This is a genomic window from Streptomyces sp. NPDC088252 (genome assembly GCF_044740965.1).
Taxonomy (GTDB): Bacteria; Actinomycetota; Actinomycetes; order Streptomycetales; family Streptomycetaceae; genus Streptomyces.
In genome coordinates, this window is record NZ_JBIURS010000008.1 from 115037 (window position 1) to 343518 (window position 228482).

The 228482-nt window shown below is 71.1% G+C and carries 193 protein-coding genes and 4 pseudogenes (2 of these 197 running past the window's edge); 86 read left to right on the forward strand and 111 right to left on the reverse strand.

Annotation, left to right across the window (positions count from 1 at the left end):
• Window positions 1–366, forward strand: partial view of a hypothetical protein gene (locus ACIOHC_RS18395; protein ID WP_351074027.1) — the end only. The gene continues 399 nt to the left of window position 1, outside the view; only the last 366 of its 765 coding nucleotides appear in the window; the start codon falls outside the window, past its left edge; it ends in the stop codon at window positions 364–366.
• A gap of 306 nt (window positions 367–672) precedes the next feature.
• Here ACIOHC_RS18395 and ACIOHC_RS18400 read toward each other — a convergent pair whose 3' ends face one another.
• Genes ACIOHC_RS18400 through ACIOHC_RS18415 form a run of 4 tightly spaced genes read right to left on the reverse strand, consistent with a single transcriptional unit; the run spans window position 673 to window position 5561 of the window.
• Window positions 673–1821, reverse strand: a complete 1149-nt coding sequence (locus ACIOHC_RS18400; RefSeq protein WP_365689013.1) for an XdhC/CoxI family protein — start codon at window positions 1819–1821, stop codon at window positions 673–675.
• Entirely contained in the window at window positions 1814–4024 is a 2211-nt protein-coding gene (locus ACIOHC_RS18405) for a xanthine dehydrogenase family protein molybdopterin-binding subunit (protein ID WP_351074029.1), read from the reverse strand. The genes ACIOHC_RS18400 and ACIOHC_RS18405 overlap by 8 nt, the downstream gene beginning before the upstream one ends.
• Window positions 4021–5013 (reverse strand): xanthine dehydrogenase family protein subunit M, encoded by a 993-nt coding sequence (locus ACIOHC_RS18410; protein WP_351074030.1) that lies wholly within the window; start codon window positions 5011–5013, stop codon window positions 4021–4023. The genes ACIOHC_RS18405 and ACIOHC_RS18410 overlap by 4 nt, the downstream gene beginning before the upstream one ends.
• Window positions 5010–5561 (reverse strand): 2Fe-2S iron-sulfur cluster-binding protein, encoded by a 552-nt coding sequence (locus tag ACIOHC_RS18415; protein ID WP_351074069.1) that lies wholly within the window; start codon window positions 5559–5561, stop codon window positions 5010–5012. Before ACIOHC_RS18415 ends, ACIOHC_RS18410 begins: the two co-directional genes overlap by 4 nt.
• 241 nt (window positions 5562–5802) lie before the next feature.
• Between ACIOHC_RS18415 and ACIOHC_RS18420 the strand changes: the two genes are divergently transcribed.
• Window positions 5803–6450, forward strand: coding sequence for a TetR/AcrR family transcriptional regulator (locus tag ACIOHC_RS18420; protein ID WP_351074031.1), 648 nt, complete (start codon window positions 5803–5805; stop codon window positions 6448–6450).
• A 170-nt stretch (window positions 6451–6620) separates the two neighbouring features.
• Here the strand turns inward: ACIOHC_RS18420 and ACIOHC_RS18425 are convergent, their stop codons facing one another.
• From ACIOHC_RS18425 to ACIOHC_RS18445, 5 genes are all read right to left on the reverse strand, one after another.
• On the reverse strand, window positions 6621–7652 hold the full coding sequence (locus ACIOHC_RS18425) for a hypothetical protein (protein ID WP_351074032.1): 1032 nt from the start codon (window positions 7650–7652) through the stop codon (window positions 6621–6623).
• Window positions 7649–8947: an MFS transporter gene (locus ACIOHC_RS18430; RefSeq protein ID WP_351074033.1), complete on the reverse strand. Its 1299-nt coding sequence runs from the start codon at window positions 8945–8947 to the stop codon at window positions 7649–7651. Before ACIOHC_RS18430 ends, ACIOHC_RS18425 begins: the two co-directional genes overlap by 4 nt.
• The gene (locus ACIOHC_RS18435) at window positions 8947–10293 is read right to left on the reverse strand and encodes a discoidin domain-containing protein (RefSeq protein WP_351074034.1); all 1347 of its coding nucleotides are present in this window, start codon (window positions 10291–10293) and stop codon (window positions 8947–8949) included. Before ACIOHC_RS18435 ends, ACIOHC_RS18430 begins: the two co-directional genes overlap by 1 nt.
• 434 nt (window positions 10294–10727) lie before the next feature.
• Window positions 10728–11660, reverse strand: a complete 933-nt coding sequence (locus ACIOHC_RS18440) for a UTP--glucose-1-phosphate uridylyltransferase (RefSeq protein WP_351074035.1) — start codon at window positions 11658–11660, stop codon at window positions 10728–10730.
• Between the two features lie 300 nt (window positions 11661–11960).
• The gene (locus ACIOHC_RS18445; protein WP_401843211.1) at window positions 11961–12743 is read right to left on the reverse strand and encodes an isoprenyl transferase; all 783 of its coding nucleotides are present in this window, start codon (window positions 12741–12743) and stop codon (window positions 11961–11963) included.
• A gap of 438 nt (window positions 12744–13181) precedes the next feature.
• Between ACIOHC_RS18445 and ACIOHC_RS18450 the strand changes: the two genes are divergently transcribed.
• The gene (locus ACIOHC_RS18450; RefSeq protein ID WP_351074070.1) at window positions 13182–13448 is read left to right on the forward strand and encodes a GlsB/YeaQ/YmgE family stress response membrane protein; all 267 of its coding nucleotides are present in this window, start codon (window positions 13182–13184) and stop codon (window positions 13446–13448) included.
• 244 nt (window positions 13449–13692) lie between these two features.
• Here ACIOHC_RS18450 and ACIOHC_RS18455 read toward each other — a convergent pair whose 3' ends face one another.
• Window positions 13693–14403: an alpha/beta fold hydrolase gene (locus tag ACIOHC_RS18455; RefSeq protein ID WP_351074037.1), complete on the reverse strand. Its 711-nt coding sequence runs from the start codon at window positions 14401–14403 to the stop codon at window positions 13693–13695.
• Between the two features lie 325 nt (window positions 14404–14728).
• Complete coding sequence (locus ACIOHC_RS18460; RefSeq protein ID WP_351074038.1) at window positions 14729–15628, reverse strand: helix-turn-helix domain-containing GNAT family N-acetyltransferase; 900 nt, start codon at window positions 15626–15628, stop codon at window positions 14729–14731.
• A 376-nt stretch (window positions 15629–16004) separates the two neighbouring features.
• Between ACIOHC_RS18460 and ACIOHC_RS18465 the strand changes: the two genes are divergently transcribed.
• The 4 genes from ACIOHC_RS18465 to ACIOHC_RS18480 all read left to right on the forward strand — a co-directional run bounded on the left by ACIOHC_RS18465 (window position 16005) and on the right by ACIOHC_RS18480 (window position 18641).
• Window positions 16005–16286, forward strand: coding sequence for a hypothetical protein (locus tag ACIOHC_RS18465; protein ID WP_351074039.1), 282 nt, complete (start codon window positions 16005–16007; stop codon window positions 16284–16286).
• Window positions 16287–16606: 320 nt separating this feature from the next.
• Complete coding sequence (gene dhaK / locus ACIOHC_RS18470; RefSeq protein ID WP_351074040.1) at window positions 16607–17599, forward strand: dihydroxyacetone kinase subunit DhaK; 993 nt, start codon at window positions 16607–16609, stop codon at window positions 17597–17599.
• A gap of 20 nt (window positions 17600–17619) precedes the next feature.
• On the forward strand, window positions 17620–18234 hold the full coding sequence (gene dhaL / locus ACIOHC_RS18475; RefSeq protein ID WP_351074041.1) for a dihydroxyacetone kinase subunit DhaL: 615 nt from the start codon (window positions 17620–17622) through the stop codon (window positions 18232–18234).
• A complete protein-coding gene (locus tag ACIOHC_RS18480) occupies window positions 18231–18641 on the forward strand; it encodes a PTS fructose transporter subunit IIA (protein WP_365689005.1) in 411 nt (136 codons plus the stop codon). Before dhaL ends, ACIOHC_RS18480 begins: the two co-directional genes overlap by 4 nt.
• Before the next feature lie 83 nt (window positions 18642–18724).
• Here ACIOHC_RS18480 and ACIOHC_RS18485 read toward each other — a convergent pair whose 3' ends face one another.
• Window positions 18725–22174 carry a phosphodiester glycosidase family protein gene (locus ACIOHC_RS18485; protein ID WP_401843315.1) on the reverse strand — a complete coding sequence of 1150 codons (3450 nt, stop codon included), beginning with the start codon at window positions 22172–22174 and terminating at the stop codon, window positions 18725–18727.
• 294 nt (window positions 22175–22468) lie between these two features.
• Between ACIOHC_RS18485 and ACIOHC_RS18490 the strand changes: the two genes are divergently transcribed.
• A complete protein-coding gene (locus tag ACIOHC_RS18490; protein ID WP_351074043.1) occupies window positions 22469–22990 on the forward strand; it encodes an NUDIX domain-containing protein in 522 nt (173 codons plus the stop codon).
• 82 nt (window positions 22991–23072) lie between these two features.
• Here the strand turns inward: ACIOHC_RS18490 and abc-f are convergent, their stop codons facing one another.
• The 3 genes from abc-f to ACIOHC_RS18505 form a co-directional block, all read right to left on the reverse strand.
• Window positions 23073–24713, reverse strand: coding sequence for a ribosomal protection-like ABC-F family protein (gene abc-f, locus ACIOHC_RS18495; RefSeq protein WP_365689003.1), 1641 nt, complete (start codon window positions 24711–24713; stop codon window positions 23073–23075).
• Window positions 24714–25102: 389 nt separating this feature from the next.
• On the reverse strand, window positions 25103–26041 hold the full coding sequence (locus tag ACIOHC_RS18500; protein ID WP_389636746.1) for a M56 family metallopeptidase: 939 nt from the start codon (window positions 26039–26041) through the stop codon (window positions 25103–25105).
• Window positions 26038–26370: a BlaI/MecI/CopY family transcriptional regulator gene (locus tag ACIOHC_RS18505; RefSeq protein WP_351074072.1), complete on the reverse strand. Its 333-nt coding sequence runs from the start codon at window positions 26368–26370 to the stop codon at window positions 26038–26040. Before ACIOHC_RS18505 ends, ACIOHC_RS18500 begins: the two co-directional genes overlap by 4 nt.
• Before the next feature lie 255 nt (window positions 26371–26625).
• Here ACIOHC_RS18505 and ACIOHC_RS18510 point away from each other — a divergent pair, with 255 nt between their 5' ends.
• From ACIOHC_RS18510 to ACIOHC_RS18525, 4 genes are read left to right on the forward strand one after another with little or no spacing between them, the layout of a single operon-like run.
• Complete coding sequence (locus tag ACIOHC_RS18510) at window positions 26626–27294, forward strand: DedA family protein (RefSeq protein ID WP_365688999.1); 669 nt, start codon at window positions 26626–26628, stop codon at window positions 27292–27294.
• Complete coding sequence (locus tag ACIOHC_RS18515; RefSeq protein WP_401843214.1) at window positions 27294–27896, forward strand: phosphatase PAP2 family protein; 603 nt, start codon at window positions 27294–27296, stop codon at window positions 27894–27896. The genes ACIOHC_RS18510 and ACIOHC_RS18515 overlap by 1 nt, the downstream gene beginning before the upstream one ends.
• Complete coding sequence (locus tag ACIOHC_RS18520; RefSeq protein ID WP_401843216.1) at window positions 27893–28600, forward strand: phosphatase PAP2 family protein; 708 nt, start codon at window positions 27893–27895, stop codon at window positions 28598–28600. The genes ACIOHC_RS18515 and ACIOHC_RS18520 overlap by 4 nt, the downstream gene beginning before the upstream one ends.
• 40 nt (window positions 28601–28640) lie before the next feature.
• Window positions 28641–29768: a bile acid:sodium symporter family protein gene (locus tag ACIOHC_RS18525; RefSeq protein ID WP_401843217.1), complete on the forward strand. Its 1128-nt coding sequence runs from the start codon at window positions 28641–28643 to the stop codon at window positions 29766–29768.
• Between the two features lie 18 nt (window positions 29769–29786).
• On the opposite strand, the gene ACIOHC_RS18530 is transcribed toward ACIOHC_RS18525, so the two are convergent.
• From ACIOHC_RS18530 to ACIOHC_RS18565, 8 genes are all read right to left on the reverse strand, one after another.
• Window positions 29787–30104, reverse strand: coding sequence for a DUF6191 domain-containing protein (locus ACIOHC_RS18530; protein ID WP_351074050.1), 318 nt, complete (start codon window positions 30102–30104; stop codon window positions 29787–29789).
• A 112-nt stretch (window positions 30105–30216) separates the two neighbouring features.
• The gene (locus ACIOHC_RS18535) at window positions 30217–31257 is read right to left on the reverse strand and encodes an NAD(P)-dependent alcohol dehydrogenase (protein ID WP_401843219.1); all 1041 of its coding nucleotides are present in this window, start codon (window positions 31255–31257) and stop codon (window positions 30217–30219) included.
• Window positions 31258–31314: 57 nt separating this feature from the next.
• Window positions 31315–32088 carry an SDR family NAD(P)-dependent oxidoreductase gene (locus ACIOHC_RS18540; protein WP_365688989.1) on the reverse strand — a complete coding sequence of 258 codons (774 nt, stop codon included), beginning with the start codon at window positions 32086–32088 and terminating at the stop codon, window positions 31315–31317.
• Window positions 32085–32756 carry a TetR family transcriptional regulator gene (locus ACIOHC_RS18545; protein ID WP_401843221.1) on the reverse strand — a complete coding sequence of 224 codons (672 nt, stop codon included), beginning with the start codon at window positions 32754–32756 and terminating at the stop codon, window positions 32085–32087. The genes ACIOHC_RS18540 and ACIOHC_RS18545 overlap by 4 nt, the downstream gene beginning before the upstream one ends.
• A gap of 43 nt (window positions 32757–32799) precedes the next feature.
• A complete protein-coding gene (locus ACIOHC_RS18550) occupies window positions 32800–34047 on the reverse strand; it encodes a PP2C family protein-serine/threonine phosphatase (protein WP_401843223.1) in 1248 nt (415 codons plus the stop codon).
• 270 nt (window positions 34048–34317) lie between these two features.
• Window positions 34318–35076 (reverse strand): GNAT family N-acetyltransferase, encoded by a 759-nt coding sequence (locus ACIOHC_RS18555; protein ID WP_365688986.1) that lies wholly within the window; start codon window positions 35074–35076, stop codon window positions 34318–34320.
• Complete coding sequence (locus tag ACIOHC_RS18560; RefSeq protein ID WP_351074054.1) at window positions 35073–35993, reverse strand: NADP-dependent oxidoreductase; 921 nt, start codon at window positions 35991–35993, stop codon at window positions 35073–35075. Before ACIOHC_RS18560 ends, ACIOHC_RS18555 begins: the two co-directional genes overlap by 4 nt.
• 165 nt (window positions 35994–36158) lie before the next feature.
• Window positions 36159–37070, reverse strand: coding sequence for a TIGR03619 family F420-dependent LLM class oxidoreductase (locus ACIOHC_RS18565; RefSeq protein ID WP_401843224.1), 912 nt, complete (start codon window positions 37068–37070; stop codon window positions 36159–36161).
• Between the two features lie 330 nt (window positions 37071–37400).
• Here ACIOHC_RS18565 and ACIOHC_RS18570 point away from each other — a divergent pair, with 330 nt between their 5' ends.
• From ACIOHC_RS18570 to ACIOHC_RS18600, 7 genes are all read left to right on the forward strand, one after another.
• Window positions 37401–39053, forward strand: coding sequence for an ABC transporter substrate-binding protein (locus ACIOHC_RS18570; protein ID WP_351074056.1), 1653 nt, complete (start codon window positions 37401–37403; stop codon window positions 39051–39053).
• 60 nt (window positions 39054–39113) lie between these two features.
• Entirely contained in the window at window positions 39114–41261 is a 2148-nt protein-coding gene (locus ACIOHC_RS18575; RefSeq protein WP_351074057.1) for an alpha/beta fold hydrolase, read from the forward strand.
• On the forward strand, window positions 41258–42316 hold the full coding sequence (locus ACIOHC_RS18580; RefSeq protein WP_351074058.1) for an ABC transporter permease: 1059 nt from the start codon (window positions 41258–41260) through the stop codon (window positions 42314–42316). The genes ACIOHC_RS18575 and ACIOHC_RS18580 overlap by 4 nt, the downstream gene beginning before the upstream one ends.
• The gene (locus ACIOHC_RS18585; protein ID WP_351074059.1) at window positions 42313–43140 is read left to right on the forward strand and encodes an ABC transporter permease; all 828 of its coding nucleotides are present in this window, start codon (window positions 42313–42315) and stop codon (window positions 43138–43140) included. Before ACIOHC_RS18580 ends, ACIOHC_RS18585 begins: the two co-directional genes overlap by 4 nt.
• Window positions 43140–45107 carry a dipeptide ABC transporter ATP-binding protein gene (locus ACIOHC_RS18590; RefSeq protein ID WP_401843226.1) on the forward strand — a complete coding sequence of 656 codons (1968 nt, stop codon included), beginning with the start codon at window positions 43140–43142 and terminating at the stop codon, window positions 45105–45107. Before ACIOHC_RS18585 ends, ACIOHC_RS18590 begins: the two co-directional genes overlap by 1 nt.
• A gap of 45 nt (window positions 45108–45152) precedes the next feature.
• The gene (locus ACIOHC_RS18595) at window positions 45153–45761 is read left to right on the forward strand and encodes an XRE family transcriptional regulator (protein WP_351074061.1); all 609 of its coding nucleotides are present in this window, start codon (window positions 45153–45155) and stop codon (window positions 45759–45761) included.
• Window positions 45762–46061: 300 nt separating this feature from the next.
• Window positions 46062–47027 (forward strand): RNA polymerase sigma factor SigF, encoded by a 966-nt coding sequence (locus ACIOHC_RS18600; RefSeq protein WP_351074062.1) that lies wholly within the window; start codon window positions 46062–46064, stop codon window positions 47025–47027.
• 195 nt (window positions 47028–47222) lie between these two features.
• Here ACIOHC_RS18600 and ACIOHC_RS18605 read toward each other — a convergent pair whose 3' ends face one another.
• The 8 genes and pseudogenes from ACIOHC_RS18605 to ACIOHC_RS18640 all read right to left on the reverse strand — a co-directional run bounded on the left by ACIOHC_RS18605 (window position 47223) and on the right by ACIOHC_RS18640 (window position 54667).
• Window positions 47223–48131 carry an NAD(P)-dependent oxidoreductase gene (locus ACIOHC_RS18605; RefSeq protein ID WP_365688972.1) on the reverse strand — a complete coding sequence of 303 codons (909 nt, stop codon included), beginning with the start codon at window positions 48129–48131 and terminating at the stop codon, window positions 47223–47225.
• A gap of 52 nt (window positions 48132–48183) precedes the next feature.
• Window positions 48184–48906 carry an adenosylcobinamide amidohydrolase gene (locus ACIOHC_RS18610; RefSeq protein WP_351074064.1) on the reverse strand — a complete coding sequence of 241 codons (723 nt, stop codon included), beginning with the start codon at window positions 48904–48906 and terminating at the stop codon, window positions 48184–48186.
• Window positions 48907–49010: 104 nt separating this feature from the next.
• A complete protein-coding gene (locus ACIOHC_RS18615) occupies window positions 49011–50246 on the reverse strand; it encodes a cytochrome P450 (protein WP_351074074.1) in 1236 nt (411 codons plus the stop codon).
• Window positions 50247–50428: 182 nt separating this feature from the next.
• Window positions 50429–50896, reverse strand: a complete 468-nt coding sequence (locus tag ACIOHC_RS18620; protein ID WP_389636740.1) for an SAM-dependent methyltransferase — start codon at window positions 50894–50896, stop codon at window positions 50429–50431.
• A gap of 21 nt (window positions 50897–50917) precedes the next feature.
• Window positions 50918–51076, reverse strand: coding sequence for a hypothetical protein (locus ACIOHC_RS18625; protein ID WP_389636739.1), 159 nt, complete (start codon window positions 51074–51076; stop codon window positions 50918–50920).
• 69 nt (window positions 51077–51145) lie between these two features.
• On the reverse strand, window positions 51146–52909 hold the full coding sequence (locus tag ACIOHC_RS18630; protein ID WP_401843228.1) for a reverse transcriptase domain-containing protein: 1764 nt from the start codon (window positions 52907–52909) through the stop codon (window positions 51146–51148).
• 552 nt (window positions 52910–53461) lie between these two features.
• Window positions 53462–53689, reverse strand: a pseudogene (locus tag ACIOHC_RS18635) (transposase); the annotation flags it as partial.
• Between the two features lie 138 nt (window positions 53690–53827).
• Entirely contained in the window at window positions 53828–54667 is an 840-nt protein-coding gene (locus tag ACIOHC_RS18640; RefSeq protein WP_365688968.1) for an arylamine N-acetyltransferase, read from the reverse strand.
• A gap of 582 nt (window positions 54668–55249) precedes the next feature.
• Between ACIOHC_RS18640 and ACIOHC_RS18645 the strand changes: the two genes are divergently transcribed.
• Window positions 55250–56266: a PRC and DUF2382 domain-containing protein gene (locus tag ACIOHC_RS18645; protein WP_365688967.1), complete on the forward strand. Its 1017-nt coding sequence runs from the start codon at window positions 55250–55252 to the stop codon at window positions 56264–56266.
• 296 nt (window positions 56267–56562) lie between these two features.
• Here the strand turns inward: ACIOHC_RS18645 and ACIOHC_RS18650 are convergent, their stop codons facing one another.
• The 4 genes from ACIOHC_RS18650 to ACIOHC_RS18665 all read right to left on the reverse strand — a co-directional run bounded on the left by ACIOHC_RS18650 (window position 56563) and on the right by ACIOHC_RS18665 (window position 61481).
• Window positions 56563–57786, reverse strand: coding sequence for a beta-ketoacyl-[acyl-carrier-protein] synthase family protein (locus ACIOHC_RS18650; protein WP_351086994.1), 1224 nt, complete (start codon window positions 57784–57786; stop codon window positions 56563–56565).
• Window positions 57783–58058, reverse strand: coding sequence for an acyl carrier protein (locus ACIOHC_RS18655; protein ID WP_351086996.1), 276 nt, complete (start codon window positions 58056–58058; stop codon window positions 57783–57785). Before ACIOHC_RS18655 ends, ACIOHC_RS18650 begins: the two co-directional genes overlap by 4 nt.
• Before the next feature lie 260 nt (window positions 58059–58318).
• Complete coding sequence (locus ACIOHC_RS18660) at window positions 58319–60190, reverse strand: acyl-CoA dehydrogenase (protein WP_365688965.1); 1872 nt, start codon at window positions 60188–60190, stop codon at window positions 58319–58321.
• A 13-nt stretch (window positions 60191–60203) separates the two neighbouring features.
• Window positions 60204–61481: a beta-ketoacyl-[acyl-carrier-protein] synthase family protein gene (locus tag ACIOHC_RS18665; protein ID WP_351087000.1), complete on the reverse strand. Its 1278-nt coding sequence runs from the start codon at window positions 61479–61481 to the stop codon at window positions 60204–60206.
• A gap of 197 nt (window positions 61482–61678) precedes the next feature.
• Between ACIOHC_RS18665 and ACIOHC_RS18670 the strand changes: the two genes are divergently transcribed.
• Window positions 61679–62995 carry a hypothetical protein gene (locus ACIOHC_RS18670; RefSeq protein ID WP_389636735.1) on the forward strand — a complete coding sequence of 439 codons (1317 nt, stop codon included), beginning with the start codon at window positions 61679–61681 and terminating at the stop codon, window positions 62993–62995.
• A gap of 178 nt (window positions 62996–63173) precedes the next feature.
• Here the strand turns inward: ACIOHC_RS18670 and ACIOHC_RS18675 are convergent, their stop codons facing one another.
• The 6 genes from ACIOHC_RS18675 to ACIOHC_RS18700 form a co-directional block, all read right to left on the reverse strand.
• The gene (locus ACIOHC_RS18675; protein WP_401843230.1) at window positions 63174–64106 is read right to left on the reverse strand and encodes a carbohydrate kinase; all 933 of its coding nucleotides are present in this window, start codon (window positions 64104–64106) and stop codon (window positions 63174–63176) included.
• 83 nt (window positions 64107–64189) lie between these two features.
• On the reverse strand, window positions 64190–64333 hold the full coding sequence (locus ACIOHC_RS18680) for a hypothetical protein (RefSeq protein ID WP_351080274.1): 144 nt from the start codon (window positions 64331–64333) through the stop codon (window positions 64190–64192).
• Window positions 64334–64696: 363 nt separating this feature from the next.
• The gene (locus tag ACIOHC_RS18685; protein ID WP_351080272.1) at window positions 64697–64960 is read right to left on the reverse strand and encodes a type B 50S ribosomal protein L31; all 264 of its coding nucleotides are present in this window, start codon (window positions 64958–64960) and stop codon (window positions 64697–64699) included.
• A gap of 156 nt (window positions 64961–65116) precedes the next feature.
• Window positions 65117–66001, reverse strand: coding sequence for an ABC transporter substrate-binding protein (locus tag ACIOHC_RS18690; protein ID WP_365688957.1), 885 nt, complete (start codon window positions 65999–66001; stop codon window positions 65117–65119).
• A gap of 216 nt (window positions 66002–66217) precedes the next feature.
• Window positions 66218–66844: a GNAT family N-acetyltransferase gene (locus ACIOHC_RS18695; protein WP_365688955.1), complete on the reverse strand. Its 627-nt coding sequence runs from the start codon at window positions 66842–66844 to the stop codon at window positions 66218–66220.
• A gap of 286 nt (window positions 66845–67130) precedes the next feature.
• Window positions 67131–68006 (reverse strand): LysR family transcriptional regulator, encoded by an 876-nt coding sequence (locus tag ACIOHC_RS18700; protein WP_351080266.1) that lies wholly within the window; start codon window positions 68004–68006, stop codon window positions 67131–67133.
• 80 nt (window positions 68007–68086) lie between these two features.
• On the opposite strand from ACIOHC_RS18700, the gene ACIOHC_RS18705 reads away from it, so the two are divergent.
• On the forward strand, window positions 68087–69352 hold the full coding sequence (locus tag ACIOHC_RS18705; protein ID WP_351080264.1) for an MFS transporter: 1266 nt from the start codon (window positions 68087–68089) through the stop codon (window positions 69350–69352).
• Here ACIOHC_RS18705 and ACIOHC_RS18710 read toward each other — a convergent pair.
• Both ACIOHC_RS18710 and ACIOHC_RS18715 read right to left on the reverse strand, forming a co-directional pair.
• Complete coding sequence (locus ACIOHC_RS18710) at window positions 69342–69659, reverse strand: cupin (RefSeq protein WP_351080262.1); 318 nt, start codon at window positions 69657–69659, stop codon at window positions 69342–69344. The genes ACIOHC_RS18705 and ACIOHC_RS18710 overlap by 11 nt on opposite strands.
• Before the next feature lie 365 nt (window positions 69660–70024).
• A complete protein-coding gene (locus ACIOHC_RS18715) occupies window positions 70025–70507 on the reverse strand; it encodes a GNAT family N-acetyltransferase (protein ID WP_365688952.1) in 483 nt (160 codons plus the stop codon).
• 228 nt (window positions 70508–70735) lie between these two features.
• Between ACIOHC_RS18715 and pgm the strand changes: the two genes are divergently transcribed.
• Entirely contained in the window at window positions 70736–72376 is a 1641-nt protein-coding gene (gene pgm / locus ACIOHC_RS18720; protein ID WP_365689093.1) for a phosphoglucomutase (alpha-D-glucose-1,6-bisphosphate-dependent), read from the forward strand.
• Window positions 72377–72425: 49 nt separating this feature from the next.
• On the opposite strand, the gene ACIOHC_RS18725 is transcribed toward pgm, so the two are convergent.
• Window positions 72426–74111 (reverse strand): PHP domain-containing protein, encoded by a 1686-nt coding sequence (locus ACIOHC_RS18725; protein WP_365688951.1) that lies wholly within the window; start codon window positions 74109–74111, stop codon window positions 72426–72428.
• Window positions 74112–74482: 371 nt separating this feature from the next.
• Here ACIOHC_RS18725 and ACIOHC_RS18730 point away from each other — a divergent pair, with 371 nt between their 5' ends.
• From ACIOHC_RS18730 to ACIOHC_RS18740, 3 genes are all read left to right on the forward strand, one after another.
• Window positions 74483–76567: a SpoIIE family protein phosphatase gene (locus tag ACIOHC_RS18730; RefSeq protein ID WP_389636733.1), complete on the forward strand. Its 2085-nt coding sequence runs from the start codon at window positions 74483–74485 to the stop codon at window positions 76565–76567.
• Between the two features lie 138 nt (window positions 76568–76705).
• The gene (locus ACIOHC_RS18735; RefSeq protein WP_401843232.1) at window positions 76706–77317 is read left to right on the forward strand and encodes a TetR/AcrR family transcriptional regulator; all 612 of its coding nucleotides are present in this window, start codon (window positions 76706–76708) and stop codon (window positions 77315–77317) included.
• A gap of 66 nt (window positions 77318–77383) precedes the next feature.
• Entirely contained in the window at window positions 77384–79087 is a 1704-nt protein-coding gene (locus ACIOHC_RS18740; protein WP_401843234.1) for an acyl-CoA dehydrogenase family protein, read from the forward strand.
• Between the two features lie 103 nt (window positions 79088–79190).
• On the opposite strand, the gene ACIOHC_RS18745 is transcribed toward ACIOHC_RS18740, so the two are convergent.
• Together ACIOHC_RS18745 and ACIOHC_RS18750 are read right to left on the reverse strand one after the other, a co-directional pair.
• A complete protein-coding gene (locus ACIOHC_RS18745; protein ID WP_351080252.1) occupies window positions 79191–80312 on the reverse strand; it encodes an XdhC/CoxI family protein in 1122 nt (373 codons plus the stop codon).
• Between the two features lie 138 nt (window positions 80313–80450).
• Window positions 80451–80750 carry a DUF1876 domain-containing protein gene (locus ACIOHC_RS18750; RefSeq protein WP_351080250.1) on the reverse strand — a complete coding sequence of 100 codons (300 nt, stop codon included), beginning with the start codon at window positions 80748–80750 and terminating at the stop codon, window positions 80451–80453.
• A gap of 166 nt (window positions 80751–80916) precedes the next feature.
• Here ACIOHC_RS18750 and ACIOHC_RS18755 point away from each other — a divergent pair, with 166 nt between their 5' ends.
• The 3 genes from ACIOHC_RS18755 to ACIOHC_RS18765 all read left to right on the forward strand — a co-directional run bounded on the left by ACIOHC_RS18755 (window position 80917) and on the right by ACIOHC_RS18765 (window position 84706).
• Window positions 80917–81747, forward strand: a complete 831-nt coding sequence (locus tag ACIOHC_RS18755) for a PP2C family protein-serine/threonine phosphatase (protein ID WP_401843236.1) — start codon at window positions 80917–80919, stop codon at window positions 81745–81747.
• Window positions 81748–81813: 66 nt separating this feature from the next.
• On the forward strand, window positions 81814–82815 hold the full coding sequence (locus tag ACIOHC_RS18760; RefSeq protein ID WP_365688946.1) for an MASE1 domain-containing protein: 1002 nt from the start codon (window positions 81814–81816) through the stop codon (window positions 82813–82815).
• Window positions 82816–83158: 343 nt separating this feature from the next.
• Window positions 83159–84706 (forward strand): exopolysaccharide biosynthesis polyprenyl glycosylphosphotransferase, encoded by a 1548-nt coding sequence (locus tag ACIOHC_RS18765; RefSeq protein WP_389636732.1) that lies wholly within the window; start codon window positions 83159–83161, stop codon window positions 84704–84706.
• A 114-nt stretch (window positions 84707–84820) separates the two neighbouring features.
• Here ACIOHC_RS18765 and ACIOHC_RS18770 read toward each other — a convergent pair whose 3' ends face one another.
• Entirely contained in the window at window positions 84821–85804 is a 984-nt protein-coding gene (locus ACIOHC_RS18770) for a GDP-L-fucose synthase (RefSeq protein ID WP_351080242.1), read from the reverse strand.
• A gap of 115 nt (window positions 85805–85919) precedes the next feature.
• On the opposite strand from ACIOHC_RS18770, the gene gmd reads away from it, so the two are divergent.
• From gmd to ACIOHC_RS18795, 5 genes are read left to right on the forward strand one after another with little or no spacing between them, the layout of a single operon-like run.
• Window positions 85920–86933: a GDP-mannose 4,6-dehydratase gene (gene gmd / locus ACIOHC_RS18775; protein ID WP_351080240.1), complete on the forward strand. Its 1014-nt coding sequence runs from the start codon at window positions 85920–85922 to the stop codon at window positions 86931–86933.
• Window positions 86930–87241, forward strand: a complete 312-nt coding sequence (locus tag ACIOHC_RS18780; protein ID WP_401843239.1) for a hypothetical protein — start codon at window positions 86930–86932, stop codon at window positions 87239–87241. Before gmd ends, ACIOHC_RS18780 begins: the two co-directional genes overlap by 4 nt.
• Window positions 87238–89499, forward strand: coding sequence for a LamG-like jellyroll fold domain-containing protein (locus ACIOHC_RS18785; RefSeq protein ID WP_351080236.1), 2262 nt, complete (start codon window positions 87238–87240; stop codon window positions 89497–89499). The genes ACIOHC_RS18780 and ACIOHC_RS18785 overlap by 4 nt, the downstream gene beginning before the upstream one ends.
• Window positions 89496–90191: a hypothetical protein gene (locus ACIOHC_RS18790; protein WP_351080235.1), complete on the forward strand. Its 696-nt coding sequence runs from the start codon at window positions 89496–89498 to the stop codon at window positions 90189–90191. Before ACIOHC_RS18785 ends, ACIOHC_RS18790 begins: the two co-directional genes overlap by 4 nt.
• Window positions 90188–91015: a glycosyltransferase family 2 protein gene (locus tag ACIOHC_RS18795; RefSeq protein WP_351080233.1), complete on the forward strand. Its 828-nt coding sequence runs from the start codon at window positions 90188–90190 to the stop codon at window positions 91013–91015. Before ACIOHC_RS18790 ends, ACIOHC_RS18795 begins: the two co-directional genes overlap by 4 nt.
• A 1-nt stretch (window position 91016) precedes the next feature.
• Here ACIOHC_RS18795 and ACIOHC_RS18800 read toward each other — a convergent pair whose 3' ends face one another.
• On the reverse strand, window positions 91017–92177 hold the full coding sequence (locus ACIOHC_RS18800) for a glycosyltransferase (RefSeq protein ID WP_351080231.1): 1161 nt from the start codon (window positions 92175–92177) through the stop codon (window positions 91017–91019).
• Window positions 92178–92283: 106 nt separating this feature from the next.
• On the opposite strand from ACIOHC_RS18800, the gene ACIOHC_RS18805 reads away from it, so the two are divergent.
• On the forward strand, window positions 92284–93798 hold the full coding sequence (locus ACIOHC_RS18805) for a hypothetical protein (protein ID WP_351080229.1): 1515 nt from the start codon (window positions 92284–92286) through the stop codon (window positions 93796–93798).
• On the opposite strand, the gene ACIOHC_RS18810 is transcribed toward ACIOHC_RS18805, so the two are convergent.
• The 3 genes from ACIOHC_RS18810 to ACIOHC_RS18820 are packed head-to-tail and all read right to left on the reverse strand — an operon-like array spanning window position 93767 to window position 97961.
• Window positions 93767–95011 (reverse strand): hypothetical protein, encoded by a 1245-nt coding sequence (locus ACIOHC_RS18810; protein WP_351080227.1) that lies wholly within the window; start codon window positions 95009–95011, stop codon window positions 93767–93769. The genes ACIOHC_RS18805 and ACIOHC_RS18810 overlap by 32 nt on opposite strands.
• Window positions 95008–96699 (reverse strand): lipopolysaccharide biosynthesis protein, encoded by a 1692-nt coding sequence (locus ACIOHC_RS18815; protein WP_351080225.1) that lies wholly within the window; start codon window positions 96697–96699, stop codon window positions 95008–95010. Before ACIOHC_RS18815 ends, ACIOHC_RS18810 begins: the two co-directional genes overlap by 4 nt.
• Window positions 96696–97961: a glycosyltransferase gene (locus ACIOHC_RS18820; protein WP_351080223.1), complete on the reverse strand. Its 1266-nt coding sequence runs from the start codon at window positions 97959–97961 to the stop codon at window positions 96696–96698. Before ACIOHC_RS18820 ends, ACIOHC_RS18815 begins: the two co-directional genes overlap by 4 nt.
• Before the next feature lie 210 nt (window positions 97962–98171).
• On the opposite strand from ACIOHC_RS18820, the gene ACIOHC_RS18825 reads away from it, so the two are divergent.
• Complete coding sequence (locus tag ACIOHC_RS18825; RefSeq protein WP_351080222.1) at window positions 98172–98621, forward strand: adenylyltransferase/cytidyltransferase family protein; 450 nt, start codon at window positions 98172–98174, stop codon at window positions 98619–98621.
• On the opposite strand, the gene ACIOHC_RS18830 is transcribed toward ACIOHC_RS18825, so the two are convergent.
• Window positions 98587–99318 (reverse strand): CDP-alcohol phosphatidyltransferase family protein, encoded by a 732-nt coding sequence (locus tag ACIOHC_RS18830; RefSeq protein ID WP_351080220.1) that lies wholly within the window; start codon window positions 99316–99318, stop codon window positions 98587–98589. The genes ACIOHC_RS18825 and ACIOHC_RS18830 overlap by 35 nt on opposite strands.
• Window positions 99319–99540: 222 nt before the next feature.
• Window positions 99541–100236, reverse strand: coding sequence for a ribonuclease H (locus ACIOHC_RS18835; RefSeq protein ID WP_389636727.1), 696 nt, complete (start codon window positions 100234–100236; stop codon window positions 99541–99543).
• A gap of 132 nt (window positions 100237–100368) precedes the next feature.
• Here ACIOHC_RS18835 and ACIOHC_RS18840 point away from each other — a divergent pair, with 132 nt between their 5' ends.
• Entirely contained in the window at window positions 100369–100560 is a 192-nt protein-coding gene (locus tag ACIOHC_RS18840; protein WP_351080216.1) for a DUF6381 family protein, read from the forward strand.
• 161 nt (window positions 100561–100721) lie between these two features.
• Here ACIOHC_RS18840 and ACIOHC_RS18845 read toward each other — a convergent pair whose 3' ends face one another.
• Complete coding sequence (locus tag ACIOHC_RS18845) at window positions 100722–101288, reverse strand: nucleoside deaminase (RefSeq protein WP_351080215.1); 567 nt, start codon at window positions 101286–101288, stop codon at window positions 100722–100724.
• A 78-nt stretch (window positions 101289–101366) separates the two neighbouring features.
• Between ACIOHC_RS18845 and ACIOHC_RS18850 the strand changes: the two genes are divergently transcribed.
• From ACIOHC_RS18850 to ACIOHC_RS18895, 10 genes are all read left to right on the forward strand, one after another.
• Complete coding sequence (locus ACIOHC_RS18850; RefSeq protein WP_351080213.1) at window positions 101367–102332, forward strand: antibiotic biosynthesis monooxygenase; 966 nt, start codon at window positions 101367–101369, stop codon at window positions 102330–102332.
• Between the two features lie 58 nt (window positions 102333–102390).
• Entirely contained in the window at window positions 102391–103770 is a 1380-nt protein-coding gene (locus tag ACIOHC_RS18855; protein ID WP_351080211.1) for an FAD-binding oxidoreductase, read from the forward strand.
• Between the two features lie 201 nt (window positions 103771–103971).
• On the forward strand, window positions 103972–104928 hold the full coding sequence (locus ACIOHC_RS18860) for a PmoA family protein (protein ID WP_401843242.1): 957 nt from the start codon (window positions 103972–103974) through the stop codon (window positions 104926–104928).
• A 330-nt stretch (window positions 104929–105258) separates the two neighbouring features.
• A complete protein-coding gene (locus ACIOHC_RS18865; RefSeq protein ID WP_401843244.1) occupies window positions 105259–106329 on the forward strand; it encodes a LacI family DNA-binding transcriptional regulator in 1071 nt (356 codons plus the stop codon).
• A 185-nt stretch (window positions 106330–106514) separates the two neighbouring features.
• Window positions 106515–107687 (forward strand): GntR family transcriptional regulator, encoded by a 1173-nt coding sequence (locus ACIOHC_RS18870; protein WP_351080207.1) that lies wholly within the window; start codon window positions 106515–106517, stop codon window positions 107685–107687.
• Between the two features lie 14 nt (window positions 107688–107701).
• Window positions 107702–109336, forward strand: coding sequence for an FAD-dependent oxidoreductase (locus ACIOHC_RS18875; RefSeq protein WP_401843246.1), 1635 nt, complete (start codon window positions 107702–107704; stop codon window positions 109334–109336).
• 116 nt (window positions 109337–109452) lie between these two features.
• Window positions 109453–110556, forward strand: a complete 1104-nt coding sequence (locus ACIOHC_RS18880; protein ID WP_365693273.1) for a Gfo/Idh/MocA family oxidoreductase — start codon at window positions 109453–109455, stop codon at window positions 110554–110556.
• Entirely contained in the window at window positions 110553–111278 is a 726-nt protein-coding gene (locus tag ACIOHC_RS18885; RefSeq protein ID WP_365693271.1) for a polysaccharide deacetylase family protein, read from the forward strand. Before ACIOHC_RS18880 ends, ACIOHC_RS18885 begins: the two co-directional genes overlap by 4 nt.
• A 46-nt stretch (window positions 111279–111324) precedes the next feature.
• Window positions 111325–114336, forward strand: a complete 3012-nt coding sequence (locus ACIOHC_RS18890; protein ID WP_401843247.1) for an alpha-mannosidase — start codon at window positions 111325–111327, stop codon at window positions 114334–114336.
• A 53-nt stretch (window positions 114337–114389) separates the two neighbouring features.
• A complete protein-coding gene (locus tag ACIOHC_RS18895) occupies window positions 114390–116105 on the forward strand; it encodes a protein kinase domain-containing protein (RefSeq protein ID WP_365693267.1) in 1716 nt (571 codons plus the stop codon).
• A gap of 49 nt (window positions 116106–116154) precedes the next feature.
• Here ACIOHC_RS18895 and ACIOHC_RS18900 read toward each other — a convergent pair whose 3' ends face one another.
• From ACIOHC_RS18900 to ACIOHC_RS18930, 7 genes are all read right to left on the reverse strand, one after another.
• Window positions 116155–116796 (reverse strand): hypothetical protein, encoded by a 642-nt coding sequence (locus ACIOHC_RS18900; protein WP_365693266.1) that lies wholly within the window; start codon window positions 116794–116796, stop codon window positions 116155–116157.
• The gene (locus tag ACIOHC_RS18905; RefSeq protein ID WP_365693265.1) at window positions 116793–117503 is read right to left on the reverse strand and encodes a hypothetical protein; all 711 of its coding nucleotides are present in this window, start codon (window positions 117501–117503) and stop codon (window positions 116793–116795) included. Before ACIOHC_RS18905 ends, ACIOHC_RS18900 begins: the two co-directional genes overlap by 4 nt.
• A 112-nt stretch (window positions 117504–117615) precedes the next feature.
• The gene (locus ACIOHC_RS18910) at window positions 117616–118590 is read right to left on the reverse strand and encodes an acetylxylan esterase (protein WP_365693263.1); all 975 of its coding nucleotides are present in this window, start codon (window positions 118588–118590) and stop codon (window positions 117616–117618) included.
• 99 nt (window positions 118591–118689) lie between these two features.
• A complete protein-coding gene (locus ACIOHC_RS18915; RefSeq protein ID WP_365693261.1) occupies window positions 118690–121485 on the reverse strand; it encodes a hypothetical protein in 2796 nt (931 codons plus the stop codon).
• A 168-nt stretch (window positions 121486–121653) separates the two neighbouring features.
• On the reverse strand, window positions 121654–122580 hold the full coding sequence (locus tag ACIOHC_RS18920; protein ID WP_365693259.1) for a carbohydrate ABC transporter permease: 927 nt from the start codon (window positions 122578–122580) through the stop codon (window positions 121654–121656).
• A complete protein-coding gene (locus ACIOHC_RS18925; RefSeq protein WP_351080187.1) occupies window positions 122580–123611 on the reverse strand; it encodes a sugar ABC transporter permease in 1032 nt (343 codons plus the stop codon). The genes ACIOHC_RS18920 and ACIOHC_RS18925 overlap by 1 nt, the downstream gene beginning before the upstream one ends.
• 132 nt (window positions 123612–123743) lie before the next feature.
• Complete coding sequence (locus tag ACIOHC_RS18930; RefSeq protein WP_351080185.1) at window positions 123744–125126, reverse strand: extracellular solute-binding protein; 1383 nt, start codon at window positions 125124–125126, stop codon at window positions 123744–123746.
• A gap of 247 nt (window positions 125127–125373) precedes the next feature.
• Here ACIOHC_RS18930 and ACIOHC_RS18935 point away from each other — a divergent pair, with 247 nt between their 5' ends.
• Window positions 125374–127185: a hypothetical protein gene (locus tag ACIOHC_RS18935; protein ID WP_365693257.1), complete on the forward strand. Its 1812-nt coding sequence runs from the start codon at window positions 125374–125376 to the stop codon at window positions 127183–127185.
• A gap of 308 nt (window positions 127186–127493) precedes the next feature.
• On the opposite strand, the gene ACIOHC_RS18940 is transcribed toward ACIOHC_RS18935, so the two are convergent.
• The 4 genes from ACIOHC_RS18940 to ACIOHC_RS18955 form a co-directional block, all read right to left on the reverse strand.
• Window positions 127494–128498 (reverse strand): alpha/beta fold hydrolase, encoded by a 1005-nt coding sequence (locus tag ACIOHC_RS18940; protein WP_401843249.1) that lies wholly within the window; start codon window positions 128496–128498, stop codon window positions 127494–127496.
• Window positions 128499–128938: 440 nt separating this feature from the next.
• A complete protein-coding gene (locus tag ACIOHC_RS18945) occupies window positions 128939–130144 on the reverse strand; it encodes an aromatic acid exporter family protein (RefSeq protein ID WP_401843250.1) in 1206 nt (401 codons plus the stop codon).
• A gap of 132 nt (window positions 130145–130276) precedes the next feature.
• A complete protein-coding gene (locus tag ACIOHC_RS18950; protein ID WP_351080178.1) occupies window positions 130277–131428 on the reverse strand; it encodes a glycosyltransferase in 1152 nt (383 codons plus the stop codon).
• A 254-nt stretch (window positions 131429–131682) separates the two neighbouring features.
• Window positions 131683–133152 carry an APC family permease gene (locus tag ACIOHC_RS18955; protein ID WP_401843251.1) on the reverse strand — a complete coding sequence of 490 codons (1470 nt, stop codon included), beginning with the start codon at window positions 133150–133152 and terminating at the stop codon, window positions 131683–131685.
• Between the two features lie 245 nt (window positions 133153–133397).
• Between ACIOHC_RS18955 and ACIOHC_RS18960 the strand changes: the two genes are divergently transcribed.
• The 3 genes from ACIOHC_RS18960 to ACIOHC_RS18970 all read left to right on the forward strand — a co-directional run bounded on the left by ACIOHC_RS18960 (window position 133398) and on the right by ACIOHC_RS18970 (window position 136976).
• Complete coding sequence (locus ACIOHC_RS18960) at window positions 133398–134846, forward strand: aldehyde dehydrogenase family protein (protein ID WP_365693249.1); 1449 nt, start codon at window positions 133398–133400, stop codon at window positions 134844–134846.
• Window positions 134847–134946: 100 nt separating this feature from the next.
• The gene (locus ACIOHC_RS18965; protein ID WP_351080172.1) at window positions 134947–136362 is read left to right on the forward strand and encodes an FAD-dependent oxidoreductase; all 1416 of its coding nucleotides are present in this window, start codon (window positions 134947–134949) and stop codon (window positions 136360–136362) included.
• An 80-nt stretch (window positions 136363–136442) separates the two neighbouring features.
• Entirely contained in the window at window positions 136443–136976 is a 534-nt protein-coding gene (locus ACIOHC_RS18970; RefSeq protein WP_351080170.1) for an Lrp/AsnC family transcriptional regulator, read from the forward strand.
• A gap of 15 nt (window positions 136977–136991) precedes the next feature.
• Here ACIOHC_RS18970 and ACIOHC_RS18975 read toward each other — a convergent pair whose 3' ends face one another.
• The 3 genes from ACIOHC_RS18975 to ACIOHC_RS18985 form a co-directional block, all read right to left on the reverse strand.
• A complete protein-coding gene (locus ACIOHC_RS18975; RefSeq protein WP_365693246.1) occupies window positions 136992–137945 on the reverse strand; it encodes a hypothetical protein in 954 nt (317 codons plus the stop codon).
• A 181-nt stretch (window positions 137946–138126) separates the two neighbouring features.
• Complete coding sequence (locus ACIOHC_RS18980; protein ID WP_351080164.1) at window positions 138127–138915, reverse strand: oxidoreductase; 789 nt, start codon at window positions 138913–138915, stop codon at window positions 138127–138129.
• Window positions 138916–139138: 223 nt separating this feature from the next.
• Window positions 139139–140392 carry an ROK family protein gene (locus ACIOHC_RS18985; protein ID WP_351080162.1) on the reverse strand — a complete coding sequence of 418 codons (1254 nt, stop codon included), beginning with the start codon at window positions 140390–140392 and terminating at the stop codon, window positions 139139–139141.
• A 303-nt stretch (window positions 140393–140695) separates the two neighbouring features.
• Here ACIOHC_RS18985 and ACIOHC_RS18990 point away from each other — a divergent pair, with 303 nt between their 5' ends.
• Both ACIOHC_RS18990 and ACIOHC_RS18995 read left to right on the forward strand, forming a co-directional pair.
• Window positions 140696–143035, forward strand: a complete 2340-nt coding sequence (locus ACIOHC_RS18990) for an alpha-N-acetylglucosaminidase (RefSeq protein ID WP_365692865.1) — start codon at window positions 140696–140698, stop codon at window positions 143033–143035.
• Between the two features lie 47 nt (window positions 143036–143082).
• Entirely contained in the window at window positions 143083–143322 is a 240-nt protein-coding gene (locus ACIOHC_RS18995; protein WP_351082184.1) for a hypothetical protein, read from the forward strand.
• 165 nt (window positions 143323–143487) lie between these two features.
• Here ACIOHC_RS18995 and ACIOHC_RS19000 read toward each other — a convergent pair whose 3' ends face one another.
• The 3 genes from ACIOHC_RS19000 to ACIOHC_RS19010 are packed head-to-tail and all read right to left on the reverse strand — an operon-like array spanning window position 143488 to window position 146973.
• Entirely contained in the window at window positions 143488–146145 is a 2658-nt protein-coding gene (locus ACIOHC_RS19000; RefSeq protein ID WP_401843254.1) for a CHAT domain-containing protein, read from the reverse strand.
• Entirely contained in the window at window positions 146135–146446 is a 312-nt protein-coding gene (locus ACIOHC_RS19005) for a hypothetical protein (protein WP_351082188.1), read from the reverse strand. Before ACIOHC_RS19005 ends, ACIOHC_RS19000 begins: the two co-directional genes overlap by 11 nt.
• Window positions 146443–146973 (reverse strand): hypothetical protein, encoded by a 531-nt coding sequence (locus ACIOHC_RS19010; RefSeq protein ID WP_351082190.1) that lies wholly within the window; start codon window positions 146971–146973, stop codon window positions 146443–146445. The genes ACIOHC_RS19005 and ACIOHC_RS19010 overlap by 4 nt, the downstream gene beginning before the upstream one ends.
• A gap of 42 nt (window positions 146974–147015) precedes the next feature.
• Between ACIOHC_RS19010 and ACIOHC_RS19015 the strand changes: the two genes are divergently transcribed.
• Together ACIOHC_RS19015 and ACIOHC_RS19020 are read left to right on the forward strand one after the other, a co-directional pair.
• Window positions 147016–147369, forward strand: a complete 354-nt coding sequence (locus tag ACIOHC_RS19015) for a hypothetical protein (RefSeq protein ID WP_401843255.1) — start codon at window positions 147016–147018, stop codon at window positions 147367–147369.
• The gene (locus ACIOHC_RS19020; protein ID WP_351082194.1) at window positions 147366–148241 is read left to right on the forward strand and encodes a hypothetical protein; all 876 of its coding nucleotides are present in this window, start codon (window positions 147366–147368) and stop codon (window positions 148239–148241) included. The genes ACIOHC_RS19015 and ACIOHC_RS19020 overlap by 4 nt, the downstream gene beginning before the upstream one ends.
• 177 nt (window positions 148242–148418) lie before the next feature.
• Here ACIOHC_RS19020 and ACIOHC_RS19025 read toward each other — a convergent pair whose 3' ends face one another.
• On the reverse strand, window positions 148419–149945 hold the full coding sequence (locus ACIOHC_RS19025) for a glutamate synthase subunit beta (RefSeq protein WP_401843257.1): 1527 nt from the start codon (window positions 149943–149945) through the stop codon (window positions 148419–148421).
• Window positions 149946–150231: 286 nt separating this feature from the next.
• On the opposite strand from ACIOHC_RS19025, the gene ACIOHC_RS19030 reads away from it, so the two are divergent.
• Window positions 150232–150408 (forward strand): CsbD family protein, encoded by a 177-nt coding sequence (locus tag ACIOHC_RS19030; protein WP_351082198.1) that lies wholly within the window; start codon window positions 150232–150234, stop codon window positions 150406–150408.
• Between the two features lie 127 nt (window positions 150409–150535).
• Here ACIOHC_RS19030 and ACIOHC_RS19035 read toward each other — a convergent pair whose 3' ends face one another.
• Window positions 150536–151684 carry a PP2C family protein-serine/threonine phosphatase gene (locus ACIOHC_RS19035; RefSeq protein ID WP_351082200.1) on the reverse strand — a complete coding sequence of 383 codons (1149 nt, stop codon included), beginning with the start codon at window positions 151682–151684 and terminating at the stop codon, window positions 150536–150538.
• 326 nt (window positions 151685–152010) lie between these two features.
• On the opposite strand from ACIOHC_RS19035, the gene ACIOHC_RS19040 reads away from it, so the two are divergent.
• The 6 genes and pseudogenes from ACIOHC_RS19040 (at window position 152011) to ACIOHC_RS19065 (ending at window position 157602) form a co-directional block, all read left to right on the forward strand.
• Window positions 152011–152166 (forward strand): hypothetical protein, encoded by a 156-nt coding sequence (locus tag ACIOHC_RS19040; protein WP_351082202.1) that lies wholly within the window; start codon window positions 152011–152013, stop codon window positions 152164–152166.
• Window positions 152167–152338: 172 nt separating this feature from the next.
• On the forward strand, window positions 152339–152773 hold the full coding sequence (locus ACIOHC_RS19045) for a hypothetical protein (protein ID WP_401843258.1): 435 nt from the start codon (window positions 152339–152341) through the stop codon (window positions 152771–152773).
• A 180-nt stretch (window positions 152774–152953) separates the two neighbouring features.
• Entirely contained in the window at window positions 152954–154543 is a 1590-nt protein-coding gene (locus ACIOHC_RS19050) for a N,N-dimethylformamidase beta subunit family domain-containing protein (RefSeq protein WP_401843259.1), read from the forward strand.
• Between the two features lie 208 nt (window positions 154544–154751).
• Window positions 154752–155195 (forward strand): cupin domain-containing protein, encoded by a 444-nt coding sequence (locus tag ACIOHC_RS19055; protein WP_351082208.1) that lies wholly within the window; start codon window positions 154752–154754, stop codon window positions 155193–155195.
• A 158-nt stretch (window positions 155196–155353) separates the two neighbouring features.
• Window positions 155354–156180, forward strand: a pseudogene (locus ACIOHC_RS19060) (MOSC domain-containing protein).
• Window positions 156181–156777: 597 nt separating this feature from the next.
• Window positions 156778–157602: a serine hydrolase gene (locus tag ACIOHC_RS19065; RefSeq protein WP_351082267.1), complete on the forward strand. Its 825-nt coding sequence runs from the start codon at window positions 156778–156780 to the stop codon at window positions 157600–157602.
• A gap of 255 nt (window positions 157603–157857) precedes the next feature.
• On the opposite strand, the gene ACIOHC_RS19070 is transcribed toward ACIOHC_RS19065, so the two are convergent.
• Together ACIOHC_RS19070 and ACIOHC_RS19075 are read right to left on the reverse strand one after the other, a co-directional pair.
• Window positions 157858–159501: an amidohydrolase gene (locus ACIOHC_RS19070; RefSeq protein ID WP_365692877.1), complete on the reverse strand. Its 1644-nt coding sequence runs from the start codon at window positions 159499–159501 to the stop codon at window positions 157858–157860.
• 80 nt (window positions 159502–159581) lie between these two features.
• Window positions 159582–161000 carry a cytosine permease gene (locus ACIOHC_RS19075; RefSeq protein WP_365692879.1) on the reverse strand — a complete coding sequence of 473 codons (1419 nt, stop codon included), beginning with the start codon at window positions 160998–161000 and terminating at the stop codon, window positions 159582–159584.
• A gap of 183 nt (window positions 161001–161183) precedes the next feature.
• On the opposite strand from ACIOHC_RS19075, the gene ACIOHC_RS19080 reads away from it, so the two are divergent.
• Window positions 161184–161789 (forward strand): TetR/AcrR family transcriptional regulator, encoded by a 606-nt coding sequence (locus tag ACIOHC_RS19080; protein WP_351082218.1) that lies wholly within the window; start codon window positions 161184–161186, stop codon window positions 161787–161789.
• A gap of 34 nt (window positions 161790–161823) precedes the next feature.
• Here the strand turns inward: ACIOHC_RS19080 and ACIOHC_RS19085 are convergent.
• The 4 genes and pseudogenes from ACIOHC_RS19085 to ACIOHC_RS19100 all read right to left on the reverse strand — a co-directional run.
• Window positions 161824–161994: pseudogene (locus ACIOHC_RS19085) on the reverse strand (SDR family oxidoreductase); the annotation flags it as partial.
• A 151-nt stretch (window positions 161995–162145) separates the two neighbouring features.
• Complete coding sequence (gene cynR / locus ACIOHC_RS19090) at window positions 162146–163054, reverse strand: transcriptional regulator CynR (RefSeq protein WP_365692881.1); 909 nt, start codon at window positions 163052–163054, stop codon at window positions 162146–162148.
• A 244-nt stretch (window positions 163055–163298) separates the two neighbouring features.
• Window positions 163299–164804, reverse strand: coding sequence for an APC family permease (locus tag ACIOHC_RS19095; RefSeq protein ID WP_365692883.1), 1506 nt, complete (start codon window positions 164802–164804; stop codon window positions 163299–163301).
• The gene (locus ACIOHC_RS19100; RefSeq protein ID WP_401843260.1) at window positions 164801–166078 is read right to left on the reverse strand and encodes an amidohydrolase family protein; all 1278 of its coding nucleotides are present in this window, start codon (window positions 166076–166078) and stop codon (window positions 164801–164803) included. Before ACIOHC_RS19100 ends, ACIOHC_RS19095 begins: the two co-directional genes overlap by 4 nt.
• Before the next feature lie 206 nt (window positions 166079–166284).
• On the opposite strand from ACIOHC_RS19100, the gene ACIOHC_RS19105 reads away from it, so the two are divergent.
• From ACIOHC_RS19105 to ACIOHC_RS19125, 5 genes are all read left to right on the forward strand, one after another.
• Window positions 166285–166998 carry a GntR family transcriptional regulator gene (locus tag ACIOHC_RS19105; protein ID WP_365692887.1) on the forward strand — a complete coding sequence of 238 codons (714 nt, stop codon included), beginning with the start codon at window positions 166285–166287 and terminating at the stop codon, window positions 166996–166998.
• 312 nt (window positions 166999–167310) lie between these two features.
• Window positions 167311–167925 (forward strand): carbonic anhydrase, encoded by a 615-nt coding sequence (locus ACIOHC_RS19110; RefSeq protein WP_401843261.1) that lies wholly within the window; start codon window positions 167311–167313, stop codon window positions 167923–167925.
• A gap of 49 nt (window positions 167926–167974) precedes the next feature.
• Window positions 167975–168445 (forward strand): cyanase, encoded by a 471-nt coding sequence (cynS, locus tag ACIOHC_RS19115; RefSeq protein ID WP_401843263.1) that lies wholly within the window; start codon window positions 167975–167977, stop codon window positions 168443–168445.
• Between the two features lie 113 nt (window positions 168446–168558).
• Window positions 168559–169059, forward strand: a complete 501-nt coding sequence (locus ACIOHC_RS19120; protein WP_351082229.1) for a nucleoside deaminase — start codon at window positions 168559–168561, stop codon at window positions 169057–169059.
• Between the two features lie 505 nt (window positions 169060–169564).
• Window positions 169565–169861 carry a hypothetical protein gene (locus tag ACIOHC_RS19125; protein ID WP_365692890.1) on the forward strand — a complete coding sequence of 99 codons (297 nt, stop codon included), beginning with the start codon at window positions 169565–169567 and terminating at the stop codon, window positions 169859–169861.
• A gap of 123 nt (window positions 169862–169984) precedes the next feature.
• On the opposite strand, the gene ACIOHC_RS19130 is transcribed toward ACIOHC_RS19125, so the two are convergent.
• The 4 genes from ACIOHC_RS19130 to ACIOHC_RS19145 all read right to left on the reverse strand — a co-directional run bounded on the left by ACIOHC_RS19130 (window position 169985) and on the right by ACIOHC_RS19145 (window position 174482).
• Window positions 169985–170695, reverse strand: coding sequence for a GntR family transcriptional regulator (locus ACIOHC_RS19130; protein WP_351082233.1), 711 nt, complete (start codon window positions 170693–170695; stop codon window positions 169985–169987).
• Between the two features lie 150 nt (window positions 170696–170845).
• Window positions 170846–172150, reverse strand: coding sequence for an amidohydrolase family protein (locus ACIOHC_RS19135; protein ID WP_389638648.1), 1305 nt, complete (start codon window positions 172148–172150; stop codon window positions 170846–170848).
• Window positions 172151–172234: 84 nt separating this feature from the next.
• Window positions 172235–172855: an amidohydrolase family protein gene (locus ACIOHC_RS19140; RefSeq protein ID WP_389638647.1), complete on the reverse strand. Its 621-nt coding sequence runs from the start codon at window positions 172853–172855 to the stop codon at window positions 172235–172237.
• Between the two features lie 697 nt (window positions 172856–173552).
• Window positions 173553–174482, reverse strand: coding sequence for a TIGR03619 family F420-dependent LLM class oxidoreductase (locus ACIOHC_RS19145; RefSeq protein ID WP_401843264.1), 930 nt, complete (start codon window positions 174480–174482; stop codon window positions 173553–173555).
• A gap of 270 nt (window positions 174483–174752) precedes the next feature.
• Here ACIOHC_RS19145 and ACIOHC_RS19150 point away from each other — a divergent pair, with 270 nt between their 5' ends.
• The gene (locus ACIOHC_RS19150; RefSeq protein ID WP_365692896.1) at window positions 174753–175145 is read left to right on the forward strand and encodes a hypothetical protein; all 393 of its coding nucleotides are present in this window, start codon (window positions 174753–174755) and stop codon (window positions 175143–175145) included.
• A 49-nt stretch (window positions 175146–175194) separates the two neighbouring features.
• On the opposite strand, the gene ACIOHC_RS19155 is transcribed toward ACIOHC_RS19150, so the two are convergent.
• Window positions 175195–175857: a response regulator transcription factor gene (locus ACIOHC_RS19155; RefSeq protein ID WP_351082242.1), complete on the reverse strand. Its 663-nt coding sequence runs from the start codon at window positions 175855–175857 to the stop codon at window positions 175195–175197.
• Window positions 175854–177032 carry a sensor histidine kinase gene (locus ACIOHC_RS19160; protein ID WP_401843266.1) on the reverse strand — a complete coding sequence of 393 codons (1179 nt, stop codon included), beginning with the start codon at window positions 177030–177032 and terminating at the stop codon, window positions 175854–175856. Before ACIOHC_RS19160 ends, ACIOHC_RS19155 begins: the two co-directional genes overlap by 4 nt.
• Before the next feature lie 209 nt (window positions 177033–177241).
• Between ACIOHC_RS19160 and ACIOHC_RS19165 the strand changes: the two genes are divergently transcribed.
• The 3 genes from ACIOHC_RS19165 to ACIOHC_RS19175 all read left to right on the forward strand — a co-directional run bounded on the left by ACIOHC_RS19165 (window position 177242) and on the right by ACIOHC_RS19175 (window position 179662).
• A complete protein-coding gene (locus tag ACIOHC_RS19165) occupies window positions 177242–178162 on the forward strand; it encodes an ATP-binding cassette domain-containing protein (RefSeq protein WP_365692900.1) in 921 nt (306 codons plus the stop codon).
• Window positions 178159–179013: an ABC transporter permease gene (locus ACIOHC_RS19170; RefSeq protein ID WP_351082248.1), complete on the forward strand. Its 855-nt coding sequence runs from the start codon at window positions 178159–178161 to the stop codon at window positions 179011–179013. Before ACIOHC_RS19165 ends, ACIOHC_RS19170 begins: the two co-directional genes overlap by 4 nt.
• A 103-nt stretch (window positions 179014–179116) precedes the next feature.
• Complete coding sequence (locus tag ACIOHC_RS19175) at window positions 179117–179662, forward strand: YciI family protein (RefSeq protein ID WP_351082249.1); 546 nt, start codon at window positions 179117–179119, stop codon at window positions 179660–179662.
• Between the two features lie 241 nt (window positions 179663–179903).
• Here ACIOHC_RS19175 and ACIOHC_RS19180 read toward each other — a convergent pair whose 3' ends face one another.
• Window positions 179904–181358, reverse strand: a complete 1455-nt coding sequence (locus tag ACIOHC_RS19180) for a glyceraldehyde-3-phosphate dehydrogenase (protein WP_351082251.1) — start codon at window positions 181356–181358, stop codon at window positions 179904–179906.
• A 364-nt stretch (window positions 181359–181722) separates the two neighbouring features.
• Here ACIOHC_RS19180 and ACIOHC_RS19185 point away from each other — a divergent pair, with 364 nt between their 5' ends.
• On the forward strand, window positions 181723–182163 hold the full coding sequence (locus tag ACIOHC_RS19185) for a hypothetical protein (RefSeq protein ID WP_365692903.1): 441 nt from the start codon (window positions 181723–181725) through the stop codon (window positions 182161–182163).
• 710 nt (window positions 182164–182873) lie between these two features.
• On the opposite strand, the gene ACIOHC_RS19190 is transcribed toward ACIOHC_RS19185, so the two are convergent.
• From ACIOHC_RS19190 to ACIOHC_RS19200, 3 genes are all read right to left on the reverse strand, one after another.
• Window positions 182874–183707 (reverse strand): transposase family protein, encoded by an 834-nt coding sequence (locus ACIOHC_RS19190; protein ID WP_401843269.1) that lies wholly within the window; start codon window positions 183705–183707, stop codon window positions 182874–182876.
• Between the two features lie 31 nt (window positions 183708–183738).
• The gene (locus tag ACIOHC_RS19195) at window positions 183739–184083 is read right to left on the reverse strand and encodes a hypothetical protein (protein WP_365692907.1); all 345 of its coding nucleotides are present in this window, start codon (window positions 184081–184083) and stop codon (window positions 183739–183741) included.
• 222 nt (window positions 184084–184305) lie between these two features.
• Window positions 184306–185184 carry a helix-turn-helix transcriptional regulator gene (locus tag ACIOHC_RS19200; protein ID WP_351082259.1) on the reverse strand — a complete coding sequence of 293 codons (879 nt, stop codon included), beginning with the start codon at window positions 185182–185184 and terminating at the stop codon, window positions 184306–184308.
• Window positions 185185–185289: 105 nt separating this feature from the next.
• Here ACIOHC_RS19200 and ACIOHC_RS19205 point away from each other — a divergent pair, with 105 nt between their 5' ends.
• Window positions 185290–185988 (forward strand): SDR family NAD(P)-dependent oxidoreductase, encoded by a 699-nt coding sequence (locus tag ACIOHC_RS19205; RefSeq protein ID WP_351082261.1) that lies wholly within the window; start codon window positions 185290–185292, stop codon window positions 185986–185988.
• A 244-nt stretch (window positions 185989–186232) separates the two neighbouring features.
• Complete coding sequence (locus ACIOHC_RS19210; RefSeq protein ID WP_365692909.1) at window positions 186233–186928, forward strand: MFS transporter; 696 nt, start codon at window positions 186233–186235, stop codon at window positions 186926–186928.
• A 564-nt stretch (window positions 186929–187492) separates the two neighbouring features.
• Here the strand turns inward: ACIOHC_RS19210 and ACIOHC_RS19215 are convergent.
• On the reverse strand, window positions 187493–189568 hold the full coding sequence (locus ACIOHC_RS19215; protein WP_401843271.1) for a SpoIIE family protein phosphatase: 2076 nt from the start codon (window positions 189566–189568) through the stop codon (window positions 187493–187495).
• Window positions 189569–189960: 392 nt separating this feature from the next.
• A complete protein-coding gene (locus tag ACIOHC_RS19220; protein ID WP_401843273.1) occupies window positions 189961–190479 on the reverse strand; it encodes a transglycosylase SLT domain-containing protein in 519 nt (172 codons plus the stop codon).
• A gap of 615 nt (window positions 190480–191094) precedes the next feature.
• Here ACIOHC_RS19220 and ACIOHC_RS19225 point away from each other — a divergent pair.
• On the forward strand, window positions 191095–191595 hold the full coding sequence (locus ACIOHC_RS19225) for a nucleoside deaminase (RefSeq protein ID WP_351087303.1): 501 nt from the start codon (window positions 191095–191097) through the stop codon (window positions 191593–191595).
• Window positions 191596–191852: 257 nt separating this feature from the next.
• Here the strand turns inward: ACIOHC_RS19225 and ACIOHC_RS19230 are convergent, their stop codons facing one another.
• Window positions 191853–192482 carry a ScbR family autoregulator-binding transcription factor gene (locus ACIOHC_RS19230; protein ID WP_365689889.1) on the reverse strand — a complete coding sequence of 210 codons (630 nt, stop codon included), beginning with the start codon at window positions 192480–192482 and terminating at the stop codon, window positions 191853–191855.
• A gap of 574 nt (window positions 192483–193056) precedes the next feature.
• Between ACIOHC_RS19230 and ACIOHC_RS19235 the strand changes: the two genes are divergently transcribed.
• A complete protein-coding gene (locus ACIOHC_RS19235) occupies window positions 193057–193752 on the forward strand; it encodes an HAD family phosphatase (protein WP_351087299.1) in 696 nt (231 codons plus the stop codon).
• 139 nt (window positions 193753–193891) lie between these two features.
• Here the strand turns inward: ACIOHC_RS19235 and ACIOHC_RS19240 are convergent, their stop codons facing one another.
• The 5 genes from ACIOHC_RS19240 to ACIOHC_RS19260 form a co-directional block, all read right to left on the reverse strand.
• Complete coding sequence (locus ACIOHC_RS19240; protein ID WP_401843276.1) at window positions 193892–195313, reverse strand: hypothetical protein; 1422 nt, start codon at window positions 195311–195313, stop codon at window positions 193892–193894.
• Between the two features lie 349 nt (window positions 195314–195662).
• Window positions 195663–196907, reverse strand: coding sequence for a cytochrome P450 (locus ACIOHC_RS19245; RefSeq protein ID WP_401843278.1), 1245 nt, complete (start codon window positions 196905–196907; stop codon window positions 195663–195665).
• Window positions 196904–197857, reverse strand: coding sequence for an amidohydrolase family protein (locus ACIOHC_RS19250; RefSeq protein WP_351084113.1), 954 nt, complete (start codon window positions 197855–197857; stop codon window positions 196904–196906). The genes ACIOHC_RS19245 and ACIOHC_RS19250 overlap by 4 nt, the downstream gene beginning before the upstream one ends.
• A complete protein-coding gene (locus ACIOHC_RS19255; protein WP_401843279.1) occupies window positions 197854–198741 on the reverse strand; it encodes an NAD(P)-dependent oxidoreductase in 888 nt (295 codons plus the stop codon). Before ACIOHC_RS19255 ends, ACIOHC_RS19250 begins: the two co-directional genes overlap by 4 nt.
• Window positions 198738–199076 carry an antibiotic biosynthesis monooxygenase family protein gene (locus tag ACIOHC_RS19260; protein ID WP_351084109.1) on the reverse strand — a complete coding sequence of 113 codons (339 nt, stop codon included), beginning with the start codon at window positions 199074–199076 and terminating at the stop codon, window positions 198738–198740. Before ACIOHC_RS19260 ends, ACIOHC_RS19255 begins: the two co-directional genes overlap by 4 nt.
• A gap of 493 nt (window positions 199077–199569) precedes the next feature.
• Between ACIOHC_RS19260 and ACIOHC_RS19265 the strand changes: the two genes are divergently transcribed.
• Window positions 199570–200397 (forward strand): APH(3'') family aminoglycoside O-phosphotransferase, encoded by an 828-nt coding sequence (locus ACIOHC_RS19265; protein ID WP_365689895.1) that lies wholly within the window; start codon window positions 199570–199572, stop codon window positions 200395–200397.
• Window positions 200398–200482: 85 nt separating this feature from the next.
• Here ACIOHC_RS19265 and ACIOHC_RS19270 read toward each other — a convergent pair whose 3' ends face one another.
• Together ACIOHC_RS19270 and ACIOHC_RS19275 are read right to left on the reverse strand one after the other, a co-directional pair.
• The gene (locus tag ACIOHC_RS19270) at window positions 200483–201814 is read right to left on the reverse strand and encodes an MFS transporter (protein WP_401843281.1); all 1332 of its coding nucleotides are present in this window, start codon (window positions 201812–201814) and stop codon (window positions 200483–200485) included.
• A gap of 143 nt (window positions 201815–201957) precedes the next feature.
• Window positions 201958–204156 (reverse strand): thiamine pyrophosphate-dependent enzyme, encoded by a 2199-nt coding sequence (locus ACIOHC_RS19275; protein WP_365689899.1) that lies wholly within the window; start codon window positions 204154–204156, stop codon window positions 201958–201960.
• 138 nt (window positions 204157–204294) lie between these two features.
• On the opposite strand from ACIOHC_RS19275, the gene ACIOHC_RS19280 reads away from it, so the two are divergent.
• From ACIOHC_RS19280 to ACIOHC_RS19295, 4 genes are read left to right on the forward strand one after another with little or no spacing between them, the layout of a single operon-like run.
• Window positions 204295–204849 carry a VOC family protein gene (locus ACIOHC_RS19280; protein ID WP_401843283.1) on the forward strand — a complete coding sequence of 185 codons (555 nt, stop codon included), beginning with the start codon at window positions 204295–204297 and terminating at the stop codon, window positions 204847–204849.
• A 34-nt stretch (window positions 204850–204883) separates the two neighbouring features.
• A complete protein-coding gene (locus ACIOHC_RS19285; RefSeq protein WP_351084098.1) occupies window positions 204884–205648 on the forward strand; it encodes a GntR family transcriptional regulator in 765 nt (254 codons plus the stop codon).
• Window positions 205605–206387, forward strand: a complete 783-nt coding sequence (locus tag ACIOHC_RS19290) for an SDR family NAD(P)-dependent oxidoreductase (protein ID WP_351084095.1) — start codon at window positions 205605–205607, stop codon at window positions 206385–206387. The genes ACIOHC_RS19285 and ACIOHC_RS19290 overlap by 44 nt, the downstream gene beginning before the upstream one ends.
• A 51-nt stretch (window positions 206388–206438) precedes the next feature.
• Window positions 206439–207242 (forward strand): SDR family NAD(P)-dependent oxidoreductase, encoded by an 804-nt coding sequence (locus ACIOHC_RS19295; RefSeq protein ID WP_365689901.1) that lies wholly within the window; start codon window positions 206439–206441, stop codon window positions 207240–207242.
• Window positions 207243–207384: 142 nt separating this feature from the next.
• Here ACIOHC_RS19295 and ACIOHC_RS19300 read toward each other — a convergent pair whose 3' ends face one another.
• From ACIOHC_RS19300 to ACIOHC_RS19310, 3 genes are all read right to left on the reverse strand, one after another.
• The gene (locus ACIOHC_RS19300; protein ID WP_351084092.1) at window positions 207385–207735 is read right to left on the reverse strand and encodes a zf-HC2 domain-containing protein; all 351 of its coding nucleotides are present in this window, start codon (window positions 207733–207735) and stop codon (window positions 207385–207387) included.
• 614 nt (window positions 207736–208349) lie between these two features.
• Complete coding sequence (locus ACIOHC_RS19305; RefSeq protein ID WP_365689902.1) at window positions 208350–209045, reverse strand: response regulator transcription factor; 696 nt, start codon at window positions 209043–209045, stop codon at window positions 208350–208352.
• Window positions 209017–210189: a sensor histidine kinase gene (locus ACIOHC_RS19310; RefSeq protein ID WP_351084088.1), complete on the reverse strand. Its 1173-nt coding sequence runs from the start codon at window positions 210187–210189 to the stop codon at window positions 209017–209019. Before ACIOHC_RS19310 ends, ACIOHC_RS19305 begins: the two co-directional genes overlap by 29 nt.
• An 847-nt stretch (window positions 210190–211036) precedes the next feature.
• Between ACIOHC_RS19310 and ACIOHC_RS19315 the strand changes: the two genes are divergently transcribed.
• A complete protein-coding gene (locus tag ACIOHC_RS19315; protein WP_351084086.1) occupies window positions 211037–212593 on the forward strand; it encodes a hypothetical protein in 1557 nt (518 codons plus the stop codon).
• A 168-nt stretch (window positions 212594–212761) separates the two neighbouring features.
• Here ACIOHC_RS19315 and ACIOHC_RS19320 read toward each other — a convergent pair whose 3' ends face one another.
• The 3 genes from ACIOHC_RS19320 to ACIOHC_RS19330 all read right to left on the reverse strand — a co-directional run bounded on the left by ACIOHC_RS19320 (window position 212762) and on the right by ACIOHC_RS19330 (window position 216471).
• Complete coding sequence (locus ACIOHC_RS19320; protein ID WP_351084084.1) at window positions 212762–213535, reverse strand: LuxR C-terminal-related transcriptional regulator; 774 nt, start codon at window positions 213533–213535, stop codon at window positions 212762–212764.
• Between the two features lie 31 nt (window positions 213536–213566).
• Window positions 213567–215270, reverse strand: a complete 1704-nt coding sequence (locus ACIOHC_RS19325; protein WP_365689906.1) for an amidohydrolase — start codon at window positions 215268–215270, stop codon at window positions 213567–213569.
• A 634-nt stretch (window positions 215271–215904) separates the two neighbouring features.
• Window positions 215905–216471 carry a GNAT family protein gene (locus ACIOHC_RS19330; RefSeq protein WP_351084080.1) on the reverse strand — a complete coding sequence of 189 codons (567 nt, stop codon included), beginning with the start codon at window positions 216469–216471 and terminating at the stop codon, window positions 215905–215907.
• 57 nt (window positions 216472–216528) lie between these two features.
• On the opposite strand from ACIOHC_RS19330, the gene ACIOHC_RS19335 reads away from it, so the two are divergent.
• The gene (locus ACIOHC_RS19335) at window positions 216529–217131 is read left to right on the forward strand and encodes a TetR/AcrR family transcriptional regulator (protein ID WP_351084078.1); all 603 of its coding nucleotides are present in this window, start codon (window positions 216529–216531) and stop codon (window positions 217129–217131) included.
• Window positions 217132–217321: 190 nt separating this feature from the next.
• Here ACIOHC_RS19335 and ACIOHC_RS19340 read toward each other — a convergent pair whose 3' ends face one another.
• Window positions 217322–218071: a TioE family transcriptional regulator gene (locus ACIOHC_RS19340; protein WP_351084076.1), complete on the reverse strand. Its 750-nt coding sequence runs from the start codon at window positions 218069–218071 to the stop codon at window positions 217322–217324.
• A gap of 259 nt (window positions 218072–218330) precedes the next feature.
• On the opposite strand from ACIOHC_RS19340, the pseudogene ACIOHC_RS19345 reads away from it, so the two are divergent.
• Together ACIOHC_RS19345 and ACIOHC_RS19350 are read left to right on the forward strand one after the other, a co-directional pair.
• Window positions 218331–219048, forward strand: a pseudogene (locus ACIOHC_RS19345) (erythromycin esterase family protein).
• 307 nt (window positions 219049–219355) lie between these two features.
• Complete coding sequence (locus ACIOHC_RS19350; RefSeq protein WP_389637067.1) at window positions 219356–220675, forward strand: FAD-dependent oxidoreductase; 1320 nt, start codon at window positions 219356–219358, stop codon at window positions 220673–220675.
• 90 nt (window positions 220676–220765) lie between these two features.
• Here the strand turns inward: ACIOHC_RS19350 and ACIOHC_RS19355 are convergent, their stop codons facing one another.
• The 5 genes from ACIOHC_RS19355 to ACIOHC_RS19375 form a co-directional block, all read right to left on the reverse strand.
• A complete protein-coding gene (locus tag ACIOHC_RS19355; protein WP_351084071.1) occupies window positions 220766–222034 on the reverse strand; it encodes a ricin-type beta-trefoil lectin domain protein in 1269 nt (422 codons plus the stop codon).
• Between the two features lie 535 nt (window positions 222035–222569).
• Window positions 222570–223238 (reverse strand): hypothetical protein, encoded by a 669-nt coding sequence (locus ACIOHC_RS19360; RefSeq protein WP_351084069.1) that lies wholly within the window; start codon window positions 223236–223238, stop codon window positions 222570–222572.
• Between the two features lie 217 nt (window positions 223239–223455).
• Entirely contained in the window at window positions 223456–225606 is a 2151-nt protein-coding gene (locus tag ACIOHC_RS19365) for an AAA family ATPase (RefSeq protein ID WP_365689909.1), read from the reverse strand.
• The gene (locus ACIOHC_RS19370) at window positions 225603–226307 is read right to left on the reverse strand and encodes a DUF4255 domain-containing protein (RefSeq protein ID WP_351084065.1); all 705 of its coding nucleotides are present in this window, start codon (window positions 226305–226307) and stop codon (window positions 225603–225605) included. Before ACIOHC_RS19370 ends, ACIOHC_RS19365 begins: the two co-directional genes overlap by 4 nt.
• On the reverse strand, window positions 226304–228482 hold the 3' portion of the coding sequence (locus ACIOHC_RS19375; RefSeq protein ID WP_401843288.1) for a hypothetical protein. 977 nt of this gene lie beyond the right edge of the window; the window shows 2179 of its 3156 coding nt (coding positions 978–3156); the start codon falls outside the window, past its right edge; its stop codon occupies window positions 226304–226306. Before ACIOHC_RS19375 ends, ACIOHC_RS19370 begins: the two co-directional genes overlap by 4 nt.

The window sequence follows — 228482 nt, forward strand, 5'->3', positions numbered from 1 at the left end:
GACGTCATGCTCATCGCCGGTCTGGCAGCAGCAGGCGTGGCGGTGGCGACGGTACTCGCCGGTCTCGTCTGGCTCCTGGTGGTCGCGACGCGAAACCGCTCGACGGCCGACGGCACGGACCCCGAGCTGACCCACGCGCGCGACGCGTGGCAGGAGGCACTGCTCGAACGCGGGATTCTTCCCTTTCTGTCCGAGTCGCTCCAGCCCATGTCCCCCGGGGGCGCGGGTCATACGAACCAAACGGCCACATCACGTGCGACGGACGGCGCGAAATTGGTGCCGGAGCCGCGAAGGGGGCCGGGCTTCAGCGCTCCCGACTTTTCGAGCCCCGACTTCTCCGGGCCCGAACTACCCGGTACGGACTGATCAGCGCCGAGCCTCGCACAGCGATCAGCACGGAGGGCGGCGATCGCTGCGGGGCGGACGAGGGACGGCTCGGCGGCTCGGGAGAGGCAGGTCGGACGGGGGTACGGGCAACAAAATCGCAGCGCAGGCGTCGGACGAGGGGGCGGGCCGCGCCGGGGCTCCAGCTGCACGACGCGGCACACGGGATTTGCCGGCGGACCCGCCCCGGTCGTTTCGACGGCCACGGGTTCACCGGCGGGGCCCTGTACCTGCGCACGTCAGCGGCACGGTTCGGCGCCGCCTGCCGGCGCGGGGAACCGAGCCGGTTCATGCCGCCGCACGAGAGCGGTCGTCACGCTCCTTCCTCCCGTCCGCGTCAGGGTGAATGGGCGTTCCCGAACCGGTCAGCGGAAGCCCTGTCCCGGCCCGGCGCGCCGCCACGATCTCCGCCGCGATGGACAGGGCCGTCTCCTCGGGGGTGCGGGCGCCGAGATCGAGGCCGATCGGGGAGCGCAGGCGGCCCAACTCCCCTCTGGTGAGCCCTGCTTCGCGCAGACGACGCTCGCGGTCCTCGTGGGTGCGCCGTGAGCCCATCGCACCGACGTACGCGACCGGCAGCCGCAACGCCGCCTCCAGCAGAGGAACATCGAACTTGGCGTCATGGGTGAGCACGCACAGGACGGTTCGCTCGTCGGTCACGGTGCGCCGGAGGTAGCGATGCGGCCAGTCGACCACGAGGTCGTCGGCCTCCGGGAAGCGGAGGCGGGTGGTGAAGACCGGCCGGGCGTCGCACACGGTGACGTGGTAGCCGAGGAACTTGCCCACTCGTACGAGCGCCGTCGCGAAGTCCACGGCGCCGAAGACGATCATCCGGGGCGGCGGCACCTTCGACTCCACGAACACCGTCACACCGTCCGGGCAACGTGATCCGTCCTCCGCGAGTTCGACGGAGCCGGTACGGCCGGTGTCCAGCATCGCGCGGGCCTCCGCCGCCGCGGTCCGGTCCAGTTCCGGATCTCCGTCGAGACTGCCCTCGTACGATCCGTCGGGGTGGACGAGCAGCGCCCCACCGAGCAGTTCGTCCGGTCCCCGGGCCACCCGGGCGAGCGCCGACGTCTCCCCTCGGGCGGCGGCCGAAACCCCTGCCCGAAGCACCCGAGCGTCCCCTCGCACCGGCGTGACCAGGACGTCGAGGACGCCCCCGCAGGTGAGCCCCACCGCGAAGGCGTCCTCGTCGCCGTATCCGAACCGTTCGCGTACCGTCCGGCCGTCCTGGAGCGCCTGGACGCACAGGTCGTACACCGCCCCTTCCACGCAGCCGCCGGAGACCGATCCGATGGCGGCGCCGTGACCGTCCACGGCCAGGGCCGCACCGGGACCGCGCGGCGCGCTGCCGTCGACGGCCACGACGGTGGCGACGGCGAAGTCCCGGCCCTCCTCGAACCAGCGGTTCAGCTCCTCGGCGATATCAAGCACTCCGGGTTCCGCCCTCCGCCCGGCTCCGGGCTTCGTCCGCCGTGCGACCCGTGACGTCATCCGCCGCCCGCTTCCGGGCTTCGTCCGCCGCGCGCAGGACGCGGTCCGGACGGATCGGCAGGCTCCGGTGGCGTACGCCGGTCGCATGCCACACCGCGTTGGCGACAGCGGCGGCGACGCCCACGATGCCGATCTCGCCGATGCCCTTGATCCCGACCGGGTCGCCCGGAACGGGGTCGTCCACCCAATCCGCCTCGATGAGCGGCACGTCGGCGTGCGAGGCGAGGTGGTAACCGGCGAGGTCGGCGCCGACGAGACCGCCGGAGGCCTCGTCCCTGATCGCCTCCTCGTGGAGGGCCATGGACAGTCCCCAGGTCATCCCGCCGATGAACTGGCTGCGGGCGGTGAGGGGGTTGACGATGGTGCCCGCGGCGAAGATGCCGAGCAGTCGGCGCACGCGTATCTCACCGGTGGTGACGTCGACCGCGACTTCGGCGAACTGTGCTCCGAAGGAGTGCCGTTCCTGCTTCGCGAGGGCGCCGATGGCCTCGGCCGTGTTCGACCGGGCAGTGATCCCCTCGGGCGGAATGCCGCCTCCGAGGGCCAGCCGCTCGCGCAGGTCACCCGCGGCCAGCGTCACCGCCCACGCCCAGGAGCGCGTGCCCATCGAACCCCCGGCGAACATCGCCGGGCCGAGGTCGCTGTCCGCGAGGCGCACACGGACCCGGTCCGGATCCACCTCCAGCGCATCCGCGGCGACCAGGGTGATCGCGGTCCGTGCCCCGGTCCCGATGTCCGCCGCGTTGATCCGTACGGTGAAGGTTCCGTCCGCCTCCGCGGTCACCGCGGCCGTGGACGGTCCGGCTCCGGAGGGATAGGAGGCCGCTGCCGTCCCGGTCCCGAGCAGCCAACGCCCCTCACGGCGAAGGCCGGGACGCGGGTCACGATCCGCCCAGCCGAACCTGCGGGCACCCTCCTCGAAGCAGGCGAGCACATTGCGGCTGCTGAACGGCAACCCCGACACGGGGCCCGTCCCGGGTTCATTGCGTGCGCGCAGTGCGATCGGATCCACGCCGCACTTCTCGGCCAGTTCGTCGAGGGCCGATTCGAGGGCGAAGGAACCCGGCGCCTCGCCCGGAGCGCGCATCCAGGACGGGACCGGCACGTCGAGCCGCACCAGCCGGTGAAGCGTGTGATGCGCGTCGGCGTCGTACATCACGCGTCCCAGCACGGCGCTCGACTCGACGAATTCGTGCACGGTCGACGTGAGACTCTGCGCCTGGTGATCGAACGCGCGCAGCCCTCCGTCCACGTCGGCGCCGAGCCGGATCCGCTGCGCCGTGGGACTGCGGTAGCCGACGAGAGAGGGCATCTGGCGACGAGTCAGAACCACACGAACCGGTCGCCCGAGCACGGTGGCGGCCATCACGGCAGCCACTTGATGGGGGCTCAGCCCCTTCGATCCGAACCCGCCGCCGACATGCTCGGACCGCACCCGTATGGAGGCCGGGTCGAGGGAGAACAGCTGCGCGAGTTCGCTCGCCACCCAGGTGCTGCCCTGGTTGGAGTCGACGACGTCGAGCCGGCCGCCGTCCCAGCGAGCCGTCGCCGCGTGCGGCTCCATCGGGTGGTGGTGCTCCTCCGGAGTGGTGTACTCCTCGTCCACGACGAAGTCGGAGGCGTCGAGCTGGGCTTCGAGGTCACCCTTCTCCGTCTCCGCCTGGACCATCGGGGTGTCCTGCGGTGTGTACGTACCCGAGCGTCCGGCGAAGAACGCGACATCGTGCGGTTCCTCGTCGTATCGGACCACCAGCGCCTCGGCCGCCTCCCTGGCCTGCTCGGACGTCTCGGCCACGACCAACGCCACCGGCCAGCCCACGAAGGGCACACGATCGTGCTGGAAGATCCCGAGGACCGGGCTCGGCCGGCCCACCATCCCCACGTAGTCGGTTTCGACGCGCGGGGCGTTCCCGTGGTGCAGCACGGTGAGGACACCGGGCATGGCCAGGACGGGTGCGTCCTCCACCGATCGGATACGGCCGCGGGCCACGGTCGACAGCACCAGCCACCCGTGGGCGAGATCGGCGAAGGGAATCTCTCCGGCGTACCGGGCCGCCCCGGTGACCTTGTCGCGGCCCTCCACGCGGGCATGGGCGGAGCCCACGGCTCCCGTCACGCCGACGCTTCCGGTCGTCGTGGTCATCGGGCGGCCTCCTCGGCGAGTTCGGTCAGTACGGCCACGACGAGATTGCGCATCAAGATCACCTTGTATCCGTTCTCGGGAAGCGCCTCGGCGGCCGCCAGTTCGGCATCCGCGGCGGCTGCGAACGCCTCCGCGCCCACCGGACCGCCCAGCAGCGCCCGCTCGGCCGCACGGGCCCGCCAGGGCCGGGACGCGACCGCCCCGAAGGCGAGGCGCACATCACGTACGGCATCGTCCCGGACGTCCAGCGCGGCGGCGATCGAGCCGATCGCGAACGCGTACGAGGCGCGCTCGCGCACCTTCCGGTACCGCGAGCGGGCGGCGGCCGGGGACGGCGGCAGCGTGACGCCGGTGATCAGCGCGCCAGGCGGAAGAGCGGTCTCGATGTGCGGGGTGTCGCCCACGGGCGGATAGAGCTCGGTGATCGGCAGCTCGCCGGTACCGTCCGCCGTTTCGTACGAGACGACGGCGTCGAACGCGGCCAGCGCGACCGCCATGTCCGAGGGGTGGGTGGCGACACAGTGCTCGGAGGCACCGAGGATCGCGTGATTGTGGTGCTCGCCCGCAATGGCAGGACAACCGCTGCCGGGAACACGTCTGTTGCACGGCTTGCCGAGGTCGGTGAAGTAGCCGCAGCGGGTCCGCTGGAGCAGATTTCCACCGACCGTGGCCACGTTGCGCAGCTGCCCCGAGGCTCCTGCCAGGACCGCCTGCGCCAACGCCGGGTAGTGACGCCGCACTTCGGGATGCGCGGCCAGATCCGCGTTGGTGACGGTCGCACCGATGCGCAGCGCACCGCCCCGAACGAACTCGATGCCATCCAGTGGGAGTTCGCGTACGTCGATGAGCAGCGCCGGCCTCTCCACGCCGGCCTTCATCAGGTCGATGAGATTGGTACCGCCGCCGAGGAACCGGGCGTCGGGGTCGGCACCGATCAGGGCGACCGCTCCGGCGATGTCGTGGACGCGTTCGTATCCGAACTCCCTCATGCCGCCTCCTCCTTGCCGTCGGCCGCCTCCGCCGCCCGTGCCACCGCCTGCACGATCGCCACATAGGCGCCGCAACGGCACAGGTTTCCGCTCATCCGCTCACGGATCTCTTCGGCGGTGAGCGCGGGAACCCCCGCTTCGGGCCGGACGTCGGCGGTCACGGCGCTCGGCCAGCCCGCCGCGTGTTCCTCGATCACCGCGAGGGCCGAACAGATCTGCCCCGGTGTGCAGTATCCGCACTGATAGCCGTCGAGGTCGAGAAAGGCCTGCTGCACCGGATGCAGTCGTTCGCCATCGGCCACACCTTCGATGGTGGTGATCGCGCGCCCCTCGGCCGCGACCGCGAGCTGAAGGCACGAGACGGCCCGCCGCCCGTCGAGCAGCACCGTGCAGGCACCGCATTGGCCCTGGTCGCAGCCCTTCTTGGTACCCGTCAGATCGAGATGCTCGCGCAGCGCGTCGAGCAGGGTGGTGCGATGGTCGACGGACAGCGTGCACTTCTCGCCATTGATGTTCAAAGTAATGGTGCTGGACGTCGATGGGACCATGATCAGCCTTCTTTCGCGTTGCTGATGCGCGTCGAACGGGATGATCCCGGCGGGCGGTCCGGGAGGAAGGAGGTGATGTGGGCTGATGAATCGGCGACGATGATGGGCGCCGATCGGCCACATGGCCGGATCTGCCACTATGGTGGACCCAAGCGGACAACTGTCCGCTTACTCCTGAACTTAGCGGACGGTTGTCCGGTCAGCAAGGCCGGACCTGACCGTGATTCCGGAAGGAGGGCGAGTGCCGGAGGAGAAGAGCGTCACTCTGCGCTCGGACGCGCAACGGAATCGCGAGCGCATCCTGGAAGTCGCACTGGCCGAACTGACGGAGGCCGCGGACGCCCCGCTGAGCACGATCGCGAGGAAGGCGGGCGTCGGGCAGGGGACGTTCTACCGCAACTTCCCCAACCGTGAGGCGCTCGTGCTGGAGGTCTATCGCTACGAGATGCAGCAAGTCTCCGACAACGCAGCCCAGTTGCTCCGCACCCGCACCCCCGACCAGGCCCTCAGGGAGTGGATGGACCGCCTGGCTCAGTACGCCATGGCCAAGGCCGGCCTGGCCGACGCGCTGCGCAGGACCACCAGCCGGTACGGCAGCCTGGCCCAAGTGGGACACGGCCCGGTGACCCGTGCTGTCACGCTCCTGCTGAACGCGAACGAGGAGGCCGGCACCATCCGCCCGGGACTGACCCCCGACGACTTCCTGCTCGCCATCGCCGGGCTCTGGCAGATCGACCCGCACGGCGACTGGCAGCCACGCGCGACGCGCCTGCTGGACCTCGTGATGGACGGACTGCGGGCAGGAGCGCCAGGAACGCCCCGGACTGCGACGGCCGAGTCCGAGGCACCCCGGTCCGAGGCACCCGAGCCGGAGAACGGCCGGACCTGAGGCGGGCCGACCTTGGCCGAAGGCGCGGGCCCGAGCCGGGTGGAACCCGGGCGGGCCCGCGCGGCCCAGGAAGCACCGAGGGCCCGGCCCGCCTGCCGGGACAGGTCCCGGCTCCGGACCGGCCGTCCTCGTCCCGCTGGGTGGGCCGCTTCCGCCCAGGGCCTCCTCGCTCAACCCACCGCCACCGGCGACGACCCGCCCGCCACTGCCACGCGGGGCGTCCCCGTACCGTCCGCGGGGACGGTCCAGACGTCGCTCGCCCGGCCGGCCCCGCCCGGCAGTGCGTAGGCGACCGTGCCGTCGTCCAGCCAGGCTGCCTGGTCGTCGACGCTGCGTCTCTCGGCGAGCGGTGTCTCCCGCATGGTCCGCAGGTCGAGGACGTACAGCCGCCAGGGCGCGGCCGGATCGTCGGAAACCTTCTTCTTGAAGGCGATCCGGGTGTTGTCGGGCGACAGGGAGGGACACTCGACGTTCTGCCGCAGAGCTTTCGCCGACCAGTCACTCATGTTCCCCTCGACGAGGTAGGTACGCCCCTTGGTGGAGACGGTCGCGTAGAAGCGGCTGTCGTCACGAGCGAAGGTCACCCCCCAGTAGTTGACGTCCGGGGCGTGGTAGCGCGCACCGTCGATGGTGAGGGGGATGTCCTCCATGGACTTGATGAGGTAGCCGGTGCGCAGGTCCAGAACGGCGGTCCGGGTGGAGAAGGCGGTGGTGGCGTACGAGTCACCGGTGGCGAACACCGTCCAGGACAGCATCCGTCCGGAGGCGGAGACGCGGGCGCGAGTGGGCACGCCCGGCATGGTGACCCGTCGCTTCTCGCGCAGTCTGCCGTCGAGAACGATCGCATATGTCTTCGGCAGCACCCCGGGCTCGGCACGCAGGCAGAGTCCGGTGTCACCGGCGGCGTAGAACCTGTCGCAGACGGGTCCGCCAGTGGTGCGGGTGTCCGGGCCGCGGGCTCCGGGAGCGTCGGCGAGCGGCTGATGCGCGACACGTCCCGTGGCCGTGTCACGGAAGTACAGCGCGGGTCCGCCGAGTGTGAACGACGCGTCGGCGACGCCGCGTCGCCCGTCCGACCGGTGCTTCGCGTGCAGGGTGTACCCGACGGAGCCGCCGGCGAGGAGCAGCACCGCGGCCACCACCACAGCGATACGGGTCCGGCGGCGCAGCGGGGTCGCGGGGCTCGGGAATCCGGCACTCATGTGGTCCGCCTCTCGGGGATCCGGGCTCCCGGCTCCTTGGTGGCCGGGGTGCCGGAGGGGGTGCGGGGCAGCAGCGCCCAGCCGCCCGCGAGCGCGGCGAGCAGGGCCGATATCGCCGCCCACAGTGCGGGACGCGGCCCCCACACCGTCCACGCGGCTCCGAAACCCGCTGCGGCGAGCATCCGGGCCAGCGCCTGGCCGGTCTGGAGCAGGGCGAGTCCGCCTGCCCTTCCGTCCACGGGCAGCGCAGGTCCGGCGAGGGCCATCAGCACCCCGTCGGTGGCGGCGTAGAAGACGCCGAGCAGCACGAGGACGGGAACGAGGAGAAGCGGGGTCGTGCCGCCGCTCGTGGTGACGAGCGCGGCGTACACGCCGAGCAGCGCGACGTGTCCGTACAGGAACGGCAATCGGCGGCCGACCCGGTCCGCGATCCGGCCCGCCGGGACCGCGAGCAGCAGGTAGCACGCCGCCGCACCGAGCGGCAGCAGCGGGAACCAGCCGATGGGGAGGTCGAGACGGCGCTGGAGCAGGAGGTAGACGAAGGCGTCACCGACGGTGGCGGCGCCGAGCAGGGCGGCGGCTCCGAGGATCCGCCGGAAGGCGGAGTCGCGCAGCGCTCCGAATGCCTTGCTCTTCCGGGGAGTCGGCGTCGGCGGCGGTGCCGGGCAGTGCCCGGGGACGTACAGGACGAGGAGCAGTACGCCGAGCAGGCCGATGCAGAAGCTGACGACGAACACCGCGTCGTAGGCGTCGGCGGTCACCCAGAGCAGGGCGAACGCGGCGAGCGGGCCGAGCAGGGCACCTGTGGTGTCCATCGCGCGGTGCACGCCGAAGGATCGACCGAGCGCCTCGGGTCGGCTGCTCAGGGTGATCAGCGCGTCCCGGGGGGCCGTACGAATGCCCTTGCCGATGCGGTCGGCGGCGAGGGCAGCCGCGATCCCCGCGGTGGCGCCGCCCGCGAGCAGCAGGCCGAGCCGGGAGCAGGCGGAGAGCGCGTAGCCGGCCCCGGCGACCCCTTTGTGGCGTCGGCCGCGGTCGGCGGCGTGCCCGCCGAGCAGTCGCACGACGGCGGCGGCGCCGTTGAACAAGCCGTCCAGGACGCCGAATTGGAGAGGTGAGAGACCGAGTCCGAGGACGAGGTAGAGCGGCAGCACCGCCGTGACCATCTCGGAGGAGATGTCGGTGACGAGGCTGACCGTGCCGAGTGCCAGGACGGTGCCGGGGACGCGTCGGCCCGCTCCGCCGGTGCGGGGCGGGGCCGGCGCGTCCCGGCGGCCTGTGGTCGCCAGATACATCAGTGGCAGGTGTACTTCGGGCTGGTGTCCTTGGCCTTGCCGTCGGTGCCGACGTAGCTCCAGCCGTAGCCGGAGTCCGTGAAGTCCAGCTTCAGGACGCCGTATTCACCGCTGATCCGCTTCTGGCTGTTGGGCTGGACGTTCTCGATGGGGTACGGCTCGGCGCCGCCCATGCCGCCGACGATCTCGGTGATTCCGTCGGCGGTGGCCTTCCCGTCGGGGTTCTGTGGCGCGAACCGCTCGTAGTGGTGGTCGTGCCCGTTGAGCACGAGGTCGGCCCTGGCTCCGTACAGGATCTTCCAGACCGGCCTGCTGACCGGGTCGTTGCCGTGCCCGCCCGAGGAGTACAGCGGGTGGTGCCAGTAGGCGGCGATGCACGCCTTGTCGTTCTTGGCGAGGTCGGCCTTGAGCCAGTCGATCTGGGCACTCTGGTCGAATGAGTTGGAGTCGAGGGCGATGAAGTGCCAGTTGCCCTCGTCGAAGCTGTAGTAGCTCTTGCCCTGGGGATACGCGATGGCCCCGTAGTAGGCCTTGTAACCGGCCAGTGACCCGGCCGGATCGTATGTCTCGTGGTTGCCCGGTACCGGATGCGTCTTGTTCTTGAACGCGCCCCACGTCTTGTCGTAGTAGGCCCGGTAGTCGGCGATCCGTGCGTCGTCGTACTGGTTGTCGCCCATCGTCAGATAGAACTTCGGATCGAGCTTCTGGGCCAATGCGGCGGTCTTGGGGTGGGCGCAGGCGCTGTCGGAGGCGGTGCACTGGGCAGCGATGTCACCGGCGGCGACCACGGTGAAGGCGCCGGTCTGCGGAGGTGTGCCACCGAGCGTGCCGTACACCTCGACCTCATGCAGCGAGTAGCCGTAGGCGGTTCCGCGCGCGGTGCCGTACACGCGCAGGTATCGGCCCTTGCCGGAGAGGGACGACCAGTCGTCGGTGCCGCCGTCCCCGGCCGTCTCGTCGGCGAGCCGGGTCCAGGTGGTGCCGTCGGCGGAGATCTCGATCCGGTACGCCTTGGCGTACGCGGCCTCCCAGCTCAGCGCCACCCGCGTGACGTCGGCGGTGGTACCGAGATCGACACGTATCCACTGCGGGTCCTTGCCCTCGGCGCTCGCCCAGCGGGTGGCCGGGTCACCGTCGAAGGCGTTCTGCGGGCCGAGACCGGAATCTTCGCTGGAGGACGCGGTGGCGGGCTTGCCACGCGAGATGAGTGGGTCGGCGGCGGCACCGGCCCGGTCGGGGTCGACGAGCAACAGGGTGCCGACGAGGAGGAGTACGGCGGCCGCGATCGTGCCCACCGTACGGCGCCGTTTGAGCATGAGGAGCGGAGCTGAGCCGATCAGTTGCATCCCTGGACTCCTGGCCTTGGGGGGTGGCGAGAGCTGGGCTTCAGTACGTGACCTCGCGTCCTTGCCCGCGTTCGGGCAGGGCGCGGCATCGTGACGGCCGGGCCAGAGCTCTCACTGAGCGCGTCATGCCCACGGGGGGGGCGGGCACCGCGCCAGGCCGCCATCCGGGATGCTAGCGAACAGTAAACTTTCCTACCAGTCCCCCAACTCCCTTTGCTGCAACTGTCGTTCGGCGTTCCGCCGCGGCGTCGTTTCGGTACTCGCGGCACGGCCGGAACGCGGCAGAGGCAGCGAACGCGGTCGGCGGCCGGGCCCGGCGCGCAGCGGTCCGCGCCGGCACCACGACTCACGAACTCGCAGACGGGTTGGGGGCCATGCTCGGTCCCCCGGGCCGACCGTTCGACGTGGGCGGGCGCCCCGAAGGGAGCGGCTGATCAGGCCGGGGTGGTGTCCGTACCGGATGCGGGGTGCTCGCCATCGCCGAGTTCGCGGGCGAGGCGGCGCAGGACGGGCCCGTACTCGGAATGGGCCAGAGCGAAGGCCATCTGGGCGACGAGGTAGTCCGCCGGGTTGCCGGTGTCGTACCAGCGGCCGGAGATGACCTGCCCGTACACCGCGCGGCCGGCGGCGTAGGCGTTGATGGCGTCGGTCAGGTAGACCTCGCCGTCGCGGTGCTCGTGCCAGCGCCTGGTCTGCTCGCGCAGTTCCTCGATGATGCCGGGGGTGATGACATAGCCGCCGATGGCCGCGTACGCCGAGGGGGCGTCGGCGGGCTCGGGCTTTTCGACCAGGCCGATGATGCGCAGCAGGCCGTCGCCCAGGTTCTCCTTGACCACCGGCACCCCGTAACGCTGGGAGTCGCCCGGGTCCATCGGCATGAGCGCCAGCACCGGGCAGTGGGTCGCCTCGTACGCGCGGATCAGCTGCTGGGCGCGGGGCACCTCGGCCACGAACACGTCGTCCGGCCAGAGCACCAGCATCGGCTCGTCGCCGAGGTTCCTGGCAGCGTTGAGCACCGGTGTGCCGTTGCCGTACGGGCCGTGCTGGTCGAGGTAGGTGATGTGGCCCTGACGGGCCAGTTCGGCGACCTCCTCCACGGCGTCCGCGTACGCGGTCTTTCCGTCGGCACGCAGCTGCTCGACCAGGGCGGGGTTGGGCCGGAAGTGGTCCTGGATCAGGGACTTGCCACCGGAGACGACGATGGTGATGTCCGTGATGCCGGACGCCACCAGTTCGCGCACGGTGTGCTCGACCACCGGCTTGTCGCCGACCGGCAGCATTTCCTTGGGGGTGGCCTTGGTCAAGGGCAGCAGGCGGGAGCCGAGTCCGGCGGCGGGGATGACCGCCCTGCGGATCGTCGGGGGCATCAGGTCTCTCTCGGTCGAACGGCACTCCGCGCCGGACGGCGCGGCATCCCCCGACGCTACCAACGCCCCGGCCCACGACCGGGCGTCACTCACTCATCCGGACCGATCCGGCGGTCAACGGCACAGCGAGAGGCCGGTGTGCTTCGTCACCGCGAAGCACCCGCTCGTGTGACCGCCTCGGTGACTCGGGGGCGCACCCGCTCGCGCGGCTCCGCGAAGAAGCCCTCGGCAGACCGGCCAGTGCGCAGCCGGTCGCCAGGGACGAGGATGCGGAGCGGGACGTGTCCGCGCCGAGGACGGTCATCTGCCGAATCGCCGTTCGCGATTCGCGTACGAGCGCAGTGCGCGCAGAAAATCGAGGCGCCGGAATGCCGGCCAGTAGCAGTCCACCCAGTGCATCTCGGCGTACGCGGACTGCCAGAGCAGGAAGCCGGACAGCCGCTGCTCGCCGGAGGTCCGGATGATGAAGTCGGTGTGGTCGGCGGTTGGCGAGTACAGGTGGCGGGAGATGTCCTCGATCTCGAACCGCTCGACCAGTTCGGCCGGGTCGCCACCGGCTGCCATGTGTTCCTCGAAGGCGCTCTTCACTGCGTCGACGATCTCGCGTCGGCCGCCGTAGCCGACCGCGACGTCCACCTTGAGCCCGCCGCACCCGGCCGTTGCGGCGGCGGCCTCCTTGAGCACTCGGGAGCTGGCGCCGGGCAACATGTCCAGCGAGCCGATCACCTGGACCTCCCAGCGACGGCCTTCGGCCGTGATGTCCCGGACGGTCTCTTCGATGATCTCGATCAGCGGGCCGAGCTCCTCGGCGGGGCGGCCGAGATTGTCGTCGGAGAGCATGAAGAGGGTCACGTGCTCGATTCCGGCGGCGGTGCACCAGCCAAGGAACTCGGTCACCTTGGCACCGCCCGCCCGGTACCCCTCCGAAACGTCCGTGTGCCCCGCTTGCCGTGCCCAGCGGCGGTTGCCGTCGACCATGATCCCGACGTGCCGCGGGCGTGGCAGCCCCTCCAGAGTGACAGCCAGTCGACGCTCGTACACCGTTTCGATCGGCCGTCGGAGGAACAGCGGGAGCAGCTTCATGAACCATCTCCATCGTGCCCGGCTACGTCCGGCGACCCTACCAGGCACCCTCGCCACCTCCGGCGAGCGATCCAATGACGTTGCCGCACGGGCCACTTGGCCAGGAGGACGCGCGTTGGCCGGGTCGTTCGCCGGGCCGGTCGACGGGCTGTTCGGCCGGGGCGTCCGCCCAGCCGGGCGGCTCGGTCGTCGATCGTGTTCAGCCGGCCTCGGGCGGGTGGGACGATCGCGGCGTACCGGGCGTCGCCCGCCAGCAGGGTCTTCGTTCAGGGGCCGGTGACACACCGGCAGTGTCGCACCGCGCTTCAGGAGGGGCCGACAACCCGCTGATGGTGCTGTCCCACGGTGGTGGCCAGCGAGTTTGCAGAAATCGGGATGGGACACGAGGGATGGTGGTACTCCGCCAACAAGGGCGTTCTGATGAAAGGTGCGTGCGCCATGGGCATTATTGCGTGGTCTGTGATCGGGTTGCTGGCCGGTGCGATCGCCAAGGCGTTGATGCCCGGCAAGGATCCCGGCGGCTGCCTGATCACGATGCTGATCGGCATCGTGGGAGGTCTTCTGGGCGGCTGGCTCGGGAAGGTCATCTTCGGCGTGCACTCGATCAACGGGTTCTTCCATCTCTCCACCTGGATCGCCGCCGTCGTCGGATCCGTCATCGTGCTGGCCGTCTACCGGCTCGTCCGGGGGCGCCGCACCCACTGATCCGCGCTTTCCGCCTCACGGACTCGGAAGTGTGCCGCCCTGCCGGACGGCAGGGCGGCACCAAGGGTCGGCGTCCATCGGCAGCACGCGCGGTTGCCCTCGGCGGTGCGCCGGAGCACGGGCCGGATGCCTGAACCGCTTTCAGGTCGGCTGCGTGGAGCAGGAGCCGATAGCTGGTGAGCCGGTCGTGCTCGACGATCAGCCGGAGGAGTCGGCTCGGCTTCTCACAGGCGGGGCCGACCGGTCAGCGGTCAGGACGGATGTCCTGCGCCACCAGCAGGAACTCCGAAACCGCCTTCATGAACGCCTCCGGCGCCGCGCGGTGGATCAGGTGTCCGACCGGGATCGTGACCACCCGCCCGCCCGGGATGCGACGAGCCAGTTCGGCGATGCCGTCCTGGGGCACATGACTGCGTGGTCCCCCGGCCACCACGAGAGTCTCGGCCGTGATCCCGCTGAGCCGATGCAGCCACCCGGGGTCGGGCACGTCGATCTGCTTCCTGACGGCCGAGACCATCTCCCAGTCGAAGGACAGATCGCCGTCCGGCCTGATCGGGGTGGTCCGCTCCCGGGGGCGCGGGGCCGGAACGTCCTCCAGGACGAGCCTGCTCACCCGCTGCGGATGATCCGCCGCGAGCAGATAGGCCACGACGCCGCCCATGGAGTGCCCGATCAGGTCCACCGTGTCCAGTCCCAGCACGTCCAGGAACCCGAGCACATCGGCCTGCATCAGTTCGAGCGAGTAGTCCCCCGGCCAGTCGCTCCGGCCGTGACCGCGAAGGTCGAGGGCATACACCCGTCGACTACGGGCGAGGCCGGGTATCACCGCCGCCTCCCAGTCGGTGGCATCCTCTCCCAACGCGTGCAGCAGAAGGAGCGACGGAGCATCCGACCGGCCCGATACCTCGTAGGCCAGTCGGATTCCTCCCACGTCGACCGAGCGGCGATCAACCATGCCCGGAGGCTATACGGGACAGTTCTGCCAGAGGATCGGCGTTCACCAGCGGCCGAATCGCGGAGACTCGGCCGCAGCGCGCCCGGGTGCGAGGTCAGGTGGCGCCATCGAGCCGACGACCGACGACCGGTGACCGGCGACCGGTGGGATCGCCGAACGGCGCACACTCACGTCGTCGATCGCCCCGGAACGCATGAGCCTGCTGCGCCGCGGCGACCCGGTACCGGCCGACTGCGCCGCGGCGTCGCTCAGCGATCGGCGCTCGGGCGCAGGTCTGGCATGGCGGACCGGGCTGCAGGTAGGGCTCACACGCGGCTGCCCACCGTCATCCCGCCGGCGGTGCGACGATCCGCTTCTCGAACCAATGGTGGGCGTACGGCTCGGCGTTGAAGGCGGGGACCTCCTGGAAGCCGCAGGAGTGATACAGGCCGATCGCGGCGTCGAGCGCCTTGTTGGTGTCCAGACGCAGTACGACCCGGCCGTCCTCGGCGGCCCGCGCTTCCAGTTCGGCCAGGAACCGGCGGCCGAGGCCCAGCCTCCGAGCGTGCGGGGCGACCCACATTCGTTTGATCTCGGCCGGGGCGCCGGGCGGCAGCTTCAGACCGGCACAGCCGACTGGCTCGCCGTGCAGCCGGGCGATCAGGAACAGGCCGTGCGGCGGGCGGAGTTCACCGGCGTCGGGCAGCAGGCTCCGCGCGGGGTCGAAGCCAGCCTCGAAGCGCTCCCGCAGTTCGGTGAAGTAGGAACGCATGCAATGCTCGGCCTCGGGATGGTCCGGGTCGACGACATCCAGCGTGACCGTCGCGGCAGTCAGCAGCCGGTCGACCTCGGCCATGGCAGCGACCAGCCGGGCGCGTTGGGCGGCGTTGAGCGGTTCGAGAAGAGAGACTGCCAGCTCGTCGCTGCGGCCGTCGAGCACGGCGCACTCTGCGCGACCCGCGTCGGTGAGCCGAACGGTACGCACCCGTCTGTCCCGAAGCTGCGGCTCCACCGTCACCAGGCCATCGGCCTCCAGGGACCGAAGCAGGCGGCTGACGTATCCGGAGTCGAGCCCGAGGCGTTCGCGCAGCCGCCGTACATCCTGGCCCTGTTCGCCGATCTCCCAGAGAAGCCGGGCCTCGCCGATGGGCCGGTCGCGGCCCAAGTAGTGGTCGTGGAGCACACCCACGCGTTCGGTGACGGTGCGGTTGAACCGCCGTACCCGATCGATCTGCACCGAGTCCATTCTCTGACTCTAGTCAGAGAATGCCGGTCCGGCCCAGGAAGTTGCCGGGCGATCCGCACTCCGTGGCGCTCCTGCGCCCGGTGGGGTCGGTGGTTTCGGTCTGCCGGCCGAGGCCGTTGGAGCCCAGGCAACTCCCACGCGTGGTCCCGTGAGGTATTCCAGTGACCCCTGCCCGACCGTGGCCTTGAAGCGAGCCGCCGGAGCGGATCAGGACACCACGACAGCGCGAGCCGATTCGGCCTCGGTCCAAGCGCGTGCCGGCTGGTTGTGCAGGGAGGCCGGCGCCGTGGCGACCACGGGATCTCCGAGGCCGGCCGGCCATACCGACACCCCATGCGGCTCGCCCGCGAGGTGCGGACGCACCACATGGACCGGCATGACGACGGCGAGATGCTCCGCCACCGGGGTGAAGGCCATCTGTCGGCGCATCGGCTCCTGGTCGATCGCGGACGCGGTCCTGGACCACCCCGCAGTCGGCGCCCAGCAGCTCACCGGGGACGACGGCAAGCCCTACCTCACTCCCCTGGCCCTGGCTCTGCAGAGTGACATCGGTGCCCCGCCCCGCCGACCGTGCCGGTCACGGCAGACGGGCGGCGGCAGGTCACGCACCCCTCGCGGACGAAGAGGCATCTGCAGGGTGGCCGACAATCATCGATGATCCGACACAGGGGCCTTCCAGCAACGATCCTGCTCCACGATCGTCGGATGACGCACCGTCAGCACGCACCGGGCGACGACCACGTGACCTTCGCTGCCACAAGGTCGATACTGCCGACAGCGGCGTTCTTGCCGACACGCATCCGATCCGCCACAGATAGCTGACAAAACGTCACCGAAGTCAGTATCAAGTCAGCATCACTACCGCCGGAAGCCGCTTCCAACCGCCATCGACCGCGAGATCAACAACTGCATGCACCGGCTCTGGCCAGCGAAAACACAGATCATAGGCCCACCTGCCAAGCTCCCCAGGAGGTACCCATGAGGATGCTCATCAACGTCCCCGAAACCGTTGTCGCGGACGCGCTGCGCGGTATGGCCGCCGCTCATCCCGAGCTCACCGTGGATGTCGAGAATCGTGTCGTCGTACGGCGAGACGCGCCCGTGGCGGGGAAGGTGGCACTCGTCTCCGGGGGCGGATCCGGGCACGAGCCGTTGCACGCCGGGTTCGTCGGGCCGGGAATGCTGTCGGCGGCCTGTCCGGGAGAGGTGTTCACCTCGCCCGTACCGGATCAGATGGTTCGGGCCGCCGCCGCGGTCGACGGCGGGGCGGGGGTGCTCTTCGTGGTCAAGAACTACACCGGTGACGTGCTGAACTTCGAGATGGCCGCCGAGCTCGCCGAGGACGAGGGGGTGCGGGTCGCCCAGGTGCTCGTCGACGACGACGTGGCGGTGACCGACAGCCTGTTCACGGCCGGGCGGCGTGGCACGGGCGCGACGCTGTTCGTCGAGAAGATCGCCGGGGCGGCGGCCGACGAGGGTGCGCCACTGGAACGGGTGGAGGCCATTGCCCGGCGGGTGAACAAGGCGTCGCGAAGTTTCGGGGTGGCGCTCAGCGCCGTCACCACGCCCGCCAAGGGGTCCCCCACGTTCGATCTGCCGCCGGGCGAGCTGGAGCTCGGGATCGGCATTCACGGCGAGCCGGGGCGGGAGCGGCGTCCGATGATGACGTCGCGGGAGATCGCGGACTTCGTGGTGGACGCGGTACTGGAAGACCTGCAGCCGAACGCACCGGTGATCGTGCTGGTCAACGGGATGGGTGCGACGCCATTGCTGGAGCTGTACGGGTTCAATGCCGAGGTGCAGCGGGTGCTGTCCGAGCGGGGTGTGGTGGCGGCTCGTACGCTCGTGGGGAACTATGTGACCTCGCTCGACATGGCGGGCTGTTCGGTGACGCTCTGCCAGGTCGACGAGGAGCTGCTGCGCCTCTGGGACGCGCCGGTGGAGACTCCGGCGCTGCGCTGGGGCCGTTGACCCGCCGACAAGGAGATCATGTGCTCGACGCCGACTTCTTCCACCGTTGGATGACCGCGGCCGCGACCGCAGTGGACCGCGAGGCGGACCACCTCACCGAGCTCGACTCGGCGATCGGGGACGCCGACCACGGCAGCAACATGCAGCGCGGATTCGCCGCGGTGACCACGCTCCTGAAAAAGGAACAGCCGCCTACCCCGGGTGCTGTGCTGATGCTCGCCGGGCGTCAGTTGATCTCGACGGTCGGTGGGGCCTCGGGGCCGTTGTACGGGACGCTGCTGCGACGTACCGGAAAGGCGCTGGGCGACGCGCCCACCGTGACTCCGCAGCAATTGGCGGAGGCGCTCGGGGTGGGCGTCGCGGCCGTGGCGCAGCTGGGCGGGGCGCAGGCCGGGGACAAGACGATGCTCGACGCGCTGCTGCCGGCCGCCGAGGCACTCGACACCTCGTTCGGGGCAGCCCGGGAGGCGGCCGAGGCGGGAGCACTGGCGACGGTGCCGCTGCAGGCCCGCAAGGGCAGGGCGAGCTATCTGGGTGAGCGCAGCATCGGGCATCAGGATCCGGGGGCGACGTCCTCCGCGCTGCTGATCGCCGCATTGGCCGAGACCGGCGCTACCGACGGGGGTGACGCATGAGCGGCGGGAAGCAGGTCGGGATCGTGCTGGTCTCGCACAGCGGCCCGGTGGCCGAGTCCGTCGCCGAGCTGGCCAGGGGCCTTGCCGCCGGCGGTGCGACGGCGCCGGTCGCCGCCGCGGGCGGCACGCCCGCGGGTGGTCTCGGGACCAGTGAGGAACTGATCGCCGAGGCCGCCAGGTCGGTGGACGGCGGTGCGGGGGTCGCGTTACTGGTGGATCTGGGCAGCGCGGTACTCACGGTCAAGACGATGCTGGCCGACGGCGACGAACTGCCGGCCGGTTCGCGACTGGTGGACGCGCCGTTCCTGGAGGGCGCCGTGGCCGCCGTGGTCACCGCGTCGGCGGGCGGCGACATCGCGGAGGTGGAGGCCGCGGCGTCCGAGGCATACGGATATCGCAAGGAGTAGCAGCCGGAAATCCCCGGTCCGTGAGACCGCCCCGCACCCGGTTTTCAGGGGTGCGGGGCGGCTCCGGGCAGGTTCGCGGGCCGTCAGGCCGCCGGTGCGGACCCGGCCGCCCCGATCCTGACCTGCACCTTCTGCGTCGCGCCGTTGACCGTGACGGCGAGCGTGATGGTGCCCGGCCGGAGCCCGGTGAGGGTGCCGGTGGACGGGTCGAGGACCGCTGTGTGGCGTTGGCGGGCACCGTCGCGGTCACCGATGTGGACGTTCGGGGATCCGGTCCAGTCGGCGGCCAGCGGGAAGCCGACCGGGACACGGCGGCCGCCCTGGATGACGGTCGCCGTGACCTCTGTCCGGCTTCCGGTGCCGAGCACCGGCGGCGCCCCGATCTCCAGCGCGTCGACATGCGCGCGGGTCTGCACGGAGACCCAGTCGGGACCTCCCTCCCACGGCCGCTGCCGGGCGGTGGCCTGTTCACCGGAGCCGATGCGGTCGGCGCCGACCAGCGACCAGCCGGTGAAGCCGCCCTCGCCTGCCGGCCCGGCCGGTGCCTTCCCCGAATTGCCGTTGATCAGGTACGGCACTCCGTCGACGTGCGAGGCGTGGAAGACCCCGACGTGGCCGCCGATGAAGGCGGCCCCCTTGCCCGTCGCACGGCGGAAGTCGGCGAGCCACTGTTCGACCAGGGCCGCTTCCTTCCGGTCCCCGAGCTGGCTGCCCTTCTGCACGGTCGGGTCTCGCGGCGGCACGTGCTCGATGAGCATGACCGAGTCGACGGTCCGGTCCTTCGCCGCCGCGTCCAGCTGGGCTCGCAGCTGCTTGATCTGGGCGAAGCCCCCGGCACGCAGGCCGAGGCCTGATGTGTCGAGAGTGACGAATCTGGTGCCCTTGTGGTCGAACGTCCGCTGGGCAGGTCCGAATTCGGTGACGAAATCGCCGATGCTGCCGCCCATCACCTCATGGTTGCCCGGTACGTAGTACCAGGGAAGCGAGTCGCCGAGTTCCTCGGTGAGGATCCGGTGCGCGAAGGCCAGGTCCGCGGGCGATCCCTCGTCGACGAGGTCACCGTTGATCACCAGGAAGTCCGGTCGGGCGGCCTTGATCTCGCGCAGGGTGCGCCGTGCCTGGATGACGATCGCACTGTCCGGGTCGCGGGCGACGAACTGGGCGTCGGACATCACGGCGAACCGCCAGTCCCGGCGCTCGGTCACGGCGGCCGGATCGATCAACGGGTCCGCCGGTGCCGCCTGTTCGGGAAGGTCGACGGTCGGCGGCACCTGGGCGGTGAGCTCGTCGATGACGATTTCGCCGGTGTACTGCTGGGCTGCCGCGGTCTCCGCGAGGTAGAAACGGGACACGGAGAGCGGCATGGCGGCTCCGGGAGGGACCGCGAAGGTGATCTGTCGCCAGCCGGTCCACGTGACGTACGGTCCGCGCAGCAACTGGTCGGAATCCGCGGCGTCCTTGAGGTGGAGGGTCGGCCAGGCGCCCTTCCCATCGCCCTTGATCCACAGCTTGAACGACTGGGGCCGGCCGGGCACGGGGACGGGCTGGGGCGGGGCCGCGTAGGCGGCGCGGGTGGCGGTGGACCGGGTGAAGTCGTAGGTGAGTCTCAGGCCGGTGCCGGTGTGTCCGTCGGGCGTGCCGGAAAGGGATCCGCTCGCCCGTGCCTGGCTGAACTTCCAGGAGTCCGCGTCGTCGAAGGAGGAGACGGCCTGCTCGGTGAGGCCGACGCTGACGGCGAGGACGGTCGTGGTGCCGGCGACGGTCGCCCTGATCTGTCCGGCGCCGGCGCCGGCGCGTGAGGTGACGCTGAAGGAGCCCCGGCCGTCGTCGCGGATGTCGAAGAGCGCGTGGTCGTAGTCGAGGGCGATGTCGCGCGGCTCGACGGGGGCGCTGGTGCCGTGGGCGTCGAGGCCGACGATGCCGAAGGTGCCGGTCGCGTCGGCGTCGGCGAGACCCACCCGTCGGGTGGTCGGCTCGATCCGGGCGAGCCGGTCGAGGACCGTCAAGGTGGTGGTGCCGCTCGCCGCTCCCTTTTCGGCTCGTATGTCGGTGGTGCCGCCGCGGCGCGCGGTGAAGAGCCCGTTGCCGTCGACCGCGCCGACGGCGCTGCGCACCGTACGCCAGCGCGGGGTGCCCTGGGCGGGGCCGTACGTCTCGTCGTATCCGGTCGCGGTGAGGCGCCGGGTGAGCCCGGGGAAGACACGGTCGGGGTGGCCGCCCTTGACGGGATCGACGCCCGGCGCGGAGCCGGCCGGCGTGCGTGGCTGGACCCAGAACCCCTTGAGCAGGCCGCTGCCGTCGGGAGCGGTGAGGGCGAGACCGTTGGGGACGGTGCGTTCGCTCCCGTCGGACGGGCTGTTCTCCACGCGGAGCGCGTCGCTGCCGGGCTCGCGCGCGACGAGGGTCGACGATCCGCCGCCGTCCAGGTTGAGTGCGCTGTACGCCCCGGCGCGCCGCATCATCAGGCCGAGCTCGGTGAGGGTGACGCCACCGCTGTCGGCCTGCCTCCCGTCGACGGTGAGGATCTGCATGTTCCGGCCGTCCTTGGAGAAACCGACGGCGGTGCGGGGTGCGGCGGTGTTGTTGCCCTCGCCGTCGTGATTCTGCGCGACTCCGTCGACGACGAGGAGTTCGCGGCCGCCGACCGCGGTGCGGGGCACGGCTCCGCCGTCGGGGCGTGCCCGGTAGGTCAGGGACACCGGATCGCCGGGCTTCAGGGCGTCGAGGGCGGCGGCTGCGGCCTCACGGCCGACGAGGACGGTGGTGCCGTCGGGGACTGCTCCCGATCCGGGGCCGTGCGCGACGGAGACGACCTTGCCCTCCCGTACGACCGCCTCGGCGACGGGGGTCGCGCCGTCCACGGTGAGGGCACGGTCGGCGCTGCCCCAGGCGGAGGTGTAGGCGCCGATTCCCCCGGCCGGCACATTGGCGGCGTTGTACGCGGCGAGCGGCCGCTGCCCGGAGGGGAGAGTGAGGGTCCCCTCGAAGTAGAGGTTCAGAATGCGGCCCGCGCTGCCGGGGCCGATACCGACGGCCCGGTCGACTCCGGGGGCCGGGGACTGGACGGTGACCCCGTCCTTGATGCCGATCCCCTCCGGCGCGCCGGTCTGGTTGATGTCGAAGAAGTCGCCGTTGATCGCGGCGACGGTGCGGCGGCCGTGGCCCGCGTCGTGTCCCGCGGCGAGTTCGGAGACCGTGTGCCGTTCGGAGACCTTGCCGGAGGAGAGGTAGTCGGCGTGCACCCCGCTGCCGGCGAGGTCCACGGAGAGGGAGTCGACCCGTAGCCATTTGTCGGATTCCAGCCGGTCGTACGAGCTGAGACGGACACCGGGGGCGATGGGGCGCGACGTGCGAGCGGTCTCGATCCCGTCGCCGTCCACGACCGCTCCGGGGTCCCCTGCCGGGTTGCTCGCGGGTGGTGGGGCGACCGGTCTGAGGACCTCGGCGGCGGTACGGGGACGGGGGTCGGGGTTCGAATCGGCGAGGGCGGGCGAGATCGCGCCGCCCGTCAGGGCGCAGACCGTAGCGAGCAGTACGAGAGGTCGCGCGACCGGCCTGTGGCCTCCCCCGGCCCCGGAGCGCCATCGGGTCGTTCTGTCGACTGTGCCTCGGACCACAGATCCTCCTGGAATCGCGATGGGTGCGCGGCCCGGTGCACGGGCAGAAAGCGCTGTCGGCGGACAGCATGTCCGCGCGCACGGCGGCGCACCAGAGGGCATCGGGGACCTCGGGGGAAACAGGACGCGTCGACTCGATGACAGAGATGATCAACGGGACAGGGGTGTCGTCGTCGGCGACATTGGGTACCGGCACGCAGACTTGAGGACATGTCATCCCCGAAGCGCTCCACGCGCAGTGCGGGTCTTCTCCTGTTCCGCCGGCCGTCGGGGGCCGACCGGGCCGGGTTCGAGGTGCTCATCGCCCATATGGGTGGACCGTTCTGGGCAGGCCGGGAGAGCGCGGCCTGGTCGATCCCGAAAGGTGAGTACGGCCCCGACGAGGAGCCCGCGGAAGCGGCCCGTCGTGAGTTCGAGGAGGAGTTCGGCCGTCCGGCGCCGGAAGGTGAGTGGGTGGCGCTCGGTGAGGCCCGTCAGTCCGGCGGCAAGACCGTGACGGTGTGGGCGCTGGAGGCGGATCTCGATGCCGCCACGGCCGTTCCCGGAACATTCACCATGGAGTGGCCGCGGGGGTCCGGTGCGTTGCGGGAGTTCCCCGAGGTCGACCGGTTCGCCTGGTACGCGCCCCAGGAGGCGGCCGAGCGCCTGGTCACGGGGCAGCGGGTCTTCCTCGACCGGCTGCGGGAGCACGTGGAGGACGGGCGGGTGACGCCCGCTCAGGACGACTCCTGAGCGGGCTGTTCGCCGTCGCGCGGCCGGTCTCGCCCGTACGGGTCCTGCAGGCCGACGCTCTTCCGGCCGCGGCCGACGGGCGTCACGGCACGACCGGGCGGCCCTCGCGCAGTTCCAGCCGGTCACCGGTGAAGCGGCTGCGGAAGCTGCGGTCGTGCGAGACGACGACGACGGCCCCCCGGTACTCGGCGAGCGCCGTCTCGACCTCCTCCACGAGGCTGAGCGCGAGGTGATTCGTCGGCTCGTCGAGCACCAGCAGGTCGGCGGGGCGGGTGACCAGGCGGGCCAGTGCGAGGCGTCGTTGCTGGCCGATGGAGAGGGCGGCCACCGGCACCGTCAGGTCCTCGGGACGGAACAGGCCCAGGCCGAGGAGGCTCCCGGCGTGTTCGTCCGGGTGGCCCGGCCGCCCGGCGGCGAAGGTCGCCAGCAATGAGCGGCGCGTCGGCCGTACGGGGAGCTCCTGGGGGAGATAACCGACCCTGGCCCGACGGAGCACCGTTCCCGCGTCGGGGGTGAGATCTCCGGCCACGACCCGCAACAGGGTGGACTTTCCGGCGCCGTTGGGGCCGGTCACCAGGAGGCGCTGCCCGGGGTCCACGCGCAATTCCGGCAGCCGCAGCCGGTCTCCGACGGCGACGGAGCGGAGCGCGACGAGTGGTCCGGGTTCCGCCTCGCCGTCGGTGGCGACGGCGATGTCGGCGCGGAAACGCAGGGGCCGGGGCGGGGCGGGCACAGGCGCCCGGCGCAGCCCCTCCAGGCGGGTTCTGGCTGCCCTGACCCGCCCGGACAGCTTGGCCTCGTGCGAACGACGGTGCTTGCCCCAGCCCTCCCCCGGGTCCTTCCCCGTTCCGGCGAGGCTTCGTCCGGTCGCGCTCACGAGCTCTTCGGCACGCGCCACCTCGTCCAGCCATTCCTGGTGGTCCTGTGCCCAGCGGCGGCGGGCGGCGGCCTTCGCTGTCCGGTAGTCGGCCCAGCCGTCCCCGTACCGGACGACGCCGCGCAGGTCACGGTCGACCTCCAGGATGACGTCGGTGGTCCGCTCCAGGAAGGTCCGGTCGTGGGTGATGACGACGACGGTGCCGCGGTGGGCGTGCAGCCGTTCCTCCAGCCAGGTGGTGGCGCGGAGGTCGAGATGGTTGGTCGGCTCGTCGAGCAGCAGGAGTTCGGGGTCGGCCGCCAGCACGCAGGCGAGCGCGAGTCTGGACCGTTCGCCTCCCGACAGCGTGCCGAGGACCCGGGCACGGGTGAGATGGCCGAGTCCGAGGCCGTGGAGCGCCGCGTCGACGCGGGCGTCGGCCCGGTATCCATCGCGTTCCTCGTACGCCGTCAGCAGATCACCGTACGCGGCGAGTCGGTGGTCGTCCGGGGCCGCGGCTCCGGAGAACGTCTCCTCGGCAGCGCGGATCTCCCGTTCGAGCGTGCGCAGTTCGGCGAGGGCCGTGTCGACGGCGTCCTGGACGGTGTGGCCGGGGGCGAGAGCCGGGGTCTGGGAGAGGTGACCTGTGCCGCCGGGGAAGCGGACAGCGATCTCACCGCTGTCCGGTCTCTCCGCTCCGGCCATCAGCCGGAGAAGCGTGGACTTTCCGGAGCCGTTCTCGCCGATCACTCCGACTCTGTCTTTGGGGCGGACGGTGAGCGACACCTGGTCGAGGACGGTTCGGTCCCCGTAACTCCTGGAGACGTCCTTCATGGTCAGCTGGGCGCGGGCGTGCTGAGAAGTCATGGGTGCTTTCCCTGAGGCGACATGCCTCGGCGGCGCACGACGGTGCGCCGCCGGGCGGGGTTGTCGGACGGGCGGAAGGGACCGCGGCACGGGGGACCCTCGCGGTCACCCGGCGATGCTCGACATCGCGCGGCGGCGTCCCTGCCCGGAATCAGCGAAAGAAGTAGTACGAACCCATGGGCGTCAGTGTAGCCACGACCGCGGGGCGGTCCGGGAGAATTTCGGACCACCTCGACCGGTTCGGACGAGGCGTACCGGGTGGGCGCAGGCGTTCCTCGTCGGCTCGGGAGGTGTCGAATCCGTCCGCGTCCGCACCGTGTCGTCCGGGGTCACGGCCGGCCATGGCGTAGGGCGCGAGGAGCCGACTCGAAGGAGTCGGAAAGGGCGTGCTACGGATTCTCGCCCTGAGCCGCTTCGATGCTGCTGTGCAGGTCGTTCGTCGCGTCGAGCGTGGCGGCCCCGGAGACGACCAGGCAGGCCAGCAGCGCCGCAGCGGCCATCCGCCCCACGCGAGGGCGTGGGGCGCTCCGGCCGAGCAGCGCTGCGACGCGACGGGGCACGGGTCCGGCGGCCGCGGCGAGCGCCACTCGTGGGCGGGGCCGGGCGGCTCCCTCGGCGGCTCGGGCGGCAAGCGCGGCGCGGCCGATGGCTCGGGCGGCGACCCGTCGGTCGCCGACCGCCGAAGCGGCGGCCTCGTCGGCGCAGCGCTCCAGGGCGTAGCGCATGGGGGCGCGCAGCGAACGCAGCGCGGGGTGGCAGAGGGCGGCCATTTCGGCGGCGGCGATGAAGAGGTGGTGGCGCCCCGTGAGGTGGGCGCGTTCGTGTGCCAGCAGGGCGTCGCGTTCGGCGGGGTCCAGGGCGCGCAGCATACCCGTGGTGACGACGATCCGGCCGGGAGTGCCGGGACGCCCGGGCAGGGCGTAGGCGTCGGGGCGGCTGTCGCGCAGGACGGCCAGTTCGCCCTCTGTGCACCCGGGCGACCGCGCGGCCCGGTGCAGCTCCGCCCAGTGGCGGTGGGCGGCACGGGCGACCGCGGCGGCGCAGCCCGCGAGCAGCGCCAGTGCCGCAGCCGCGAGGGGGACGGCGACGACGGGAGCGGCGTCGGAGAGCGGTCTGACGAGTTCGCCGAGGGCGGAGACGGCGGAGAAGCGCGTGGCTCCGGGCACCACCAGCAGGGCCAGGGCGAGCAGGCTGCACAGGGCGAGACCGACGCCCGTCGAGGCGAGCAGCCGTACGGCGCGTACGGGCGACAGGGCGTCCGCCAGCCGACGGGCGGCGGGTACCGCGACGAAGGGCATCACCAGCGGAACCCACACGGCATAGATCATCGGGCTTCTCCGTCGAGCAGATCCCGGAGCAACTGCTCGTCCTCGTCGGTGAGCTGTGACACGAATCGCGCCAGCACGGTGCTGCGGTCCTCCTCCTTCCGCAGCTCGCTGTGCATCCGGCGGGCGGTCAGCCCGGGGGCGTCCTCGGTCGGGGTGTAGGCGAATCCGCGGCCGGCCCGGGTGCGGGTGACCGTACCCTTTTCGTAGAGGCGCGACAGAATCGTCGTGACCGTGGTGCGGGCGAGTGCCGCCCCGATCGCGCCCTGCACCTGGCTGGGGGTGAGCGGCGTCTCGGCCGCCCACAGGGCCGCCAGGATCGTGGATTCCAGCTCGCCGGACGGGCGCCGCTCCGATGTGGTGCGATGGGGCGTCGCGTTCCCGGGCGCCGTATCCGGTGACGGCCCCGGGGCGGCTTCGCCGTGCGGGCGGGAGGCGGGTTCTCCGCTCGATATCCCCTTCACCTGGGACATGGGAACTCTCCTCCCCCTTCGGGCGTCTACAGTGACGTAGACCGTCTACATCACTGTAGTCAGTCCGGGCGTTCCGTCGGGCCGCCCGCTCACCATTATGGGAGACCCTCCACCGTGTCCGTATTCTCACTGGCGGCCGCGCCACAAGCGGTGAACGTGCTGGACGCAGGTTCACTGCTCGGAGCGTTCGGTGCGCTCGGCATCGCCGTCGTGCTCTTCGCCGAGACGGGACTGCTCGTCGGCTTCTTCCTGCCCGGCGATTCGCTGCTGTTCACGGCGGGCCTTCTCTGCGTGTCGGGCGCCCACGGTCCGGTCCATCTGTCGCTGCCGCAGGTGCTGATCGCCGCCGTCGCCGGTGCGCTGCTCGGTGCGCAGGCGGGTTACTGGATCGGCCGCCGCGGTGGCCGGGCCCTTCTCGCCCGCAGCCGCGCCAAGCGGCTGCACGAGGGCGCCGCCCGCGCCGAGGAACTGCTCGGCAGATACGGCCACGCGCGGGCGATCGTGCTGGCCCGCTTCGTGCCCGTCGTACGCACGGTGCTCAATCCGCTCGCCGGGGCGCTCAACGTCCCCGCTGGACTGTTCACGCTGTGGCAGGTGGTCGGCGGGGCGGTGTGGACCGTGGGGCTGGTCCTCGCAGGGTACGCACTGGGCTCCTCGGTGCCCAACGTCGATCGTTATCTGCTGCCGATCGTCGCTGTCGTGGTCGTGGTCTCCCTCATCCCGCTCGCCGCCGAACTGCTGCGGTCCCGCGGCCGGCGCTCCGCAGAAGGAGAGAACAGCTGATGCCACTCGCCTCCACCGCCACCTCGATCGACGGCGGTCTGTACACCTGGATCACCGAGCTGGCCCAGCGCTCCCCCGCCACTCTGGACTCGGTCGTCCGCCTCTGGTCGGACTACGGGCTCGCTCTGTTCGCCCTGCTGATGCTCGCGTCCTGGTGGCGCTCGCGCTCGGCGGGGCCCGCCCGCACCGCCATGGCGCTCTGTGCACCGCTCGTCGTGGTGGCCGCGTATCTCGTCAACGACGTGGTGAAGTCGCTCTTCCATGAGCAGCGGCCCTGCCAGACCCTCCATGTCGTGACGGTGGAGGCGTGCCCCGCACTCGGCGACTGGTCCTTCCCCAGCAACCATGCCGCCATCGCGGCGGCCGCGGCGGTGGCGATCTGGCTGACCGACCGCCGTCTCGGGGCGATCGCGGTGCCCGCCGCGCTGCTGATGGCGGCGTCCCGGGTCTGGATCGGTGTGCACTACCCGCACGATGTGCTGATCGGGCTGGTCACCGGCGCGCTGGTCGCCTGGCCGTTGACGGTCGCGGCACGACGCTGCGCCCCGGCCGTGGTGCGGCTGCGCGAGAGCCCGCTGCGCCCCCTGGTGGCCAACCGGTGAACGGAGACGCTTCGACGCTCGCGGGCGGCCGGTCGTCCACGCCCGCCGCGTTATCGCTCCGCGCTCCGCTGGGGGCCGCGCTGGTGGGGCTGCTCGGACTCATCGGGCTGACTGCTCTCGTCCTGGCCGCCCGGCACGGCTCCCCGCCGGCCCTGGACCGGACCGCCCACGACTGGTCGTTGCGGCACCGGCCGTCAAGCCTCGTGGCGACCGCTCGGGCCGTCACGGCCACCGGCACCGGGGTGTTCCCGTACGCCGCGGCGGTGACGGCCGGGCTGATCGCGGGCGGTGACACGCGTCGACGGTTGGGACACGTGGTGGGGGCACTGGCCTTCCTGCTGCTCGGGCAGGGCGTCCGTTACGGCCTCATGAGGCTGATCGCCCGGCCCCGCCCCCCGCTGGGCGACTGGGCCACGCACGCCTCGGGCTTCGCCTTCCCCTCCGGCCACGCGACGACGTCCGCGCTGATGGCCGGTCTGCTGCTCACCGCCATCGGTGTCCGGGCGCACGGCCGGAGGGTGCCTCGTCCGCTTCGCGCCGCCGTCGCCGTCCTGGTCGTCTGCTGGGCCGCGGCCGTCGGCCTGAGCCGGGTCCTGCTCGGCGTGCACTGGGCGACGGACGTGCTCGCCGGATGGTTGTTCGCCGCGGTCTGGGTGGGACTCGGGACGGCGCTGATACGGAAGGTGCTGCCGCTTTCGCGGTGACCGGTCCCGTTCAGGTCCCACCCACATCGAGGTCCGTGCGATGCCCCTCGTGTCTCCCGTGCGTCCCACCCGTGCCGTCCGTCCGCCGATGGTGCCGCGTGTGCTCTCGCTCCTCCAGCGTCGGCTGACCTGGGTGACGGTCGCCGCCTACGCGGCGGCCGCGCTGCTGCCGGGAGCCGGACTGGCCCTGCGGCGGCTTCAGGTCGCCGCCGTGCCCCTCCCCGGCGGCACGCGCACGCAGCTCACCCTGCCATCGCTCCTGCTGGGTTATCTGCTGTTCACCGCGGCGTTACGGGTGCCGGCCGGGGGGCTGCCCCGGCTCGCCCGCCGACCACTGTCGCTCCTGGTGGGAACGGCCGCCAATACGCTCATTCCACTGGTCCTGCTGCCCTGTCTGGCCGTGGTCCTGGGGCGACTGCCCGATGCGGACGGCTGCAGCGGGCTGATCACCGGGCTCGCGCTCGTGGGAGCCATGCCGGTCGCGGCCGGTGCCACGGTCTGGGGCGGTCGGGCGGGCGGCAACCATTCACTGGTCGTGGGGATCGTGCTCGCTTCCACGATGCTCAGTCCGCTGACCATCCCCCTGATGCTCTCGGTGGCCTCGACCGTGACACGCGGCCACTACGCCCACGATCTGTCACGGATGGCCGCGACGGACAGCGGGGCGTTCGCCGTGATCAGTGTGATCGTGCCGTGCGTCGCCGGTCTGGCCGTCCAGCGGCTGACGCCCCGCCCCGTGCTCGAACGGCATCTGCCCTGGTCGGGACTGCTCGGAGTCGTCGCCGCGGTGCTGCTCACGTACAGCAACGCCTGCGGGGCTCTCGGCGGCTTCCTGTTCCACCCGCGGCCCGCGCTGTTGGTCGCGGCCGTCGTCGTGGCGGGGGCACTGTGCGCGGCTTCCTTCGCGATCGGCTGGTGTCTGGCCCGTGGGGTACGGGCGGATCGGGCGGACACCGTGGCGATCACGCTGAGCTGCGGAATGAACAACAGCAGCGCCGGTGCGGTGCTGGCGGCGACCCATCTGCCCAGCAGTCCCCAGGTGCTTCTGCCGGTTCTCGCGTACAGCCTGCTGCAGAAGTGCGGGGCGGGCCTGGCGGACTCGATGCTGCGCCGCAGGGCACGCAGTGGCGGCGCACGAGTCCGGCACGGTCCAAACAGGAGAGCCTAAGGGCTGTCCCGTAGCCCCTCAGGAGTGGCCGGTCAGGCGGATGACGGCGCGGCCGCCGTCGAGGTCGACGGTCGAGCGGTGGGGCGGGGCGCCGTCCTCCTCGTCGTCGCGCAGCAGCAGGGCGCTCCGGCGTTCCTTGAGCTCGCTCTGCTTGCCGGGTGAGAAGCTCGCGTGCAACTGCTCGAACCCGGTCGCCGACACCTGGCCCCGGCGGGCACTGTTGCGCCACGGCAGCAGCCCGGCCCGCCCCGCTCGGAGCATCAGCTGGTCGAGAAAGGCGACGACGGTCAGGCCGATCACCAGCCCGGGCAGTGTCATCAGCGCGACGAATTCCATCGGCCCAGTGTTGCCGACGCGCGGTGCGGTGCGCATCGGTCGCGGGTATGACGGTGCGGGCCGTCGCACCGCGCGACGGCCCGCACCGTGCCGAGGGCCGGGGCCCGACCGGTCAGCCGTTGGGGAGGATGACCGCGCGGCCGTTGATCCTGCCGTCGTGCAGCAGCTCGTAGGCCAGCGGCGCCTCGTCCAGCGTGTAGGTCTCGACGTGGACCTCGACCGCTCCGGCGCGGGCGAGGTCGAGCACCTCGGCGAGCTCGGCGCGCGATCCCCAGTAGGGGGAGGACACCGTCGTGTTGTGGGGCAGCGAGCCGAAGCCGACCGGCAGCGCACCGCCGCCGAGGCCGACGATCGTGACATCGGAGTCGATGGCGACCGCGGCCCCGGCCGTGGCGACGGTCGGCGGGGCTCCGACGAAATCGAGAACGACCTGCGCTCCGACACCACCGGTCAGTCCACGGACCTTCGCCGCGGCGTTCGCGTCGGAGAGCACCGTCTCGTGGGCGCCGACGGCACGGGCCAGGGCCAGCTTCTCGTCCGTGACGTCGAGGGCGATGACCCGGACGGCCGTCATGGCACGCAGCAGCTGGATCGCGACATGGCCGAGACCGCCGGTGCCGATGACGACGGCGGTGGCACCGGGCACCAGCTTGGGCAGGGACCGCTTGATCGCGTGGTAGGGAGTCAGGCCCGCGTCGGTGAGCGGCACGGCCTGGACCGGGTCGAGGTCGCCCAGCGGCACCAGATGACGGGCGTCGTCCACGATCATGTACTCGGCCATGGCGCCGGGGGAACCGAGTCCGGGCGGGGTGATGCCGAATTCCTTGGCGCGCAGACAGTAGTTCTCCCTGCCCTCGGCGCATTTGACACACGCACCGCAGCCCCAGGGGCCGTAGACAGCGACGGACTCGCCGATCGAGAGGCCCTTCACCCCGTCGCCGAGTGCGGCTATGGTGCCGACGCCCTCGTGGCCGAGGGTGAGCGGCAGCGGGAAGGGGAGCTGCTCCGCGGGCCGGCTCATCACGGCGATGTCGGAGTGGCAGACGCCGGCGGCGGTGACCTTGAGCATCACCTGGCCGGGGCCGGGATCCGGATCGGGCACGGTGACGACCTCGGGTGCCGAGCCGACGGCGCGGTACTGGACGGCCTTCATGGGGTTCTCCTCACTCTTCGCTTTCTGTTGCTCGCCCCCCGTTCCCCCGTAAGCCGTTCAGGAGGCGGAGTATCCGCCGTCCACCAAGTGGTAGCTGCCGTGGATGAAGGAGGCGCGGTCGGAGAGCAGGAACGCGGCGAGTTCGGCGACCTCCTCCGCCCGGCCGAGACGCCCGGCCGGGTGCAGCGAGATCAGGTGGTCGCGGGCGGGGCCGTCCGTGTTGCGCAGCAGCGGTGTGTCGATGAAGCCGGGGCCGACGGCGTTGACCCGGACGTTCCGTGCCGCGTATTCGAGGGCGGCCGTCTTGGTGAGGCCGACGACGCCGTGCTTGGCGGCCACGTAGGCGGGAGACCCGGCGAAACCGTTGGTGCCGAGGATCGAGGACATGTTGACGACGGCACCGCCGCCCGCCGCGACGATGGCGGGGAGTTCGTAACGCATCGAGTAGAAGACACCGCTGAGGTTGGTGGCGACGACCCGGTCCCAGTCCTCGATCGCGTACTCCCCGGTGGGGTTGCTCGGCCCGCCGATGCCCGCGTTGTTGACGGCGAGGTGCAGGGCGCCGAAGGTGTCGACGGCGAATCGCACACCCGCTTCGACGGAGGCGGGGTCGGTCACGTCCATGGCGACCGCGGCGGCCTTCGCCCCGGCGCTCTCCAGTTCGGCGACGGCCTTGCGGGCGTTGGCCTCGTCGTAGTCGGCGACGACGACGGACGCGCCGCCCGCGGCCAGCCGGTGCGCGAGGGCCAGCCCGATGCCGGAGGCGCCGCCGGTGACGAGGGCGGTCCTGCCTGCGAACTCCTGGTCGACGGGGGTGAGGGAGATGCTCATGAGGTGGTGTTTCCTTCCGTGGTGCTGTGTGACGCCGGCCCGGCGAGAAGTTGCGCGAGCAGTTCTCCGGAGAGGGCGTCGAAGGCCTGCCCGACCAGTTGGGGCAGGTCGTCCGGGTGTCCGCCCCGCACCCAGGCGGCCTGGGCCGCCAGGAGCGCCCCGGCGCCCGCGGCGACCGTGACAGCGGGGCGGATGTCCAGTCGGGGGTCGACCCCGAGCCGGTCCGCGACGATGGCGACCGAGTCCTCCTGGGCGTCCACCCGGATGTGGTGGAACGCCGCGTAGAGGGTCGGCTCCTGCTCGGCGAGGACCAGCAGGTCGAAGATCCGGGCGCGGCGGTGCCGGGCCGGCGCACCGGGGTCGTCGAGCCAGTCGAGGACGGCGTGGCGGTACGCGGTGAGCGGGGGCTCGTCGGCGGGACGTGCGCGCAGGGCGTCGTTGATCCGGTCGCCGTCGCCCCGGATCGAGTCCAGAACGGCGGCCTCCTTGCTGGTGAAGTACCGGCTGAAGGTACGCCGGTCGACGTCCGCGCGTTCCGCGATCTCCTCGACCGTCACTTCCTTCAGACCCCGGTCGAGTACGAGCTCGAACGCGGCCTGCGCCAGTGCGTCCCGGGTCCTGCGGGCCTTGCGGCTCCGTCGCTCCGGGGCCTTCCGTTCCGGATTCATACATGCACGGTACACTGAAAAATGTCCCACCGCGACAGAAGTCTCATCGGGACATGGGATCGCATACGGCCGCCCTCCCGTGCCCCTCCCGGCGGCCGAACGTCTCGGCTGCGCGGCGGGCATCATGACCTGCCGCCGGGCGTCGTCGATGACCGCCTGCCGGCGCCCGGCGCAGGGCGAGCGCCGCGATGTCGTCGCGTCGCACGCCCTCGGAGAACACCTCCAGGTCGGTGTGGAGCGCGTCGAGCACCTCGCGCGGCCCCCGCCGTGCCCAGTGGCCCAGCCGGGTGTCCAGGGGGTAGAACGCGCCCGACGCGTCCCGGGCCTCGGTGACCCCGTCCGTGAACAGCAGGAGCGTGGCATCGGGCGGGAAGTCCAACTGCTCCGCGACCCGCGCCTGCGCGCTGAGCTCCGCCATGCCCAGCGGAACGGATGTGTGGCGCAGCACAGCCGCGCGGGCCACGCCGTCGTGCAGCAGTCGGGGCGGCAGATGACCGCAGTTGACGGCCTGCACCCGGTCGTCCCCGTCGACGCCGAGCACCAGGGCGGTGACGAAGCGTTCGGTCTCCCCGGTCTGGGCGGAGAAGGCGTTGTGCCGTGCGACCGCGTCCTCCAGCGCGTCGACCACGCCGGTCAGGCCGGGCTCACGGATGGCGGCCTCCCGGAACGCGCCGAGGACGGCGAAGCCCGCCCCGATCGCGGCGAGCCCCTTGCCCTGGACGTCGCCGATGATCGCCCGCGTTCCGTAGGGGGACTGGACGACCTCGTAGATGTCGCCTCCGACCAGCCGGTCCTCCTCGATCGGCGTATAGATGCCGTGGGCGACAATCTGGTCGGTCAGGATGGGCAGCGGGCGCAGGATCTGCCGTTGGAGTGCGACGGCGGCGGAGCGGAGCCTGGCGATCTCGGCGGCATGGCGGATCCGCAGCGCGCAGGCGCCGACGCCCAGGAAGCAGGCCAGCGCGGTGAATACGACACTGCTGGTGATGGACCAGAACGTTCCGCCGGTGACCAGCCGTGAGCAGACGGCGACGATCATGATCCAGGTGGCCACGCCCACGGTCTGCCGGATCGTTCCGAAGACCGAGACGAGTGCCGGCACCACCACCAGCAGCGGCACGAGGTGCATTTCGTCGCCGGTACGGATGTCGAGGGCGCCGACCAGGACGGTCAGCAGCGCCAGCCCGCCGAAGAGTGCTCCGTTGCCGACCCGGGAGGCGAAGACGGCCGCCTCCCCCGCGTCCGTGTGCGGGAGCGTCGCTCCACGCCCAGGGCGTTTCGTCCGGATCATGCCGGGCTCGCGTGGCCCGGTGCCGCGTCTGGCCGATCCCGCCTGATCCAAACGAAAGACCCTCGCCGCCTGGCGCCGGAGCCCGATCGTCACGGCCCGTTCCTCCCGGGATCTGCCGGCCCCGCGCCGGCGTTCGTTCCCAGTCCAACCGGATCAGTGGGGGCGGCACACGGGGCTTACGGCCCCTCGGCCGGCGCCGAAGGTCCCGGAGGCGGAGGCGACGTGACCTTCGGCCCGAGCTCCCCGGGCCGAAGGTCACCGCGCCGCGCGTCAGCGCACGGCCGCCGCACGGACACCGCCGGACCCCGGCAGACGCGTCGGCGGGCGCCCCGGTACGAGCGCCGACAGGAAGGACGTCCGGCGACGGAGCACGAATCCCAGCGATTCGTAGAGCCGGATGGCATTGGTGTTGGTGGCGGAGGCGTGCAGGAACGGTGTTTCACCACGTTCCCCGATCTCGTGGGCGACGGCGAGGACGAGCCCGCCGCCGAGCCCCTGACCGCGCACGGACTCGTCCGTGCAGACACCGCTGATCTCGCTCCAGCCGGTTGGGTGCAACCGTTCACCGGCCATCGCGACGAGCGCCCCCTCACGCCGGACCCCGAGGTAGGTGCCGAGCTCGACCGTTCGGGGCAGGAACGGCCCCGGGCGGGTGCGGGCGACCAGATCGAGCATCTCGGGCACGTCGGCGGGTCCCAGCCGTACGGCCTCGGGAAACGGGGCCGCGGCGATCCCGCCGTCGACGAGCTGGACCCCCTCGGCGTGGAAGGTGATCTCCCAGTCGTCCGGCGGCGGCTCGCGGAAGGCGGTGATCGTGACGGCGCCGCCCGGTCCGGCGAGCGCGGCGGCGTCGGCCCAGTCCTCGGCCTGCGGCAAGTCCGGGACCGATACCCACGGGGCCACGTCCGCCGGGTAGCGCAGCACACGCCCACGGCGCTCGGCGAAATGGGCGTGCGGGCCGGTCAGCGCGGCGCGGACCGGGTTGTCGAGCGGGTGCGGGTCACCGGCAGCGGCATGGGGCACGCTCATGCGGCCACCTCGATGACGATCTTGCCTCGCGTGTGTCCGCCCTCCACGGCGCGCAATGCCGCTCCGGCCTCGTCGAGCGGGAAGGTCCCGGTCACATACGTCCGCAGGACGCCGGTGACGACGAGGTTCGCCACCTCGTCGAGGACTGCGGCGGTGCGGGCCCGCGCGACGGCCGCGCCTCCGAGCTCCACCGCCAGTGGCTTGCCCCCGGCGCTCACGAGCGTGGCCGGGTCCGCGAGCAACGGGGCCACGGCACGCAAGGTGTCCCCGCCGACCAGGTCGAAGATCGCGTCGATGCCGTCGGGGGCCGCCGCCCGCACCCGGTCGGCGAGTGCGTCGCCGGACTCGACGTGCACCGCGCCCAGCGACTCGACGAAAGCCTTCTTGTCCGCGCTCGCCACGCCGACGACCCGGGCGCCGGCGTGACGCGCCAGCTGCACTGCGGCCGTTCCCACGCCTCCCCCGGCCCCGGTGACCAACAGGGTCGAACCGGGCGTGGGTGCGAGCTGGCGCACGCCGTCGTACGCGGTGGCCGCCGCGACCGGCAGCACGGCCGCGTCGGTGAACGACAGAGCGGTCGGCTTGTGCGCGGTCACCGCGGCGGGCAGCAGCGCGTACTCGGCGTACCCACCGGTCAGCGGGTTGCCGAAGACCTCGTCCCCGACCGCGAATCCTTCGACGTCCGGGCCCACGCCCTCGACGACTCCGGCGGCCTCGCTGCCGAAGACGGTGGGAAACGGCTGCGGCTCGCTGCCGGGCCGGGTGTACCCCGTGCGCAGCTTCCAGTCGACCGGGTTGACCCCGGCCGCCCGGACGGCGACGAGCAGTTCGCCGGGACCCGGCACCGGCACTTCCTGCTCGGCGAGGGCCTCCACCTCCGGCCCGCCGTTGCGGGTGAACACGTACGCCTTGGGCATGGGCTCCCTCTCTCCTGTCTCATGGCGCCGACGGTCCGCGGCGCCGACGACCGGGCCGCTCCCCGCTGGGGCACCGGCCCTGCCACCACCTCGTACAGGAGCGGGAAGGTCGAATTCGGAGCGCGTATTCCCGGGCCGGTGCGGTGTCCACCGGGCCGCAATGATTCAGCGGACGCCGCCCGTGACCGGGTCGACGACCTTGTTCACGAGGAGTTCGAGCAGCTTCCGGTCGTCGTCCGCGGTCCCCCGTTCGGCGGGTGTGTCCGGGTTGACGTCGAGCAGTACATGGGTGGCGCCCAGCTCGCCGAGTTCCGCCAGGTCGGCCCGGATCCGGTCGATCGTGCCGTGCCCGGCGGGGCGGTCGCTCCCCAGGAGTGCGTCGGTGAAGCGGATCTGCAGCCGCGGCACGAGCGCGGGAACGGGACGCCCGGCCCGCTCGGCCTCCCCGGCGATCACCGGAAGCCCGGACCGGATCGCGTCGAGCGGCAGCCGGTACGGATGCCAGCCCTCGCCGAGCCGGGCCGCGCGGCGCTGGGCGGCGGCCGAGTTGCCACCGACCCAGACGGGCAGACAGGGAGCGGACGCGGGTGCCGGCGCGGTCCGGACCTCCCGGTAGGAGACGTGCTCGCCCCGGAACGTCGTAGGATCCTCGGCCCAGGCCGCACGGATGGCGGCGAGGTATTCGTCGGTGATCCGTCCCCGCTCCGCGAAGGGCACGCCCAGCGCCTCGTATTCGGCCCTGGACCAGCCGATCCCCGCGCCGAGGATGAATCCGTCGTCGTTCAGGTTGTCGATGTCGGCGGCGAGCCGGGCCGTCTGCAGCGGGTGCCGGTACGGGATCACCGTGACGGTCGTGCCGAGCACCAGCCCCGGCACCCGTCCGGCGATGTGCGCGGCGAGCACGAACTGGTCGTAGAACGGGGCCGGATACGTCTCGTGCACATCGGGGGTGACCGCGATGTGGTCGGAGATCATCGCGAAGGAGTACCCCAAGTCCCTTGCATCTACGGCCTGTTGGCGGAGACCTTCCGGGGTCGTTCCGGCACCGAAGTTGAGTATGTTCACACCGAATTCCACCCGTGGAGCCTAACAACCGGACAGCGCAAGGCTGTTCCGGCCGGAAGGAGCGGACGTCCGCCGCCTCGCGGCGCGCGGCGCCTCGGCCACGGCCCCGGTGAACACGAAGGCGACGGGCCGCCCCCTCCCCGCACGGCACGCGGGCGGGCCGGGGGCGGGCACGCCGAGTGGCCCCCGAGCACGTCCGGTCGTTCGTCCGCGGTGCGCGACCGCCACATGTCCACGCCCTGGACATTCATAAGCCGACCTTTGACGCCCTCAAAGGTCTCGACTACTGTCCACGCCCAGTTGGGCAGTTCCAGTGGACAGATGCGAGATAGGTGGTTCCCGATGACATCGGAACCGGGTGGCGACCTCAGCCGGCGGCGACTGCTGCGCCTCACCGGCGCCGGCATGGGCGTGCTCGCCGCGTCCGGTGTGCTCGCCGCCTGTGCGCCCCCGCCGGCGAAGGGGTCCGGCGACGGCCGTGCGGCCACGGGCGACCGGGCCCGGGGCGCGGACGTGCCGATCGGCAGCCTGGCCCTCGCCCTGCCCTCGTCCATCTCCAGCCTCGATGTGGGCCGTGAGGCGGGCGTGCTCAATTACATGGTCGCGGTGCTGACTCAGGAGTCCCTGCTCTCGGTCGACCCGTCCGGGAAGCTGGGCCCCGGGCTCGCCACGTCCTGGAAACAGCCCGATGCCAGGACGTACGTGTACACCCTGCGCCGAGGCGTCACCTTCACCGACGGCACCCCGTTCACCGCGGACGACGTGGTGGCGTCCGTCGAGGCCGTCCGGGATCCGAGGAACGGCTCCGCGCTCGGCTACGCCTACGCGGGTGTCCGGTCGGTGAAGGCCACCGGCGACCACGAGGTGACGATCCGGCTCAAGTCGCCCGACGCGATGTTCGCATGGACGACGACCGCGGGCGGACTCCTCGTCAGCAGCCGCGCGTTCCTGACCCGCAACCGCGGCCGGATCGGCACGGCGAAGACGCTGCTGCTCGGCACCGGCCCGTACCGGATCACCGAGTTCGCCGCCGACGACCATGTACTGCTGGAGCGCAACGACGCCTGGTGGGGCGAGCGGCCCGCCGTGCAGAAGCTCAGGCTGTCCTTCGTCCCGGACGCCGGGACGCGGCTGGTCGCGATGAAGTCCGGTGCGGTGGACGGCGGTCTGAACCTGGCGTCGGACGAGGCCCGCGGCTGGGAGTCGAGCGCGGACGTCACGTACACGGGCGACCGCTCGGTGGTGTCGCTGGCGTTCGACACGGCGAAGGCACCGCTCGACGACATCCACGTCCGGCGCGCCATCGCCCACGCCACCGACCGCGAGGGCATGGTGAAGGGCATCCTGCACGGCAGGGCCGAGGTCGCCGGCGCGCTGCCGTCGCCCGACATGTGGGGTGATCTGATGCCGGCGGACGAAGTCCGCTCCGGTTACGACTCGATCCCCGCCGTCCCGTACGACCTGGACGCCGCCCGTGCGGAGCTGGCCAGGTCCTCGGTGAAGGACGGCTTCACGGCTGAGCTGCACTACCCCAACAGCGGTCCGCAGCTGGGCAAGGCGGCGCTTGCGCTCGCCGCCTCGCTCAAGAAGATCGGCATCACGCTGAACGTCAAGGAGATCACCCTGGAGCAGTGGGTGGCGGAGCTCGGCTCCGGCGAGCAACCCCTGCAGTTCCTGTGGTACTTCCCCGTCACCGGCGACCCGGCCGAACTCGCCGACCCGTATCTCAACGCCGCGGCCACCGCCACGGACATCGCGCACTACGACGACGAGAGCGTCAACTCGGCGCTCGACACCGCCAAGTCCGCCACCGACAAGGACATCCGCGCCCGGGAGCTGATGAAGGCCGTACGGACGGCCGGCGTCGATCTGCCCTACCTCCCGCTGTGGTGGGCGCAGACCGCCACAGCGCTCTCCAAGGAGATCGTGCTGCTGGACCAGGGGCCGTTCTCGTTCATCGGGCCGTGGGCGACCCGGATCCGCAAGGCCGTCTGACCCCACCGCGCTCCCCCGCTCGCGGAGCGAGCCCCTCACCCGCACCAGGAACGGACCATCATGCCCACTACCGCCGCGCCCACGCCGCCGCAGCGGAGCACCGCGATCGTCGTACGGCGTGTCCGTGAGGCGATGCTGCGGCTGACGCATCCGGTCGAGGCCCGGATCAGCCCCGACGGGCGCGCCATCGCCGTCGCGGCAGCCGGTCCCGGGAGCGTCGGGCTGGTCCTGGCCCCGGTCCCGGCCGGAGTGCGGGGCCCGGACGCCGCCGTACCGCCTCCCGAGCTCTTCGCACCGCAGGCGTCGTCCGCGCCCACGGACCGTCACAGCCCGCGCTGGCTGCCGGACTCCCGGACGCTGCTCCACATCGCCGAGGTCCGAGGGTCCAGGGGGACCGACGTGTGTCTCGCGGCGTTGGACACGGCCTCCGGAGCCGTACGCACCGTCGTCGTCGCCCCCGGAGCGGTGGAGGAGCTGCTCGTCTCCGACGACGGCACGCAGGCGCTGCTGCTGTGCGCCGAGGACGGCGCCGAACGTGACGGCATGAATCTCGGTCTGCCGGTACGTCTCGGCGCCCTGCCCGCGCCCGAGCGTTTCGCCCCGGGTGCCGGCCGCCGTTCGCTGCATCTCGTCGATCTCGCGGAAGGCTCGGTGCGTGAGGCCGGCCCGGCCGGGCTGACCGTGTGGAACGTCGCCTGGCGCGGCGGGACCACCGCCGTCGCCACCGTCTCCGAGGAGACGCTGCCCGCCGCTTACTACGGTGCGCGGCTCGCCGCGATCGACCTCGTGGCCCGCACGTCCAGGACCGTGCACACGCCGCGGGGGCAGCTGGGCGCTCCCGCCGTCTCCGCGGACGGCCGGTCCGCGGCGGTCTGCGAAGGGATCTCCATCGTGGCCGGACGCCCGGTCGTGGTGGATCTGACGACCGGGCGGACAGAGGTGGTACCGGACGTCGAGGACGCGACCTGGCTGCGGTTCGACGACACCGGGGACACCGCGCCCGGCCCGCTGTGGTTCGCCGGCTGGGACGGGACCGGCTCCCGCGTCGGACACACCGCACGCCACGGCGGCACGCTCTGGTCGGGGCCGGTGACCCTCGGCGGCGCGTCCCACCAGCCCGCGCTGTCGCTCAGCGACGACCTGCGGCTCGCCGCGACCGTGCTCGACGCGCCGGGCCGTCCGGCCGAGGCCGTCGTCGCCCGCACCGAGGGGCCGGACGCCTGGGACTGGGCATCCGTCACCGCGCTGAACGCCCCCGCCGACCCCGCGCTCGCCGGGCTCCGCACCGAGGAGACCTCCTGGTGCTCCTCCGACTGCCGCACGGTGCGGGGGCTGTTGCTCTCGTCCGGTGGGGACGCCGCTCCCCGGCCGCTGGCCGTTCTGGTGCACGGCGGTCCCGCCTGGCTCTGGTCCGCCGGGTACGCGCCGGGCGACGTGCTGGGCATCGCGCCAGCGCTGGCCGCCGCCGGGTACCTGGTGCTGCTGCCCAACCCCCGCGGCAGCAGCGGCCGGGGGCTGGAGCACGCCCGTGCCGTGGTCGGTGACGTCGGCGGCGGCGACCTGGACGACGTGCTGTCCGGCGTGCGCCACCTCGTCGACACCCGGCTCGCCGACCCGGACCGGGCCGCCGTCCTGGGACACAGCTACGGCGGCTTTCTCGCGGCCCTCGCCGCGGCACGCACCGATGTCTTCCGGGCGGCGGTGGTCGTCTCGGCGCCGACCGACTGGCTGAGCTTCACCCACACAAGCAACATCGGCGGGGGCTACGACCGGACCTACGGGATCGGGGGCGCGGACGCGCCGGCCGAACTGGTCCGGCGCTCCGCGGTCTTCGCCCATGGCGGCGGCGGAACGCCGACGCTCATCGTGCACGGCTCCGCGGACCGGGTCACTCCCGTCGGCCAGGCCCACGAGCTGTACCGGTCGCTGCTGCGGGCCGGGCGCGCCCCCGTCGAACTGTACGTGTACCCGGACGAGGGCCATGAGTTCACCAATGGCGCGCATCTGCTCGATGCCGCCGCCCGGGTCGAGCGGTGGCTCGCCACCCACCTGGGCCCGCGCTCCGCGGCCCCCCACCGCACCGCCGTGCCGGGGGACGCTTCCCCCGAGCCGATCCCCGGCACGGCTTCCGAGGCCGGGCCGGATGGTGTCGCCCCCCGAGCACCTTCCGGTCCGGCCGCCCCGGACCCGGCCGGGGGTGACCGGTGAGTACCGTCGCCCGTTCGCGCGTACGCGCGGCCCTGCCACTCGGCCATGTCGTGCGGCGCCTCGGTGGCACGTTCGGTCTGCTGATCGTCCTGTCCGTCGCCGTGTTCGCCCTGTTGCAGGCCGCCCCCGGCGACCCCGCCCAGACCCTGCTCGGACCGCGCAGCGCCACCCCCGAGGCCCTGGCCGCCGTACGGGCCCGCCACCACCTCGACAGCCCATTGGCCGTGCAGTACTGGTACTGGCTCGGTGACGCCGTCCGCCTCGATCTCGGTACGTCCATCCGCACCGGCGAGAGCGTCGCCGCCGCGCTGGGCGACCGGCTCGTGCTCACCGGGCAACTGGTCGGTCTCGGTTTCGCCGTGGCTCTGCTGCTCGGACTGCCGCCGGGTGTCCTGGCGGGCCTGCGCAACCGGCGGGCGACCGACCGGGCCGTCCAGAGTCTCGGCGTGGTGGCGCTGTCCACCCCCGCGTTCGCGGGCGGCCTGCTGCTCATCTATGTGTTCGCGCTGATGCTGGGCTGGTTCCCGGCCTATGGCCCCGGGCAGGGCTCGGGCACCGACCGGCTGACGCATCTGGTGCTGCCAGCCGTCGCTCTCGGTCTCGCCGTCACCGCCGTACTGCTGAAGCTGACCCGGGCCGCGGTGATCCGCGAACTCGACCGGGAGCACGTCACGTTCGCCCGCGCCCGTGGGGTCCGGGAGCGGGACATCCTGCTGCGGTACGTGCTGCGTGGCACCGTCGTGCCCGTCCTCACCGGGATCGGTCTGGTCCTCGCCTATCTCCTCGCGGGGACGGTCATGGTGGAGCAGGTCTTCGCACTGCCCGGCCTCGGTTCCCTGCTCGTCGACTCGGTCGCCTTCCGGGACGTCCCCGTCGTCCAGGCCGAGGCGTTGCTGATCGCCGCCCTGGTCTGTCTGGCGAACCTCGTCACGGATCTCCTACAGCCCCTGCTGGATCCACGGCTGAGGACCGCACCCGTGGCGAAGGCGCCCCTCGTGCCGGGGGCATCCCCCGTGGCCCCGTCGTCCGACGTCCCCGCGCAGGAGGTCCGATGAAGACGCGCGCGCCTCGCCGCCGGTTCTCGCCGCTGACCGTCTGCTGCTCCGTCCTGCTGGCGTTGTTCGCGCTGGCCGCGGCCCTCGGCCGGCTCCTGCTCCCCGACTGGGACGCGCAGGATCTCGCCACCGGCGCGGCCATGCCGGGCGGCGGGCACCTGCTCGGCACCGATGAACTCGGCCGGGACATCGCCCGGATGGTCGTCGCCGGGGCGCGGAGCACGCTGGTGGGTGCGGCGCTGGTGGCGTTCGGCTCGATGGCCATCGGCAATGTCCTCGGGCTCCTCGCGGGCTACTCGGGCGGCTGGATCGACACCGTCGTGCGCCGCTGGGCCGATCTGCTGCTGGCGCTGCCCGCCCTGCTCGTGACGATCGTCGTCGCGGGTATCGGCGGCGGGGGCTACGCCCTGGCCGTGGGCGTTCTCGTCGTGCTGACGTCGCCGGCCGACATCCGTCTGGTGCGGTCCGCCGTTCTGGAGCAGCGGCACCGAGCCTACGTGGAGGCGGCCGAGACGCTGGGGCTGTCCCCGTTCACGGTGATGGTCCGTCACATCTGGCCCAATGTGCTGCCGGTCGTGGTGGCGAACACCCTGCTCAACTTCGCCGGGGCGATCGTCGCGCTCAGCTCCCTCTCCTTCCTGGGGCTCGGCGTTCCGCCGGGCGCTCCGGACTGGGGGCGGATGCTCTCCGAGAACCGCACCCTGCTGTACGACAACCCGTCCGCCGCCCTGGCACCGGCCGTGCTGATCACCGCCGCCGCCGTGGCGCTCAACCTCCTCGGCGACCGGCTGTTCGAGGCTTTCTCCGACCGTGGGAGGTCCTGATGACAGCGCGCCCGGTGACGGACGACCGTGCTCCGTCCCCGGCACCGGCCACCGGCCCGCTCCTCGCGGTGGACGGCCTGAGCGTGGCCGCGACAGCGGGTGCGGGCGGCGCGGTCCCGATCATCGACGGCATCTCGCTGGAGGTCCGCCGGGGCGAGTGCGTCGGTATCGTCGGCGAGTCCGGCAGCGGCAAGTCGCTGGCGACGCGGGCCGTGGCCGGACTGCTGCCGACCGGGACCGGGGTGACGGCCGGGTCCGTACGGATCGACGGCCGGGAGGTACTCACCCTGACACCGCGCGAGCGGCACGCCCTGCGCGGCAGGCACGTCACGCTGCTGATGCAGGACCCGTTCACCATGCTGCATCCGCAGCTCACCTGCGGCCGTCAGATCGCCGACGGGCTGCGCGAGCCCGGCGGTGGCTTCGGAACACGCCGGAGGAAGGCCGCCGTACGCGCGGACGTGGCGCGGCGGCTCGCCGAGGTCGGGCTCGGCCCGGATGTCGCCGACCGCTATCCGCACGAGCTGTCCGGCGGAATGCGGCAGCGGGTGGCGGCGGCGGCCGCGCTCGCCGGCGACCCTGAGCTGCTGATCGCGGACGAACCGACCACCGCGCTGGACGCCGCCAACCAGCGCGCCGTACTCGATCTCCTGCGTGGCCTCCAGCGGAGCCGGGGCATGGGGCTGGTCCTGATCACACACGATCTGCGGGTCGCGTTCTCCGCCTGCGACCGGGTGTATGTGCTGTACGCGGGAAGCGTGCTGGAACACGGGCGCTCGGGCGAGCTGGAATCGGGCCCCCTGCATCCGTACACGGCCGGTCTGCTGGCCTCCGAACCGTCGGTGCGCGAACGGTACGAGGAACTCCCGGCCATCCCCGGCTCCGTACCGCCCCCCGGTGCCCGGGGCAGCGGCTGCCCGTTCGCCGACCGATGCGCGCACGCCGCCGAGGTCTGCCGCACCGAACCGGTCGTGCTGCTGCCACCATCGTCCGGCACAGGGACGGGACCGGTCCTCGACGACGCGCCCGGTGTGCGGCGGCTGTCGGCGTGTGTACGGATCGGCGAGGTCGGTGAGGCCCTCGCCGCACCGCCCGCGCGGGCCGCCGCCGTGCCCCGGCCGGTCCCGGCCGACGCGGTCGACGCGCAGGACGCCGCGCTGGTCGCCCGCTCCGTCGACCGTACGTTCCGGTCCTCGGCCGGGGATCGTGCCGCACTGTGCGAGGTGAGCCTGACCGTTCCCCGGGGCACCGTCGTGGCCCTGGTCGGCGAGTCCGGCTCGGGCAAGACGACGCTCGCCAGGATCGCCGTCGGCCTGGAGACGTTCGACGGCGGCACGGTCTCCGTGGGCGGCATCGCGCTGCCCGCAGGGCGCCGCCCCGGCACCGCGGACCGGCGGCGCCTGGCGGAGCAGGTGCAGATCGTCTTCCAGGACCCGTACTCCTCGCTCAATCCGCTCCGAACCGTGGGCGCGACCCTGCGCGAGGCGCTGGCCGCCGCGGCCGGCCGGCGCGGGCGCGACACGTCCGGCACCGAGGTGCGCACCCTGCTCGAACAGGTCGGTCTGCCGGGGGCATACGTCTCCCGTCGCCCGGCCGCGCTCTCCGGCGGCGAGCGTCAACGAGTGGCCCTCGCGCGGGCTCTGGCTGCCCGGCCCCAGCTGCTGATCTGCGACGAGGCGGTGGCGGCGCTGGATGTGTCGGTCCAGGCACAGCTGCTCAATCTGCTCGCCTCGCTCCAGCGGAGCGAGGGCTTCGCGGTGCTGTTCATCACCCACGATCTCGGTGTGGTGCGGCAGATGGCCGACCGGGTGGCCGTGATGCGCCAGGGGCGGATCGTCGAGCAGGGGGCCACGGCCGATGTGCTGGACGCTCCCGAACACCCCTGGACCCGGCGCCTGATCGACACACTTCCCGATGCGGCGGACCACGACGACGAGGATCTGACCGGACGGGGGTCACGCCGGTAGAGTGTGCGGCTGACCTGCGCGTACCACCGAGAGCGAGGAGGAACGGTGTCCGAGCCACCCGTCACCGTCGGCCTGCCCGCACCCCCGCGTCCAACGGAAGCACAGCAGTCCGCCGGCGTGCGGACCGCATTGGCCGGAAATCTCAACCGCCGTCGGCTGGCTCGCGGTTGGAGCCTGCGCGAACTGTCGGCCGCGACCGGTGTCAGCAAGGGGCTGCTGTCCCAGATCGAACGCGCCGAAGCCAATCCGACGGTCGACGTGCTGGTGCGGATCGCGGACGTGCTGGGCACCAGCTGCACGGATCTGCTCCGTCAGCCGCTGCTCCGGCCGGAGATCGTCCGCGTCTCCTCGCTCGACGAACCGGAGGACGAGACCTCGGTGAACCTGCTGTTCTCCGGCCACGAACAGGGCCGCATCGAGATCTACCGAACCCGGCTGCATCCGCACGCCCAGAGCCAAGTCAGCTCGCACGGTGCGGACTCTGTGGAGTACGTGCTGGTGATGTCGGGCCAGGTGACGCTGGTGGTGAACGATGTCCCGCATCTCCTGGAGGCGGGGGACACAGCCCGTTTCTCGGGACTCAGCAGCCACTACTACACCACCGAGGACTCCCCGGCCGTCACACACACCATCGTCGGGTACCCGCGAGACTGAGGCGTCCATTCCCCGGGCCTGCCACCGATTTCGGCTCGACTGCCGTTCGATATCGGCCGGTCACCCCCGACGCGCCGCAGACTGTGGCAGTCTGGAGGTGACCGCCCCACCGGGCTCCCCCGTACCGGTGGGGCGGTTCTGCGGTCCGATGCGACTCCGCCCGCGCAGACATGACGGGCCATCATGCATGTGCCCGGCCGTTGATGCCGTGTGACCTGATCAACTCCCTTCTTCTCGCATGAGAACCGCCTTCGGGGGCAGGCGCATACACCTCACCTACGACCAGGGGAGCGTGACGAGATGACGGCGCACACCGCGCGGACGGCCAGTGCGGAGCGAGCGGAGAGTGCACGGCCGACACCGGCAGTCGTCCCGTTCGACACCGGCGTGTGCCCGGGAACCGCCCCGGGCGCCGGGGAGATCGCGGACCCTGTCGCCGATACCGGCGAGCTGCCATGGATCGAGGACGCGGGAAAGGTCGCTCCGGCCGACGCCCGGGAGCTGTCCCGGTTGTTCTTCGAGCGCCTCCAGGTCCTGGAGGAGGGAACCTCCGCCCACCAGTACGCCCGCAACACCCTCATCGAGATGAACCTCTCCCTCGTGCGGTTCGCCGCGGGACGGTTCCGGCACCGGGGCGGCGGTGACATGGAGGACATCGTCCAGGTGGGCACCATCGGGCTGATCAAGGCCATCGACCGGTTCGACCTCTCCCGCGAGGTCGAGTTCACCTCTTTCGCGGTCCCCTACATCACCGGCGAGATCAAACGATTCTTCCGCGACACCAGCTGGGCGGTGCACGTTCCGCGCAGGCTGCAGGAGTTGCGGGTCGACATCGCCAGGACGAGGGACTCCCTGGCCGCGGAGCTCGACCGCGACCCCACCGTCCCGGAGCTGGCCGAGCAGCTGGGGCTCAGCGAGGACGAGGTCACCGAGGGCATCGTGGCGGCCAACGGGTACACGGCGGGTTCTCTGGACGTGCCGGCCGACCCGGCGGACGTGGGACGGCGCAAGGCACCGGGGCGCACCTTCGCGGATGTCCTGGGCGCACCCGATCCCGCGATGGAGACGGTCGAGAACCTGCATGCGCTCGCGCCGCTGCTGAGCGATCTCGACGACCGTGAGCGCCGCATCATCGACATGCGTTTCGGTCATGAGATGACCCAGTCACAGATCGGCGCGGAGCTCGGCATCTCGCAGATGCATGTGTCGCGACTCATCAGCAGGATTCTGCTGAAGCTCCGCAGCGGGATGTTCGTCGAGGAATGACGTGGCCGGACACGGTCTTCGCCCGTTGCCGAGCGGCGGACCGCCTCACCGCCCGGCCCGGCGTCCGTGTCCGTGTCCGTGCATCGCCCTCCTACGTCGCGGCCGAGCGAACTCGGGCGTGCTCGTCCGACGGTCGGTGACCCGCCTCCGTACCTCCACCGCACCACCGCGCAGGACGAGCAGGCGGAGGCGGAGTCAGCCGCCGTCCTTCCCCGGTGCCCGGCCCGCGTAGAAGGTGGCGATCATGTCCTCACCGCCGTGCCCCGCCGCCTCGGCACGCACGAAACGGTCGGCCGAGGCGGCGACCAGGTCCAGCCGCACACCCGATGCCTCGGCGGCGGCCAGGATGAGACGGGTGTCCTTGAGGGCCGTGGACAGAGTGAAGCTCGGAGCGAGGTCACCGGTGAGGACGGCGGCCGACTTGCCCTGGAGGTAGGGGGAGTCCAACGGGCCGCCCCTCATGGCATCGAGGAAAGTCCGGGGATCGATCTCCAGGCCCTCGGCCAGGTTGAGACATTCCGCGACGCTGTTGACCAGGTTGATCACCCAGGTGTTGACCACGAGTTTCAGCCGCGAGGCCGCTCCCGGGACCTCGGCGACCCAGACGGTGCGCTCTCCGACCGCGTCCAGCACGGGTTCCACGGTCTCGCGGACGGCGGACGGACCGGAGACGAATACTGTCAACTTTCCTTGTTCCGCAGGCTGTTTGGTGCCGGAGACCGGTGCGTCGAGATAGATCAGGCCCAGATCCGCCGCGCGCCGGACGAGATCGTCGGTGGCGTCGGGCCCGACCGTCGAGCTCTGGAGCAGTACCTGCCCCCTGTGCAGGCCGGGTGACGCGGCGGTGAGTGCGGCGGCGACGGCCGGGCCGTCGCGGAGCATGGCGAGGACGACATCGGCGCCGCGCACGGCTTCCTCCGCCGTCTCCGTCACCGTGGCGCCGTCGGCGGCGAGCGGGGCCGCCTTGGCCTGTGTGCGGTTCCAGGCACGGACGTCGAGTCCGGCCCGGAGCAGGCTCCGGGCCATGCCTGAACCCATGATTCCGGTACCGAGGACGGCGACGGTCGGCCGGTGCCGTGCGGTTTCGGCGGCGCTTGGGTTCACGGGAGGACTCCCTTCGTCGGCCGCGCCTACGCGGTCGCGGCGCGGTGGGTTCTCAGGATTGCCCCAGCGCGCCTTCGAGAACGGCAACGTGCACGGCCCTGGCGAGTCGCGCGCCCCAGCGGGAACGCGGTCCGGCGAAGGCCTCCCCGGGGACGGACCCCGGTGAGGGGGCGGCGACGCACACGGCGTCGGTGGGGGTGCCGGAGCAGTCGAGTCCCGCGTCCAGGAGTGCCTGGACCTTGGCCTCGGTGGCCGTGGCGACCGCGTTGACGAGTGCGGCGTCGGAGAGAGCCACCGGGAGGGTGATGACGATGTTGACCGTGCCCGGCCGGGGTCGTTCCCCGTTGCCCCCGGCAGGGGCGGCGGCCCAGCCGCGTACGCCGAGTCCGCAGGTGACGGTCGCCGTCACCCCCTCGTCGGCCGCGACGGTGTACGCGGTGACATCAGCGGCCGTCATCAGTCCGACGCCGGGCCCCGTGAGGTGTTCCGCCGCGGCGATCTCGGCGAGGTGGCGGTCGGGATCGAGACGGGGGTAGCCGCCGGGCACCTGGGCGTTGAGGATCCAGGCGCGTGCGCCGATGCCGCCGCCGAGCACGGCGCTGCTGCACACCCGCCAGCCCGGCCCCAGCCGCCACACCAGATGGTGAAGTTCTTGACCCTCCTCGTTGCGGGCAAGCAGTTCACCCCGTTGTCGGGGCAGCCGGATTCGTACGGAACGGATGAGGCACCCCCGGTGGCGCGGCAGGACGAGGTCGGCAGTCGGCCGGTCGATCATATGCGCCGAGGGCACGGGCTTCGGCCGTGGCACCCGTGTCCGTGCGGTGCCACGGTGCCACGTCGGTGTGGTTTCTCGTGCCGCACGGATGAGTGCGGGCGCCTTCAGTCCGCGGCGGGAGCCGTGCCGGGCCGGAGCCGTACCGGCAGGGTCCCCGTGCTGTTGCCGACGAACCCTGCGTGCCGGGGCAACACGCTGCCGGGGACGGCGAGGTCCAGCTCCGGGAAACGGGTGAACAGCTGTTCCAGGGCGATGGTGGCTTCCATCCGCGCGAGCGGCGCTCCCAGGCAGTAGTGCGGCCCGTGGCCGAGCGAGAGATGCCGGGCCGCGGTGTCCCTGGCCGGTCTGGTCACGTCGAAGAGGTCGGCGTCGGGCCCGTGCGCGGCCTTGTCCCGACCGGCGGCCGAGTACCCGGCGAGCACGGGTGTGCCCTTGGGGACGACGGTTCCGTCGATGGTGAGGTCGCGGGTCGGATAGCGGAACGGGAAGTAGCTGACCGGGCTGTCCCAGCGCAGTGTCTCCTCCACCACGTCGGCCCACCGTGCCCGGCCGGACCTCACCAGGCCGAGCTGGTCGGGGTGGGTGCACAGGGCCCGTACCGCGTTGGTGACGAGGTTCAGCGTCGTCTCGTGTCCCGCGATGATCATCAGCAGCAGGGTGCCGATGAGCTCCTGCTGACCGAGTCGGCCGCCGCCTTCGTCGCGGGCGGCGATCAAGGCGCTGGTCAGGTCGTCGCCCGGCTGCTCCGCGCGGGCGGCGGCGACGGCTGCGAGCAGGGCCGGCAACTCCCTGTTGGCGGCCATCGCCTCCTCGGGACCGGTGTCGGTCGCGACCACCTGGCTGGAGAGACGGTGCAGCCGGTCCTGGTACCGGGCGTCGACCCCGAGAAGGTCGCAGATGACGCCCATCGGCAGCGGCAGGGCGAACCGGGCGCGCAGATCGACCGTTCCGTCGCCCTCCGCGGCGGCACGTTCGACGCCGTCGAGCAGTTCGGCGGTGACGGTCTCGATCCGCGACCGCAGCGCTTCCACCCGCCGTGCGGTGAATGCCTTGCCGACCAGTGAGCGCAGCCGCCGGTGGTCCTCGCCGTCGGCCGTCGTCATGCCCCTCACGGTCGCGAAGGTCTTCAGCGGCCAGCCGTCGGGGATGCGTCCCTCGGCCAGCTCGGTGAAGTGGCGTGCGTCCTTGGCCACGTCGGGGTGGGCGAGGAACTCCTTGAGCGCCTCGTGCCCGAGGACCACCATCCCGGCCACGTCGCCCGGAAGCACGACGGATGCCACGGCCCCTCGGGCGAGCAGCCCGGCGTTGTCCGCGTGCGGGCAGCCGCCGGCCGGGTCCATGCGGTACGGGGTACTGGTCAACGGGGGCTCTCCTGAAGGTCGTCGGCCGGTGGGCGGTGCGCGAGGGCGGCTTTGGCCGGTGTCGCGTCCAGGGGATGCGGCGAGGTGGGCTGCGGGCAAGGTGTGGGCCCGGTTGTTGGGGTAGGCCCGCTCGTCGAATCACCTGTTCGGGCTTGCTGCCGTTACGGCTGGAAGTACTCCGACATCAGGGCGCTGACCCATTCCGGCTGCTTGACGTCCACAGCGTGGAACTCCACCATCGCCGGCTTCAGGTCGATGACCGGGGTGCCCGACACCGCGTCGAGGCCCACCACCGTCAGTTCGCGTCCGTGGACGGACTCGATGGCACAGCACGTCACCCCGATGCGGTTCGGTCTGCGGGGGCCGCGGTCGGCGAAGACGCCAACGGGCGGGAGGTCGGAGCGACCGCGGTAGGGGCGGGGTTCGCGGTAGTCGTCGCGTTCCGGGAGCTGGTCGAGGACGAAGAGGATCTCCACGTGGGAGAAGCCCTCCAGACCCTGGAGGCACGCCTCGCCGAAACGCTCGTCGACGGTGATCGTGCTGCGGACGACACCCCAGTCGTCCGTGTGCTGAACGTCCGTCCGGTTGTTCCGGACCGTGCCTATCGGTGTGACCTCGAAGCTCGGCATGGCTAGGTTCTATCTCATCGGTCAGCGTCGTGCCCAGATGACGATGGCGGCCAGGTGGAGTGCGGCCTGGTGGGCGATGGCGAGTTCGCGCTGTGTGGCCAGGTCGCGCCACCGCCCGAGGCGGTTGGTTGGGTAGGCCGCGCGACGAGGTGCCTGCCATGTGCAGGTCCTTTTCCGCACGGCCCCCCTCCGAACCCGCCGTACGAGTTTCCCCGTAACGGGCTCTCCAGTGACCTATTTCGTGACGCTTCAGGTTGGCTTTCCTGAGTGGATCACGTCATGACAACCGGTGCAGACCACCAGAGTCTTGCGCCGCTTCTTCGCCATGACCTGGCGCCATTCAGTAGGTGGCCCTCCCCTGTCGAGGTCGGCGAGCTTTCGGATGTGGTGCACTCGCACGTCTTCCGACGTCCCGCATAGCTCGCACTTCCCCTTCAAGAGCCGGGCAATCAGCTCTTTTCTGGGGCGGGGGTTGGCCACTTGACGGTCCGCGAGGACCGCTGCCTTCTGCCGCGTCAGTGAGATTCCGCCGAATCGCGCGACCAGTAGCTTCCTACCTGCGCCGCGGGGGACGCTGGCTTCGAAGCACGTACGGAGCCCATATGGTGTCTCAACTTTGGCCTTGTAGCGGGCCGCCATCTTTGACACCGTCGAGCGATGCTTCGCTGCCAGTGTCTTGAGCAACGAGGTCTCCATGGCCCAACGCAGCCGATGCAATCGGCATACATTGCCGGCCAGTAGGTAGTACTGGACGATGCCCCGGTATTCGGCCCCGTAGACGTTGACGATGGTGTAGTCGTCGTCGTTGAGAAGCTGGGACCGATGCGCGGGTTTTCCGCGACTGAAGTACAGGGCTGCCTTCTCTCGAATCACCTTCGCTGGCACACGTAAGGCAATCGAACCGTTAGCCGTCCTGCGACCGCGGGTTGCTTGCCTATCGTTGTGCTGCACGGCGATCTCGTATCCGAGGAACGTTGCCGCGCCCTTGCGGGCATGGGTGATCAACGTCTTCTCTGGCGACAAGTCCAACTTGAGGTCTTCACGAAGGAATACCGCGAGACGCCGTTTGATCTCCTCGGCCTCGGATTTCGGCCCGATGAACCCAAGAAGGGTGTCATCGGCGTATCGCACGTAGCGCAGCCTTCGGAAGCCCGGATCGTTCGGATCCACGCTGGGGATACTGCGCTGCCGCTTGCAAAGTGACCGGACTTCGGCCCGGTCGCCCCGCCTGCGGGCACGAGCGATCGCGTTGACCACCTCCAGGTAGGCGGGGTTCCGCACCCTGCTCCGCCCTCGGGTGTATTGCGGAATCAGAACCTTCTCGACAAAGCTGTCCAGTCGATGTAGGTAGATATTGGACAGAAGCGGAGAAAGCACCCCGCCCTGCGGTGCCCCACTGAGCGTGGCTCCCCAGGTCCAGTCCTCCATGTACCCGGCCTCAAGCATGTTTCGCACCAGCCGAAGAAACCGGCCATCATGAATTCTTTCTGACAGGGTCTCGATAACGACTTGATGGTCGATCGATCCGAAGCAGTCGGAGATATCACCTTCGATGAACCAGGTCGTACCCGTCCAGGTATTTCCCACCTCTGTTAAGGCGGTGTGGCATCCCCGTCCGGGCCGGAACCCGTGGGAACGGTCGGAGAACTGCGGCTCGTAGTACGCCTCCAGAAGGAGACGCATCACTTCACCAACCAGTTTGTCCGTCCATGTCGGCAGCCCAAGCGGGCGAAGCTTCCCATTCTTCTTGGGAATGCCGACTCGCTTGACGGGACTAAATCGGTAGCGCTCGTGACGCATCGCATCAATGATGCGGCCGATCTTGTCCAACGACATGCTGTCCACGGTTTCTTGAGTTACTCCCGGCGTCATCGCTCCTTTGTTGGAGTAGATGCGGCCGTAAGCCACCAGGTACAACTGCGGATTGAACATTTGCCGATACAGTTCGTCGCACGGCAGTTCTTGCCTGCCGCGCTCACGAAGGATACCTAACACCGTGTCGGCACTCTGCATTTAGCATACCTTCCGGTCTCGTTCGCATCCAGTCACCTGTGCCCCTTCGCCCTGCGAGCGGCTTTCCCGCTCTCCTTGGCAGGTCGTTACTCCTGCGACTACTACGAGCACTCCGTCGCCCTAGGGTTCGCACCCCGTAGGCGATCCCACGTTCGTCCTTGTTGTACTTCATAGCGTGACGTAGGCGCCCCACTCATCTCCTTAAATGTCCTCACTGGACATCGCCCCATGTCGCAGAGGGTGCGTCGGCCCTGCATCAAAGCCGTCACAGGACATGGCATCGGTTTCAGCAACCTTTCCGATGGATGCGAACTTTCATCGACTGGAGATTGGGGTTCAGGCAATCCAGCTTTCGCCATATCACGCGGGCCCCTCAGTGCACCGTCCCTGGCAACTGGGCCCGGTCACTGATTGTCTGGCATGCTCTGGTCCCCATCACCTTTCGGATCCAGGTGAGCCATCAGGCCCAGGAATATCCCTCCAATTCCTCCCGGCTGAGCCGGGGATACAACAAGGCGCCTCGTGGCGCACATGCGGCGTTCGACGATGTCACGCTGCAAGGATCTTCGTCCGGGTGCCGTCAACGGCCCACCTGATCAGCCGTTCGTGAGCGGTCGGGGAGGAGCCGAGTTCGTCGGGAAGATCCCGCCAGGGCGAACAGGTGCGGTACTTCCACGCGATGGCCTCCAGCGTGCGGCAATGGTCGGCCCACCGCCGCCCACGGAGCGGGTGAGCCGACATCAACGGCTCGATCCGAGCGCACCTCACATCAGTGATCACTCATCGGACAGACACATCCGATCAACTGATCGCACAACGACACGGCCTGGGGCCGGACCCTGCCCACGGCCGCGCCCGCGTCGGGCCGCCCGCACGCAGGCCGCACAGCACGGAGAGCCGGCCCCCACGGGGCGCCCCTCACCCCTGCCCCGCGGCCTCCCACTCCTGGTGCGCGGTATGGACGCGGTGCCACAGTTCCGCCCGCGCGGGGGCGTCGACGTCGGTCAGGTCCAGCCGGAACACGCCGGCCAGCACGTTGTACCAGTCGTCGGCCGAGTCGATGGTCCGCTCGTCCGTGCCCCCGGCGTCGATCCGGCGCAGCACACAGCCGCGCAGCACGTCCACGCCCTCGGCATCGCGGAGCTGGGCGGTGAGGACCCGGACGAAGCCGGACTCGGGGGACGTGGACAGCCGGACGTGCTCCGCGGCGAAGGAGGACAGTTCCACGGGGTCCGGCGCGAAGTCCATCGCCGTGAACGCGCCGCGGGGGTCATGGGTGAACCGCCAGCCGCCGGGCACCGCCTCCGACGGGGCCATCGCGTAGGTGAACGGCCCCTGGGTGCAGCTGCCTTCGCGCAGCGGCAGCGGCTCGTACATTCCGCCGGCGAGCCCGGTGTCGACCAGCCACCGCTCGCCGTCGAGCCGCACGGTGAGCGCGAGATGGTCGCCGGCCGCACCCGCAGGGTCCTCGGGAGTGCCCTGCACCCCGGCCCGGTGCAGGGTGACGTCGTAGCCGAGGGCCGTCAGCAGTGCCCCGAAGGCCCCGTTGAGGTGGAAGCAGTAGCCGCCGCGCCCGCGCATGATCCGGGCCACGGATTCCTCGGCGCCGATGCCTGTCGACCGCCCCAGATGGATGTCGAGGTTCTCGTAGGCGACCCGCTCCACCTGCGCCCGGTGCAGTGCCCGCAGCGCCTCGGCGGTCGGGACCGCCGGCCGGGCCACCCCCAGCACGGCCAGATACCCGTCGACGTCGATCATGCTCCCCCTCACCGTCCGAACAGATGATCAGGATAGTCGCCGGTACCACCGCCCGGGCGGCGTCAGAAACCTCCCCGTCCCTCACCACCGGACCACCGATCCGTTGATCGGAAAGACACTTCTCAGGGGCGACGTCGCCGACGGGAAGGGGTGTTGCCTCAACGGGGACACCTCTGTATGCGAACGGGCCCCGCCCGGTCTCGTCATGCGGCGGCACGCCGGGCACTGCGCGGATTCGTGGTGCGACGCCACGCCCGGCACGGCGCGCGGAGACCCGGCATCGGGTCGACCGTCCGCGGTCGCCCGGAAACGCGCGGCGCCTCGACGCATGCCCGGCCGCCGCGCGGGGGGCGCACGGCGCGCAACCGCCACACCTCCACGACTCACCCGATTGGCCTAACGCTGGAGCGGCGTGCGCACCACCGTGACGGGCGGCCAGCACCGAGGCGCCGAGCATGCGGGGGACGGGCTCCGCAGGTGGGGAGGTTGCAGCGTCCATCCGGGTGAGGCGCGATGGAAGTCGGACGCGCCTCCCCTGATGGACCCAGCCACAGGACGCGCCCAGGCGAGGAGGAATCGGTCATGGGAGCCGCTGACGGTTTCACGGATTCCGGAGAGCTCGACGGCCTGACGGTGTACGACAACGCGGGCGAGAAGATCGGCAGTGTGGGCCGGGTGTATGTCGACGACAACACCGGCCGTCCGGACTGGATCACGGTGAAGACCGGCCTGTTCGGCATGAAGGAGAGCTTCGTGCCTCTTGCGGGGGCGCGTCGTGTGGGCTCCGACCTGCACATTTCACATCCGAAGGACCGCGTCAAGGAAGCCCCCCGAGTGGACGCGGACGCGCATCTGTCGGTGGCGGAGGAGGAAGAGCTCTACCGCCACTACGGCCTTGCCAGAAACACCACCGCCAGGCTCAGCGACCGTGCGGACACCGGGAGGACGACGTCCGAAACCGGCACCACGGCCATGGGCGCGGCGGGAGCCGCCGGCACCGGGGGTGAACGGCCGACCGCGGCCGGAACCCCGGCAACCGGTACGGGCACCTCCCGGACCCCCACGTCGCGGACGGGCGGCCCGGTCGGCGCGGGCACCGGGACGGCCGGCGCGGCCCGTCCCCTCGTCGGCGCCGGGGCGGGTTCCGAACGGTCCGCCGCCGACCTGGGCGGCAAGGAGGAACTGATCCGCTCCGAGGAGCAACTGCTCGTCGGCACCGAGGAGTACGAGAGCGGCAAGGCCCGCCTGCACAAGTACGTCGTCACCGAGAACGTCACCAGGACGGTGCCGGTGACGCACGAAGAGGTGCGGGTGATCCGTGAACCCCTGCAGCCCGGCGAAAGGGCGGCGGCGGGGCGCTCGGACATCCGTGAGCAGGATGTCGAGGTCACCCTGCATGCCGAGCGTGCCACGATGCGCAAGGAGACGGTGCCGGTCGAGCGGGTCCGCATGGAGACCAAGAGGGTGACCGAACAGAAGGAGATCTCCGCCGAACTCCGCAAGGAGCAGATCGACTACGCCGACACCAAGGGCATCGGCAGCAAGGACATCGGTGGCAAGGACGCGGGCGGCGAGTTCGGCCGGGGACGCCACCGCTGACCCCCGCTCACCGTGGCGTACCGCCGCGATGCAACCGCGAGTGAGGGACGGACCCGTGTGTGCCGGGGTCCGTCCTCTCGCCGTCGGCGATCGGGGCGCTCGGGCACGCAGCGCACCGACGGCCGCCCGTCGGGGGCGTCCGGAGCGGCCCGCGCCCTGACCCGGTAGACGTCGGCGATGAGTTCCTCGGTGATCACTTCCGAGTCCGGCAAGCCATCACGGGCCGCTGCGCAGCTCACGGGCGGTGTGGCCGGTGGTACGCCGGGCCGTTTCCCGTCGCACCACCTGCCTGGTGCCTACGGTCTCTGCAGAGCGATCACGGCGTTGTGTCCGCCGAATCCGAAGGAGTGGCTGACGGCACGCCGGATGGGCTGCCGCAGGGGAGACTTGGTGACGCAGTTGATGTCGAACTCGGGCGCCGGGGCGTCCAGGTTGGCGATCGGCGGCACGATTCCGCGTTGCAGCGTCAGGACGGTCAGTCCGGCCTCGATCGCTCCGGCCGCCCCCATGCAGTGCCCCAGGACGCCCTTCGGGGCGGTGACGGGCGGCCGGTGCGGGTAGACGCGGGCGATGAGGGCGGCCTCGGTGGCGTCGTTGACCGGGGTGGCCGTGCCGTGCGCGTTGACGTGCTCGACGTCTCCCGCCGCCCAGCCTGCGTCGCGCAGCGCGATCTCCACCGCCGTCCGGGCCACCGCGCCGGACGGATGCGGACTGATGGGATGGTGGGCGTCGGTGGTGGCCCCGGTGCCCGCGACCAGCGCCCGCGGTGCCGTGCCCCGGGCACGGGCGTCGTCCGCCCGCTCCAGCACCATGACGGCGGCACCCTCGCCCATGACCAGCCCGGCCCGGTCGGCGGCGAAGGGCCGGCACAGCCCGGTCGCGTCGCCGTCCCGCCGGGCCCCGGCTCCGGACCGGGCGAACCCGGCCATGGCGGCCGGATAGACGATCGACTCGGTGGCTCCGGCGATCGCGATGTCGCACTGCCCGGTGACCAGCAGATCGCGGGCGACGGACAGGGCCGTGACGCCGGACGAACAGGCGGTGCACGGCGCCATGCTGGGACCGGTCGCCCGCAGCTGGATCGCGATCTCGGCCGCCGGCATGTTCGGAATGGTGAGCAGGATGCCCGACGGCGAGGTGGCGTCGGGCCCGAGCCGGTCGAGCACGACGGCCTGCTCGGTCAGTGAGGCGGAACCCCCGCTGCTGGTGCCGACGACCACCGCGACCCTGCCGCCCTCCCACTCCGCCGGGTCGAGCCCGGCGTCGGCGACCGCCTCCCGGGCGGCGAGAACGGCGAACTTGGTGTACCTCCCCATCCGGAACGAGGTGCGTCCACCGACCGCGGCGTCCAGATCGATTCCGTCGACCGTACAGGCGAAATCGATCGCGCAGCCTTCGAGTGCCGCGACGGTACGCACCGGCGAGATTCCGGCACACACGCCCTTCCAGGTGGATTCGGTGTCGTTGCCGACCGGGGTGATCATGCCCAGGCCGGTGACGGCGATGTCGGGCCTGTTCATCGGGTGTTGCTCATCGGTGCCGCACCGCTCACCGGCGACCCGCCGTCGGCCCCGTCGATGAATCGCGTGATCTCGGCCAGGGTGGCGCCCTTGGGGAGCTTGTCGAAGTCTCCCTGGCCACCCAGCGTCTCCCTGATGAGCACGGCGAACTCGGCGACGGCGAGGGAGTCCATCTCCAGGCTGTCCATCGTGGAATCCGGACGGATCTCGGCGGCGGGCACTTTGAAGGTGTGTGTCAGAACCTCGGTGATCTTGGGATGAATCGCACTCATGAGCTTCCTCTCCATCATTCGGTACGACTGCCGGTGACGGCGGGGGCACCGTCCCGACGCCGAATCAACTGGGTGACGTGTCTCCAGTTACGCCTTGTGCCGAACCGATTCGCCACCGCCCTGCCGCGGCTGCGTGCACCACCGGGACAGAACGGCTGCCGTACCCCAGAAGACCAGCAGCGCAGCGCGGACACCGAGGGTCCCGGCCGCCTCCCGCACCGAGCGGGATCGCACAGTTGTTCCCGTTCTTGTCACGGTCCTCACCGTTCCCCCCGAGCCGTCGCCCGGCCCCCGTCCCGCTGCCAGCCGGCCTCCGGATCGTCGTACGCCTCGATGTAGTCGGCCCCCGCGATGGGCCAGTCGGCGAGCAGTTCCGGCGGCAGCGCGAAGGAGTCCACGAGGGAGGGCAGGTGAGCGGCGACGGCGGTGATCAGTCGGTCCACGACATCCGGCAGATCATTGACCTGATCCACCGTCAGATATCCTGCGGCCAGCAGGTCCCCGCTGTTCCGGGAGATCCGGTCGAGTGCGAACAGCCTCTGCAGGTCCACCAGTCGCTCACGGGCGGGACCGTCCGGAAGACCGGCCACCGCGTCCGTGTACGCCTCGACCGCCTGGCAGTGGGCGTGCGCCTCGACGCCACGCAGGGCCGGCCCGGACGCGGCGTTCCACCGTCCCAGCGGATCGCCGTGCGGTGCGCGGCTCATCCGCTCCCTGGCCCGGCCGAACCAGATCCCCTCCAGGGCCGCCAGGAGCCCGCCGAGGAACCGGGGATCGTCGAGGTCGCCGGATTCCCCGCCGGAGGGAGCACTTCGGCCGGCCGGTTCGGTGGCGAAGAGCATTTCCGCGGCGGCCTTGGCGTGGATGGCCAGGTTGTCGCCCTCCGCCGTGATGGCACCTTCCACTCCCGTGATGAGTTCGCTCATGCCGTTGTGTTCCAGAAGCGCCTGCGCACCGCACCGTTCGCGGCATTCGACGATCACCGACCTGGCCTGCCAGGTGATCCACCCCTTGGCGACGGCGACCAGTCGTTCCGCCTCCTCGCGGTCCGGACCCGGTCCGTCCACCCACGCCTCCCAGCGGTCCAGGGCCCGGCGGTGCAGCAGGCTCATCGCGAAGACGGTGGCCATGGCACGGGCGAGCGGGCCGTGGTGGCTGCGGTGGGCGATCACCGGGACCCGACGGGAGCCGCGGGGCCCGGAGATGTACCGGTGGCCGCCGTAGCGCACGGCGACCGCGAGCGTCGCGCGGGCGGAACCGACCGCGCAGGCGCTCATCGAGATCTTGCCGGAGGTGACGCGTCCGATCGACGTGAGGAGGCGGCGCCTGCGGTTGCCGACGGCGCTGCTGAACTCGCCGTCGTCACCGATCCGTCCATGGTCCCCGCCGAGCAACGCGTCGCGCGCCACGAAGACCTCGTCGAAGGAGGTCAGGCAGTGGTCCACCGGGCTCCCCGTGCGCGTGGGAAGCCTGCGGACCCGCACCCCGGGCAGGGCCCGAACGGCGTCGGTCAGCGGCACGAGGAAGAGGAAGACCCCGTGATCGGTGCCGTCGACGAGCAGACGCGCGGCCACGAGCCCCGTCTTGGGCCCGCCCGCCGGACTGGTGTTGGGCATGAACTTCTGGGCGCCCGCGTGGGGCGTGCGCAGAACGAACCCGTCGCGTTCGCGGTCATAGGCGGCCGTGGTCTCGACGGCAGCCGCGTCGTTGCCGTGAGCCACCTCTGTGCAGAGAAAGGTGCCGACGCTCCGCAGCCGCAGAAAGTCCGACAGATCACGCCGTCCGTCGCCGTCGTGGTCGAGGAGGCTGCCGAGAAAGAGGTTGTAGTGGATGCCCGCCACCGTGGTCAGTGCCGGGTCGACCGGGCCGAGCCATTCGTGCAGGGCCGCGAGGGCACGCGGGTCGGCGGCGAGCCGGGCGCCGCTGTCCAGGCAGTCGTTGAGGATCCCGAGCCGCTCGTAGACGAGTCGCAGGCGCTCCTCGGGAGTGCGGCGGTCCGGTCGGCGGAACGGTTCCGTGCTGATCAGCCGCTGCCAGAACGCGTGCTCCCGGCGGAAGCCGTTGCCGAGGAGCACGCCGGTGAGCAGGTCCGTGGACCGTTCGGCGGAGGGGCTGTCGGTCGTTGCGGTCATGAGACGACAACGATCAGTCGACGGCGAGGACACCGGGGGCCGTCCGCGACCGGCCGTCCGCTTCGGCCCGCTGGAAGGCGAGCACGACGTTGTGTCCGCCGAAGCCGAAGGAGTGGCTGAGTGCCCGCTCGACGTCCTGCATGCGGGGCTCCTTGACCACGCAGTCGAGGTCGAACCCGTCCGGCAACGAGTCCAGATTGGCGATCGGCGGGACGAGACCGCGCTCCAGGGTCAGTACGGTGGCCACCGCTTCGATCGCCCCGGCCGCGGCGAGGGTGTGCCCGAGCACGCCCTTCGGCGCGGTCACCGAGGGGCGGTCGGGGAAGAGTCCCGAGATGAGCGCGGTCTCCATCGCGTCGTTCAGCGCGGTCGACGTTCCGTGCGCATTGATGTGGTCGACATCGTGGGCCGCCCAGCCCGCCTCGCGCAGAGCCGCCCCCACGGCCCTGCGCGCGCCCGCTCCGTCCGGATGCGGGGCCGTGGGGTGGTGGGCATCGCTGGCGGACCCCGTACCGGTCAGCAGGGCGCGCGGCCGTACGCCGCGGGCGTGCGCGTCGGGCGTCCGCTCCAGCACGAGGACGGCGGCACCCTCGCCGATCACGAATCCGTCCCGGTCCGCGGCGAACGGCCGCGACGCCCCCGCCGGATCGCCGGTCCGCAGGGAGAGCGCGCCCATTGCCGCGAACGCGCTCACCACCAGCGGAGTCAGTACGGACTCGGCGCCACCCGCCACCACCACATCGCACCGTCCGCTCGTCAGCAGGTCACGGGCCACGGCGATCGCGGTCGCCCCGGACGCGCACGCCGTGGCCGGTGCCAGGCTCGGGCCGTGGGCCCGCAGCGCGATGGCGACCTCGCCGGCGGCGGCGTTGGGCATCATCATCGGTACCAGGAGCGGCGACACCGCCTCCGGCCCGGCCTCGGCCAGCTTGCGCAGACCGTCGGCGAGTACGGACACCCCGCCGACGCCGACACCCAGCACCACCCCCACCCGCTCGCCGTCCCAGCGCTCCGGTGACAGTCCCGCGTCCGCCACGGCCTGCCGGGCGGCGACCAGCGCCATCTTCACGAACCTCGCCATCCGCCACACCGAGCGTCCGCCGACGGCCGCGTCCAGGTCGATCCCGTCCACGGGGCAGGCGAAGTCGACCGGCAGCCCGGCCAGTTCCTCGCAGCCGCGGGCCATGGAAACGCCCTCGCACAGTCCCGCCCAGAAGGCGTGCTCGTCCGCGCCCGCGGGGCTCACCACCCCCACGCCCGTCACCGCGACCCCCACATCGGTCCGCCCCATGTTCCGCCCCCTCCTCGTAATCGATCACGTCTACCGGTTGTCGAACGGCAGTAGCCCCGGCGAGGATGCGCTCACTGAGCCGAACGGGTCACCGTCGGACCGAGTGGTCCGGCTTCCGCCGCGCGTCCGGTGACCGTGTTCACCCGTCCGCAGCAGTCCGCCGCGCTGTGCGCACCGGCAGGGCATCCCCTGGGGACATGAATGCGGACGGCGAAGCGGACGGCGAAGCGGACGGCGATCGGCCGGAGTCCCCGGAGGCAGGCACGGAACTGGCGGCGCTGCGCGCCAGGGTGGCGGCGCTGGAGGCCCGTCCCCCCGAGCGGCACCGGCTGCGGGCCCGTTCGTTCCTCGCGGCGCTGCTCATCGTCGTCGCGGCCGTCCTCACGCCGCTGAGCATCGTGTCCACCTGGGCGAAGAACCAGCTCGGCGACACCGACAACTACGTGGCGATGATGGCGCCGCTCGCATCCGACCTCGATGTGCAGACGGCGGTGACCGACCGCGTCACCGACGCCGTCATGAAACACCTCGACGTGAAGGCGCTGCTGGCCGACGTCGCCCCCGCGGACCGGCCCGTGGTCGACAAGGCGCTCGGGCGGCTGAGCGGCCCCCTCACCACAGGAGTCTCGGAGTTCGTCCACGGAACCGCCGAAAGGTTCGTCGCCAGCGACGCCTTCGAGACGATCTGGACCGACCTCAACCGGACCGCCCAGTCCGCGACGCTGAAGGCTCTGACCGGGAGCGCCAGCGGTGCGGTGAAGCTCAGCGGCAACACCGTCGCCATCGACCTGGCGCCCGTGATCGACCGGCTGAAGCACGACCTCGTCGACCGGGGGCTGGCGATCGCCGCGAAGATCCCCGAGATCCACACCGACTTCACGGTGCTGACCTCCGAATCCGTCGGCAGGGCCAAGAAGTGGTTCCGGGCTCTGCAGATCATCGGCTTCTGGCTGCCGTTGGTCACTCTCGCGTCTGCCGCGGGCGGGGTGCTCCTCGCGGTGCGCCGCCGCCGCGCGCTGGTCACGACGGCGCTGGCGGTCGCCGCGGGTGCCGCGGTGCTCGGGCTGGTCGTGTGGGTGGGCCGGGCGTTCTATCTGGACAGTCTTCCGCCCGAGGTGTCACAGCCGGCAGCCGGTTCCGTCTTCGACGCCCTGGCCGGCCCCGTACGCACCCTGGTCCGGCTGGTGATCACACTCGGCATCGTGGTGGCTCTCGCGGCATGGCTCATCGGCGACGGCCGCGCCGCCACCCGTGTCAAGGCCATGTGGGGCGACGGCATCGGTGCCGTGCGCGACGCGGCCGGATTCACCGGCGGCCCGGTCGGCAGGTGGGTGCACCGGACCAGGGCCTGGCTGAATTGGACGGTGGTCGTGGTGGCCGCGGCGGTCCTGGTGGCGTGGGACCGGCCGACAGGCCTGGTCACCGTGTGGATCGCGCTGTGCGCGCTGTTCGCGCTCGCCGTCGTCGAGTTCCTCGACGACGGCGGCGGGCCCCGGCCCGTCGCGCCCGGGTGAGCAACGGCTCCTCGGGGCGCGGCCGACGATCCGTGCACCGCACGGGCCGGATCTCCCCGGCCGAGCACCGGCCGGACCGACGGCGGGGCTCCGTGCCGCCCGGTCCCGGTCCGACAGGGCCCGCGCCGGCGGCGGGACGGTGCCGCGGTCCGGCGAGAGGGCGGCGGCACCGTCGTGGTCAGCACCGGGCGAGCGCCGCCTCCAGCTCCTTCTCGTCCGGCGGATTGGCGCCGGACCGTGCCACGGTGACGGCGGCGCAGGCCACAGCGTGACGCAGGACATCGGTCACCGTGGCCCGGTCCACCGAGCGCAGCCGTTCCCGGCCGTCCGTGCCGAGCAGCCCGTGCGAGGCGAGGGCGTGCAAGGTGCCCGACATGAAGGCGTCGCCCGCCCCCACGGTGTCGACGACGACGGTGGGCAGCGCCTCGACCGCCACCTGCCCGCCGGGAACGACGGCCAGCGCGCCGTCGCCTCCCCGGGTGACCAGGACGACGGCCGGGCCGGCGGCGAGCCACCGCTCGGCGACCCGTTCCGGCTCCTGACCGGGATACAGCCACTCCAGGTCCTCGTCGCTGGCCTTGACCACATCGCTGAGTGCTACGCACCGCTCGACCTTGCGGACGGCCGCGTCGTGGTCCCCCATCAGTTCGGGCCGGACATTGGGGTCGTAGCTGATGGTCGCGGACGTACGCAGCGATTCGACGGCGGCGAGGACGGTGGCCGCTCCGGGCTCCCTCACCGTCGCGATGGATCCGGTGTGGACGTGGTGGGGCGTCCGGTCCAGGGAGACCGGGGCGAGCGTCCAGGTGATCTCGAACGCGTACGCCGCCCGGCCGGCCCGGTCCAGGGTCACGGCGGCGGACGGGGTGGGAGCCGTGGCGCCGTCCGTTCGGACCTCGACCCCGGCGTCGGCCAGGTGGTCCCTGATCAGCCGGCCGTTGTCATCCGGGCCGAGCTGGGTGAGCAGGGTGGCACCGTGCCCGAGCCTGGCCACGCCGTACGCCACATTGGCCGGGCTGCCGCCCGGGTGGACCTGATCGGGCGCGCCCGGCAGCCGGACGATGTCGGCGACGCATTCACCGATGACCAGCAGGTCGAGTCTGTCGAGCATGGGGGTGGGGTCTCCTGGAGTGCGGCGACGAAGGGGGCCTGGTAGGCGGTGTGGCCTCCGAACACATTGAGCCCGATCCTGCCTCATGCGCAGTGGGGGTCGGTCGCGTCGACGGCCGGCCGGCGGTCGACGGGCGTCTCGGTGCGGCCGCCCGTGGCCCGGATCCGCAGCGCGAGCGTCGGGACGGTACGGATCAGCGGCACACTTCGGCGCGTACGGTCGTCCATCCGTCGTCCATCCGTCGTCCCTGCGGAGGAGCCGGGCCGTCCGCGGGTTCGGGTCGTGGCCGACGGCGTACCCGTCGGCCGTACCGGGCGTGGCCCGGAGCGGCACCGATCCGGCCGCGCCGGTGCCGTCCGGGCCGCCGAACCCGACGGTTGCGGTCGGTTCCGGGTCGCCGTCACGAGGAGTCGGCCAAGAACGTCAGAAGATGTGAGGGACAAAGACCCCCACCCCCCTCCGGGAGGGGGCGGGGGACTCGGGTCGCGGCGCGGGCCTGCCGGGGTGCGCGGACGGGCGTGCTCGTGTGCGTACGCGGGCCCTGCTCGGACAAGGGCCTCGCGTCGGGGCCGCGCGGGTACGTACGCGGGTCAGGTGGCGTCCTTGCGTCCCTCCTCGCCGTACCGGCGCTCGAACTTGGCGACCTGTCCCTCGGAGTCGACCACCCGGGCCTTGCCGGTGAAGAAGGGATGGCTCTCCGCGGAGATCTCCACGTCGATGACGGGGTAGCTGTTGCCGTCGTCCCAGTCGATCGTCTGCTCACTCGATGCCGTGGACCGGGTCAGAAAGGCGTACCCCGCCGAACGGTCCCGGAAGACGACGGGGCGGTAGGGCGGGTGTTTGTCCTGCTGCATGCCTGCTCCTGAGGACGTGCGATATCGGCTCGGGGCACTCCTGGCCAGCCTCGCGAACCAGGGCGGCCCGCGCGATCGGAAGCGTCCGTACGGGGCATCGGCACACGCGCGCTGCGCGGCGGGCGGGGCGGCCGCGCTCCGCGGCCGAGCACGTCATCACCGATGGGCGGCGGCCTCCAGCGCGTCGGCCACGAGCGTCAGGAACCGCGCGTGGGCCTGCGGGCTGCAGACCGGCTCCGGGTTCCAGGGCAGCACCTGGGCTCCCGGCTCGACCGCCGACCACCCATCGCCGGTCCGGAGTTCGTCGAGAGGGGTGGCGTTGGACCGGATGTCGGCGAGCACGATGGCCGGGCACAGAGCCGCGGCCTGCGCCCAGCCGACCGTCGACCAGTTCGCGCCGGGCCCCTCGGCCGGTTCCACGAGGTCGACGCCGAGCTCGGCCAACGCACGCAGCTCCGGCCACATGCGGGGGCGGGCGAGGTGCGCCCGATCCCGACCGGCCGGGGAGAGGGCGAGCACCCGGGGCCGGTCCGGTCCGGCGGCGAGGGTGCGCAGCCGGTCCCGGGCGGCGTCCAGGTCCCGTGCCGCCGACGCGGGCTCCTCGGCGCCGAGCGAACGGGCCAGCCGTGCGAAGCGTTCACCGATCTCCGCGAGCGTGCGCGCCTGCCCCACGTCGACGACGACGACCGGGACGTGTTCCTCCAGATGCTTGGCGGTCTCCGGGGCGAGCCCGTAGACATGACCGCCGCCGTAGCCGACGGCCACGACGAGGTCCGGCTCGACGCCCAGCAGGGTGTCCAGGTCCAGGGCGCTGCCCGCGCCCATATAGCGCACCGCGGTCAACGGCAGTGATCCGGTCTTCGCCGTGTCCGGTACGGCGTGGTCGTCATGATCGGAGCCGAATATCGCGCTCGGGCGTATGCCCTGGTCCCACAAGGACGCCCCGGCCTGGACGTAGGCGAGCACCCGCGCCGGACGCCGCTCTGCGGTCGACAACTGTCCACGATCGTCGGAGAACTGCCACACGGTCTGCTCCCTCACGTCACACGCCCCTCGGCACCGGCCGGTTCGCCCCTTTTCCCGGGTCGTACACCAGTACCTGCCCAGCGAACACCCGCGACACCCTCTTCGCGGCCGGTCCGGCGCGGACGACGCGAAGACGCCCGCGCATGTCCGGGACCGGCACCCCGTCGGTGTGGATGGAGCGCACCGTGCGAGGGTGCGCGGGACTCCACCCCCGCCGGTCCCGGCGGTCCGCTACAGATCCGGTTCGGTGCCACGTCCCAGATAGGTGAGGGGCCCGGGGTCGGGTACCCGGATCTCGCCGAAGCCGAGCCGGTCGTAGAACGCCCTGGCCGGGGTGTTGGCGGTGAGCATGGACAGATGCACCGCCTCGACCCCCTTGCCCCGCAGTGCGGCCAGGAACGTGCGCATGAGCACTCTGCCGTACCCCTTCCGCTGCCAGGCGGGCAGCAGGTCGATGTGCAAGTGCGCGGGATGGTCGGCGAGTTCGGGGAGGATCATCCGCTCCGGGGCGTGCAGAAGGGCAGCCATCTCCTCGCCGGGGGTGCGCGGAGTGCCGTCCGGTGCCGGGAAGCGGTCCCGGACGAGGGGCAGCCATCGCTTGCGGAACTCGCGCACGAACCGAGGTGTGCCGGCGGTGCCCAGGATGTATCCGACCGCCCGGCCCGTACCGTCGTCGATCACGAAGGCCAGGTCGGGTTCGAGGTACGCGTACGGGGCGGCGAAGATCGACGCGACCAGCTCCGGGTCCGGGTACAGATGCCGGGAGTCGCCACCGTTGTCGGCCGTGCGGACGCAGATGTCCGCGAGGGCCGCACGGTCGTCGGGGTGGTAGGCCCGTGAGCGGGCGGGCTCGTTCATCGGCTCATCCTGCCGAGCCTGGGAGCGCTCCCACAAGTCCCGCGCGGAGAATCCTCGAACAGGACCGTGTTCCATGCCGATCCGAGCGGCGACCGTTCGTACTAAGGGGTGTCGTTCGGATCGGGCCGGTTCAGGGTCGGGCCCGGTTCAGGATCGGGCCGGACCGGCGAACGGGGCACGGTGCCGCCCCGAGCTCGGACAGGACGCCATCGCCACCGGCGGCAACGCGGCCGGGCGCGGCACCGGTCCACGCGAGCCCGGCCTGATCCGAACGAGACGCACGGGCTCAGCCGGCGTCCACTCCCAGCCCGGTCAGGAACGCCGCGGCGGCCGGGGTGGGCCGAAAGCGGCTCCAGACCAGCCGCTCCGTGCGTGCGGGCGCGTCGCGGACGGACAGCACCTGTACGCCGGTCAGTTCCGCCGCGAAAGCGGAAGGCAGCATGGCGATCCCGAGCCCGCTGCGGACCAGCCGGACGATGAAGTCGGTGCCGCTGACCTCGAACGCCACCTCGCGGGTGAGGCCCATCGCCGCGAACGCCTCCTCCGACTGTGCACGGGCCGCGGTGCCGTCGGGGTAGTCGACGAACATCTCCTTCGCCAGCCGCTCCAGGCCCACTTCCGACTTCCCGGCCAGGGGGTGGGCGGGGGCGACCACGGCGACAAGTTCGCCGGTGGCGAGTTCGTGATCGCTCACGCCCTTCGGCCGGTAGCGCGGCAGCACACCCAGGAACGCCACGTCGAGCACACCGTCCCGCACGTCCTGGACCAGGTCCTTGCTCGCCCCGTCCCGAAGGACGATGTGCACCTTCGGATAACGGAGATGGAACGCCCGCAGCGCCGCCGGGACATCGACCGAGGCAATGGTCGGGATGGCTCCGACCGCGAGGCGGCCACGGACCTCCCCCGCCGTGGCGGCGACCTCGGCGCGGGCCCGTTCCGCCGCGTCGAGCGCCTGCCGGGCCTCCGGCAGAAACGCCTCGCCCGCCGCGGTGAGCCGCACCTGACGGCTCGTGCGGTCGAAGAGCCGGGCCCCCAGCTCCTTCTCCAACCGGGCGATCTGATGACTCAACGCGGACTGGACGACGAGACAACGCTTCGCCGCGCGTGTGAAGCTGCCCAGTTCGGCCACCGCGATGACGTACCGCATCTGCTGAAGTTCCATCCATCCATCGTGAACCACGATCGATGAGATGAAAAACATGTGTTGGACTCATGGATGATGGATCCCCGAGGCTGAGGGACATGGCTCATTCCACACACGGGACCCGCAGCACGGCCGTCCCCCGCGTTCTCCCCGATCCGCCCGTCGCCGGCCGCGGCCTGATCCTGCTGATGGCTGTCGCCGCCGGTCTCTCGGTCGCCGGGAACTACTTCGCGCAGCCGCTGCTCGACATCATCGAGCTGAATCTGCACATCGGCGTCACCGCGGCGGGGCTGATCGTGACCGCCGCCCAGGCCGGGTACGCGCTGGGCCTGATCCTGCTCGTTCCCCTCGGGGACATCGTGGACCGCCGACGGCTCGCCGTCGTCCTGTTCGCGCTCACCGCCCTCTTCCTCCTGCTGACGGCCGCGGCGCCGTCAGGGCCCCTGCTGATCGCCGCGACCTTGCTCACCGCGCTGACCTCCGTCGGGGCCCAGGTCGTGGTGCCGTTCGCGGCGGCCCTCGCGGCGCCGGCCGAACGCGGCAGGACCGTCGGCGTCGTCATGTCCGGTGTCCTGCTCGGCGGGCTGTTCGGACGGCTGGCCTCCGGTGCGCTGTCCGAGCTCGGCGGCTGGCGGACCGTGTACGGGGTGAACGCTCTGCTCGTGGCCGTCATGGCGATTCTTCTGCACAACCGGCTCCCCCGGCTGCCACGGCCGCAGGACACGGCCCCGATGCCGTACACCGGACTCCTGCGCTCCACACTCGCCCTGCTGCGGCAGGAACCTCTGCTGCGCTGGCGGGCATCCATCGGCGCGCTCTCCATGGCCTCGTACAGCGTGCAGCTGACGGCGCTGACGTTCCTGCTGGCCCGGCCCCCCTTCCGCTGGAACGCGGCGGCGATCGGACTCTTCGGGCTGGTGGGCGTCATCGGGGTGGTGGGCATGAACTTCGCGGCCCGGTTGAGCGACCGCGGCCGGGTGCAGGCCGTGTCGGGAACGGCGGCCGCGCTCCTCACGCTCTCCTGGCTGCCCCTGCTGGCCGGCGAGTCCTCCCTGTTGTGGCTGGCGGCCGGGGTGATCTCGCTGAACATCGCCCAGCAGGCGGGGCTCAACAGCGCCCAGAACGTGATCTACGGGCTCCGCCCGGAGGCCCGCAACCGGATCAACTCCGGGTTCATGACGCTCTTCTTCATGGGCGGGGCGACCGGCGCCGCACTCGCCTCGGTGGTCTGGTCGCATGCGGGCTGGGACGGCATCTGCCTCCTGGGCGGCGCGCTGGCCGCCGGAAGCCTCGTCCTGTGGGTACTGGAGCGCATCCGGATGGCCTCCCTCGCGCGTCGCGGGACCGGCGCCGTCATTCGTTGACGGTCGTCAGCAGCACCACGGCGTCCTCCAGCGCCAGCAGCCCGTGCCGCTCCTGCGGGATCGGGTGGAGTCCGCCGGTGCCCAGCTCCACGTCGCCCGAGGCCGCCGTGAGGCGCACCCTGCCGCGCAGCACCTGGAGGGAGGCCGCGGCGGGTGCGTTGTGCTCGTCCAGGGCGGAGCCCGAGGTGAGGGCGATGACGGTCTGGCGCAGGGGCTCCTCATGCAGCAGGCGGTGGGCGCTGCGGCCGTGCGGGGAGGTGCGGGCCGCGGCCAGATGCTCGTCGGCGAGGGCATTCAGATCGTCCATGTGCCCACTGTGCCGCAGCCCTCGTCCCCTCGCGATCCTGAGCGGGACCCACCGGCGTCGCCGACCGCCGGGGCCCGGGAACGGCGCTGCACCGGCATGCGGGGCCAAGTGTCCCGGTGACGGCGTCGGCGCAGCCGATCGGCGGAACGAGTCGCCCCAGGACCGCCGAGGCCCGGCGTGGACGCACACGCGTCCGTGCCCCGTGAGTGCCTGAGTGCCCGGGTCGGTGGCGGACGGTGCAGGTCCGCGACGCACGGGCGGTCGTCCTTCGCCCTCGATCCACTCGCCCTGAGCCCGACCGGCCGGACAGCCCGCCCGGGTGACGCGGGATGCAGCCGCGCGTTCGCCCCGGCCGACGCGCCGGCTCAGCCGTTCGCGGTCCACCGGTATCTGACGTCCGGCTCGTTCTCCTCGTTGCGGCTGCCGTCGTCGAACGCGATCGCGGTGAACCCGTGGCGCTCGTAGAAGGCGCGGGCGCCTGTGTTGCGTCGGAAGACGTAGAGGGTGAGCTCGTCGGGGGCGGTCTCGCGCACCTTGGCCAGGAGCAGTGAGCCGATGCCCCGCCGCCGTGCGTCGGGCCGCAGATACAGGTGCTCCAGCTCGGTTCCGTCGATGGAGGCGAACCCCAGTGCGTCGCCGGCCCCGGTCTCGGCGACCCACACCGTTGTCCCGGGCAGGACGACATGGGTCATCCAGGCGAGCGTGTCCGCGTCGCTGTGCACCTTCGGCAGGTACGGCATGGCCGCGGCGCGGGAGGCGAGGAAGAGCCCGGTGAGCGGCTCCGCGTCCTCGGTGGCGGCCTGGCGCAATACGATGCGGTCGGTCGGCGCGGACTCGTTCGGTGCCATTGCGTCTCTTCCCGTGCGGCCGGAACCCGCCACTTGTCGCGGTCGGCGGTGAGCTGTTCGTCGTCGTGGACGAACATATGCCGGGGCCCGTCGGTGTCTCCACCGAATTGGCGCCGCTCCTGCGGGCCCGTCCGTGTCCGCGGCGGGGCAGTCGCCGGCCGGCGCGGGCCACCCGCGAAAATGGCGCAGGGGAAGATCGCAGCGACCGACGACACCGAGGAGTGGCAGATGCCGCACGAACGAGCTGGACAGCCGGCCCGGCCGGAGGATCTCACCGATGTGGCCCGGCTGGTGACGGCCTATTACACGCTGCACCCGGATCCGGCCGAACCGGACCAGCGGGTGGCGTTCGGCACCTCCGGCCATCGCGGCTCGTCCACGGCCACCGCGTTCAACGAGGACCACATCGCCGCCACCAGTCAGGCCATCAGCGAGTACCGGGCGCGGCAGGGCACGGACGGGCCGCTCTTCCTGGGCGCCGACACCCACGCGCTGTCCGAACCGGCCCGGATCACCGCCATCGAGGTGTTCGCCGCCAATGACGTGACCGTGCTCGTCGACCCGGCCGACGGCTACACCCCCACTCCGGCGGTGTCGCACGCGATCCTCACCCACAACCGGGGCCGGACCGCGCACCTCGCCGACGGTGTGGTGGTCACTCCGTCCCACAACCCGCCCGGCGACGGCGGGTTCAAGTACAACCCGCCGAACGGGGGCCCGGCCGGGTCCGACGCCACCGGCTGGATCCAGGAGCGGGCCAACGAGATCATCGCGGACGGCATGAAGAACGTGCGCCGACTGCCCTACGCCCGCGCGCGAGCGGCGTCGACCACCGGGACGTACGACTTCCTCGGCAGCTATGTGGCGGACCTGCCGTCCGTGCTCGACCTGGACGCGATCCGTTCGGCCGGGGTGCGGATCGGCGCCGACCCGTTGGGCGGCGCGTCGGTCGCGTACTGGGGCCGCATCGCCGAACAGCACCGCCTCGATCTGACCGTGGTCAATCCGCTGACCGACCCCACCTGGCGGTTCATGACGCTGGACTGGGACGGAAGGATCCGGATGGACTGCTCCTCGCCGTACGCGATGGCCTCGCTGATCGGGCAGCGCGACCGCTATCGGATCGCGACCGGGAACGATGCCGACGCCGACCGGCACGGCATCGTCACCCCCGACGCCGGGCTGATGAACCCGAACCACTACCTCGCCGTCGCCATCGACTACCTGTACGCCCACCGCGAGCGGTGGCCGGCCGCCGCCGGCATCGGCAAGACACTGGTCTCCTCGGGCATGATCGACCGGGTCGCCGCCGGTCTCGGCCGTGAACTCGTCGAGGTGCCGGTCGGTTTCAAGTGGTTCGTGGACGGACTGCTCGACGGAGCGATCGGGTTCGGCGGCGAGGAATCGGCCGGGGCCTCGTTCCTGCGGCGTGACGGATCGGTGTGGACGACCGACAAGGACGGCATCATTCTTGCACTGCTCGCCGCGGAGATCCTCGCGGTGACGGGCAAGTCCCCCTCGGAGCGTTATGCCGCGCTCACCGCCCGGTTCGGCGAACCGGCGTACGCCCGGATCGACGCTCCCGCCGACCGCGAGCAGAAGGCGGTTCTCGCCCGGCTCTCCCCCGAACAGGTCACCGCCGACACCCTGGCCGGCGAGCCGGTCACGGCCGTGCTCACCAAGGCGCCCGGCAACGACGCACCGATCGGCGGCATCAAGGTGACCACCGAGAACGCCTGGTTCGCCGCCCGCCCCTCGGGCACCGAGGACGTCTACAAGATCTACGCCGAGTCGTTCCTGGGCACCGACCATCTCGGCCGGGTGCAGGAGGAGGCCAGGGCGGTGGTCTCCGCAGCCCTGGACGCCTGAGCGCGTCCGGAGCCGCCCCGGGCGGCTCCGGACGGCTCCGGACGGGAGGTCAGCGCACGATGTCCACGAAGACCGGGTTGGTGTAGAACCAGGTGTCCAGCCACGGATCGCCCTTGCCGGGCTCGTGCGGGAGCGGTCCGTGCGGGTCGACCGCCGCGCCGAGGAACCCCTTTCCGTGCCGCCTGCCGTCGCTGCCGCGCAACCGCAGGTAGAACGGCTCGTCCGCACGGCCGACGGGGATTCGCAGGGTGTACGTGCCGCGGCGCCCCGAGACGTCGCTGGTGTGGGCGAGCCGGGTGTCCGGGGCGTGCCAGTCGTCGGGGTCGGCGGCCGGGCCGCGGACGGCGCCGCGGATGACGTCGACGTGTTCCAGGCTCGGCAGCAGCCCGTGCGGATTGCGGCGGGAGGCGGCGGTCACCGTGACGGTGAGGGTGAGCTTCTCGCCACGCCTGGCGCGCAGCCGGCCGCCGAGGGTGGCGCTGTTGCCGTGCTCGCCTCGCACCTTGACGTCGATGCCGTCGATGAGATGGCCGTGGTCGACCCAGACCCGGCCGGCCCGCAGTCCCTCCATCACGTCCCGGTAGCCGTACCGGGTGACGCCGACATGGGTGCGGCTGAACTGGCCCGGCCAGAAGTCGCCGCCGGGCTGCGGCTCGGTGGTGTCGTACGGGTCGGGGACGTGACCGGTGTCGTCGAAGCTCTGGCCGGGCGGCCAGGGGCCGTTGACCCAGGTGTCCTGGGCGACGCGGTGGACGTCCGAGTTGGAGGTGATGGTGAACAGCTTGCCCTCCGCCAGCATCGCGTCCCACAGGCCGCCGACGGTGGCGGTCGCCCAGTCGAAGCCGCCGTAGGTGACGTACGCCTCCCGGGGGTAGCCGGGCCAGGAGTCGGCGGACGGCGAATTCGTGTATTCGCCGCGGATGTTGGTGTCAGGGTGCCAGCCCGGGATCGCCCCGGCCTGGGCACCCGGAGCGCCCTCCATGCCGATCATGATCCCGGGGGCCGCGTCGCGCCAGGCACGCATCTCGTGCGGGGAGTCGATGCCGAGCCGCATGGGGTGGTTGGCGAGGACGAGTACGTCGTCGACGTACCGGGTGCGGCGCTGTTCGGCCAGCCACTTGAGGGCTTCGACCGCGTGCGCCTCGTTGCGCGGGGTGTCGGGGTGTGCCGGGGCACCGGCGGTGTAGCCGAGCAGTTTGCCGTCGAAGGCCTCCTCGAACCGGGTGAGGAGCTCGACCTCGTGCCGTCCGGGCGGCGAGAAGACGGTGCAGTGCTCGGCACCGGGGATGTACCACTCCAGCCCCTGGAAGATCAGCATGCGCCTGTTGTCGGCGCGGGCCTTGAGGATCTCCTGGTGTTCGCGCGCGGCGCCGAACTCGGCGTGCCCGAAGTTGCTGTGCTCGGTGAAGACCATCCAGTCGAGACCGAACCGCTGCCCCGCCGCGGCCAGTTGGGAGAAGGTGTACTTGGCATCGTGGCTGTAGACGGAGTGGTTGTGGTGATCACCGACCAGATACACCAGGTCGGGGGCCTGCCCGTGTGCGTGGCCCTGCCCGTTTCCCTGGGACCGGCTTGCCCGCTGGTCGGCCAGCGCGGGCAGCGGCAGCGACGCGGCGGCGAAGGCGGCGCCGAACAGCCCGGCACGGCGCATCAACGCGCGCCGGCTGAGTCCCTGGGGGTCGAGTGACTGAGCGGGTACCCGGGGGTCGGCCCATTCGGGCACGGGGTGGGACATGACGCGACGTTCTCCTTCGTGCGGGGGCGGCTGCGGCCCGGGGCCCGGATCGCAGGACCGCCGCCCGGAGGATCTCCTGATTCCGGAACCATCGGATGAACCGGGCCCGACGGGCGGGGGTCGCTCCAGCGGCGCGCCGGTGGGCACGGCGGCGGACCGTCCGGGTGCGAGCCGGGCATGGTGAGGCCGCGGTGCGGATGGGCATGCCCCGGAGCCGCTCGGCGTGCACTCGCCGACCCCTGACCGGGCCTCCCGGATCCGGGCGTATGTCACCCGGACGCCGCTGACCGGTGGCGGAGCGCGCCGATCGCGTCGACGGTTGTCCCTACCCACCGATTCGGGCGGTGGCGGAGCCTGATGGGGGTGAGTCCGTGTCGGACGCCGGTGCGCCGGACCCTGTCACGACGCCGTTCGACAGGATGGGGGCGGCGCTGCTGCACACCCTCTTCAGCCAGTCGGCGGTCGGCCTTCATGTGCTGGACACGGAGTTGCGGGTGGTGCGGGCGAACCCGCGCTCCGACGCGGTCTCCGGTGACCTCCTCGTGGGGCGTCATTTCACCGACGCGTACCGGCTCGAAAAGCCGGACAGGGCGGAGCGGATGCTGCGCGAAGTACTGGCCAGCGGCGTGGCCACGCGCGAACGGCTGATCCGCGGCAGGCTCCTGGACGCCCCGGGCCCCGACCGCAGTCTCATGGTCTCCGTCTACCGGCTGGACGATCCGCACGGACACGCCCTTGGGCTGCTGGCCGCCGTCGTCGATGTCGACGAGCAGGAGAAGGCGCGTACCAGGGCGGCGTGCCTCGCCGCGGTGCGCACGAAGGTGGGCAGGTCACTGGAGGTGGCAGCGGCCTGCGAGGGCCTCGTCGAGGCCGTCGTCCCGGTGTTCGCCGATTTCGCCGTGGTCGAGGTGGTGGAGGAGGTCCTGCGCGGTTCGGATCCGCCGCTCGGCCCTCTGGGGCCCGACTTCCCGCTGCGCCGGGCCGCCGTTCGAGGTCCCGGTGCCCACGGCCACCGGGGCGGTCTCGTCGGAGAGATGCGCCGGCTGCCCGGACGTACCCCTTACGCGCTGGCCGCCTCGGACCTGCGGCCCCGGCTCGTCCGGATCACTCCCCGGACGGCCTGGCTCGAAGCGGACCCCGACAGCGCCCGGCTGATCGAGGCGACCGGGGCCCACTCCTTGATCGTCGTCCCGCTGAAGCTGCACGGCGCGGTCCTCGGTCTGGTGAGTTTCTACCGGTGCCGGGGAACGGAGCCCTTCGAGGAGGACGATCTCCCCTTCACTCTCACGGCAGCCGCTCATGTCGCGCTGAGCATCGACAACGCACGGCGGTACGAGCGCGACCATGTGATCGCATCGACGGTCCAGCGCCGGCTCCTTCCCCAGCTCGACGGTGCCCGGATCGGCGTGGAGACGGCACACGTCGTGCTGCCCGGCCGCAACAGCGGGAGCTGGTTCGACGCCATCGGCCTCTCCGGCGCACGCACCGCCCTGATCGTCGGGGCCGTGGACGGTCCGGGTCTCCAGACCGCCATCACCATGGGGCAGTTGCGGACCGTCATCCACGCGCTGGCCGGTCTCGACCTGGCACCCGACGAGGTACTGGCCCGGCTGACCGACACCGCCGACCGTCTGGCCGCCGAGCGGGCCGCGCTGCCGCCCGGCGACTGGGTGCACGGACAATCCGTCACGGCGACCTGCATGTACGCCGTCTACGACCCGTTCACCCGTATGTGCACCATCGCGCGGGCCGGCGATCCGATGCCGGGTCTCGTCACGCCCGACGGCGCCACGACCGTACTGGACGTGCCGGAAGGGCCACGGCTCTTCTCCGACGACAGCTCACCGTTCGCCACCGCCTCCTTCGAGCTCGACGAGGGCAGCGTTCTGGCCTTCTTCGCCGGCACGCCGCTGCCCCGCGGGGTCCCGACCCGGGTACGGGACGCACTCACGGCCCCCGGCCGCGGCCTCCAGGACCTGTGCGACGACGTGGTCTACAGCCTTCCGGCCGAGGTCCACCTGGAGGGCGCCGCTCTTCTCCTGGCACGTACCGGCGTCGTCCCGGCCGACCGGGTCGCCACCTGGGAGCTGGCCCACGACCGGACCACTCCCGCCATCGCCCGTACGCTCGTACGCGACCGGCTCGACGGCTGGAACCTCGACGCGGAGACGATCGAGGCGACCGAACTCATCGTGAGCGAACTGATCACCAACGCCGTCCGCTACGGCACCGCCCCATTGCAACTGCGGCTGATCCTGGACCGCACGCTCACCTGCGAAGTGCACGACAGCAGTCGGGTGTCGCCCCATCTGCGCCATGCGCGCACCGTCGACGAGGGCGGGCGCGGACTGTTCATCGTCTCCCAGCTCGCCACCCACTGGGGCACCCGGTTCGGCCAGGACGGCAAGGCCCTGTGGACCGAGCAGGAGATCCCGTCCACGGCAGACGGGTCCTGACCCTCCTCACGCGTCACCCTCTGCACTCGGCACCCGTTCCCATGGCCGTGGTGCGCACGGCCGGCGACGGGCCATTGCACCTGAAGGCCGACCGTGCTTGAGTGGCAGAGGAAGATATGAATCGAGGTTCAGAACATCGTGGCCTACCGACCCACCGCCCGCACGGAGGCGACGCGGATCGCTCACCGTGAACGGCTGCTGGACGCCGCACGGCAGCTGCTGGCCGAGGGCGGATACGCGGCGGCCAGCATCTCCGCGCTCGCCGACCGGGCCGGCGTCGCAACCGGCAGCGTCTACAACCACTTCGCCTCCAAGCAGGAGCTGCTCGCCGCGGTCTTCCGCCATGTCGCGGGGCACGAGCTCAGCGCGGTGCAGGAGGCCGTGCGGGCACGGAGCGGGGCCGCCGAGCAGCTGCGCGCCCTGGTCGAGGTCTTCTCGTACCGTGCGCTGAGTGCCCCGCGCACGGCCTGGACGCTGCTGGCCGAGCCCGTCGATCCGCTCGTCGAGCAGGAGCGCCTGACCTACCGGCGCGGCTATCACGCCCTCGCGGAATCGGCCGTCGCCGCCGGTGTCGCCGCGGGTGAACTGCCCGCGCAGAATGCGCGACTGTCGGCCGCCGCCGTGATCGGGGCGGTCGGCGAGGCGCTGCTCGGCCCGTTGTCGCCGGTCGGCGAGCGGGCCGACCCGGCGCCGTTCGTCGAGGGCATCACCACGCTGTGCCTGAGGGCGGTCGGAGCCGGCGGCACCTGATCGCGAGCCGAACACAGCCGCCCCACTCCCCGCCGTCCGACCGTCGACCCAGGACAGGAACCCGCGATGACCGTCACCACGCACCGGACCGGCCTTCGGCCCGAGTCCCCGGCGCCGCACCCCACCCATGAGGTCACCAACCAGGCACCGCCCCGGACCGGCCTCGACGAGTACGGCACCAATCTGCCGCTCGTACAGGCCGTCCGAACCTTCGGCGCGGCCTGGCACGAGCCGGAGCTCCACGACATCGGCACCCTCGTCGGTTCCGAGCGGTTCCAGGTCGATGCGGAGCTCGCCCACACCTCACCGCCCGTCCTGCGCACCCACGACCGTTACGGCAACCGCGTCGACGAGATCGAATTCCACCCCGCGTACCACGAGATCATCGGCGCGGCGGTGAGCCACGGCACGCACACCGCGGGCTGGGCCGACCCCAAGCCCGGGGCGGCGGTGGCGCGGGCTGCCTCGTTCATGCTGTTCGCCCAGATCGAACCCGGCCACGGCTGCCCGATGTCCATGTCGCATGCCGTGGTCCCGGTCCTGCAGCGCGACCCGGATGTCGGACGTGACTGGCTGCCGGGGCTGCTCAGCCGCTCGTACGACCCGCGGCCGATCGCCCCGGGCAGCAAGTCCGGGCTGACGTTCGGCATGGGGATGACCGAGAAGCAGGGCGGCTCCGACGTCCGCGCCAACACCACCCGGGCGGTCCCGCTGGCCTCCGACCCCGAGGGCCGGGCCCACCTGCTGACCGGCCACAAGTGGTTCTTCTCGGCCCCGCAGTCGGACGCCTTCCTGGTCCTGGCCCAGGCCGAGGCCGGGCTCACCTGCTTCCTCGTGCCGCGTGTGCTGGCCGACGGCACCCGTAACACCATTCGTGTCCAGCGGCTGAAGAACAAGCTCGGCAACAAGTCGAACGCCTCGTCCGAGGTGGAGTTCGACGGCACGTGGGCAGTGCGGATCGGTGAGCCCGGACGCGGTGTTCCCACCATCATCGAGATGGTCAACCACACCCGGCTCGACTGTGTGCTCGGCACCACCGCGGGCATGCGCCAGTCGGTTTCCGAGGCCCTCTGGCACGCGCACCACCGCAGCGCCTTCGGGGCCCGGCTGGTCGACCAGCCGGCCATGACAGCGGTCCTCGCAGATCTGGCGCTGGAGACGGAGGCCGCGACCTGGACCGCCCTGCGCCTGGCGCACGCGTACGAGGCCGACAGCGGTGAGTCCGAGGCGATGTTCCGGCGGCTGGCCACCGCGGTGTCCAAGTACTGGATCTGCAAACGCGGCCCGCACCACGCCTACGAGGCGCTGGAGTGCCTGGGCGGCAACGGCTACACCGAGGACTGGCCGTTGGCCCGGCGCTATCGCGAACAGCCGGTGATGGCGGTGTGGGAGGGCTCCGGCAATGTCATCGCCCTCGATGTGCTGCGGGGCATCGCCAGGACCCCGCGGTCGCTGGACGCCTTCTGGGCCGAACTGGAGATCACGGCCGGCGCCCATGACGATCTGGACGCGCACATCCGCCGAGTGCGCCGTGACCTGGCCGAGGACCTGAGCGACCCGCTCGCAGCCCAGAGCCGCGCCCGCGCGACGGTCGAGGGCATGGCGCTGGCTCTGCAGTCCTCGCTGATGCTGCGTCACGCTCCCGCGGCCACGGCCGAGGCATTCGTCGCCGCCCGGCTCGGCGAGACGCGCGGCCACCAGTACGGCGTGCTGCCGCGCGGCACCGATGCCGGGGCGATCGTGGAGCGGCACTTCGGCGGGACCGGCTGAGGCCGTCGCGGGCCGGGGCGGCCGCGTCGCCGCCCCGGCCCCTGACGGAGCGGTGTCGGCGCGCCGGGCGGGCGGTGCGATGGCACGGCGAGAGCCACACGGCTCACGCGGGCGCACGGGTGTCGGGCCGCGGCCGGTGGATCGCCCCGGTCGTGTCGGTGAGCGGGCGCCCGGTACCGCCCCAGCGCAGCGCGACGATCTCCGCCGCGATCGACACGGCCACCTCCTCGGGGGTGCGCGCACCGAGGTCGAGGCCGATGGGCGAGCGCAGGCGCGCCAGCTCCGCCTCGCCGAGACCGGACTCGCGCAGGCGGGCCAGCCGGTCCCGGTGGGTCCGGCGGCTGCCCATCACCCCGATGTACGCGGCCGGGGTGCGCAGGGCCACCTCCAGGAGCGGGACGTCGAACTTCGGGTCGTGGGTGAGTACGCACATCACGGTCCGTCCGTCGATCTCCGCATCGCGCACATACCGGTGCGGCCAGTCGGCGACCACCTCCACGCCCTCCGGGAACCGGCGTGGGTCGGCGAAGGCGGGGCGGGCGTCGCAGACGGTCACGCGATAGCCGAGGAACGCGCCGATACGGGCCACCGCCGCGGCGAAGTCGATCGCGCCGAAGACCAGCATCCGGGGCGGTGGCGCGAAGGACTGGAGGAACACGGTGACGTCGTCCTCACGCCGTTCGCCGTCCGGGCCGTAGTGCCGCAGGCCGGTGGCTCCCCGGGCGAGTTCCCCTCGCGCGTCGGCGGTGACGGCGGCGTCGAGGCCGCTCGTGCCCAGTGACCCGGAGACGGTGTCCGGCCCGACGGCGAGGGCCGCGCCGCGCAAGCCGGCTCCGTCGGTGACGGTGGCGACCACCACCGGGCGGTGCCCGGCGACCGATGCGGCGACCTCGCCGAAGGAGGTGTCGCACGTCGGCGTCACGGGACGTACGAGAAGTGTGATCGCGCCACCGCAGCTGAGCCCGACGGCGAAGGCGTCCGCGTCGCTGTAGCCGAAGGTACGCAGCTGGGCCCGGCCGGTCTCCACGACCTCCTTGGCCAGTTCGAAGACCGCGCCCTCGACGCAGCCGCCGGAGACGCTGCCCACGACCTCGTCGTCCGGGCCGACGGCCATGGCGGCGCCGGGGCCTCGCGGCACGCTGCGGCTGACGGCGACCACGGTGGCGAGCCCGAACGGCTTCCCGGCGGTGTACCAGCGGCTGAGCACCGGGAGGATCTCACGCATGGGCCGCCTCCCCTCGCACCGCTGCCCGCTCCGTGGCTCGTGGGCCGTGCCCGGCGGCGGGCGCGTCCGTGTGCCGGGGCACCGCCACCGCGCCCCGGCACTCCCGTCGAAATGCGGGCCCCATGCCTTCGAGCGGGCTCAGGCCGTGGTGTCGGACCATGCGTACGGCGGTGCGACGGGCCCGCTCGCGGGCCCGGCTCCGACCGACTCCAGTTCCTGGTCCGCGGCCTTCATCAGCTGTGCGGCCACATCCTTCATGGCGCGGCTCGCCGCGAGTTCGTCACCGATGGCGGGAACGTCCACGTCCTGCGGGTTGCAACGGGCGACCCCGTGTCCGACGAGCTTCTCGGAGCCGGTGTCCAGCACCGCCTCGGCCCTGGTCGTGCCGTCGTCCTCGGACAGACCGACACGGACCTTCCACTCCAGCTTGCGGGTCATCGAGCACCTCCTGCGACCGCGCCCGGACTCGGTGCGCCGCCACGACGCGGTCCTGCCATCAGGATCCACCCGGCCGGGCCCGTTCGCGCGTTCCGTCTCGCCCTGCGGAGATCACAGCGTCGAAATAGGATGAGGGAAGTCATCTCCACCGAGTGCGGAGCGGCCCATGAACCGGCGTCGTCCTCCCCGTGCGGCAAGCGCCGGTGAACTGCTCACCACCCTGCAACAGCTCACCTCACGGGCACGCCGTGAGGTGGAGGTGCATCAGGCACGGGTGGAGCTGGCCGAGGCACTTCAGCGCGAGATGCTCCCTCCGGCGCTGCCCGCGCTACCGGGGCTGCAGACCGCCGCCCGGTACATGCCGGCCCGCAGCGGACTGGACATCGGCGGCGACTGGTACGACGGATTCGTGCTGCCGGACGGAGCGCTGGCGCTCGCCATCGGGGACGTGCAGGGCCATGACGTCGAGGCGGCCGCCTTCATGGGGCAGATCCGCATCGCGATGCGGGCGATAGCCGCCACCGCCGCGGACCCCGGCGAGGTCGTGGGCCGGACCAACGATCTGCTGCTCTCGGTGAACTCCGGTCTCTTCGCGACCTGCACCTTCGTCCGTCTCGACCCGGTCACCCGGGAGCTCCACAGCGCCCGCGCCGGTCATGTCGCCGCCGTGTGGGCCACGACCGACGGACAGTACGGCTGCACCACCGACGAGGGCGGTCTGCCGCTGGGGATCCGGGCGGGTGAGCGCTATCCGGTCACCCGCCGCAGGCTGACGGGTCCCGGAGCCTTCGTCCTGGTCACCGACGGGGTCGTCGAGGGGCCCTCGTTCCCGGTCGACGAAGGACTGGACGCGGTGATGCGGCTGGTGGTCTCCCGGGCCGCGGGCGACGCCGATGAGCTGGCCGACGCGGTGCTGCGCGCGGCGGAACGGACCGGGCACCGGGACGACGCGGCCGTGCTCGTCCTGCGGCACGGAGCAGTCCCCGGGCAGTGGTGAGGCCCGGACCCGGGCCGAGCGTGTCACACAGCCGCCACCCGTCCGGGCGGGTGTCTGATGAGATGTGTGATCCGCAGCGAAAGAACCAGACGTGCGGCCTCGGCCGCACTGCGCATCCTGGCCGTCGCCGCTGTCTACTACCTGGCCGGAGGTCTCGGTCTGATCCGCGGCGTGTCCGTCCACGGTGAGGTCGTCACCCCGTTGTGGCCGCCGACGGGCATCGCGCTGAGTGCCCTGTTCTACCTGGGCCCGCGTGTGTGGCCGGGTATCGCGCTGGGCTCCCTGTGCGTCATCTCCACGCTGGACGACTCGGTGTCCTTCCTCACCGCCGTCGTCGTGGCGGGCAACACACTGGCCCCGGTCTGCTCCTACCTGATACTCCGCAGGGCCGGTTTCCGCAGGGAACTGGACCGGCTGCGCGACGGCCTGATGCTGGTCTTCCTCGGTGCGCTGGGCGGCATGGCCATCAGCGCGACCGTGGGCACATGGATGCTGGTGCTGGACGACCATCTGCCGTTGAGCGGATTCTGGCCGGTCTGGACGGCCTGGTGGTCAGGGGACGCGATGGGCGTGCTCGTGGTCACTCCGCTGCTGCTCGTGATGCGCAGGGCGCGGATGCCGCGGATCACCGACCGGTGGATCGAGGCGAGCGCGCTGGCGGCCGCCTCCGTCGCGGTGTCGCTGGTGGCCACCAGGAGCTCACTGGCAATGATCTACCTGGTGTTTCCGCTGCTCATCTGGGCGGCCCTGCGATTCCAGCTGGCCGGGAGCGCGCCGTGCGCCTTCCTGGTGTCGGTCCTTGCGGTCGTGGCGGGAACGCAGGGCGTGGGCCCCTTCGAGGGCCACACCCTCCTTCATGTGATGGTCAATCTCGCGGTACTGAACGGTTCCGTGGCCCTCACCGCGCTGCTGCTCGCCGCCGTCGTCACCGAACAGAGCAACATCCGCCGGAGAATCGAGCATGCCTGCGAGGAGCTGGCCGATCTGGTGGAACGTCTGGCTCCGGGAAGGGCGGCGCCGACCGCCGCCTGGCCGTCACGGCCCGAGGACGAACCCGACGGCCTCTGACGCGGCTCGTCGGGTGGCCGGAACGCCGCGCGTAAGCCCGCCCGCCGCCGGGAACGGTGTTGCCAGGAGGTCGTCGAGGTGCACATCCTGCGGGTCGAACCCGGCCATCAGCGCACATCATCCGAATCCAGCACCCTCCAAATGCGAACAGTCACACACAGACCAAGAGATCCAGCACGGAACGGGACGAGTTCCGAGTCAGTGTGCATGTCTGAACTTCACTGGAACTCCAGCGAAATGGCACGTGTGTGGATATCGTGCACCGAGCGTGGGCGCATCCGTCAGTCCATGGGATCGGCGGATGCGCCCCGTTTGTGGCGATGCAACTGTGACTGGGGGGTTCATGGGGCATGTCGAGCTACCCGATTCGGACAGATCAGGACCGGTGGGACTGGCGGGGGCGCCACGTCCGCGGTCTGTGTCGAATCGGCCTCGTAGCAAGGAACTTGACGATCTGTGGAGGGCGCCGACCGTAGGGCGCGAACGTTCGGAACCGGCGGCGACGAAGTGCAGGACGGGCCGGTTCCCGCCGGCTGTCATCGGCGCCGAGCTTCTGGGTCTCGGAATTCCGGCATGGCTCGTCCTGCGGGCCGGGGGGCAGTCGCGGGCGGCGTTCGCCGCGGCTGCGGCAGCGCTCGCCTGGTCCGGTGTGCGGGCCGCGCGCGGCCGGTACGCGGACCGGCCTCCGGGCGGTCCCCCGGGGGTACTGAGCGCGATCGGCGACTGGCTGCTGCTCATCGGCGTGCTCGCCGTGGCGCGGACCATGACCGGCGATTCGGTCGACCCCGCGACGGCGGTCGTGGCGCTGCTGCCCGGCCTGCTGGTGGGCGTCGCCGCTTGGGGGGCGCTGCGGTTGCCATGGTCGGCGCGGCAACGGCGGTCCGTCCGGCGGGTGTTGGTGGTCGGGGAAGCCACGGGGGTGGAACGAGCGGTGCGGCTGCTCGGTTCCCGCACGGATCACCCGTACACGGTGGTGGCCGCCGTACCGGTGGGCACCGCACCACTGCGGTGCGAGGTCCAGGTGCCGGGCCGGCTCGCACCGGCACCGGCCGACGACGACGCGTCGACCGTGCTGGGCGGGGCCTTCGCCCATGACGCGGACCTGGCTCTGGTGGTGCCCGGACCACAGCTCTCCGAGGAGCGGCTTCGGCAGCTCTTCTGGGGTCTGCACGACGGTGGGCTTCCACTGTCCGTGCTGTCGGAACTCTCCGGTATCGCGGCCGGCCGGATACGACCGGCCGCCGCGGCCGGGCTGACCCTGCTGCATGTCGCTCCCCCGCTGCGCCGGGGGCCGCAGGCGGCCCTGAAGGCCGTCGTGGACCGGGTCGGCGCCGCGCTCGGTCTGCTGGTTCTCGCCCCCTTGCTCCTCCTGATCGGGGCGGCGGTGCGACTCGGCTCCGACGGACCGGCGCTCCATCGCCAGATCCGCCAGGGGCAGCACAACCGGCCGTTCACGATGTGGAAGTTCCGGACGATGGTGGTGGACGCCGAACACCACAAGGAGCAGCTGATCACGGCGAACGAGAACGACGGCCCGATGTTCAAGATGCGCCACGACCCCCGCGTGACCGGAATCGGGCGTCTGTTGCGGCGGAGTTCGCTCGACGAGCTGCCGCAGCTGATCAATGTGCTGCGGGGCGACATGTCGCTGGTGGGTCCACGGCCCCCACTGCCGGAGGAGGTGTCCCGCTACGACGAGCGCGAACTGCGACGACTCGCGGTCAGACCGGGGCTGACCGGCCTGTGGCAGGTCAGCGGACGCTCGGACCTTTCCTGGCAGGAGACCGTCTCGCTGGACCTGTGGTACGTCGACAACTGGTCGGTGGCCACGGACATGGGACTCATGGCCCGTACGCTGCGCGCCGTCACCGACGGCCGCGGAGCCTACTGAGAACGGCGGCGGTCGATGCGAGGAGTACGAGACCACCGGCCGTACGGGGCCGGGGGGACGGGCGGCCGTCGCATCGCGTCGGCCGGCCCGTGCCGGACGGCCCGTCGGGCCCGCTCAGACCTGCGCGGCCGTCTGCTCCAGCCACCAGGCGTACGTGCGGGCGATCCCGTCGCGCAGTGCGATCCGCGGTGTGAACCCGAGGGAGGTGAGAAGGGAGACGTCGAGCAGCTTGCGGGGGGTGCCGTCGGGCTTGGCGGCATCCCACTCGACGATGCCCTGATAATCCGTCACCTCACAGATGATGCGGGCGAGTTCGCGGATGGTCAGATCCTCGCCGCAGCCGATGTTGACGGGGTCGTCACCGTCGTAGCGTTCCAGCAGCAGAAGGCACGCGGCGGCCAGGTCGTCGACGTGCAGGAATTCGCGGCGGGGGCTCCCGGAGCCCCAGAGCGTGACCGCGGGCGAGCCGTCGCGGCGCGCCTCGTGGAAGCGACGGATCAGCGCGGGCAGTACGTGCGAGGTCTCCAGATCGAAGTTGTCACCCGGTCCGTAGAGATTGGTGGGCATGGCGCTGATGTACGAGGCGCCGTACTGCCGCCGGTAGGACCGGATCTGCACGATTCCGGCGATCTTGGCCAGTGCGTAGGCCTCGTTGGTCGGTTCCAACGGACCGGTGAGCAGGGCGCTCTCGGGGATCGGCTGCGGGGCGCGCCGGGGGTAGATGCAGGACGAGCCGAGGAAGAGCAACCGCTCGACCCCGGCGGCGTGCGCTCCGGCGACGACGCTGAGCTGAATGCGCAGGTTGTCCTCGAGGAACTGCACCGGATACGTGCTGTTGGCCATGATCCCGCCCACCTTGGCGGCAGCCAGCACCACGGCGTCGGGGCGGACCTCGCGGAGAAACGCTCCGGTCCGCGCGGTGTCGCGCAGATCGAGACGGTCGCGGTCGCGGGTGATCACCTCGTGCCCGGCGTCGGTGAGGCGGCGCACCACCGCCGAGCCGACCAGGCCGCGATGGCCCGCGACGAATATGCGGGCGCCGGGTCGCAGGAGGGGGCGGACGGATTCCTGGGAAGGGCCGGGTAGATCAGTCGTCATGGCTCGGATTGTGCCAGCAGCCACCGGCCGCGGTGATGTTTTGCCGCAGATCACTCAATTCCCGATATTTCGGCGGGTACCAACAGCCTTTCAGGCGACCAGAGGAGGGGGAGACGTGGCGAAGACCGCGCTCATCACCGGCGTGACCGGACAGGACGGTTCGTACCTGTCCGAGTTGCTGCTCGACAAGGGGTACACGGTCCATGGACTGATACGCCGCTCGTCGAGCTTCAACACCGAGCGGATCGATCACATCTACCAGGGCCCGGAGGAGGAGAACAGATCCTTCGTCCTGCATCACGCCGACCTCGCCGACGGGGTCGCACTGGTGAACCTGCTGCGTGACATCCGGCCCGACGAGGTCTACAACCTGGGTGCGCAGTCGCACGTCCGGGTCTCCTTCGACGCACCGCTGTACACCGGCGACATCACGGGGCTCGGCACCATCCGGCTGCTGGAGGCCGTCCGGGCGAGCGGCATCGACACCCGCGTCTATCAGGCGTCGTCCTCGGAGATGTTCGGCGCGACCCCGCCGCCGCAGAACGAGAAGACCCCGTTCCATCCGCGCAGCCCGTACAGCGTCGCGAAGGTCTACTCGTACTGGGCGACCGTCAACTACCGTGAGGCGTACGGAATGTTCGCGGTCAACGGGATCCTCTTCAACCACGAGTCCCCGCGCCGCGGCGAGACCTTCGTGACCCGGAAGATCACGCGCGGGGTGGCCAGGATCAAGGCGGGTCTCCAGACCCACCTCCACCTGGGCAACCTCGACGCCGTGCGCGACTGGGGCTACGCCCCCGAGTACGTCGACGCGATGTGGCGGATGCTGCAGTGCGACGGTCCGGACGACTACGTGGTGGCCACCGGCGAGGGGGTCAGCGTCCGGCAGTTCCTGGAGTACGCCTTCGCCCACGCGGGACTGGACTGGCGGGAGCACGTGCGCTACGACCCCAAGTACGAGCGCCCCAGCGAGGTCGACGCGCTGATCGGTGACGCGGCCAAGGCCGAGGAACTCCTCGGCTGGAAACCGGCGGTGAGGGCGCGGGAGCTCGCCAGGATCATGGTCGAGGCGGACATCAGCCAACTGTCCGACCAACTCGCCGGAGCGGCCGTACGGGTGGACCGATGAACCGTACGGCCGTCCTCCACCGCGGCATCGCGGCGCCGGTCACCGGCATGCGGCCCGCTTCGGCGCTCCCCCACAGCGCCCGGCCGTCGCACCCCACGACCGTGCCGGGGACCATCACGGACGCCTCCTCGGTCTCCTCCACCGGCCATCCGGTGGATCCGAGCGCGTCCGCACCGGTCCGGACCCCGGTCCCGGACCACTCACTCGCCCTCGCCGGCAGCGGGACGGAGCGTCCTCGCCGTCGGCCGGACGAGGCAGGAACCGCGGCCTTCCGGCCGCAGCTCGTTCTCACCTTCGGAGCTGAATGATGAACGGAAGTACGGGGCGCAGACCCACCGGACACCGCCGGGCACGAGCCGCGGCCTCCGCGCTCTGCCTGCTCGCCGGAGCACTGACCGCCGCCACGTCCGGGGGCTCCCCCGCGGCGGCCCTCACCCCGCCGGTCTCGATGACCGCGGACGATCTCACCACCTGGCAGACCAACGGCATCGTCTGGGCGATGGCCGCGTCGGACGCCGGTGTCGTCTACACCGGCGGCACCTTCTCCACCGTCCGGCCACCGGGCGCGGACGCCGGTACCTCCGAACAGCCCGCGGTGAACTTCGCCGCGTTCGACGCCGCGACCGGTGCGCCGACCGGCTGCAGCCTGTCGTTCACGCTGTCGTCGGGAACGGCGACCGTACGGGCACTCGCCCTCTCCCCGGATCGGAAGACGCTCTATGTCGGCGGGCAGTTCGGGGCGGTGAGCGGGGTAGGGGTGAGCAATATCGCCGCGATCGACACCGCGACCTGCACCCCGCGCCAGGACTTCAAGTTCTCCGTCTCCGCGACGGTGCGGGCCCTGGCCGTCACGGCGGACACCGTCTATCTGGGCGGCGACTTCAATACCGTGGCGGGGCAGACCCGGAACAAGTTCGCCGCGGTCACCACCGGTGCCGCGCTGAAGCCGTGGAGGGCCGACACCGACGAGGTGGGCCGGGCCCTGGAGCTGACGCCCGACGGCAAGCACGTACTGCTCGGCGGCGACTTCTTCACCGTCAACGGCACCACGTCGCACGCGCTGGCCGTCGTGGACGCCACCACCGGGGCCGTCGCCAAGAGCTACCCGGCCGGCTTCATTCCGAACACCTCCACGGTGCAGGACCTGGCCACGGACGCCACCGGCTTCTACACCGCCAACGAGGGCACCGGAGGCGGTGTCTTCGACGGCCGGATCGCGCTGAACCTCAGCAACTTCGAGCAGCGCTGGCGGGACACCTGCCTGGGCGCCACGCAGGCCGTCCTGGTGCACAACGGAGTTCTGTACAGCGGGAGCCACGCGCACGACTGCTCCAGCATGGGCGAGTTCCCGGACCAGCCGCGCAGGCACCTGCTGGCCCAGTCGGTCGACGATCCGAAACTGCTCCCGTGGTTCCCGGACACCAATGACGGCATCGGGGAACCGGTCGGGCCGCGGGTGATGGCTCAGACCGACAAGGGCGGCCACCACTACCTGTGGGTGGGCGGCGAGTTCACCACCGTCAACGGCGCGCGACAGCAGGGTCTGACGCGGTTCGCCGACGGTCCGGACACCGGGGCGCCCTGGGTGCCGAACGTCAGCCTGTCCACGGTCGCCCCCGGCAAGGTGGAGGTCAACTGGCAGACGAGCTTCGACGCCGACGACGGTGAACTCACCTACCGGATCTACAAGGACGGTGCGAGCACCCCGGTGTACACCACGACCGGATACTCGCTGTTCTGGGACCGGCCGCAGCTGAGGTGGACCGATACGGACGTGGCCCCGGGCGAGACCCACTCGTACCGGATCAGCGCGAGCGACGGCACCAACACCAGCGCCAAGTCGCCCGCTCTGTCCGCCACCGTGGCGTCCACCGCCGAGAAGTACCCCGCCAAGGTGCTGGCCGACGGCGCGTCGCTGTACTGGCGGTACGACGAAGGCACCTCGACCTTCGCGGCCGACACCGGCGGCGGACGGGACAACGGATTCCTGCGCAACTCCCCCGCCTACCGGCAGACTCCGGCAGCGGTCGCGGGTCCCTCGACCGCGATCGGCTTCAACGGAACGAACCAGTACGCCTACAGCAACAAGCTTCACCCGCAGCCCACCAGGTTCTCCGTCGAGACCTGGATCAGGACGACGACCACCAAGGGAGGGAAGATCATCGGCTTCGGCAATGTGACCATGCAGAACAGCACCAAGTACGACAAGCATGTGTACATGCGCGACGACGGGCGGCTGGTCTTCGGCGTCCACAGCGGCGGCACCAGGACCATCACCACTCCCGCCGCCTACAACGACGGCGCCTGGCACCATGTCGTCGCCACCCAGGGCACCGGCGGCATGGCCCTGTACGTGGACGGGCAGCTGCGCGCCTCCAGCGCCCTGTACACCACCAACGAGGCCTACAGCGGCTACTGGCGGGTCGGCGGGGACAACCTGAACAACTGGCCGAGCCGGCCGACGAGCAACTTCTTCGCGGGGCAGGTCGACGAGACCGCCGTCTACCCGACCGCGCTGAGCAGCTCTCAGGTCAGTGCCCACTACGCCCTGAGGACGGGTGGATGAGGTATCCGTTCCGGGCCGGTGGCGCCGTCGTCGTACTGACGGCGGCACTGGCCGCCTGCGGCTCGTCCTCCGAGGGGCACGAGGGGGCGAACGGCGCCGGGCCCTCGGTCGGCCGGACCCCCGTCGCCGCCTCTTCGGCCGGCCCCGGGGCCACCGCGTCCGGTGGTCCCCCGGCCCGGCGCACGAGCGAACCGCCCAGGCTGCCCACCGATGAACTCACCCCGGCCACCGGCACCTTCACCAAGAAGCAGAAGGAGTACCTCGTCGACCGGGTTCCCCGGGGGATGGATCCGGCAGCGGTGCTCCAGACCGGTCAGGAGACCTGCGACAGGCTGACGTACCTCGTGAAGGTCGACCGGGACACGGCGGTCGGCGCGATCGTGACGGGCGAGATCGCCGACGCGGAGCCCGCCGTCGCACACCTCTGCCCCCACCACGGCGACCTGGTGCGGGAGGCCTCGCGGGGGTACGCCGACGGCACGTACGAGGGCGCGCGGATCCGGCCGGGCCGCTACCGCGACGTCACCCCCACCGAGAACTGCACCTGGCGGATCGCCGGGGCGAACGGCAGGACCCTGGCGTCGGGCTCCTCCGCCTCCGGGAAACGGTCCGGGATCACCGTCCCGAAGGCGGCCCGCGCCTTCACCTCCACAGGCTGCTACGCCTGGCTGCCGGAAGGAGACCTTGGATGAGCAAGCTGCCGATAGCCGTGGCGATCCCCACGAAGAACGAGGGGCTCAACATCGCCGAGGCGGTCACGTCGGTGCTCGGCCACTTCGAGGCGGTGGTCGTCGTCGACTCGCACAGTACGGACGACACGGTGAAGATCGCCGAGGAGTGCGGGGCCGAGGTGATCACGTACACCTGGGACGGCGGTCATCCGCGCAAGAAGCAGTGGTGCCTGGACCATGTCCGCACGGACCTGGACTGGATCCTGCTGCTCGACGGGGACGAGCGGCTCAGTCCGGGGCTGCTGGCCGAACTGCGGCAGATCTTCGCCGATCCCGGGGCGCCGGGACCGGCGGCGTACGACATACCGCTGGGCTACTGGTTCTCCGGGAAGCGGCTGCGGCACGGATACACCATCCGCAAGCGGTCGCTGACCGATCGCACCCGCTGCCACTACCCGGAGGTGGGTGATCTGGAGGCGCCTGGCATCGGCGAGGTCGAGGGCCACTACCAGCCGGTCGCCGAGTCGGTCGGCTCGCTCCGCCATCCGATCGAGCATCAGGATCTCGACCCGGTCACCGCCTGGTTCGAGCGGCACAACCGGTACTCGGACTGGGAGGCATGGCTGGAACATCACCCGGAGGTCAAGGAGCAGGTGCGCAAGGTGAAATCCCGCCAGGGGCAGCTGTTCCACAAGGCGCCCTTCAAGCCCCTGGTGTCGTTCGCGTACATGTATGTGTACCGGCGGGGGTTCCTGGACGGGCGGGCGGGCTTCGACTTCGCGCTGGCGATGAGTTTCTACCGCTGGCAGATCGCGCTCAAGTCCCGTGAGGGGAAGACCGTTTGACTCAGTGATCCTTCCGGCGGACGACGTCCTCGTAGGTCCGCCGGAGGGTCCGGGTCACGACATCGATGGTGAAGTGCTCATTGACCAGGTCCCAGGCGGCCTTGCCGGCCTGTGTGTTGGCCTCGGGTTCGAGGAGTTCCAGCACCGCACGGGCGACCTTGAGGGCGTTCTCCCCGTCCTCGCCGACCCGGCTGTCGATCACCCGGCCGGCCCCGGCCTTCGCAACATCGGGGCCGAGGCCACTGGTGCGGGTGATGACCACGGGGGTGCCGACGGACATCGCTTCGAGGACGGAGACGGCCAGGGGTTCCTCGATCGACGGCAGTACGTACACATCGGCCTCCCCGTCCGCGGCCAGAACCTCTTCGTGGCCGAGCGGTCCCAGGTGGCGGAGGGAGTCCATCACCCCCAGTTCGCGGGCGAGTTCGAGAGTCTCCGACAGCGCTCCGGTGTCGGGGCCGGCGAGCACGAACCGGGCGTCCGGGTGCTCGGCCAGGACCGTCGGCATCGCGGCGACGAAGTCCTGCGGACGCTTGCGCTCCTGGATCCGGCCCAGGAAGAGGACCGTCGGCGGCCGCCCCGGCGCGCGGGCGGGCTTGGGCTCCTGCGGCGTCACGCCGTTGACCAGCCGTACGCTGCGGGTCAACGGCACGGGTGCGGCGACGGCGTTCACATCGAGGCGTTCCCTCTCGGTCAGATGCAGCACGGCGTCGGCTTCGCGCAGCACCTTGCGTACGCCCAGCAGATCGGTCAACTGGGCGACCCGCTTTTCGGTCGGGTCCACCATGCCGTGGGTCTGGACGACCAGGGGCGTACGGGAGGCCAGCGCGAGCAGCGCGGCCGGGAGCGTCACCAGGTCGCGCATCAGATGGACATGGACGAGATCGGCGCCGCGCATCATGCGCCGGGCGGCGAGCAGGAGCGCGCCGGAAGTGATTCCGCTGACCTCGAACATGGGGAGCAGATGACGGGCCTGGAAGAGATGGACCGGGACTCCCTCGACCTCGCGCGGCAGCCGCCCCTCGAAGCCGTCACCCAGCGCCATGATGCGGGCGTCGTCGCCGCCGGCACGCTGGACCCTCGACAGGTTGAGCGCCACCCTTGTCGGGCCGCCGAACGCGTGGTCCGGAGTGTGCAGTGTGACGACGTGCAGGATCTTCACCAGAGTCCCCCTCAGTCTCGGCCGGTCTTTTACAGAATAGTCATCCAAACCCCCCAAGTGGGTTGATTCGTTAGAGTGTTCACAGATCCACGGAGCGGGGGGACAGATGACGTCCGTGCACGAGGCGGCGCCGTCCGCCCCCGTACCGGAGCACGGCCCGCAAGGCCCGGTCCAGCCGCCGGCGAGGCCCCTGGCGTGGGCCATGCTGTCGCGCGCCGTCGCCGTGCCGCTCATCCTCGGCCTGGTCTGCTTCCTGCCCGCGGTGATCGCCGCGCAGCCGGGCACCGGCGCCCGGGACACCGCGTACTGGCTGCAACTCGCGCTGACCTGCTATGCGGGGGCCCGGCTCGCCACGATGATCCTGTCCACCCGGCGCCGCCTGCTGCAGGGCGTCTTCTGGATGTTCGTGTACATCGCGATGGGGGTGGCGCCGTTCGCGCAGGTGGTCATCGGGCAGACCCCGACACCGATGGTCGGGCCGCGGTCGGATCTGGTGACGGCCATCGCGCTGGTCCTGGTGGGGTGTGCGGCGTTCGACCTCGGGGCGCTGCTGGCGTCCCGGCGCCCGCTGCGCCGCCGGGCCACCGCACGCTCCGGGAGCGGTCCGGCAACGGCGCACCGGGTACGGCTCAGGCTGTTGGTGGTGCTGGCCTTTGCGGCGAGCGGCTATTACATCGTGAAGCTCGGCGGGCCCGCCGTCTTCTTCACCAGTCGCCAGGAGATCAGCGCCTCGGTCGCGGCCAGCGGGGTGGTGTCGGACCAGTCCAATGTGGGGTCGGCCTTCCTCAAGGGCTTCGGTACGGTACCCGCGCTGCTCGGGCTGCTCTTCTGGACCCGTCGGCTGGTGACCTCGCGCAGGGCCCGGCGTTCCCCCTCGACGGTGCTTGTCTGGTGCGCGTTGCTGGTCCTCAATGTCATCGTCAACAACCCGATTTCCAATGCTCGTTACTGGTTCGTGACCGTACTGGTCTCGCTCCTGTTCACCGCGTTCCCGAGCAGCGCTGCGATGTACCGCTCGGTGCTGGTCATGGGAGTGGTCGGGGCGTTGGTGCTGTTCCCGTACGCGGACCGGTTCCGCTACGACAACGCCGGGTACCGGCCGGTGGAGACGTCGTCGGTCTTCGAGCCGCTGGCCACCAAGGACTACGACCAGGCGGTGATGTTCGCCAACACCGTCACCTGGGTCGACACCCGGGGCCACACCTATGGGCGTCAGTTGACGGGCTCCGCGCTGTTCTTCGTGCCCCGGTCGGTGTGGAGTGGCAAGCCGGAGGACACAGGAGTGCGCGTCGGCCAGTGGATGGGGATGAACATGACCAACCTGTCGGCGCCGCTGTGGACCGAGCTCTGGGTCGACTTCGGCGCTCCGGGCATGGTCGGCGCGTTCGCACTGATCGGGTACGCCGCGGCGCGCACCGACCGGCGTTACGCGCGGGCCGTCTCCCGGGACGGTCCGGGCCCCGGCAGCGTCCTGGCCATCGCCGCGCCGCTGATCGCCGGGTACACCTTCATCCTGTTGCGCGGACCGCTCTTGCAGTCCGTCGGGAAGCTGGCGATCGCGGCCCTCTGTCTGCTGCTGGTCACCAGTTTCAGGAGCCGGAACGGATGGCGTCCGCGCTGACGGGCGCCCGGTCGCCCGCGGTGCGGCGGTTCAGGCGGGCGACCCGGGCCCACGTGGCCACGGCCTTGCAGACCGATCCCAGGCACAGGCCCCAGGCCGCGCCCGGCACCCCGCCGAGCACATAGCCGCCCGTCAGAAAGGCCACGGCGGCGAGTGAGAAGACCACCTGGATGGAGAGAGTGGTACGGGGGTCGAGCATTCGCAGGGCCAGCAGTCCGCAGGTGCCGACGGCCATCGCCGCGTACTGGCTGCCGGTCGCAGGGAGCAGGGCGACGGCCGTTGACCAGGTGTCGCCGAGCAGGTGGCGGCCGACCCCGTCGGGCAGCAGGGCGAGTACGGTGGCCCAGGCCCCCGCGGTCAGTGCCAGTACGGCGGCGAGCGTCACCGTGGCGCGTACCCGGCGCCGTTCGCAGGAGAGCCGTCCGAGCAGCGGCGGACCGAAGCCGGTGGCCGAGGTGAACAGCACGTTCAGCGGCCCGAAGAGTGTGGTCGCGCCGCGCAGGGCGCCGACCACCAGCGGGTTGCCGACCGCACCGAGTCCGAGCACGGAGAGTTGGCCGGCTGCGTTGCCGACCCCGAATTCCACCACGAAGCGCCGCCCCAGGTGCCCCTTTCGCAGCAGGCCCTTCAGCCGCAGCGGTGTGTCGGCCACCCTGCGGTGCAGCAGGGCGGCCGACAGCAGCAGGGCGGGCAGTGCGGACAGCCCCCAGACGGTGACGAGCCGGGCGGCCGGGGTGCCGTACGGCTGCATGGCCAACGCGCCCAGTACGCACGCCAGTCTGAGCACGTCGCTGCCCAGTGCCAGGTGCGGCAGCTGCAGGGTGGAGAAGGCGTAGCGCATGGTGTCCTGTCCGAGGACCACCGGCAGAACGGGTCCCAGCGTCATCAGGGCGCGTGCGGTGGCGCCCGGGAGCAGCAGACAGACGGCGGCGAGCAGGGCGCCGAGCGCGGACGCGGCGAGCAGGGTGAAGACGACCGCCGACCGGCACGCGCCGCCCACCTCGTCGCGCTCGCCGCGCCGCAGCACGAGCGGCTGCCCGGTGTACGCGCCGAAAACGCCCAGGAGCACCGTGAAGACGAGGTAGACCGCCGAGAATCGGGCGAAGTCGGCCACGGTGGAGAGCCGGGCGGCCGCCACCAGCACCAGGATGTTGGTGAGCGCCGCCACGCCCTGGTCCGCGATCGAGCAGGCGATCGCGGTTCGTGCCTTCATCTGTGTCCCGCGGTGGAGTCGAAGGTGCGCAGGCCCAGCGTCTGCGCCGGGTCACCGGAATGTCCGGCGCCACCGTGGCTGTCCCCGTCGCCCGGGCCGGGCGCGGAGCCGGACCGGCCACCGCCCGCGCGACGCTTGCGCGCCTTCTTGCGGGCCCTGCGCTCGTGGCGGCTCCGGCCGGGGTGCAGCAGAGCGCCGAGCACCGTTCCGCCGGCCGCCTCGATGATCTCGCGGATCCTTTCCAGGTCGCTGCGGTGCACCTCGCGCGGGTCGCAGACCACGACGACGCCCTCCACCCGGTCGATCAGCGCGACGGCGTCGGCGTACGACAGCACGGGCGGGGCGAGCACGATGACGACGGCGTCCGGCCGGTCGCCCTCGGCGACAATCCGCCCGACGGGCGCGGAGGTGAGGGCGCGCGGCACGTTGTCCGTGCGCCGGCCCGCTATCAGGGTGAAGGCGCCCGATCCGGGTACGTCCACGTTCATCCGGCTGTCCGACGGCCAGGCCCGTTCTCCCTCCGTCGCCCAGCGTGGCCGGGCGCCCTGCACGGCCGGGCCGAGGTCCCTGGCCAGTGTGGGGGTGCGCAGATCGGCTTCGACCAGGAGTACGTCGCGTCCCATCTCGGCGAAGGCCGCGGCCAGATTGACCGCCGCGGCGGCCGCGGCGGTGCTGTCCCCGCGCGGGGCCGTGACCAGGAGTCTGCGGCGCTGGGCGAACCACGGGTCGTAGGCGAGCCGGAAGGCGACCGCCCGGTACTCCTCGGCCAACCGGCTCCCGCTCCGCCCGATGGCGAGCAGCGTGCCCGCGGTTGCCCGCTCCCTGGGCAGCGTGCCGAGCAGCGGGGCACCGAGGGAACGGACCAGTTCCCGGGTGGAGCGCACGGCCGGGTCGAAGACCAGGCGTACCCAGGACAGCAGCAGCCCCAGCGCCAGCCCGACGACTCCGCCGAGTCCCAGCAGCAGGGGAAGCCCCGCGCCGGTGGGCTTCGTGGGCGCCACGGGCCTCTTCGTCAGATAGCCGGGAGTGGTGTCCAGGGCACGCAACTCCGATATCTTCCTGCTGAGTTCGGAGATCGAGACCACGAGGTTGGCCCGTGCGCTGGTCACGTCGTTGCTGCCGACGGCCTGCTCCGCCAGTTGGTCCCGCTGCTCGGTGAGCGGTTTCAGCTGGGCACGGTAGCCGTCGACCATGTTGGCGATGCTGTCCTCGGTGCGCTGTCTGCGGATCTCCAGATAGGCGTCGGCGAGCGCCTCGGCCCGAGCCTTCGCCAGGGCGGGGGTGCGGCCGGTGTACGAGAAGCGGAGCACGAGGGTGTTCGGCGGGTTCGTGACCTGCAGTCCGGACAGCAGCGCTCCGACGTCCACCCGGTCGCCGTGCCTGGCCAGGGAGCCGACGGCCAGGGTGCCCACGGTGTCGCTGACCGCGGTCTGCCGCTCGGAGCCGATGTTGATGCCCTTGTCGGCGGAGGCGCCCGCGGCGAAGGGGTCCGAGGCGGCGGAGCGGACGACCACCTCACCCGTCGACGTGTAGCTGTCCTCGCCGCTCAGGGCGAGCCAGCCGCCGCCCAGCAGCCCGAGGACCACGCCGGAGGCGAGGAGTGCACGGTAGCGCAGGAGCTGGCGGAACTGGTCCCGCAGCAGGGCGGGTTCGTCCTGGTCCTCCAGGGCGCGGATGGGCTGGGTCATCGGTGTGGTCTCCCTTGTGCGTCGGCGAGGACCTCGGTGAGCAGTGCGTCGAAGCGGGCCAGGCCCGCCTCCCGGCTCAGATGGCGTGCGACGTACCGCGGCCCGTTGGCGCCGAGCGCGTCCGCCCCGGCCGGCGTTTCGACGAGCTTGCGTACGGCTGACAGCAGCGCGGCGGGGTCCTCCGGCGCGACCAGGATCCCGGCTCCGGACCGGTGCACCTCCTGGGCCGTCCCTCCCCCGTCGGCGACCGAGGCGACGACGGGGCGGCCCGAGACGAAGTACGAGGTCAGTTTGGACGGCACGCTCATGTCGAGCACGGACGCCCGCTGGGTCACCGCGAGCACATCGGCGGCGGCGAGGATGTCCGTGAACTCGTCGGCGTCGGCCGGCGGCAGGAAATCCAGGTTGCGCAGGCCCGCCGCGCGCCCCAGCAGCGCCTCGCGCTGGTTCCCGTCCCCCATCAGCACGACGCGGATGTCCGGCGCGAGCCGGGCCGCGTCGACGAGGACCTCCAGCCCCTGTTTGAGCCCCATGTTCCCGGAGTGCAGGACCACGGGAGTGCCCTCGCTCCACCCGAGCCTGGCCCGCGTAGCGGCGCGGTCGCCGGAAGGGGTCCGGACGTGCGACCAGTTCGGGACGGTACGGATGCGGCCGGGGTCCACGCCGTAAGCGGTGACGCGCGGGACGAAGGTATCGTGGATGACTCCCACGAGGGCCGCGCAGCGCAGCGCGTACCGTTCGGCCGCCGAGGCGACGGCCGCCGCCCGGCCGCCTCCCCGGATTCCGCTCTGGGCGGCGGCCGCACCCATCAGATCCTGTACGACCGGTATGTAAGGGACCCGGTGGCGGCGTGCCAGTCGGGCTCCGGTGACCCCGCCCGCGAGGCTGGGCATCTGGGAGATCACCGCGTCCGGTGGACGCGAGACAGGCGGCGCCAGCAGTCCGTGACCGAGCACCGTGGCCTCGAACACGGCTCTGCGCAGGGCGCTCTGACGGGACGGCACATAGTGTCTTCGCCGGTGGACGGTGACCCCGGCCCGCTTCTCGACGGCCCGCCACACACCCCGGTACGCCGCGTCGGTCCGCCAGGCCGGGTAGTGCGGCATGCCGGTCAGTACATGGGTGTCGGCCCCGCTCTCGGCCCAGTGCTCGGCAAGCTGCGCGGCGTACGGGCCGATGCCCGTCAGCTCCGGCGCGTAGTTCGTCGAGACGACCAGCAGCGTGCGGCCTTCGAACGGCTTGTGACGATCGGCATCGGACATGGACGCCCGCCTTCCCCCCGGAACGTTCTGTGTTCCCCCAAGGAACAGCCCCAAAAGCGAGCTTATCCGTTCACGAGATACGCAAGTGGTCTTCACAGTAAGGTCGTTGCACCATCAACACCGATACCGATATCCCGCGGCACCGGATGTCATGTCCGGACAACCACCCCGGGACACGGACATCACGTTCACCGTGGGGGGAGAGCACGGATGGTGCACAGGGTCGGTTACGCGCCGGGGGTCTACGACCTGTTCCACATAGGGCACCTCAACATCCTGCGGCATGCCCGCAGTCAGTGCGACTACCTCGTCGCAGGAGTCGTCTCGGACGAGATGGCCGTGCTCGCCAAGGGCCACAAACCGGTGATTCCGCTGCCGGAGCGGCTGGAGATCGTACGCAGCGTCCGCCATGTGGATGCCGCGTTCGTCGAGACCGTGCCCGACAAGATCGAGACCTGGCAGCAAGTCAGGTTCGACGTCATCTTCAAGGGGGACGACTGGCGGGACACGGAGAAGGGTCGGCGGCTGGAGCACGACTTCGCCGAGGTCGGCGTCGAGGTGGTCTACTTCCCGTACACCGTGCACACGTCCAGCACCCAGCTGCGCCGGGCGCTGGACTCCCTCGTCAGTCCGCAGTCCGGAGCGCTTTCAGCTCCCTGAACCACTTGACGAGGAACGCCACGAGGAACAGCGCGTGCACGACGGCGAGCGCGGCGTAGCCGACGCGGAATGCGGTCCGGTCACCGAGCAGCAGGAACACCGGGCAGAACACCCCGTAGTCGGCGGGCAGCAGTGCCAATGCGCGCATCCGGGACACCGGGGCCGGGGCGCCGCCGTCCGGTGCGGGCCGTGCGGCCGCCCTGCCCAGCTGTTCGCGCAACAGCCCCGCGCAGAAGGTCAGCACGGCGGTGAACAGGAAGCCCAGCGGCAGGAGCAGCCAGCCGTCGGACGGCAGAACGGAGAACCGCTGGAACGAGATCAGTACAGCGGTGTGTACGAGGATCATCTTGGCGCAGTCCACGACGTGGTCCAGCCACTCGCCGTCCGGGCCGCCCCGGCCGGTCAGCCTGGCCAGCTGGCCGTCGGCCGAATCGAGGGCGAAGCCGACGGCCAGACCGGCGTACACCGTGACCGCGAGCCCCCAGGAAGGCCGGACGAGTGCCACCGAGGCGATGGCCGCGAAAGTGAACACCGCACTGATCAGGGTGACTTGATTGGGCGACAGTCCGATACGGTACGCGCCTGCCGCGAACACCCGCCCGGCCGGACGGTTCACGTACCGCGAGTACAGCGACACCCCCTTGGCCGTCTTCTGCGCACCGCGCAACTCGCGCAGGACCGTGCCTGTGCTTTCCATACGCCCCCCAGCGTGTCCCTGTTCCGGCAGCGCCGCGGACACCGCCGTCGGAGCCGCATCATGGCATGCGGGGCGCCGTTCGCGTGGCCACTCGCCCGCTCCCGTCCGCGACCCCGCCCGGCCCGAAGCGGCCGCACCGTCCGCACGGGCACGGGTGGGGGCCTCGACTGAGAGCCTGTCGGATGACCGCGCCCGCCCGGTCGGAGGCCACCCGACAGGCTCTCAGACGGGCGCGGTGCGGCACTCCGGGTGGCCCCAGCCCTTCGGGTTCTTGGCAATCATCTCCTGCGCCGCATAAGGCCTTCCGCAGTGGCAGCGGCCGGCGAACCTGGCCCGGATGGTGCCGCCGGAGCGTGCGGGGCGCGCCGAGTTCCCTGCCCTCTTCACCGGGGTGCTCCTCCCCCGCCCCTCGGTCGCCCGGGCGGGGGCGGGCGTCGGGAACTGCGCGGAGCCGTGTGCGGTACCCGCCGACCGCTGTGCCACCGCGGCCTCGCTGGCCGCCTGGTCGGCAAGGGCGTTGAGCGGGTCCCCGTCGACCTGGTGGGCGGGCACGTGGACGAAGTTCACGGTCCGGCCGGTCAGCAGGGCATCGATCCCGGCCACCAGGTCGCGGTTGGCCACGGGCTTGCCGGCCGAGGTCTTCCAGCCGTTGCGCTTCCACCCGGGCAGCCACTTCGTCACGGCGTTCATCGCGTACTGCGAATCCATCCGCACCTCGATCGGCACGGACGGGTCCGTGGCCTCCAACAGCTCACGCAATGCCGTGAGTTCGGCGACATTGTTGGTGGCGTTCCCCAGCGGTCCCGCTTCCCAGCGCTCCGGACGTCCCTGCGCGTCGGCCACGACCCACGCCCAGGCCGCAGGCCCCGGATTGCCCTTCGATGCCCCGTCACACGCGGCGATGTTGCTCTCGTTCATGCCCTTGATCATGCCAGCGCCGCAGCACCCCTCCCGCACACCGTGACAGTGAGTAACGATTCGAGGTGCGGCGACGCGACGGCACTGGTTCTCTGATGGAGCCCGCTCTTCCCAACCGCACAAGGAGCGATGATGAGCGTTGCACGTGAATCCGGTGACCGTGCGCAGGAGCTGCGCGAAAAGGCCCGGCACATGACCGAGGCCGCGGAGCGCACCACTGACCCTGAGCAGCGCCAGCGGCTTCAGGAGAAGGCCCGGAAGCTGCAGGAGCAGAGCGAGCAGCAGGGCAAGATGGGCGGCGGGAACATCCGCCCGCCCAAGTAGCACCTGCCGCGCGTAGCACCCACCTCACGTAGTACCTGTCTCACACGAACGGCCGACGTCTTGCCGCTCTTCCATGGGTGAGTGGCAAGCCGTCGGCCGCCCGGTCCCCGGTATCCCGGCGCATCGGCGGTGCGGCCCTCGTTCTCTCGTTCCGAGCCGCTTCAGTACGGGTGCTTGTTGGCCTTGTTCGCCCACGCCTCGTAGGACGTGGCCCCCAGCTCGGGGTGGAGCTGTTCGAGAGTGATGCTCCGCCGGTCCGGGGGTTTCGCGAAGTCTTCGTACTGGAAGACATCGTCGAAGCCGATCTCCTGAGTTGCCTTCCAGTCACAGCTGTAGTAGACGGCACTGATCCGGGACCAGTAGATGGCGCTCATGCACATGGGACACGGAGCACCACTGGTGTAGATCACGCATCCCTGCAGCATACGAGCGCGCTCGGGCACCGCGTCGGGGGAACCCTCCGGCCGAGGCACCAGCTTCAGGGTGTACGCGTCCTGGTGCTCCTCGGAAATGCTGGGCGCCTCCGGATTGAGCACCTGAACAGCCTTGCGAATGGCCTCCACCTCACCGTGCGCCGTCGGATCGGCCGTGAGAAGGACACGATTCTGCCCGCGTGCGATGATCTCGCCGTCGTTGGTGATCACCGCACCGAACGGTCCGCCCCAGCCGTTGTCGACGGACTCGGTGGCCAGTCGAACCGCTTCGGCCATGAACTCCCTGTGCCCCATCTCAAGATCCTCCCGCTCAACGAGGCGGAATTTTTCCCTATTTGTCCGATAATTCCTTTTGGAACTAGACTACTCCGCATGAGTACCCGTGCAAGCCGCGACTCCAGCGGCAGCGCAACGGTCGTGATCTCCCAGAGGGTCCGGGCCGGCCGGGACGAGGACTACAAGCGCTGGCAGGAGAAGACCAACGAGGTCGCGCGAGGCTTTGACGGGTTCCAGGGGACGGAGTTGTACCCGCCCGCCTCCGGCGACGAAGGCGAGTGGGTCGTCGCCTTCCGCTTCTCCCGCGTCGAGCAGCTGACCGAGTGGCTGGACTCGAACGCGCGTCGGCAACTCCTCGACGAAGGCCGCCCACTGTTCGACGGACCCCCCACGCAAGAGGTGCTTTCCGGTGGCACGCCGACCGAGGATGTCGTCACGGCGGTCGTGTCGCACGATGTGCGACCGGGGCGTGAGCAGGATTTCCTGCACTGGCAGGACAAGATCCTCAAGGAACAGGAGAGGCATCCCGGTTTCATGGGGTCGGAACTCTTCAGGCCGGTAAAGGGAGTCCAGGACCGCTGGGTGGTCGCTTTCCGTTTCGACTCACGCGAGCACCTGGACGAATGGCTCGTCTCCGAGGCACGCGAGAAGCTTCTGACGGAAGGACGCGAGTACTTCGGTTCCTACGATGTGCGCAAGATCGGATCGGCTTTCGGCTCCTGGTTCCGCTTCGGCGAGGGCGCGGGAGAAGAGGCTCCGCCCAACTGGAAACAGGCCATGTCCGTGGTCCTGGCCCTGTATCCCACGGTGATGATCCTGAACCTGACGGTCGGTGACTGGCTCGGCCGCCTGGGGGTGCCCGGGTATCTCGCCCTGTTCATCAGCAACGTACTGAGTGTCAGTGTGCTGACCTGGTTGCTGATGCCGCTGGTCAACCGAGCGCTCGCCTTCTGGCTGCTGCCCGCCAGGGCACGATCCGTCGGTGCCCATGCGGCGGGCGCCGCGCTCGTTTCGGTGTGCTACCTCGTGATCATCACCGTCTTCGGCCTGGCCACGGGTTAGGGGCACGGCGCTCGGCTTCGTCCACGACCGTGGCCCGTGCAAGTCCGGGAGTTCCGTGATGCGCTACAGAGAACCGGCCAGAGGGATCGAAGGGGAGCTCGTCCAGCGCGGCGATGCCGACTACGACGCGATCCTGGCAGGCATGGTGTGGAACGGGCGCAAGCCCGAGCGATGCCCGGAACTGATCGTCCGCGCCGCTTCGGAGCGGGATGTTCCCGGGGCCGTCGTGCTGGCTCGTCGCCGCGGGCTCCGCATCGCGGTGCGGGCGGGCGGGCACAACTGGTGCGGTTCTTCCGTCCGTTCCGACGGCATGCTCATCGACCTCTCCCGGCTCCGGCGGTGCGACATCCGCGCGGCTTCTGCGACGGCGGCCGTGCAGCCCGCCGTCACCGGCAGTGAACTCGCTCCGGAACTCGCAGAGCGCGGCTTCTCCTTTCCCGCGGGGCATTGCGGGTCGGTCGCCGTCGGCGGCTATCTCCTCGGCGGAGGCCTCGGCTGGAATTCCGGCGCCCTGGGGCCGGCCTGCCGGAGTGTCCACGAATTCGAAGCCGTGACCGCGGACGGCGAAACGGTCCGGTGCAGCAAGGACGAGAATCCCGACCTGCTCTGGGCGGCGCGCGGAGCAGGTCCGGGTTTCTTCGCCGTCGTCACCCGATTTCACCTCCGCCTGCACCGGCTTCCCGCAGCGATCATGTCGACCACGTTCGTCTTTCCCCTCGCAGATCTCCATGAGGTGACGAACTGGGCCATCGAAACCGCTCGCGGTCTTCAACCGACCGTGGAGTTGACCCTCGTACTCGCAACAGCCGCCCCGCACATGACGCGAGCGAGGCCTCGTCCGAAGGTGATCACCGTCGCCGCCACCGCTTTCGCGGATTCGCGCGAGCAGGCCGTCCAGGCCCTCGGGCCACTCCGGAACTGCCCCTTCGCCGATCGGTCCCTCTTCCGCGAGGCGGACCGACCGACGTCTTTCAATGCCCTCTACAAAGCCTCCGACGACCTATGGCCCTCGCATCACCGCTACGCGGCCGACACCCTGTGGTCCGACTCCGATCTCGGGACGCTGTTGTCCAGGTTCAGCGACGCGGTGGAGGGGGCTCCCTCCGACAATTCGCTCGTCCTGGTACCCGTGTCGCCCGCGTCGCACAACGAGGAACTGCTGCGCGACATGGCCTTCTCGGTGCTCGGATCGAGCTACGTCGTCCCGTACGCCATCTGGGACGACGCAGCGGATGACGACATCAACGTCCGTTGGCTGCGCGAGACGATGAGCGCCGTGGAGCCCCTCGGGACGGGGCACTACATCGCCGAGGCCGACCTCGGCGCCGGTCCCTCCCGCGCGGAGCGGTCCTACACGGCGCGCGACTGGCGACGGCTTCAGGAACTGAGGGGCCGGTACGACCCGCAGGGCGCCTTCCACTCCTACCTCACGCCCTGAGACTCTTCGGCCGACGGAGGAAGACCCCGGTCGCCCACCCCGCCCCCGGCTGAGAGCGGTGCCTGGAATTTCACGGGCGAGGGGTGCACCACGGGCCGAGCGCGCGAAGGCACCCGCCCGCTCTCTTCTTGTTGACGCTCATCCGGCGAAGGGCCTACGTTGCGGTAAGCGCTTTCCAACTTCACCCGGGAGACTTGGGACATGAGCAGTCCACTGCGCATCACGCACGCCCACGGGGACCGGATCACGGTCACGGAGGAGCGCGGCGGCATCGACCTGATCAGCTATGTCTACCGTCCGGAGGCGGCCTGCGAGGCTCCGAAGCCCTACGTCCATCCCCTGCGCACACTGACCGATAACGTTGTCACCGACTATCGGCCCAATGATCACCGCTGGCACAAGGGCCTCCAGATGACGGCCTCCCATCTGTCCGGGCAGAACCTGTGGGGAGGCCACACCTATGTGCACGGCCAGGACTACCGGCCGCTGCCCGAACGGGTCGGATCGATGGCACACCTCGGATTCGACGAGGTGGCGGCGGATGCCGGACGCGCGGTCATCACGGAGGGGCTGAGCTGGCGCCACCACGACGGCACGCACTGGGCGGACGAGCAGCGGCGCATCGAACTGCATGATGTGGAACACGCCGAATCCGGCGCCGGTACGGCAGGCACCGGAGGCAGTTGGACGCTGACCTGGTCGAGCGCGATCACCAATCGGCGCACCGAGCCGCTGCACTTCGGCAGCCCCACGACACACGGCCGCAAGGCGGCGGGGTACACCGGTCTGTTCTGGCGCGGGCCGCGCGCCTTCCGGGGCGGGCGGATCCTCGGACCGGACGGTTCTGGACCGGAGTTGATGGGAACGAAAGCCCCGTGGCTGGCCTACAGCGGTGAGCACGACGGCGCCGACGGCCACGCCACACTGATCTTCCGGCACGCCCCGGAGAACGACCACTCGGGAGAGGGCGGGACCCACCCGGCGCACTGGTTCGTCCGCAATGAGCCCTTCGCGGCCGTCGCCCCCTCCTTCGCGTTCCACGACGAACTGGAGCTGGCCCCGGGCGACACCCTGTCCCGCCGCTACCGGGTCACCGTCGCGGACGGGGCATGGGACCGGGAGCGGATCGCCGAGTACCACGCGGAGCACCCGTGGTGAACAAGGCCATGGCCGGGTCAGCCTGTACCCGGAACTGCCCCTCGACATTTCCGGTCGCGCACGCCTGTGCGATCCGGGGCCCGGGTCTGTACGGTTGGCCGAGCCGGGGACGGCCTCCGAAACAGACCCACGAACCTTCACCGGTGCCGACATCGCGCTCGGCAGCCCCAGGGCCGCCCGGGTGTCCGGAGCCCCTGGCTCCGTCGGCTGCAACTCGCCTCGGTCGGGATCGACAGCCGTCTCGCGCCGGACCGGCCCGTCCTCGGCCGTCGGCGGGTTCCTCTTGCGTTCGCAATGGGAAAACGCTTTCAGTACAGCTATCGTATCCCTATGCAGAGCCAGGTCAATCGACGTTCCGCCCGTCCCCGCCCGCCGTCCGCCGTGACGCTCCAGCAGGTCGCGCAGGACGCCGGGGTCTCTCTCGCCACGGCTTCGCGCGTCCTCAGCGACAGCGACCGCAACGTCACCCAGGAGCTGCAGGAGCGCGTCCTGGAGGCCGCCGCCCGGCTCCGCTATGTGTCCAACGCGCCGGCCCGCGCACTCGTGCAGTCCACGACGTCCATCGTCGGTCTGATCGTCCACGATGTGAATGACGCCTACTACTCCGCCATCGCGGCCGGTGTCATGGAGGTCGCCCGCGACCACAAGCTCCTCGTGATGCTGGCCGGCACCTTCCATGAGCCCGGACTCCAGGCGGAGTACGTGGCACGGCTGCGGGCGCAGCGGGCCCGTGCCGTCGTGCTCGCCGGTTCGGGCTTCATCGGCGGGAGCCCCGCGCTCACCCAGGAGCTGGAGGCGTTCGCGGCGCAGGGCGGCCGGGTGACCGCGGTCGCGCACCAGGATCTTCCGGTGGACACGATCGTGCCGGGAAACCGTGAGGGCGGCCGGGCGGTCGCCGAGCACCTCGCCCGGCTGGGGCACACGGAGATCGGCATCATCTGCGGACCGCTTGCGCTGGTCTCCGTACAGGATCGGCTGCACGGCTTCCTGGAGCGGGCGGCCGAACTGGGCATCTCCGTTCAGGAGCGCCATCGCGTGGAGGCCGACTTCACCCGGGAGGGCGGGCGAGCCGCGGCTGTACAACTGTTCCGCAGGTCGCCGGGGATCACCGCGCTCTTCGCGCTCAATGACGCCATGGCGCTCGGAGCGCTCGCGGCGCTCCGTGACGACCTCGGGCGGAGCGTGCCCGCCGATGTCTCCGTCGCCGGCTTCGACGATCTGCCGGTGGCCTGCGACGTCACGCCCGCGTTGACCACGGTGCGGCTGCCGCTCGAAGAGATCGGCCGACGTGCACTGCTGCTGGCCCTCGGCGACGCGACGGCTTCGCCGCGCACGCTCGCCGTGCCGTCGCGTCTGGTGGTGCGGGCCAGTACGGCGCCGCCGCCCCGTACGGCCGGTTGAGGCATGACCGGCTGAGATCCCCGTCCGACGGGCCACTGGATTGACGCATTGAATCCACAACTCCCTTGCTTGACGCGTTAAGTTGCCCATTATTTCACTGCAACCCCCTTGAAATAATGCGTTAATCGCCGCGACACTGTGATCAACGCCGATTGACGCGTCAAATCCGAGAGGGTGGTGGCCGGATGGGTACGTCCGGACCCAAGTACCAGCAGATCAAGGACGAGTTGCGGGCCGAGGTGGCACGCGACGAGTACGAGGTCGGCGCTCCGTTCATCACGCAGAACCAGCTGCGCGAGCGTTTCGGCGTCAGCTCCACCACCGCCGTCCGGGCGCTCAACGACCTCGTCGCGGAAGGGCTGCTGGTACGGCGTCGGGGTCTGGGCACCTTCGTCGCCGATCCCTCGGACCGAACCGCGGAACCCTTCCCGACGCACAGGTCCGGTGTGGTCGCCTGCATCATCAGCGGCCAGGGCCCGTACCAGTCCGAGGTGCTGCGCGGGGTCGAGTCCGGCTGTTCGGACCGCGGGCTGCGGCTGTTCTTCTCCGACTCCGTGATCCATATGACGGACACGGGGCACGCCGACCACAGCGCGTCCCTGGCCCGCCAGGACCAGGCGCTGCGCCAGGCCGTCGAGGACCAGGTCGACGGAATCATCCTCTACCCCGTCCAGGGCGCGCCCGATCTCGACCTGCTGGCGGAGATCCGGCGTCTGCACCTCCCCATGGTCCTGGTGGACCGGTATTTTCCCGGCCTCGCGATCGACGCCGTCACCGCCGACAACTACGACGTCGGCTACCGGGTCACCGAGCACCTGCTGGCCGACGGCCACAAGCGCATAGCGACGCTCTGGGGCGAGACGCAGTGCACCAGCGTCCACGACCGGATGACCGGGCACAAGCAGGCGCTGCGCGCCCATGACCAGCCTCTGCTCCCCCAGTTGACCGCGCTGCGCTCCTACACGGCGCTGCCCGAGGACGACCGCAAGCAGTGGCTGTCCGAACTGCTCGCCGCGCCCGAGCCGCCGACCGCCCTGCTGTGTGCGCACGGCTTCGCCGTCGCCACCGCCGCCTCCGATCTGGCCTCGCTCGGCATCGCCGTGCCCGACGACATCGTGCTGGCCGGTATGGACGACGTGGGCCCCTACGATCTGCTGCCGCTCACCAGCTTCGCGGCCCGGCTGCCCGCCAGGGAGATCGGCAGCCGGGCGGTCGAGCAACTGGTCACCCGGATCGCGGAGCGCACGGCGGGCGAGGACCCGTACCGCAGCGCCGAGCAGATCGTGCTCCCCGTCCGGATCAGGACGCGCGAGTCCGTGCCGGTCCGGCTCCGTACCGTCGCCGCCCGTCGGCCCTGAGGGAGGAGACTCCTGTGTCCGCCGCCCCCGCAACCCGTACCCGCGAACTCGGGACCGACGTCCTGGTGGTCGGTGCCGGCCTCGGTGGCCTCGCCGCCGCGCTGACCGCCGCCCGGTTCGGCCACCGCGTCGTGCTCACCGAGGCGACCGACTGGCCCGGTGGCCTGTTCACCGCCCAGGCGGTCCCGCTCGCCGACGGCCACCGCATCGAACTGGACCCCGTCTCCCCCGGATACCGTGATCTGCGCGAACGGATACGCGACTTCTACCGGCGCAACTACCCGCTGCGCCCGGAGCCGTACGCCGACCCGCTGCTGAACCCCGGGCTCAGTACCACCGGTCATCTCAGCCATGAACCGCGCGCCGCACTCGCCGTCGTCCAGGAGCTGCTCACCCCGCATCTCGCCTCGGGCCGGCTCACCCTGCTGCTCCGCCACCGCCCGGTAGCGGCCCAGACGGACGGGGACCGGGTGGCCGCGGTCACTCTGGCGGCCGCGGACGGCGAGCTGCTGACGGTCGGCGCTCCGTACGTCGTCGACGCGACGGACCTGGGCGAGCTGCTCGACCTCGCGGGCGTCGAGCACGTCACCGGTGCCGAGTCCCGCGAGGAGACCGGCGAACCGCACGCGGCCGCCGTCGCCGATCCGCTGGACCAGCAGCCGGTCTCCTGGGTCTTCGCGCTCGACCACCGCCCCGGCGAGGACCACACCGTCGACCGGCCCGCCGGCTACGACCGGTGGTCCGACTCCTTCTCCTGGGACACCGGGGAACCCGGTGGTGCCCCGGCCCGCTCCGTGCCGCTCTTCCTGCACGAGCCGGACGAGGTCCCTCCGTGGGCCGCACCCCCCAACGACCGCTGGCACCAGCTGCGGGCGCTCGCCCGGAGCCGGTACCTGCCCGGCACCTTCGACAGCGACATCACCCTCGTCGACTGGGAGCAGACGGCCTACACGCGGCTGCCGCTCGCCGGACGCGGGGACGAGGTACGCGCTCGTGCCGAGCGGGAGGCCCGCGAGCAGGCGCTGTCGTTCCTCCACTGGATGCAGACAGGCGCGCCCCGGCACGACGGCGGGCACGGCTACCCCGAGCTGCGCCTGCGGCCGGATGCCACCGGTACGGCCGACGGGTTCGCCATGACACCGCATATACGCGAATCACGGCGCATCCGGGCCGAGTTCACCTTGCTGGAGCACCATCTGACCGCTGCCGCACGGGCCGGGACACCGGGCGCCGAAACCTTCACGGACAGTGTGGGCACCCTGCGTTCCCGGATCACCTTGCACCCGGGGAACGGTGGCGGCGCGGGCCTGGATCTGGAGTGCCTGCCCTTCCAGCTGCCGCTGGGCGCCCTGCTGCCGGTACGGGTGGAGAACCTTCTCCCGGCCGGGCGGAACATCGGTGCGACGCATCTCAGCGCGCCCGCGCTCGGCGGGCACGCGGGCCAGTGGGCCATCGGCGAGGCCGTCGGCGCGCTGGTGTCGTACTGCCTGGAGCACCGGCTGCCGCCGCGCGCGGTCCGCGGGGCCGAGCACCGGCTCGCCTCCTTCCAGGGCCGGTTGAGGGAATCACTCGGCCTGGCCCTCGACTGGCCGGACCGGCTCCGCACCGGACCCGTGACCAGTGCCGGGTCGCTCTACGCCACTCTCTGAGACCCACTGCCCTTCCTTCGGGGAAGGGCACTTCACCGACCTGCTGGAAAACGCTTACCGAAACGCTTACCAACCACCGCGGCTCACGCCCTCAGCCTGGACGGCCCTCTGTGACTGTGTCTCCCTATCGTGTACTGCTCGTCGGCGCGGGCAACATCGCCCGCGCCGTCCACATGCCCGCGTTCCTCGAACTCCCCTCGGACTTCCACGTGGTCGGCGCCGTCGACGCCGATCCCGCAACGGCCCGCGCCTTCGCCGCCGACTTCAAGCTCTCCCACCACTCCACCGATCTCGCCGCCTCGTTGAGCGAGGTCCGTCCCGATCTTGTCGTCGTCGCCTCGCCGCCCGTCGCCCACCGCGAACAGGTCGTCGCCGCCCTCGGGGCCGGGGCGTGGGTGTGGTGCGAGAAGCCGCCCGCGCTGAGTCTCGCCGAGTACGACGCCATGACCGCGGCCGAGGGCGAGGGGGGCCCGTACGCCCCGATCGTCTTCCAGCACCGGTTCGGATCGGGTGCCGAGCACGCCAAGGCCCTCATCGCCTCCGGCGAGCTGGGCGAGCCGCTGGTCGCCCACTGCCAGACCACCTGGTACCGCGACGACGCCTACTACGCGGTCCCCTGGCGCGGAAGCTGGGCGACGGAGGGCGCGGGTCCCGCCATGGGGCTCGGTATCCACCAGATCGATCTGCTGCTGGAGCTGCTCGGGGACTGGGCGGAGATCCGGGCCATGGCAGGCAGGCTGGCCCGCGACGTCGAGACCGACGACGTGACCACCGCCACCGTGCGCTTCGCCTCGGGCGCCCTCGCCACCGTGGTCAACAGTTCCCTTTCGCCTCGTCAGCTGAGTCATCTGCGCATCGATCTGCGGGACGCCACCATTGAGCTGAACCATCTGTACGGGTACGGGAACGGCGACTGGACGTACACCCCTGCGCCCGGTGTCGAACCCGGCCGGGCGGCCGGCTGGGCCTCCTCCGCCGAGGACGTCCCGAGCTCGCACAGCGCGCAGCTCCGTTCGCTCCTGGCCGACATGCGGGCGGGCCGGCGGCCCCGGGCGAGCGCCGGGGACGGCCGCCGTTCCCTGGAGCTGATCACCTCGATGTACAAGGCGGCGCTCACCGGCCGCCCCGTCCTGGCCGGTGAGATCGGGCCGGGCGACCCGTTCTACACCGCGCTGCACGGCTCCGTGCCCGGCTGGGCGCCCGAGGAGCCGGGGCGGTGACGGACCGCGGGGACCACCGCGTCGACCGCGCCCTGCTGCTCACCTTCGACGACCGGCATGTGCGCGAGTGGGCCGCCGCGGCACCGCTGTTCAGGCGCTACGGCGCCCGCGTCACCTTCTTCATCTGCGAGCCCGACCGGCTCGACCGGGACGACGTGCGGTTGCTGCACCGGCTGGCGGACGACGGCCACACCATCGGCTGCCACGGTCTGCGGCACGAGCGGGCGCCGGAGTTCATCGCCGCGCACGGCGCGGGCGCCTATCTCGCCCGGGAGGTGGTGCCCGCACTGGAGTCGCTGCGCCGCCTCGGCTTCCCGTCCCGGAGCTTCGGCTATCCGTGCAGTGCCCGCGACACGAGCACCGACCGGCTGCTCCTCACGCTCTTCGAGCGGCTGCGCGGCGGTGTGTCCGCCGACCGCCGCGCCGATCCGTCCCTCGCCGCCGAACTGCACGTCCCGGCGGGCGACATCGCCGCCCGGCGGGTCCTGCTGGGGTGCTCGGTGGACTCCGGGCGCGGGGCCGTCGCGTACGGGGACGATCTGACCGGTGTGGAGACGGCCCTGCGCCGGACCGCCGACGACGGCGGCGTGACCACGCTCTACGCCCACTGCATCGCCGACGCCCAGGAAGCCAACCATGTGACCCCGGCCCGCCTGGAGAAACTCCTGGCCCTGGCCGACGGGATGTCACTGCCTTGCGTGGGCTTCGACGAACTCCCGTGAACAACCACCCCATGGCGCACATTCATTCAGAGGGGCCCTTTCACCCATGCATGACGACCGCACACTGACCGAGGAACGGCTCGACCGCGCCCTGCGCGAGCGCATCCGCCCCGCCGTCCATCCCCGCACGGCACCCCTGGAATTCGAGGTCTGGCACGCCCCCGGCGAACCGGTGCCGTTCGCCGGGGCGATGGTCGGCCCCTACGAGCCCGGTGCGCTCGGCGACGCCTGGGGACCGGCCTGGGGCACCAGTTGGTTCCGGGTGACGGGCCGTGTCCCGTCCGAATGGGCCGGTGAGATCGTCGAAGCGGTCATCGACCTCGGGTTCGCCCGCGACCGGCCGGGGTTCTCCGCGGAGGCCCTGGCCCACCGGCCGGACGGCAGCGTGGTCAAGGCGCTCAATCCGCGCAACACGTGGCTGAGGATCGGTGAACCGGTCGCGGGCGGCGAGGAGTTCACGTACTACCTGGAAGCGGCGGCCAATCCGGAGATCCTGGACGGTGTCAGCGCGCTCGGCGACCGGGCGACCGCGGGCAGCGAGCCGCTGTACCGCGTCGAGCGGATGGACGTCGCGGTCTTCGACCGGCAGGTCTGGGAACTGGTCCAGGACCTGGAGGTGCTCGACCAGCTGATGCGGCAGCTGCCGCTCGGCTCGGCCCGCCGCTGGGAGATCCTGCGCGCGGTGGAGGGTTGTCTGGACGCGCTGGACCTGGACGCCGTGGGCGCGAGCGCGAGCGCCGCCCGGGAACGGCTGCGCCCCGTGCTCTCCTCCCCCGCGCACGCCTCCGCCCACCGTCTGTCGGCGGTGGGTCACGCGCACATCGACTCGGCGTGGCTGTGGCCGCTGCGGGAGACGGTGCGCAAGGTCACCCGCACCACCTCCAATGTCGTCGCGCTGATGGACGACCATCCGGAGTTCGTCTTCGCGATGTCGCAGGCGCAGCAGCTGGACTGGTTGCGGGGGCATCAGCCGGCGCTGTACGCGCGGGTCAAGGAGAAGGCCGCTGCCGGACAGTTCGTGCCGGTGGGCGGGATGTGGGTGGAGTCGGACACCAACATGCCGGGCTCCGAGGCGCTGGCCCGGCAGTTCGTGTACGGAAAGCGGTTCTTCCTGGAGGAGTTCGGGGTCGAGACCGAGGAGGTGTGGCTGCCCGACTCGTTCGGTTACTCGGCGGCCCTGCCGCAGTTGGTGGCGCTCTCCGGCTCGCGCTGGTTCCTCACCCAGAAGATCTCGTGGAACACGACCAATCCGTTCCCGCACCACTCCTTCCTGTGGGAGGGGCTGGACGGCACCCGGGTGTTCACGCACTTCCCGCCGGTGGACACCTATGTGGCAGAGCTGTCCGGCGCCGAACTCGCGCACGCCGAGCGGAACTTCCGCGACAAGGGGCACGCGACACGCTCGCTGGTGCCGTTCGGCTGGGGGGACGGGGGCGGTGGCCCCACCCGCGAGATGCTGGCGCGCGCCGGGCGGCTCGCGGACCTGGAGGGCTCGCCCCGGGTGACGATCGAGAGGCCCGCGGATTTCTTCGCCGCCGCCGAGGCCGAGTACGACCGGCCGCCGGTGTGGCTGGGCGAGCTGTATCTGGAGCTGCACCGGGGTACGTACACCTCGCAGGCACGGACCAAACAGGGCAACCGGCGCAGCGAGCACCTGCTGCGGGAGGCGGAGCTCTGGGCGGCCACGGCAGCGGTACGGACGGGGTTCCCGTACCCGTACGAGGAGCTGGAGCGGATCTGGAAGAGTGTGCTGCTGCATCAGTTCCACGACATCCTGCCGGGGTCGTCCATCGCCTGGGTGCACCGCGAGGCGGAGGCGACGTACGCCCGGATCGCCGAAGAGCTCGAAGCCGTGATCGAGGCGGCGCAGCGGGCCTTGGCGGGTGCTCCGGACGGCGGCGGCACGGTCGTCTTCAACTCCGCTCCGCACGACCGGGCCGGCGTCGTCGCGGGAGGGGCGGCCCCCGCGTCCGGGCAGCCGGAGCGGGCGGTGGAGGCCGAGGCGTACGACGGGGGCTTCCGGCTGGACAACGGGCTGCTCCGGGTGACGGTGGACGCGCGGGGTCTGGTGGTCTCGGTCGTCGATCTGGTGGCCGGACGGGAGACGGTCGCCCCGGGCCGCGCGGCCAATCTGCTCCAGGTCCATCCGGATCTGCCCAACCGCTGGGACGCCTGGGACGTCGACGCCTTCTACCGCAACACGGTCACCGATCTGACCGAGGCGGACGTGGTGCGCCGCAGCGGCGACGGCGTCGAGGTGGTGCGTACCTTCGGTTCGTCCCGCGTCACCCAGCTCCTGACACTGCGTCCCGGGGCCCGGCGTCTGGACATCGACACCGAGGTCGACTGGCACGAGCAGGAGAAGTTCCTCAAGGCGGCGTTCCCGATCGATGTGCGTGCCGATCACTCCACGGCGGAGACCCAGTTCGGGCACGTCCAACGGCCGACGCACACCAACACCAGTTGGGAAGCGGCCAAGTTCGAGATCTGTGCCCATCGCTTCCTGCACGTCGGTGAGCCCGGCTGGGGCGCGGCGCTGATCAACGACTCGACGTACGGGCACGATGTGACCCGTACGGTCCGCGAGGACGGCTCCACCACGACGACGGTGCGGCTGTCGCTGCTGCGCGCACCCCGTTATCCCGACCCGGCGACGGATCAGGGGGTGCACCGGCTGCGGTACGCGCTGCTGCCGGGGGCAACCATCGGTGACGCGGTGCGTGAGGGCTGGCAGTTCGGCCTGCCCGAGCGCCGGGTGCCGGGAAGCGCGGTGGTGGCCCCGCTGGTCTCGGTCGACCACGACGCGGTGGTCGTGACGGCGGTGAAGCTCGCGGACGACGGCAGCGGGGATGTGGTGGTCCGGCTCCACGAGGCCCACGGCGGACGGGCCTCGGCGCGTCTGACCACGGGCTTCCCACTGGCAGGGGCGAGGGTCACGGATCTGCTGGAGCGTCCGCTCGCCGAGGAGCCCGCGGAGGTGGCGGGTGATGCGGTACGGCTGCGGCTGCGGCCGTTCCAGATCATGACGTTGCGGCTCACGCCGAACGACGACGTGTGAGTGGTACGGGGTGGGTGCGCGCCGCTGCGGGCCCGCCCCGTACCCTCTTTTCCATGAACGCTGGGGGGCCTGTGCGCCGAGTGATCGACGACCGTTTCGAGCTGGTGAACAGGCTCGGCAGCGGCGGTATGGGCATGGTGTGGCGGGCCCATGACCTGGCCCTGCATCGCGATGTGGCACTCAAGGAGGTACGGCCCCCGGACCCCGCTCTGGCCGAGAACGACCCCGAGTCGGCGCGGCTGCTGCGGGAGCGGGTGCTGCGGGAGGCCCGCGCGCTGGCCCGGCTCGACCACCCGGGCGTCGTCACGGTCCACCACATCGTGGACGGCGGCGAGCACACGTACCCGTGGATCGTGATGGAGCTGGTGCCCGGTGCCTCGCTCGCGGAGCGTCTGGCCGAGGGGACGCTCGGCCCGGTCGAGGCCGCCGAACTCGGCCGCGGGGTGCTGTCCGCGCTGCGTGCCGCCCATGCCGCCGGCATCCTCCACCGTGACGTCAAGCCCGCCAACGTATTGCTGCGGACCGACGGCAGCCCGGTCCTCACGGACTTCGGCATCGCCGCGATCCGTGAGTCGACCAGTCTGACGGCGACCGGCTCCCTCATCGGTTCCCCCGACTACATGGCGCCGGAACGCATTCGCGGTGCGGAGGGCGATCCGTCGTCGGACCTGTGGTCGCTCGGCATGATGCTGTACGTGGCCGTGGAGGGTGTGCATCCGCTGCGCAGGGCGACCACGCTGGCGACGCTGGCGGCCGTGCTCGACGAGGAGATCCCGCCACCCCGGCAGGCCGGTCCGCTGACTCCCGTACTGAACGCGCTGCTGACCCGGAACACCTCGGCGAGGCCCGGTCCCGAGGAACTGGACCGGATGCTGGCCGCGGTGAGCGAGCCGGCCTCGGCGCCCGGACCGGACCGTGCGGCGCCGCAGGATGCCGTACCGCCTCGTCAGGACCCGCCCACCCGGCAGGACGCGCTGCCGCCCGGCTACGGCCGGGCCGGCCCGACCACGGTCCCGCCCACCGCCCCCGTGCGACGCCCGTCCGGCGCGTACGGGCCCGGTCGTCCGCCCGTCACCGCTCCCCCGCCTCCCCGGCCCGCGACGCTGGGCACCCGGGAGATCCGTCGCCGGGTCCGGCGGGGCCGCGCCGTCGCGATCACCACCGCGCTCGCCGGGACGGCCCTGACCGGCGTCCTGGTCTGGTCACTGGTGCCCGACTCGACCACGAAGGCGGCCGGCAGCACTCCCTCCGCCCCGGCCCGGGGCGGTGCCTCGCCCGCCGAGGAGAAGGAGAGCCCGCGGAAGGCCGCGGCGCCGACCAGGAATCTGCTGACGCCGTCCGCCGCACGGTCGGTCATCGCGGCGCTCAAGCCGGTGATGGGCGGCACCAGGGTCACGTCGTTCTCGCTGTACGACGTGCACGCGAGCGTCGAGGCCCCGGTCGCGAAGAACAAGGGCCTGTACGACGTCTACACCTACCGGGACGGAAAGGCCGCCCGCGAGCGCGCGGGCGGTACCCTCCAGCCGGACGCCAAGTCCGTGGACCTGAAGAAGTTCAACTGGGACGCCTTGCCGGGGCTGATCCGCCGGGCGGACAAGGAGCTCGGCGTCGCCGAGCCCACCAGCCATTACGTGGACATCGACCCGGCCTCCCCGTTCGACGACTACCAGCCGACGCTCAGCGTCTACGTCTCGGACGAGTACGGCGGCGCCTATCTGCGCGCCGACATCAACGGCAAGGTGCTCAAGAAGTACCCGCGCAGCGGCTGAGCCCGCGGCGGCTCGGAGGCTGTCCGATCGAAGGCCGCCCGACAGCCTCTCAGCCCAGCACCCGTACCAGCACCAGCAGTACGGCCGCGATCACCACGCCCGACGCCAGCGCGCGGAACCCGGCCGGAACACCGCCGGCCCGGCGCTTCACCTCGCCCGCCGGCGGGACGAGGCTCGCAGCGCGGGCCAGCCACTCGCGCGGCGGCTTGTCGGGGATGACGACCCGCCAGGGCTGCTCGGGGTCGTACTCGACGACCGCCCGGGACTTGTGCAGCAGTCCTTGCAGGTCGAGGGGGTGACGGACCTCGATCCGGTACGGGGGCAGTTCGTCGGTCACCACGGTCAAATCGAAGGCGAACACGGAGTTCAAGGCCTGCCCGTCGACGGCCGTCCGGCCGTTCTCCTTGTTCACCGCCCTCACCCCGTGGACCACGGCGGGCGCGAAGGCGCGCGGGCCGCCGGAGCGCAGCCCGGGGGCGGCGACGCCCGACTTCATGTCCTCGGCCGCCTTGCCGTACACCGCCAGGGCCAGGGCCGTCACGGGGAGCGCGAGCATCAGCAGCCAACGGGGTCCGTCCACGGCGCCCTGGACGAGCGCGGCCAGCGCGAGACCGGTGCCGAGCGCGGACACCACGGTGAACAGCCTGAGGAAGCCGCGCAGGGAGGACACGGTGGAGGTCGACGTGGTCATGAGAGGCGCAGTACCTTCCGGCGGGGGATGACGACTCTGGTGCGATGCGGGTCGTCGGGGCGGTCGGCGTCGTACAGAGCGAGGACGTCCCGCCTGAGGGCGACGCGTTCCACGACGGCCGGGACCTCGTGACGCACCCCGGCCGTGTCGTCGAAGACCACGGTGACCTCGCCGTACTTGCGGCCCACCGACCGCCAGCCCTCCAGCACCGCGTCGGCCGTGGTGTAGCGGCGGGAGAGCCTGCGCAGCCCGGCGGTGCGCCGCAGGCTGACGGCCGCGCCCCACCATGCGGCGAGGCAGCCCGCGCCCGCGACGGACCACAGGAAGGTGAGCCAGCCGGAGACGGAGAACTCACCGAAGGGGAAGAAGATGTGGAAGGAGGTGGTGGTGTCGTAATCGACCTGGCCCTCCGCCAGCGCGTCGTGCCAGCCGGCGATCGTGGCGACGGCACTGAGCACGACCATCGCCCCGGGCGCGGCACGGTGCAGGAAACGGGCGGAGAGCAGACCGAGGACGACGGCCGAGCCGATTCCGACGAACGGGGCCGCCGACGCGAACTGGTCGCTGGCGCAGCCGCCGGTCCCGTCGCAGGTCCATTGCACGGAGACGGCCTCGTGACTGGCGATGTACCACATCATCCAGACCTGCCACACCATCAGCGCGCAGGCGACGGCCCGCATCACCTGCCCGTAGCCTCTCTGCCGCACTGTCCGCCCTCGCCCTTGCCGCGTCCCGGGGCCTTGACGTGCCCCGAAGGACCATATACGTGCTGTCCACAGTCTGTCCGTGATCCACAACACCCACCGGACCGCGAGGGGCTCAGCCGGTCTTCTCCAGGGTCTTCGGCACCCAGCGGAGTTGCGCGGCCTCCTGGAACATGGCGCCGCCTTCGTGCCCGTTGAACCGGTAGACCTCGATGTTCTTCCTGCCGCGGTACGCGTTGTGGGCGGCGAAGACCGTGGACGGCGGGCAGACCTGGTCCATCAGCGCGACGGAGAAGAGCGCGGGGGCGCTGCCGCGCGCGGCGAACGAGACCCCGTCGAAGTAGGACAGGGTGCGCAGGACGGTCTCCTCCTTGCCGCGGTGCATCTTGAGGTAGCCGGCGATCTCCGCGTACGGGTTGGCGTCGGTGAGGGTGACGGCCCGGCCGAAGTGGCAGAGGAAGGGCACGTCGGCGGCGACGGCCGCCAGGCCGGGGACGAGGCCGCCGACCACGAGGGCGAGGCCGCCGCCCTGGCTGCCCCCGAGCGCGACGGTGCGGGAGGGGTCGGCGAGCGGGTGGGAGCGGGCCGCTTCCACGGCGCGTACGGCGTCGGCGTAGACCCGGCGGTAGTAGTAGCTCTCCGGGTCCTCGATGCCGCGGGTCATGAAGCCGGCGTGGGAGGGACCGGAGCCGACCGGGTCGGGGGTGTCGCCGACGTTGCCGCCACTGCCCTGGCCACGTACGTCCATGATGAAGTGGGCGAAGCCGGCCAGCGGCCACATGCCCCAGCAGTGCGGGAGGCTGCGACCGCCGTTGTAGCCGTGGAACTGGACGATGAGCGGCAGCGGGCCCTCGGCGTGCGCGGGAACGCTGAACCAGCCCTTGACGGGGTGGCCGCCGAAGCCGGCGAACGTGGTGTCCCACGTGCGCATGCCGGTGAGCCCGGTGTCGACGGGTTCGAAGGAGACCGCGAGGTCGTGGGAGCGGGTCTCGGCCAGGGTCTTCGACCAGAAGGCGTCGAAGTCCTCCGGTTCGTCGATCTGCGGCCGGTAGTCACGCAGTTCGTGGAGCGGCAGGTCGAACAGGGCCATGGGGTTGGTCTCCTCACGATGACACGTGGTACTGCGGGTCATGGAGCGGCGGGGCCGGGTGTTGTCAGGTGCACCCGGCCCCGCCAGTTCATCGGTGGGTCAGTCGGTCAGTTGGACGGCCCGCAGGCCGGTGGCGCTCTTGGAGTTGTTGGTGATGCCCGAACCCCACTCGGACCAGCCGCGCCCCCGGCCGTCGTCGTCGAAGTCGTTGACGGCGATGGCGAGTCCGATGGACGCGGTCGGCTTGCCGCTGAGGCCGAGCGAGGCCCAGGGCACCGTCACCGTGTAGCGGGTGGTGGTGCCGTCGCGGGTGATCCGGGCGGTGGCACCCGGGGTCGGCCCGGCGGTCTGGCCGGGCGGCGGCCGCCAGGTGTGGACCTGCGGCTTGCCGCCCACCAGCGAGGCGCCGACCTCGACGTACTGCCGGCTGCGGCCGGGCAGCTGGGGGGTGACGGCGAACTGGATGCTGTCGCCCTGCCACATGTTCTCGGCGGTGGTGGCGGGTTGGGCCAGGACGTTGTCGGTGATCTCGCCCTTCAGCACGAGCCCGACATCGGTGTACTGGGGCCGGATGGTGCCGGAGAGGTCGGCCGCACCCTGGTAGCCGCCCGCGAAGTACAGCTTGCCCTGAGCGGCGATGTCGATGGGCGTGGTGGTGTCCGTACCTTCGGGCTGCACGGCGCCCCAGCCGTTCCAGGTACCCACGGGGGTCCTGGTGCCGTCGGGGGTACTGATGTAGGCGGCCGTCCAGTAGCGGTTCCAGGGTTTGATGTTGCGCGCGTCCACGGTGTACGAGGTGCTCGACCCGGTGCCGACCTTGATCGGTCCGTCGATGGTGCCGCGGTCCAGATAGGCGGTGCCCTCGTTCACCTGCCACTCCAGCTTGGTGAGGTCGAGCGCGGAGCGGGCGCGGTTGTTGGTGACGGTGACCTCGAGTCCGGCGGCGAACGGCGCCGCCTTCTTCACCACCGGGTCGAAGGTGACCTCGGTCGGGGGCACCACCTCGGTGTCGGTGGTGATCCGGCCGAGGGTCAGCGGTCCCGCTCCGACCGTGCCACTGACCGAACGAGCCCCGGTCAGGGACGAGGTGGGCAGTTCCACCGTCTTGCGGGTGACCTTGCCGGGCCGCGCGATCAACCGGTAGTCGGCCCCGGCGATCCGGAAGTCGACGCGCGGCGGCATCGGAGTGTGCCCTTTCGTACGGTCCACCTGGAGCACCGCGCCGACGGTCTCCTCCGTGTTGGAGCGCTTCGGCAGTGCGAGGGAGAAGACAGGGGCGGTCACGGCCTTGACGCCGGTCACCGCGCCCTTGACGTACAGCACCTTTCCGTCGACCCCGAGCTGTACCCTGCCGCCGGCCGGGGTGTAGGTCTTCGCGTGGCCCAGTTGGTCGGTGACGGTGAGCGGGCCGGTGGCCGAGAGCTCCACGGTTCCGGGTGTCGTCGCGGTCGTGTACAGCGCCCGGACGGTGTCGGCACCGGTGCCGAAGCGGTACGAGCGGACGGCGTCGGAACCGGCGTCGTCACGGCCGGTGTAGGCGCGGCCCGCGATCTGGCGGATCAGGACGCCCGCGGTGACGACGGACGGCTTGGGCTGCCAGGCCTTGACGTCGGCGGTGGGGCGCTTGAATCCGCCGAAGTTGTGCTCCTTGTCGGTGGCGTCGTTGCCGTCGTTGGTGAGGTCGTACCAGTAGTAGCGGTTGACACCCGAGGCGAACGAGAAGATCTGGGCACGCGGCAGGTACTCGGCCTGCACGCCCGGGGTGACGCCGTCGCTGTGGGTGGGGTACCCGTTCTCCGTGATCCACAGCGGGAAGTCCTTGCCGCCCGCCGCGTCCAGATCGGCGCGCACCTGCGGCAGCTTCGCCAGGGCTTCCTCGGGCGGCCTCGGGTAGCCGTATTCGTGGACGCTGAGCGCGTCCATGTGGTCCAGGCCGCCGATCGCGTACAGCCGCTTGAGCCAGTCGGTCTGGAGACCGGCCAGGCCGCCGCCCACGACGGTGGCGTCCGGCACCTTGGCGTGCACCTTGCCGAAGCTGGCCTTGAGCAGCTTGAGGTAGCAGTCGGCGGTGATGCCGCAGGTGCCGTTGTTGAAGCCGGTCGAGTTGTACTCGTTGTAGATCTCGACCTCCTTCGTGGACTGCTGGTACTTCTCCACGATGGCGGCGGTGTACTTTCCGTAGGCCTCCAGCGCCGCGTCGGATGCCGGTGTCCGGTTGTTGTCGTACAGGGGGTTCCGGTAGGCGGAGATGGGCAGGGCGGTCAGCCCCTGCGTCTTGGCGTACGGGATGTGCTGGTCGGTGGAGTAGCCGCTCCAGGTGTACTCGCCGGCCGTCTTCTCGATGGCGCTCCAGTTGATGTCGGAGCGAATCCCGTGCATGCCCATCAGCTTGACCGAACGCAGCAGCTTCTGGTCGTCGCCGTCGTTCCACCCGTAGTGGATGCCGGTGCCGAAGCGGGGATCCTTCTGCTCATGGCCGGCCAGCGCGGTCAGCACACCGAAATTGGTGGTACGGGTGGTGGCACCCGCGGTCGCCGTGAGCGTGTAGTAGCCGCTGCCGAGCGTGGTGACGTCGACGGTGGCCGTGCCGCCCGAGACCGGTGCGGTGCCCGACGCGACGGTCAGGCCCTGGTCGTCCATGACCTTCCAGGCCACCGAGGCCTCGTCGGAGGCCAGGGTGATCTTCGACTGTCCCTTGACGAAGATCAGATCGGGCGAGGTGACGGTGAGGGTGCCGGCCGCGTGCGCGGCCGGAGCCGTACCGGGCAACGGCGCTGCCACCAGCAGACAGCCGAGCAGGGCGGCGGCGCCGCCCCATGCGACGGGCCGTCTGGCGCGGCCCGTTACTCTGGCCGGAACCAGCGGGCCTGGCCGGATCGTGCCGTTCTTTTCCATCGAGGCATCCTCTCGATCGGATCGGCGCGGTGCGTATCGGTGGTTCCCGGGTGGTGGTGTGCTCCGTCGGCTGTGCCCCGGCGGAGCACACCGGCCCGTGTGCCGTCGGCGCGCACCGCTGCCGCCGTCGGCCGCGCGGACCGGGTCCGCGTCGGTGCCCGGGTGAACTCATCCCTTGAGGCCGGTGAAACCTCCCCCGCCGCGTACGATCTGCCGCTGGAAGATCAGGAACAGCACGAGCGGTGGCAGGATGGCGAGCAGCATCCCGGCGATGAGCAGCGACTGTTCCGCCGTTTCCGCGAGACGCGGCAGCGCGGCGGAGATGGGCTGCTTCTCGGTGTCCGGGATGACGATCAGGGGCCAGAGGAAGTCCTTCCAGGAGTTCATGACCGTCAGCAGGGTCACCACCGCGAGGATCGGCCGCGACATCGGCAGCACGATCCGGCGGAAGATGATGAACGGGCCCGCGCCGTCGACCTTGGCGGCCTCGAAGAGTTCGCGCGGGACGCCGTCGAAGAACTTCATCACGATCAGCACGGTGAAGGCGCCTGCGGCGTGCGGCAGCCAGACGCCCCACGGGCTGTTGGCCAGCGAGATGCCGAGGCCCGGCAGGTCGAGCACGGTGAGGTAGAGCGCGACCAGGGAGATGGAGCCCGGGATGAAGAGGGTGGCGAGCACCATCCATCGCACGGGCGCCGCCCACTTGGGGCGCAGCACGGACAGCACGTATCCGCCGGTGGTGGCGACGACGAGGTGTGCGACGACCGAGCCGGTGACCAGGACCACGGTGTTCCAGAGATACTGGCCGACCCGCAGTTCGTTCCAGGCGCGGGAGAGGTTGTCCCATTGCGCGTGGCCGGGCCAGAGCGCCAGCGGATCGCGCAGCAGCTCCTGGGTCGGTGAGACGGCGCCCTTGAACGTCCAGTAGAGAGGTGCGGCTCCGAAGGCGAGCAGCAGCAGGAGCGAGAGGGTCTGCACGGAGCGGAGCGAGACGCGTACGGAGGTCCGCCGCCGGTCGGCGTTGGATATGAGTCCGCGTCCGCTCTCCTCGGGACGGCTGCTGCGGCGGGTGCGAAGGGGGGTCTGTACGGCCATCAGTTGCTCCAGCTCCTCGTCGCCCGCAGATAGACCGCCGAGAGCGCGCCGAGCACGAGGGCCAGCATCACACTGAGCGCGGTCGCGGCTCCGAAGTCGCCGTTCTGGAAGGCGTAGTCGTAGATCAGCATCAGGACGGTGAGAGTGGAGTCCTCCGGGCCGCCGTCCGTCATCACGAAGGGTTCGGTGAAGACCTGCAGGGTGCCGATGATCTGGAGCAGCAGCATGATCAGGATGACCCCGCGCAGCGACGGCAGGGTGATGTGCCGGACCCGGCGCCAGATGCCCGCCGCGTCGATCTCGGCGGCCTCGTACAGTTCGGCCGGTACGGAGCCGAGTGCCGCCAGATAGATGATCACCGTGGAGCCGAAGCCCGCCCAGGTGGCTTCCAGGACGATCGACAGCATGGCGGTGTCGGTGGACTGCAGCCAGGGATACGGGCCGAGGCCCACATGGGCCAGCAACTGGTTGAACAGGCCGGCGTCCGGGTCGTAGAACACCTTCCAGAGCAGGACGGAGACGACCGGGGGAATCGCCACCGGCAGGTAGGCGAGGATACGGAACAGCGTGCCGCCACGCCGCAGTTCGGCGATGAGCACCGCGAGGAAGAGCGGCACCGGGAAGCCGATCACCAGGGCGAGCAGCGCGAAGAGCGCGGTGTTCTCGACGGCCGTCCACAGCAGCGGGTCGTCCAGCACGTGCCGGAAGTTGTCCAGACCCACCCAGGCGGCGGGGCCCACCAGATTGGTCTGCTGGAAGCTGAGCCGCACGCTCTGGACGATCGGCCACCAGGAGAAGTAGGCGAAGCACAGCACCATCGGCAGGCCGAACAGGATGGTGGTGACACCTCCTTGCCTGACCCAGCGGACGACGCGTTGCCCGGGGCCGCCGCGACGCGGGGAGGGGGTGCGCGGCAGCCCGTCCGCTGTCCGCGACCGGTCCGCGGAGGGGTCGGCGGAGCGCTGTTTCCGCGTCCGGTTCTCATGGGTGCGGTTCCCGGCGGGCGCCGCAGGTGCGTGTGACCTGCTCATTGACGTCTCCTCGCCTCTCCTCGTGCTGTTCTCGTGCCTGATGTGCCGGACGCGCTCCGAGGCCTGTCGTCACCTTCCCGTCGTCGTGCGAAGGGCGGCCCCGCGACAGACGACAGTTCGAAGTCACATCCCTTAGTGCTGCGCGCGCTCCACCTGGGACTTGACCTGCGAGGCAGCCTTCTTCAGCTGCTCGGCCGGGTCGGCGTCCCGGCGTGTCAGTACGGCCTGCACGGCGCTGTCGAGGACCTTGTAGACGTTCTGCGCCTCGACGGGCGGCTCGATGGCCAGCTCGTACTCGTCGAGCGCCTTGGCGTACGGGGCGAAGTGCGCGACCGGCACGTTGGCCAGCTCGTCGATCGCGGCCTGGACCGGGTCGGCGATGGCCGGCTTGTAGAACGGAACGGTCGGCGCACCGACGACGGCTCCGTCCTTCTTCATGGACGCCGCGTCCTTCTCGCCGAGCGCGACGTCGTACTTGGGGGCGAGGTAGTAGAAGTCGATGAACTTCGCCGCGGCCTCGCGCTGTTGCGCGGTGGCCCTGGGGCTGACCACGGCGACGGCGCCGCCGGTCAGGGTCCGCTTGCTGCTGCCGTCCGTGGGCATGGCGGAGAGCCCGATGGTCTCCGGGTCGCCCTTGTACTGCAGGATGTAGTGGTTGATGATGCTGGGCCCGGCGATCGTCATGCCGATCTTTCCGGCGGAGAAGTCCTTCTCCATGTCGGTGAGGTTGCGCAGCTGGTTCTTGCCCATCGACTGATCCGTCCAGCGCATCTCCTTGAGCGCCTTCAGGGACTTCTCGGCACCGCTGCCGGACCGGTCGAAGGTGTTGACCCACTTGCCGCCGGACTCCTCCTGCATGTCGTCGCCGAAGGAGCAGGCCATGGCGGTGAGCATCCAGCCGCCGGTGTTCTCCTTGGTCATCTGGGCGTAGCCGGTGGCACCGGTCTTCGCGGAGATCGCCCTGGCCGCGGCACGGACCTCGGGCCAGGTGGTCGGCGGCTTGTCGGGGTCGAGTCCGGCCTTCTTGAAGAGATCCCGGTTGTAGACCAGTCCGAGCGCGTACTCCTCGGTGGGTATGCCATAGATCTTGCCGTCCAGGCCCTTCGCGGCGCCGAGCACCACCTGGTTGAAGTCCCCGCTGTGCTTCAACCCCTTGAAGTCAGTGGTGAGATCGGCGATCTGCCTGCGCTTGATCAGGCCCGACATCTCGGTCAGCGGCACCCGGACGACCGTCTCCAGACTGCCGCCGCCCACCTTGGTCTGGAAGCTCTGCTGGTCGTACTGGTACTCGTTCGTCGTGATCCTGATCTTGGGATTGGCCTTCTCGAACTCCGCCACCCGCGCGTTGAAGATCTTGAGCGCGGCCGCGCTGGTGGCCGGCGGGCGCCCGGAGACCGTGATGGTCACCGTACCGTCGGCGGCGTTGTCACTGCCGGAACCGGAACACGAGGCAAGCACGCAGACGAGCGCACCCGCGGTGACGCCCGTGAGGGCGGTGCGCAGGGAGGGTCTCATCGAGGACTCCATTCAGGGCAGACCAGAAACTCAGGGCAGACCGGAAACGGCCGGAAAGCGTTTTCCAGCCGGGGTCACCTTGCACCGCCCGATATCGCCGCGTCAATGGGGGCGAGGAGGGGATCTCCGGCCCGGGTTGACCATGAGCCTCTTGCCGAGGCGGTGACATCGGCCTAGCCTCTGGAAAACGTTTCCCGCACATTGCCGAAGATCGTCGGCCCGACGGTCGCGAGCTGGAGGACATCCCGTGCACCCTGCCTGGTCGGCCGCCGAGTACGACCGCACCCTGCTGCGAGCGGCCCTTTCCGAAGGCGACCGCTGCTGGGACCCCGAGGCGAACCTGCTGCAGATCGAAGCCCCGTACAACCCCATCCACACACACATCAAGGGTGGTCTCGCCCACCCCACCCGCAACTCCCTGCAGTACGCGCTGCTCCTGCTGGAACGGGGCGGTGCGGGCGACGCCGAGCGCGCGCACGCCGTGATCCTGCGGATCGCGGAGCTCCAGGACCGGTCGGTGGAGAGCGCCACCTACGGCATCTGGGGCTACTACGCCGAGGAATCCGCGGCGGAGATGGACCCGGCCGACTGGAACTGGGCGGACTTCCTCGGGATCCAGTTGCTGCTGGTGCACGCCCGGCACAGCGACCGCCTGCCCCCCGCGGTGCTGCGGGAGGTCCGGGAGTCGGTACGACACGCGGCGGCGTCGATCGTCCGCAGGAACGTCCCCATGTCGTACACCAACGTTGCCGTGATGGGCACGTTCGTCACGCTCGCGGCGGGCAGACTCCTCGACGACGAGAAGCTGTTCGCGTACGGCAAGGACCGCGTGGTGCGCCTGTGCGAGGCGATCGACACAACCGGCAGCTTCACCGAGTTCAACAGCCCGTCCTACTGGGGCGTCGTCCTCCAGACCCTGACCCTGATCAGGGAGCACGTACGTGACGAGGAGGTGCTGGTCCTCAACGACCGCCTGCACGACCGGCTCTGGCTGCACTTCCTGGCCCGCTGGCATCCGCCGACCCGTCAGCTCTCCGGCCCGATGGCCCGTTGCTACAGCAATGATCTGGGCGTGCCGCCATTCCTGGTGAAGGCGGTACGCGGGGTGCTGGGCGCCCCGGAGGTCCACCCCGTCCAGGGGGAGATGTCGGTCGGAGTGGACTCCTGCGTGGACTACCGCGTGCCCGACTGGGCCCTGCCGCGGCTGCTGGAGCTGGAGGGGGAGCGCGAGCACCGGGAGCTCTTCGCCGGGAACCCGTCCCCGGAGACGGGAACCACCTGGCTGGACCCGGTCACCACGCTGGGCAGCGTGAACCACCAGGACACCTGGCTGCAGCGGCGCCCGCTGTTCGGCCACTGGGTACGTCCCGACGGCACCCTCGGGCATCTGCACGTCCATCTGCTGAAGGACGACGGGGCGGAGGACTTCGACTTCGCCTCGGGGGTGATCTCCACCGTGCAGAGCGGCCCGCACGTCGCCTGGCTGACGGGCTTCGCCTGCCCGGCGGGCGACCGGCACCACCACCTCGACATGATCCGGCCGGGTGACCGGTTCCGGGCACGGTCACTGCGGCTGGTGACGGACGTGATCGGCGCGCCGCCCGTGCCGGAGATCTCCGCGGTCGACGACGGTGTCGATCTCGATCTGGGGACGGCACGGCTGGTCTTCAGGCTGGCCGGGGGCAGCTTCGGCGACCGTAGGCCGACGGTCCGGGTGGTCCCGCGCGCCGACGGGATACGGATCGAGGTCGTCCTCTTCGAGAGCCGGAGCCCGGCGGAGCTGGACTGGGCGACGCTGGGCGACACCTTCGCCGCGGGGTCCCTCTCCCTCGTACCGTCCGCCACGGGACCGACCGGGGAGCAGGTGCCGGACCCCGAGGTGGACGGCGCCGGCAACTGCGCGGAGGTGCGCTGGACGACGCCGCAGGGGCGCCGGCTCACCCTGCGCGGCGGCCGGTCGGTGGTGTCCCGCGAGGAGCACGCCGCGCTGTACTCCGCGACGCTGGACGGCGCGCCACCGCCCTCGCCCCGACTGTCGGAGTCCCGGCTGGTTCCGTAGACGTCCGGGGCCCCGCTCCGGCCCGGGGCCGGAGCGGGCTCGTCGGCACGAAGCGAAGGGACCACGCCTACCGTCGTACAGCGATCCGGCGGGCGAACCCGGCCGGGCGACAGGCGAGTTGGAGTCCCGCGTACCCAGGAGCCGTATGGCGAGGGAGCCCGAACGACCGCCTGATCACGCATCGGCGCCGTGACGGCTCCCTTCACCGCGGCGGGGGACGTGCTCCCCGTGACGGACACGACATCGCCGACGAAGTCACTGGCGGGCCGGTCCTGGGACCGGCCCGCACCCGAACCCTCGCCGACGGGTCAGAGGGCTGTTCCGGGCCCGCTGCCGGCGGCCCGACGCCTGCGGACGGCCGTCACGAGGCCGGCGCCGGTCACGAGGGTCACGCCCGCGAGTCCGCCGAGGCAGGCCAGGACCAGCCTGCTGGTGCCCGTCGAGGCCATGGTGGACGCGGCCGGTGTGTTGTCTCCGGCGGCCTTCCGGACGAGATCTGCGACGGCGTCGGGGCGCGACACCATCGCGACGTGCGAGGAGTCGACCTCGACCATGTGGGACTTGGCGCGCTTGGCCTCGTAGCGTTCGAGGTCCGGGGCGATGGCCTTGTCACGCGTGGCGACCAGCGCCCAGGACGGGATGGTCCTCCAGGCGGCCCCCACCGCCTTCTCCATGAACGCGGCCCCGTTGATGGGGCGTTGGGCAGCGGCCATGACAGCGGTGGTACCCGACGGCACGTCCGCCGCGAAGACGTCGTGGAACTTGGCGGGCCGGATGTACAGGTCGGCCCCTTCCCCACCCTCGGCGTCCGGGAAAGGCACCGGTTTCAGCGCCGCGTTCAGCTCGCTTCCGGCGAACTTCGCCGACAGATCCGCGAGCCTCTCCCCCTTGTCCGGCATGAGCGCGGAGACGAACACCAGTGACTTCACCTGCGGGTTCCCCGCGGCGGCGTCGCTGATCACCGCACCTCCGTAGGAGTGCCCGGCCAGCACGATCGGGCCCCTGATGCTCTTCAGCACACTGGCTATGTACGCGGAGTCATGGGCGAGCCCGCGCAGTGGATTGGCCGGGGCCATGACTTCGTAGCCGGCACGCTGCAGTCGTTCCGTCACGCCGTTCCAGCTCGATGCGTCGGCGAACGCGCCGTGCACCAGCACCACCGTGGGCTTGGCGCCGGCCGCATCGGCGCTGCCGTCGGCCGCGACGGCGGCGGGGGCCGTGGCGAGGACCGCCGTGGTGAGTGCGGTGGCGACGATCCGCGCGCGACGCCCGGGTATCCGTGTCCGCGGGGCGAGGAAGGCCGAGACGGTCATGCTGTTCTCTCTTCGTCGAGGAGCGGTTGGTGGGCCCAGCGTTGCCAGGCCCGGCCGGAACGGCGCGACACGGGAAGCAGGCGGGTGAAAGCGACCGACCGTCCGGGTGAGTCGCAGGCGACGCAGAGTGACGACGGGTGTTGCCGGGCCGCGCCGATCCGCTGTCGCGGCGGCGGATCGGGTGAGGTGTCCCGGAAACATGGGTTCCCCGCCGTTCCCGCAGCTGTTTCGGAAGACCCGAAGTCCCGGGACCGGTCAGGGGTCTCCTGTCCGCTCCCGGGACGGGCCGCCTCGCACTGCGGCAGCGGGCCGGGCTCCCTGCTGGAGTCCCTCTTCGCCGACCCGGTCCGCCACGCCGAGGGTCGTCCGGGTGACGACGCGGCCATGGTCGCCATCGAACGGCTTCCGGCCTCCGGATGCTGCCGTCCGTCCGCGCCGTCTCAGTTCCTGGTGCCTCCGAGCCGTCGCGACACCGCGTGCAGCCAGGGATGACGGTCGTGCACCTGCGCGGAGCGCCGGTCGAGCTCCTTGCCGAGGCGTTCCGTGCGCTTGTCGATGTCGAGCTCGTCCAGAATCCGGTCGACCTCTGCGAGCAGGGCCCCGTGCAACTGCCATTGCCCGGGATGCTCCGAGACGTCTTCGAGGAGCAGATCCGCCACCTGGTCTCGGGTCGCGCGGCTGACGGCGAGTGCGCGGGCCAGCCGGTCCTCGGCCTCCTCGGCGTTCTCCGCGACCGGAGTGGTGATCAGCTCCGAGAAGCTCTCGACGGCGTCGGCCATCTGCCCGAACAGTTGCCTGAGGGATTCGGCCACGTCGGCGGGGAACAGCGCCTCGTCGGTACGGGCCTTGGCCAGGTCGGTCAGCGTGCGTGACAACACCCGCAGCACCACGGCACAGATCTCCAGGGTGTCCAGACCGGTACGGAGCACGACCCGGTACAGCAGTCCCTGCCTGACGCGCGGATTGAGGGTGAGGCCCTCCTCGGCCTGCCGCAGCGAGGCGTCGACCTCCACGATGTCGTGGTCCAGCCGACGGGCCTCATGGAGCCGGTCGGTCGCCCGCCGGACGGAGATGTGCCCGTCCACGTCCTCCCCCATCGCACGGAACATCCTCCCCATCGCCCTGGCCAGACTGTCGATGGAGGCGCCCGCCGACTGCACCCACACGGGCGGCGCGAACAGCAGGTTGAACAGCAGTCCCACGCCTGCGCCGATCAGGGTCTCCAGCACACGGTCCCACGCGGTGGAGGCGACCTGGGACACGCCCAGTACGAGCATCGCGCTGATCGCCACCTCGGGTACGAACTCGTCCACCCGCACCAGCCGCCCGATGATCAGGGAAGCGAAGATCGTCAGTCCGAGACTCCACCAGCTGAGGCCGACCAGGGAGCTGAACGCAGTGGCGATGAGCACGCCGACGACGACGGAGTTCACCCGGCGGATCCCCGTGGTGAGGGTGGCGTAGAGGGTGACCTGCACCACGAGGAGTGCGGTGAGCGGTGCCGTGAGCGGTGCCGGATGCGGAAGGGTCCACACCGCCACGACGTAGGCGATGACGGCTGCTGCCGTGGAGCGCAGGGTCTGCGCTCCGACCGGCTCGGTGGTGCGCCGGACAAGCTTGATCACGGGTGCGGATACTCCTGGCATCTCTTTCCCATGCCCGCCGGTACGCCCTCGCAGCGCCCCTGCGCACCGAACCCCACCGTACGGACGTGCCCGTCCGGTTCGGCTGCATCCCTTCCGCACGTGTGCCGGTGGAGCGGCCGAGGCGGTCGCGGCTCAGGAGTGCGGATCGAGAGTGCCGATCAGTTCCCTGCATGGGGTGGTGGCCCGCATCTCGTCGGCCAGTCGCCCGGCCCGCGCCCGGTACGACGGGTCCTTGAGCAACAGTTCGGCGGCAGACCGGATGCGGGAGACGTCGTCGGGGCCGAGCACCCCCGAATCGTCCGCCGGACCCCCGGTCGGGGTGACGGCGAGTCCCGCACCCGCCCCGGTGACCAGCCGGGCGTTGACCGGTTGGTCGGCGAAGAGGGGGACGCAGACCAACGGGACACCTGCCGCCAGGGCCCCGAAGACCGTCCCCGACCCGCCGTGGCAGACCACGAGCGAGGCGCTGCCGAGAACATCGGCCTGCGGCACCCACGCCTCCACATGGGCATGGGGCGGAAGCGGTCCGAGTCCCCGCAGATCGGTGCCGCGGCCCGCGGTGAGCAGTATCCGTACCGGCAGCCCGCTCACCGCCTCCAGCACTGCCCGGTACAGGGCGGTGGCGGTCGGCATGGCGCCCGCCTCGGTGCCGAGGGTGATGTAGACCAGAGGTTGCGCGCTGCCGCCCCACCGGTCCGGCAGCGCACCGGGCCGCGAGGGCTCGTGGTAGCGGTGGGTCACGGCGTACGGGGAGGGATCCAGGGAGGCCGGCAGCCGCGTCAGATACGGGGACGCGCGGAGCCGTTCCGTGATGCCGGGGCCGTACGGTTCGAGCACGGCGGCCAGCAGTGCGTCGGTGGACCGGGCGAAACGCGCGGCCGAGACCGCGACCCGGGCGTGCGGAATGCCCTGTCGCTCGGCGGCCACCACCGACGCGAACTCATAGGCCTCGTGCAGCACGAGGTCGGGCCGCCACGTGCGGCAGACCTCCTCCAGCGCGGGAAGCATCGCGGCGACACCGAGCCGGCCGAACACCTCCGTGGTCATCAGTGAAACGCCCTCGTCCGGGGGCAGTTCCAGGACTCGCTTCATCACCCGCGTCAGTTCGTCGCGGGGCGGTTCCCCGCCGATGCGGTACGGCTGTTCCCTGGCCGCCAAGGACGCTTCGAGCCCCGGCGGGGCGACGACGAGGACGTCGTCGCCCCCGGCCGTGCACGCGTCGATGAAGGGAATGAGTGGGTGGAAGTGACCCGATCCTCTGGTCGAGGCGAAAAGTACACGCATGGGCCCGAGACTAAGGGCCGCCCCGTAACCCCTGGCGGGCGCGCGACGACAGCTACGGCACCTCGCCGCGTTGTCGGAACGTCCGCATACATCCAGTGTGCGGACGCCCCTCCGCCTTGCGATGCACCGCGTCCGACGCCGCGCGCTGATCCACCAGGGATTACGGGACAGCCCGCAGGGAGCGCCAACTCTTGTCCGCAGGACCACTTTCCGCCTGTTCTCCGGCACGTTGACGCGGTGTGGACGCCGCCCGCTCAGGTCGGCCGGCCGTCGGTGGACCGCGGGTCGTCGACGGGCCGCCGGTCCTGCACCTTGATCCGGTACAGCCACAGCAGCACCGCCACCACCAGGACGGCGAGCGCCACGCCCAGTTCGGTGTAGCCGCCGTACCCGGTGATGGAGAATCCGGTCGCGCCCACCACCAGAACCACGGTGAGGAAGCCGGCGAGCGTCCAGGCGAGCGGCACGAAGAACCGGGGCAGCCGGATGGGCCGCACGGCGTCGGGCCGGTCCCTGCGCAGCAGTGCGAAGCCGGAGACCGCCAGCACATGGGCGATGATGTACCCCAGGTTGCCCGTGACGATGATGGCCAGTGGGGTCTGAAGCACCGTCAGCACGAAGACGTTCAGCACCAGGGCCACCAGCAGGGCCCTGGCCGGCACACCGCGCCGGTTCAGCACCCCCACCTGTTTGATGGTGAGTCCCGCCTTGCCCATCTCGTACAGCACGCGGGAGCCGTCGGCGAGGCCGGTGATCATGATGAGCAGCAACGAGGCGATCAGGAAGACCACCATGAGGTCGGAGGCGCCGCCCACCAGATCCTGGAAGGCGCCGACGAAGAAGGTGGTGGGCTCCTCGCCGATGGCCTTCTCGCCGACGTATCCCGACAGGGTCAGCGGCAGCAGGATGAAGACCCCCAGGGAGAACAGCACCCCTGCGCGCAGGGCCCGGGTGGTGTCGCGCACCGTGTCCTTGTACTCGGGCGCGAAGGTCGCGCACACCTCCACACCGAACGAGGTCCACGCCATGACGTACAGCCACACCAGGGCCTCGCGCAGTCCCGCGGCACCGTGCAGGTTCCAGTGCAGGCCCTGTGCGCTCCAGTCACCGGAGAACAGCGGCAGGACGATGAAGACGGCGAGCGGGATCAGCAGCGCACCGCCGGTGACGTAGACGACCCACATGGCGACGTGCAGGCCGATCATCGCGGCGCCGAACAGCAGCAGCATGACGAGCAGGCCCACCGCTATGGGGAAGTCCACCTTCAGCGGTCCGAACTCGACGCTCCAGTCCTGGCCGGGGAACCACTGGGCCCGGACGAAGGAGCCGATGAGCCCGGAGTAGACCGCGAGGGCCGTGGTCCAGGGGAACCAGTAGCCGATGCTCGCGATCGGGCCCACCACGGGCGCCCGCTTCTTCCAGCCCTCGGTCGCGTAGTGCGCGATCCCTCCGGAGGAGTCGGGGAACATCGCGGCCAGTTCGGTGTAGATCCAGTTGGTCGCCGTGGCCAGCACCATCGAGGCGGCCCACAGGGCGATGGCACCCCAGGCTCCGAGACCGCCGATGGAGGCGCCGAGCGAGGCGATCAGCGCCGCGGGCATGGTCAGCGACATCGCGAATCCGTCGAACCAGCTCATCTTCTTCGGCAGTGCGGCGGCCGCCGTTCCCGACGGGTGCGAAGGGTCCGACGAGGGCGGGGCTGGTGTCTGTGGCTGGGATGACATGGCGTTCCCCTCAGGGTGGGCGCAGGCAGGAGTGCCGATGTGGCCTGGTTATAAGGGAAGCGAAAATCGCCTGTCAATACTCATGAATTAGCAGTGATCGACTTACTTGATTGCTGATTCAGCAGTCTTGACAGTTCCTGATTGCTCGGCGAGTCTCCAGTCATCGCTTCGCACCGGACCCGGGACGGCGCAGCTCTGACCCGACGCGCCCTTTCCCGTTCAGGACAGGACAGAGAGGCCAACGCATGACCACCCCGACCTCCGACCGGCACCAGCTCTTCATCGACGGCGCGTTCACCGACGGCACCTCCGGGAACATCCATGAGGTCGTCAGCCCCGCGACGGGCGAACTCGTGGGCAGCTTCCCCCTGCCCGCGGCCTCCGATGTCGACGCCGCGGTGCGTGCCGCGAACGAGGCCCAGCCGGCCTGGGCCGCGACCAATGTGTGGACCCGAGCCGAGCTCTGTCACCGCATCGGCACGGAGCTCGGCAGGCGCGTGGACGAACTCGCCCGTCTCCAGTCCCTCGAACAGGGCAAGCCGCTCGCCGAGTCCGTCGCCGACATCGAGGAGGCGGCCAAGCTCTTCCATCTGCACGCCGAGGACGCCGTACGGCTGCACGGCGAGACGCTGCCCTCCACCGACAACACCAAGCGGATGTTCACCTTCCAGCGTCCGGTGGGCACATGGGGCATCATCACGCCGTGGAACTTCCCGCTGCTGATGCTCGCGGAGTTCGTCGCCCCCGGTCTCGCCACCGGCAACGCCCATGTCGTCAAGCCGCCGGCCAACACGCCGCTGACCGTCCTCAGGGCGATGGAGGCGTTCGTCGCCGCCGGGGTGCCCGCCGGCCTCGTCAACATCGTGCCCGGTGAGGGCGAAACCGGCGACGCGCTGGTGCGTCACGAGGGCATTCACGCGATCGGCTTCATCGGCTCCTCCGCGACCGGGGCGAAGATCCAGTCCGCCGCCGGACTCAAGCGCTCCATCATGGAGTGCTCGGGCAACGGCCCGCTCGTCGTCCTCGCCGACGCCGATGTCGAGGCTGCCGCCAAGGCCGCCGTCGACGGCGCCTACCCGTGCGCCGGGCAGGTCTGCTGCGCCACCGAACGCGTCATCGTGCACGCCGACATCCATGACGAGTTCGTCGAGGCCGTCCTGCGCGAGGCCCAGCGCATCACCCTCGGCGACCCGTTCGATCCCAAGACCGTGCTCGGCCCCCTCAACAACGAGGGCGTCGCGGCCAAGATGGACCGGCACATGGCCGACGCCCGCGAGCGGGGCGCACGCATCCTGCTCGGCGGCAAGCGCGCCTCCGGCCACCCCACCGATCTCTACTACGAGTTCACCGTGGTGGACGGGGTCCCCGAGGACAGTCTGCTGTCCCGTGAGGAGTCCTTCGGACCCGTCGTCCCGATCATCACCGGACAGGACGAGGACGATCTGCTGCGCATCGCCAACGACGACAAGCTGGGCCTCCAGGGCGCCGTCTTCACCCGGAGCATGACCTCCGCGTTCCGTTTCATCGAGGAGATGGCCGTCGGCCAGGTCGTCGTGAACGAGAGCAACAACTGGTGGGACATCAACATGCCGTTCGGCGGCGCTGGCAGCCGGTCCACCGGCTGGGGCCGCATCGGCGGCAAATGGACGCTCATGGACATGACCGACACCCGCACCGGCGTCATCAGTCTCTGACCGCCCCGCCCGCTCCCGCCCGCCGCCGGCCGGGGCCCCGACCAACGTCGGGGCCCCGGCCCGCGCTGCCCCACCACGCCGGCAACGAGGTACCCGCCACATGACCACCGCCGCCCCGCGCCCCACCGACCACCGCAGCCGCCTGCGCGACACGAAGGCCGCCCCCTACTGGCTGGACCGGCCCGAGCACCCCACGCCCCTGCCCCGGCTGACCGCCGACACCACCTGCGATCTCGCCGTCGTCGGCGGTGGCTACACCGGCCTGTGGACCGCGCTGCTCGCCAAACGCGCCGCCCCGGAACGGGACGTCCTCGTCCTCGAACAGAACACCTGCGGCCACGCGGCCAGCGGCCGCAACGGCGGCTTCTGCTCACCCAGCCTCACCCACGGCCTCGCCAACGGCGCCGACCGCTGGCCCGCCGAGGCCCGGCTGCTGCACCGCCTGGGCATGGAGAACTTCGAGGCCTTCCGGCGCGACCTGGACACCCACGGCATCGACTGCGGATTCGTGCGCGGCGGCAAGGTCACCGTCGCCGCCACGCCCTGGCAGGCCGAAGGACTCAACAGCGCCCACACGCTCGCCCACCGGTACGGCGAGCGGACCAGGCTGCTGAACCGTGCGGACCTGCGGGCGTACATCGACTCCCCCGGCTGGACCGCCGGCCTCTGGTCCCCCGACTACGCGCTCCTCGACCCCGCCCGGCTCGTCTGGGGCCTGCGCGCCGCCTGCCTGGACCTCGGGGTCCGTATCGCCGAGCACACCGAGGTCACCGCCCTGACCACCCGTCATGCCGACCGGGTGCGCCTCGCCACCCCGTACGCGGCCCTCGGCGCCCGGCAGGTCGCTCTCGCCACCAATGTCTACCGGCCCCTGCTCAAGCGCCTCTCGCTCAGCATGATCCCGGTCTACGACTACGCCCTGACCACCGAGCCCCTGAGCGACGGGCAGCTCGCCGCCATCGGCTGGATCGGCGACCACGGAATCACCGACGCGGGCAATCGGTTCCACTATCTCCGCAAGACCGACGACAACCGCATCCTCTTCGGCGGCTACGACGCCATCTACCACTACGGCAACCGGGTCGACGAACGGCTCACCCAGCGACCCGCCACCTTCGACACCCTCGCCGCCCAGTTCGCCGAGGCCTTCCCCGCCCTCGCCGATGTCCGCTTCTCGCACTCCTGGGGCGGTGTCATCGACTCCACCACCCGCTTCTGCATGTTCGCCGGCACCGCGGCACACGGCCGGATCTCCTACGCGCTCGGCTTCACCGGGCTCGGCGTCGGCGCCACCCGGTACGGTGCCCAGGTCATGCTGGACCTGCTCGCGGGGAGGCGCACGGACCGGCTCCGGCCCGCGATGATCCGCCGGCCCCCCGTGCCCTTCCCCCCGGAGCCGATCCGGTATCTGGGCGTCGAGGCCACCCGCTGGTCCATGGCCCGCGAGGACACGCACGGCCATCGCAATCTGTGGCTGCGCACCCTGGACCGGCTCGGCCTCGGTTTCGATTCCTGAGCCGGGCAGGATAGGCCGCACGACCGAAGATCCAGGCCCGCACACCGTGACGGGCCGTACATGAGAGCCGGAGCAACAGCATGAGCACGCTGGGTGGCAGCCCCCTGGACGACACCGACCGCCAGATCATCGCCGCACTCCAAGCGGACGGCCGCCGCCCGTACAGCCAGATCGCCGAGGAACTCGACATCCCCGCCTCCTCCGTGCGCTACCGCGTCCAACGCATGGAGGAGAATGGCACTCTCCAGATCGTCGGTATCGCCAACCCGCTGACCATCGGCTTCGACCGGTTCGCCATGGTCGGCATCCGGGTGAGGCCGGGCAGCGCCCAGGAGGTGTGCCGACGGCTGAGGGAGCTGCCCGAGACCTCCTACGTCATCATGACGGCGGGTAGCTATGACGTGATGGTGGAGGTGATCTGCCGGGACACCGACCACTTCACCGATCTGATGAACCGCAGACTGCATCAGATCGACGGAATCGTCTCGACCGACTCCTTCTTCGTACTGGAAGTGCACAAGCTGGCGTACGGCTGGGGCGTCGGCGAGGTGGACACCTCGCTGCTCGACGCCCCGCAGCCGCCGCTGGGGGCGGGCCTCGACCAGCGCGCCTGAGCGCCGGAGCGGTCCTCAGTCCGTGAATCCCACGTGGACATGATCGTGATGGGTGGCATCGGTGAAGAACTGATACGCCGTCGCACCTCCGGAGAGCCGGACCGGCCCGCCGACGTTGTACGAGCCGGCCGCCGCCGCGTCGCGCATGAACGACTCGATCAACCGGCGCGACGTGGCCGGATCGACGACCATGTGCCCGTCGATCCTCCCCACGTCGAAGGCCCGGCCCGGTGGATGATCACTGGGCCGGTCGGTGCCGAACACGTACAGCGGGTGCCCGGAGCGGATCACGCCGAGGTCCATCCGGTACGTTCCGGCCAGGCTCAGCAGGGCCCGCAGCACGCTCGGGTGGACGTGCCCGCCGCGGATGTCCGCCTCGGCCGCGGGTGGCAGACCGATCCGCGGTTCGGCCAGCACCCGCTCGGCCTCCATGGGCAGCGCGGCTGCGGCGGGGCCGGGGCGGGCCGGGTGGAGATCGGTGACCTCCCAGTGGGGCCGGGCCCGGCTCAGCCGTACGTCGACGGTCGTGCCGCCCGCGTGGCCGGGCGTCCACTGACGGCACACCACCAGCACACTGGCCGAGTCGGCCAGGATCCCGCCGTACTGCGCGTCGATCACCTGCAGTGCGGCGCGGTCGGCGTCGGGGCGCAGCGCGCCCGCCCGGTCCACCAGTGACGGCGTCGCCCCCAGCGCGGCCACCCGTTTCTTCGCCGCGGCCGCACCGCCCTGGCCGGCGGGCCAGGCGCCGATCGCCTCCACCACCCGCACGGCACGCAGCTTCACGTCGGGGTCCACATCGCCCCGGTCGGGACGCCAGGCCGTGGTCGTCGGCAGGGGCGGGAGCGGGGGCCGGGACACGGACGTGGCCGGGGCGGCCTCCGTCCGGGAGGTCGCGGAGCAGCCCATGGGTCCCGCGAGCAGTCCGCCGGTGCCGAGCAGCAGGGCGCGTCGGCCGAGTGAGGGTGGCATGCGATGTCCCGTTCCCCTTCGGGGTCCTCCTTCGCAGGGACGCGGACCCGGACGGATTGCGATGGTTGTCGACGCTCCCGGCGCGCCGCAACCGGCCGGATGCTCAGCGGTGCGGGGCCGGAGTCCCCCGACACCGGGTCTTCTCCCGTGCCGATCCCCTCCTGCAACAGGCCGTTCCCCGTCACAGCGTCGTGACGAGTCCTCCGTCGATGACGAATTCCGATCCGGTGACGTTGCCCGACCGGCCGCTCGCCAGCAGCAGTACCAGATCGGCGACCTCTTCCGGCCGGCTGAACCGCCCGGTCACCGCCTGGGCGGCGAACCCCTGGGCGATGTCGTCCGGTTCGCTGCCGGCGACCGCCGCGACGGTCTGCGCGATGCCTCCCTCGCCCAGCCAGAGGTCCGTGGCGACGGGCCCGGGGCTGACGGTGTTCACCCGTACCCCGTGCGGGCCGACCTCCTTGGACAGGGCCTTGGAGAAGTTGCTCAGGGCCGCCTTGCTCGCTCCGTAGTCGATGACCGAGGGGTCGGGCAGGAAGGCGCTGACCGAACCGACCGTCACGATCGAGCCGGAGCCGCTTGCGATCAGATGCGGCAGGGCGGCGCGTGTGGTACGCACCGCGGTGAGGAGGTTGACCGTCAGCGCCCACGTCCATTCGTCGTCGCCGACGGACAGGAAGCCGCCCGCCCTCGGACGCACGGCCCCGACATTGTTGACGAGGATGTCCAGGCCCCCGTACCGGTCGACCGCTTCCGCCACCGGTTCCTCGGCACCGTCGGGCCGGGTGAGGTCCGCCCGCACGAAGTGGACGTCCTCGCGCGCCGCAAGCTCGGACAGCGGTTCGGTGAGGGTCCGGGAGGCCGCGACCACTCGCACGCCTTCGTCGGCGAGGGCCCGTGTCACGGCAAGGCCGATGCCCCGGCCGGCGCCGGTGACCAAGGCCGTCCTGCCTGTCAGACGCAGATCCATCACGCTCTCCCAGCAAACGAACGGTACCGACGGGGGATTGGGGCGCTCCACCGGGTGGGGAAGGACGCCGGACCCAGCGTCACCGGACCCCACGGTGACGGCACGGCCCGGAGTGCAACGGGGTGACACCGGCCGACCGTCCGGGTGACAGCGGCAGTCGGTACGCCTCCGTCACTCCGCCCGGCGCCGCTCTCCGTCCGCCGGGCACCACCCCCGCCCGTCGCTACATCACACCTTGGTGGGCCGTCGTCACGCGTTCTTCGGCGACGTCCAGGGCGTGGCGCACCGCCCCCAGCGCGACGGCCCGTTCACCGAGCACCGACGCGTTGAGTTCCACCGGCACCAGGGTGCGGGATCGCAGATGCCTGCGCACCGGTTCGAGCAGGGTGTCGCCCGCCCGCGAGACACCGCCCCCGACGACGACCCGGCCCGGATCGAGGACGAGCAGGAGCACGGCGAGTCCGCGGGCGAACCGGGCGGCGACCCGTTCCACCACGTCGACGGCGGTCCGGTCCCCCGCCTCGGCCGCCGCGAAGAGTGGCGCGATGTCGTGGGCGGCGCCGACGGGAGCACCGGCCTCCAGGGCCAGCCGGTGAATGGCCTCGGCGCCGACGAGCCGTTCGAACGGCCCCATGCCGTCGGCCGGACGCGGTCCGGGGAGCGGGCCGGAATCTCCCATGAGGTCGATGAATCCCAGCTCACCGGCGGCGGCCGAATTGCCCCGGTAGGGGCGGCCGCCGATGACGATGCCGGTGCCGATGCGCCTTCCCCACTGGACGAAGACCAGGCAGTCGGTACGCGTACCGGCGCCGTCCCCCCTGCCGGTCGCCGAGGAGGCCGCGGCACCCTGTCGGCGCTCGGCCAGCACCGCGAGGTTGACGTCGTTCTCGATGGACACCGGACAGTGCAGCCACTCGCGCAGCAGGGATGCGGCCGGCAGCCCGGCCCAGTCGGGAATGCTGGGCGCGAGCAGCACCTCGCCCCGCTCCCGGTCGACGATCCCGGGGGTGCCCGCACTCACCGCCCACAGGCTCGACAGCGGCACGTCCGCCTCGGCCGCCGCCGCCGTCAGCGCGGACCGGACCGTGGCGAACAGCCGCGGCCCTCCCGTATCCCTGTCCACGGCGACGCGATGCGTGGCCAGTACCTGGCCTGCCAGGTCCGCGATCATCACCAGCACCTTGTGCGGGCCGATGTCGACCCCCGCGACGTGCCCCGCCTCGGCGCGGAACCTGGCGTACTGGGCCGGCCGGCCGAGCTGTTGCGGTCCTACGGCCGTGGTGAACTCCACCAGTCCGCAGTCCCTCAGTTCGCCCAGGGCCCTGGTCACCGCGGGCCGTGAAAGCCCGGTGAGCGCGGCGAGGTCGGTGACGCGGGCGGTGGGCGCGTCCCCCTCCCGCAGTGCGGCCAGGACCGCGGCGACGTTCATCCGGCGCAGGACGTGCGGGCCGGTGGCCGCCGCTCTGTGGACTGACATGTGCGTCAACTCCCTTGCCGATCCGCACTGTCGGCACTGTACCCAGCGCTTCGAGAGCACGGACGGTCGGCGCTCTTGACGGTCACGGCACGGTCCGCTCATATTAACGAATGCTCCGTTAGTAACGGCCTCGCCCACGATGGGCGGTGGGAGAAGGAGCGGCGTCCGGGGCCTTCGAATCCAAGGCGGAGGCCCCGGACACCGCGACGCCGCTGCCCATCGTGGGCGAGGCCGTGAGTCTGATGCGCGTCCGCTCCATGTACTCGGCAAACCTCCGCATCCCTTCGTCGGACGAGGTCAACGTTGAGAAGCCTCAGATCCTGGATCGTCGTCTGCACGACCGCCCTCACGGTGCTGGCCGCGGCGTTGAGCGCTCCCGCCGTTCCCGCGGAGGCGGCTCCCCGCGGGAGACCCGTCTTCGCCACCGGACCGGCCGAGGCGGCCCTGCGCCGTCTTCTCCCCCGGCACGCCGCACAGTTCGACCTCGTGGCGGTGGACCGTCCCGTGTCCGGCGACTACTTCGCCGTCTCCGGGACCACCGGTCACGTGCGGGTTCGAGGGACCAGCCCCGCCGTGCTGCTCAGCGGAGTCAACTGGTACCTGAAGTACACGGCGAAGGTGGACGTCGGCTGGCCCGGTGACAGCACGTCGAGACTTCCGAAGAAGCTCCCCGCGCCCGTCGGCACGGTCCGCCGGGACGCCTCCGTGCCGCACCGGTTCGCCCTCAACGACACGGACGACGGCTACTCCGGCGCGTACCGGAACTGGGCCTCGTACGAGAAGCAGATCGACGTCCTGGCCCTGCACGGCGTCAACGAGGTGTTCGTGCAGATGGGTGCGGACGCCGTGTACTACGACACGTTCCAGGAGTTCGGGTACGCGAAGAAGGACCTCGCGTCCTGGATCCCCGGTCCGGCGCACCAGCCGTGGTGGCTGATGCAGAACATGTCCGGCTTCGGTGGCCCGGTCGGCGAGAAGCTGCTGGACCGGCGCGCCGCGCTCGGCCGCAGGATCGCCGATCGGCTGCGTCTGCTCGGTATGACCCCGGTCCTGCCCGGCTACTACGGCACGGTCCCGCCCGGGTTCACGGACCGCAACCCGACGGGTCCCGTGGTCCCGCAGGGCGACTGGGTCGGTTTCGAGCGGCCGGACTGGCTGGACCCGCGCGGCGAGATGTTCCCGAAGGTCGCCGAGGCCTTCTACCGTCACCAGCGAAGGCTGTTCGGTGACTCCACCATGTACAAGATGGATCTGTTGCACGAAGGCGGCAGGCCGGGCGATGTACCCATCGCGGACGCGGCTCGGGCCGTCATGAACGCACTGCAGACCGCGCACCCGGGCGCCACCTGGGTGCTGCTCGGCTGGCAGAGCAATCCGTCGACGCAGCTCATCGACGCGGTCGACAGGAGCAGGCTGTTCATCGTCGACGGACTGGCCGACCGCTACGACGGCTTGGACCGGGAGGTTGCCTGGCACGGCACGCCGTACGCCTTCGGGACCATCCCCAACTTCGGTGGTCACACCACGATCGGGGCCAACTCGGCAGTCTGGACGGCCCGATTCAACGAATGGCGGACCAAGCCGGGCAGTGCGCTCCGGGGGATCGCCTACCTGCCGGAGGGCACCGGCGGCAACCCCGTCGCGTACGAGCTGTTCACGGAACTCGCCTGGCAGAGCGCCCCTTCCGACGACGCGGCCTGGTTCGCCGCCTACGCGGAACGCCGCTACGGCGGCGCCGACCCGCATGCCGCCAAGGCATGGGAACTGCTGCGGGCGGGCCCCTACAGCACATCGTCCGGCACCTGGAGCGAGTCCCAGGACAGCCTGTTCACCGCACGCCCCGCACTGACCGTCGGCTCCGCGGCCAGCTGGAGCCCGTCGTCCATGCGGTACGACGCGTCGACGGTGCAGCGGGCGCTCACGGAGTTGCTCCAAGTCGCCCCCGAACTGCGGAAGTCGGATGCGTACCGGTTCGACGTGGTGGATGTGGCCCGGCAGGCACTGGCCAATCGCAGCCGTACGCTGCTGCCGCAGATCAGGTTGGCGTACGAGGAGAAGGACCTCGCCCTGTACCGGCAACGGGCCACGGAGTGGAAGCGGGATCTCGCCCTGCTGGACCGGCTGCTGGCCTCCGACCGGCGGTTCATGCTCGGGCCCTGGCTCAAGGACGCCAGGTCCTGGGGCGACACCGATGCCGAGCGGGCCGCAGCGGAGTTCGACGCCCGCTCGATCCTGACCACCTGGGGCCATCGTTCCGGCAGCGAGTCCGGCGGGCTGCGTGACTACGCGAACCGCGAATGGTCGGGACTGGTGAGCGACTTCTACGCCGAACGCTGGACGCTCTACCTCGACTCCCTCGACACGGCCCTGACCACCGGCCGGCCCCCGGCCGCGATCGACTGGTTCACACGGGACAACGCCTGGAACCTGGAGCGCAAGAGCTACCCGGTGAAACCCACGGGCGACCCGGTCGCGCTGGCCGACACCGTACGCGTGGCCCTTGCGGCGCCCCTCGCGCCGGCTGCCCTCCATCGATCGACCGACGCCCGTGCCCACGGCGCCGTTGGCGACCACCGCCCCGGACCGCACCTGCTCCACGATCCGCCACTGCCGGACGGCGCCGCGGAAGGCCGTCCGGCGTGACACAGCTCACGACTATTCACGTATTGCGCAACCATTAAAGTGTAGACATGGATGCCGATACCTCCGACACTCAGGCGAACCAGCAGATCGCGATGCTCGACGGCGGCCCCGCACACGGGCTGCGCATGTGGGTCACCAGCCGGCCACCGGTGGTTCAGGTCACCTGGCCGTGCGAGGTCGAGGCGCCACCCGAGGGCATGCGGGTGGAAGCCCTGTACGTCTATCGACTCGACCCCCGGGCGAAGGAGCAGCCGCTGCGCTACGGCTTCGACGGGGCCAGCCCCTGACGGTCCCCGGTCCACGGACCGGCACGCACCGGGAGTGAAGGGACCCGGCCGGTCGCGGACACACGTTCACCGACAGTGCCCGGTCGCGGCGGGTCCCTTCGTCCTGCGCGACAGACTCCGGCCGAGGGCCGGTCCGCCGCGCACGGCGCGAAGGGACCCGGCCGGTCAGGGTCCGATGTGCTGGTGCGACGCCCACAGCAACGGGCTGTTGCCCGCGTACTCGTCGCGAACGCCCCTGACGGCGGCGTGCAGGCGTCGCGCCGGATCCGCGCCGCCGGACAGTTCCGCGTAGACGTCATCGGCGATCCGGGCGGCCACATCGTCGACGATGGGCCACAGGGTGCCGATCACATGCGAGTATCCGGCCAGCTGGAACGCCGACGAGATGTGGATGACCTCGTCGGACAACACATCGCCGCCACGCGCCGTACCGCAGGCGGACAGATAGGCGAAGTGGGCGTCCCGGATGCGCAGCCGTCCGATGTCCACGACGGACAACGCTCCCCCGGCCAGGGCCAGTCGGCTCGCCGAGGGTTCGCCGACATCCGTGGTGGCGTGGCAGGCGATGTGGACCCAGGCCGCCGTAGCCAGCTCCTCACGCACGCTGTCGGGGTCGGCAGCCCCGTCCAGCAGCATCCGGGCTCCCGGCAGCCGCGCACCGGCGACCTCGGCCTCCCGTCCGGCGGCGGGCAGTCGGTAGTCGGGCAGGTCCCCGATGGCGACGACGAGCGAGCGGTCCGGTGGCCGGTGCGCGCCGCGGAGTCGCGCGCGCAGCAGCTGGTGCAGCGTGGGGGTGCAGGAGCCGACCACCCGGTCGAACACCGTGCGCCCGTCCCGCGCCGTGTGGTGCCCGGCCGCGTGCACCGGCAGCAGCGACAACTGCCCGGTCGGCAGCCACCAGAGCCTGGGCAGCGGATCGGGCGCCGGTTCGAGGCCGAGCGTCTCCAGCACGGGGCCCGTCACCGTGTCCCAGAGCCAGCCCAACAGGCGCGTCACGGACCGGTTCGCGGCCCACCGCAGATCCGGCTCGACGGTCGGGGAACGCATCAGATCCTGAGCCAGGTCCAGAGCGATACGGCGATCCTCGACCGCGTCCGGGGTGAGGCCCGGCAGGGCAATCACCTCTGTTCCGGCGGCCGTGAGCGCGATGGCGTGGCTGCCGAACCGGCTGACGTTGACCACCACGACGGGGCCCGCGGCCGCGACCTGGGACCGCACGACCTCGTCTACCCGCTCGGGCACCTCCCCCAGCGCATGCGAGAACAGGACGCAGCGTCCGCGTTCCAGCAGGTCCAGGGCTTCGGCGGGATCCGCGCCGCGGTTCAGCAGGCAGGCCGCCGCGTCCGAGGCCAGGCCCCCGAACGGCATCAACTGATACTCCTGGTCGTCCCGTTGCTCCAGCGGCGACACCAGGTCCGGCAACAGGTCGACGGTCAACCGGAACGCCTGTTCGGCTCCGGCGAAGTCGCCTTGTTCCGCCGCCGATCGGCCCCAGCGCTGGCTTGCCAGTCCGCGGACCCTCAGCGGCGCGCCGGGCGTCCTGGCCACCTCCGCGTACGCCGCCACCGCCCGGTGTGCGTCCGAAGGGGGCAGCGACGCCGCCAGGTCCAGCAGCCGACCCGCTCGGCCGGGGTCCTCGTGCGACGGAGCGAGCCGTACCGGATCGGGTGACAGATCGGCCAGTTCGTCGAGCACGGCGGCCCGCTCGGGGTGTCCGGGCGGGTACGCGTGGGCCAGTTCCGTCGCCAAAAGGCCGGCCTCGGCGAGATGTTCGGGCGTGCCGCCCTCGGCGCCGTGCCGGTCCCGCAGAGCGAGCGCCAGCCCGGTCATCGCCTCGGCCCGCACACCGGGCCGGTCGATCGGCAACGCCAGCGCGGCCCGGCAGAGAGCCACCGACTCTTCCAGCACGGGCACTTGGGGATGCCGCAGGAACGCCTGCCGCAACGCGGCGCCGAGCCGGGCCATGCGCAGCGGGCGGTCCCGGTGGTCCGCCGGTGTGAGTTCCAGTGCGGACCGCAGGGCGCCGATCGCCTCGTCGAGCCGCGGTGAGTCGCCGGTGTACCGGAATCCGTCGAGCCATACCGCGCTCAGCTCGGTGAGAGCGGCGGCACGTGCCAACGGTCCGTGGTCCGTGCGGAGTTCGACCGGGCGAGGGGCGCCTGACCGGCCCGTCAGCATGTCCTGGTGGGCCTGCATCGCGATGATCCCGGCCAACGCCTTCGGCCCCGTCGTGGCCCCGGAGGACGCCTCCCGGTACCGGGCCATGGACTCGACCAGCGCGGCCCGGTCGCCCGTGTACTCGTACCGGCAGCGCAACGCGTCGGCCAGGACGAGCAACCGGCGCGGCCGGGACTGCTGGAACGCGAGCGGGTCGAACACCGCGTCCTGCCCGAGCCGGACGGCCATGTCGAGCAGGGGCAGCGCCGCGGTCTCCTGGTAGCGCTCCAGGAACCTGTCCGCGAGGTCGCCGATCGGCGTCGCGATGTCGGTCAGCCACGCCCGCGCGACCACATCACGCCAGAGCGCGACCGCGATGCGCAGAGCGCGCCGGTCGTGCGTCCGCTCCCACTGCCCCAGCACGGCGCCGCCCAGTTCGCGCAGATGCGCGGCGATGTGGTCCTGGTCCCAAGCGCCGGACGGCGAACGGGAGGCGTCGAATCGGCCCGACACGGGAGCGATCCGGTGCCGGAAGACCTCGGTCTCGGTGTTCTCGCGCAGGATGCGCCGCCACTGGGCCGGGGTCGGATCGACGACCCGCAGGGACGAGCGGTTCAGCTCGTCGACCGCCGCGTCGAAAGCGACACGTGTCCGGTCAGTGGCCATCGCGGCAGGCCAGGATCAGCCGGACCGGACCGGGGATCTCGTATCCCTCGGCACGGTCGTCGACCAGTGCCAGCAGCCTGAGCGCCTCGGCGAGGTCCCGGTCGGACGTGCTGCCGGCGCGGTAGCGCGCCCAGTGCACGGTCCCGCCCACGTGGGCCGCCTCGGCGTCGAAGCCCTCGTTCGGACCGAGGAGGGCGTCCAGCTCCAGGCCCACGTCGAACGCGAGGACGGCTTCCCGGTCCCCGGTGCCGCGGTAGCGCTCCAGCCGTTCCCGAAGACCCGCCAGCACCGGGTCCGTCACCGGACGGCAGCCAGGTCCTGCCGGACGCCGTCGACCATGGCTTCCAGGAAGTGCCGGGAGAAGGAGTTCGGCGGCTCACTCTCCCTGATCCGCCGCCCGCGTTCGGTGAAGAACGCCGAGTCGGGCATCCTTTCCTGGCCGGCCGGGACGAACTTGAGCAGCTCCTGGTACGCGGCCAGTGCCTCCTCGAGCATTTTGCGCAGCTCGTCCGGCCGGGCGCGGACGCGGTCCAGTTCCCCCATGTACGCGAGGGAGATCATGCGCCATTCGCCGGCGTCGATGATCTGCGACGGCTCGGGCCCGCCGTACCGGTCGGCGTGCCGGGGTGCCAGTGCGGGCATCCGGAACACGAACCGGCGTTGCCTGCCGCATCCCGCGCATCCGAACGAGTGCCTCGACGCGAGCCCCTCGTCGGTCTGGATCGACGCGTGCCTGTAGCCGGTGCTTCCGCTCTCGCCGCACTCGCACGGGTGCAGCTCCATGTACAGGTGCGCTTCGGGAACGGACCGGGCGTACGGCAGTGGCATACCGCTCACTGTAGTTCGCATCAGCCACTAGGATCCATGGATATGAGCGAAGACCGGCACGAAGTCGCCAGGCTCTGCGAGAACTTGACCTTCTTGCGCCAGGAAGCGGAGAGACGCGGTCTCGGTGCGCGGTTGGATGTGATCGTGGCCGCCGCTGCGGCCGGCCGGACCGAGGGCATCACCACCTTCATGCGGAGTGTGGGCGCTCCGGAGTCGGCCGAAGTACGCAGCCCCGGCGGCATCGTCCACCCGGCGGCCACCGAATTCCGCTTCGGCGTCGATGTCTACGGGTGCCCCGGAGAAGCCTGTGACCGGAGTTGGATCCGGCCGCCGGGGGCACCCGTCGAGGTCTGCGCGGTGCGCGGCACCGCACTGCGCCTGCGGCCGACCGCGTGAGCGGACTCCTCGTCGAGGTCGGCCGACGGCTGGCGGAGCGCTGGCTCTCCGTCCTGGTGCTCCCCGGCCTGCTGTTGGTCGCGGCGCTGTCGACAGGACTCCTCCTGGGTCAGGGAGATGCCCTCTCGGCGAGCCAACTGGCCGACGCCGCAACCGACATGGCGCGTCGTCTCCAGGCCGACGGCTCCGCCACGGTCCTGCTGACCGGACTGGCGGCCCTCCTCGGCGCAGGTGCCGCCGGGCTGGCCGCTCAGGGGCTGGGCCGACTGGTCCGGGCCGGCTGGCTGGGAGACTGGCCCCGGTGGGCCGCCCCGGCCAGGAGCCGTCTGTCTCAAAGGCGTTCGCGGCAGTGGCAGAACCATCAGACGAGGCTGGAGGAGGCGGCCGCAGCCGGCCGCGACCCGTCCGGCTTCGCCCGGCGCCGCAACCGGATCAGCCTCGCCCCGCCGGTACGGCCGACCTGGATGGGCGACCGCCTCGCCGGCGCCGATGTCAGGGTCTTCGCCGAATACCGGTTGGACCTCGCGGCGTGCTGGCCCCGGCTCTGGCTGGTGCTGCCCGGGGACGTGCGCGAGGAACTGCGCACCGCGTCCGGGGCGCTCGACGCCGCCGCGGTGCTGGCGGGCTGGGCGGTTCTCTACGCGTTCGCGGGCGTCGTGTGGTGGCCCGCCTCGCTCGTCGCAGTGGCCGTCTACGCCACCGGCTGGTATCGGGCCCGGCTCGCTGCGGCGACCTTCGCGGACCTGATCGAGTCCACCGTCGACCTGTACGGCGGCGCTCTCTGCACGGCCCTCGGCCTGACTGCCGCCGAAACCCCGCTCACTCCGGAACTCGGCGCCGCCGTCACCTCCCGCTGCCGCAAGGGCGCTTGAGCCGTCGCGGGGTGTGATCCGGACGAGAGGCCCTGACGGCCGACCGGCATCGGAACGGTGAGAAGCGGCGCGCATCCCACAGGGTGAGGGGGACCGCCGACCCGGCAGGGACCGATGGTGGCCACACCCTCGCTGTGACGGGACGTCCTCCCACCGGCCGGGGTGTGCCGGAGCCATTCAGGCGATCATGGGCCGGTCATACGGGGCGATCGGCGCCGGGAGCACCGTGGAGCCGCTCAGCCAGCGGTCCGTCGCCGCCGCGACGGACCGTCCCTCCGCGATGGCCCACACCACCAGGGACTGCCCGCGGCCCGCGTCACCGGCGATGAACACCCCGCCCGTCCCGGCTCGGGCCGTCCGCTCGACCGCCCCCGCCGCACCGGCCGTTTCGGCCGTTTCCGCCGCGAAGGCGCCGTTGCGGGCGAAGTTCCCCCGGTCGTCCAGCACGAGTCCGAGCTGCCGCATCAGACCGGTGCCCCGTTCGGGGCCGAGGAAGCCCAGGGCGAGCAGGACCAGATCCGCCAGAATGACCCGCTCTGTCTCCAACCGCGGCCTTCTGCCCTCGGGCTCCACCTCCGCCAGTCGCAGCGCGCGCACATGACCGGAGCGATCCCCTTCGAAGCTGAGCGTGGCGGACGAGAAGACTCTCGGATCCGTGCCGCCTCCCCCACGCGCTTCTTCATGAGCATGGGATATCCGATAGACCTTCGGATACACGGGCCAGGGCTCGGAGTTCCGTCGGGTATCACCGGGCTCGGGATTGATGTCCAGTTGCACGGCGGAGGCTGCGCCCTGCCTCAGCACGGTGCCCAGACAGTCCGAACCGGTGTCGCCGCCGCCGATGATCACCACGTGCCGGCCCTCGGCGGTGACGGCCGGCACGTCGCAGTCGCCCTCCGTGACCCGGTTGGCCAGGGTCAGGTAGTCCATGGCCTGATGGATTCCGTGCAGCTCGCGGCCCGGGACGGCCAGCTCCCGCTGCCCGGTGGCTCCGACGGCGATCACGACCGCGTCGTGTCGCCCGGCGAGTTCCGCGGCGTCGACATCGCCGCCGACGTCCACACCCGTGCGGAACTCGGTACCCTCCGCCCGCATCTGCTCGATTCGGCGGTCCAGGTGGCGCTTCTCCATCTTGAACGCGGGAATGCCGTAGCGCAGCAGTCCTCCGATGCGGTCGGCACGCTCGTAGACGACGACGGCGTGGCCGACGCGGGTGAGTTGCTGCGCCGCCGCCAGCCCCGCGGGTCCGGAGCCGATGACCGCGACGGTCTTCCCGCTGAGCCGCTCGGGCGGCTGCGGCGGCGCGTATCCGCGTTCCCAGATCTGGTCGGCGATCGCCTGTTCGACATTCTTGATCGTCACCGGGTCGGCATTGATGGTCAGCACACAGGCGTCCTCGCACGGTGCCGGGCACAGCCGCCCGGTGAATTCCGGGAAGTTGTTCGTCGCGTGCAGCCGCTCGGCCGCCGCCCACCAATCGCCCTTCCGCGCATACGCGTTCCACTCGGGGATGAGGTTTCCCAGTGGGCAGCCGCTGTGACAGAACGGTATGCCGCAGTCCATGCATCGCCCCGCCTGCGCGGAAACGAGCGGTAGCCGTGCCTGCCCCGCGTAGACCTCGTTCCAGTCGCTCAGCCGTTCCTGGACGGGACGTGCCGGAACGGGACGGCGGGGGGTCTTGAGGAAGCCGTGGGGATCGGTCATGGGCCGCCTCCGTCGCTCACTCGCGGTGCACAGGCGTAGGGCCAGAGTACGCCTGCCTACTGGCCCGGCGGGGTTCACGCCGTCGCCGCACCGAACGGCGCAGGTGCAGAGCCCCTGGGGCGAGCGGCCGCACGCCGGTGACCGTCCGCGCCCACCCGTGACGGCCTTCGCACTCGACGGATGTCGGCAGGCGCATCCTCTCTCTCGCCGCCTCTCGCACGAGGCGGCCTTGCCCGAGGCGTCCTAGTTTGGAATGAGGGAAGAGTTGTCCACCCGAGGAGTCCTCATGGCTCATGGAAGCGGCAAGGACAAGATCAAGGGCAAAGCCAAGGAAACCATGGGCAAGATGACCGGCGACCGCCGCAAGGAGGCCGAAGGCAAACTTGACCAGGCGAAGGGTGAGATCAAGAAGCAGACGGGCGAGGCTCGTGATCGCACAGCACCCCTGGAGCCCCCCGACTAGGGTCGAAGAACCATAGCCCCGAGCCCCTGTCCGAGCGGCGGGGGCTCGGCCATGCCCGACACCGCCACGGCCATCGCCGCCACGGAACCCGGGTGACGCCGTACCTCACATCGTCACCCCGAGCCCATCAGAAGGGGCGGTCGATCCTGCCACGATGGTGAACCACGTCGGGGACGGATGCGCGGTGAATCGCGATGACAGCGGCGTCGTCGCCCAGACGCCCGCCGACGTGGGCGAGGAGGTCGCGTCGCAGATGGTTCAGGAGCGTCTCCGGGGAGCTCTCCGTCCATCGGGCGGCCCGTTCCTCGAACGGGTAGAAGTCCCCTCCCCGGTCACGCGCCTCGACGACCCCGTCGGTGTAGAGAAGGAGGGTGTCGCCGGCCTCGAAGGGGAACGCGTCGAGAGTGTAGGACGTCGGGCCCATGCTGCCGAGCCCCAGCGGGGGCGCGGGATGAAGACTCGGCACGGTGACGGAGTGCCCCGGGCCGAGCACCAAGGGGGCGGGGTGTCCGCAGCTCGTCATGCGGCTGATGTGGTCCTCGTCAGGGATCTCCAGCAACAGAGCGGTGACGAAGGGTTCTCCCGGCTCCTCCTCCGAGTCGAAGTCGGCCTGGTAGCGCGTGACGCTCTGTTCGAGGGCGGCTGCGAGTTCGGGCAGGCCGGTGTGCTGGTGGGCGGCCTCGCGGAAGGCGCCGAGCAGGAGGGCGGCCTCTCCGATGGCGGCCAGGCCCTTGCCCCTCACGTCCCCGATCATCACCCGCGTTCCGCCTTCGACACGGGTGGCCGCGTACAGGTCTCCGCCGATCAGGGCCTCGTCCTCCGCGGCCAGGTACAGGGAGGCGACCCTCAGTGGGCCGATCCGGTCCGGAAGCGGCCACAGCAGGACGTGCTGTGCGGCTTCGGCCACCGACCGCACGCGTGCCAGCTGCCGTCCGCGCCGTTCGCGTATCAGGGCGAAGAACACGGTCAGCACCGAGAGCAGGGCGATGGCGGCGATCTGCACCAGTATGTTGCGGGAGGACAGCGTGCCGATGTGCTGGCCGATGTACGCCTGGGCCGCCACGGCCAGGACGCCGATGCCCCCGGTCGGGAGCGGGCCGGCGAACGAGGCGGTGAGCGCCGGTGCGATGACCAGCAGCGGCCCCAGATGGATGTCCTGCGGCGCGAAGATGTCCACCAGGGTGATCACGACGATGAGCGTGACGGGAATCGCCAGCAGCGCATGGCTCGGCCGCCATGGTTCTCGCAGATCCGTAAACCGTTCACTGAGGCCCACGCCTCCACAGTGCACCGCCCCAGGGCGGAGCACGAGTCGGCCCACCGCGGTCCGGGCCGCCGAGGCGCTCTTCGGCGTGGCGCCGCTCCGTACACGGGCGTTCCCGCCGACGCGTCCTGGACCTGCGGCCCGGACGGGCGTCAGGGACGCCCCGGTCGTGCGGACTGCCGACACCCCGGCACCCCGGCACCGGGACCGCGCGCCGGGAGACTGTCACCACACGCATCCGCACGCTCACGGAGTGCCCGGTACGCACAGCCCGGGCCGCCCACCGACTGACGCGTTAGGCTCGTTCTGTGGGAGACGTTCCGACTGTGGAGGCGGTCATGAGCGAGATGGACATGTATCCGACTCCGTCCCAGGCCGAGGGCGAGAGGCTCGACGAGGACAGGGATCCGGCCGAGGAGCGGCACCCCGCCACGATGCGCACCCAGCCGTCACAGGCGGAGGGCGAGCGCCGGGCGGAGGACAACGAGAGCTGACGGAGAAGCGGCATCCGTTCGACGACCCGCTACGGGTTCGCCGGGTGGGGGTGCGTACGGCCTTCCTCTTTCCCCCGCTGCCGAACCGAGTGAGCACAGCGCCCCAGAAGGGGCGCTGCCTCGTATCGGAGGCCGATCACCGGTCTCCGAGCATGAAGGAGGTGCGCCCGGTATGGATGCGGAACGTGCCGGCCGTCTGGTGTCGGCGCTCCGTGCCCGTGACGTGATGGCCCATGTCGTGGAGGCGGGTGTCTACGAGTTCGGGATCCGCGTCGTCCTCGACGAGCGAATCGAGGCTCTGTGGGACGCCGACGGGGCTTCGGGGCTGGACGCGGAGATCGTCAGCGACGGAGTGCTCATCGGCTTTGTACCCCATGTGCCCGGCTCGGAGAACTTCACCGAAGCACAGCTCGTGGAGAGCATCGCGACGACGCGGTATTCGGCGGAGGGGCTCCGCCCGCCCAGCGACGCCGCCCCGGCCGGTGAGGCCGCGCCCCCCGTCACGTCCGCACCACCGCCCGCTCCCCCGGTCACCCCGCCGGTCGCCCGCTACCAGCGCCGGGCGCATTGGATCCGTCGGGGCGACGGGAACGGTCCCCGGCACTGACCGGCACATCGCGGGAAGCGTGGACGCCGCAGGCCCACAGGGCCGGGCCCGGCCGACCCGACTGCGAGGACCCCCGGACGGCGTGGCCCGTCCCCGATTCGGACCGCCCCGGGTCGTCGCCGGGCAGGGGGCGGGCGACGATGGCCCGTGACGGCACTGCGGGACGGGTTGGCGGGCGATATGAAGCATGGTGAGGCGCAGAGCCCCGGGCTCTCCGGCCGCCTGGACCGCAGGCACTTCCTCGCTGCCGCGGCGGCGGGCGGAGCGATGGCGGGCGGCATGGCGGTGGGCGGCTGCCACTCCTCCGCGGGCGGGGAGTCCGGCACCGGGTCCGCCCCGCCCGGCGCGACCCGTACCGCCGAGAACGCGGAGAGGACCCGGGCGGGGAATGCCGACTGGCGCATCGGTTCGGTGGGGCCGCCCGAGGCGGTCGAGGGCTATACGGACAAGGTGAGCGTGCTGCCGGGTGAGGAGTTCGGACTGCATGTCTCCACCACCGCCCCTGCGTTCCGGGTCTCGGCCTACCGCGTCGGCTGGTACGACGGGGCCCAGGCGCGGCTGGTCTGGCGTTCGCACCGGGTCGCCGGGGCCGTCCAGGCCCGCCCCCGCATTCTTCCGGCCACCCGGACCGTGCGCGCGGACTGGCGGCGTTCGCTCCGGGTCCGCGCCGACGGCTGGCCGGAGGGTGCGTACCTGCTCCGGCTGGACGCGGACAACGGCCACCAGCGCTATGTACCACTGATCGTCCGCTCCGCGAGCGCGGCGGGCAGAACCGTGCTGATGCACGCCGTGGCGACGTGGCAGGCGTACAACGTGTGGGGCGGCTACAGCCTCTACCAGGGCGAGAACGGCGCCTACGGCACGCGGTCGCTCGCCGTGGATTTCGACCGCCCCTACGACGGCAACGGCGCGGAGAAGTTCATGGTCTACGAACGGGTGGTGGTGGTCCTGGCGGAGAGACTGGGCATCCCGCTCGCCTACACCACGGGGACGGACGTCCACCGTGATCCCGGCATTCTCCAGGGCGCCGCCGCCGCTCTCTCGCTGGGGCACGACGAGTACTGGACGCCGCAGCAGCGGGCCCATGTCACCCGGGCCCGCGATGCGGGCACCAATGTGGCCTTCCTCGGCGCCAACGCCTGCTTCCGCCGGATCAGGCTGGAGCCGGACGCCACCGGAGCCGACCGCACCGTCGTCTGCTACAAGACCGACTACCGCGACGATCCGTACCTCGCCGACCACGCGGACATGCCGACCAACGACTTCCGCCAGCCTCCCGGCGCCTCTCCGGAGTCCTCCCTGACCGGTGTCCTCTACGAGGGCTATCCAGTGGACGCCCCGTATGTCGTCCACGGGAGCGACCACTGGATCTTCGAGAGAACGGGCGTGAAGCGAGGAGACTCCTTCGATCACCTGGTCGGGGTGGAGTACGACCGGGTCGTCCCGGAGATGCCCACCCCGGCGCCGCTCGAAGTGATCGCCCATTCCCCTCTCGTCTGCAAGGGCACGCACAGCCACGCCGACTCCGCCTACTACACCGTGCCGAGCGGAGCGGGCGTCTTCGCCTCGGGAACGATGAGGTGGGTCGAGGCCCTGATGGCGGGGACCCGGGAGAACGGGCGCAACCACGGCATGGATGCCCGTACGGGGGCTTTCGTCACCCGTGCCACGGAGAATCTGCTGCACGCGTTCGCCGCGGGCCCGTGCGGCCGGAGCAGACCGAAGCCCAGGGACAATGTGAGAGACGTGTACGCCTCCGCACCACACTGACGGCATTCCAACCGCCCGGTCGATGAACTCCCGGGCCCGCAGGCGCAGTCGGCCCCGGCGTCCGTCATCCCCGGCGACTGCACGCGCGGTACTCCTTCGCCCCCGAAGTGCGCGTTGCCATTACGGCAACGATTGTTGTCACTCGATGCGCGCCGGTCGCAGTCTGGTGCCGGGCCGAAGACCATCGAGACCATCAGGAGGCCACACGATGACCACCCACGAAGGCGTCGGGGCAGCACTGGGCGGCGACGACAACGCGCCGCCGAGGAACCGAGTCCACCACGTTCGATCCGGCGAGCTGGACGGCTACGCCGCGATCAGCGGCGGCACGGTCGGATCGAAGAAGCTCTGGATGGGCCGGGTGGAGAACCCGCCGCTGAGCGCGACGGACAACCACCATCACGGCGAGTCGGAGGCGGGGATCTACGTGGTCAGCGGCCACCCCGTGTTCGTCTTCCACAACGGCACGGAAGAGGTACGGATCACCGCGGATCCTGGCGACTTCCTGCTCGTCCCCCCGTTCGTCCCGCATCGCGAGGAGAACCCCGACCCGAACGAGCCCGTGGTCGTGGTGATCGCGCGGACCACGCAGGAGCCGATCAAGGTCTCCCTGCCCGAGCTGTACCAACTCAATGAGACGGAAACGCAATAGGCGGGGGCCCGGTCCACGCGAAGTCGGGCCGGACCGCCAGGTCCGCCCCGGCGCCGGGGGCCGTGGGCCGGGGGCCGGGGACGAGTAGATTCGTGATCGCGACACGCTGCCGGGCTCAGGCGACCGTCAGCAGCCCTGAGAACGACGAGGGGGGAAGCGTGGCCAGGATCGCTGCACTGTCGTACTACCCCGTCAAGGGGTGCGCCGGCACCTCGGTGGACGACGCGGCATTGACGCCCGCGGGTCTTGCCCACGACCGGAGCTTCATGGTCACCGGCGCAGATGGCGTGTTCCGCAGTCAACGCCGCCATCCGCAACTGGCGCTGACCAGACCGGAGATCAGCTCCGACGGTGGGCGCCTCACATTGCGCGGCCCCGGCCTTGACCTGCTGACCATCGACGTCGACACCTTCGGCGCGCGCCGGGACGTGGAGTTGTTCGGGGCCCCGTACAAGGGCATCGACCAGGGCGATCAGGCCGCCGGATGGCTGTCGGAGTTTCTGGGCGCGCCGACCCGGCTGATGCGTGTGCCGCCGGAACACAACCGGGTAACCGATGGCCGGACGCCCGGCACCTCCGGTTACGCCGACAGTTGCGCCGTACATGTCCTCTCCCGGTCCACTCTGGACCTGCTCAACGAGCGGCTGGCCGAACGAGGAAGCGCGCCACTGCCCATGGACCGTTTTCGTCCGAATATCGTCATCGAAGGCTGGGACGAGCCCCACGTCGAGGATCGGGCACGCCACATCACCCTGGGCGAAGCGGAGTTGGGCTACGCCAAACCGGCCATCCGCTGCGTCGTCACGGTCGTCGATCAGAAGGTCGGCGCAAAGGCGGGCCCCGAGCCGCTCCGCGCGCTCGCCGACTACCGGCGGGCTGCCGAGGGGGAGTCGCGTTCGGTACGAAGTGCGCTGTGCTTCGGCCCGGAGAACTGTCCGTGGGCGACCAGGTGATCGTCGGTTCATGGGGCGAGCCGGAACTGTAGGGGGAACACCTGACCGGGGGCGCAGGCCCGGAACAGCGGCAATGGGCCACTCTTGCCGAGCCGGTCGTCACCGGCCCGACGGGCGCTGCCCAGTCGGTGACTCCGCGGCCTTCACGTCCGCCGAGTGCGAGAGTGCGGCCGGTTCCGGTGCCTCGACCGAGCTCGCGGCTCCCTCTCGCTCCCAGCAACGGATCACGGAATCCGCGGCAGAACAGATTTGGCGAACATCACACTTCGACAAAACCGACACATCAGGCATTTCGCCCTAAAAATCGAGGGTTCTCATCTCCGGGCCCCGTAGGGTCACCGTGTCCTATGAATTGGGATTCGATCCGGTTTGACCGCGCCCCGCATCCCGTTCATCGGTGATTCTCCGCGGCCCGAACAGATGCCGGGGCGGGCGACCCGCTGCAGCCATGTCGCTGAGCGGTGGCGACCACACACTTCAGTGGCCCGGCTCGCAGCCGACCGCGGGGTCCGGCGACATGACCTATGGCACACGCGAGACAGGACACAGCCCTCATGTACGGATCACGCATAACGACCTGCTCGCGGCCCGCTCTGGCAACTGCCCTCGCCGCAGCCTCGCTGCTCACCATGTGCGCCGTGGCAACCCCGGCCTCGGCCGACACCGTCAGCGCCTCGGCGGGTGGCGCGAAGGTCGTCTGCACCTCGAAGAAGCCCGGCCTGGCCGCCCAGCTCGCCCACGACATGGCCGGTGCGCTGGCCGGGCGGGAGGGCACATCGTCGCTGGCCCTGTACGACCGGGCCAGCGGAACCACCTGCGGACTCAAGGCCGACACGCACTTCGACTCCGCCAGCGTGGTCAAGGTCTCGGTGCTCGGCGCACTGCTGCGGCAGGCCGAGGAGGCGCAGCGGAAGCTGACTCCGCATGAGGTGGAACTGACCACCGCCATGATCACCAAGTCGGACAACGACGCGACTTCTGCCCTCTGGCACCAGATCGGTTCCGCCGGCTTCAAGAAGTTCCTCGCGCTGGCCCGCATGGACCACACCGTTCCCGGTACGGGGCGGAGCTGGGGCCTCACCCAGATCACCGCGGGCGACCAGCTCCGGCTGATGCAGTTGCTGACGACAACGGAGAACACGGTGCTCGCGCCCTCCTCGCGCAGCTACGCGCTCGGGCTGATGAATCACGTCGTCCCGGGCCAGAGGTGGGGAGTGCCTGCCGGATCGCCCGCCACGGCGACCGTGCACGTCAAGAACGGCTGGCTTCCGCGCGCCACCGACGGGTGGCGGGTGAACAGCGTGGGCGCCTTCACCGGCAGTGGTCACGACTACGCCATGGTCGTCCTCTCGACCGGCAACCGCACCATGGACTACGGCGTCGCCACGGTCGAGGGGGCGGCCCGTCTCGTCCATCGCGACCTGGCGGCTGCCGCTGCGACGGCGAGCCGCTGAGCACAGAACCTCCGAACGGAGAACCGTCCGGGGCACGGCGGGTCCGCGCGGTGCGAGCCGGGTGGGGACCGGCGTGCGGGTCGTGGTGCCCGGCGCGGGGCCGGACACCACGACCGGCTCCGTGGAGAGCCGTCGGTGTTGCGGCGTCGGTGCGGCCGCGGACGCCGGTCCGGCCGGCGTCCGATCCCGGCGTCGCACGCCGCCGCTTCCCGCACCGCGGAGTCACGTCGGGCCCTGTTCCGGCGTGGTCGGTGGTCAGCCGCCGTGCTCCACGAGGCCCGCGACGACGACGGTCTCCGCCACGGTGCCGGGGATGTCCTCCGGTGCCGCGCGCAGGATGTCGCGGGAGAGCACCACGAAGTCGGCGGCCTTGCCGACCGTCAGCGAACCACGTTCGTTCTCGAGGAAGTTGGCGTACGCCGAGCCCATCGTGTAGCCGTGGACCGCGGCCTCCACGCTGATCGTCTCCTGCGGCATCCAGGGCTCCCCACCGCCGAGGGGCCGCCGCGTGACGGCCGTGTGGATCCCGATCATCGGGTCCATCTCGGCCACGTTCCAATCGCTGGAGAGCGCGAGCACGGCCCCCGCCGTGTGCAGGCTTCGCAGGGGCCATGCCTTGTGCCAGCGTCCGGCACCGATGTTCTCCGCCCAGTCCTTGCCGGGTCCCGCCACCTCCGGGGCGCTGTGGCGCGGCTGCATGCACGCCACCACGCCCAGTGCGGCGAAGCGCGGCGTGTCGTCGGGGTCGAGGCACTCGACGTGGACGATCTGGTGGCGGGCGTCCCTCGGTCCGTTGACCGCGCGAGCGTGCTCGACGGCGTCGAGGACGGTACGGATCCCCCTGTCGCCGGTCGCGTGGACGAAGCACTGGAAGCCGCGGGCGTCGAGCTTCGCCAGCAGGCTCGCGAACTCCTCGGGCGGGTAGAAGGTGTCGCCGCTGTGGTGACGGCAGCCCGCGTACGGTTCGAGGAGGGCTGCGGTACGCGGCTCGACGACGTCGTCGATGTAGAGCTTGAGCGGTCCGACCCGCATCCTGTCGTCGGCGTAACGGCGGGCGGCGGCGGCGAAGTCGTCGAGATCGGAGTCCGAGGTACCGCGCGGGTGGAAGAGGGCCGCGACGATCCGGGACCTGAGCCGGCCCTCGGCGCGTGCGCGTGCGAAGAGGGCCAGGTCGTCCAGCGAGTTCTGGGGTTCGACCACGGTGGTGATGCCGAACCCGATGGCGTCGTCCAGGGACTTGGTGAGGCGTCCGTACTGCCGGTCGGCCGAGGCCCACGGCAGGCCGAGCGTCCGAAGGGCACGGTGGCCGTCGCGGGAGAGGCCCTTGACGGCGAAGTCCGTGATGAAGCCGGTGGGCTCCCCCGTGGCCGGGTCGGTGGCGGCTTCACCGAAGGGCAGATCGGTGTGGTCGCGGTCGATGCCGAGACGGCGCAGGGCCGCGGTGTTGACCCAGGCGGTGTGCACGTCGTAGCTCAGCACGAAGGCGGGGACGTCACCCGTGGCCGGGTCGAGATCGGCGGCGGTCGGCATCCGGCCGTCCGGGACGGCCGAGTAGTCGAAGGCCTCCGCCTCGATCCACTCGGCGTCGGGGTGGGCCGTACGCCAGGCCCGGATGCGGGCGTGGACCTCGTCGAGCGTACGGGCGCCGGAGAGCTGGACGCAGGCGTCGTCCGAGCCGAGCCGGACGTGGTTGTGGGCGTCGATGAACCCGGGCAGGACCAGTTTCCCGCCTGCGTCGATCACCCGGGTGTCCGGCCCCGTCCATCCCGGCGCGTCCGCGTCGGGACCGAGCCAGGCGATGCGGCCGTCGACCACCGCCATCGCCTGCGCCTCGGGAAGCGCCGGGTCGACGGTGTGGATACGGGCGTTGCGGAGGACGAGGTGGGCGGCCATGGCCATATGAGGTGACTCCTAGTGGTACGGGTGTTTCGACGGGGCCGTGCCGCGCGAGCCCGACGCGGGCGTCGCACGGCGGCCGTTCAGGAGGGGTCGGTGTGCGGCGCCACGGTGCGTCGGGCGAGCACCCAGTAGACGGCCCCGGAGACGAGCGAGCCGAGCAGGGTCAGGTCGGCGCCGCCCAGAGGGGCCACCAGCGGGCCCGTCCACAGCTCGGAGTCGCAGGTGAGCGTGGCGAAGACCATGCCGGCCAGGAGCGCGGCCGCACCGGCGGGGTGGAAGCCGGACCGGTACCAGTAGGCGCCGTCCGGTCCGGCGTGCAGGGCCGGCCCGTCGTAGCGGCAGCGGCGCATCAGCATGTCCGTGAGGAACACCCCGCCCCAGGGCGCGAACACGATGATCAGCAGCGAGAGGAAGGACAGCAGCGAACTGGTGAAGTCGGTGAGGAAGAGCGCGCAGAGAGAGCCCGCGGCGGTGACACCCGCACTGATGACGATGGCCTTGGAGCGACTCCAGGGGACGCCGAGCACCTGAAGGTTCAGGCTCGACGAGTAGAGGGTGACGATCGAGTTGGTCACCGAGCCGCCGAGGACGAGGGCGAGGAAGAGCGTCTGGAACCATCCCGGCAGCAGTCGTTCCGTGCCGGCCACGGCGTCGGTCATGTCCGTCTGTGTGGCGGCGGCCGCCCCGGCGATGCCCAGGGCGACCGACGACACGAAGCCGCCGAGGGCGCCGTACCAGGTGAGCGACCGCATCGAGGTCGTCCTCGGCAGGTAGCGCGTGTAGTCGGCCGGCATCGGAACGTAGCTGAACGGCCCGGCCAGCATCACGACGAAGGCCAGGCTCCACCCGGACGCCCCGGGAGAGACGGCCGCCCCGGCCGTATCGGCGCCCGGCAGCAGGAACACCAGGAGCGCGGCGAAGCCGACGGCGAGGACGTACGCGATCCAGCGCTCGGCGAACTGGACGGTGGCATGGCCCCACAGCGCGACGACGAAGGTCAACGCGAGTGTGATCAGCAGCGCGAGGGCCCGCCCGGTGCGGCCGGACCCCACTCCCGTGTCCGCGAAGAATGCTTCGAGTGCGAGCGTGCCGACGACGGTGTTGAGGATCGTGTAGCCGATGCTGACCACCCAATTGAGCATCCCGGCAGGCCAGTTGCCGCGAACGCCGAAGGGAGCTCGGGAGATGACCAGGGTGGCGGTGCCGGTGCGGACGCCGCTGAGCCCGGCCGCGCTGATGGCGAAGAACGACAGGCCGCCGAGGACCACGACACCGGTCGCCTGCCAGAAGGACAGGCCGAAGGCGACGGCCAGGGCACCGTTGATGACGTAGGTGAAGGTGAGGTTGGACCCGAACCAGAGCCAGAACAGGTCCTTCGCGCTGCCGTGGCGCTCCTCGTCGGGAATCGGGTCGATGCCGTGGGTCTCGACCTGGAAGACCTGGTCGGCGGCGCCCGTCGACCCTCCCACCGCCCTCGTGGTCGTGTCCTGTTGCGTCATGCGGCCTGCCCCTCGTCCGTTCGTGGCCCGGCAGCCGGGCACCTCACTTTGAATGTCGTTCTAGAAGTTAGAACGGCATTCAAGATGTGCTCCCGGCACCTCGTCAAGACCTCTGCGAAGATCGGCCGCGAAGGGGGACAGCCCTTAAGGTCGTCACCGAGCACACGGAGGAGGAGGCGCGGCGTGACAACGACGGCGCGACGGCGCGACGGACATCTGGCCCGGGAGCGGATGCTGGAGGAGGCGATGGTCGCCATCGCCGAGGACGGCCTGGCCGGGCTCACCATGTCGGCGCTCGCCAGGCGCCTCGGCACCAGCGGCGGCCACATCCTCTACTACTTCGGCAGCAAGGACCTGCTGCTCCTGGAAGCACTGCGGTGGAGCGAGAACGCGCTCACCGATGAACGCCGGGCGTTGCTGACCAGGCGGGTCGGCATCGAGCGGAAGCTCGAACTCTTCCTGGAGCTGTACCTTCCCCGTGGACCGCGTGACCCGCGCTGGACGCTGTGGATCGAGCTGTGGGCGCGCACGGCGTCGAACGAGCCGCTGCGCCAGGCCCAGGCCGAGATCGACCGCGGCTGGCAGGACGACCTCGAATCACTCCTCGCCAAGGGCGTGCGGCAGGGCCGCTTCGCCGCGGACCTGGATGTGACGACCCGCGCTTCCGAACTCCTGGCCCTGCTCGACGGGTTGAGCACCCGCGTGGTCCTCGGCCAGGGCGGGGCGGGGCGCGACAGCGCGCTGCGCATGGCGATGTCCGTGACCGCGCGACTGGTGGAGCGGGAGTGAGTGTCGGCAGAGCGTGTGCGGGGCGGTCGGCCGGTCAGGGGGTGGTCAGCTCGCCGGCGCGCAGGGCCGCGGTGACGCCGTCGTCCATCAGGAGGTCGGCTCCCGTGATGAAGCCGGCCTGACGGCCGAGGAGGAAGGCCGCTGCCTCGGCTACCTCGTCGGGCGTGCCGAACCGTCCGGCGGCCGATACCTCGCGGACATCGCCGAGCCCGTCATCGCACCCGTCCCGGGCGGCCGGTTCTCATCGGATGCGGGCACACGCCGGGATGACGGCAGCCCGGAACCGCATGGGGCTTCCGAGCCGTACGCCGAGAGACGGGGTGCCATGTCATGAGGCGCCGGCGTGCCGCGAGTCCTCAGGCCGGCGCGTAGCCACGATCCCGCACCAGCTCGTGTGCAAGACGGGTGAAGGCGCGGGCAGCGGCGCTCTCGTAGCCGCTCTCCCTTCGCAGCAGAGTGGCGATGCGGGTGGGGAGGGGAGGGTCGACCGGAATGGGGGTGAGGTGGAGGTGGTCGTCGGTGATGGCGTCGGGAAGAACGGTGGCCAGCAGCCCGGTACGCCGCACGATCTCCGTGAGGGCCTGGATGCTGTTGGCCTCCACGGCGATCGGCGGGCTGACCTGATGATCGGCGAAGTAGCTTTCGACATGGCCACGGGTGGCGAAGTCGCTGCTGAGCAAAGCGAGTTGCTGGTCCGCGAGCTCGCGCACCGGCAGCGGCCGCCCGTCGCGCGATCCGTTGCGCTGCGCGCTGACGACCAGGCTGAGTGTCTCGGCGAAGAGCGCGCTCGCGACGATGCCGGGCAGATGGGTTCCCGCGAAGGCGATGCCGAGATCCAGTTCGTCGGCCAGCAGGCTTGCCTCGATGCGGTCCTGCGTCATCTCCCGCACTTCCAGCGTGATACCGGGGTAGCGGGTGTGCAGCTCCTGCGCGAGTGGGCCGATGAGATAGGCGGTGAACGTCGGCGTCATCGCGAGGCGCAGATGGCCGCGGGAGAGGTCGGCGACGTCGAGCACCGCACGGTCGGCCGCGGCCAGCTCCCGCAGTGCGCGCCGCGCGTGGCGCACGTAGACCTCACCCGCGTCGGTCAGGCGGACGCTGCGGCCGCTGCGGTCGAGCAACTGGACGCCGACGGCACGCTCCAACTGCTTGATCTGCTGCGACAGCGTCGGCTGCGAGATACGCAGCTCTTCCGCGGCACGGGTGAAGTTGCCGTGCTCGGCCACCGCGATCAGGTAGCGGAGGTGACGTAGTTCCGGGCCCATGCCCGAATTATAGTTCGGGTCGATCGACAATCCCGAAATTGCGCCGTGGAACCTATGGAAGCTGCCATCACCGGCACGCCCCGGCTGCTGCCCTCTGCTGCTGCCTGCGCAACGAATCGGGAGGCGCCCGACGGGAAGTGGCGCGCGAGACGACCCGGCATCTCGCGCGATCCCGGGCGAGCACCCTGTCGTCGAGGCGCCGGGGCGGGGTGAGAACGCCGCCCCGGCCGCCACGTCCCGCGGGTCAGTCCTTCTCCACGTCCGTGGTGGTCAGCGACGCGTACCGGTGGGGATCGTTCCTACGGATCCGAAGCGCGACGCAGAGGCCGGCCACCAGGACCAGGGGCAGCGGCGCCAGGAGGGCGACGTTCGTCATTCCCGTCTCACCGGTCAGCAGATCGAAGTGGCAGACGGCCAGGACCGTCAGCACGGCGAGTCCGGCGAAGGACACGAGCGGTGCCCAGACCACCCGGGCCGCGGACATCCCACGCCGGTCCCGGCGGAAGAAGGCCCAGACCGCGAGTGCGGCCATGGCCTGCATGAGCATGATGCCCAGGACCGCGGTGCTGTTGGTCCACAGGAAGACCACGGTGTAGGGGTCTGCGGCCAGTGCGGCGCCCGCCAGGACGACCAGCAGGTTGAAGGCGGTCTGGGCGATCACCGCCCCGCTCGGGGATCCCTGTCGCGCGGAGACCCTGCCGAGGTGCCGGGGCAGGAGTCCTTCACGGCCGAGCGCGTAGAGGTAGCGGGCGGCGGCGTTGTGGAAGGCGAGCGCGGCGGCGAAGGCGCTGACGACGATGAGTGCGTGCATGGTGTCGGACAGCCATGCGCCCACATACAACTCCCCTGCCTGGAAGGTGAGATCGGGTCCGGCTGCGGCACGGGCCATCGTCACGGCCATGTCCGTGCCGAAGGCGCCCATGATCAGCCAGACACCCGCCGCGTAGAAGAGTGCGAGGAAGCCGATGGCGATGAAGGTGGCCCGCGGCACGGTGCGGCGTGGGTCGCGGGCCTCCTCGGCGTAGATCGCGGTCGCTTCGAATCCCGTGAAGGCCCCGATGACCAGCACGAACATGCCTGCGATTCCGCCGCCGGCAAGTATGGTGGGGTCGAAGGAACCCAGGTCGAGAGCGGCGGTTCCGCGCTTGCCCAGAATGCCGCCGTCCATGACGAGCAGGGAGAGCACCTCAAGCACCAGGGCGATTCCGAGGACCTTGGCACTGAGTGTGACCCTGAGCCAGCCCAGCACTCCGACGGCAAGGACGCAGACGACGGAGAGCGCCCACCAGGGGACGTCGGTTCCCGTGGCGTCCCGGATCGCCCCGGCGGCGAAGTAGCCGAAGGCGGCGGCGACTCCGGGGGTGATGAGGTTGTAGGAGACGACGGCCACATAGGCGATGCCGACACCGAGCGTGCGGCCCAGACCTCGGGCCACGTACGCGTAGAAGGCACCGGCGTTGCGTACGTACAGGCTCATCGCGGTGAATCCGGCCGCGAAGAGCACCAGGAGCGCTCCGGAGATCAGGTAGGCGAGCGGGGCCCCCGGGCCGCCGATCCCGATGGCGAAGGGAGCCACTCCCGCCAGCACGGTGAGCGGGGCGGCGGCCGCGACCACGAAGAAGACCAGGTCGAAGGTGCCGATCCGGCCGGCGGCGAGGCGCGTGCCGGTGACCCCGTCCGGACCGGCCGGGGCGGGCGCGTCCGTGTCGGGCGTGCTCACGGCGGCCGTCGGGTGCGGTTGGGCTCTCATCGCTCTCCTCGCACGTCGGGGGCACCACCGGACGGGGCGGCTGCGTGCGGTGCGGGGCCGACGATCCTGCCGTCGTGGAGCACCAGCAGGCGCTGCGGGTGGGCCGCGACCGCCTCGGGCACCCCGCCCGCCGCGACCGCCACCAGGTCGGCGCGACGCCCCGGCGCCAGGCCGTAGTCGCTCAGGCCCAGCGCGGCGGCGGCATCGTCGGTCACCAGCGAGGCCGCGTACCGCAGTTCGTCATCACTCATCAGGCCGCCCTGCAGGCCGATGATGGTGGCGCGTTCGAGCATGTCGGCGGTGCCGTAGGGCCACCAGGAGTCGCGGATGTTGTCGGAGCCGGCGAAGACCCGCACGCCGCGGTCGCGCAGGCGCAGCACGGGAGGCATGGAGTGGCGCGGTCCATTGGTCATGATCGCCACCCCGGCCGCGGCCAACGCGTCTGCGGTGCGGTCGAGTTCGGCGTCGTCGACGTCACCGAGCGCGTAGGCGTGGCTCACGGCGACGGTGCCTCCCAGCCCGAGCGCGGCGGTTCGCTCGGCGATGGCGCGCAGTTGGAAGGTACCGGTCTCGCCGCCCTCGTGCAGGTGGATGTCGATGCCCGCACCATGGCGCTCCGCCAGCCGGAAGACGATGTCCAGCTGGCCGTTCACGTCGCCGTCGAATCCCGCCGGGTCGAGTCCGCCGATCAGGTCGGCACCCTCGGCGAGCGCGGCATCGAGCAGGTCCGCGACGCCCGGCTCGGTCACCACTCCGCTCTGCGGGAAGGCCACCAGTTGAATGCCGAGCCGGTCGCGGAACCGCTCGCGTACGCCCAGGAGTTCGTGCAGGCTCTCCAGTCGCACGTCCGGGTCGATGTCGACGTGCGAGCGGACATGGCCGGTGCCCAGCGCCACCATGCGCTCAGCCAGTGCCGTGGCGCGATCGGCGACAGGGACGCCGATCTCCTTGCGCAGGGCCCGTTCGTCGGCGATCTGCTCGCGCAGGGTGGCGGAGGCCCGGTGCGGCTGCCAGGGTGCGCCCAACAGCGTCTTGTCCAGGTGGGCGTGCCCGTCGACCAGGGCGGGCAGCAACAGCGCTCCGTCGAGGCGGACGGCCCCGGCGTCACATCCTGTGCGGGAGTCCCCGGAGGGTTCCGACCGGTGGTCCTCGACGGCCGTGATGCGTCCGTCGCCCAGGAAGACGTCGACCCGGCGGCCATCGGCCAGGGTGGCGTCCACGAGGACGGTCGGCGCGGACAGGATCGACGACGGGGTGTCGGCATGCTGCGACACGGTTCCTCCAACTGTTCGTACGTCTCACGCCATGCCTCACCACCGGCTGCGGCCGGGAAGATGCTGGTGGGCGGCGGGTATCGACAAGTTAGCTGGTATACCGAATACCAAGCAATGGTTGCCGGGGATCGGTTTTCCCCGTCTGCGATGATCAGAGACATCCGGGCCCGCCCCCGGTCCGCCCAGCCGCGCATGGAGCCGCACCCATGACCACCCGTCGCCCCGACCGCCGCGCCTCGATCGGCGACACCCACCAGTCCCTGCGGGACCGGGTCTACACCGAGCTGCGCGAGCGGATCATCGAGGGCGAGTACCCGGCCGGGCACCGGCTGGTGGAGCGGGAGCTCGCCGAGGAACTCGGCGTGTCCCGGATCCCGCTGCGGGAAGCGATGCAGCGGCTGGAGTCGGAGGGATTCCTCACCGTTCAGCCCCGGCGCGGCTCGGTGGTCGCCGATTTCGGGACGGAGGACGCCGAGCACCTCTTCGACGTACGCGAAAAGCTGGAGGGCCTGGCCGCAGGCCTGGCCGCCCGTCGGGCCACCGATGCCCAACTGCGCGACATGGAGCACCTGTTGACCCGCAGCCGCAAGGCCTCCGAAGCGGGTCGGCTGCGCGAGGCGGTCACCCACAACGCGGACTTCCACCGGCGGATCGTCGAGGCGTCCGGCAACCCCCTGCTGCAGGACCTGATGAGCCCCCTCGACGCACGTCTGCGGCGCCTGTTCCGCCTCACTTCCGCCCTCGACGACGGTGACCCGATGTGCGGCGAGCACGAGCGGCTCTACGAAGCCATACGCGACCACGACGCACCACGGGCCGAGGAGCTGGCCCGCGCACACGTTGCGGGCACGCGCGCCTCCGCGATGCGCTACCTGTCCTCGGGCACCGCCGGGAACCAGGACGGTTCGGCGCAGTCCTGACCGCGAATCCCACCGCGTAGGGAAAGGCCCCGCCCACACCCCCGTCCGACCGCGCCGCGCCACGCCCCGCCGCACACGCCATCCGTATCCGGTCGCCGGTTCCCGAGCGCGGCACCCGGCACTGGACACCCGGCACACCCCGGCGCATTCCGAGGGCGATCAGCATCCGAGCCCTGACGGACTCCCCACACAGTGAGCCATAGATGCGATCAATAGATGTAATGGATAACAAGTCTTGGACACTATAGATACAGCTCATGCATGGTGAACTACGTCAGCCCGTCGGGCCGGCAATCACCGAAGGGAGTGACCATGCACGACCTCACAGACGGCCCTGCCCGTTTCCGCCGCGACGTCTTTCCCGCCAAGGCGGGGCTGTTCGCCCGTCTGGCCACGACCCACCGGCCGAGGACGCTGTTCATCGGCTGTTCCGACGCCCGCGTGATCCCCGAACTGATCACGCAGAGCGAACCGGGCGAACTGTTCGTCATCCGTACCGCAGGCAACCTGGTCCCGGCCCACGCCGCGGTCCCGGACGGTGTCGCGGCGAGCATCGAGTACGCCGTCGCCGTGCTGGGCGTGAGCGACATCGTCGTGTGCGGCCACTCCGCGTGCGGAGCCATGACCACGCTGGCCGAGGACCACGATCTCAGCGCCGCACCGGTGATCGCGGGCTGGCTGCGCCACGCGGACGCCGCACGCGCCCGTGCCGCTGCCGGCCCCACCCTACCGGGCACGTCCGCGGTGGACGCCCTGGTGCGGGCCAATGTGGCCGCACAGCTGCAGAACCTGGCCACCCATCCCTCGGTGGTCCACGCCCTGGCCGCCCGGAAGCTCACCCTGCGCGGCTGGGTGTTCGACATCGCGAGCGGCGCCATCGAGACGGTCGACGCCGCCATGGCCCCGGCCCGACCCGCCACCCGCTGAACTCGCCGGCCACACCTCGGGGCCGGTGCCGCAGAAAGGAATCCTTCTCATGACACACGCCCAGTTCGACCCCACCGCCCGCCGGCTCGTCGCCGCCGCGGCGGTCGAGGCGAAGACTCGCAAGGACCTGACCTGGCAGCAGATCGCCGACGCCGCGGAGCTGTCGGTCGCGTTCGTCACCGCCGCCGTCCTCGGCCAGCACGCCCTTCCGGAGAAGGCCGCCAAGGCCGTCGCGAAGCTGCTGGACCTGGATGCCGACGCGGTGATGCTGCTGCAGACCATCCCGACCCGCGGATCGATCCCCGGCGGCATTCCGACCGACCCGACCATCTACCGCTTCTACGAGATGCTCCAGGTCTACGGCACCACTCTCAAGGCCCTCGTCCACGAGCAGTTCGGGGACGGGATCATCAGCGCGATCAACTTCAAGCTGGATGTGAAGAAGGTCGCAGACCCCGAGGGCGGTGAGCGTGCCGTCATCACACTCGACGGCAAGTACCTTCCGGCCAAGCCCTTCTGACGGACACAACCACGGCGGGCCGGTGCACACGCCACGGCCGTCTCCGGCCCGCCCTCTCCTTTCCTCGTGACTCCGCCTGCCCGCCAGGCGCCGAATTCCGCCGGAGGACCCGCATGGACTTCGCCCAGCGCACCATCGACATCGCCCGCCAGAACGTCGAAGAGGGCGGGCGCCCCTTCGCCACCGTCATCGTCAAGGACGGTGAGATCCTCGCCGAAAGCCCCAACAAGGTCGCGCAGACCTCCGACCCCACCGCCCACGCGGAGATCCTCGCCATCCGTGAGGCCTGTAGGAAGCTCGGCACCGAGCACCTGATCGGCACCACCGTCTACGTGCTCGCCCACCCCTGCCCGATGTGCCTGGGGTCGTTGTACTACTGCTCCCCCGACGAGGTCGTCTTCCTCACCACGCGTGACGCCTACGAGCCGCACTATGTGGACGACCGCAAGTACTTCGAACTCGCCACCTTCTACGGCGAGTTCGCCAAGGACTACGCCGAGCGCCGCCTGCCGATGCGTCACGATCCCCAGGACGCTGCCGTCGACGTCTACCGATTGTGGCAGGAGCGGAACGGCGGCGAGCGCCGCGTCCCCGGCGCACCGACCGCCGGCTAATGCTGTGGTCGGAAAGGTTTGCCGGGAAGCTCGCAGCGTCCGGCGCGGTGCGTCGCAGGGCGGAGGATCGCCCTCGTGCCGGACGCGCTCGGGGGATGCGACAACGCGGCGGGGCGCCGTGCCGGACGCCGCGAGCCGGTGAACCTTTCCGGTCACAGCACCAGGGCTCGTCGTGCGGATCAGGCCGGGCTCGCGTGGGCCGGTTCCGCCTCCGCGACGCACCGAACGCCGACACGACACGACCGGCCACATCCGCGGCGCGGGGGCCGGTCGCGCCCGATCCTCGGGTACGACCGGCCTCCGGGCACGGCGCATCGACCGTTCGGCCGACACCGCAGTCCCCCGGACCGCCCCACTCCCCGATCCGCTTCACCGACCACGGGCCCGCGCCCGGCATGAGACTGGATGCGGCGGCGCCCACCCATCCACCCGGTCCGTCATCTTTGCGCTTCCCACCGGTCGAAGGCCTCGGGTACCCGCCGGCGCCCGAGCCGAGAGAGGAACCATGACACCCGTACGGCACTCCGTCCGTCTGCTCGCGGCGCCGGCAGGCGTGCTCGTGCTCACCACCGCCTGCACCGCCCAGTCCGGCAGCGACACCACCGCCCGGCAGCGAACCGCTCCGGCCGGGCCCACCACCCCCTCACCCGCGAAGTCGCCGACGCGTGCGCCGACCCGCTCCCCCGCAGATCCGGCGGCCGACCGGGACCTGCTCAGGGCGGCGCGCTCCGGCGCCACGGACGCCGTACGCGATGCCATCGAGCGCGGTGCCGATCCGGAGACCCGCGACGAAATGGTGTGAGCCGCTCCAGCCCGCCCAGCAGAAGGACTACACCGAGATCGCACGGATGCTGCGCGGGTAGGAGCGTTCGCGTCCGAGCTCGTGAAGGACCGCGATGCCCGACCAGCGGCGTGGCGGATGCCCTCAGGGGCCGGATGTGGAGGTGACGGACCGCAGGGCGAGCTCTCTGCTCTTGCGGACGTGGAGCAGAGTGATCGCCCCGGCGGCCTCGACGTCTCCCGCGGCGATGCGTTCGTACATTTCACTGTGCTGCGCGCGCATGGGCGCGGGTTCCGTGTTCAGCCCGAACAGCAGGCGCAGCTGCCCGTTCAGCCGCTGCATGAGCTGGGCCAGCAACGGGTTGTCCGCCAGCGCCACGATCCGGTCGTGGAAGGCGGTGCCCGCGTCGTTCTCCCGGGTCCGTTCCCCCGCTGCCGCGGCGGCCTCGGCCTGTTCCAGTGCGACCCGCAGGGCCGCCAGGTCAGCGGCCTCCCCGGCCGAGGAGAGGGCCACGCGGCGGGCCGCGAGGCGCGATGCCTGGATGGCCAGCGGCTCCCACACGTCGTACAGATGCTGCACATCGGAGCGCTCCAGCCGGCGCACTCGCACACCGCTGTGCGGCAACAGGTCCAGCAGGCCTTCTTCCACCAGCGCACGCAACGCCTCGCGAACCGGCACCCGCGACATCCGAAGGTCCTCGGCGATCTCGCGTTCCACCACACGGGCGCCCTGCGCGTAGCTGCCGTCGATGATGCGTTCCCTGATGGCCCGGCGCGCGAGCTCGCTCAGTGGCGTGCGCGGCGCGGTGGCCGACGGCTCTCCTCCGTCGTCCTGCCGGTCGGTGCTTGCCGTCACGTACGGCGTCCTTTCTGTGCCCTCTCGTCCGCCCCGGTGCCCACGAGTCGCTGAGCCCTCGCGGACACCGGACACCCCGTCACCCTATGCGGGTGGGCCGACGACGGGGCGCCGCCCGGTGCGGGACGGCGGGACGGCGGGACGGGGCGGTCATGTCAGCTCGCCGTCACGCGCCACCACGCGGCCGCCGTGCACCACCACGTCCCGTGCGGGCACGTCCACCAGCACCTGTGGCAGGCACTCGGCCCGCATCAGGACGAAGTCGGCCGGAGAACCCGGCGAGAAGTCGGCGCGGGGCAGCCGCATGACATCGGCGCCACCGTGCGCGCCGACCTCGTAGCAGGCCGCCAGCTCCTCGTCGAGGCGCACATCCGTGACCCAGCCGAGGAGGTGTGCCCGATGGAGCATGTCCGCGTTGCCGAAGGGGCTCCAGGAGTCGCGCACCCCGTCCGAGCCGAGCCCGACCCGTACGCCGTGCTCCCGCAGTCTCGCGATCGGCAGGACGAGCGACTCGCTGGGCGCCACGGTGGTCAAGGAGATGTCCAGGTCACCGAGGTCCTCCGCCATTGCGGCCAGTTCGGTGTCGGAGAGGCCCGGCAGGCAGAAGACATGGCTGACGGTCACCCTGCCCTGCAAGGACAGGGTCCGGGTTCGGTCGATGATGCCGCGCAGCACCGTCAAGCCTTTCTCGCCCCGGTCGTGCAGATGGATGTCCACGCCGACGCCGTACCGTTCCGCAAGGCCGAAGACGAGGTCCAGCTGCTCGTCCATCGCCTGGTCGAAGCTGATCGGATCGATCCCGCCGATCATGTCCACGAGCCCGCTCCGAGCCGCCTGCTCGAGCAGTGCCGCCGTGCCGGGAGCACGGACCACGCCATGCTGCGGAAAGGCCACGATCTGCACGTCGAGCGCGTGCTTGAGCCGCTCGCGTGCCTGCGCGAGTCCCTCCACGCAGGTCAGTCCGTAGGCCGGAGCGATGTCGGCGTGTGCCCGCATCGCCCGCGTTCCGCGGGTCACGGCGTGTGCCATGAGCCCGTGGGCCCGCTCTCCCACCGTCCGGCGCTGGCTGCGGAACAGTTCCACGTCCTGGGCTGCGAAGTCGGCGATGCTGTTGGCCGGTTCGCGCGAGACCCATGAGCCGCCCCACGTCGTCTTGTCGGGATGGATGTGCGCGTCCACCAGGGACGGCAGGGCTATGCGCCCACCACCCTCGATCACCCTGGCTCCCCGGGGGGCCTGTTCGCCGGTGATCCGGCCGTCGACGACGGTGAGATCCACGGGTTTCACCACGCCCATCGGCCGTACGTCACGGAAGATCACCGCATGGCCGGGACGGCTGCGGGGGCCGGCCTGGGCGGACGGTGCGGCCGCGGACAGCGCGACACCGGCGCCCGCGAGAGAGGCGGCGCCGGCCAGGACACCGCGCCGGGACATCGGGGAGGGAGGAGGCGTCATCAGGATTCCTTCGGTTCGGGGAGAGGCAGCGGCAGAGGCCGCTTCGGGTCGTCGGCGACGGCCCATCGGCGGAGACACCAGGTCTCAGAAGCGGAAACGAGAGGCCTTGAGGGCCAAGCCCGCTCGCACCACGTGCGGTGGCGTTTTGAGCACGGACACGTCGGCGAGCGGATCGCCGTCCACCACGATCGCGTCACCGGCGAAGCCATGGGCGAGAGGGCCCACCGTCCGCTGAAGACTGAGGAGTTGGGCGGATCGGGTCGTGGCCGCCCGGATCGCGTCGAGCGCCGAGAGGCGTGAAGCGCTGGCGCCCTGGCGGACCGCCTCTCGCGCCTCGGCGGCGGTGTTCAGATGGATGTGCGCGTCCACGAGTCCGGGCAGCACCCGGCGTCCGTGCGCGTCCAGGCGGTGGGCATCGTCCGGGACCTCGACCCGTGCGCGCGCCCCGGCCTCGCGCGCGATGCCCGCACGGATCACGACGACGGCGTCCTCGGTGACGTCACCGGTCGCCGGGTCGAGCAACGTGCCTCCCTCGATGACCAGGTCGCCCGCACGAGCGACCGCGCTCCCCGGGCCGTGTCCGGGTGCCGCCGCCGGCGGGGCCGCGGACAGGGCCGCGACGGTGCCCGCCGGAGCGGCGGCCCCGGCGAGCACGCCGCGCCGCGTGACGCGGCCGGGCGGGGGCGGCACGGAATCGACACACATGGCGGGCTCCTCGATATGAGATGTACGGCCGGGCCAGTTTGTATACCAAGACATGTTACGAGACAAGAACTCGCACAGTCATCCGATAGATATGCCTGATGGATCACCTACATGCAGCCCCTTCATCGCTTCTCGGTATACAAATGAACGCGACAGTCCGGCACGCGCGGCAACAGCCGTGGGCGACCACGGACAGGAGCGGCATCGGACTGACAAAGGGGCGGCCGGAAGAGCCGCTACGGAGTGCGCATCGGACGGATCCCGCCCGGCGCCGGGCAGCGGTGACGCCCGGGCGTTGTCCCGGCCGCCTTCCGTCCCTCGTCGGCGTGCGTCGCAGCGCGACGTGCGCTTCTGCCGCGAAGGCCCCGTCGATGTTCCGGTCATGCGGCCCGAAGAGGGAGATTCCGCCGTGCGCGGGGAGGAGGGCGGCCGGGCGGAGAGGCCGTGGGGGGGCATCAGAGGAGGGACTGCCGCCGAGCGGTGGTGAGGGGCGCCCGGCCTATCGGAGCACAGCGCGTGCGGACGGCCCGAGGGCATGCGAGCACGAACCCGTCGCCCCGGTACCCCTTCGATCACGCCTCGCGACCGGTACGGGCACCCGGATCGGGCTCGTCAACGGGGCCGGCCGCGTGAGGCCGCGTGAAGGTGTCCGCCCCGTCCCCGCCGGGCAGCGGGCCCGGACACCCTCACACCTCGGTCAGACGCCCGCGGCGCGCGCCGCCTCGTAGACCTCGGTCGCCACGTCGATCAGTTCCGCGGCGTCACGCGTCGCGCCCTGGAGGTCCAGCAAGAACTCCGGCACGCCCGTTTCCGCATGCGCCACCAGGTCCTCGACGATCTGTGCCACGCTCCCGTGGAAGGGCTGGCGGCCCGTGCCCTCGATCGGCTTGGCGCTGTACCGCGCATTGGCTCGGGCGCAGACGTCGAGCGGACGCCCCCGTCCTCGCTCGGCGGCCATGTCCTGAACCCGCTGCCACTGTTCGGCCAGCTGAGCGGCTCCCGCGGCCACGGGCATCCAGCCGTCCGCCCGGTCCACCAGCCGGCGATTGGCACGCGGGCTGTTCGCGGGCAGGTAGACCGGAATGGGGCGCACCGGCTTGGGGCCGACCTCGGACGGGGCGATGGTGGTCAGCTCGCCCTCGTAGGAGACGGGGTCCGGTCCCCAGACGGCCGCGCACACGTCCAGCAGTTCGTCCAGGACCGCGCCTCGCCTCTCGAAGGGCGCGACGGATGCGGCCGCGTACTCGTCCAAAGACCATCCCGTGCCCAGGCCCGCGACCACTCGCCCACCGCTCGCCACATCCAGTGAGGCGAGGGAACGGGCCAGTTGGAACGGCACGTGCAACGGCGCGACCAGGACGCTGGTCCCGAGCCGCGCCCGGTCGGTCGCCGCGGCGGCCAGCGCAAGGGTGACCAGCGGATCGGCGACACTGCGATATTGGTCGGGCCACGGCAGTCCCGGCACACCGTACAGCCCCTGGGTCGCGGGCTCGGGAAACAGCACGCGCTCGAAGACCCACAGACTCGCGTACCCGGCCTCCTCCGCCACGCGCGCGACGGTGGCCACATCGCGTCCGATGTCGTACTGCTTCATCTGCGGGAGACCAAGACCGAGTGAGACCGTCATGTACGCACTCCTTCACGATGACCATGGGGCAACTACCGTAAGGTACCCACTTGTTCCTTGCCCGGCGCGCGTTCAAGCGTGTCGAGGCCCCGTGGGGCGGACGGCCGACCACATGTTCCCGGGACCGGCCCGAGTGTGCGGGTCTCGTGCGCGTCCGCCCGTGCTCTCCCCGGCGGACACCAGCGGACTACGCTGAGGCGTCCGGGTTCTCGACCACCGGGGCACCGGCTCCGGCCGGTGGTCCTGCGGATGCCAGGGGGAGACGAAGCGATGACCACCGACCGGCGCACAACGGAGTGGACGGCCGCGCTGCACCGCGCGACCGGGCTCACGAACCGACGCGTGATGACCGCCTGGGACGCGATGCGCATCCGCGCGATTCTGGCCGTCGCTCTCTATGTCCTGGCGATCCGCGATGCCGTCCCCGCCGACCGGGTGACGCTGGACAGCCTCGGCCGGTTGCTCGCGGACCCGGACCGCCTCCACGACACGGTCGCGGAACAGGCGGGCGGCCCCACGGACCCCGCTGCCGAGGAGTGGGCCTGGCTCAACACACCGCTGCGCATGTGCTCGCACGTCCCGGAGCCACCGATGCCCCGGACCAGTCTGAACGCCTGTCTGGACGAAGCCCGCCTCCGCGTCGAGCGCGCCCTGAAACCCTGAGGGCTGTCCCGTTCGGATCGTGCCGGGCTCGCGTGACGCGGGGACGCGCTCAGCGAGGCAGCGTGACCAGCCCTGTTTCATAGGCGGTGATCACGAGCTGAACCCGGTCCCGGGCGCCCAGTTTGGTGAACAGCCGTGACACGTGCGACTTGGCGGTGGCCACCGTGATGAAGAGATCCTCTGCGATCTCGGTGTTCGACCGGCCGCGTCCGACCAGGGTCAGCACTTCCCGCTCCCGCTCGGTGAGGCCTTCGACCGGCCGTGGGGAGCGCTCCGGGGCAGCCACGGGGCGCCTGACGAAGTCCGCGATCAGACGGCGCGTGACACCCGGCGCGATCAGCGCGTCGCCGTCGGCGACGACTCGGATCGCCGCGAGAATGTCGTCCAGCGCCATGTCCTTGACCACGAAACCGCTCGCGCCGGCCCGGAGCGCGCCGTAGACGTGGTCGTCCTCGTCGAAGGTGGTCAGGACGAGGACACGCGTGGCCGTCGGCCCGGCGGTGATCCGCCGAGTGGCCTCGATCCCGTCCATGCCGGGCATCCGGATGTCCATCACCACGACATCCGGGCTGACCTCCCTGACCAGTTGAACCGCGTCGGTGCCGGTGGCGGCCTCGCCGACGACCTCCAGGTCGGGTTGATCGGCGATGAGCACACGCAGACCGGACCGCACCAACGGCTGGTCGTCGGCGAGCACGACCCGGACGGTCATCGGGCCTCCGCCAGAACGGCGACGGGTTCGGGCAGCGGCAGCCGAGCCGCCACCCGGAAGCCGCCCTCGGGACGCGGCCCGGCACTGAGATGGCCGTGCAGCAGACCGACCCGCTCCCGCATGCCGACGATGCCGAAGCCATGTGCCGAACCGTTCTCGGCGGCGCCCCGCCCGTCGTCGACGACCTCCACGGACAGCTCCTCGTCCCCGTAGTCGATGGCCACCCGGCAATGCCCGGCGCCCGCGTGGCGGACCACGTTGGTCAGCGCCTCCTGCACGATACGGTAGGCGGACAGATCGATGTCGGCCGGCAAAGGGCGCTCCTTCCCACTGCGGCGCACATCGACGCGTACCCCCGCGTCGGCGGTCGCCGCCGCCAGTCGTTCGACGTCCGCCAGACCCGGCGAAGGCGCGAGCGGGTCCTGCTCCGGGTCCGCCACGCCACCCGGGTCGGCCTGCCGGAGCGCCACCAGCGTGCGCCGAAGCCCCGACAGAGTCTCTCTGCTGGTGGCCTCGATCACTCGCAGCGCCTCGCGCGCCTCCGCGGGCTGCGTCCGCATCACCCGGCTCCCCACCCCTGCCTGGATGGCGATGATGCCGATACTGTGCGCGACCATGTCGTGCAGCTCCCGCGCGATCCGCAGCCGTTCGGCGGTCACGGCCTCGACCACCTCCTGCGAACGCAACGCCGCCGCGTGCTCGCGACGCTCGCGACTCAGCAGACCGACCATGCAGGTTGCGGCCATCGCCAAGAAGGCGATCACACCATTGACCGTCAGGTTGTCCCCGTGCGCGAAGCCGCCGATCAACAGAATCTGCGCAGCGAAGGACAGCGCCACGGCGACGATCGACGCTCGCCGCGTGCGGGTGGCGACGATGAAACCGAGGACAAGATCCACCGCCGCACAGGGCAGGAACTCGCCCTGAAACGTCACCGACCGGCTCGCTGGGGCGGAGCCGGAAGTCAACACCACCACGACGGTGGAACCGAACAGCGTCATGGCCAGAGCCATCAGTGGTGCCCGTCGCAGCACACCGACGAGCAGGCTCGCAGCGAGCAGCGACCCGACACCGTGGACCGTGCCCGAGGCCCGCGGCGCACCTCCTACCAGCAGAACCGGCGCGAAGAGGTACAGGACACCCCCCGCCCGGGCCATGGCCTTCGATCTCGTCATCGGCGGTGTGTCCTTTCCGGAGGGAGGTTGCGAGGCGAAAACGCGCGCAGGCAACGGGGTGGCCGGCGCGGCGTCCCCGCCGCGACATTAGCCAGCCACCGCCCGCGCGGCATCGACCCGGGGATGTACACCCGCGGGCTGACCCGGCCGCGCGATTGCCATCCACGGCCCCATGCCCGGGACGGGGACCTCCCGGCATGGTTGACCGCGTGATCGAAGTCAACGAACTCACCAAGCGCTACGGCAGCAGGATCGCGGTCGACCGTCTGTCCTTCACCGTGCGACCGGGCCAGGTCACCGGATTCCTCGGCCCCAACGGGGCAGGCAAGACCACCACTTTGCGGATGATCCTCGGCCTGGACGCACCCACCGGCGGCACCGCCACCGTCGGCGGCGTCCCCTTCCACACCCACCCACGCGGTCTGCGGCACGTCGGCGCCCTCCTGGACGCCGGCCAGGTCCACGGTGGACGCACCGCCGCGGCCCACCTGTCCGCCCTCGCCCGCAGCAATGGCATCCCGCTGCGTCGGGTGGCCGACGTGCTGCACGAGGTGGGCCTCGCCGAGGCGGCGACCAGTCGCATCGGCGGCTTCTCGCTCGGCATGAAGCAGCGGCTCGGGATCGCCACCGCCCTCCTCGGCGACCCGCCCGTGTTGATGTTCGACGAGCCGATCAACGGTATGGACCCCGAGGGCGTGCTCTGGGTGCGCCGCCTCCTCCGGCGTCTGGCCGCCGAGGGCCGCACGGTCTTCCTCTCCAGCCACCTGATGTCGGAGATGGAGAACACCGCCGATCGGCTCGTCGTCATCGGCCGCGGCCGGCTGATCGCCGCCGAGTCGGTACGGGACTTCGCTGCCCGCGGCACCCGCCTCGGCATCGTGGTGGGCACTCCACAGATCGCCGAACTGGCAGCGGTGCTGACCGGCGCGGGCGCGTCGGTCGAGCCGGAGGGCTCACCAGGCGCCGAGAAGCTCGTCGTGACCGGGCTGCCGGCGGACCGGATCGGAGCTCTCGCCCTCCAGCACCGGATCCTGCTGAATGAGCTGACCACCCGGAGCTCCTCACTGGAGGAGGCCTTCATGGAACTCACCGCCGACAGCGTCGAATACCTGGCAGGACAGCCTCGATGACCAAGCTCGCCTCCGTTGCCCCGACCCCTTCCGCCGCGCCCGTCGCCGAGCCGCCCGCCCGCTTCCGCGACCTGCTCGCCTCGGAGTGGATCAAGATGCGATCCCTGCGCTCCACGCCGTGGACGATCGCACTCACCACCGTGTTCGTCATCGGGTCGGCCGCCGCGTCGGCACTGGCGGAGTACGACAACCTCGCGGGCTCCGGCCCGAGCACGCGGCAACCCCCCGCCTTCCTCCCCTTCACCGCCTACCCGTCGGGCGGCTACTGGACACTGATGCTCGTCGCCGGCAGCATCGGCGCCCTCACCGTCGTGAGCGAGTACAGCAGCGGGCTGATCCGGACCACCACCGTGGCCGTCCCCGCCCGCGGCGCGGTGGTGCTGGCCAAGGCCGTCGTCGCCGCCGCGCTCTGGACCGTGGTCGGTACGGTCATCTCCATCGGCTCCTTCCTGGTCTCCCAGGCCATCCTGGACGGGCGGCACGCCGGGGTCACGCTCACCCACCCCGGGGTGTTCCGGGCGTTGGTGGCGTCCGCGTTGCTGGCCCCGGTCTGCGCACTGGTCGGCCTGGGTCTCGGCGTCCTGATCCGGCACAGTGCCACCACCATGGTCACCACCGTCTTCACGCTGCTGATGCTTCCCACACTCTTCTCGCAGAGCACGCTCTGGTCCGCCGATGTCAACCACGCGATGCCGGTCACCGCTTGGAGACGCCTGGTCCAGAACTGGCCGCCGGATCCCGAATCCCTCGCGTACACCGCCACGGTCCCCGGCTCCTGGATCGTGTACGTCCTCTGGCCGCTGATCGCGGTCGCACTCGCGGTGGTCGTCGTGCGGCACCGCGACGTGTGACCGTTCCCTCGGGGTGCACGCGAGCTGCCGGGTGAGGCTGTCGAGCAGTCACCGCGGTGAAACCCGCTCGACTCGAAGATCTTCTCGAAGGGACTCTATGGGCATGGAGTTCTTCTGCTACCACCGCGACCGTCCCGGCTCCGTACCTCTGCGCGACGAGCTGCTGGAAGATCATTGGTCCTACATGGACCAGTACGCGAAGGAGATGATCGCGCGGGGCCCGACCCTCGCCGGCGACACACCCACCGGCAGCGTGCACATCGTCGACCTGCCCGATCCCGCCGCCGCCCGCGCGTTCGCCTTCGCCGAGCCGAACCACCAGGCCGGTGTGTACCGGGACGTGCTGTTGCGACGATGGCACAACACACTCGGGCGCACCATGTGGGACTTCCCCGGCGGCCGGACCGGTGGCGACCGGTACCTGGTGCTCGGCTTCGGCACGGGGCATGCCGCGGACCTCGCAGCGCCGCCCGGTCGCGACGAGCTGATCGCCTACGGGCCGATGCTGTCCGACGACGGTTCCGCCTGGCTGGGCACGGCGGCATTGGTCCGGGCACCGAACCCGGGCGCGGCTCGCGCCGTCCTGACCCCGGACCGGTACGCCGACATCGAGGTGCACGCCTGGCAGTTCGGCGGGCGGCCGTCATGACCCGAGGACGTCCGGGCCGACGTCATCGCCGAAGCCCCGCGGATCGCTCGGGATCCTCGTGATTCACCCGCACCCGCAGATGCATCGGTCCGGCACACGCCGGTGGATCCGCGGGTTCACGCCGACGGGTGTTCGGTTCCTCCGCAACCCACGGGACGACGGCCCGGTACTCCGAAGGTGCCTGAGCGAGAGCAGTACCGGACCGACGCCATGGGCGTGCGCGTACGTCGAGGCGCCGGGATCAGACCGCCGGGGCCGGGTAGGTCGGGTACTCCACCCCGGAGACGTGCTGGACGACGCGGATGACCTGGCAGGAGTAGCCGAACTCGTTGTCGTACCACAGGTAGAGGATCGCGTTGTCGCCCTCGACCTTGGTGGCGCCCGCGTCGACGATCGACGCGTGGCGCGAGCCGATGAAGTCGCTCGACACCGCGTCCGGGGCGGTGGTGAAGTCGATCTGCCGCTTGAGCGGCGATGTCAGCGACACGTTGCGGAGGTAGTCGAGGACCTCCTCGCGATCGGCCTCACGGCCGAGCCGCAGGCTGAGGATCGCGATCGAGACGTCCGGCACCGGGACGCGGATCGAGCTGCCGGTGATCGGCGCCTTGAGGTCGGGCAGAGCCTTGGCGACGGCGGAGGCGGCACCGGTCTCGGTGATGACCATGTTGAGCGGCGCGGAGCGGCCACGCCGGTCGGCCTTGTGGTAATTGTCCAGCAGGTTCTGGTCGTTGGTGAACGAATGGACGGTTTCCACGTGGCCGCGCAGCACGCCGTACTCGTCCGCCATCGCCTTCAGCGGCGGGACGATGGCGTTGGTGGTGCAGGAGGCGCAGGACAGGATCTGCTCGTCCGGCTTGATCGTCTCGTGGTTGACGCCGTGCACGATGTTGGGGACGTCACCCTTGCCCGGCGCGGTCAGGACGACCTTCTCGATCCCGGGGCGCAGGTGGTTCGACAGGCCCTCGCGGTCGCGCCACTTGCCGGTGTTGTCGATGAGGATGGCGTCCTTGATGCCGTACGCCGTGTAGTCGACCTCCGACGGGTCGTTGGCGTAGATCACCTTGATCTCGTTGCCGTTGGCGACGATCGTGCTGTTCGCCTCGTCGACGGTGATCGTGCCCTGGAACTGGCCGTGGATGGAGTCGCGGCGCAGCAGCGAGGCGCGCTTGACGAGGTCCTCGACGGCCCGGCCGCCGCCCCCTCGGACGACGATGGCACGCAGCCGCAGACCGTTGCCGGAGCCGGACTTCTCGATGAGCAGCCGGGCGACGAGGCGGCCGATGCGGCCGAAGCCGTACAGGACGACATCGCGTCCCTCGCGGCGCTCGATCTTGTTGGCACCCGTGGCACCGGCGACGGCCTCGGCGGTGAACTCCTCGACCGAGAGACCGCGGTCATCGGACTTGAACGTCGCGGCGAGCATCCCGATGTCGATCTGGGAAGGGCCGAGATCCAGCGTGGTGAGAGCCTGCAGGAAGGGCAGCGTCTCGGTGACCGAGAGCTCCTCGCCGGCGATCTGGCGGGCGAATCGGTGGGTCTTGAGGATGCTGACCACCGACTTGTTCACCAAGGAGCGGCTGTGGAGCAGGACCGTGACATCCCGCTCCCGGTGCAGTTTCCCAATGATGGGGATCATCGACTCCGCGATCTCCTCGCGGTTCTTCCAGCTGGTGAACGAGTCCTCGTTGACAGTCACAGATTTATCTTTCGAGCTAGGCGGCGCTCATATGGTAACCCCCTGGCACTTCGATCATTCAAACGGTGCCGCTCGATCGGAATGCGGCGACCGGGCCTCACGTCCGCCCCAGGGCCGAGAGCGAGTGAGCACGCAAGCAGAACGTCGTGTCGGCGCCCACCGGAGGGCGGCCCGGACAGTCGCGTTCCGCCCACGCGGCTCTCCCTCCGGATGATGCGTGGGGCTGGTACGCGCGACGCAGCGGAACGAGCAGGCGTTCGACAACTGGGTGACACGGGTGAACCTGTCACTCGTGCGGAGGGACCGGGCCGCCACAGCCTCCTCGTGGATGTTCCCCTGTACCAGGCATCACAGGAGGCTCCACATGACGCCCATCACCGGCGGTACACAACAGCGGGCGGTACGTCGCGCCGTGTGTACGGCCGCGCTGATCGCGTTGGTGATGCTGATGCACGGAGTGTTCACCTCCGTCCCGGCGCCCGACTCCCGGTCCGGTCACGTGCACGGCGCCCCCGTCCTTCACGCGGTGCCGACGATCGGCACCGCTGCCGCCGCCGTCGGATCGGCCTCGGCGGAACTGCCCTTCGCAGCGACCTCCGGTGGTCACAGCGAGGGCCACGGGTGGCGGTCGGGCACAGCTTCGCCCTGCAAGCCGCGTCATACCGCTTCCGCGGCCACCGCGGTGGCACCCGATTCCGGTTTCGGCGGTGTGCCCCCGGTGACCGGGCGTCATGGATGCGTGCCCGAGCCCGTCGACCGGGCGGGCCCGACCGGTACTCCGACAGGTCTCGTACTGCGCTGCTGACCGACTCCGGCCGTAACCCTCTCGTACCTGCCGCGCTCCGCCGCGAGTGGTACGCGAGGTGCGGCCTGCCGTCGTCAACCCCCACGTCACGTGACCCCGCAGGAGATCCGACATGCCCGCAGACGCCTTCGCGGCCGTGAGCGCACTGGTACGTGCCGAAGCGGCCCGCCGTCCCACCCCTGCTTCCCCGGCTCCGTTGACGCCGGACGGCTCACATCCCTTCACGACGCCGGAACGTCAACCGGGTCACCCCGCTCCGAACCCCGCTCCGGCACGGCCGGATCTCCCGCCCTCCCCGCGTCGGGCGGCGGGACTGTTGTCCGGCGTGCAGCGTCGGCTGCTGGCACTGCTCCGCTGAGGCCGGGGGCGGCCGGATCCCGCCCGGTGGGCTCGAACGTCACCCGTGCTCCGTGTACCCGCACAGGAGCGAGCTGACATGCAGTCAGCCATCAACGCGCCCGCGGCGCCGACCGAGTATCGGCGCCGCGGGCATCATCTCCCGTGGCCACGACGGGATCCGCTTCGGCCCTGCTCCCCGCCTGCGGGCCTCGCGGCCGCCACGGACGGCGGGTCGTGCGCGTACCTTCCCGTCCAGGGGATGCGGCACACTGAGCCTCCGCCAACTTGAAATCGCACGTCAAAGAGCTGGTGTGACCAGTTCACGGTGCTCACGCTGGTCGTGGGCGACAGTCTGCGGAGTAGATCATCCGTCAGCGGTTGACTTCGAGGTTCGTCAACACGAACAGGGCGCGCAGGAGGCGGGGGGCGCGGGCGGGATCGGTGCGGAACTTGGTGAGGGTCCGCCAGTTCTTGAGGTGGGTGAATCCTTGTTCGGCTGGTGCGCGTCCGGTGGCGAGGACCCGGTTGGCGGTCTTCTGGCCGGGGGTGAGCTTGTGAGCGCGGGTGGCTGTGAAGCCGGTGACGATCACGGGGTCGCGTACGTCGTTGTCCAGGCCGCGGAAACCGAGGTCCGCCAGCGCCCCGAGACCGGCGGCGCGCAGGTGGGCCAGAATGTGGTCGTGGCGGGCGGCGGTGTTGTCGTGGGTGCGGCCGGGCCGGGCGGCGGATATCCGGATCAGGCGGCCGCGTTCGTCGGCCAGGGCGAGGAAGTGCAGGCCGTGATGGCGGTGTTTACCAGAGTAGTTTCGTCGGTCGGCTTTTCCTGTGCGGCGCAGGGTGGGGATGAGAGTGCCGTCGATCAGGACTACCTCCCCGCCCTGCTTGGCGATCTTCTTCAGGGCGCGGTCCAGGCGCGGAGCCTGCGCGGCGAGGAGGGTGATCAGCTCGTCGCGCCAGCGGCGGACGGTGGACTCGGACACGTTGTTGCCGCCGGCCATGTCGGCCAGGCGCTGGTCGTGGCGCAGCACGGCCAGGACGATTACCGTGATCCTCCCGGGCGGCAGGATCCGCCACATGGACCGTATCGCCTTCACATGGCGTCGCAGTAGATCGGCGAGGTGGTTGACGGTGCGCGTGGGCAGCGGCAGACGGCACTTGTAATCAAGCGGGCAAGTGTCCTCGGCGCGTTCTTTGGTTCTCGTCACACAGTTCCAACGGCCGCCGGGGGCACTCCGGTTACGCCCGCACCCCATCGCTCCGGGCCTGGCGTGCCTGGTCACAGGCAGGTGGTGAACCGGCCGTCGGGTAGTTTGCGCAGCCAGCCGCGATCGACGAGTCCGACCACCCTGACGTGCGGTGCGGGATCAGCATCACCGCTCGTCCGCCCACCTGCCCGGGCGCCGGCGTGACCGAGGCCCGTTCGTCGGCAAGCTGTTCGCTCACCCGTTCAAGGACGCGTTCGGCGACGGCGAGTTCATTCCGCTCGGCCCGTACCTCCGCTAGCTGCTTGGCCAGCTGTTCTTCGGGTTCGTCCAGTTCCGCGCGCCGCGCGGTGATCCGTTCCAGTAGTTCGGGATCCATGACCGGATCGTAGAAGGGCGCCCAGCCGCAGCGGGCAAGAATCGGCGAGCTGACGAGGTTCAGGCCGTGTTCGACGGGTCCGGCGATTGGCCAAGGGCGTCTCGTCGCGCCGTGCCCCACTGCCGACCCCCTCCGTGGAGTTGGCCGCTTGAAAGGTTCCCCACGACGCGAAGCGATTGACAGGGGACCGTGAGCCGCCGGTCGGCCGACGCGCGGGGCGGATCAGTTGCGCGTGCCGGCCGGTGGGCCGACGACGGTGGTGAGCTGGAGTTTGGTCTCGTCCTCGCTGCCCGGCGCGGCGGTCATGATGACGATCTTGAGCTCGGTGTCGCCGTCGGTCAGGACATCGCAGTCCACCGTGACCGGGCCCACCGACGGGTGGTCGACCGTCTTGCGGACCTCGCGGTTCGCGGTCACCTCTCCCTTCGCCCACAACTCGGCAAACCTCTCGTTGCCTGCGTTCAGGTCGCGGACCAGCGCGGCCAGGCGACTGTCCCGGGGGAAGCGGCCGGTGGCGCGGCGCAGGTCGGAGACGAGGGCGGCGTCGGCGGTGTCGGGGTCCGTATCGGTGACCGGCCACAGCGCGAGGGGGGTGTGATCGGCGCCCACCGGGAACCTGTCGCGGGCGAAGTTGCGCATCCGCGGCGGCGAGGCCAAGGGGTCGCCCAGCAGGGCGGCCCACCCGTGGTTCCACCACACCAGTTGCCAGTCCGCCGCGAACACGGCAACCGGCGCGTCTCCGAGGCGGACGAGCACTCGTTGCATACCGGGCGGGAGATGGTCGCAGATCGCGCCGTCCGCCGGCGGCACGATCTGGGCCAGGCGGTAGAGGTGGTCCCGCTCGGCGGTGGACAGCTGGAGGGCGCGCGCCAGGGACGCCACCACCGACGCCGAGGGTGTCGTGGCGCGCCCCTGCTCCAGGCGCACGACGTAGTCGACCGACACTCCGGCCAGGTCGGCCAGTTCCTCGCGCCGCAGCCCGACAGCCCGGCGCTTGCGGACGACCGGCAGCCCGGCGGCCGACGGGGGCAGCCGGTTCCGCCATGTGCGGATCGCCGCGCCCAGTCCAGCCCCGGGGGGTGTCGTCGTCATGCTCTTCATCCTCCTGCATCCCCGATCACATGCGGGGGCGCAAGGGTGGTACTGGTCTTCCCACCGTCGAAGCGTCCCTGGTCCAGCTCCCTCGTCCAGGCAACCATCGAAGGCATGACGATCACTTTCATCACCGGAGCCAACAAGGGCATCGGCCGCGAGACCGCCCGCCGCCTCATCGCGTGCGGTCACACCGTTCTCCTGGGAGCCCGCGACCGTGAGCGGGGTGCGGAGGCAGCCGCCGCGCTGGGCGCACGCTTCGTCCCCGTCGACGTGACCGACGACGCGTCCGTGGCCGCCGCCGCCGCGGACGTCGCCGAGCACGAGGGCAGGATCGACGTCCTGATCAACAACGCGGGGGTACAGGGACCCTTCGGTGATCCCGGCGACTTCACCGCCGCGGACGCCCGCGCCGTCCTCGACGTCAACGTCATCGGCGTCGTCCGCACCACCACCGCGTTCCTGCCGCTGCTGCGCCGCTCGGACGACCCCGTGATCATCAACGTCAGCAGCGGCATGGGCTCCCTCGCCTTCACCCACGACCCCGGCCGGTCCGAGTCGCACGTCGTCGCGCCGCTGTACGCCTCCTCGAAGGCGGCGCTGACGATGTTGACCACGCAGTACGCCAAGGGGCTCAAGGGCATTCGCGTCAACGCCGCCGACCCCGGCTACACCGCGACCGACATAAACGGTCACAGCGGCTCCCAGACCCTCACCGAGGGCACGGACGCGATCGTCGCCCTCGCCACCGAGGAGCCCGGCGCCGGCACCGGACGCTTCATCGACCGCCATGGCGAGATCGCCTGGTCCTGACACCGGCGGTGCCGGGTCACCGGCCCTGAAGAACAGAACGGGCAGCACATCGAGACCGGTTGGGCGGGAGAACTGCCGCTGCTACTGGCGTCGGCGGAATCTCCGGCAGAAATCCGCTCTCCTTCACTGCTCCAGAGGCGGGCAGCAAGCTTCACCTGGCTGCTGACCGCCGGCATGGGCCCGCAGACCCGTCAGCCGCCCCACACCCGGCCGGATACGGCCCAGCCCTTCCGAGTCAATACCGATGTCTTCGACTGCAACGCGCCGGATGGGCGGATGGGGGGTCCTCGTCCTGGTCGCGCTCGCGCAGTTCATCGTGATCCTCGATACGACGATCGTGAACGTCGCGCTGCCCTCGATCCAGAGTTCCTTCGGCCTCAGCCCAGAGAACCTCCAGTGGGTCGTCACTGCATACACACCGGTATTCGGCGGTTTCCTGCTGCCCGGCGGACGCCTCGCCGACCTGTTCGGACGCAAGCGGTGGTTCATCATCGCCGTGGTCCTCTTCGGGCTTGCTTCGCTGGTGACCGGCCTCGCCGTCTCGGACGGCATGCTCATCGCCGCTCGCGCGGTCCAAGGTCTCGCGGGTGCGCTGCTCACACCGTCGGCGCTGTCGATCGTGCTCGTCTCCTACGCCGAAGGGCATCGGAGTAACGTCGCGCTCTCGGCCTGGGGCATCGTGGCCTCCGCGGGGGGCGCGGTCGGAGCGACTGGGGCTGGCGATCCTGACCGGCGTGTCCACGTCGGTTGCGACGTCCTTCGACGCTGGCGCCGGGACAAAACGGCCGTGCGGCAGCACTCGCTGCTCAGGTCCACGGGCACCAGTCGGCGTTCCACATCTCCGCCGCTTTCTTGGTGGTCGCTGCCCTCGTCGCCGCGTTTGTACTCAAGCAGAAGGGCCAGGAGAGCGTCGCCGAGGAAGGTGCGGCCGTCGGGATGACGGAAGGATGAATGCTGCGGCGGCTCGGGTTCCTGACCGGAACTACTATGCGACGCGCTTGACTTGCGAGTGAGCACGGAGGCCACCCGCGCCACCCACCTCCTGCGCGCCCTGCTCGTCATGGCGAATCTTGAAGTCAACCGCTGACAGACGATCTACTCCGGAGACTGCCGCCTCCGACCAGCGCGAGAACCTGGGGCGACCGTCACGCCAGCCCTTTGACCTGCGTCTTCAAGTTGGCGGAGGCTCACTGATGCATTCCATGGAGAGGGGCTCCGATGCCGATGGACCGCGAAGCCGTGAATCTCCGGTCGTACGTCGAACGAACGCGTGGTGGGCCGTGCTTCATCCGCGCATTTCTCGCCGGGCACCCCGACTACCCGCACGAGACGGTCTTCGAGGACGAGCACCACGTGGCCTTCCTCGACCGATGGCCCACGCTTCCCGGTTGCGCAGAGCCGTCGCCGAGCGTGGGGTCCTCGGGCCGTAGGCCGTAGCGGTGGAGGGCGGTCGTCCGGCCCGAGGCGGCGCGGAGCCGTGCGAGGGGCACTCCTCCTCCGCGGATCACGGACATGGTCCGGGCCGGGCGATGAGTACCGCCACGTCGTCGTGGTCGTCCGGATCACGCAACGCGTCCAGGAGCCGGTCGCAGGTCTCCTCCAGGGAGCCGTCGGCGCCATCGAGCACGCGCAGCAGGAGGTCGAGGCGCGCGTCGATGGCGTCGCGGCGCGTTTCGACCAGGCCGTCGGTGTAGAGCACCAGTTGATCACCGGGACGCAGCGGCACGGTGGCCGCTTCGAAGGGGACGCCGCCGACCCCGAGAGGTGCGCCGGAGGGCAGGTCGAGCAGTTCGGGATGGTCGCCGGCGGGTGTCAGGGCAGGGGGCAGGTGCCCTGCCGCAGCGATGCAGCACGAGTCGTTGTGCGGGTCGTATTCGGCGTAGATGCAGGTGGCGATGGGGGGCTCCAGGCCGGCGGTGATCTTGTCGAGGTGTTGCAGCACCCGATCCGGCGGGAGGCCCAGGTCGGCCAGAGTGGCGGTGGCGGTACGCAGACGACCCATCGCGGCAGCCGCGTCGATGCCGCTGCCCATCACGTCGCCCACCACGAACGCCGTCCTGTCCTCGGCGAGGGGGATGACGTCGAACCAGTCTCCACCGACCTCGGTGGATGTCCCGGCGGGTTGGTAGCGGGTGGCGATCTCCAGGCCCGGCGGCGGCACCGGCCGCGGGAGCAGACTGCGCTGGAGCGTCACCGCCGTGTTGCGCACGCTCTGGTAGAGGCGCGCGTTGTCCAGGGACACCGCGGTCCGACCGGCCAGTTCACCGGCCAGGGTGACGTCTTCCGCGTCGAAGGGCAGCGGATTACGACCGCGCATGAGACCCAGCACACCGAACGCCCCCTCCTGGGCGGCCAGCGGTATCGCGAGATACGAGTGGATACCGGCACTGGCCAGGACGGCGGCGGCACCGGCGTCACGGGCGATGCGTGCCAGGTCCCACTCCTCCACCTGACTCACCAGGACGGGGTGCCCGGTCCGTACGCATTGGGTGGGCAGCCGGTCGGCGCCGTAGCTGACCGGCTGGCCGGCCGCACCGGCGGCGCGGGCCGCCTCGGTGAGGCCGGCGGCCTTGACCGCGAGGGTACGGAAGAGCGCCGGGCCGCCGACGGGATTCGCGGGCCGACGATCGCCCAGCGCGGAGTCCAGTACGTCCACGACCACGACATCGGCGAGCTCGGGCACCACGACATCGGCCAGTTCGCGGGCTGTCTGCCGCATGTCCAAGGTGGTACCGATGCGGGCCGAGCCCTCGGCGATCAGGGCCAGACGCTGCCGGGCCTGGGCCGCCTCCTTGATCGCACCGTACCGATCGGTGACTTCCACCACTGATGTGGCGACACCCAGCACCTGACCGTCGGGGCCCTCCAGCCGGTAGACGGAGACGGACCAGGCATGGTCGTTGTCGGGATCGGCCGGAGTGCGGCCGATGGTGTACCTGTCGACCTGCGGGAGTCCGGTCTCCAGAACTTCCCTGACCGCCGCCTCGGACGCGTCGACGCTGACCGAGGGCAGGACCTCGCGGAATCCCCGGCCGATGTGGTCCTCGGCGGACATGCCGTGCATGCGCTCCATCGCGGGATTGACGGCCACATAGCGCAGATCGGTGTCGAGGACCTCCAGGCCGATCGGTGACTGGGCGATCAGTTGCGTGGACAGCGCGACGTCCCGCTCCACCTCACGCAGCTTCGTGGCGTCCGTGGCGATGGCCAGAGCGTGAAGGTCTCCCTGCTCCGTCGTCGGCCGGGCGCCGTGGAGTTCCACCAACCGTGTACTGCCGTCCTTGTGCCGTGCGGGGAAGACGGCGGCCCAGCCGCGGCCGGTCTCCAGCATCCGCTCGCACTTGCCGACCACCAGGTCCCTGTACCGCTCATGGACCAGAAGCGGCGCCGCCCTCCGGCCCAGCGCTTCTTGCGCGGAATAGCCGAACAGCTCCTCGGACTGCGGGCCCCACAACACGATCCGCCCGGAGGCGTCCAGCACCACCACGGCCACGCCGAGAGCGTCCAGTACGCCGCTGGGCCGCTCCAGCCGCGGGCCGGACGAATCGTTGTCGGCATCGAAGGTTCCCGCTCCGCTCATCCCGGGCGCTCCTTCCACCTGCCGGCGCGACGCACCACCGGCGCCGGGCCCGAGGCTGCGGCTGCGGCTGCGGCTGCGGCTGCGGCTGCGGCGCCGGGATGGTTCCCCGTGTCTCCCTGGTGCTTCCATAGTCCCCCGGGACGACCGCCGACGCACCGCACCCCGTCCGGGTCGTGATCGCGCACAGCCCTCCGCGGCGGGACACCGGACCCGCGTCTGAACGCATCCGGTCCCGCGACGGCCCGGATGCCCCACGGGGTCGGGCGGGTTCGTCCGCACGGCCCGTGCCTCGGGCTTCCGGTCGCCCGCGTGGCATGCCGAAGGACCGGCACGGGCAGCTTCGGTGCTGCCGTGCCGGTCCCGGCTCACGCGGCGGGTGTGGAGTTCGCCGCTCAGTAGGCCGAGTTGACGTTGTCGATCGAACCGTAGCGGTGGGCGGCGTAGTTGGCGGCCGCGGTGATGTTGGCGACGGGGTTGGTGAGGTCGTGCGCGGTGCCGTCGACGTGGTACGCGCTGAACGTCGGCTGGATCACCTGGAGCAGACCCTTGGACGGCACACCGTTGCGGGCGTTGACGTCCCAGTTGTTCTGGGCGTTCGGGTTGCCGCCCGACTCGCGCATGATGTTGCGGTGCAGCCCCTCGTAACTCCCCGGGATGCCCTTGGCCTTCATGATGGCCAGCGACTGCTTGATCCAGCCGTCGAGGTTGTTGCCGTACCCCTGGCCGCTCTTGCCGTCGGCCGCCGAGACCTTGGCCACGGAGGCGCCCACCGACTTCACCTCGGCGGCCTGGGCGGAGGTGGACGTCAGGGTGAGGGCGGCCGCCGCGGCACCCAGGGAAGCGATACCGGCGACGGACAGGGTACGGATACGGGCGATACGGGAGGTGCGGGACTGCGTGTGCGTGGTCATACGGAAGGAACTCTCCAATGCGGGGACGTCACGTGGTGCCCGCCGTCTCGATCACGGCGGCCTGCGGAGCGGAGCCCCGCCGTGCGGGCCGGTGCGATCCGGTCCGACGCGATCCGCCCGGCCCGGTCGCGGTCTCCCGCAACGACAGCCATGGTTAACGCCCGACCGAACCCGACGCAAGAATGTGACGTACTACCCGAATTAGGAGCAATGTCCAAAATTAACCATTTTGAGGCTTTTCGTTGCTGTTCCAAGAGCTCCGCTTCTACTAATCGCTCTAGGATGTGACGCGGCTCCTATGGGTGGCATCACATTCAGCGGGCCGGAACCGGGCCCCTGCGGAGCCCCGGCAGCACCCGAGCGGAGGCAGACGAGCGGGACATTTCCCCCTCCTGCGGACCAGGCCGGACGGGCACGTCCACGGCGCCCCTCGCCTCTCGGGCGCAGCGGCGCACCAATGTCCGGCGCGCCCGTACAAAATCCCTTGTCACGGGTCCATGGACGCCGGCGATCGCCGCGATGGCTCACATCTCTTGGACGCCGCAGGTCAGGGCCTGACACGGTGAGTCCCACGGCCGCGTGGGCCTGATCCCGCGCACGCGAGAGGAGCAAGTCGTGTCAACTGTTGAACTGACCGGTGCGGAACACCAGCACCTGGAGCGAGCCGTGGGGCTGGCGGCCGAGGCGCTGCGGGCCGGGGACGCACCTTTCGGCTCCGTTCTGGTGAGCGCCGAAGGTCAGATCCTCGCCGAGGACCGCAATCGCGTGAACAGCCTCGGCGACAGCACACGCCACCCGGAGTTCGAACTCGCGCGTTGGGCCGCCGAACACCTCACGGCGCCCCGGCGGGCCGGGGCCACCGTCTTCACCTCCGGTGAGCACTGCCCCATGTGCTCGGCGGCACACGGCTGGGTCGGCCTCGGCCGCATCGTCTACGCCCATTCCGCGACCCAGTTGGCCCAGTGGCTGACCGAGCTGGGCGTGCTGTCGTCGCCGGTGCGTTCCCTGGCGGCCTCCGACGTGGTGCCGGGCCTCGTGGTCCAGGGGCCCGTACCCGCCCTGGCCCGACGTCTGCGAGAAATGCACCGGACCTTCCACCTGATGTCGCTCGGGTGACGTGTTCACGAGCCCTGTCGACGCGGGGTCGCGCCTCGTCCGGAACCGGCTCTCCGGACGGGTCCCGGCCGACGAGGCAGGCGGCGCGGGCCGCGACCGATCGGGGACGCGGCCCGGCCCGCACCCGGGCGGGTGGAGGCGGCACACGGTCGCCGTCGACGCCGTCGAGCACACGGACATCCGACCGCCCCTCTCCGCGTCGGCGACATACGGACTGTCGGCAGCGGCCGAGGAACGCGCGGAAGCGCCGTTCGCCGTCACTCGGGGCAGCGCGCCCGCGCCCGTGCGATCAGGGCGGCAGGGTCGGGGCGCGCCTGCAGCGCGTGCAGAACGAGAAGCCACCACTGGTGCAGCCGGGCCGCGAGCACCCGCTCCCCCGCCACCTCGTCGGTGAGGCTGTACAGGCCGAAGAAGGCGCACACGAGTGTCGTGGCAGTGCTCGACGGCTCGACGCCCTCGGCGAGTTCCCCCTTGACGCGGGCATCGGCGAGCAGCCTTGTGACGGCCGCGGTCCAGGTGGCGAAGGGTGCGGGCACAGCCGCGTCGATGCTGTGGCGTTCGGCCCACAGTCGGGCACCGGCGCGGGCTATGACGTCCTCGCGCAGAGCTCTGGCGACTTCGAAGCTCAGGGTGACGAGCTTCTCCAGCGGCGGGACTTCCGGGGCCGCGTAATGCCCGGCCAACTGCGGCCATGCGGCGAACTGTTCACGAACGACGGCGAGGGCGAGCTTCTCCTTGCTGGAGTAGTGGAAGTAGATGGCTCCGCTGGTCTTCCCCGAACGGCCGCTTATGTCATTGATACTGGTGCCCACATACCCCTGTTCGAGAAAGAGCTGCGCCGCGGCTTCCAACAGGGACCTCCGGGTAGCTCGCGCCCTGTCCTGCACGTATGTTCCACCTTCGATAATGTGCGCCGTTCATGCGACGCAAGGGAGTGCCACACCCGCGCACTCACGGCCCCACACCGTCGGTCGCGGAATTCTTATTATTCTTCGACCGTGCGTACATGTGAGTGACATCGGGGAAGTCCGCCCTCCCGCGCGGGCCCATTTCTGCACCGCTCCGCCACTACATGAGCCCATAGAGGGCAATTAAGCCGAGCTGCGCAAATAACAAGCGAATTGTCCGCATTTTTGGGGTGCCGTATAGCCCCCGCCGGCCTCGCCGCGCCTCGCGTCCACTCCGCGATCAGCCTGTCCCAAAACACTCGAAATGGTGATTGCGCACTTCTTCTCCGCGAAATTAACGTAATGAGCACGATGTTTTCGGGCTCGCTCCACAGGGCGGACGGCGCTCTGGGCAGCGGGCTTCACGGAGGCGAATGGACCGCCTTCGCACGCGGTCATCGATTTCCCCTCGACATCCACGTCCCAGCAGTCGAGCGCGTCTCTCCCGCAGTCCGACATCTCATTGATCCCGCGGAAGACCGGGGTCGGCGCACTCCCCGAGAACGGCAGAGAAATGACAGCTGATCGCATCCTCAACTGGTCCCCGGCCGCCATCGTCTTCGATTGCGACGGAACTCTGATGGACACCGAACGCCACTGGCAGGACGCCCGTATTCACGCCTTCCGGGAATTCGGCCTCAAGCCTCCGGCCGGTTTCGCGGAGCGAGCGAAAGGAGTGCACTACACCGAGTGCGGAAGCCTCATGGCCCGGGAGACCGGGAAGCCCGAGCTCACGGAGGCCCTGACCGATTCACTGCTCCGACATTTCATGGCGCTGGTCGCCGCGGACCCCGTCACCATGCCGGGCGCGGCGGCTCTGGTCCGGCTGGCAGCCTGTCACCTGCCGCTCGCGGTGGCCAGCAACTGCCCACTGGACGTGGTGGAATCCTGCCTGCAACGGGCCTCACTGCTGGATCGCTTCGACCACATCGTCGTCGCGGGCGACGCGTTACGGCCCAAGCCCCATCCGGACGTCTACGCCGCCGCGGCGGACCTCTGCGGCGTGCGCCCTCAGGACGCACTGGCGGTGGAGGACTCGGTCACCGGTATCGAGTCGGCGCGAAGGGCCGGCCTGCGCGTACTGGGTGTCGGCCCACGCCCTGCCGGCGACGGACAGGACCGGGCCGACCTGTGGGTCGACGCCCTGAGCGACCCCGGGCTGGTGGCCTGGGCCCACGCTCGGATCGTGGAGGCCGAGCCCCGCGCGTGAAGCCGTCTGCCCGTGCCGCCGGGCACGGGCAGCCGACTCCCCGGGGACCGGCTGCCCGTACTCGGCTCGGGCCTCGCCCCGGTTCGCGAACCGGGGCGAGGCCCCGCCCACCTCACGTCCGACGTCCTGTCGGGGCCCCTCAGGCTCCCCGCTTCTCCCGCCGTACCTCCTCGGTCAGCTCGTCCACCCTGCCCAGAGCCACGGCCTGCGCGTCGATCTCGGCCCAGGCCCGCATCGAGACGCGGTAGGGCACCGGCCGGTTGGACGCGCGGGACTGCGCTTCGGCCCGGGCCTTCAGGCGTGCGTGCTCGGCGGCATAGACCGGTCCCGCCTCCGGGACCGAGCACGACAGGTTCCCGCTCGACGTGCTGCCGGTGAACCGGACGACGGTCGGTGGGCTGGAGCACCTTCCCGCCGGCTTGGCGTTGATGGTCACGGTCGCGGTCAGAACGGCGGTGACCTTGCCCACGACGACGTGCGCCCCCTTCTCCTGGGGAGTCATCTCTCCGGTGAACCCCTCCCGGACGGAGCAACCGGAGGCGCCGCAGTTGAGCGAGCCACCGGTCTTGAGCGTGAAGTCGACGCTTTCGTCGACCGCGTCGCCGAGCCTGCGGATGTACTCCTCCAACAGGGCGAACATCGCCTCGGACTTCGCGCCGGTGACCGGCTCCAGCTCCATGCCTTCGGAGTCGCCGTCCTTCAGCGGCCCCTGGGTGACCTCGGGGAGCACGGACTGCTCGCCCTGCTCGGTGGCTTCCCGGAGCCGTTTGGACAGATCGTGGAAGTCGTAGGGCTCCAGACGCAGCACCCGGTAGGGCGGATTCTTGGCGACGACCAGGCTGCCGACGGATGTGTCGGCCCGCAGCGCCGGAACCCCCTGAACGGTCAGGGGTGGCGAGTCCGGGTCGTCCGCCCGGGGGAAGTGGTCGACGTCGTCCAGGGCGCGGGCGAGGTAGGCGGCCAACTCCTTGGGGGAGATGTACTGATGGAGCGCCTCGTCAAGGGTGGCCGTGCCACCGATCGGATTGACCGCCCACCGGCCCGGTCCGTCCTGCGCGTCCTTCGGCAGGCTGTCCTTCTCGTAGTCGTGGGCCTTCTTCCACCGGGTGTACGTCTTTCCGTCGACCCTGAGGACGTCCTTCTCCAGGTTCTTCAGGCGGTCGCCGTAGCCCGCGCTGCCGAACTTCTTGCCGGACGCGGTCACCGTGACGTCCCTCACCGTGATGCCGGCGGCAGCCGTGTCCTTGTAGTGCAGACCTTTGGCGACCGCGAGACTTGCCACCGCTTTGTCGAACGGCTTGCGGTCGCCCTGCGTCGCCGCCTCGTCCTCGGAGCCGCCGAACAGCCAGACCGTCAGGCCCACGAGCAGAGCCAGTACAACGGCTCCGACGACGCCGATCACGCGGGCTCGGGTCCGTCGCGACGGCCGTGCCGTCCCGTTCGCGGCTCCGGGATCCTGCACCGGCGGCGCATGCGGCGGGCCCGGTGTCTCCGGCGAGCCGGATGTCCCCTTCGTGTCCTGCGTCTCGTGGATCTCGTGCGTCGGTTCCGGTTCTGTCACGGCTCCCCCTCGCCAACTTGCGGGCACCGCTGCGTGAGCGCCCGTGCAATTATTGACGAAGCGTCAGAGTCGTTCGGTTCCCCGGGCGTTCGGGTGCACGTCGGCGCGATACGAACCCGAGCAGGGCGACACGAGTCGGCGAGCAGCCGTCTTCTGCGATGACCAGACTTGTTTCAGAACGAGTTGGCGCAAGCCACCGAGACCGCCCGCCCGCTCGGAGGCCACTTCGACCGGCATCCGGCGACTCGTGGGACAGCCGTCAGGGAGACGGACGCGTTCATGGGGTGGTCGACCGTGCCGTGGCGAACGCGCGGCCGACGAACGCATGCCGGTCCCTTCCGGCTGCCGGTCACGGCATGGTGGGCTCAAGCACGACAGGCAGCTCCGCGAGGCCTCGGAAGGCCGGGAACGGAACCTCCATCCAGGGCGCCTCACGCGCGGGGTCCGCCAGAGCGGCCCTCGGGAATCGGCCGAACAGGCCCGTGAGAGCCAGTTGCGTCTCCAGTCTGGCCAGCGGCGCTCCCAGGCAGTAGTGGATGCCGTGACCGAACCCCAGATGGGCGCTTTGCGGGCTCTCGGGGCGCGTCACGTCGAAGGCGTCCGGTGCGTCGAACTTCCGCGGGTCGCGGTTGGCCGAGCTGAGCGCGATCTGCACCAGGGAGCCCTTCGGAATCGATGTCCCGGCGATCGGTACATCCTCGGTCGCGAAACGGAACGTCCCGCTCTCCACCGAACCGTCGTAGCGCAGCAGTTCCTCCACCGCCGGTCCGATCAGCTCCGGGTTCCGCTGCACGGCGCGGAGCTGCTCGGGGTGGGTGAGGAGATGGTGGACGCCGTTCCCGATGAGGTAGGCGGTCGTCTTGTGCCCCGCGAACATCAGCAGGAACGCCGTCGAGATCAGCTCCTGCTCGGTGAGGCCGCCGTTCTCGTCCCGGGCCTCGACGAGCGCGCTGAGCAGGTCCTCCCCGGGACGGCTGCGCTTGCGCGCGAGGAGATCCGCGAAGTACGCGTACAGGCCCTCCTCCGCCATTTGCTGGGCCTGCTTGGCCTCCTTGCCGAACCCTGTCTGCGCCACCGTGGTGGACAGGCGTTGCAGCTCCGGCCGTTCTTCCTGCGGCACACCGAGCAGTTCGCAGATCACGATGATCGGCAGCGGGAACGCGAACGCGGGCAGCAGGTCGACGGGTTCGCGGGTGGCGCAGCCGTCCAGCAGCGTCTCGACGACGTCCTGGACCCGCGGGCGCAGCAACTCCACTCGGCGCGGGGTGAACGTGGAGCCGACGAACTTGCGCAGCCGGGTGTGCTTGGGCGGGTCGGAGTTGAGCATGTGGTCGTCCAGCGCCACGGACGAGTCACCGAAGATCCTTCGGTAGGCGTCCATGGCCCCGTACATGTCCTTGCTCAGCCGCGGATCCGACAGGGCCGCACGCGCGTCCTCGTACCGCGTGATCAGGTACGTGTCGATGCCGTGCGGCGGCCGCATGGGGCAGACGGGCGCCGTGTCCCTGAGGTCGGCGTAGACCGGATGCGGGTTCCGTCGGAACTCGGGGGTGCACCGCTCGGCTGCGGCGACCGGATCGTCCACAGTGGTCACGGCCGGCTCCGGAGGTCGAAGAGGGCCTCGGCGTTGCCACCGAGGATGCGCTGCTGGGACGCCTTGTCGACGGGCAGCTTCTCGATCATGCGCAGGAGCTCCTCCAGCGGTACGGACATCGGCGGCGAGTCCGTGCCGAACAGCATCCGCTCCGGCCCCAGCACCTCCGCGTTGAGGCCCAGATGCGCCGGGCTGAACGTGCTGGTGTCGACGTACATGCGCTGCAGCGCCCCGCCCGGGTCCGCCGCCGGGACGTCGGGCTGCGTCGATGGTGCGCCGGCGCCCCAGTGCCTGGGACGCGCCGCCGTCTGCAGGCGTTCCGGCAGCAGCGCCATCGCGCCGCCTCCCGTGGCGCCGATCAGGCGCAGGCCGGGATATTTGTCCAGCCACCCCGCGAACGCGATCATGGCCATGCCCATGGTGACGTCCCCGAACCGGCCGATCTGTTCGACGAAGCCGAAGTCGTCGACCCGGTCCGTGCCGATCGGTTCGGCCGGGGCGTGCACCAGGACCGGCACTCCCGTCTCGGCGGCCAGCGCGAAGAAGGAGTCGGCGCGCGGCGAGCCGAGCAGTTCGCCGTGGACGCTGGAGGTGGTGATCAGGCCGACGAACGCGGGGTCCTCCAGCGTCTCCCGGACTCCTTCCAGGTGGTCGTCGTCACCGAACGGGTTGGCGTACACGTACCCGCGCAGCTGGTCCGGGAAGGAGGCGATCAGGCCCGACATCCAGCTGTGGAAGCCCCGGAGCCGGTCTCGTGGTTGCGCGTAGTTGTCGACGCCCGGGACGCGCGCCATGGCACCGGCGCCGACCGGACTGCCGATGATGGTGAGGTCGATACCGGCTCGGGCGCGGGCGGCGAGCATGCCGTCGACGTCGGTGAGGCTGGGCGGCATGGGAAAGCGCCGTGCGGCATCCGGCGGGGACAGGTGTCCATGGATGTCGATGATCATGTGTGTGTTCCCTGGTTCGATGCGAGTGCGTGGACGACGGCGACACAGTCCTCGTCTCCGTGTCCCTGGTCGGCGGCGCGGACGTGGGTCTGCGCGGCTGCGGCGACGAGTGGAAGCCGCAGTCCGGCCGCGGCGGCCTGGTCCGCGGCGAGCAGGAGGTCCTTGGCCATCAGGCTCAGCCGGAAGTCGGGCTCGTCGAAGCGCCCGGCCGCCAGTCGCTTGGACTTGAACGCCATGACGGGCGAGGCGAATCCGCTGCCCGCGATCGTGCTGAGGACGAGCTTCGGGTCGAGCCCGGTGACGGCCGCCAACTCGACCGCCTCGGCCAGGGCCTGTACCTCGATCCCCATCAGCAGGTTGAGGAGCAGCTTCATCCGCATGCCGGAACCGAGTTCGCCGAGGTGGACGACCTCCTTGCCCAGCAGTTCGAGCAACGGCCGCCCTGCGGTGAAGACCCGCTCCTCGCCTCCGACGAACAGCCGCAGATCACCGCTGCGGGCGTGCTCCCGGTTGCCCAGCATGCCGACGTCCAGAACGGAGTCGATCTTGCTGGTGAGACGGACGACCTCCTCCGGCGCGACCGTGCTGGCGCAGACCAGGGCGCCTGGGTACGGGCTGCCGGTCAGGATCCCGTCCGGTCCGTGCAGCACGGTGGCGAGGGCTTCGCCGTCGGTCACGGTGCAGATGGCCGCGCTCGTGCCCTCGACGGCATCGGCCGGATGCGTCGCGGCGACGGCGCCGGCTCGGGCGAGCGGCTCCGCCCGCTCCGCGGTGCGGTTCCAGACCCGGACGTCGACGCCCTGGTCGAGAAGCCGGGTGGCCAGGCCGGTGCCCATCGTGCCGAGGCCGAGGACGGCGACGGGGCCGGTGACGGGCTGCGTCATGACTTCACCCCCACGGTCTCCTGAATGACCCGGTACCGCAGCGACTGGGTCTGATCGACCCAGGCCCGCAGCGGAGCCAGCAATGCGCGGTGAGCCTCCCCCTGTTGCCAGGCGAAGAAGTGCTCGGGCGTCTCCCACTCGCTGGTGATCACCCACTGCCGGGAGTCGTCGAGGGGTTCTCCCAGCCGGTCGATGATGTGCCCGGGGACGCTGGCGACGGACTTCCGTATGCGTTCGTACGCGTCGAGGAATCCTTGCTCACCGCCCTCGATCACGTGGACCGTGTACACGACGGACAGTTGGTCGGCCGAGCGGCCGTTCTGCTCAGGGCGCATGTCTCCTCCTGGAAGACGGGATCCGGCGGATCACGACTTCCACAGATTCATGGCTCCCGTGTCCGGGCAACTCCGAGGTGGGGACGGCCCAATGGGGACAAGGGACTTCGCTGGACCGGTCGGGTGAGGGCCGTCGGGTCCGCCCGGAGACGGTCCCGACGTCTCAACGCCACATCGGCGTGGAGCGGATGCGCCGGGGCCGCACCGTCCATTGCGGCGAACGGGGCGAAGGTGCTCCGGTCGGTCCCGTGCCGCTCCACGCGGGTCCGGACCACGGGGGCCGCGAGCACCGTCGGCCCGAGGTCGTCGACGCGCGGTAGCGGCCGAAGCGGACCGACGGGGAGGGCCGAGCGAGCGGACGGTCATCGGTGGGCGGCCTCGCGGGCATCGGCCCCCTACCGGTGGCGGCACAGGCCGCCGGCGGGGACGGGGCTGAAGCCGTCCGGCTCCCTGGCCGGTGAGCCCCTGCGGTCACAGCACTAGAGTGACGGCCATGAGCGATCACCCCGGATCCCGGAGCGTTTCACCGGTGCTGCTGGGCGCGGGTGGTGGTGACGGCGACTGGCTGCCCGTCACGGCGGGCGAGTCGGAAGCCGCCGTCTTCCGGAGCGCGGACGGCACCCGCTACGCCAAGTGCGCAGCCGCCGCTGGGGCGGCCGATCTGAGGGCCGAGCGCGACCGGATGGCCTGGCTGACCGGCCAGGGCGTCCCCGGGCCGCAGGTGCTCGACTGGCACTCCGGCGATGCGGGCGCCTGCCTGGTGTCCGGTGCCGTCTCCGGCGTGCCCGCCGACCGGGTGTCCGCAGCGGACCTGCGCGATTCCTGGGAACGCGTCGCGGCCGCGGTCCGCCTGCTGCACGAGGTGCCCGTACGGCAGTGCCCGTTCCGCCGGGACCTGGACGGGAGGGTCGCCCTGGCACGCGACGTCGTGGCCCGCGGCGCGGTGAACCCCGAGTTCCTCCCCGTCCAGCAGCAGCACACGCCGGCCGCGGAGCTGCTGGCCCACCTCGTCCCGCAGGTCGCGCGGCGACGAACCCAGGAGGCCGCCGACATGGTCGTCTGCCATGGAGACCTGTGTCTGCCCAACATCGTCCTCGACCCGCGGACCCTCGACGTGTCGGGCTTCATCGACCTGGGCCGTCTCGGGCTGGCCGACCGTTATGCGGACCTGGCACTGCTGCTCGCCAACGCGCGGGAGACATGGACGGACGAGAAGCAGGCGCGTGCCGCGGACGCGGCGTTCGCCGAGAGCTACGGCATCGCCCTCGACCACGACCGGCTGCGCTTCTACCTTCGTCTCGACCCGCTCACCTGGGGATAGGGCCGGTGCGGGACGGCTCACGGCCTCGGCGGAAGCCGTCCCGCACACATTCCCTCTCGCTCCCGGTCGTGTCCTGCGCCCTCCCTCAGCTCTTCGGGGAGAAGCGCAGCCGAGTGGCCGCCAGCGCGCCGAGCGCCAGCAGGACGACGGACACCCACAGACCGGACAGGTGGTTGCCGGTGGCGTCCTCGGCGTAGCCCATGATGTACGGCCCGACGAAGCCGCCGGTGATGCCGATGGTGTTGAGGAGTGCCAGGCCGCCCGCGAGAGTCTTGCCCGCGAGTCGGGTGGCGGGGAAGTTGAACAGCAGCGGCTGGACGACGAAGAACGCGAGGCCGGTGAAGCAGAAGCCGAGCAGCGCGACCACCGGACCGGCGACGGCGGCGACGACGAGGCCGGTGAACATCATCAGCAGGCCGACCACCACGAAATTGCGGGAACGCCGGGGCGTGGTCGCGCGCGGCGGCACCAGTACGGCGCCCACCGCCGCGGTGAGCCAGGGCAGGCCGGTCAGCAGGCCGATGGTGAAGGGCGAGAGATGGCCCCAGCCACCGATGATGCCGGGCAGGAAGTAGACGACGGAGTACAGGGCGACCTGGTGCGTCCAGTTGGCGAAGATGGCCAGCAGCATCTGCTTGTCCCGCAGCACGGTCAGCAGGGAGCCGGAGCCGTTGCCGGCCGCCTCGGCGCCCTCCTTCTGCTCACGGGTGACGGCGTCCTCGACCGATCGGGCCTCCTCCGGCGTCAACCAGGGCGCCTTGGCCGGGCCGTCGGGCAGGAACCGGTAGACGGCGAACGCCAGGAAGACGCAGGGAACTCCCTCGATGAGGAACATCCACTGCCAGCCGTGCCAGCCGCCGATCCCATCCATCTCCATGAGCAGCCCGCCCAGCGGGTTGCCGACGACGCTGGCGATGGAGGCGCCGAGCAGGAGCAGCCCGATGGCCCTGCCGCGGGTCTCGGAGCGGAACCAGTACGTGAAGTAGAGCAGGATGCCCGGCAGCAGCCCGGCCTCGGCCGCACCGAGCAGGAGCCGCATGGCGTAGAAGGACTTCTCGCCCTGGACGAAGACCATGCAGGCCGAGATGATGCCCCAGGTCAGCATGATCCGGGTGATCCACCAACGGGCCCCCACGCGGTACATGATCAGGTTGCTGGGCACCTCGGAGGCCGCGTAGGTGAGGAAGAACAGCCCCGCGCCCAGCCCGTAGGCCGCGGCGGAGATGCCGAGGTCGACTTCCAGGCGTTCCTTGGCCAGGCCGATGTTGGTCCGGTCCAGGAACGCCATGATGTAGGCGGCGAGCAGCAGCGGCATCAGCCGCCGCAGATTACGACGGTCCAGTTCGCCGAGCGCGTCGCGCGGGGCTTCGTGTGGTGTGGCCGCACCGGAGGCGCGGGAACCGCGGATCAAAGACATCTGCGTCGTCCTTCACGAACGGCACGCCTTCCGCCACTTGCCAGGCGGACAGCACCGCCGTCGCCGCGTCGGCGGCCACGGCGGGCATTCGGAACAGTTCTGCCATGATCAACCCTCCTGGGTGTTCTGTCGTACGGGGAGGGTCAGCTCTCGGTGACCCGCTGGAGCGCGGCCACGACCTCTTCGCTCCGGGCGATGGCCGCCCGCTCCAGCACCTTGCTGATGCTGGGCGAGGACTCTCCGGCCCGGACGCGCTGGACGGGCTGGTCGAGCCAGTCGAAGTAGCGGCGCTGGATCTCGTCGGACAGCCAGCCGCCGTAGGAGGTTCCGACGGGTCCCTGCTCGGCGATGAGCACGTTGTTGGTCTTGCGGATGCTCGCGCCGAGGGTGTCCCAGTCGAGACTGGCGCGGTCCAGCCAGCGCAGGTCGATGACCTCGGCGTCCAGGCCCAGTTGCTCGACGGCGTCCAGGACGTGGCCGGTCATCGCGAGGTACGTCACCACGGTGATCCGCGATCCCGTGCGCCGCACGGCCGCCTTGCCCACGGGCAGGCAGTAGTCGAAGTCGTCGACCGGACCCGGACCGACCGAGTTGTACAGGTCGGTGTGTTCCAGTACGACGACCGGGTCCTTGCAGGTCAGTGCGCTGTTCATCAGGCCGACGTAGTCGAAGGGCGTGGACGGCGCGACGATCCGCCAGCCGGGGGCCGTGGCGAGGACGCCCGCCGGGTCCATGGAGTGCTGCGAGCCGTACCCCGTGCCCATGGCGACCTTGCTGCGCAGGACGAGCGGGACGCCGGAACCCTGTCCGTCGCCGCCGAACATGTGCCTGGCCTTGCCGATCTGGTTGAAGATCTGGTCGGCCGCGACCCACATGAAGTCGGCGTACATGAACTCCACCACCGGCTTGTACCGGCCGTCGAGCGCGATGCCACCGGCGAGTCCGGCGAAGGCGTTCTCGCTGATGGGGGTGCCCAGGACACGGTCCGGATGGGCTTCGGCCAGGCCCTTGGTCGCGCCATTGGTGCCGCCCTTGAGACGGTGCACGTCCTCGCCCATGACGACGACCGACGCGTCCTCGGCCATGCGGTGGCTCATCACCTCGGCCACGACGTCGATGAACTTCCGCTGCTCCAGGCGTCCTTGGAAGGCACCCGGCCCGGTGCCGGTGTCGGCGAGGCGTACTCCGTCGAACTCGCTGAGGTCTCCCCGTACGCCGACGTCGCAGAAGGACGGGTCGGGCCACTCGGCGGGCCTGATGCGGCGGGTGCCCGGCTTCCCGTCGGGGTCGGGCTCCAGCAGTTCGTCACCGATGGCGGCCATGACCGCCTTGGCCCGCACGGTGCACTCCTCGATCTCGTCGGCGCTCAGGATGCCGTTCTCGACGAGCTGCCGGGAGACGAGTGCGAGCGGATCGCGTGCCCGCCACTCCTTCTCCTCGCCCTTGGTGCGGTAGCCGAACGCGCTGCCGGGGAACGGGCCGTTCTGGTGGAAGTAGCGGTAGACCTCGGCCTCGACGATGGTGGGACCGTGGCCGGCACGCATGTGGTCCACGGCCTCGGTCATGGCCAGGTACACGGCCAGCGGGTCCATGCCGTCCACGCGCCAGCTGGGAATGTTGAAGCCCAGGCCGCGCGCCGACAGGCGCGGCTCGGCCGTCGCCTCGTCCACGTGGGTGGAGACGGCGTACTTGTTGTTCTCGATGAAGAAGCAGACCGGCAGTTCCCAGGCGGCGGCGAGGTTCATCGTCTCCAGCACCGAGCCGATGTTGACCGCGCCGTCCCCGAAGTAGCTGACGGAGACGGCGTCGGTGCCCGCCTGCCGGGCGGACCAGGCGAACCCGGCCGCCTGCGGCACGCCGCCGCCGACGATCGCGTTGGTGCCCATGGCCCCGGCCTCACGCCACTGCAGGTGCATGGATCCGCCTCGCCCCCGGCAGAAGCCCCGGGCCAGGCCGCAGATCTCGGCCAGGCTGCGCAGCAGAACGGTGCGCACCTCCCCGTCGACCGGCCGGCGCAGATCGATACCGCCGGGCGCGACATAACCCAGCGCCTTGGCCAGGAACTGATGGTGTCCCCGGTGCGAGCCGCCGACGAAGTCCGAGGCGGTCAGCGGGAGCACGGAGCCGACGGCGCCGCCCTCCTGGCCGATGCTGGAGTGCGCCGGCCCGTGCACCAGCCCCTGGCCCGCGAGGTCGAGGACGTACTCCTCGAAGGTCCTGATCAGCAGGGTCTGGGTGAACATCGAGGTCAGCAGCCGCGGGTCCGCGCCGTGCCAGTCCTTCTTGGTCGCCGTCACCTCGGTCCAGGGTGCGGCGGGGGCCAGTTTCCGGTGTGTGGGCATGAGCACTCTCCTGTGTGATTCGGTGAGCACTGTCGCAGCGAATGGATCCATAACCAATACCTCGTTACCGGAACGTTATGTTCAGATTTCACGAGTAGCCATTGACTGCGGCCGATATGGCGTCGCACTGTGAGAGACATGCCGGATAGATGGATCCATTCAGTATCTGATCGGGAACACGGGCTTCCCGGTCTGGCCGGTGTCGAGCACATCGGCTTCACCGTTCCCGACCTCGAAGAGGCGACCCGCTTCTTCGTCGAGGTGATCGGCTGCGAGCACGTCTACTCGCTCGGCCCGTTCCGCTCCGACGGCACCTGGATGAGCGACCACCTCGACGTCCACCCGCGCGCCGTCATGCGCGAGCTGCGCTTCTTCCGTTGCGCGGGCGGTCCGAACTTCGAGATCTTCGAGTACCAAGCCCCCGGCCAGGAGACGCGACCGCCGCGCAACAGTGACGTCGGTGGCCACCATCTCGCCTTCTACGTCACCGACCTCGACGCTGCCGTGGCGCATCTGCGGCGGCACGGCGTACGGATCCTCGGCGAGCCCACGGCCAGCTCGGGCCCGAGCGAGGGACAGCGGTGGGTCTACTTCCTCGCCCCCTGGGGGATGCAGCTGGAGCTGGTCTCCTACCCCGGTGGCAAGCGGTACGAAGCCGACTCACCGGTACTGCTGTGGCAGCCTTCCGTCTGAAACACGCTGTCGATCCGCCGCACCAGGGAGAGCCATGTCACGGAAGCAGACCACCGGATCCACCACGTCCGCATCCGGCGTGCCCGGGTCCGACGGGACCGGATCCAGCGCCGCCGTCGCCAGCCAGCGCGTCGCGGACCATCTGCGTGCCGCCATCCTGAGCGGCGAACTGCGCCCCGGCGCACGGATCATGCAGGAGCGGGTCGCCGCACAACTCGGCGCCAGCCGACTGCCGGTACGCGAGGCCCTGCGGATACTGGCGGCCGAGGGCCTGACGGTCGTGAAGTCCAACAGCGGTGCCTGGGTGTCCAGGATGGACATGGCGGAGTGCGAGGGCGTCTACAAGATCCGTGAGCGTCTGGAACCGCTCGCGCTCAGCGAGAGCATTCCGCATCTGTCCGCCGAACAGGTCACCGAACTGGAGACGATCGCGCGGCAGATCGAGCTCACCACCGACGTGGACCGGTTCCTGGCTCTCGACCGCCGTCTGCATCTGCTCACCTACGCCGGCTGCCGTGTCGCCCAGATCACCACCATGGTCGACCGTTTCTGGAACACCACCCAGCACTACCGACGCGCCTTCGCCCGGCTCGCGGGCGACAGCGGCTGGGGGCTGATCCATGCCGAACACCGCCTGATCATCGAGGCGATCAAACGGGCCGACACCGTCGACGCCGAACGCTTTCTCACCGGCCACATCCGTCGTACGCGGCTGGAACTGGCCCGACATCCCGAACTGTTCACCGAGGACGACCATGACACTGACCGCACAGCAGACACAGCAGGCTCCGGGCACTGACGCCCGCCCCTTCGAGGGCCGGACCCTCCTCCTCTCGGGCGCGGGCGGCGGCATCGCCCGCGAGGTGGCCCGCCAGTTCCACGCCGCCGGCGCCCATCTGGTGCTCGGCGACCTGGACGCCGGAGCGCTGGAGGAGTTCGCCGCGACGCTCGACCCCACCGGTACGACCGTGATCACCCGCGCCTTGGACGCGGCCTCGCCGGAGAGCAACAACGCGTTCGTCGCCGCCGCGGTCGAGGCGTTCGGCTCGGTCGACTTCCTCGTGCCCGCGGCCGGGATCTATCCGGAGCAGGCAGTCGCCGACATGACCGACGAGCAGTGGAACGCTGTCATCTCGGTCAACCTCAACGGCGTCTTCTACCTGACCCGCGCCGTCCTGCCCCACCTGAACGAGGGCGGCAGCATCGTCAATCTCACCTCCATGGCCGGTCACCGCGGCAGCGTCCGGCACGCGCACTACGCGGCGACCAAGGGCGCGCTGCTCGCCTTCTCCCGCAGCCTCGCCTGGGAACTCGGTTCCCGGGCACGGATCAACATGGTCTCGCCCGGCATCATCGAGACCTCCATGACCCGCGACTACGTCGCCACCCGCGGCGACACCGCTCTCTCCACCACTCCCCTGGGCCGTCTGGGCAGGCCGGAGGAGGTGGCCTCCGTCGTCGCCTTCCTGTGCTCACCGGCGGCGAGCTTCGTGCAGGGCGAGGTCATCCATGTCAACGGCGGCATGCACATGGTCTGAGCACGTACGAGAACACCGGTGGAGAAGGCGGAAGAAGGAGCGGAACGGAACATGACGACCGAAACGGCGATCTACCCCGACCTGCGCGGCAGGTCCGTGTGCGTCACCGGAGCCGCGCGGGGCCTGGGCCTGGCGATGGCCGACGCCTTCGTGCGCGCCGGATGCCATGTGCTGCTGCTCGACATCGACGGCGACGAACTGGACCGGGTGCGGCCCGTACTGGCAGCGCGCCACCCCGACCAGGTGATCAGGACGGCCACGGCCCCGGTGAGCGACCAGGACGCCGTGACGGCGGCACTCACCGGCTTCACCGCCCGGACAGGAACGCTGTCCGTCATGGTCGGCAACGCCGGCGTGTCCGCCAACGCGCCCTCCCTCGACCTCGAACTGGACCGCTGGAACACCGCGTTGGAGGTCAATCTCACCGGCGTCTTCGTCTGCGCGCGCGCCGCCGCCCGCATCATGCGCGAGGGCGACGGGGGTGTCGTCCTCACCACCTCGTCGATGTACGGGGTGACCGCCGGGCCCGAACGTGCGGCGTACTGTGCGACCAAGGCCGCCGTCGCCGCTCTCACCAAGGTCCTGGCCGTCGAGTGGGCCCCGTTCGGGATACGCGTCAACGCGCTGGCGCCCGGATACGTCGAGACCGACCTGGTGACCCGGCTCTCCGCCGCCGGGCGGCTGGACACGGAGGCGCTTCGCCGCCGCACTCCTCGTGGCCGCCTCGGCCGGCCGGAGGACATCGCACATCTCGCCCTCTTCCTCGCCTCCGGCGTGTCCGCGAACATCACGGGCCAGGTGGTGGTCAGCGACGGCGGCTGGACGGCCGACGGCTATGCGGTGGCGCCGGGCTGAAGGTGCCCGGCGGGGAGGCTTCAGCGGCGGCCGCGCGCAGGGCCCGCGGTCCCGAACCGGCCGCGGGCACCGCTTCCGGGGCGGTGGCACCGCTCCGGAAGCGGTGCCCGGACCGCCCCCGCGCTCGTCGTCGCCTCCCGCGTCAGCTTCGGACGCCGATCCCCGCGGTCCTGCTGACCCACTGGGAGAGGGTGAGCTGCGTGGCCCCGGTCGTACGGACCGGACCGCGCCGGCAGGGTGCCACACGGTGGTGTTCCGTCCGGCCGTCCTCGCACGCCGCCTGCTGCCGGCCGGTGCTGTCGGCGAGGGCCTGGCGGAGCAGGAACAGATGTGCGGGCACGGCTTCGCTGCAGTCGCACCCGGCCCGGCACGTGGAGCAGGTCGCCAGGTGCGCTCCCACCGCGATCGCTTCGTCGGCCGCCGGGACGGGGATGTCGTGTTCTTCGGCCGGTCGTTCACTGGTCTTACGGCCGTTCCTGGTTGCAGTAAGCATGAGACGGTCCTTCCTGTGCCGAGGTGCCGAGAGTGTCGGGGGCGCCGAGGTGCCGGTAGCGCGGGCCTCGCGGCCGTGGGGCCGGTCGTGAGTGTGGCGACTGCCGTTCTGTCCCCTCGCAGGGTTCAGACGTCGCGTCGCACGAGAGGCTGGGCACCGATGCCGGGGAGGGCGGTCGTGTGCGCGGCGAGGAGTGGCCGACGTGTCCGCGACGGGAGAACGGGGCCGCTCGACCACGGAAGAGGGAGGCGGCGCGGGCCGCGGTCCTCGATACGAGGACGACATCCGCGGCGGTCGTCGGCACGGGCAGTCTGCGGGGAAACACGGGGAGTGCGGCCCGCTCGGTCGCCCGTCGGGCTGCCCGTGGCCGCCGTGGCGGCGAGCGGAGCGACCGGCACAGGGGGAGCGGTGTGCGGGCCGATCGATGCGGCGCCGTATCGCTTGGTCGTGCAGTGGGCTTCGATCATGGCGAAACCTCCGTTCGCCCTCTCACCTTCGCCCAGGAACGACCCCTCGCACATCGTCCCCCCGCAGCGATTCCCACCTACCACGACTGCGGTATCCGGTATTCGTTCCTACGACCGGGCCCCGCACGCTCCTGCCCGCGCGGTCGCTCACACGGATGCCTGTGAGGGCCCTGATTCCGGCGCCGGACTCACCAGGCCGCACTGATAGGCGATGACGACGAGCTGGGCCCGGTCGCGCGCCGACAGCTTGGTCATGGCCCGATTGACATGGGTCTTGGCGGTCAGGGGGCTGACGAACAAATGTTCTGCAATCTCGTCGTTCGACAGTCCCAGCGCCGCCAGCGCCACGACATCGCGTTCCCGCCGCGTCAGGCACTCAAGCCGCTCGTGCACATCCGTCGAACACGGGTCCGGTTGCGCGAGGAAGCGATTGATCAGCGCACGCGTCGCCGCCGGGGACAGCAAGGCCTCACCGACGGCGATCGTGCGGACGGCTTCGAGAAGCTCCTCGGGCCGGGCCCCCTTGCCGAGGAAGCCGCTCGCACCGGCACGCAGGGCCTCGGCAACGTGCTCGTCGTCCTCGAAGGTGGTCAGGATGAGCACCTTCACCCCGGTGAGGTCCTCGGACTCGCTGATGAGCCGTGTGGCATCGAGACCGTCCATCTCCGGCATGCGGATGTCCATCAGGACCACATCGGGGCGTTCCGCACGCGCCAGCTCCAACGCCTCCTGCCCATTGGACGCCTCCCCCACCGTCTCCATGTCGTCCGTGGAGTCGAACAGCATCCGGAACGTGCCCCGCAACAGGGCCTGGTCATCGGCAAGCAGTACGCGAATCGTCATGCCCGTCCCTCCTCGGCGGTTTGCCCATGACCAGTCCGGGACGGAGCGGCAGTTCGGCCATCACGGTGAAGCCCCCCTCCGGGCGCACTCCCGCGAACAGCCGGCCCCCGACCGTGGAGGCGCGCTCACGCATCCCGATCAGCCCGTGGCCGGTCCCCGGACGGGCGTGGTCCCCCCCGGTTCGTCCGTCGTTCTCGACGGTGATCGTCAGCTGCTCGGGGCGATAGTGCAGGACCAGCCGGGCGTGGTCGGCCCCGGCGTGCTTGTGCACATTGGTCAGGGCCTCCTGCACGATGCGGTACGCGGCCAGGTCCACCGCCGGGGCCAGCGGTTCGACGATGCCCAGCCGGGTATGGCTCACGACCAGGCCGGCGCGTTCGAACGACGCCAGAAGCGCCGGTATGCGGGCGAGCCCCGGCATCGGATCACGCGGCGCGACCGGATCGCCGGACTGCCGCAGCAGCCCCACGGTCACCCGCAGCTCGTCCAGCGCGGACCGGCTGGTGTCCCGGATGTCCTCCAGCGCGGCCAGGATCTGTTCCGGCCGTCGTTCCACCAGATGGACGGCCACGCCCGCCTGAGCGTTGATCAGGGCGATGTGGTGCGCGACGATGTCGTGCAGCTCGCGCGCGATGCGCACCCGCTCCGCGGCCACTCGCTGCTGTGCCTCCTGCTCCCGCGTGCGCTCCGCGTGTTCGGCCCGCTCCTCCACGGCCGCCACATAGGCACGCCGTGAGCGCACCCCGTCCCCGACGGCAGCCGGCAGAGCCGTCCACGCCAGCATCGCCGCGTTGTCGGGGGCCAGCCATGAGTGCGGATCGCGCAGCACGGCGGCGCCAACGAGAACAGCGGCCGAGACCGACGCCGCCGTCCAGGCGGCACGCCGACCGGTCAGCGCCGCCACGGTGTAGACCGACACCAGGACCGGACTGATCACCAGCGGACTGTCCCGGAATCCGAGCACCTGAAAGGCCACCCCGCAGCCGACCGCGACGGCCAGTACGCCAACAGGGTGACGCCGCCGCCACGCGAGCGCGGAGCAGCCGAGACCGGCCAGCACGACGGCCGGCCACCGCAACGAGAACTGGTGCTCATGCGGTACGACCGAGGCGGCCACGACCGAGAGCACGAACAGCACAGTCACGCCCAGTGCGTCCCTCACACCGCTCCGGGCCCGCGTCCCACGCCTCCGACCGCTGATCACCGCCATGCAACCACCGTAGGGTCGACGACCGCATCGGGCATCGTGTCGCACGGCGCACGGGCCCCAGCGGCCGACGTCCGCCCGTTCGCCGAGCCGACGACGGCACACACCGGTTCCACGGCCTGCCGACGGCCCCGCAGGGCCGTTGCCTCCGGGCCGACGCTGCCCGATCCGGTTCCACCGCCGCCCCGGACGGGGCCCCTCGCACGGGCAGCGCCGCACCCCGCCATATGAGCGGCGCGGCGCCCGCGCCTTCGCTCAGCAGTATGCCCAGGAGGTGCTCCGCGGTCCGGGTCCGGGCTGTTCGGGAGACGGACACGTCCGGTGCCCGGTCGCAGTCCGGCCCTGCACCCCTGGAGCGCCCCAGGGGTGCAGGGTGCTCCGAGCGGATCGGCCACGACCGCGAGTCCGGCGAACCAAACCCCGCCACGGCAGCCGTCAATCCGACGACCACCGAAACGAGTGGCGCCGCATCACCGAAGTTGACGCCCGTCGACAAGGACGTCGCCACCTGGTTCGGGCAGAAACAGCCACGTGACCGAGCTCCTGCGCCCCATGACCGCACTTCCGGGGCGGCAGCCCGATGCGGCGGGAGCCGCGCGCCGAGGGGCGCGGGGTGACCTGCGGAGTCAGATCCGTCGGCGACGGCTCGCTCACCGGTCCCGGTGAGCAGGGCGAGTTCACCGGTCCTCGGGCCGCACGGCCGCGTACGGTGGGCCCGCGGCCGTGCCCGCCCGTCGTAATGGCACGGTGCAGGAGGCGTGGACGCGGCAGAGGAGGAAGACGGATGACGGAGACCACAGTGAGCCAACTGGACGAGCGGGTGCTGGGACGCAGGTGGACGGTGCGTCTGGACGCTGCCGGTCGTGGCAGTGCGGCAGTGCGCGTCTCGTGCAGCCGTCCCTCCTGTGCCGAGCAGCGTCTGCCGTCCGCGGCCGCCGGCCGTGCGGCTGCGGTCGCGCACCTCACGGCTCATCTTCGGGCCGCCCCGACGCCTCGGGTCGATGTGTACTGCGCCTGCAGGGCCGAGGGCTGTCACGCGCATCTCCGTCCCGACGACCGGCATGAGCGTGCCGAGCCCTGGCGGTGCGGTGGGGCGGTGGTCCTGGCCGTGGTCACCGACCGGGAAGGGCGCTGGTGGCGGGCCATGGAGTGCTGTTCACGCTGCGCGGCCGCCGCACCCGGCGCGAAGATCGTCGCCACCGCCCCGACCCCGGACACGACCGCCACCGCCCCGCCGGCCGGTGTCCGAGCCGCTGCCGACCGCCCGTCGATCGCACCTGGCGGCAACCCGCGGTTCTCCCACCGTGCCTCGGCCGCGGCCGGTCCGAAGGAGGTGCCCACTCCCCGCTCCGCGCCGACGCGGAGCCGTCCCCGACACGGGAAGATCGCGCAGCGGGTCATCCCGTACGACCTGCGGCCCGTCGCCCTGCGCGACGAGCTCATCGAGCTCGGCGATCTCTTCCGCTCCTACCAACAGCGCACCGAACCCGACCTGGCACAGCTCGCCGAGCTCCACACGCGCAAGGCGCGCGCCTTCACCACCTGGGCGGAGGTCACCGGCGACACGCGCCTGCGACTGGACGCCCAACGCGCCGAGCAGGCCGCCACCGCCGCCCGCCTCCAGCACCAGCAGCGCACCGGCCGCAGTGCGGACAGCACCCAGCCGGCGGTGACCCGCCTGCTGACGGGCCCTGCGCAGTGGGAGCACGCACGGTCCGTCCTCGCGCACGTCACCGGCCACACCCCGCTGCCCGGCCCGGAAGCACGCCTGCTGGTGATGATGCTGACCCTGCGCACCGCGCACACCGGCAGCGGCAACCTCGTCGGCCAGGACCTCACCTCGCTCGGCCTGACCGATCCGGAGGACCTGGTTGAGCAGCTGACCGACTGCGGATGGCTGGGCATCCCCGGCACCGCCGGGGATGTGCTCGCCTCCCGGCCGGAGAGCCCCACCCCCATCACCGTCCCGTCCCTCGTGCCCCACCCGGACCGTCCCGGCCCGCTCACGTTCGGCAAGAAGTTGCGCCCCAAGCTCAGCGGGTGGGCCCAGAAGGTCGTCTCCGACAAGAAACTCCGCAAGACCCGGGCCACGGCCGGCACCCGGCTGCTCGCGCTGATGCTGGCCACCCGGACCAGCGCCGACGGACGGCTCGGCCCCTGCGGCCAAGGCGTCGGCCTGGAATCCCTCACCTCCTGGTGCGCCGTTGGCCCCGGCGAGCTGCAGCACCTGGTGGACCAGCTGACCCGGGCGGACTGGCTCACCGAAGCCGTCGTCACCGACACCCACCTCACCGGCCGGCTGACCGAACGCGTCCTCCCCCTCACCTGCCCCCTCGCCTAGCCTGCCCGGCCCAGGCCCGTCGGGGCCGGGGCCGCCATTCCGCGATCTGCATCGGGCTGTCGGCCACCGGCCCGCGGCCGGAATCCCCACTGATCGACGGGGAATGCTTGTGCTGGTCCCCGCGAAGCGCGCCGCCCCCGCGAAGCGGGCCGCCCCCGCGCGCTCGCGTCAGTGGGAGGGCTCGATTCCCCAGGCGGCGGCCCGGGCGGCGGCGGCCGCGCGGTTGGGGAGGTCGAGCTTGGCGAGGATGTGCTCGATGTGGGTCCCCACGGTGCGCGGCGTGATGTACAGCCGCTCGGCGATCTCCCGGTTGGTGCGGCCTGCGGTCAGTTCGGCCAACACCTGGAGTTCCCGTGGCGAGAGTCCGCCGGGCCGCCACGCGTCCGGGCGCCGCACGTCCGAGGCGATCTCCTCCGGCGGCAGGCCCGCGTGGGGGTCGACGGCTGCGGCGAGGGCCTCGGTGAGCAGGGTGACCACGGCGCGCGCCGGATCGGGCGCGCGCCGCGGTCGGCGGGTGCTGACGTTCAGCATGCCGACGTACCGGCCGTCGGCGGCGAACAGGCACTGGGCCACGCCGTCCTCGATGCCGAGAGGAGACAGCACCTCCTGGAAGCCCGGGGATGCCGCCAGGAGCTGGCCGGGGACGTCCCTGAACCAGAGACCGCCTCGGGCCGGGCTGTGGAGCACGGGGAACACCGGGTCGTGGTGGAGGCGCGTCTCGATGTAGGCCGTGGCGTCGTCCGGGTAGCTCCCGGCCAGGGTGGTGTGCCGTCGGCGCAGCGGATCCCATCGGACCAGGGAGGCGTGGTCGTACTCCATCACCTCCGACAGCGCCGCCAGGACCGTGTCGACGCCGGTTGCGCCGCTCGTGGCACTCCTGGCGGCCTCACGGACGTGGACGGCCGCGTCCAGGATGTCCGCCCTGCTCCGTTCCGCTGCCATCCCCCAAGGATGATCATGTGCCTGGAATACGTCAATCTCGAAGGGTGTCGTGCACGACCTGCCCGTCCACGACGGTGAGGACGACGGGCATCTCCGGTATGTCGTGGGGGTCGGCGGTGAGCAGGTCCCCGTCGAGCACGCAGAGATCGGCGACCTTGCCCGGCTCCAGGGAGCCCTTCCAGTCGTCGGCGAAGTCCTGCCAGGCCGCGTCGATCGTGTACGTACGGATCGCCTCGGCCAGGCCGATGCACTGCTCGGGGCCGCTGACACGGCCGGCGGCCTTCGACTCACGCAGCATCATGGTGGCGACGCCTTGGCGCCAGTCCGGGGACGTGACGGGGGCGTCGGACCCGCTCGCGACCCGCACGCCGGCGTCGATGGCATCGCGGTAGGGCCATGCGTACGCGGCCCGCTCGGCGCCGACGAACTCCTCCTCCATGTCGGCGACGGTCCACTTGATGGTGGGGTTCATGTTGACGCCGAAGCCGTGCTCCGCCAGCACCTTCATGCTGTGCGCGGTGAGGAAGTCGCCGTGGATGACGTAGTGGCGGGCGTCGGGCCGCGGGTGCTCGGCCATGGCCGCGGCGAAGGCGTCCGCGACGGTGTCGCAGGCCCGGTCGCCGGTGACGTGGACGCCGAGCTGGTGCCCGGCGGCGTGGGCATGCCGGATCATGGCATCGATCTCGGCGGTCCGCTCGGCGTCGGTCTCGCCGCCGACGCAGAGGGAGCCGCAGCCGCCGCCTACGTACGGCTCGTGCATCCAGGACGTCTTGTTGGGGACGATGCCGTCGGCGAAGATCTTGACCCCGAGGATCGCGAGGCGGCGCGGATCGGCGTCGCCGGGCTTGCCGAGCGCGGTGAGGGTGCGGGCGAACTCCTCGGCGGTGCTGGCCATACCGGTGGGCAGGAGCAGGACGCCGAGGCGGGCGGTCAGTTCGCCGTCGGCCAGCAGCCGGCGGTAGACGTCGAGGGTTTCCGCACCGAGCGCGCCCCGCATGATGCCGTCGCCGCCGGGGCCGAGTCCGGGCTCGGTGTAGCTGGTGATGCCGAGCCGGGCGAGCGTGGCGAGGTTCGACCTGATCGCATCGGTCCGCTCCTGCCGGCTGAGCGGCGGCAGCGCGTTCTGGATCAGGGCCTGGGCCCCCTCGTGGAGCAGCCCGGTCGGCTCCCCGTCTTCGTCCACGACGATGGCCCCGCCGGGCGGCGCGACGGTGTGCCGGTCGATCCCGATGAGCTCCAGCGCCTTGGAGTTGACCCAGGTGGCGTGCCCGGAGAAGGAGTAGAGGACGACGGGGTGGTCCGGGCTCACGGCGTCGAGGTCGCGCCGCGAAGGCAGCCGCGACGGATCGGAGACGCACTCGTCGAGGTAACCGGTGTCCCAGCCGTGCCCCGTGATCCACTGCCCGCCCGGAACCCGCCCGACGGCCTCCTGCACCGCCTCGGCCACGTCCGCGAGGGAGGACACGGCGGGATGGCTGAGGTCGACGGAGAGCGGCGGCGTCGACATGCCGAAGGCGCACCCGTGCAGATGGGAATCGTTGATGCCGGGAAGCAGCGTCGCCCCGTGCAGGTCGACGACGCGGGTACCGGGTCCGACGAGCGGCGCGACGTCGTCCCGCCCACCGACGGCACTGATGATCCCACCGGTCACCGCCAGGGCCGAGGCGACGGAGAACTCCGCATCGACCGTGACGACCCGCCCACCGAGAAACACCAGATCCGCATACGTGGCCACAGAAGTTCCTTTCGAAAGCGGGCGCAGCACGGCTACCCGCGAACAATCTCCCCAGGACTATGACCGCGCCCCCGCGCTCCGCACATCGGTCATCCCACCGATACGCGCTCTCGCGGAGGCAGGCTGACGGTCGGCTGCCGGCGCCAGCAGATCCGGCACAACCACGCCTTGTACGCACCATCCCGACCGGAGTCACCAGGGGCGATGCCTTCGGTGTCCCGGCCCACCCGTGATCCGGACAATGCAGCCGGATGGCGTCGAGCCGGGCAGGCGACGCATCACCGTCGGCGGCCATGTCCGCCCGGACGACGGCCTCGCCCGTCGTGCTGTGCCCGACCGGCCCGACCACCGCCGCAGCCGCCGGCCGACCACGGCCAGCCCCCACCTGACGGCCGGTGAACTCGGCCCAACCGGCAAGCGCCCCGTCCGCGGCACCCTCCTGTCCGGGCGCCCGTCACTGAACGCGTCCGTCGGCGCACAGCCGGCCGTTCGGTCCGAGCGAACCGGACGCCGCCTCGCCCCCATGGGGCGAGCGATCCGGCCATCGCGCAGAGCGTTGCCCGATGGCCGGATCCGAACCGATGGCGGCCTCGCGGGGCCGAGAAGACTTCACCTTCGGACGGCGACCGTGCTCTCAGCTGTGCGTGACCGACGCGGAGGGACTGTTCCATTCGTCGCGGAGGAGCGACCAGATCTCCTTGTCGTGCCGCTCGCCGCGGTACGGATAGCGTTGCCGCAGTACGCCGTCGCGGGTCATGCCGAGCCTGCGCGCGGTTTCGATACTGCGGGTGTTGCCCGCAGCGGCCCACCACTCGACCCGGCTCATCCCGCGTTCGTGGAAAGCCCAGTCGATCAGGGCGCGCGAAGCCTTGACCACCAAGCCGCGGCCCTGCCCGGCGGCCTCCAGCCAGCAGCCGATCTCGCACACACCGGAGCCGGCGTCGAAGGTGGTGAACATGACGCCGCCGACGAGCGTGCCCTCCAGCCAGATGCCGTAGATCCGGGCCGCGTCCTGGGCCTGCTTGTCCGCGTACCGCTGCAGGACCGCCGTGGCGGACTCGAGGTCGGTGCTGAGCGTCGCCCACGGTATCCACGGGTCGACATACGGCCTGGCACGGTCGATGTGGGCGAGGAACTCCGGCGCCTGCCATGGTTCGAGGGGGCGCAGTTGAGCGCGGTCGTCCAGCGCGAGCGTGAACATGATTGCCTCATTCCGTTCCAGGTACATAACGATCGTTCGGTATGTAAGCTAACACGCATGCCACCAGCACGAGGAGACCGGGAAGCCCGCCGAGAAGACGTTTCCGAGGCGGTGTGGAAAGTACTCGGGGAGAAGGGGTTCAACGGCCTCACACTGCGTGCCGTCGCCGCCGCCATGGGCGTTTCGACCGGCATGCTCATGCACTACTTCCCCACCAAACGGGCCCTGGTCATTCACGCCCTGGGCATCCTGGAGAAGCGCACCGCGGAACGTCCCCGCCGCGAGCGGCCGGCCGCGGGGCTGACGGCGCTGCGGGAGGTACTGCTGGACATCCTGCCGATCACCGCCGACGACACCGCGCGCAACCGTATCTGGGTGAGTTCCTGGGACCTCGCCCTGGCCGACGAGGAAGTGGGCACGGCACAGGCGGATCGCTACACGCGTATGCGTTCAGCGGTCCGTGCGCACCTTGAGGACGCTCGCCGCCTGGAGGAAGTGGCCGCCGCCGCGGATCTGGAACAACTCGCCGCCGAGACGGTGGCGTTCGTCCACGGTCTCACCGTCCAGGCGCTCTTCGACCCCGGACGGTTTCCCGCTGCCGTGCAGACGTCCATGGTCGACGACTTCCTGCGCAGAACCGCGACCACGCAGGGCGCGTAGCCGCCGGGAGAAGGCATCGGCGTTCGGGCGCCGACAGCCGCGTACCGCTCGGTGGCAGGCAACTGATGAGCCGTCACATCCAGCGTCTTCGCTCGCGACCGGCCCGGTCACCGCGGGGTCGCACCGTCTCGACGTGGCAGATGAGCAGATCGGGGAGCTGAGGAACCTCCGAGCGGGAACGGCCGAGGGCTCATCCGCGTCGGCTGAGGTAGGCCTCCAGCTCGGCGGCCCCGGTCAGCATCTTCCGCCCGCGGGCGGACAGCCGACCGCGCCAGTCGCCCAGTGCGGCCTCCAGCGGCTCCAGCCCACCGGCCGCCCGCACCTGGGCGATCAGCGGGGCGATCTGCTCCAGCAGGTAGCCGCCCCGCCTGAGTTGATGAGCCAGTCGGGCGTCCCGCACGTCGGCCTCGTCGTAGACGCGGTACCCGGTCAGCGGGTCGCGGCGCGGGCACACCAGCCCGGCGCGCTCCCATTTGCGCAGCGTCGCGGGCCGGATGCCGAGCTTGTCCGCCAGCGGCCCGATGAACGCGCCTCCGGGCCTGGTCGCCTCGGCCGACCCGGACCCCGCACCGGGCTCGGACGCGGCGGTGGGCTCCAGGTCTCGCAGGGCCCGTTCCACGGCCTGGAGGGTCCGGCGGTCGTCGAGGAGCTGGGCGTGGCTCTCGTCGATGAGGCGGAACGCCTCCTCGGGGGTGCCCTGGTTCACGGCCCGCATGATCGACGTCGCTCTCTGGTGGCCGTGGCCGGGCACCAGGGCGAGGAACGCACTCAGGGCGGCCGCGTGCAGTGGCGTATAGGTGCGGTAGCCGTGGGGCGTGCGCCCGGCGGCCGGAAGGATGCCGGCTTCCTCGTAGTTCCTGATCGCCTGGGTGGACAGACCGTGCCCGCGTGCCAGATCAACCGGCCTGAGCCGATCGCGGCTTTGAAGGTTTCGTCCCATGAATCCGACGATATCGCGGGGAAGTTTCCATCGAGGGTTCAACAATACCGTTTAAGGCATGGCGACTGACATCAAGGACACCGCCCATGCCGTCGAGGCTCCCGCTGTCATGAGGCTGCTCCCGGCCCGGCCGCGGTTGCTCGCCCTGGGCGAGCCCACCCATGGCGAGGACACTCTGCTCGACGTACGCAACGAACTGTTCCGGCAACTTGTCGAGCAGGAGGGGTACCGGACGATCGCGATCGAGAGCGACTGCCTGATGGGCCCGGCCGTGGACGACTACGTCACCTCCGGCAAAGGGCACACTCGACGAGGTCATGGAGCGCGGAATCAGCCACGGCTGGGGCACCTCCGCGGCCAACCGCGAGCTGGTGCGTCGGATGCGGGCGTACAACGACGGTCGGCCCGCGTCCGAGCGGCTCCGCTTCGCCGGTTTCGACGGCCCACTGGAGATCACCCACGCCGCGAGCCCCCGGCAGGCCCTCACCGCACTCCACGCCTACCTCGCGGCCGAGGTGGACGCGGACCTGCTCCCCTGCACCGGGGAAACGCTCGACCGCCTGCTCGGCACCGACGACCGGTGGACCGATCCCGCCGCGATGCTGGACCCGGCCCGGTCCGTGGGGCGGTCGACCGAGGCCGGTCGGCTGCGGCTGCTCGCCGACGATCTGGTGGCCCTGCTCGACGCAGACGCCACACCTGCTCGCGGCGACCTCGCGGGACGACTGGGACCGGGCGCGCCTGTACGGGCCCAGCGACAGCCACTGTGCTTCCGTGGGCACCACAGGACTTGGAGCAGATCGCACCCGTCGGGAAACGGGACGACGTCGGGAACGCTGCTGCGGTGGATCTGTACGACCGGCACCATCGGCGGCCCGTTGTGTTCAGGACACAGCGGCCATGCCTCCTCGGTCGGCCACAGCAGTGGGCCACCCACCGAGCTGTCCCGGTACGTCGGTTGGCCTGCACGCGGGTGAAGCCTCACGGTCTCTCTCCGCAGGGGCACCACCTCGGGAAACAGTCTCTCGACGTCCACAGGGCGCGGCGGGGTGTGGTGGGGCGCGTCAACAGAGTACGAGAGGACCGCCTCGCACGGACCAGGAGAACGATGGCCGACCACACCGGCCGCCACCGTGCCCCGCCCCCGCACCATGACGGACGACGCCGGTTCCGGACCGGAGATCACCAAGCAGTAGGATCGTTCCGCAACACGACGCGAAGGGGAGACCGGTGGCGCGGGTTGCGGTGATCGGTGGGAGTATCAGCGGGCTGGGGACGGCGCTCATGCTTGGCCGACGAGGCCACACGGTCACATTGTTCGAACAGGACGCGCGACAGGCCGAAGAGGACCTGGACCAAGACTTCTTCCACTGGGACAGGCCCCGAGTCCCGCAGGCCGGCCATCCACACTCGCTGCTCGCGCCCGTCCGCACCGTGTTGCGCACCGAGGCCCCTGATGTCTACACGGACGTGCTGGCACGAGGGGCCCGGGAGTACCACGAGTTCGACTGGTTCGGTGAGCATCCGCCGCATCGGGCCGGCGACGAGGACCTGGTGACCCTGCGCACCCGCCGCATCGTGCTGGAGGCCGCCCTGACCGCGGCCGTGCGGCGGGAACCCACCGTCGAGGTGCGGCGAGGCCGCCGGGTGCGCGCCCTCACCCTCCGGGAGGGCCGTCCTGCCCGGGTCACCGGCGTGCAGGTGGGCGCGGAAACGCACCGGGCGGACCTCGTCGTCGATGCGTCCGGTCGTCGCTCGCCGGTGCCCGCCTGGCTGATCGCGGCCGGATGCCGCCCGCCCGTGGTCGACAGCCACCGCACCGGAATCGCTTATCTGTGCCGCTGGTACCGCCTGCGCTCCGACGGCCCACGTGGCCCCGGACGGGTCAAGCCCGGCTCGGCCGCACCGTTCGCGCTCGCCGGCGTCTTCCCTTCCGACAACGACACCTTCGCGGTGAGCCTGGTGGTTTCCACGGGTGATCCGACCCGCGGCGCGCTCACCGACCCTGCCGTGTTCGAGGCCGTCGCTCGCCGCTTCCCCGCGACCGCCGCCTGGCTCGACCTGGCCCCCGAACCGCACTCCGCCGTCCTGGCGATGGCCGGCCTGGACAACCGCTGGACCGCCCTCGCCGACGATGACGGACCTGTCGTCGCCGGCCTGGTCAGCGCCGGGGACAGCCTCATCCACACCAATCCCACCTTCGGTCATGGCGCGGCCCTCGGCCTGCGTGCCGCCCAGCACCTCGCCACCCACGCCGACCAGATCGCCGCGGACCCCATGAGCTACCACACGTGGACGGCAAAGGCCCTCCGCCCGTGGTTCGACGCGCAGGTGACGACCGACCGCAACAACGGACAGCGCCTCGCCGATGGCTCACCACCCGCAGATCGGCGGACTGCCGCCCTGGCCGCCTGCGCCTTCGACGATCCCGTCGTCATGAGGGCCCGAGCCCAGGTGCGCCATCTCCTGCGACTGGCCGACGACGCCTACGGCACCGACGAGGTGGACCGACACGTCACTGCCTGGCTGGCTGCCCACCCGGACTTCACGCCGAGACACGACGGCCCGACCCGGGAGCAGTGGGATGCGCTCGTCCCGAGCTGAGGGCTTGCCCGGCACCTCGCCCTCGGCGCTCGGTGCCGGCAGGCGAACGTCTGCGGGCACTCGGGGGCGTGATCATCACGCACGGCGGCTTCAGCCACCCCACTGCCAGTACTGTTCGGGCCGGGCCGGCGCGTTGCAGTCGGAGAGGGTCAGCCGGGGACTGGGGTGGTCCCGAGCGTTCCAACGGGCAGGTAGCTCACGGTCGTCCTGGTACAGGCAGCGGTTGCCGCTGTTCTCGATCCGCCAGGCCGTACGCTTCCACGTCGGGCTCTTCCAGCGCACGCGGGTCCACTGCTGGTTCGCGCTTCCGCCGCGACACGATTCGAGGTCGACCCCCGGACCGCCGGCCGTCAGGCAGGAGTCCGGCTCGTTCCGGAGCCCGATCGTGCCGTCCCGCCTCATCCCCCATCGCTGCCCGGCGGACCCGTCGCACGCGTGGATGCGGACCGTGCGGGGCCCGGCCCCCGGTGAACCGCCTGCCGCATCGAGGCACTGGGCCGGATCCGGACCGGTGAAGTACGTGGTCCGGCCGATGTCCCCGAGGATCTCACCGGGCCGCGGAGAGCGGTGGACCTGTTCGTACTGCCGGTGGATCCACAGTTTCCAGTCCTCTTTGAGCGATCCGCGGTACGGCGGTACCTTCGCGCACCAGCCCGTGGCCCGGCACTGGCGATTGGCGATGTACCAACGCGCCACCTGCTCCTTCTCCGCTGCCTGTCCGGGAGTGAGGTTCGCCTTCCTCGCCGACATCGTGTACGCGAGGTACGACGTGACGGGAACGCCGAGGGCGTAGCCCACCCTCCTGAAGTACCGGGCCCCGATGCCGTGGTCGCTGTGGTCGACACCACCGCCGAGGCCGAACGCGAACGACGCGTTGTCGTGGTCCATGGTCAGGACACGTTCCGCACGGCTGCTCCTGACCAGGGTGGAGAGTGTCGCGAGCAGCCGTTCCTCGCTGTAGCTCACGCCGCCCAGGAACCCGGAGACACTCTTCTTCCTTCCGTCGAAGAGCTTGAGCACACTGTTCGCGTCCTGGCCCTGCGGAAGCCCGTCGTGGAGATCGAGGAAGGTCAGCCGGACGTCAGCGCTGCGGGCTCGGCCGGCGAGCAGGAACGACCGGACCCGGACGTCGCCGACCTGCACATCGGACTGGTCCCAGTCATCGGCCGCCCCCGCCATCGCCGCATAGGCCGCCCGCACCCCGTACTCCCTGCGGTCCACGTACTCCAGCGCCTTGACCCGATCGGCGATGGCATCGTCTCCCGCGGTCAGATAGACGGTGTGGAGCGGGCATCTTTCCCGGATGGTCCGCATGATCTCCGGGTTCATGAAGAACAGGTCGTCGTCGGGATGTGCCACGCCCACCAGCGTGCGACGGCACGGGGACGGGTCCTTCTGCTCCTTCTGCGACGTGGCCGCCGGACCGGGGCCGGAGGGCGGCGCCGGTTCGGAGGAGCATCCGGAGCCCGACAGGGCGCAGAGCGCCATGGCCACAGCCAGTGCGCGGTACGTGCGTCGCGGGCGACGGCGGCTCCCCCTCCCCGTCGACGGTCTGGCGCCCATCCGTGGCCTCCTCCCGCACCGAGTGCACCTCCAGCGGATGATCACCGCACGGGGCGCACGGAACCAGCCGACGCGCCGCGAGGCACACCCGGTCGGCGGTCGGACACGACCCGCGGAACGCCCGCAGGAGTGCCCGGGAGCTGGTGTGCTCCGACCGGCCCGGACCTGACGCCGCCCGGTCGTCGCCGCCCGGTCGTAGCCGCCGTCCGTCGGCGCCGCTCCCGCGCCGCTCGTCTCCTGGGCCGGAGAGGAGCCGTGGCCCGGCGGCAGTCCCTGAGCCGACGGCCGGCCGCTCTCTCCCCGGCGAGCCGGCACGTCGCGCCGGCCGGTGTCAGAGTCCGAACGCCGTGATCACCCGCTCGGCGAGATCGTCCTCCGTCATCGCCGTCCCGACCTCGATGGTGCGCAGTCGGAGGCGTTCGGTTTCCTCCCGAAGGCGTCCGGTGAACAGGTGATCGCGTCGGGCGATGTTGCGGTCGGCCCGGTCCGGATCACTGGTCCTGCGTGTGAATCGCCCACCTGGTTCGGCCCGTCCCCCGATGGCGGTCCGGCGGAATTCGGGGGTGGGAAGGAGCCAGACGGCGTGGTCGGGAACGGCAAGAAGGGGTTTCACGAGGTGTGGCAGCAACCGGAAGCCCTCGACGACGACACCGGTCTCGGGCGGCAACCGAAGGAGGTCTTCGACGATCAGGTCGAAGCCTTCGCCTCGAAACCAGTGGAACGTCTCAAGCATCGTTTCCGGAGGTCGGTTCACCCATCGCTCGTCCATGTCCATGGCCATGAACCGGTGCAGTAAGGGGGCCTCCTCGGGTGTGGTCCGTCGCGCGTGATCGCCCATCACGTCGTCGGTCGCGTAGAGACTCCACCCGTAGCGATCCGCGAGCCGGCGGGCGATCGTCGACTTGCCCGCGCCGCTCCCGCCGCCGATCCAGCGGACGTGCCGCAGCCGGGGAGCGAGCTCTGCGGCGTCGGTCCTCTCTTCAAACCGTCCGGGTTTCATCCTTCTCCTGACTGGTGCGACGGTTGAGCTGACGAGGCAACAGCCTGGACCATGCCCGCGCGCTCTCCGCACGCGGATGCCAGGGCTCGCTCTCCTGCACACAAGGGCGAGCGGAATCGACGGCCCGCAGGTAGCGTGCCGGTCGGCCCTTGGGTGTGCCGGGCATTGCAGGGCCTGGGCGACGCTTTCCCGAGGGGCCCGAATGCCGGCTCGACCCTCAGCTCAAGGAGCTCCGTCCGCCGTCGCGCCGCTGCGCACGGTCCAGCCAGGGGCCGAACTCGTTCTCCAGGACCAGCCGGCCGAGTTTGCGGTACTCCTGGAGCACGGCCGAGACGATCTGCTCCATACCGAGCGGTCTCCCGGATTCGGCCGCCTGGTAGGCGGCGGTCACCGCGCAGGCGCGGATCGATCCGCCCGCCAACTCGAAACGCTCTGCGCAGAGTTCCAGGTCGAGTCCCGCGTCGCGTGGGACCGCCGTCCCGAGGCAGCGGTTCCACAGGGCCAGTCGCTGTCGTGCGTCCGGCATGGGGAACTCCGCGATGATGTCGAGGCGGCGGGTGAAGGCCTCGTCGAGATCGGCGCGCAGATTGGTGGTGAGTACCGCGATCCCGTCGAAGGACTCGATCCGCTGGAGCAGATAGGCGGACTCCACGTTGGCGTGACGGTCGTGCGCGTCCTTGACCTGCGAGCGCTTCCCGAAGATGGCGTCCGCCTCGTCGAACAGCAGGATGCCGTTGACGTCGGAGGCCTCGACGAAGATCCTTTCGAGATTCTTCTCGGTCTCACCGATGTACTTGTCCACCACGATGGACAGATCCACGACGTAGAGCTCCATGCCGAGCTCCGACGCCACCACCTCGGCGGACATGGTCTTGCCGGTCCCCGACTCACCGGCGAACAACGCGACGACCCCTCGCCCGCGGCCACCGCCCGGCCGCATCCGCCACCGGCCGAGCACCTGCTCGCGATGGCGTGCGCGCAGGGCGAGTTCGGACAGCTGGCGTCGGGTCGCGGAGGACAGCACGAGGTCGTCCCAGCCGACCGCGGGCTCGATGCGACGGGCGAGCCGTTCGAGCCCCGCGCCGTTCTGTGCCCGTACCGCCGTGCGCAGGTCCTGCGCCTCCACCGGACGTTCCTCCAGAACAGCCAGCCGGGAGGCGACGGCGGCGGCCTTGCGCACCTGCTCGGAGTCGAGCCGGTAGGCAGTGGTGGTCTCGATGAGTCCCTCGTCGGGCGGCACGTTCTCGGCGGGCAGCCCGACAGCAGTGCCCGCATCGGTGAGTGCGCGGCGCCACTGCCGCGCCACGTCCGCGGGGCCGGGCGGCAGGACACGGACCGGAACCGGGCTCTCCCTGGTCCACAGGGGGTCCCAGTTCTTCTTTCCGTACGCGATCAGGGGGGCACCGCTGACCGCCGCGCAGAGGCTGCCGAGCAGCCGGGCCCCCTCGGGCCGCTCGGGGGCGAGCGCTTCGAGCGGTCCGAGGACCACGCCGCCGTTGCTCAGCCGGGCCTCGGCCGCCAGGGTCCTTACGAGTTCCGCCGGTTCGGGAGCGATGGCGAATGCCGGGACGTCGACCACCAGCGGACGACGCCCTGCGGCGCGAAGCGCCTCGACCGCCAGTCCGCCGGGGTCGCCGCCCCGGTCGAGCAGATGCACGAGGCCGCTGCCCGTGTCCAGCGCCGCCGCGACCCGCAGTGTCTCGGGTCCCGTGTCCGTCTCCTCCTCGGGTCCCGCCACCCGGACGAAACCGCGCAGCCTCCCGTCGGGGTCGTCGTCGCCGAGCAGGTACGCGGTGATCCGGTCCGGCACGCGCAGCACCCGCGACAGCAGCGGACGGTCGGCCTCCAGTACCTCCAGCAGCCCGCTCTCGACCAGCGGGGCGGACGGCGAGAACCGGAAGCGGCCGGAGCTCGCGGCGGGCAGCCCGCAGAGTTCGAGTGCCAGGCCGATGGTCGGCCTTCGCCGGGTGAGGTCGTCGTTGAGGTAGCCGTAGAGCCGCTCGAACCGGATGTCGATGTCCGGCGCCATCGCGACCAGCAGAAGCTCGACGTCCAGCGGCACCAGGCCGAAGTTCTCGGCGAGCCCACGGATCCGGCTCCCGGGCGGGGAGTGCGGCGAAGGCTCGAAATCGTACGGCGGTACGGGCGAGAACGCGTCGCGGGACTCCAGGATCCGCTCGGCCGCCTCGGGGGTGAGGTACTGCCCCCGGTACGGATCGTCCGGTTCCGGGTCGATGGCGCGCCGGTCCGCCACGGCCTGCCTGACCCGCCGCTCCACGTGCCCCAACCGCTGCCAGAGGTCCTCGACGGCCGCCGTCGGGGTGCCGGGCGGTTCGAGGACGGTACGGGTGCCTTGCGTCGTGGTCATCGAGCCCCGCCTCCGCGTCTGCGCCGACCGGGCGGCAACTGCCGTTCACGTTCGGCTGCGAAGCCCTGGCCGCCGGGGTCGGACGCCCCTTCGTAGCGCAGCCGACGCCCCGGTCCCGTCCCGTCGCCGTCCCGCGCGGGCGCGGCCCTGACCACCAGTCCTTCGGTGACCGGCGGGCCGGCCGAACTGCGTTCACCGGCCAGCGGTGCCCACACACGCAGGTCGATCGCGGCCTTGAGCTCACCGCCGAGCGCGGACCACACGTCCGAGGCGGACGGCCGGTCGGTGCCCGGACCCGCCGCCTCGATCTCCACGGTCAGCCCGAGCTCGGCGAGGCTGCCCGTGTGCATCCGGGCGGGCAGGACGTCCGACCGCACGAGGCAGCGCAACACCTCGGAGAGCAGGCGGTGTTCGTCCTGCGGGCGATTGGTCCAGGCGGTCACCAGATAGGTCAGTTCGAACCAGCGCGGCGGGGTCCGCCAGCCGACGACCACTCCTTGGTCGTCGTACTCCTCGGCCGTGCCGGTACGGCGGCGGGCCGCATCCTCACGGATGCCGTGGAGGAAGACGCTCACCGTGGGGGCGTTGCGCCGCGCGGACCAGTCCTTCGTAGGTGCGTCGAAGACCAGGTCGACGCCGTTCTCCTGGAGGCCGGCGTCCACCAGCAGCAGCCGCAGCCCCTCGTCGACTTCGTGGATCACCTGCGCCCCACCTCGTCCGGCGGCACGATGGTGCCGCTGACCACCAGGAAGGGTGTGGTGACCGGGCTGAATCCCGGTCCCTCGGCGGTGATCGTGCGGGGTCCCGTCTCGTCCTTCACCAGGATCAGCAGCTGCGCGATGAACGTACCGTCCCGGCGCGGGACGGTGGGCGGGGCGGTTGCCGTGATCCCGGGCTTCCAGGTGAGCTTCACCGGTGCTCCGGGCGGGAAGTCCTTGCCCCGGACGGAGGTGACGAACCCCGGTTTGCCGACGGCGGGCACCGCGACGATACGGGGCTGGAGAATGCGCAGTTGGATCCTGGAGACGTTGTCACCGGTGTCGGCGTCGGTACCGGTCGTGGTCAGTGTTCCCGTGATGGTCGTTCTCAGCGCCCGGTCCGGCGAGAGCACGACGCGGACGACCGTGGAGGCTCCCGGTGCCAGGTCGGGCAGCGTGCACACTCCGGCGGCGCAGCCCGCCGGAAGCGGACCCGCCGGGATCCGCGCGGGCAGTCCGAGTCCGAGCCGCAGGCCGGTGGCGAGCGCGTTCCTGCCGTTGCGCACGGTGTACGTCACCACCACCCGGCCTCCGACGTAGCCGGGGCTGGGCTGTGCCCGCACCACCACGCCGGGCCCCGCCTCGGGTTCGGGCGGCGGCGGGACGGGAGGCCGGGGCGGCGTGGGCGGCGACGTCGTGGGGGACGGGGTGGGTGTCGGCGGCGCGTCCTGGACCGGGACGATCGTTGTGGTGGCGTTGTCCGTGGGGTTCGGGTCGATCACGGCTCCGTTGACCGACCAGCCGATCTGTTGGTCCCCCGTCGTCACGCCGGTCAGCCGGGCGGTGACATCCACCCCGGCCCCGGGCCGGAGCACGCCCAGGTCGCACTGCGGCGCCCCGGTGGTACAGGACCCGGCCGTGGCGGTGAGCTCGTCCAGGCGCACACCGGGCGGGGTGTCCACGGTGAATGTGGTGCCGGGCGAGGGTGCCGGGCCGTGGTTGGTGACGGTGACCGTCACCGATACGGAGGAACCGACGTCCGCCGCGGGTCCGGTGGGTGGTGCGGTGAGTGACAGATCGACGGACTGCTGGACGCTGGGCTCCTTCTGACGCCCGGTGAGTCCGTTGTCGAACGGTGTCAGTCTGCCGGTGGCGAGGTCGAGTACGGACAACTGCTCCGGGGAGTTGGGCGCGAGCGCTCTGCGTGAGCTCAGTACCAGTCGTCCCGCGTCCGGCGACCAGGCCACGTCCCGGGGCTGGAAGGGCCCGGTCAGCGAGGTGTCGGGAATCTCCTGGCTGCATGCGTCGGGGTTGTCCCGCTGGACGGACGGAAGCACGACCCGGCACCCGCCGCCGGTCAGCGAGGTCACGAGGATTCCGGCGCGCTCGTTGACCCTGCCCCCGCCGTCCTTGCGGTTGAAGGCGAGTGTGCCGCCGTCGGGGGAGAACGCGGGGCTGTCGTCGATCACCTTGCATTCACCGGGGCATGCGGTGACGCTGAGGTCCCGCTGCTGGTCGAGCGCGTCCACCGGCACGGTCCAGACGTGCTTGATGCCGCCGAGGCCCCGGATCACGTGGTTGCGGGTGAATGCGAGGGTGGTTCCGTCCGACGACCAGGTCGGCTGCGCGTCGCCGCCGGCCAACTGCCCGTCCGGCGGCACGATCCGGCCGGTGATCGCTCCCGTGGCGACGTCCGCGATGAGAATGCTGCTCGGCCCCGCGGCCCCGCCGACCCCGCCGGGCGAGGTCCTGGTGAACGCCAGCTTGGAGCCGTCCGGCGAGAAGGTGGGGTCGGTGTCCCAGTCGAGGGTGCCGCGTCCGGCGAGCGGCATCGGTGCCGCGTTCGACCCGTCGGCGTCGGCCATCCAGATGCGTTCGATGCGCCCGGCGTCCGAATCCTCGAAGCGGGTCACCACGATGCGCCTGCCGTCCGGTGTGTAGTTCTGCCGCTCGGTCCACGGGTCGTAGCCCTCCGAGGGGTTGAACAGCGGGTCGACGGCGGGGTCGGTGTTCGTACCGGCGGCCGGGTCCTCGCGCAGAAGGGTGAGCCCGAGGTCCCGCGGGTCCGAACCGTCCTGTCTGGCGTCCTGGAGTGTCACCTCGTTCGCCGCCGAGGCGGTCCTCCGCGCGACGAGGGCGGTCCCGGAGTCCGGGGAGCCGAGCCAGGTGGGCGATTCG

What these genes read in the sequence shown, in the direction of transcription:
- ACIOHC_RS18405 (WP_351074029.1), bottom strand. Translation starts at nt 4,024, where the DNA reads ATGACCACGACGACCGGAAGCGTCGGCGTGACGGGAGCCGTGGGCTCC.
- ACIOHC_RS18410 (WP_351074030.1), bottom strand. Translation starts at nt 5,013, where the DNA reads ATGAGGGAGTTCGGATACGAACGCGTCCACGACATCGCCGGAGCGGTC.
- ACIOHC_RS18415 (WP_351074069.1), bottom strand. Translation starts at nt 5,561, where the DNA reads ATGGTCCCATCGACGTCCAGCACCATTACTTTGAACATCAATGGCGAG.
- ACIOHC_RS18425 (WP_351074032.1), bottom strand. Translation starts at nt 7,652, where the DNA reads ATGAGTGCCGGATTCCCGAGCCCCGCGACCCCGCTGCGCCGCCGGACC.
- ACIOHC_RS18430 (WP_351074033.1), bottom strand. Translation starts at nt 8,947, where the DNA reads ATGTATCTGGCGACCACAGGCCGCCGGGACGCGCCGGCCCCGCCCCGC.
- ACIOHC_RS18435 (WP_351074034.1), bottom strand. Translation starts at nt 10,293, where the DNA reads ATGCAACTGATCGGCTCAGCTCCGCTCCTCATGCTCAAACGGCGCCGT.
- ACIOHC_RS18440 (WP_351074035.1), bottom strand. Translation starts at nt 11,660, where the DNA reads ATGCCCCCGACGATCCGCAGGGCGGTCATCCCCGCCGCCGGACTCGGC.
- ACIOHC_RS18445 (WP_401843211.1), bottom strand. Translation starts at nt 12,743, where the DNA reads ATGAAGCTGCTCCCGCTGTTCCTCCGACGGCCGATCGAAACGGTGTAC.
- ACIOHC_RS18450 (WP_351074070.1), top strand. Translation starts at nt 13,182, where the DNA reads ATGGGCATTATTGCGTGGTCTGTGATCGGGTTGCTGGCCGGTGCGATC.
- ACIOHC_RS18455 (WP_351074037.1), bottom strand. Translation starts at nt 14,403, where the DNA reads ATGGTTGATCGCCGCTCGGTCGACGTGGGAGGAATCCGACTGGCCTAC.
- ACIOHC_RS18460 (WP_351074038.1), bottom strand. Translation starts at nt 15,628, where the DNA reads ATGGACTCGGTGCAGATCGATCGGGTACGGCGGTTCAACCGCACCGTC.
- ACIOHC_RS18465 (WP_351074039.1), top strand. Translation starts at nt 16,005, where the DNA reads ATGACGACGGCGAGATGCTCCGCCACCGGGGTGAAGGCCATCTGTCGG.
- dhaK (WP_351074040.1), top strand. Translation starts at nt 16,607, where the DNA reads ATGAGGATGCTCATCAACGTCCCCGAAACCGTTGTCGCGGACGCGCTG.
- ACIOHC_RS18480 (WP_365689005.1), top strand. Translation starts at nt 18,231, where the DNA reads ATGAGCGGCGGGAAGCAGGTCGGGATCGTGCTGGTCTCGCACAGCGGC.
- ACIOHC_RS18490 (WP_351074043.1), top strand. Translation starts at nt 22,469, where the DNA reads ATGTCATCCCCGAAGCGCTCCACGCGCAGTGCGGGTCTTCTCCTGTTC.
- abc-f (WP_365689003.1), bottom strand. Translation starts at nt 24,713, where the DNA reads ATGACTTCTCAGCACGCCCGCGCCCAGCTGACCATGAAGGACGTCTCC.
- ACIOHC_RS18500 (WP_389636746.1), bottom strand. Translation starts at nt 26,041, where the DNA reads ATGATCTATGCCGTGTGGGTTCCGCTGGTGATGCCCTTCGTCGCGGTA.
- ACIOHC_RS18515 (WP_401843214.1), top strand. Translation starts at nt 27,294, where the DNA reads ATGCCACTCGCCTCCACCGCCACCTCGATCGACGGCGGTCTGTACACC.
- ACIOHC_RS18525 (WP_401843217.1), top strand. Translation starts at nt 28,641, where the DNA reads ATGCCCCTCGTGTCTCCCGTGCGTCCCACCCGTGCCGTCCGTCCGCCG.
- ACIOHC_RS18530 (WP_351074050.1), bottom strand. Translation starts at nt 30,104, where the DNA reads ATGGAATTCGTCGCGCTGATGACACTGCCCGGGCTGGTGATCGGCCTG.
- ACIOHC_RS18535 (WP_401843219.1), bottom strand. Translation starts at nt 31,257, where the DNA reads ATGAAGGCCGTCCAGTACCGCGCCGTCGGCTCGGCACCCGAGGTCGTC.
- ACIOHC_RS18540 (WP_365688989.1), bottom strand. Translation starts at nt 32,088, where the DNA reads ATGAGCATCTCCCTCACCCCCGTCGACCAGGAGTTCGCAGGCAGGACC.
- ACIOHC_RS18545 (WP_401843221.1), bottom strand. Translation starts at nt 32,756, where the DNA reads ATGAATCCGGAACGGAAGGCCCCGGAGCGACGGAGCCGCAAGGCCCGC.
- ACIOHC_RS18550 (WP_401843223.1), bottom strand. Translation starts at nt 34,047, where the DNA reads ATGATCCGGACGAAACGCCCTGGGCGTGGAGCGACGCTCCCGCACACG.
- ACIOHC_RS18555 (WP_365688986.1), bottom strand. Translation starts at nt 35,076, where the DNA reads ATGAGCGTGCCCCATGCCGCTGCCGGTGACCCGCACCCGCTCGACAAC.
- ACIOHC_RS18560 (WP_351074054.1), bottom strand. Translation starts at nt 35,993, where the DNA reads ATGCCCAAGGCGTACGTGTTCACCCGCAACGGCGGGCCGGAGGTGGAG.
- ACIOHC_RS18570 (WP_351074056.1), top strand. Translation starts at nt 37,401, where the DNA reads ATGACATCGGAACCGGGTGGCGACCTCAGCCGGCGGCGACTGCTGCGC.
- ACIOHC_RS18575 (WP_351074057.1), top strand. Translation starts at nt 39,114, where the DNA reads ATGCCCACTACCGCCGCGCCCACGCCGCCGCAGCGGAGCACCGCGATC.
- ACIOHC_RS18585 (WP_351074059.1), top strand. Translation starts at nt 42,313, where the DNA reads ATGAAGACGCGCGCGCCTCGCCGCCGGTTCTCGCCGCTGACCGTCTGC.
- ACIOHC_RS18590 (WP_401843226.1), top strand. Translation starts at nt 43,140, where the DNA reads ATGACAGCGCGCCCGGTGACGGACGACCGTGCTCCGTCCCCGGCACCG.
- ACIOHC_RS18600 (WP_351074062.1), top strand. Translation starts at nt 46,062, where the DNA reads ATGACGGCGCACACCGCGCGGACGGCCAGTGCGGAGCGAGCGGAGAGT.
- ACIOHC_RS18610 (WP_351074064.1), bottom strand. Translation starts at nt 48,906, where the DNA reads ATGATCGACCGGCCGACTGCCGACCTCGTCCTGCCGCGCCACCGGGGG.
- ACIOHC_RS18615 (WP_351074074.1), bottom strand. Translation starts at nt 50,246, where the DNA reads ATGGACCCGGCCGGCGGCTGCCCGCACGCGGACAACGCCGGGCTGCTC.
- ACIOHC_RS18620 (WP_389636740.1), bottom strand. Translation starts at nt 50,896, where the DNA reads ATGCCGAGCTTCGAGGTCACACCGATAGGCACGGTCCGGAACAACCGG.
- ACIOHC_RS18630 (WP_401843228.1), bottom strand. Translation starts at nt 52,909, where the DNA reads ATGCAGAGTGCCGACACGGTGTTAGGTATCCTTCGTGAGCGCGGCAGG.
- ACIOHC_RS18640 (WP_365688968.1), bottom strand. Translation starts at nt 54,667, where the DNA reads ATGATCGACGTCGACGGGTATCTGGCCGTGCTGGGGGTGGCCCGGCCG.
- ACIOHC_RS18645 (WP_365688967.1), top strand. Translation starts at nt 55,250, where the DNA reads ATGGGAGCCGCTGACGGTTTCACGGATTCCGGAGAGCTCGACGGCCTG.
- ACIOHC_RS18650 (WP_351086994.1), bottom strand. Translation starts at nt 57,786, where the DNA reads ATGAACAGGCCCGACATCGCCGTCACCGGCCTGGGCATGATCACCCCG.
- ACIOHC_RS18655 (WP_351086996.1), bottom strand. Translation starts at nt 58,058, where the DNA reads ATGAGTGCGATTCATCCCAAGATCACCGAGGTTCTGACACACACCTTC.
- ACIOHC_RS18660 (WP_365688965.1), bottom strand. Translation starts at nt 60,190, where the DNA reads ATGACCGCAACGACCGACAGCCCCTCCGCCGAACGGTCCACGGACCTG.
- ACIOHC_RS18665 (WP_351087000.1), bottom strand. Translation starts at nt 61,481, where the DNA reads ATGGGGCGGACCGATGTGGGGGTCGCGGTGACGGGCGTGGGGGTGGTG.
- ACIOHC_RS18670 (WP_389636735.1), top strand. Translation starts at nt 61,679, where the DNA reads ATGAATGCGGACGGCGAAGCGGACGGCGAAGCGGACGGCGATCGGCCG.
- ACIOHC_RS18675 (WP_401843230.1), bottom strand. Translation starts at nt 64,106, where the DNA reads ATGCTCGACAGACTCGACCTGCTGGTCATCGGTGAATGCGTCGCCGAC.
- ACIOHC_RS18680 (WP_351080274.1), bottom strand. Translation starts at nt 64,333, where the DNA reads ATGGACGACCGTACGCGCCGAAGTGTGCCGCTGATCCGTACCGTCCCG.
- ACIOHC_RS18685 (WP_351080272.1), bottom strand. Translation starts at nt 64,960, where the DNA reads ATGCAGCAGGACAAACACCCGCCCTACCGCCCCGTCGTCTTCCGGGAC.
- ACIOHC_RS18695 (WP_365688955.1), bottom strand. Translation starts at nt 66,844, where the DNA reads ATGAACGAGCCCGCCCGCTCACGGGCCTACCACCCCGACGACCGTGCG.
- ACIOHC_RS18700 (WP_351080266.1), bottom strand. Translation starts at nt 68,006, where the DNA reads ATGGAACTTCAGCAGATGCGGTACGTCATCGCGGTGGCCGAACTGGGC.
- ACIOHC_RS18705 (WP_351080264.1), top strand. Translation starts at nt 68,087, where the DNA reads ATGGCTCATTCCACACACGGGACCCGCAGCACGGCCGTCCCCCGCGTT.
- ACIOHC_RS18710 (WP_351080262.1), bottom strand. Translation starts at nt 69,659, where the DNA reads ATGGACGATCTGAATGCCCTCGCCGACGAGCATCTGGCCGCGGCCCGC.
- ACIOHC_RS18715 (WP_365688952.1), bottom strand. Translation starts at nt 70,507, where the DNA reads ATGGCACCGAACGAGTCCGCGCCGACCGACCGCATCGTATTGCGCCAG.
- pgm (WP_365689093.1), top strand. Translation starts at nt 70,736, where the DNA reads ATGCCGCACGAACGAGCTGGACAGCCGGCCCGGCCGGAGGATCTCACC.
- ACIOHC_RS18725 (WP_365688951.1), bottom strand. Translation starts at nt 74,111, where the DNA reads ATGTCCCACCCCGTGCCCGAATGGGCCGACCCCCGGGTACCCGCTCAG.
- ACIOHC_RS18740 (WP_401843234.1), top strand. Translation starts at nt 77,384, where the DNA reads ATGACCGTCACCACGCACCGGACCGGCCTTCGGCCCGAGTCCCCGGCG.
- ACIOHC_RS18745 (WP_351080252.1), bottom strand. Translation starts at nt 80,312, where the DNA reads ATGCGTGAGATCCTCCCGGTGCTCAGCCGCTGGTACACCGCCGGGAAG.
- ACIOHC_RS18750 (WP_351080250.1), bottom strand. Translation starts at nt 80,750, where the DNA reads ATGACCCGCAAGCTGGAGTGGAAGGTCCGTGTCGGTCTGTCCGAGGAC.
- ACIOHC_RS18755 (WP_401843236.1), top strand. Translation starts at nt 80,917, where the DNA reads ATGAACCGGCGTCGTCCTCCCCGTGCGGCAAGCGCCGGTGAACTGCTC.
- ACIOHC_RS18765 (WP_389636732.1), top strand. Translation starts at nt 83,159, where the DNA reads ATGGGGCATGTCGAGCTACCCGATTCGGACAGATCAGGACCGGTGGGA.
- ACIOHC_RS18770 (WP_351080242.1), bottom strand. Translation starts at nt 85,804, where the DNA reads ATGACGACTGATCTACCCGGCCCTTCCCAGGAATCCGTCCGCCCCCTC.
- ACIOHC_RS18780 (WP_401843239.1), top strand. Translation starts at nt 86,930, where the DNA reads ATGAACCGTACGGCCGTCCTCCACCGCGGCATCGCGGCGCCGGTCACC.
- ACIOHC_RS18785 (WP_351080236.1), top strand. Translation starts at nt 87,238, where the DNA reads ATGATGAACGGAAGTACGGGGCGCAGACCCACCGGACACCGCCGGGCA.
- ACIOHC_RS18790 (WP_351080235.1), top strand. Translation starts at nt 89,496, where the DNA reads ATGAGGTATCCGTTCCGGGCCGGTGGCGCCGTCGTCGTACTGACGGCG.
- ACIOHC_RS18795 (WP_351080233.1), top strand. Translation starts at nt 90,188, where the DNA reads ATGAGCAAGCTGCCGATAGCCGTGGCGATCCCCACGAAGAACGAGGGG.
- ACIOHC_RS18805 (WP_351080229.1), top strand. Translation starts at nt 92,284, where the DNA reads ATGACGTCCGTGCACGAGGCGGCGCCGTCCGCCCCCGTACCGGAGCAC.
- ACIOHC_RS18810 (WP_351080227.1), bottom strand. Translation starts at nt 95,011, where the DNA reads ATGAAGGCACGAACCGCGATCGCCTGCTCGATCGCGGACCAGGGCGTG.
- ACIOHC_RS18815 (WP_351080225.1), bottom strand. Translation starts at nt 96,699, where the DNA reads ATGACCCAGCCCATCCGCGCCCTGGAGGACCAGGACGAACCCGCCCTG.
- ACIOHC_RS18820 (WP_351080223.1), bottom strand. Translation starts at nt 97,961, where the DNA reads ATGTCCGATGCCGATCGTCACAAGCCGTTCGAAGGCCGCACGCTGCTG.
- ACIOHC_RS18825 (WP_351080222.1), top strand. Translation starts at nt 98,172, where the DNA reads ATGGTGCACAGGGTCGGTTACGCGCCGGGGGTCTACGACCTGTTCCAC.
- ACIOHC_RS18830 (WP_351080220.1), bottom strand. Translation starts at nt 99,318, where the DNA reads ATGGAAAGCACAGGCACGGTCCTGCGCGAGTTGCGCGGTGCGCAGAAG.
- ACIOHC_RS18835 (WP_389636727.1), bottom strand. Translation starts at nt 100,236, where the DNA reads ATGAACGAGAGCAACATCGCCGCGTGTGACGGGGCATCGAAGGGCAAT.
- ACIOHC_RS18840 (WP_351080216.1), top strand. Translation starts at nt 100,369, where the DNA reads ATGAGCGTTGCACGTGAATCCGGTGACCGTGCGCAGGAGCTGCGCGAA.
- ACIOHC_RS18845 (WP_351080215.1), bottom strand. Translation starts at nt 101,288, where the DNA reads ATGGGGCACAGGGAGTTCATGGCCGAAGCGGTTCGACTGGCCACCGAG.
- ACIOHC_RS18850 (WP_351080213.1), top strand. Translation starts at nt 101,367, where the DNA reads ATGAGTACCCGTGCAAGCCGCGACTCCAGCGGCAGCGCAACGGTCGTG.
- ACIOHC_RS18855 (WP_351080211.1), top strand. Translation starts at nt 102,391, where the DNA reads ATGCGCTACAGAGAACCGGCCAGAGGGATCGAAGGGGAGCTCGTCCAG.
- ACIOHC_RS18860 (WP_401843242.1), top strand. Translation starts at nt 103,972, where the DNA reads ATGAGCAGTCCACTGCGCATCACGCACGCCCACGGGGACCGGATCACG.
- ACIOHC_RS18865 (WP_401843244.1), top strand. Translation starts at nt 105,259, where the DNA reads ATGCAGAGCCAGGTCAATCGACGTTCCGCCCGTCCCCGCCCGCCGTCC.
- ACIOHC_RS18870 (WP_351080207.1), top strand. Translation starts at nt 106,515, where the DNA reads ATGGGTACGTCCGGACCCAAGTACCAGCAGATCAAGGACGAGTTGCGG.
- ACIOHC_RS18890 (WP_401843247.1), top strand. Translation starts at nt 111,325, where the DNA reads ATGCATGACGACCGCACACTGACCGAGGAACGGCTCGACCGCGCCCTG.
- ACIOHC_RS18895 (WP_365693267.1), top strand. Translation starts at nt 114,390, where the DNA reads ATGAACGCTGGGGGGCCTGTGCGCCGAGTGATCGACGACCGTTTCGAG.
- ACIOHC_RS18900 (WP_365693266.1), bottom strand. Translation starts at nt 116,796, where the DNA reads ATGACCACGTCGACCTCCACCGTGTCCTCCCTGCGCGGCTTCCTCAGG.
- ACIOHC_RS18910 (WP_365693263.1), bottom strand. Translation starts at nt 118,590, where the DNA reads ATGGCCCTGTTCGACCTGCCGCTCCACGAACTGCGTGACTACCGGCCG.
- ACIOHC_RS18915 (WP_365693261.1), bottom strand. Translation starts at nt 121,485, where the DNA reads ATGGAAAAGAACGGCACGATCCGGCCAGGCCCGCTGGTTCCGGCCAGA.
- ACIOHC_RS18920 (WP_365693259.1), bottom strand. Translation starts at nt 122,580, where the DNA reads ATGGCCGTACAGACCCCCCTTCGCACCCGCCGCAGCAGCCGTCCCGAG.
- ACIOHC_RS18925 (WP_351080187.1), bottom strand. Translation starts at nt 123,611, where the DNA reads ATGAGCAGGTCACACGCACCTGCGGCGCCCGCCGGGAACCGCACCCAT.
- ACIOHC_RS18930 (WP_351080185.1), bottom strand. Translation starts at nt 125,126, where the DNA reads ATGAGACCCTCCCTGCGCACCGCCCTCACGGGCGTCACCGCGGGTGCG.
- ACIOHC_RS18940 (WP_401843249.1), bottom strand. Translation starts at nt 128,498, where the DNA reads ATGACCGTCTCGGCCTTCCTCGCCCCGCGGACACGGATACCCGGGCGT.
- ACIOHC_RS18945 (WP_401843250.1), bottom strand. Translation starts at nt 130,144, where the DNA reads ATGCCAGGAGTATCCGCACCCGTGATCAAGCTTGTCCGGCGCACCACC.
- ACIOHC_RS18950 (WP_351080178.1), bottom strand. Translation starts at nt 131,428, where the DNA reads ATGCGTGTACTTTTCGCCTCGACCAGAGGATCGGGTCACTTCCACCCA.
- ACIOHC_RS18955 (WP_401843251.1), bottom strand. Translation starts at nt 133,152, where the DNA reads ATGTCATCCCAGCCACAGACACCAGCCCCGCCCTCGTCGGACCCTTCG.
- ACIOHC_RS18960 (WP_365693249.1), top strand. Translation starts at nt 133,398, where the DNA reads ATGACCACCCCGACCTCCGACCGGCACCAGCTCTTCATCGACGGCGCG.
- ACIOHC_RS18965 (WP_351080172.1), top strand. Translation starts at nt 134,947, where the DNA reads ATGACCACCGCCGCCCCGCGCCCCACCGACCACCGCAGCCGCCTGCGC.
- ACIOHC_RS18970 (WP_351080170.1), top strand. Translation starts at nt 136,443, where the DNA reads ATGAGCACGCTGGGTGGCAGCCCCCTGGACGACACCGACCGCCAGATC.
- ACIOHC_RS18975 (WP_365693246.1), bottom strand. Translation starts at nt 137,945, where the DNA reads ATGCCACCCTCACTCGGCCGACGCGCCCTGCTGCTCGGCACCGGCGGA.
- ACIOHC_RS18980 (WP_351080164.1), bottom strand. Translation starts at nt 138,915, where the DNA reads ATGGATCTGCGTCTGACAGGCAGGACGGCCTTGGTCACCGGCGCCGGC.
- ACIOHC_RS18985 (WP_351080162.1), bottom strand. Translation starts at nt 140,392, where the DNA reads ATGTCAGTCCACAGAGCGGCGGCCACCGGCCCGCACGTCCTGCGCCGG.
- ACIOHC_RS18995 (WP_351082184.1), top strand. Translation starts at nt 143,083, where the DNA reads ATGGATGCCGATACCTCCGACACTCAGGCGAACCAGCAGATCGCGATG.
- ACIOHC_RS19000 (WP_401843254.1), bottom strand. Translation starts at nt 146,145, where the DNA reads ATGGCCACTGACCGGACACGTGTCGCTTTCGACGCGGCGGTCGACGAG.
- ACIOHC_RS19010 (WP_351082190.1), bottom strand. Translation starts at nt 146,973, where the DNA reads ATGCCACTGCCGTACGCCCGGTCCGTTCCCGAAGCGCACCTGTACATG.
- ACIOHC_RS19015 (WP_401843255.1), top strand. Translation starts at nt 147,016, where the DNA reads ATGAGCGAAGACCGGCACGAAGTCGCCAGGCTCTGCGAGAACTTGACC.
- ACIOHC_RS19025 (WP_401843257.1), bottom strand. Translation starts at nt 149,945, where the DNA reads ATGACCGATCCCCACGGCTTCCTCAAGACCCCCCGCCGTCCCGTTCCG.
- ACIOHC_RS19030 (WP_351082198.1), top strand. Translation starts at nt 150,232, where the DNA reads ATGGCTCATGGAAGCGGCAAGGACAAGATCAAGGGCAAAGCCAAGGAA.
- ACIOHC_RS19040 (WP_351082202.1), top strand. Translation starts at nt 152,011, where the DNA reads ATGAGCGAGATGGACATGTATCCGACTCCGTCCCAGGCCGAGGGCGAG.
- ACIOHC_RS19045 (WP_401843258.1), top strand. Translation starts at nt 152,339, where the DNA reads ATGGATGCGGAACGTGCCGGCCGTCTGGTGTCGGCGCTCCGTGCCCGT.
- ACIOHC_RS19050 (WP_401843259.1), top strand. Translation starts at nt 152,954, where the DNA reads ATGAAGCATGGTGAGGCGCAGAGCCCCGGGCTCTCCGGCCGCCTGGAC.
- ACIOHC_RS19055 (WP_351082208.1), top strand. Translation starts at nt 154,752, where the DNA reads ATGACCACCCACGAAGGCGTCGGGGCAGCACTGGGCGGCGACGACAAC.
- ACIOHC_RS19065 (WP_351082267.1), top strand. Translation starts at nt 156,778, where the DNA reads ATGTGCGCCGTGGCAACCCCGGCCTCGGCCGACACCGTCAGCGCCTCG.
- ACIOHC_RS19070 (WP_365692877.1), bottom strand. Translation starts at nt 159,501, where the DNA reads ATGGCCATGGCCGCCCACCTCGTCCTCCGCAACGCCCGTATCCACACC.
- ACIOHC_RS19075 (WP_365692879.1), bottom strand. Translation starts at nt 161,000, where the DNA reads ATGACGCAACAGGACACGACCACGAGGGCGGTGGGAGGGTCGACGGGC.
- cynR (WP_365692881.1), bottom strand. Translation starts at nt 163,054, where the DNA reads ATGGGCCCGGAACTACGTCACCTCCGCTACCTGATCGCGGTGGCCGAG.
- ACIOHC_RS19095 (WP_365692883.1), bottom strand. Translation starts at nt 164,804, where the DNA reads ATGAGAGCCCAACCGCACCCGACGGCCGCCGTGAGCACGCCCGACACG.
- ACIOHC_RS19105 (WP_365692887.1), top strand. Translation starts at nt 166,285, where the DNA reads ATGACCACCCGTCGCCCCGACCGCCGCGCCTCGATCGGCGACACCCAC.
- ACIOHC_RS19110 (WP_401843261.1), top strand. Translation starts at nt 167,311, where the DNA reads ATGCACGACCTCACAGACGGCCCTGCCCGTTTCCGCCGCGACGTCTTT.
- cynS (WP_401843263.1), top strand. Translation starts at nt 167,975, where the DNA reads ATGACACACGCCCAGTTCGACCCCACCGCCCGCCGGCTCGTCGCCGCC.
- ACIOHC_RS19120 (WP_351082229.1), top strand. Translation starts at nt 168,559, where the DNA reads ATGGACTTCGCCCAGCGCACCATCGACATCGCCCGCCAGAACGTCGAA.
- ACIOHC_RS19125 (WP_365692890.1), top strand. Translation starts at nt 169,565, where the DNA reads ATGACACCCGTACGGCACTCCGTCCGTCTGCTCGCGGCGCCGGCAGGC.
- ACIOHC_RS19135 (WP_389638648.1), bottom strand. Translation starts at nt 172,150, where the DNA reads ATGACGCCTCCTCCCTCCCCGATGTCCCGGCGCGGTGTCCTGGCCGGC.
- ACIOHC_RS19140 (WP_389638647.1), bottom strand. Translation starts at nt 172,855, where the DNA reads ATGTGTGTCGATTCCGTGCCGCCCCCGCCCGGCCGCGTCACGCGGCGC.
- ACIOHC_RS19145 (WP_401843264.1), bottom strand. Translation starts at nt 174,482, where the DNA reads ATGACGGTCTCACTCGGTCTTGGTCTCCCGCAGATGAAGCAGTACGAC.
- ACIOHC_RS19150 (WP_365692896.1), top strand. Translation starts at nt 174,753, where the DNA reads ATGACCACCGACCGGCGCACAACGGAGTGGACGGCCGCGCTGCACCGC.
- ACIOHC_RS19155 (WP_351082242.1), bottom strand. Translation starts at nt 175,857, where the DNA reads ATGACCGTCCGGGTCGTGCTCGCCGACGACCAGCCGTTGGTGCGGTCC.
- ACIOHC_RS19160 (WP_401843266.1), bottom strand. Translation starts at nt 177,032, where the DNA reads ATGACGAGATCGAAGGCCATGGCCCGGGCGGGGGGTGTCCTGTACCTC.
- ACIOHC_RS19170 (WP_351082248.1), top strand. Translation starts at nt 178,159, where the DNA reads ATGACCAAGCTCGCCTCCGTTGCCCCGACCCCTTCCGCCGCGCCCGTC.
- ACIOHC_RS19175 (WP_351082249.1), top strand. Translation starts at nt 179,117, where the DNA reads ATGGAGTTCTTCTGCTACCACCGCGACCGTCCCGGCTCCGTACCTCTG.
- ACIOHC_RS19185 (WP_365692903.1), top strand. Translation starts at nt 181,723, where the DNA reads ATGACGCCCATCACCGGCGGTACACAACAGCGGGCGGTACGTCGCGCC.
- ACIOHC_RS19195 (WP_365692907.1), bottom strand. Translation starts at nt 184,083, where the DNA reads ATGGATCCCGAACTACTGGAACGGATCACCGCGCGGCGCGCGGAACTG.
- ACIOHC_RS19200 (WP_351082259.1), bottom strand. Translation starts at nt 185,184, where the DNA reads ATGAAGAGCATGACGACGACACCCCCCGGGGCTGGACTGGGCGCGGCG.
- ACIOHC_RS19205 (WP_351082261.1), top strand. Translation starts at nt 185,290, where the DNA reads ATGACGATCACTTTCATCACCGGAGCCAACAAGGGCATCGGCCGCGAG.
- ACIOHC_RS19210 (WP_365692909.1), top strand. Translation starts at nt 186,233, where the DNA reads ATGTCTTCGACTGCAACGCGCCGGATGGGCGGATGGGGGGTCCTCGTC.
- ACIOHC_RS19215 (WP_401843271.1), bottom strand. Translation starts at nt 189,568, where the DNA reads ATGAGCGGAGCGGGAACCTTCGATGCCGACAACGATTCGTCCGGCCCG.
- ACIOHC_RS19220 (WP_401843273.1), bottom strand. Translation starts at nt 190,479, where the DNA reads ATGACCACGCACACGCAGTCCCGCACCTCCCGTATCGCCCGTATCCGT.
- ACIOHC_RS19235 (WP_351087299.1), top strand. Translation starts at nt 193,057, where the DNA reads ATGACAGCTGATCGCATCCTCAACTGGTCCCCGGCCGCCATCGTCTTC.
- ACIOHC_RS19250 (WP_351084113.1), bottom strand. Translation starts at nt 197,857, where the DNA reads ATGATCATCGACATCCATGGACACCTGTCCCCGCCGGATGCCGCACGG.
- ACIOHC_RS19255 (WP_401843279.1), bottom strand. Translation starts at nt 198,741, where the DNA reads ATGACGCAGCCCGTCACCGGCCCCGTCGCCGTCCTCGGCCTCGGCACG.
- ACIOHC_RS19260 (WP_351084109.1), bottom strand. Translation starts at nt 199,076, where the DNA reads ATGCGCCCTGAGCAGAACGGCCGCTCGGCCGACCAACTGTCCGTCGTG.
- ACIOHC_RS19265 (WP_365689895.1), top strand. Translation starts at nt 199,570, where the DNA reads ATGAGCGATCACCCCGGATCCCGGAGCGTTTCACCGGTGCTGCTGGGC.
- ACIOHC_RS19270 (WP_401843281.1), bottom strand. Translation starts at nt 201,814, where the DNA reads ATGTCTTTGATCCGCGGTTCCCGCGCCTCCGGTGCGGCCACACCACAC.
- ACIOHC_RS19275 (WP_365689899.1), bottom strand. Translation starts at nt 204,156, where the DNA reads ATGCCCACACACCGGAAACTGGCCCCCGCCGCACCCTGGACCGAGGTG.
- ACIOHC_RS19280 (WP_401843283.1), top strand. Translation starts at nt 204,295, where the DNA reads ATGCCGGATAGATGGATCCATTCAGTATCTGATCGGGAACACGGGCTT.
- ACIOHC_RS19285 (WP_351084098.1), top strand. Translation starts at nt 204,884, where the DNA reads ATGTCACGGAAGCAGACCACCGGATCCACCACGTCCGCATCCGGCGTG.
- ACIOHC_RS19290 (WP_351084095.1), top strand. Translation starts at nt 205,605, where the DNA reads ATGACACTGACCGCACAGCAGACACAGCAGGCTCCGGGCACTGACGCC.
- ACIOHC_RS19295 (WP_365689901.1), top strand. Translation starts at nt 206,439, where the DNA reads ATGACGACCGAAACGGCGATCTACCCCGACCTGCGCGGCAGGTCCGTG.
- ACIOHC_RS19300 (WP_351084092.1), bottom strand. Translation starts at nt 207,735, where the DNA reads ATGCTTACTGCAACCAGGAACGGCCGTAAGACCAGTGAACGACCGGCC.
- ACIOHC_RS19305 (WP_365689902.1), bottom strand. Translation starts at nt 209,045, where the DNA reads ATGACGATTCGCGTACTGCTTGCCGATGACCAGGCCCTGTTGCGGGGC.
- ACIOHC_RS19315 (WP_351084086.1), top strand. Translation starts at nt 211,037, where the DNA reads ATGACGGAGACCACAGTGAGCCAACTGGACGAGCGGGTGCTGGGACGC.
- ACIOHC_RS19320 (WP_351084084.1), bottom strand. Translation starts at nt 213,535, where the DNA reads ATGGCAGCGGAACGGAGCAGGGCGGACATCCTGGACGCGGCCGTCCAC.
- ACIOHC_RS19330 (WP_351084080.1), bottom strand. Translation starts at nt 216,471, where the DNA reads ATGTTCACGCTCGCGCTGGACGACCGCGCTCAACTGCGCCCCCTCGAA.
- ACIOHC_RS19335 (WP_351084078.1), top strand. Translation starts at nt 216,529, where the DNA reads ATGCCACCAGCACGAGGAGACCGGGAAGCCCGCCGAGAAGACGTTTCC.
- ACIOHC_RS19340 (WP_351084076.1), bottom strand. Translation starts at nt 218,071, where the DNA reads ATGGGACGAAACCTTCAAAGCCGCGATCGGCTCAGGCCGGTTGATCTG.
- ACIOHC_RS19350 (WP_389637067.1), top strand. Translation starts at nt 219,356, where the DNA reads ATGCTTGGCCGACGAGGCCACACGGTCACATTGTTCGAACAGGACGCG.
- ACIOHC_RS19360 (WP_351084069.1), bottom strand. Translation starts at nt 223,238, where the DNA reads ATGAAACCCGGACGGTTTGAAGAGAGGACCGACGCCGCAGAGCTCGCT.
- ACIOHC_RS19365 (WP_365689909.1), bottom strand. Translation starts at nt 225,606, where the DNA reads ATGACCACGACGCAAGGCACCCGTACCGTCCTCGAACCGCCCGGCACC.